The 227,454-nt window shown below is 66.4% G+C and carries 210 protein-coding genes, 4 tRNA genes, 2 pseudogenes and 1 riboswitch (1 of these 217 only partly in view); of the genes and pseudogenes, 90 read left to right on the top strand and 126 right to left on the bottom strand.

What is annotated here, in order from left to right; translation table 11 throughout:
- Positions 1–797, bottom strand: partial view of a DUF748 domain-containing protein gene (locus L880_RS0110740; RefSeq protein ID WP_027475682.1) — the start only. Its footprint begins 2,992 nt before the window's first position; 797 of the gene's 3,789 nt are visible here — the first part of the coding sequence; the start codon lies at positions 795–797; its stop codon lies beyond the left edge, outside the window.
- A gap of 687 nt (positions 798–1,484) precedes the next feature.
- Between L880_RS0110740 and L880_RS0110735 the strand changes: the two genes are divergently transcribed.
- The 3 genes from L880_RS0110735 to nrdR all read left to right on the top strand — a co-directional run bounded on the left by L880_RS0110735 (position 1,485) and on the right by nrdR (position 4,271).
- Positions 1,485–2,309, top strand: a complete 825-nt coding sequence (locus tag L880_RS0110735; protein ID WP_027475681.1) for a lytic transglycosylase domain-containing protein — start codon at positions 1,485–1,487, stop codon at positions 2,307–2,309.
- A 67-nt stretch (positions 2,310–2,376) separates the two neighbouring features.
- A riboswitch (ZMP/ZTP riboswitch) is annotated at positions 2,377–2,511 on the top strand.
- 45 nt (positions 2,512–2,556) lie between these two features.
- Positions 2,557–3,801, top strand: coding sequence for a serine hydroxymethyltransferase (gene glyA / locus L880_RS0110730; RefSeq protein WP_027475680.1), 1,245 nt, complete (start codon positions 2,557–2,559; stop codon positions 3,799–3,801).
- A gap of 20 nt (positions 3,802–3,821) precedes the next feature.
- Positions 3,822–4,271: a transcriptional regulator NrdR gene (gene nrdR / locus L880_RS0110725; protein ID WP_019574559.1), complete on the top strand. Its 450-nt coding sequence runs from the start codon at positions 3,822–3,824 to the stop codon at positions 4,269–4,271.
- 69 nt (positions 4,272–4,340) lie between these two features.
- On the opposite strand, the gene L880_RS0110720 is transcribed toward nrdR, so the two are convergent.
- The 3 genes from L880_RS0110720 to aroC form a co-directional block, all read right to left on the bottom strand.
- Positions 4,341–6,326: an alkyl/aryl-sulfatase gene (locus L880_RS0110720; RefSeq protein ID WP_027475679.1), complete on the bottom strand. Its 1,986-nt coding sequence runs from the start codon at positions 6,324–6,326 to the stop codon at positions 4,341–4,343.
- A gap of 125 nt (positions 6,327–6,451) precedes the next feature.
- Positions 6,452–7,621: an MFS transporter gene (locus L880_RS0110715; RefSeq protein WP_027475678.1), complete on the bottom strand. Its 1,170-nt coding sequence runs from the start codon at positions 7,619–7,621 to the stop codon at positions 6,452–6,454.
- A gap of 56 nt (positions 7,622–7,677) precedes the next feature.
- Positions 7,678–8,775: a chorismate synthase gene (aroC, locus tag L880_RS0110710; RefSeq protein ID WP_027475677.1), complete on the bottom strand. Its 1,098-nt coding sequence runs from the start codon at positions 8,773–8,775 to the stop codon at positions 7,678–7,680.
- Between the two features lie 233 nt (positions 8,776–9,008).
- Here aroC and L880_RS0110705 point away from each other — a divergent pair, with 233 nt between their 5' ends.
- Positions 9,009–11,165, top strand: a complete 2,157-nt coding sequence (locus L880_RS0110705) for a sensor domain-containing protein (protein ID WP_051443228.1) — start codon at positions 9,009–9,011, stop codon at positions 11,163–11,165.
- 68 nt (positions 11,166–11,233) lie between these two features.
- On the opposite strand, the gene L880_RS0110700 is transcribed toward L880_RS0110705, so the two are convergent.
- On the bottom strand, positions 11,234–11,686 hold the full coding sequence (locus L880_RS0110700) for a CBS domain-containing protein (RefSeq protein WP_027475675.1): 453 nt from the start codon (positions 11,684–11,686) through the stop codon (positions 11,234–11,236).
- 203 nt (positions 11,687–11,889) lie between these two features.
- On the opposite strand from L880_RS0110700, the gene L880_RS0110695 reads away from it, so the two are divergent.
- The 3 genes from L880_RS0110695 to L880_RS0110685 all read left to right on the top strand — a co-directional run bounded on the left by L880_RS0110695 (position 11,890) and on the right by L880_RS0110685 (position 14,449).
- On the top strand, positions 11,890–13,209 hold the full coding sequence (locus L880_RS0110695; RefSeq protein WP_019574553.1) for an O-acetylhomoserine aminocarboxypropyltransferase: 1,320 nt from the start codon (positions 11,890–11,892) through the stop codon (positions 13,207–13,209).
- 3 nt (positions 13,210–13,212) lie between these two features.
- Positions 13,213–14,031, top strand: coding sequence for an alpha/beta fold hydrolase (locus L880_RS0110690; protein ID WP_027475674.1), 819 nt, complete (start codon positions 13,213–13,215; stop codon positions 14,029–14,031).
- 70 nt (positions 14,032–14,101) lie between these two features.
- On the top strand, positions 14,102–14,449 hold the full coding sequence (locus L880_RS0110685; RefSeq protein ID WP_027475673.1) for an Mpo1-like protein: 348 nt from the start codon (positions 14,102–14,104) through the stop codon (positions 14,447–14,449).
- Between the two features lie 7 nt (positions 14,450–14,456).
- On the opposite strand, the gene L880_RS0110680 is transcribed toward L880_RS0110685, so the two are convergent.
- Positions 14,457–15,674 carry a YihY family inner membrane protein gene (locus L880_RS0110680; protein WP_027475672.1) on the bottom strand — a complete coding sequence of 406 codons (1,218 nt, stop codon included), beginning with the start codon at positions 15,672–15,674 and terminating at the stop codon, positions 14,457–14,459.
- 75 nt (positions 15,675–15,749) lie between these two features.
- Here L880_RS0110680 and L880_RS0110675 point away from each other — a divergent pair, with 75 nt between their 5' ends.
- From L880_RS0110675 to pcaC, 3 genes are read left to right on the top strand one after another with little or no spacing between them, the layout of a single operon-like run.
- Positions 15,750–16,196 (top strand): DUF2069 domain-containing protein, encoded by a 447-nt coding sequence (locus L880_RS0110675; RefSeq protein WP_027475671.1) that lies wholly within the window; start codon positions 15,750–15,752, stop codon positions 16,194–16,196.
- Positions 16,197–16,232: 36 nt separating this feature from the next.
- The gene (locus L880_RS0110670) at positions 16,233–17,666 is read left to right on the top strand and encodes an FAD-binding oxidoreductase (protein ID WP_027475670.1); all 1,434 of its coding nucleotides are present in this window, start codon (positions 16,233–16,235) and stop codon (positions 17,664–17,666) included.
- 59 nt (positions 17,667–17,725) lie between these two features.
- The gene (gene pcaC / locus L880_RS0110665; protein WP_043329152.1) at positions 17,726–18,130 is read left to right on the top strand and encodes a 4-carboxymuconolactone decarboxylase; all 405 of its coding nucleotides are present in this window, start codon (positions 17,726–17,728) and stop codon (positions 18,128–18,130) included.
- A gap of 15 nt (positions 18,131–18,145) precedes the next feature.
- On the opposite strand, the gene L880_RS32200 is transcribed toward pcaC, so the two are convergent.
- Positions 18,146–19,531 (bottom strand): DUF1254 domain-containing protein, encoded by a 1,386-nt coding sequence (locus tag L880_RS32200; RefSeq protein ID WP_051443227.1) that lies wholly within the window; start codon positions 19,529–19,531, stop codon positions 18,146–18,148.
- 233 nt (positions 19,532–19,764) lie between these two features.
- Here L880_RS32200 and L880_RS0110655 point away from each other — a divergent pair, with 233 nt between their 5' ends.
- The 3 genes from L880_RS0110655 to L880_RS0110645 are packed head-to-tail and all read left to right on the top strand — an operon-like array spanning position 19,765 to position 21,699.
- Entirely contained in the window at positions 19,765–20,616 is an 852-nt protein-coding gene (locus tag L880_RS0110655) for a thymidylate synthase (protein WP_027475668.1), read from the top strand.
- Between the two features lie 11 nt (positions 20,617–20,627).
- On the top strand, positions 20,628–21,122 hold the full coding sequence (locus L880_RS0110650; RefSeq protein WP_027475667.1) for a dihydrofolate reductase: 495 nt from the start codon (positions 20,628–20,630) through the stop codon (positions 21,120–21,122).
- A 1-nt stretch (position 21,123) separates the two neighbouring features.
- Positions 21,124–21,699, top strand: coding sequence for a DUF4337 domain-containing protein (locus tag L880_RS0110645; RefSeq protein WP_027475666.1), 576 nt, complete (start codon positions 21,124–21,126; stop codon positions 21,697–21,699).
- Between the two features lie 48 nt (positions 21,700–21,747).
- On the opposite strand, the gene L880_RS0110640 is transcribed toward L880_RS0110645, so the two are convergent.
- From L880_RS0110640 to L880_RS0110580, 13 genes are all read right to left on the bottom strand, one after another.
- On the bottom strand, positions 21,748–22,758 hold the full coding sequence (locus tag L880_RS0110640) for a dienelactone hydrolase family protein (RefSeq protein WP_027475665.1): 1,011 nt from the start codon (positions 22,756–22,758) through the stop codon (positions 21,748–21,750).
- A gap of 48 nt (positions 22,759–22,806) precedes the next feature.
- Positions 22,807–24,351 (bottom strand): malonate--CoA ligase, encoded by a 1,545-nt coding sequence (locus L880_RS0110635; protein WP_043329149.1) that lies wholly within the window; start codon positions 24,349–24,351, stop codon positions 22,807–22,809.
- Positions 24,352–24,404: 53 nt separating this feature from the next.
- Positions 24,405–25,187 carry an enoyl-CoA hydratase/isomerase family protein gene (locus L880_RS0110630; protein WP_027475663.1) on the bottom strand — a complete coding sequence of 261 codons (783 nt, stop codon included), beginning with the start codon at positions 25,185–25,187 and terminating at the stop codon, positions 24,405–24,407.
- A gap of 30 nt (positions 25,188–25,217) precedes the next feature.
- A complete protein-coding gene (locus tag L880_RS0110625; RefSeq protein WP_027475662.1) occupies positions 25,218–26,222 on the bottom strand; it encodes a Bug family tripartite tricarboxylate transporter substrate binding protein in 1,005 nt (334 codons plus the stop codon).
- 119 nt (positions 26,223–26,341) lie between these two features.
- Positions 26,342–27,853: a malonyl-CoA decarboxylase gene (locus L880_RS0110620; RefSeq protein ID WP_027475661.1), complete on the bottom strand. Its 1,512-nt coding sequence runs from the start codon at positions 27,851–27,853 to the stop codon at positions 26,342–26,344.
- Positions 27,850–28,518: a GntR family transcriptional regulator gene (locus L880_RS0110615; protein WP_027475660.1), complete on the bottom strand. Its 669-nt coding sequence runs from the start codon at positions 28,516–28,518 to the stop codon at positions 27,850–27,852. Before L880_RS0110615 ends, L880_RS0110620 begins: the two co-directional genes overlap by 4 nt.
- Positions 28,519–28,821: 303 nt before the next feature.
- Entirely contained in the window at positions 28,822–29,649 is an 828-nt protein-coding gene (gene lgt, locus L880_RS0110610; protein ID WP_027475659.1) for a prolipoprotein diacylglyceryl transferase, read from the bottom strand.
- Between the two features lie 79 nt (positions 29,650–29,728).
- Positions 29,729–30,208, bottom strand: coding sequence for a hypothetical protein (locus L880_RS0110605; protein WP_027475658.1), 480 nt, complete (start codon positions 30,206–30,208; stop codon positions 29,729–29,731).
- A complete protein-coding gene (locus L880_RS32195) occupies positions 30,205–31,053 on the bottom strand; it encodes an FAD:protein FMN transferase (RefSeq protein ID WP_051443226.1) in 849 nt (282 codons plus the stop codon). The genes L880_RS0110605 and L880_RS32195 overlap by 4 nt, the downstream gene beginning before the upstream one ends.
- 1 nt (position 31,054) lies before the next feature.
- Complete coding sequence (locus L880_RS0110595; RefSeq protein WP_027475657.1) at positions 31,055–31,609, bottom strand: FMN-binding protein; 555 nt, start codon at positions 31,607–31,609, stop codon at positions 31,055–31,057.
- 64 nt (positions 31,610–31,673) lie between these two features.
- Complete coding sequence (locus tag L880_RS0110590; protein ID WP_157462789.1) at positions 31,674–33,056, bottom strand: hypothetical protein; 1,383 nt, start codon at positions 33,054–33,056, stop codon at positions 31,674–31,676.
- Positions 33,057–33,094: 38 nt separating this feature from the next.
- Complete coding sequence (locus L880_RS0110585; protein ID WP_084461221.1) at positions 33,095–34,330, bottom strand: cytochrome-c peroxidase; 1,236 nt, start codon at positions 34,328–34,330, stop codon at positions 33,095–33,097.
- Positions 34,331–34,558: 228 nt separating this feature from the next.
- Positions 34,559–34,801, bottom strand: a complete 243-nt coding sequence (locus L880_RS0110580) for a TIGR04438 family Trp-rich protein (RefSeq protein WP_027475654.1) — start codon at positions 34,799–34,801, stop codon at positions 34,559–34,561.
- A gap of 108 nt (positions 34,802–34,909) precedes the next feature.
- Between L880_RS0110580 and L880_RS0110575 the strand changes: the two genes are divergently transcribed.
- Positions 34,910–35,215, top strand: a complete 306-nt coding sequence (locus L880_RS0110575) for a c-type cytochrome (protein WP_027475653.1) — start codon at positions 34,910–34,912, stop codon at positions 35,213–35,215.
- Positions 35,216–35,278: 63 nt separating this feature from the next.
- Here L880_RS0110575 and L880_RS0110570 read toward each other — a convergent pair whose 3' ends face one another.
- Both L880_RS0110570 and L880_RS32190 read right to left on the bottom strand, forming a co-directional pair.
- Complete coding sequence (locus tag L880_RS0110570; protein WP_027475652.1) at positions 35,279–36,520, bottom strand: hypothetical protein; 1,242 nt, start codon at positions 36,518–36,520, stop codon at positions 35,279–35,281.
- A 151-nt stretch (positions 36,521–36,671) separates the two neighbouring features.
- Positions 36,672–37,676 carry a glycosyltransferase family 4 protein gene (locus tag L880_RS32190; protein WP_051443225.1) on the bottom strand — a complete coding sequence of 335 codons (1,005 nt, stop codon included), beginning with the start codon at positions 37,674–37,676 and terminating at the stop codon, positions 36,672–36,674.
- A 376-nt stretch (positions 37,677–38,052) separates the two neighbouring features.
- On the opposite strand from L880_RS32190, the gene L880_RS0110560 reads away from it, so the two are divergent.
- The gene (locus L880_RS0110560) at positions 38,053–38,976 is read left to right on the top strand and encodes a glycosyltransferase family 2 protein (RefSeq protein WP_027475651.1); all 924 of its coding nucleotides are present in this window, start codon (positions 38,053–38,055) and stop codon (positions 38,974–38,976) included.
- 32 nt (positions 38,977–39,008) lie between these two features.
- On the opposite strand, the gene L880_RS0110555 is transcribed toward L880_RS0110560, so the two are convergent.
- Positions 39,009–40,202, bottom strand: a complete 1,194-nt coding sequence (locus L880_RS0110555; RefSeq protein WP_027475650.1) for a glycosyltransferase family 2 protein — start codon at positions 40,200–40,202, stop codon at positions 39,009–39,011.
- Between the two features lie 199 nt (positions 40,203–40,401).
- Here L880_RS0110555 and L880_RS32185 point away from each other — a divergent pair, with 199 nt between their 5' ends.
- Positions 40,402–41,667, top strand: a complete 1,266-nt coding sequence (locus L880_RS32185; RefSeq protein WP_051443224.1) for a hypothetical protein — start codon at positions 40,402–40,404, stop codon at positions 41,665–41,667.
- 22 nt (positions 41,668–41,689) lie between these two features.
- Positions 41,690–43,084, top strand: coding sequence for an O-antigen ligase family protein (locus tag L880_RS0110545; RefSeq protein ID WP_027475649.1), 1,395 nt, complete (start codon positions 41,690–41,692; stop codon positions 43,082–43,084).
- Between the two features lie 8 nt (positions 43,085–43,092).
- Here L880_RS0110545 and L880_RS32180 read toward each other — a convergent pair whose 3' ends face one another.
- From L880_RS32180 to L880_RS0110470, 15 genes are all read right to left on the bottom strand, one after another.
- Positions 43,093–44,394, bottom strand: a complete 1,302-nt coding sequence (locus tag L880_RS32180) for a lipopolysaccharide biosynthesis protein (RefSeq protein WP_157462787.1) — start codon at positions 44,392–44,394, stop codon at positions 43,093–43,095.
- 11 nt (positions 44,395–44,405) lie between these two features.
- Positions 44,406–45,380, bottom strand: a complete 975-nt coding sequence (locus L880_RS32175; RefSeq protein ID WP_051443222.1) for a polysaccharide biosynthesis tyrosine autokinase — start codon at positions 45,378–45,380, stop codon at positions 44,406–44,408.
- A gap of 9 nt (positions 45,381–45,389) precedes the next feature.
- Complete coding sequence (locus L880_RS0110530; protein ID WP_027475648.1) at positions 45,390–46,745, bottom strand: Wzz/FepE/Etk N-terminal domain-containing protein; 1,356 nt, start codon at positions 46,743–46,745, stop codon at positions 45,390–45,392.
- Entirely contained in the window at positions 46,742–47,749 is a 1,008-nt protein-coding gene (locus tag L880_RS32170) for an SLBB domain-containing protein (protein ID WP_245615071.1), read from the bottom strand. Before L880_RS32170 ends, L880_RS0110530 begins: the two co-directional genes overlap by 4 nt.
- Before the next feature lie 328 nt (positions 47,750–48,077).
- Positions 48,078–48,854 carry a WecB/TagA/CpsF family glycosyltransferase gene (locus L880_RS0110520; RefSeq protein ID WP_027475647.1) on the bottom strand — a complete coding sequence of 259 codons (777 nt, stop codon included), beginning with the start codon at positions 48,852–48,854 and terminating at the stop codon, positions 48,078–48,080.
- A gap of 21 nt (positions 48,855–48,875) precedes the next feature.
- Complete coding sequence (locus tag L880_RS0110515; protein ID WP_027475646.1) at positions 48,876–50,075, bottom strand: tetratricopeptide repeat protein; 1,200 nt, start codon at positions 50,073–50,075, stop codon at positions 48,876–48,878.
- 458 nt (positions 50,076–50,533) lie between these two features.
- Positions 50,534–50,607: transfer RNA gene (locus tag L880_RS0110510), tRNA-Cys, on the bottom strand.
- 53 nt (positions 50,608–50,660) lie between these two features.
- Positions 50,661–50,736, bottom strand: a tRNA-Gly gene (locus tag L880_RS0110505).
- A 100-nt stretch (positions 50,737–50,836) separates the two neighbouring features.
- Positions 50,837–53,272, bottom strand: coding sequence for an endopeptidase La (gene lon / locus L880_RS0110500; protein WP_027475645.1), 2,436 nt, complete (start codon positions 53,270–53,272; stop codon positions 50,837–50,839).
- A gap of 126 nt (positions 53,273–53,398) precedes the next feature.
- Entirely contained in the window at positions 53,399–54,664 is a 1,266-nt protein-coding gene (gene clpX / locus L880_RS0110495; protein WP_019574497.1) for an ATP-dependent Clp protease ATP-binding subunit ClpX, read from the bottom strand.
- A 99-nt stretch (positions 54,665–54,763) separates the two neighbouring features.
- Positions 54,764–55,372: an ATP-dependent Clp endopeptidase proteolytic subunit ClpP gene (clpP, locus tag L880_RS0110490; protein WP_019574496.1), complete on the bottom strand. Its 609-nt coding sequence runs from the start codon at positions 55,370–55,372 to the stop codon at positions 54,764–54,766.
- A 104-nt stretch (positions 55,373–55,476) separates the two neighbouring features.
- A complete protein-coding gene (gene tig, locus L880_RS0110485) occupies positions 55,477–56,787 on the bottom strand; it encodes a trigger factor (protein ID WP_027475644.1) in 1,311 nt (436 codons plus the stop codon).
- Positions 56,788–56,866: 79 nt separating this feature from the next.
- Positions 56,867–56,953, bottom strand: a tRNA-Leu gene (locus tag L880_RS0110480).
- A 177-nt stretch (positions 56,954–57,130) separates the two neighbouring features.
- Complete coding sequence (locus tag L880_RS0110475) at positions 57,131–60,298, bottom strand: efflux RND transporter permease subunit (protein WP_027475643.1); 3,168 nt, start codon at positions 60,296–60,298, stop codon at positions 57,131–57,133.
- Positions 60,299–60,306: 8 nt separating this feature from the next.
- Entirely contained in the window at positions 60,307–61,527 is a 1,221-nt protein-coding gene (locus L880_RS0110470; RefSeq protein ID WP_157462783.1) for an efflux RND transporter periplasmic adaptor subunit, read from the bottom strand.
- A 136-nt stretch (positions 61,528–61,663) separates the two neighbouring features.
- On the opposite strand from L880_RS0110470, the gene hpnC reads away from it, so the two are divergent.
- The 3 genes from hpnC to hpnE all read left to right on the top strand — a co-directional run bounded on the left by hpnC (position 61,664) and on the right by hpnE (position 64,822).
- Complete coding sequence (hpnC, locus tag L880_RS0110465; protein ID WP_027475641.1) at positions 61,664–62,569, top strand: squalene synthase HpnC; 906 nt, start codon at positions 61,664–61,666, stop codon at positions 62,567–62,569.
- A 74-nt stretch (positions 62,570–62,643) separates the two neighbouring features.
- On the top strand, positions 62,644–63,483 hold the full coding sequence (gene hpnD, locus L880_RS0110460) for a presqualene diphosphate synthase HpnD (RefSeq protein ID WP_027475640.1): 840 nt from the start codon (positions 62,644–62,646) through the stop codon (positions 63,481–63,483).
- Positions 63,476–64,822 (top strand): hydroxysqualene dehydroxylase HpnE, encoded by a 1,347-nt coding sequence (gene hpnE, locus L880_RS0110455; RefSeq protein WP_051443220.1) that lies wholly within the window; start codon positions 63,476–63,478, stop codon positions 64,820–64,822. Before hpnD ends, hpnE begins: the two co-directional genes overlap by 8 nt.
- A gap of 7 nt (positions 64,823–64,829) precedes the next feature.
- Here hpnE and L880_RS0110450 read toward each other — a convergent pair whose 3' ends face one another.
- The gene (locus L880_RS0110450; RefSeq protein ID WP_157462781.1) at positions 64,830–65,525 is read right to left on the bottom strand and encodes an HAD family hydrolase; all 696 of its coding nucleotides are present in this window, start codon (positions 65,523–65,525) and stop codon (positions 64,830–64,832) included.
- Between the two features lie 49 nt (positions 65,526–65,574).
- Here L880_RS0110450 and hemH point away from each other — a divergent pair, with 49 nt between their 5' ends.
- From hemH to L880_RS32165, 3 genes are all read left to right on the top strand, one after another.
- Positions 65,575–66,669 carry a ferrochelatase gene (gene hemH / locus L880_RS0110445; protein ID WP_027475637.1) on the top strand — a complete coding sequence of 365 codons (1,095 nt, stop codon included), beginning with the start codon at positions 65,575–65,577 and terminating at the stop codon, positions 66,667–66,669.
- A gap of 72 nt (positions 66,670–66,741) precedes the next feature.
- The gene (locus L880_RS0110440; protein WP_245615069.1) at positions 66,742–69,189 is read left to right on the top strand and encodes a Lon protease family protein; all 2,448 of its coding nucleotides are present in this window, start codon (positions 66,742–66,744) and stop codon (positions 69,187–69,189) included.
- A 171-nt stretch (positions 69,190–69,360) separates the two neighbouring features.
- Entirely contained in the window at positions 69,361–70,323 is a 963-nt protein-coding gene (locus L880_RS32165) for an alpha/beta hydrolase (RefSeq protein WP_084461213.1), read from the top strand.
- Between the two features lie 11 nt (positions 70,324–70,334).
- On the opposite strand, the gene L880_RS0110430 is transcribed toward L880_RS32165, so the two are convergent.
- The 7 genes from L880_RS0110430 to L880_RS0110400 form a co-directional block, all read right to left on the bottom strand.
- Complete coding sequence (locus L880_RS0110430) at positions 70,335–71,207, bottom strand: alpha/beta fold hydrolase (protein WP_027475635.1); 873 nt, start codon at positions 71,205–71,207, stop codon at positions 70,335–70,337.
- Between the two features lie 72 nt (positions 71,208–71,279).
- Positions 71,280–73,397, bottom strand: coding sequence for a D-(-)-3-hydroxybutyrate oligomer hydrolase (locus L880_RS0110425; RefSeq protein ID WP_027475634.1), 2,118 nt, complete (start codon positions 73,395–73,397; stop codon positions 71,280–71,282).
- Positions 73,398–73,499: 102 nt separating this feature from the next.
- Complete coding sequence (locus L880_RS0110420) at positions 73,500–74,579, bottom strand: branched-chain amino acid ABC transporter permease (RefSeq protein ID WP_027475633.1); 1,080 nt, start codon at positions 74,577–74,579, stop codon at positions 73,500–73,502.
- 19 nt (positions 74,580–74,598) lie between these two features.
- Positions 74,599–75,594 carry a branched-chain amino acid ABC transporter permease gene (locus L880_RS0110415; RefSeq protein WP_027475632.1) on the bottom strand — a complete coding sequence of 332 codons (996 nt, stop codon included), beginning with the start codon at positions 75,592–75,594 and terminating at the stop codon, positions 74,599–74,601.
- Positions 75,591–76,328, bottom strand: a complete 738-nt coding sequence (locus L880_RS0110410; protein WP_027475631.1) for an ABC transporter ATP-binding protein — start codon at positions 76,326–76,328, stop codon at positions 75,591–75,593. Before L880_RS0110410 ends, L880_RS0110415 begins: the two co-directional genes overlap by 4 nt.
- On the bottom strand, positions 76,325–77,089 hold the full coding sequence (locus L880_RS0110405; RefSeq protein ID WP_027475630.1) for an ABC transporter ATP-binding protein: 765 nt from the start codon (positions 77,087–77,089) through the stop codon (positions 76,325–76,327). The genes L880_RS0110410 and L880_RS0110405 overlap by 4 nt, the downstream gene beginning before the upstream one ends.
- A 105-nt stretch (positions 77,090–77,194) precedes the next feature.
- Positions 77,195–78,394: a substrate-binding domain-containing protein gene (locus L880_RS0110400; protein ID WP_027475629.1), complete on the bottom strand. Its 1,200-nt coding sequence runs from the start codon at positions 78,392–78,394 to the stop codon at positions 77,195–77,197.
- Between the two features lie 483 nt (positions 78,395–78,877).
- Between L880_RS0110400 and L880_RS0110390 the strand changes: the two genes are divergently transcribed.
- Positions 78,878–80,320 carry a sensor domain-containing diguanylate cyclase gene (locus L880_RS0110390; RefSeq protein WP_245615067.1) on the top strand — a complete coding sequence of 481 codons (1,443 nt, stop codon included), beginning with the start codon at positions 78,878–78,880 and terminating at the stop codon, positions 80,318–80,320.
- Positions 80,321–80,340: 20 nt separating this feature from the next.
- Here the strand turns inward: L880_RS0110390 and L880_RS0110385 are convergent, their stop codons facing one another.
- Positions 80,341–81,228, bottom strand: a complete 888-nt coding sequence (locus L880_RS0110385) for a LysR family transcriptional regulator (RefSeq protein ID WP_027475627.1) — start codon at positions 81,226–81,228, stop codon at positions 80,341–80,343.
- A 97-nt stretch (positions 81,229–81,325) separates the two neighbouring features.
- Between L880_RS0110385 and argC the strand changes: the two genes are divergently transcribed.
- From argC to L880_RS0110365, 4 genes are all read left to right on the top strand, one after another.
- The gene (gene argC, locus L880_RS0110380; protein ID WP_027475626.1) at positions 81,326–82,261 is read left to right on the top strand and encodes an N-acetyl-gamma-glutamyl-phosphate reductase; all 936 of its coding nucleotides are present in this window, start codon (positions 81,326–81,328) and stop codon (positions 82,259–82,261) included.
- 106 nt (positions 82,262–82,367) lie between these two features.
- The gene (locus L880_RS0110375) at positions 82,368–82,790 is read left to right on the top strand and encodes a VOC family protein (protein WP_027475625.1); all 423 of its coding nucleotides are present in this window, start codon (positions 82,368–82,370) and stop codon (positions 82,788–82,790) included.
- Positions 82,791–82,910: 120 nt separating this feature from the next.
- On the top strand, positions 82,911–83,360 hold the full coding sequence (locus L880_RS34360; protein WP_169737748.1) for a glycoside hydrolase family 24 protein: 450 nt from the start codon (positions 82,911–82,913) through the stop codon (positions 83,358–83,360).
- On the top strand, positions 83,357–83,935 hold the full coding sequence (locus L880_RS0110365; RefSeq protein ID WP_157462777.1) for a hypothetical protein: 579 nt from the start codon (positions 83,357–83,359) through the stop codon (positions 83,933–83,935). The genes L880_RS34360 and L880_RS0110365 overlap by 4 nt, the downstream gene beginning before the upstream one ends.
- Positions 83,936–83,949: 14 nt before the next feature.
- Here the strand turns inward: L880_RS0110365 and L880_RS34920 are convergent.
- From L880_RS34920 to L880_RS32155, 3 genes and pseudogenes are all read right to left on the bottom strand, one after another.
- Positions 83,950–84,096, bottom strand: a pseudogene (locus L880_RS34920) (helix-turn-helix domain-containing protein); the annotation flags it as partial.
- Between the two features lie 87 nt (positions 84,097–84,183).
- Positions 84,184–85,011: a DUF3037 domain-containing protein gene (locus tag L880_RS0110355; RefSeq protein ID WP_027475622.1), complete on the bottom strand. Its 828-nt coding sequence runs from the start codon at positions 85,009–85,011 to the stop codon at positions 84,184–84,186.
- Positions 85,008–85,744 (bottom strand): annotated as a pseudogene (locus L880_RS32155) (HipA family kinase). Before L880_RS32155 ends, L880_RS0110355 begins: the two are co-directional and overlap by 4 nt.
- A gap of 128 nt (positions 85,745–85,872) precedes the next feature.
- Here L880_RS32155 and L880_RS0110345 point away from each other — a divergent pair.
- The 3 genes from L880_RS0110345 to L880_RS0110335 all read left to right on the top strand — a co-directional run bounded on the left by L880_RS0110345 (position 85,873) and on the right by L880_RS0110335 (position 88,006).
- Positions 85,873–86,139 carry a PIN domain-containing protein gene (locus L880_RS0110345; protein ID WP_027475621.1) on the top strand — a complete coding sequence of 89 codons (267 nt, stop codon included), beginning with the start codon at positions 85,873–85,875 and terminating at the stop codon, positions 86,137–86,139.
- A 227-nt stretch (positions 86,140–86,366) separates the two neighbouring features.
- Positions 86,367–87,509 carry an ImmA/IrrE family metallo-endopeptidase gene (locus L880_RS0110340; protein WP_043329143.1) on the top strand — a complete coding sequence of 381 codons (1,143 nt, stop codon included), beginning with the start codon at positions 86,367–86,369 and terminating at the stop codon, positions 87,507–87,509.
- Positions 87,506–88,006 carry a DUF4411 family protein gene (locus L880_RS0110335; RefSeq protein WP_027475619.1) on the top strand — a complete coding sequence of 167 codons (501 nt, stop codon included), beginning with the start codon at positions 87,506–87,508 and terminating at the stop codon, positions 88,004–88,006. Before L880_RS0110340 ends, L880_RS0110335 begins: the two co-directional genes overlap by 4 nt.
- Before the next feature lie 86 nt (positions 88,007–88,092).
- Here L880_RS0110335 and L880_RS0110330 read toward each other — a convergent pair whose 3' ends face one another.
- The 3 genes from L880_RS0110330 to L880_RS0110320 form a co-directional block, all read right to left on the bottom strand.
- Positions 88,093–89,670 (bottom strand): sigma-54 interaction domain-containing protein, encoded by a 1,578-nt coding sequence (locus tag L880_RS0110330; protein WP_281174760.1) that lies wholly within the window; start codon positions 89,668–89,670, stop codon positions 88,093–88,095.
- A gap of 60 nt (positions 89,671–89,730) precedes the next feature.
- On the bottom strand, positions 89,731–90,699 hold the full coding sequence (locus L880_RS0110325) for a Bug family tripartite tricarboxylate transporter substrate binding protein (protein WP_027475617.1): 969 nt from the start codon (positions 90,697–90,699) through the stop codon (positions 89,731–89,733).
- A gap of 119 nt (positions 90,700–90,818) precedes the next feature.
- Positions 90,819–91,880 (bottom strand): porin, encoded by a 1,062-nt coding sequence (locus tag L880_RS0110320; protein ID WP_027475616.1) that lies wholly within the window; start codon positions 91,878–91,880, stop codon positions 90,819–90,821.
- A gap of 155 nt (positions 91,881–92,035) precedes the next feature.
- Here L880_RS0110320 and L880_RS0110315 point away from each other — a divergent pair, with 155 nt between their 5' ends.
- The 5 genes from L880_RS0110315 to L880_RS0110295 all read left to right on the top strand — a co-directional run bounded on the left by L880_RS0110315 (position 92,036) and on the right by L880_RS0110295 (position 98,985).
- Entirely contained in the window at positions 92,036–92,716 is a 681-nt protein-coding gene (locus L880_RS0110315; RefSeq protein ID WP_043329184.1) for a response regulator transcription factor, read from the top strand.
- Positions 92,713–94,146: a sensor histidine kinase gene (locus L880_RS0110310; protein ID WP_043329141.1), complete on the top strand. Its 1,434-nt coding sequence runs from the start codon at positions 92,713–92,715 to the stop codon at positions 94,144–94,146. Before L880_RS0110315 ends, L880_RS0110310 begins: the two co-directional genes overlap by 4 nt.
- A gap of 432 nt (positions 94,147–94,578) precedes the next feature.
- Complete coding sequence (locus tag L880_RS35590) at positions 94,579–95,436, top strand: hypothetical protein (protein WP_157462776.1); 858 nt, start codon at positions 94,579–94,581, stop codon at positions 95,434–95,436.
- Positions 95,437–95,784: 348 nt separating this feature from the next.
- Positions 95,785–98,505 (top strand): M30 family zinc metallopeptidase, encoded by a 2,721-nt coding sequence (locus L880_RS36650; protein ID WP_084461211.1) that lies wholly within the window; start codon positions 95,785–95,787, stop codon positions 98,503–98,505.
- Positions 98,506–98,571: 66 nt separating this feature from the next.
- Entirely contained in the window at positions 98,572–98,985 is a 414-nt protein-coding gene (locus tag L880_RS0110295) for an RNA-binding S4 domain-containing protein (protein ID WP_027475611.1), read from the top strand.
- Between the two features lie 24 nt (positions 98,986–99,009).
- Here L880_RS0110295 and L880_RS0110290 read toward each other — a convergent pair whose 3' ends face one another.
- From L880_RS0110290 to L880_RS32150, 4 genes are all read right to left on the bottom strand, one after another.
- On the bottom strand, positions 99,010–99,528 hold the full coding sequence (locus tag L880_RS0110290; RefSeq protein ID WP_027475610.1) for a C40 family peptidase: 519 nt from the start codon (positions 99,526–99,528) through the stop codon (positions 99,010–99,012).
- 59 nt (positions 99,529–99,587) lie between these two features.
- On the bottom strand, positions 99,588–101,207 hold the full coding sequence (locus L880_RS0110285) for a PEP/pyruvate-binding domain-containing protein (RefSeq protein WP_027475609.1): 1,620 nt from the start codon (positions 101,205–101,207) through the stop codon (positions 99,588–99,590).
- Positions 101,204–103,153, bottom strand: coding sequence for a DUF47 family protein (locus tag L880_RS0110280; protein WP_027475608.1), 1,950 nt, complete (start codon positions 103,151–103,153; stop codon positions 101,204–101,206). Before L880_RS0110280 ends, L880_RS0110285 begins: the two co-directional genes overlap by 4 nt.
- A gap of 122 nt (positions 103,154–103,275) precedes the next feature.
- A complete protein-coding gene (locus L880_RS32150; RefSeq protein WP_245615065.1) occupies positions 103,276–103,695 on the bottom strand; it encodes a nucleotidyltransferase family protein in 420 nt (139 codons plus the stop codon).
- A gap of 632 nt (positions 103,696–104,327) precedes the next feature.
- Here L880_RS32150 and L880_RS0110270 point away from each other — a divergent pair.
- The gene (locus L880_RS0110270) at positions 104,328–104,996 is read left to right on the top strand and encodes a YitT family protein (protein WP_027475606.1); all 669 of its coding nucleotides are present in this window, start codon (positions 104,328–104,330) and stop codon (positions 104,994–104,996) included.
- 41 nt (positions 104,997–105,037) lie between these two features.
- Here the strand turns inward: L880_RS0110270 and L880_RS0110265 are convergent, their stop codons facing one another.
- Positions 105,038–105,634, bottom strand: coding sequence for a GNAT family N-acetyltransferase (locus L880_RS0110265; protein ID WP_027475605.1), 597 nt, complete (start codon positions 105,632–105,634; stop codon positions 105,038–105,040).
- A 168-nt stretch (positions 105,635–105,802) separates the two neighbouring features.
- Here L880_RS0110265 and pdxR point away from each other — a divergent pair, with 168 nt between their 5' ends.
- The 3 genes from pdxR to L880_RS0110250 all read left to right on the top strand — a co-directional run bounded on the left by pdxR (position 105,803) and on the right by L880_RS0110250 (position 109,291).
- Positions 105,803–107,326, top strand: coding sequence for a MocR-like pyridoxine biosynthesis transcription factor PdxR (gene pdxR, locus L880_RS0110260; RefSeq protein ID WP_043329180.1), 1,524 nt, complete (start codon positions 105,803–105,805; stop codon positions 107,324–107,326).
- Between the two features lie 126 nt (positions 107,327–107,452).
- Entirely contained in the window at positions 107,453–108,427 is a 975-nt protein-coding gene (locus L880_RS0110255; RefSeq protein WP_019574455.1) for a Bug family tripartite tricarboxylate transporter substrate binding protein, read from the top strand.
- Positions 108,428–108,598: 171 nt separating this feature from the next.
- Positions 108,599–109,291 (top strand): carbonic anhydrase, encoded by a 693-nt coding sequence (locus L880_RS0110250; RefSeq protein WP_027475603.1) that lies wholly within the window; start codon positions 108,599–108,601, stop codon positions 109,289–109,291.
- Positions 109,292–109,316: 25 nt separating this feature from the next.
- On the opposite strand, the gene L880_RS0110245 is transcribed toward L880_RS0110250, so the two are convergent.
- On the bottom strand, positions 109,317–110,012 hold the full coding sequence (locus L880_RS0110245; protein ID WP_027475602.1) for a substrate-binding domain-containing protein: 696 nt from the start codon (positions 110,010–110,012) through the stop codon (positions 109,317–109,319).
- A 260-nt stretch (positions 110,013–110,272) separates the two neighbouring features.
- On the opposite strand from L880_RS0110245, the gene L880_RS32145 reads away from it, so the two are divergent.
- Positions 110,273–112,198, top strand: coding sequence for an AI-2E family transporter (locus L880_RS32145; protein ID WP_051443215.1), 1,926 nt, complete (start codon positions 110,273–110,275; stop codon positions 112,196–112,198).
- Positions 112,199–112,362: 164 nt separating this feature from the next.
- On the opposite strand, the gene L880_RS32140 is transcribed toward L880_RS32145, so the two are convergent.
- The 6 genes from L880_RS32140 to L880_RS0110210 all read right to left on the bottom strand — a co-directional run bounded on the left by L880_RS32140 (position 112,363) and on the right by L880_RS0110210 (position 116,764).
- Positions 112,363–112,896 (bottom strand): type II toxin-antitoxin system HicB family antitoxin, encoded by a 534-nt coding sequence (locus L880_RS32140; RefSeq protein WP_342669164.1) that lies wholly within the window; start codon positions 112,894–112,896, stop codon positions 112,363–112,365.
- A gap of 233 nt (positions 112,897–113,129) precedes the next feature.
- Positions 113,130–114,143, bottom strand: a complete 1,014-nt coding sequence (locus L880_RS0110230) for a Bug family tripartite tricarboxylate transporter substrate binding protein (protein ID WP_027475601.1) — start codon at positions 114,141–114,143, stop codon at positions 113,130–113,132.
- Positions 114,144–114,167: 24 nt separating this feature from the next.
- Positions 114,168–115,274: a maleylacetate reductase gene (locus L880_RS0110225; RefSeq protein ID WP_027475600.1), complete on the bottom strand. Its 1,107-nt coding sequence runs from the start codon at positions 115,272–115,274 to the stop codon at positions 114,168–114,170.
- Positions 115,271–115,627: a Dabb family protein gene (locus tag L880_RS0110220; RefSeq protein WP_027475599.1), complete on the bottom strand. Its 357-nt coding sequence runs from the start codon at positions 115,625–115,627 to the stop codon at positions 115,271–115,273. Before L880_RS0110220 ends, L880_RS0110225 begins: the two co-directional genes overlap by 4 nt.
- The gene (locus L880_RS0110215) at positions 115,624–115,923 is read right to left on the bottom strand and encodes a YciI family protein (RefSeq protein ID WP_027475598.1); all 300 of its coding nucleotides are present in this window, start codon (positions 115,921–115,923) and stop codon (positions 115,624–115,626) included. The genes L880_RS0110220 and L880_RS0110215 overlap by 4 nt, the downstream gene beginning before the upstream one ends.
- 4 nt (positions 115,924–115,927) lie before the next feature.
- A complete protein-coding gene (locus L880_RS0110210; RefSeq protein WP_027475597.1) occupies positions 115,928–116,764 on the bottom strand; it encodes an intradiol ring-cleavage dioxygenase in 837 nt (278 codons plus the stop codon).
- Positions 116,765–116,877: 113 nt separating this feature from the next.
- On the opposite strand from L880_RS0110210, the gene L880_RS0110205 reads away from it, so the two are divergent.
- A complete protein-coding gene (locus tag L880_RS0110205; protein ID WP_027475596.1) occupies positions 116,878–117,822 on the top strand; it encodes a LysR family transcriptional regulator in 945 nt (314 codons plus the stop codon).
- A gap of 116 nt (positions 117,823–117,938) precedes the next feature.
- Here the strand turns inward: L880_RS0110205 and L880_RS0110200 are convergent, their stop codons facing one another.
- Both L880_RS0110200 and L880_RS0110195 read right to left on the bottom strand, forming a co-directional pair.
- Entirely contained in the window at positions 117,939–119,090 is a 1,152-nt protein-coding gene (locus L880_RS0110200) for a porin (RefSeq protein WP_157443420.1), read from the bottom strand.
- 375 nt (positions 119,091–119,465) lie between these two features.
- Positions 119,466–120,932, bottom strand: coding sequence for an aminotransferase-like domain-containing protein (locus L880_RS0110195; protein WP_211245306.1), 1,467 nt, complete (start codon positions 120,930–120,932; stop codon positions 119,466–119,468).
- 138 nt (positions 120,933–121,070) lie between these two features.
- On the opposite strand from L880_RS0110195, the gene L880_RS0110190 reads away from it, so the two are divergent.
- Entirely contained in the window at positions 121,071–121,316 is a 246-nt protein-coding gene (locus tag L880_RS0110190) for a hypothetical protein (protein WP_043329138.1), read from the top strand.
- 173 nt (positions 121,317–121,489) lie between these two features.
- On the opposite strand, the gene L880_RS34915 is transcribed toward L880_RS0110190, so the two are convergent.
- The 3 genes from L880_RS34915 to L880_RS0110180 form a co-directional block, all read right to left on the bottom strand.
- Positions 121,490–122,137: an MAE_28990/MAE_18760 family HEPN-like nuclease gene (locus L880_RS34915; RefSeq protein ID WP_211245305.1), complete on the bottom strand. Its 648-nt coding sequence runs from the start codon at positions 122,135–122,137 to the stop codon at positions 121,490–121,492.
- The gene (locus L880_RS34910; protein WP_084461207.1) at positions 122,134–123,240 is read right to left on the bottom strand and encodes a DUF262 domain-containing protein; all 1,107 of its coding nucleotides are present in this window, start codon (positions 123,238–123,240) and stop codon (positions 122,134–122,136) included. The genes L880_RS34915 and L880_RS34910 overlap by 4 nt, the downstream gene beginning before the upstream one ends.
- Positions 123,241–123,337: 97 nt before the next feature.
- The gene (locus tag L880_RS0110180) at positions 123,338–123,925 is read right to left on the bottom strand and encodes a recombinase family protein (RefSeq protein ID WP_027475593.1); all 588 of its coding nucleotides are present in this window, start codon (positions 123,923–123,925) and stop codon (positions 123,338–123,340) included.
- 109 nt (positions 123,926–124,034) lie between these two features.
- Here L880_RS0110180 and L880_RS0110175 point away from each other — a divergent pair, with 109 nt between their 5' ends.
- From L880_RS0110175 to L880_RS34355, 3 genes are all read left to right on the top strand, one after another.
- Positions 124,035–124,550 (top strand): DUF2726 domain-containing protein, encoded by a 516-nt coding sequence (locus L880_RS0110175; RefSeq protein ID WP_084461205.1) that lies wholly within the window; start codon positions 124,035–124,037, stop codon positions 124,548–124,550.
- 445 nt (positions 124,551–124,995) lie between these two features.
- Positions 124,996–126,180: an AAA family ATPase gene (locus L880_RS0110165; RefSeq protein ID WP_027475591.1), complete on the top strand. Its 1,185-nt coding sequence runs from the start codon at positions 124,996–124,998 to the stop codon at positions 126,178–126,180.
- An 82-nt stretch (positions 126,181–126,262) separates the two neighbouring features.
- Positions 126,263–126,784, top strand: a complete 522-nt coding sequence (locus tag L880_RS34355; RefSeq protein WP_051443214.1) for a hypothetical protein — start codon at positions 126,263–126,265, stop codon at positions 126,782–126,784.
- Between the two features lie 143 nt (positions 126,785–126,927).
- Here L880_RS34355 and L880_RS0110155 read toward each other — a convergent pair.
- The 6 genes from L880_RS0110155 to cysS form a co-directional block, all read right to left on the bottom strand.
- Positions 126,928–127,020, bottom strand: a tRNA-Ser gene (locus tag L880_RS0110155).
- A 37-nt stretch (positions 127,021–127,057) separates the two neighbouring features.
- Positions 127,058–128,326: an aspartate kinase gene (locus L880_RS0110150; protein ID WP_027475590.1), complete on the bottom strand. Its 1,269-nt coding sequence runs from the start codon at positions 128,324–128,326 to the stop codon at positions 127,058–127,060.
- Positions 128,327–128,426: 100 nt separating this feature from the next.
- Complete coding sequence (gene tilS, locus L880_RS0110145; RefSeq protein WP_027475589.1) at positions 128,427–129,374, bottom strand: tRNA lysidine(34) synthetase TilS; 948 nt, start codon at positions 129,372–129,374, stop codon at positions 128,427–128,429.
- Positions 129,375–129,449: 75 nt separating this feature from the next.
- Positions 129,450–130,427, bottom strand: a complete 978-nt coding sequence (locus tag L880_RS0110140) for an acetyl-CoA carboxylase carboxyltransferase subunit alpha (RefSeq protein ID WP_027475588.1) — start codon at positions 130,425–130,427, stop codon at positions 129,450–129,452.
- 96 nt (positions 130,428–130,523) lie between these two features.
- On the bottom strand, positions 130,524–131,231 hold the full coding sequence (locus L880_RS0110135; RefSeq protein WP_245615084.1) for a DNA-3-methyladenine glycosylase family protein: 708 nt from the start codon (positions 131,229–131,231) through the stop codon (positions 130,524–130,526).
- A 61-nt stretch (positions 131,232–131,292) separates the two neighbouring features.
- Positions 131,293–132,675, bottom strand: coding sequence for a cysteine--tRNA ligase (cysS, locus tag L880_RS0110130; RefSeq protein ID WP_027475586.1), 1,383 nt, complete (start codon positions 132,673–132,675; stop codon positions 131,293–131,295).
- Positions 132,676–132,861: 186 nt separating this feature from the next.
- Here cysS and L880_RS0110125 point away from each other — a divergent pair, with 186 nt between their 5' ends.
- The 6 genes from L880_RS0110125 (at position 132,862) to L880_RS0110100 (ending at position 138,104) form a co-directional block, all read left to right on the top strand.
- Entirely contained in the window at positions 132,862–133,971 is a 1,110-nt protein-coding gene (locus tag L880_RS0110125) for a nuclear transport factor 2 family protein (protein WP_027475585.1), read from the top strand.
- A gap of 85 nt (positions 133,972–134,056) precedes the next feature.
- Positions 134,057–135,316 (top strand): L,D-transpeptidase family protein, encoded by a 1,260-nt coding sequence (locus tag L880_RS0110120; RefSeq protein ID WP_027475584.1) that lies wholly within the window; start codon positions 134,057–134,059, stop codon positions 135,314–135,316.
- Positions 135,317–135,378: 62 nt separating this feature from the next.
- Positions 135,379–135,906 (top strand): peptidylprolyl isomerase, encoded by a 528-nt coding sequence (locus tag L880_RS0110115; protein ID WP_051443237.1) that lies wholly within the window; start codon positions 135,379–135,381, stop codon positions 135,904–135,906.
- A 33-nt stretch (positions 135,907–135,939) separates the two neighbouring features.
- Complete coding sequence (locus tag L880_RS0110110) at positions 135,940–136,446, top strand: peptidylprolyl isomerase (protein ID WP_019574426.1); 507 nt, start codon at positions 135,940–135,942, stop codon at positions 136,444–136,446.
- 21 nt (positions 136,447–136,467) lie between these two features.
- Complete coding sequence (locus tag L880_RS0110105) at positions 136,468–137,244, top strand: UDP-2,3-diacylglucosamine diphosphatase (protein WP_027475582.1); 777 nt, start codon at positions 136,468–136,470, stop codon at positions 137,242–137,244.
- Positions 137,241–138,104: a M90 family metallopeptidase gene (locus L880_RS0110100; protein WP_051443213.1), complete on the top strand. Its 864-nt coding sequence runs from the start codon at positions 137,241–137,243 to the stop codon at positions 138,102–138,104. The genes L880_RS0110105 and L880_RS0110100 overlap by 4 nt, the downstream gene beginning before the upstream one ends.
- Here L880_RS0110100 and L880_RS0110095 read toward each other — a convergent pair.
- Both L880_RS0110095 and L880_RS0110090 read right to left on the bottom strand, forming a co-directional pair.
- On the bottom strand, positions 138,088–138,780 hold the full coding sequence (locus L880_RS0110095; protein WP_157462774.1) for an alpha/beta hydrolase: 693 nt from the start codon (positions 138,778–138,780) through the stop codon (positions 138,088–138,090). The genes L880_RS0110100 and L880_RS0110095 overlap by 17 nt on opposite strands.
- Positions 138,773–139,624: a DODA-type extradiol aromatic ring-opening family dioxygenase gene (locus tag L880_RS0110090; RefSeq protein ID WP_051443212.1), complete on the bottom strand. Its 852-nt coding sequence runs from the start codon at positions 139,622–139,624 to the stop codon at positions 138,773–138,775. The genes L880_RS0110095 and L880_RS0110090 overlap by 8 nt, the downstream gene beginning before the upstream one ends.
- 129 nt (positions 139,625–139,753) lie before the next feature.
- Between L880_RS0110090 and L880_RS0110085 the strand changes: the two genes are divergently transcribed.
- The gene (locus L880_RS0110085) at positions 139,754–140,653 is read left to right on the top strand and encodes a LysR family transcriptional regulator (RefSeq protein ID WP_019574421.1); all 900 of its coding nucleotides are present in this window, start codon (positions 139,754–139,756) and stop codon (positions 140,651–140,653) included.
- Positions 140,654–140,689: 36 nt separating this feature from the next.
- Here L880_RS0110085 and L880_RS0110080 read toward each other — a convergent pair whose 3' ends face one another.
- Together L880_RS0110080 and L880_RS0110075 are read right to left on the bottom strand one after the other, a co-directional pair.
- On the bottom strand, positions 140,690–141,583 hold the full coding sequence (locus L880_RS0110080; protein ID WP_051443211.1) for an alpha/beta fold hydrolase: 894 nt from the start codon (positions 141,581–141,583) through the stop codon (positions 140,690–140,692).
- A gap of 120 nt (positions 141,584–141,703) precedes the next feature.
- Positions 141,704–142,129 carry a hypothetical protein gene (locus tag L880_RS0110075; RefSeq protein ID WP_425389177.1) on the bottom strand — a complete coding sequence of 142 codons (426 nt, stop codon included), beginning with the start codon at positions 142,127–142,129 and terminating at the stop codon, positions 141,704–141,706.
- A gap of 159 nt (positions 142,130–142,288) precedes the next feature.
- On the opposite strand from L880_RS0110075, the gene L880_RS0110070 reads away from it, so the two are divergent.
- Together L880_RS0110070 and L880_RS0110065 are read left to right on the top strand one after the other, a co-directional pair.
- On the top strand, positions 142,289–144,094 hold the full coding sequence (locus L880_RS0110070; RefSeq protein WP_027475576.1) for a glutamine--tRNA ligase/YqeY domain fusion protein: 1,806 nt from the start codon (positions 142,289–142,291) through the stop codon (positions 144,092–144,094).
- Positions 144,095–144,203: 109 nt separating this feature from the next.
- Complete coding sequence (locus L880_RS0110065) at positions 144,204–144,578, top strand: hypothetical protein (protein ID WP_027475575.1); 375 nt, start codon at positions 144,204–144,206, stop codon at positions 144,576–144,578.
- A gap of 20 nt (positions 144,579–144,598) precedes the next feature.
- Here L880_RS0110065 and L880_RS0110060 read toward each other — a convergent pair whose 3' ends face one another.
- Complete coding sequence (locus L880_RS0110060; protein WP_027475574.1) at positions 144,599–145,297, bottom strand: DUF1345 domain-containing protein; 699 nt, start codon at positions 145,295–145,297, stop codon at positions 144,599–144,601.
- Positions 145,298–145,504: 207 nt separating this feature from the next.
- Here L880_RS0110060 and L880_RS36035 point away from each other — a divergent pair, with 207 nt between their 5' ends.
- From L880_RS36035 to L880_RS0110045, 3 genes are read left to right on the top strand one after another with little or no spacing between them, the layout of a single operon-like run.
- Positions 145,505–145,648: a hypothetical protein gene (locus L880_RS36035; protein ID WP_169737747.1), complete on the top strand. Its 144-nt coding sequence runs from the start codon at positions 145,505–145,507 to the stop codon at positions 145,646–145,648.
- 24 nt (positions 145,649–145,672) lie between these two features.
- Positions 145,673–146,290: a PAQR family membrane homeostasis protein TrhA gene (gene trhA, locus L880_RS0110050; protein ID WP_027475573.1), complete on the top strand. Its 618-nt coding sequence runs from the start codon at positions 145,673–145,675 to the stop codon at positions 146,288–146,290.
- A 55-nt stretch (positions 146,291–146,345) separates the two neighbouring features.
- Positions 146,346–147,572, top strand: coding sequence for an MFS transporter (locus tag L880_RS0110045; RefSeq protein ID WP_027475572.1), 1,227 nt, complete (start codon positions 146,346–146,348; stop codon positions 147,570–147,572).
- A 4-nt stretch (positions 147,573–147,576) separates the two neighbouring features.
- Here L880_RS0110045 and ylqF read toward each other — a convergent pair whose 3' ends face one another.
- Both ylqF and gshA read right to left on the bottom strand, forming a co-directional pair.
- The gene (ylqF, locus tag L880_RS0110040) at positions 147,577–148,539 is read right to left on the bottom strand and encodes a ribosome biogenesis GTPase YlqF (RefSeq protein WP_019574412.1); all 963 of its coding nucleotides are present in this window, start codon (positions 148,537–148,539) and stop codon (positions 147,577–147,579) included.
- A gap of 96 nt (positions 148,540–148,635) precedes the next feature.
- The gene (gene gshA / locus L880_RS0110035; RefSeq protein ID WP_027475571.1) at positions 148,636–150,186 is read right to left on the bottom strand and encodes a glutamate--cysteine ligase; all 1,551 of its coding nucleotides are present in this window, start codon (positions 150,184–150,186) and stop codon (positions 148,636–148,638) included.
- A 259-nt stretch (positions 150,187–150,445) separates the two neighbouring features.
- On the opposite strand from gshA, the gene L880_RS0110030 reads away from it, so the two are divergent.
- Positions 150,446–151,261, top strand: a complete 816-nt coding sequence (locus L880_RS0110030; RefSeq protein ID WP_027475570.1) for a TIGR00266 family protein — start codon at positions 150,446–150,448, stop codon at positions 151,259–151,261.
- A 172-nt stretch (positions 151,262–151,433) separates the two neighbouring features.
- Here L880_RS0110030 and L880_RS0110025 read toward each other — a convergent pair whose 3' ends face one another.
- Positions 151,434–152,345: an SDR family NAD(P)-dependent oxidoreductase gene (locus tag L880_RS0110025; protein WP_027475569.1), complete on the bottom strand. Its 912-nt coding sequence runs from the start codon at positions 152,343–152,345 to the stop codon at positions 151,434–151,436.
- Positions 152,346–152,492: 147 nt separating this feature from the next.
- Here L880_RS0110025 and L880_RS32130 point away from each other — a divergent pair, with 147 nt between their 5' ends.
- Together L880_RS32130 and L880_RS0110015 are read left to right on the top strand one after the other, a co-directional pair.
- Complete coding sequence (locus L880_RS32130) at positions 152,493–152,759, top strand: hypothetical protein (protein WP_027475568.1); 267 nt, start codon at positions 152,493–152,495, stop codon at positions 152,757–152,759.
- A gap of 231 nt (positions 152,760–152,990) precedes the next feature.
- A complete protein-coding gene (locus tag L880_RS0110015) occupies positions 152,991–154,163 on the top strand; it encodes a GGDEF domain-containing protein (protein WP_027475567.1) in 1,173 nt (390 codons plus the stop codon).
- 32 nt (positions 154,164–154,195) lie between these two features.
- Here the strand turns inward: L880_RS0110015 and L880_RS0110010 are convergent, their stop codons facing one another.
- From L880_RS0110010 to L880_RS0109970, 9 genes are all read right to left on the bottom strand, one after another.
- The gene (locus L880_RS0110010; RefSeq protein WP_027475566.1) at positions 154,196–155,215 is read right to left on the bottom strand and encodes a 2-hydroxyacid dehydrogenase; all 1,020 of its coding nucleotides are present in this window, start codon (positions 155,213–155,215) and stop codon (positions 154,196–154,198) included.
- On the bottom strand, positions 155,212–156,192 hold the full coding sequence (locus L880_RS0110005) for a sugar kinase (RefSeq protein WP_043329136.1): 981 nt from the start codon (positions 156,190–156,192) through the stop codon (positions 155,212–155,214). The genes L880_RS0110010 and L880_RS0110005 overlap by 4 nt, the downstream gene beginning before the upstream one ends.
- Positions 156,193–156,254: 62 nt before the next feature.
- Positions 156,255–157,091, bottom strand: a complete 837-nt coding sequence (locus L880_RS0110000) for a sugar phosphate isomerase/epimerase family protein (RefSeq protein ID WP_027475564.1) — start codon at positions 157,089–157,091, stop codon at positions 156,255–156,257.
- The gene (locus L880_RS0109995) at positions 157,088–157,870 is read right to left on the bottom strand and encodes an amino acid ABC transporter ATP-binding protein (protein ID WP_051443210.1); all 783 of its coding nucleotides are present in this window, start codon (positions 157,868–157,870) and stop codon (positions 157,088–157,090) included. Before L880_RS0109995 ends, L880_RS0110000 begins: the two co-directional genes overlap by 4 nt.
- Positions 157,871–157,911: 41 nt before the next feature.
- Complete coding sequence (locus L880_RS0109990; protein WP_084461203.1) at positions 157,912–158,730, bottom strand: transporter substrate-binding domain-containing protein; 819 nt, start codon at positions 158,728–158,730, stop codon at positions 157,912–157,914.
- A gap of 58 nt (positions 158,731–158,788) precedes the next feature.
- Positions 158,789–159,442: an amino acid ABC transporter permease gene (locus L880_RS0109985; protein WP_027475561.1), complete on the bottom strand. Its 654-nt coding sequence runs from the start codon at positions 159,440–159,442 to the stop codon at positions 158,789–158,791.
- 75 nt (positions 159,443–159,517) lie between these two features.
- On the bottom strand, positions 159,518–160,189 hold the full coding sequence (locus L880_RS0109980) for an amino acid ABC transporter permease (protein ID WP_019574398.1): 672 nt from the start codon (positions 160,187–160,189) through the stop codon (positions 159,518–159,520).
- Positions 160,190–160,340: 151 nt separating this feature from the next.
- Positions 160,341–161,420 carry a LacI family DNA-binding transcriptional regulator gene (locus L880_RS0109975; RefSeq protein WP_027475560.1) on the bottom strand — a complete coding sequence of 360 codons (1,080 nt, stop codon included), beginning with the start codon at positions 161,418–161,420 and terminating at the stop codon, positions 160,341–160,343.
- A 204-nt stretch (positions 161,421–161,624) separates the two neighbouring features.
- Positions 161,625–162,788 (bottom strand): methyltransferase, encoded by a 1,164-nt coding sequence (locus tag L880_RS0109970; protein ID WP_027475559.1) that lies wholly within the window; start codon positions 162,786–162,788, stop codon positions 161,625–161,627.
- Between the two features lie 173 nt (positions 162,789–162,961).
- Here L880_RS0109970 and L880_RS0109965 point away from each other — a divergent pair, with 173 nt between their 5' ends.
- On the top strand, positions 162,962–163,882 hold the full coding sequence (locus L880_RS0109965; protein ID WP_051443209.1) for an alpha/beta hydrolase: 921 nt from the start codon (positions 162,962–162,964) through the stop codon (positions 163,880–163,882).
- A gap of 129 nt (positions 163,883–164,011) precedes the next feature.
- On the opposite strand, the gene L880_RS0109960 is transcribed toward L880_RS0109965, so the two are convergent.
- From L880_RS0109960 to L880_RS0109945, 4 genes are all read right to left on the bottom strand, one after another.
- Complete coding sequence (locus L880_RS0109960; protein WP_019574394.1) at positions 164,012–164,542, bottom strand: GNAT family N-acetyltransferase; 531 nt, start codon at positions 164,540–164,542, stop codon at positions 164,012–164,014.
- A gap of 172 nt (positions 164,543–164,714) precedes the next feature.
- A complete protein-coding gene (locus L880_RS0109955; RefSeq protein WP_027475556.1) occupies positions 164,715–165,299 on the bottom strand; it encodes an NAD(P)H-dependent oxidoreductase in 585 nt (194 codons plus the stop codon).
- Positions 165,300–165,423: 124 nt separating this feature from the next.
- On the bottom strand, positions 165,424–166,233 hold the full coding sequence (locus tag L880_RS0109950) for a fumarylacetoacetate hydrolase family protein (protein WP_027475555.1): 810 nt from the start codon (positions 166,231–166,233) through the stop codon (positions 165,424–165,426).
- A 118-nt stretch (positions 166,234–166,351) separates the two neighbouring features.
- Complete coding sequence (locus L880_RS0109945; protein WP_051443234.1) at positions 166,352–167,236, bottom strand: helix-turn-helix transcriptional regulator; 885 nt, start codon at positions 167,234–167,236, stop codon at positions 166,352–166,354.
- 382 nt (positions 167,237–167,618) lie between these two features.
- Between L880_RS0109945 and L880_RS0109940 the strand changes: the two genes are divergently transcribed.
- Positions 167,619–168,875, top strand: a complete 1,257-nt coding sequence (locus L880_RS0109940; protein ID WP_027475553.1) for an ABC transporter substrate-binding protein — start codon at positions 167,619–167,621, stop codon at positions 168,873–168,875.
- Positions 168,876–168,894: 19 nt separating this feature from the next.
- Here L880_RS0109940 and L880_RS0109935 read toward each other — a convergent pair whose 3' ends face one another.
- From L880_RS0109935 to L880_RS0109910, 6 genes are all read right to left on the bottom strand, one after another.
- Positions 168,895–169,329: a type IV pilin protein gene (locus L880_RS0109935; protein ID WP_027475552.1), complete on the bottom strand. Its 435-nt coding sequence runs from the start codon at positions 169,327–169,329 to the stop codon at positions 168,895–168,897.
- A 15-nt stretch (positions 169,330–169,344) separates the two neighbouring features.
- Positions 169,345–172,584 (bottom strand): pilus assembly protein, encoded by a 3,240-nt coding sequence (locus L880_RS0109930; protein ID WP_027475551.1) that lies wholly within the window; start codon positions 172,582–172,584, stop codon positions 169,345–169,347.
- A gap of 88 nt (positions 172,585–172,672) precedes the next feature.
- Entirely contained in the window at positions 172,673–173,392 is a 720-nt protein-coding gene (locus L880_RS0109925) for a pilus assembly PilX family protein (protein ID WP_157462770.1), read from the bottom strand.
- Positions 173,389–174,159 carry a PilW family protein gene (locus L880_RS0109920; protein WP_169737746.1) on the bottom strand — a complete coding sequence of 257 codons (771 nt, stop codon included), beginning with the start codon at positions 174,157–174,159 and terminating at the stop codon, positions 173,389–173,391. The genes L880_RS0109925 and L880_RS0109920 overlap by 4 nt, the downstream gene beginning before the upstream one ends.
- A 56-nt stretch (positions 174,160–174,215) precedes the next feature.
- Entirely contained in the window at positions 174,216–174,782 is a 567-nt protein-coding gene (pilV, locus tag L880_RS0109915) for a type IV pilus modification protein PilV (RefSeq protein ID WP_084461201.1), read from the bottom strand.
- Positions 174,779–175,372, bottom strand: a complete 594-nt coding sequence (locus L880_RS0109910) for a GspH/FimT family pseudopilin (RefSeq protein WP_084461200.1) — start codon at positions 175,370–175,372, stop codon at positions 174,779–174,781. The genes pilV and L880_RS0109910 overlap by 4 nt, the downstream gene beginning before the upstream one ends.
- 120 nt (positions 175,373–175,492) lie before the next feature.
- Between L880_RS0109910 and ribD the strand changes: the two genes are divergently transcribed.
- The 16 genes from ribD to L880_RS0109830 all read left to right on the top strand — a co-directional run bounded on the left by ribD (position 175,493) and on the right by L880_RS0109830 (position 191,174).
- Positions 175,493–176,599 carry a bifunctional diaminohydroxyphosphoribosylaminopyrimidine deaminase/5-amino-6-(5-phosphoribosylamino)uracil reductase RibD gene (gene ribD, locus L880_RS0109905; RefSeq protein ID WP_027475546.1) on the top strand — a complete coding sequence of 369 codons (1,107 nt, stop codon included), beginning with the start codon at positions 175,493–175,495 and terminating at the stop codon, positions 176,597–176,599.
- A 15-nt stretch (positions 176,600–176,614) separates the two neighbouring features.
- Positions 176,615–177,238 (top strand): riboflavin synthase, encoded by a 624-nt coding sequence (locus L880_RS0109900; protein ID WP_027475545.1) that lies wholly within the window; start codon positions 176,615–176,617, stop codon positions 177,236–177,238.
- Positions 177,239–177,692: 454 nt separating this feature from the next.
- A complete protein-coding gene (locus L880_RS0109895) occupies positions 177,693–178,109 on the top strand; it encodes a hypothetical protein (protein ID WP_027475544.1) in 417 nt (138 codons plus the stop codon).
- 428 nt (positions 178,110–178,537) lie between these two features.
- Positions 178,538–178,870, top strand: a complete 333-nt coding sequence (locus L880_RS0109890) for a hypothetical protein (protein ID WP_027475543.1) — start codon at positions 178,538–178,540, stop codon at positions 178,868–178,870.
- A 437-nt stretch (positions 178,871–179,307) separates the two neighbouring features.
- Positions 179,308–180,432, top strand: coding sequence for a bifunctional 3,4-dihydroxy-2-butanone-4-phosphate synthase/GTP cyclohydrolase II (gene ribBA, locus L880_RS0109885; protein WP_027475542.1), 1,125 nt, complete (start codon positions 179,308–179,310; stop codon positions 180,430–180,432).
- A gap of 5 nt (positions 180,433–180,437) precedes the next feature.
- Positions 180,438–180,902: a 6,7-dimethyl-8-ribityllumazine synthase gene (gene ribH, locus L880_RS0109880; RefSeq protein WP_027475541.1), complete on the top strand. Its 465-nt coding sequence runs from the start codon at positions 180,438–180,440 to the stop codon at positions 180,900–180,902.
- A complete protein-coding gene (gene nusB, locus L880_RS0109875) occupies positions 180,899–181,486 on the top strand; it encodes a transcription antitermination factor NusB (RefSeq protein ID WP_027475540.1) in 588 nt (195 codons plus the stop codon). The genes ribH and nusB overlap by 4 nt, the downstream gene beginning before the upstream one ends.
- Positions 181,487–181,546: 60 nt before the next feature.
- Positions 181,547–182,731 carry a pyridoxal phosphate-dependent aminotransferase gene (locus L880_RS0109870; protein ID WP_027475539.1) on the top strand — a complete coding sequence of 395 codons (1,185 nt, stop codon included), beginning with the start codon at positions 181,547–181,549 and terminating at the stop codon, positions 182,729–182,731.
- Positions 182,728–183,165, top strand: coding sequence for a tol-pal system-associated acyl-CoA thioesterase (gene ybgC / locus L880_RS0109865; RefSeq protein ID WP_027475538.1), 438 nt, complete (start codon positions 182,728–182,730; stop codon positions 183,163–183,165). Before L880_RS0109870 ends, ybgC begins: the two co-directional genes overlap by 4 nt.
- Positions 183,162–183,878, top strand: a complete 717-nt coding sequence (gene tolQ, locus L880_RS0109860) for a protein TolQ (protein WP_027475537.1) — start codon at positions 183,162–183,164, stop codon at positions 183,876–183,878. The genes ybgC and tolQ overlap by 4 nt, the downstream gene beginning before the upstream one ends.
- Positions 183,879–183,899: 21 nt before the next feature.
- Positions 183,900–184,328 (top strand): protein TolR, encoded by a 429-nt coding sequence (tolR, locus tag L880_RS0109855; RefSeq protein WP_027475536.1) that lies wholly within the window; start codon positions 183,900–183,902, stop codon positions 184,326–184,328.
- Positions 184,329–184,346: 18 nt separating this feature from the next.
- On the top strand, positions 184,347–185,378 hold the full coding sequence (tolA, locus tag L880_RS0109850; RefSeq protein ID WP_027475535.1) for a cell envelope integrity protein TolA: 1,032 nt from the start codon (positions 184,347–184,349) through the stop codon (positions 185,376–185,378).
- 110 nt (positions 185,379–185,488) lie between these two features.
- A complete protein-coding gene (locus tag L880_RS0109845) occupies positions 185,489–186,532 on the top strand; it encodes an Rpn family recombination-promoting nuclease/putative transposase (RefSeq protein WP_027475534.1) in 1,044 nt (347 codons plus the stop codon).
- A 178-nt stretch (positions 186,533–186,710) separates the two neighbouring features.
- On the top strand, positions 186,711–188,096 hold the full coding sequence (gene trhP, locus L880_RS0109840) for a prephenate-dependent tRNA uridine(34) hydroxylase TrhP (RefSeq protein WP_027475533.1): 1,386 nt from the start codon (positions 186,711–186,713) through the stop codon (positions 188,094–188,096).
- A 364-nt stretch (positions 188,097–188,460) separates the two neighbouring features.
- Positions 188,461–190,677, top strand: coding sequence for a molybdopterin-dependent oxidoreductase (locus L880_RS0109835; RefSeq protein ID WP_027475532.1), 2,217 nt, complete (start codon positions 188,461–188,463; stop codon positions 190,675–190,677).
- Between the two features lie 113 nt (positions 190,678–190,790).
- Entirely contained in the window at positions 190,791–191,174 is a 384-nt protein-coding gene (locus L880_RS0109830; protein ID WP_027475531.1) for a DUF3597 domain-containing protein, read from the top strand.
- Between the two features lie 148 nt (positions 191,175–191,322).
- Here the strand turns inward: L880_RS0109830 and acnB are convergent, their stop codons facing one another.
- The 4 genes from acnB to L880_RS0109810 are packed head-to-tail and all read right to left on the bottom strand — an operon-like array spanning position 191,323 to position 196,551.
- Entirely contained in the window at positions 191,323–193,914 is a 2,592-nt protein-coding gene (acnB, locus tag L880_RS0109825) for a bifunctional aconitate hydratase 2/2-methylisocitrate dehydratase (protein WP_027475530.1), read from the bottom strand.
- Positions 193,915–193,972: 58 nt separating this feature from the next.
- Positions 193,973–194,536, bottom strand: a complete 564-nt coding sequence (locus L880_RS0109820; protein ID WP_027475529.1) for a hypothetical protein — start codon at positions 194,534–194,536, stop codon at positions 193,973–193,975.
- A gap of 21 nt (positions 194,537–194,557) precedes the next feature.
- A complete protein-coding gene (locus tag L880_RS0109815) occupies positions 194,558–195,550 on the bottom strand; it encodes an HpcH/HpaI aldolase/citrate lyase family protein (RefSeq protein WP_027475528.1) in 993 nt (330 codons plus the stop codon).
- A 14-nt stretch (positions 195,551–195,564) separates the two neighbouring features.
- Positions 195,565–196,551: a malate dehydrogenase gene (locus tag L880_RS0109810; RefSeq protein WP_027475527.1), complete on the bottom strand. Its 987-nt coding sequence runs from the start codon at positions 196,549–196,551 to the stop codon at positions 195,565–195,567.
- Between the two features lie 216 nt (positions 196,552–196,767).
- On the opposite strand from L880_RS0109810, the gene L880_RS0109805 reads away from it, so the two are divergent.
- From L880_RS0109805 to L880_RS0109775, 7 genes are all read left to right on the top strand, one after another.
- Positions 196,768–197,553, top strand: a complete 786-nt coding sequence (locus L880_RS0109805) for a GntR family transcriptional regulator (protein ID WP_027475526.1) — start codon at positions 196,768–196,770, stop codon at positions 197,551–197,553.
- Positions 197,554–197,693: 140 nt separating this feature from the next.
- On the top strand, positions 197,694–198,125 hold the full coding sequence (sdhC, locus tag L880_RS0109800; protein ID WP_019574363.1) for a succinate dehydrogenase, cytochrome b556 subunit: 432 nt from the start codon (positions 197,694–197,696) through the stop codon (positions 198,123–198,125).
- Positions 198,126–198,145: 20 nt separating this feature from the next.
- Positions 198,146–198,511, top strand: coding sequence for a succinate dehydrogenase, hydrophobic membrane anchor protein (sdhD, locus tag L880_RS0109795; RefSeq protein ID WP_019574362.1), 366 nt, complete (start codon positions 198,146–198,148; stop codon positions 198,509–198,511).
- A 3-nt stretch (positions 198,512–198,514) separates the two neighbouring features.
- On the top strand, positions 198,515–200,323 hold the full coding sequence (gene sdhA, locus L880_RS0109790; RefSeq protein WP_027475525.1) for a succinate dehydrogenase flavoprotein subunit: 1,809 nt from the start codon (positions 198,515–198,517) through the stop codon (positions 200,321–200,323).
- A 25-nt stretch (positions 200,324–200,348) separates the two neighbouring features.
- Complete coding sequence (locus tag L880_RS0109785; protein ID WP_019574360.1) at positions 200,349–201,053, top strand: succinate dehydrogenase iron-sulfur subunit; 705 nt, start codon at positions 200,349–200,351, stop codon at positions 201,051–201,053.
- Positions 201,054–201,063: 10 nt separating this feature from the next.
- Entirely contained in the window at positions 201,064–201,381 is a 318-nt protein-coding gene (locus L880_RS0109780; protein WP_027475524.1) for a succinate dehydrogenase assembly factor 2, read from the top strand.
- A gap of 64 nt (positions 201,382–201,445) precedes the next feature.
- Positions 201,446–202,756, top strand: a complete 1,311-nt coding sequence (locus tag L880_RS0109775) for a citrate synthase (protein ID WP_019574358.1) — start codon at positions 201,446–201,448, stop codon at positions 202,754–202,756.
- Positions 202,757–202,837: 81 nt separating this feature from the next.
- On the opposite strand, the gene L880_RS0109770 is transcribed toward L880_RS0109775, so the two are convergent.
- The gene (locus L880_RS0109770) at positions 202,838–203,836 is read right to left on the bottom strand and encodes a GlxA family transcriptional regulator (protein WP_027475523.1); all 999 of its coding nucleotides are present in this window, start codon (positions 203,834–203,836) and stop codon (positions 202,838–202,840) included.
- A gap of 231 nt (positions 203,837–204,067) precedes the next feature.
- Here L880_RS0109770 and L880_RS0109765 point away from each other — a divergent pair, with 231 nt between their 5' ends.
- The 3 genes from L880_RS0109765 to L880_RS0109755 all read left to right on the top strand — a co-directional run bounded on the left by L880_RS0109765 (position 204,068) and on the right by L880_RS0109755 (position 207,102).
- Positions 204,068–205,174, top strand: a complete 1,107-nt coding sequence (locus L880_RS0109765; protein ID WP_027475522.1) for an S-(hydroxymethyl)glutathione dehydrogenase/class III alcohol dehydrogenase — start codon at positions 204,068–204,070, stop codon at positions 205,172–205,174.
- Between the two features lie 16 nt (positions 205,175–205,190).
- Positions 205,191–206,042 carry an S-formylglutathione hydrolase gene (gene fghA / locus L880_RS0109760; protein ID WP_027475521.1) on the top strand — a complete coding sequence of 284 codons (852 nt, stop codon included), beginning with the start codon at positions 205,191–205,193 and terminating at the stop codon, positions 206,040–206,042.
- A gap of 67 nt (positions 206,043–206,109) precedes the next feature.
- Complete coding sequence (locus L880_RS0109755) at positions 206,110–207,102, top strand: MipA/OmpV family protein (protein ID WP_169737745.1); 993 nt, start codon at positions 206,110–206,112, stop codon at positions 207,100–207,102.
- Positions 207,103–207,121: 19 nt separating this feature from the next.
- Here the strand turns inward: L880_RS0109755 and L880_RS32125 are convergent, their stop codons facing one another.
- The 13 genes from L880_RS32125 to L880_RS0109690 all read right to left on the bottom strand — a co-directional run bounded on the left by L880_RS32125 (position 207,122) and on the right by L880_RS0109690 (position 221,861).
- A complete protein-coding gene (locus tag L880_RS32125) occupies positions 207,122–208,315 on the bottom strand; it encodes a PA0069 family radical SAM protein (RefSeq protein WP_051443206.1) in 1,194 nt (397 codons plus the stop codon).
- A gap of 83 nt (positions 208,316–208,398) precedes the next feature.
- Positions 208,399–209,745 (bottom strand): MFS transporter, encoded by a 1,347-nt coding sequence (locus tag L880_RS0109745; RefSeq protein ID WP_027475519.1) that lies wholly within the window; start codon positions 209,743–209,745, stop codon positions 208,399–208,401.
- A 112-nt stretch (positions 209,746–209,857) separates the two neighbouring features.
- A complete protein-coding gene (locus L880_RS0109740; RefSeq protein WP_027475518.1) occupies positions 209,858–210,850 on the bottom strand; it encodes an amidohydrolase family protein in 993 nt (330 codons plus the stop codon).
- A complete protein-coding gene (locus L880_RS0109735; RefSeq protein WP_027475517.1) occupies positions 210,847–211,431 on the bottom strand; it encodes a 3-hydroxyanthranilate 3,4-dioxygenase in 585 nt (194 codons plus the stop codon). The genes L880_RS0109740 and L880_RS0109735 overlap by 4 nt, the downstream gene beginning before the upstream one ends.
- Positions 211,424–211,873 (bottom strand): RidA family protein, encoded by a 450-nt coding sequence (locus tag L880_RS32120; RefSeq protein ID WP_043329132.1) that lies wholly within the window; start codon positions 211,871–211,873, stop codon positions 211,424–211,426. The genes L880_RS0109735 and L880_RS32120 overlap by 8 nt, the downstream gene beginning before the upstream one ends.
- A gap of 50 nt (positions 211,874–211,923) precedes the next feature.
- Entirely contained in the window at positions 211,924–212,697 is a 774-nt protein-coding gene (locus L880_RS0109725) for a 2-keto-4-pentenoate hydratase (protein WP_019574348.1), read from the bottom strand.
- A 48-nt stretch (positions 212,698–212,745) separates the two neighbouring features.
- Positions 212,746–213,543 carry a 2-keto-4-pentenoate hydratase gene (locus L880_RS0109720; RefSeq protein WP_043329130.1) on the bottom strand — a complete coding sequence of 266 codons (798 nt, stop codon included), beginning with the start codon at positions 213,541–213,543 and terminating at the stop codon, positions 212,746–212,748.
- Positions 213,540–213,941, bottom strand: coding sequence for a RidA family protein (locus L880_RS0109715; protein WP_019574346.1), 402 nt, complete (start codon positions 213,939–213,941; stop codon positions 213,540–213,542). The genes L880_RS0109720 and L880_RS0109715 overlap by 4 nt, the downstream gene beginning before the upstream one ends.
- A 2-nt stretch (positions 213,942–213,943) precedes the next feature.
- The gene (locus L880_RS0109710; RefSeq protein ID WP_027475515.1) at positions 213,944–215,416 is read right to left on the bottom strand and encodes a 2-hydroxymuconic semialdehyde dehydrogenase; all 1,473 of its coding nucleotides are present in this window, start codon (positions 215,414–215,416) and stop codon (positions 213,944–213,946) included.
- A 271-nt stretch (positions 215,417–215,687) separates the two neighbouring features.
- Positions 215,688–216,641: a LysR substrate-binding domain-containing protein gene (locus L880_RS0109705; RefSeq protein WP_019574344.1), complete on the bottom strand. Its 954-nt coding sequence runs from the start codon at positions 216,639–216,641 to the stop codon at positions 215,688–215,690.
- A 137-nt stretch (positions 216,642–216,778) separates the two neighbouring features.
- Complete coding sequence (locus L880_RS0109700) at positions 216,779–217,216, bottom strand: MaoC family dehydratase (protein WP_027475514.1); 438 nt, start codon at positions 217,214–217,216, stop codon at positions 216,779–216,781.
- Positions 217,217–217,260: 44 nt separating this feature from the next.
- Positions 217,261–220,812 (bottom strand): indolepyruvate ferredoxin oxidoreductase family protein, encoded by a 3,552-nt coding sequence (locus tag L880_RS0109695; RefSeq protein ID WP_027475513.1) that lies wholly within the window; start codon positions 220,810–220,812, stop codon positions 217,261–217,263.
- Positions 220,813–221,111: 299 nt separating this feature from the next.
- Complete coding sequence (locus L880_RS0109690; RefSeq protein ID WP_043329125.1) at positions 221,112–221,861, bottom strand: SDR family oxidoreductase; 750 nt, start codon at positions 221,859–221,861, stop codon at positions 221,112–221,114.
- Positions 221,862–222,041: 180 nt separating this feature from the next.
- Here L880_RS0109690 and L880_RS0109685 point away from each other — a divergent pair, with 180 nt between their 5' ends.
- Positions 222,042–222,644 carry a 2-hydroxychromene-2-carboxylate isomerase gene (locus L880_RS0109685; protein WP_027475511.1) on the top strand — a complete coding sequence of 201 codons (603 nt, stop codon included), beginning with the start codon at positions 222,042–222,044 and terminating at the stop codon, positions 222,642–222,644.
- Here L880_RS0109685 and L880_RS0109680 read toward each other — a convergent pair.
- From L880_RS0109680 to L880_RS0109660, 5 genes are all read right to left on the bottom strand, one after another.
- Complete coding sequence (locus L880_RS0109680; protein WP_027475510.1) at positions 222,635–222,913, bottom strand: helix-turn-helix transcriptional regulator; 279 nt, start codon at positions 222,911–222,913, stop codon at positions 222,635–222,637. The two genes, L880_RS0109685 and L880_RS0109680, sit on opposite strands and share 10 nt — an antisense overlap.
- 124 nt (positions 222,914–223,037) lie before the next feature.
- Positions 223,038–223,994 (bottom strand): NAD(P)H-dependent flavin oxidoreductase, encoded by a 957-nt coding sequence (locus tag L880_RS0109675; protein WP_027475509.1) that lies wholly within the window; start codon positions 223,992–223,994, stop codon positions 223,038–223,040.
- A 93-nt stretch (positions 223,995–224,087) separates the two neighbouring features.
- A complete protein-coding gene (locus L880_RS0109670) occupies positions 224,088–225,878 on the bottom strand; it encodes an acyl-CoA dehydrogenase (RefSeq protein ID WP_027475508.1) in 1,791 nt (596 codons plus the stop codon).
- An 80-nt stretch (positions 225,879–225,958) separates the two neighbouring features.
- A complete protein-coding gene (locus tag L880_RS0109665) occupies positions 225,959–226,891 on the bottom strand; it encodes an electron transfer flavoprotein subunit alpha/FixB family protein (protein ID WP_027475507.1) in 933 nt (310 codons plus the stop codon).
- Between the two features lie 2 nt (positions 226,892–226,893).
- Positions 226,894–227,454: electron transfer flavoprotein subunit beta/FixA family protein (locus tag L880_RS0109660; RefSeq protein WP_027475506.1), on the bottom strand; the 561-nt coding region annotated here is incomplete at its 5' end.

Below are 227,454 nucleotides of genomic sequence, written 5' to 3'. Positions count from 1 at the left end.
GGCTCGGGCGCCTGCTCGAACACGAGCTTCAGATCCGCCTCGAGTTGGCCCGCTGCCAGGCGCACCGGCAAGGCCTTGGGCCAATAGGGCAGAAAGGGCTTGAGATCGAGCCGCGCCATGCGCGCCTGCACTTCCGCGTGGCGGCTGTCAGCAAAGGGTGTGGCCTGGGCGGACCAGTCAAAGGCAGCCCTGTCCAGTTGAAACGCCAGGCGTGGCTGCACCAGCACCGCACGGCCCGAATCAAAATTGCTGAGAAAGGGCAGCCCCAGTTGCAGCGCCGTCAGGTGGTGGTCCTGGCCGGCCACGGTATCGCGAAAGTCGATCGCCCCCTCCAGCAGACTCAGGTTGTGCAGGGCAAAGCGCAAAGGTGCCGCGGCCGGATCCGAGGGCTTGCTGGCCAACGCGATCAAATCATCGATGTCGTAATGCCCAGGCTGGGTGTGGGTCAGCAGCAGGCGGGGCCGCTCGACCACCAGGGCATCGAGCACCGGCGCCAGGCGCACCAGGGACTGAAGCTCCATGTCTATATAGAGACGCTCCACAGCCAGTTGCTCGGCATCTCCATCGAGGGTGCGGACCACCAGATCACGCAGCGTGAGCTCCAGACTCCAGGGGCGGAAATCCACCTCGGCCACACTCACCTGCCGCCCCAGCGCCTCGCTGGCACGCGAGGCGACCAGATGCCGCAACAGTGAAGGCACCAGGGCCCAGGACAGAGCCCACACCACAAGGATGCCCACCACACAAAACACTGCCCGTCGCAACCACGGGTTCTTGCTCAAAGACGCCAGATTCATGGGCTGCATTGTGCTGCGGCCAGCGCCGGCACATCGAGGGAAATTTCACGAAAGCGTGCCCCAAGCGCCGGAACCTGCCAACAAGAAAGCCCGACAGACCGAACACTCGATCTGCCGGGCTTGACGGCTGGCTAAAGGGCCTTTGCCGTCAGACATGCAAGCGGGAGAGAACAGTCCCGGCTTGCAGGGAAGGCAAGAGATTGCCTTCAGGGTTTGTCGGGTTCGCTTCGTCATCGCCACCCCATCATACGCAGGGTGTGGACTGTCACTTGCCGACGGACGCCTGAAACGCTCAGGCCACTTCAGGATAGTTCGCACAAGAGCTGATTCAAGAAGGGATTTCCAATCGAGAGAGCGCTTTCGATTGGGTTTTGCAACGACTGTATGGACGTCCAGATTTGGGCTCCTATACCCCATTTTTAATATCGTTTTTGACATAACAAGTCAATTCAATACTGTTGACTTGTTATTTGCAATGCTTCTAGAATCCGCCCGTCCCCAAAAACAAGGGACAACCCGAACCCGCTGCCGACCCCGGCTAAGTCAGTTCACCCCTTTGCAACCCCCTTGGGTGCCCCGGTGAACCTGATGGCGTACCAATCCAAACGAGGGTTGGTTCACGGCACACACCGCTGCTTGCGCAGCCCGTGCCGCCGCGAACCACCCCACGCGTAGAAAGGAAGAGCTATGACAGCGTTAGGTCAAATCGCCCGAGGCTTGCGAACATTCGCATCCGATATCGCCGAAGGTTTTTTTGAGATCACACACAACGGTTTTGCCCTGCTGGGCCTCGCCGTCGCCTTTGCTGTGATCACCCTGACTGCCCGCCCTGACTTGCGTCAGGCTGGCGAAGAAGAATTGATGGGCTGGCTTCAGTCCCGTCAGGAAGCCCTCACCGGGCTTCAAAACGAACGCGACGCCCGTGAACGCGCGACCGCCACCGACCCCCGGGCCCTGCCCAAGTCGCAGGCGGCCGTGGCCTATTGGCTGAGCCGCAAGTACCGCGTGGCCCCCGAGCCCGTGAGCGCCCTCGTGGCCGAGGCCTGGGATGTGGGCAAGCGCAACAGCCTGGATCCGACGCTGATCCTCGCCATCATGGCGATCGAGTCGAGCTTCAATCCGTTCGCCCAGAGCGCCGTCGGTGCCCAGGGTCTGATGCAGGTCATGACCCAGGTGCACAGCGACAAGTACCAGGGTTTTGGCGGCCACCTGGCCGCCTTCGACCCGGTGGCCAATCTGCGGGTGGGTGTGAAGGTGCTGCAGGACTGCATCGCCCGTGCCGGCTCCATTGAAGGCGGCCTGCGCTTTTACGTGGGCGCAGCCAATGTCGAGGACGATGGCGGCTACACCGCCAAGGTGCTGGCCGAGCACAGCCGCCTGCAACAGGTGGCCGCCGGCCGCAACGTGCCCATCCTGACGCCGGTGCCGGCGGCCCCCGTGGCCCCTGCCCCGGCCCGTGCGGCAGCCGCTCCGGCTGCCACCGAGAAGGTCGCTCTGCTGAGCCAATCCTGAACACGCACTGCAGCAGAGCCGGCCACTGGAGGCCGGCATGCAGGCACGGCGCCGCATCAGTTACACTAGAACGGTACGCGACTGGCGATAGGCGCAGGCTTCAGCTTCATGAGGCCTTGCCGCTGACGTGGGGTTACCACTGGGAAGCGTGCCGCTCCAGGGCCTTGGCCCGAGCGATCAGCCGTTCGCCTGGGCAGCCCTTGTTCTTCTCTTCCGAGCAACAGGGACCACGTCTTTAAGGACTGCCATGTACAACCGCAACATCCTCGTCGAGCAAACCGATCCCGAAATCTTTGCTGCCATCCAGGCCGAGAACGCTCGCCAAGAGCACCACATCGAGCTGATCGCCAGCGAAAACTACGCCTCGCCCGCCGTCATGTGGGCCCAGGGCTCCCAACTCACCAACAAATACGCCGAAGGCTACCCGGGCCGCCGCTACTACGGTGGCTGCGAGCACGTGGACGTGGCTGAACAACTGGCCATCGACCGTGTCAAGCAGATCTTCGGTGCCGATGCCGCCAACGTGCAGCCCCATTGCGGCGCCTCGGCCAACGAAGCCGTCTTCCTGGCCTTCCTGAAACCCGGCGACACCATCATGGGCATGAGCCTGGCCGAAGGCGGCCACCTGACCCACGGCATGCCGCTGAACATGTCCGGCAAATGGTTCAACGTGGTCTCGTATGGCCTGGACGCCAACGAAGCCATCGACTACGACGCCATGGAGCGCAAGGCCCACGAGCACAAGCCCAAACTGATCGTGGCCGGTGCCTCGGCTTACAGCCTGCACATCGACTTCGCCCGCTTCGCCAAGGTGGCCAAGGATGTCGGCGCCATCTTCATGGTCGATATGGCCCACTACGCCGGCCTGATCGCCGCAGGCGTCTACCCCAACCCGGTGCCGCACGCCGATGTCGTGACCAGCACCACCCACAAGAGCCTGCGCGGCCCGCGTGGCGGCATCATCCTGATGAAGGCCGAGCACGAGAAGGCCATCAACAGCGCCATCTTCCCCGGCCTGCAAGGCGGCCCGCTGATGCACGTGATCGCGGCCAAGGCCGTGGCCTTCAAGGAAGCGCTGCAGCCTGAGTTCAAGGCCTACCAGCAGCAAGTGATCACCAACGCCCGCATCGTGGCCGAGACCCTGACCCAACGCGGTCTGCGCATCGTCAGCGGCGGCACCCAAAGCCACGTGATGCTGGTCGACCTGCGCGCCAAGGGCATCACCGGCAAGGAGGCCGAGGCCGTGCTGGGCGCTGCCCACATGACCATCAACAAGAACGCGATCCCCAACGACCCGGAAAAGCCGATGGTCACCAGCGGTATCCGCGTGGGCACCCCGGCCATGACCACCCGTGGTTTCAAGGACGAAGAGGCCCGCATCACCGCCAACCTGGTGGCCGACGTGCTGGACAACCCACGCGACGAAGCCAACATCGCGGCCGTGCGCGCCAAGGTCAACGCCCTGACCGCCCGCTTCCCCGTGTACCGTTAATTTTTGCTGGATCGCCACGGATGAAATGCCCCTTCTGCGGACACGCCGAAACCCAGGTGGTGGAAACACGTGTGTCTGAGGATGGCAACTTCATCCGCAGGCGTCGCCAGTGCGGTGCCTGCGAGAAGCGTTTCACGACCTACGAGCGGCCGGAGGTCAACTTTCCGGCCGTGGTCAAGAAAGACGGCCGGCGCATCGACTATGAGCATGCCAAGCTGCAGGCCTCGTTCAACCTGGCCTTGCGCAAGCGCCCGGTCAGCACGGTGCAGATCGACACGGCCATCGAGCGCATTGAAGAAAAGCTGCTCAACCTGGGGCAGCGCGAAATCGCCTCGCACCGCATCGGTGAGTTGGTGATGCGCGAGCTCAAGAAGATGGACAAGGTGGCCTACATCCGCTTTGCCAGCGTCTACCGCAGCTTTGAAGACATCGACGAGTTCAAGACCCTGGTCGATGAGGTTCGCAAGTAGGCCCTTGGCCCCATCCTGCGTTCACACCACCCCAACAGGCCCCGAGATTCGGGGCCTGTTTTTTTGGCCTCAGCGGCCCGCGGCCTGGCGCGGCGTGACCACCGGGAAGCTGGGCTGGAACTCGTCGATCAGGCCCAGCAGTTCACCCACTTTCTCGCCCTTGCCGGCGATCTGCACCTTGCCGGCGCCCACCGCATCACGCAGGCTCAATTGCTTGGTGTTGATGGCATCGAGCACGGTGCGCGGCAGGGTCAGCGTGGCGTCGGCCTGGGGATCGGTCTTGCCCTTCAGGTAGGTCAGGGCCGAGTTGTCCAGGGTCATGGCATAACGCTGCTGGGTGTCGGTGAACACCCAGTTCAGCACGATGGTCTTGCCCGCGGCGCGCTGCCCGTCCAGGCGCACCCCCATGAAGTCAAACAGGTTCTCGATCGACAGGGCCTGCACCACATCGGCACTGGAGCTGACGGTCGCGCCCTTGGGCACGCCGTTTCTCAACTCGCTGGCCCCTTGCAGGTAGGCGTTGCGCCAGGTGGCCGATTCGGCCTGGTAGCCCATCTGCTCCAGAGTGGCGGCCTGCAACTCACGGGCCTCGCGGTTGTCCGGGTCGCTGAACACGACCTGATTGACCACCTCGGCCACCCAGCGGTACTCGCCCTTGGCGAAATCGGCCCGGGCCTTGGCCAGCACAGCGTCGGCCCCGCCCATGTAGGCCACCCACTTGGCCGCAGCCGCCTGGGGCGGCAAGGGGTTGAGGTGGGCCGGGTTGGCGTCATACCAACCCAGATAGCGCTGATATACGGCGCGGGCGTTGTGGCTGACCGTGCCGTAATAGCCGCGGGCAAACCATTCGCCGGCCAGGCTGGGCGGCAGCACCAGCTCCTGGCCAATTTCATTGGGGGTGTAACCCTGGTTGAGCAGATGCAGGGTCTGGTCGTTGATGAACTTGTAGAGATCACGCTGCTTGCCCAGCACGCGGGTGATTTCAGCGCTGCCCCAGGTGGGCCAATGGTGCTGGGCCAGCATCACGTCAACCCGCCCGGCGTAGCGCTCACGCGCTTCGTTGAGGTAGCGGGCCCATTCATTGGCATCGCGCACCTGGGCGCCCCGCAAGGGGTAGAGGTTGTGCAGGGTGTGGGTGGCGTTCTCGGCCATGTTCAGGGCCCGCAGCTGCGGGTAGTACATGTGCATCTCGGCGGGCGCCTCGGTGCCCGGGGTCAGCTGAAACTCCACCTGCACCCCGTCGATCACCTCGTTCTGGATGGGCTGGGTGATCAGCCGGGTGGGCGCGATCAGCGTGACACGGCCCCGCGAGATGTACTTGCCCAGGCCGGCATCGACTTGCTGGCGCTCACCGCGCGGCAGCAGGTGCCCGAACTGGAACAGGGCACGCCGGCTCATCGCATTGCCGGCCAGCACGTTCTCGCTGACGGCCTCTTCCATGAAACCCTGCGGGGCATAGACGGCCACCCGCCCGGCGGCCACGTCCTCGGCCGAGGCCACGCCCTTCACGCCACCGTAATGGTCCACATGGCTGTGGCTGTAGATCACCGCCTTGACCGGCTTGTTGCCCCGGTGCTCCCGGTACAGGGCCAGACCAGCCGCGGCCACGGTGTCGGTGGTGAGGGGGTCGATCACGATGAGGCCGCTGTCACCCTCGATGATCGTCATGTTGGCAAGATCGAAACCCCGGATCTGGTAGATGCGGTCGGTGACCTTGAACAGCCCGTGCAGCATGTTCAACTGCGCCTGGCGCCACAGGCTGGGATTCACCGTGTCGGGCACCCGCTCCTGTTGCAGGAACTCGAAACCCTTCAGCGTCCAGGCCACACTGCCGTCTGGATTGCGGATGGTGGCGGCGTCGGGCAGGCTGGCGATGAAGCCCCGCTGGGCGGCCTCGAAATCGCGCCGGTCTTCGCGCGGCAGGCCTTTCAGGGCCTCGGCCTGGGCAGACACGGTGGCGGGTTGCGCTGGCAGCGGCTGTTGGGCCCAGCCCGATTGAAGCGTCAAGGCCAGCAGGCTCAAGCCCACGGGCGCGGCAAATGATCTGATTTTCAAGGTGCGTCTCCTCACAAAATGAACGCCGCACGATCCTAGGCCAGCGCCGGTGGCGCCAGGTTCACCGAGGTGACGGCATCCGAACAAAGGCAGCCGGGGCCGACTCCATGGCACCGAGACCAGGCTCAAGTGCGCAGATGGTGTGCCAGCCGGTACAGGCGCCAGGCGCAGGCACTGCCCAGCAAGGCCATGGCGCAAGCGGCCCAATACACGCTGGACAACCCGAAAGCCTTGGCCAGAAAGCCCCCGCCCAGCCCACCCGTCACGCCCGACAGGCCGTAGCCGATCACGGTGAACAAGGCCTGGCCCCTTCCGCGCAGGCGCGCCGGAAAGTAGTGCGACACCAACGCGATGCAGGCGGTGTGGTGGGCGGCAAACGTCAAGGCATGCACACACTGCACCACCAGCAGCACCGTCAGCGAGGCCCCAAAGGCCGCCGTGAAGCCCATGCGCACCGCCATGACCAGACCACACAGCACCAGCCAGCCAGTCAAGGGCCAGCGGGGCAGCCAACGGCTCTGGGTGAAGAACCAGCTCACCTCCACCACCACCGACATGGCCCACAGCACTCCGATCACAGCCTTGCTGTAGCCCAGCGAATCGAGGTAGAGCGAGAAAAAGACATACAGGCTGACGTGCGACAGCACATGAAAAAAGATCGAGGCGAAAAACCAGCGCACCTCAGGCTGGCGCAGCACGGGCCATACCGGCAGGTGTTCGTGGCGTGCCTGCTGCACAGCCTCACGGTGATCCGGCAGCCACCAGGTGCTGCCCACCACGGCCAGCAGGGTGAACAGGGTCCAGCCCGGGAAATGGCCCATGCCGAACCACTCGAACCAGCTGCCGGCCGCAAACACCGTCAACAAAAAGCCCAGCGAGCCCCAGAGGCGCACCCGTCCGTAGCGCCTGGCGTCAAACTGCCCTCCCTGGCTCACCAGATGGGCCATGGCGGCCTCGCTCATGGGCATCATGGCGCTGGTGTGCGAAAACATGAGCAGCAGCACCGCCCCCAGCCACCACACACCGGCCTGGGGCCACCACAGGCCCAGCGACAACAGCAACGCAGCCGTGGCGCTGTAACGCATCAGGCGCACGCGTTCGCCGGTGCGGTCAGACAGGGCGCCCCACACATAGGGCGCGAAAAGCCGGGTCAGCGACTGCGCCGAGGTCAGCAGGCTGATGGCCAGCAAGGGCAGGCCCAGATCCTTGAGCCACAGCGGGAGATAGGGGTTGAAAAACCCGATGTGCGCGAAGTAGCTGGCCGACAGCGCACCAAAGGGCAGCAAGGCACGCATGGACGCCGGCTGGGCCGACGCCGCTGAGGGGGCAGACACCGCCGGAACCCGCCGGTTCAGGCCACAGAACCCGGGATCGGGGGCACCGGCAGGCGCACATCACCGCATTGGGCGCGGTGGCGCAGCACATGGTCCATCAGCACCAGGGCCAGCAGGGCCTCGGCAATCGGCGTGGCCCGGATGCCGACGCAGGGGTCATGGCGGCCTTTGGTCACCACCTCCACCGACTGGCCGTTGACGTCGATCGACTCGCGTGGCGAGATGATCGAGCTGGTCGGCTTGATGCCCAGGCTGACCTCGATGTCCTGTCCGGTGCTGATGCCGCCCAGGATGCCGCCGGCGTTGTTGCTGCGAAAGCCCTCGGGCGACAGCGAGTCGCCGTGGGTGGTGCCGCGCTGTCCCACGCTGGCAAAGCCGGCACCGATTTCCACCGCCTTGACGGCGTTCAGGCCCATCATGGCGTGGGCGATGTCGGCGTCCAGGCGGTCGTACAGGGGCTCACCCAGGCCCACAGGCACGTTGGAGGCCACCACCCGGATGCGGGCACCGCACGAATCGCCGGCCTTGCGCAGCGCGTCCATGTAGTCTTCCAGGTTCTGGACGTCGGCCACCGGGGCGTAAAAGGGGTTGTTGGGCACGTGGTCCCAGCTCTCGAACGGGATCTCGACCTCGCCCACCGCCGTCATGCAGCCACGCAGCACGATGCCGTGCTTCTCGAACAACCACTTGCGGGCCACCGCACCGGCCGCCACCGTGGGGGCCGTCAGCCGGGCCGAAGAACGGCCGCCGCCGCGCGGGTCGCGCACACCGTACTTGTGCCAATAGCTGTAATCGGCGTGACCGGGGCGAAAGCTCTGGGCGATGTTGCTGTAGTCCTTGCTGCGCTGGTCGGTGTTGCGGATCAGCAAGGCGATCGGGGTGCCCGTGGTCTGCCCCTCATAGACGCCGGAGAGGATCTCCACTGCGTCAGGCTCCTGGCGCTGGGTGACGTGGCGGCTGGTGCCTGGGCGGCGCCGGTCCAGCTCGACCTGGATGTCGGCCTCGCTGAGTTGCATGCCCGGCGGGCAGCCATCGATCACGCAGCCGATGGCCGGGCCGTGGGATTCACCGAAGTTGGTGACGGAGAAAAGGGTTCCAAGGGTATTGCCGCTCATGTCGCGATTATCCCAGAGTGACGCAGGCCTGTTCGCAGGTCAGCACCAGCCCGGATGTGGCCGACAAAAGCCATGTAAATCCTCCCCTTCAGCCTTGTTACACCCTGCTACGATGTGCTGAACAGGGGACATCCCAGCGCGAGACGCCCATGCCTTCAAGCCATCCGTCAGAGCCAGACCAGCAGCCAGGCCTGCCTGCCGCGGCTGTGCCTGCTCCGAAGGTGGACCAGAGCATGGTGGTTCACGCGCTGGACGCCAGCGACAGTGCCATCCTGATCACCGATGCCCGGCGACGCATCTGCTACGTGAACGAGGGCTTCACCCGCATGTTCGGCTACAGCCCCACCGAGGTGCTGGGCCGCACTCCCGACGAGGTGCTGCTGGGGCGCCACTCAGACCCGAACCTGCCCCAGACCATTCGCGACGCGCTGGCGCTGCACGGACACACCCGCATCGAAACCCTGGTCTATGGCCGCAACGGGCAGCCGCGCTGGGTGTCGATGGTGGTCAACCAGACCTCGCGGGCACTGAGCGGCACCCAGTCGATCACCGTGATGAACGACATCACGCTGACCAAGATGCACGAGGTACTGCAAAAGAAGGTGCTCGAAGGCATGGTCAACGAGATCCCGCTGAGCGAGCTGATGAACCTGGTCTGCCGCGAAGTGGAGCGCATCGCGCCCGAGGTCACGGCCACCATCCTGGCGGTCGATGGGAATGGCCGCGTCCACCCGCTTGCCGCCCCGAGCATGCCGCCCTACATCGGCCAAGCCATCGAGGGCGCTCCGATCGGGCCCAGCGCCGGATCCTGCGGCACCGCGGCCTGGCGAGGCGAGCCGGTGCTGGTCACCGACATCGAGACCGACCCACTGTGGACCGACTACCGGGCCGTCTTTGCGCCGACCGGCCTGAAGGCCTGCTGGTCCAGCCCAATCAAGAACCACCAGGGGCAGGTGGTGGGCACCTTTGCCTTCTACTTCCAGGACCACCGTGTGCCGGACGCCCTGCACCACCGGCTGGTCGAGGTCTGCCTGCACCTGTGCGCCCTCGCCCTGGAGCGCGAGGCGGCCAGGGCACGCATCCACCAGCTGGCCTATTTCGACGTGCTCACCGGCCTGCCCAACCGGGCCATGTTCCGCCAAAGCGCCGAACGTGCGCTCGACCTGCTGGCCCGAGAAGGCGGCTCGGCCGCCCTGCTCTACATCGATCTGGACCGCTTCAAGCGGGTCAATGACAACCAGGGACACGCTGCCGGCGATGCCCTGCTGTGTGAGGTGGGCACCCGACTCACGCGCAGCATCCGCCCGCGCGACCTGACAGGGCGCCTCTCGGGTGACGAGTTCGTGCTGCTGCTCACAGACAGTACAGCTGAGCAGGCCGTGCAGACCGCCCAACGCGTGCTCGAAGCCCTGGGCGTGCCGGTGCAGATCGATGGGCAGACCCACCAGCCCCAGGCCAGCATCGGCATCGCCCTGTTCCCCACCGACGGCCAGGACGTCGACACCCTGCTGCGCCACGGCGACCAAGCCATGTACCAGGCCAAGAGCGACTCTGCCCACAGCCTGCGCCTGTTCAACCCCGAGATGAACCAGCGCACCCTGGCCCGGGCGGCGCTGGAGCTGGCGCTGCGCCAAGCCCTGCAGCTTGGCCAGTTGAGCCTGCACTACCAGCCCCAGATCCGCAGCGACGCAGCTCAGACCCTGTATGGCGTGGAGGCCCTGATGCGCTGGCGCCACCCTGAATGGGGCATGGTGCCGCCCGACCGATTCATCCCGGTGGCGGAAGAGGCTGGCCTGATCCGCCCCATGACCGACTGGCTGGTGGACGAGGCATGCCTGCAACTGGTGCGTTGGCGCCAAGCCCGCCTGCCCGTGCCCCGGGTGGCGCTGAACCTGTCGGCCAAGAGTTTTCACGAGCCTGATTTTTCAGCCCGGCTGGAGGCCCGCCTGCGTCAGCACGGCCTGCAGCCGGCCGATCTGATGCTGGAGATCACCGAGAGCGTGATGATGGACACCCGCTCCATCACGGCGACCAATATCCAGGACCTGCATGCCAGGGGCTTTTACCTGTCGCTGGACGACTTTGGCACCGGCTATTCCAGCCTGAGCTACCTGCACCGCCTGCCCATCCAGGAACTCAAGCTCGACAAGAGTTTTGTGCAAGACCTGTCCACCAGCCAGGCGGCGCGCACCCTCACCCTGTCGGTCATGAGCATTGCCCGCAGCCTGAGCATCGAGGTGGTGGCTGAGGGTGTCGAAACCCGGGATCAACAGAGCTGGCTGCAAAACCAGGGCGGGCCGGTGCTGCAGGGCTACCTGTTCAGCCGCCCCCTGCCAGCGCCTGAGCTGGAGCAATGGCTGAAACAACGCAAAGAGGTCGGGCTGAGCTGACCCCCCAACGAAAAACCGGGCCCTGGGGCCCGGTGGTCGAGGGTGGCGGCCAGCGCGGCCCGCACCGATCAATTGGCGCTGCTGTCTTCCTCGGGCCAGTCGCGGATGTAGGCCTTGAGCATCTTGTTTTCGAAGTTCTGGCTGTCCACCACGGCCTTGGCCACATCGTAGAAGCTGATCACGCCCATCAACATGCGCTGGTTCATCACGGGCATGTAGCGGGCATGGCGGTCCAGCATCATGCGGCGCACCTCGTCGAGGTCGGTTTCCGAGGTGCAGGTCAGGGGGTGGTCGTCCATGGCGCTGCGCACCAGGGTCGTGCCGACGCCGCCGCCGTTCTTCACCACGGTCATGATGACCTCGCGGAAGGTCAGCATCCCGACCAGGTCGCCATGCTCCATGACGACCAGGGAGCCGATGTCTTTCTCGGCCATGATCTGGATGGCCTTGGCCAGAGGCTCGTCGGGGGTGGCGGTGTAGAGCGTGTTGCCCTTGACCCGGAGGATGTCGCTGACTTTCATGTTTCGTCTCCTGGCGGTTGATTGGAAAGAATATAACGAAGAAATCCCCGTTCGCCGACCGATTTTGCAACCTACATGACACAGGTTCTGCAAGTTCGGCGCACAAAGCACGGCAAGCTCTGCGTGCGCGAGCGGGCCGCCCTGGGCAGGCCTTTTATGATGATGCGCTCGCGCACCGGATGAGAAATCAGAGGAGACCCTGCATGGCCGGCTATTCAGACCCCGGGTTCGACACCCTGGCACTTCACGCGGGCGCTGCGCCCGACCCCAGCACCGGCGCCCGCGCCGTGCCCATCCACCTGAGCACCTCCTTCGTGTTCGAGTCCAGCGACCACGCGGCCGCCCTGTTCAACCTGGAGCGGTCGGGCCACGTCTACTCGCGCATCTCCAACCCCACCAACGCCGTGCTGGAGCAGCGCGTGTCGGCCCTGGAAGAAGGCATTGGCGCCATCACCACCGCCAGCGGCCAGGCCGCCCTGCACCTCAGCGTCGCCACCCTGATGGGGGCCGGCTCGCACATCGTGGCCTCAACCGCCCTGTATGGCGGCTCGCAGAACCTGCTGCATTACACCTTGCGACGATTCGGCATCGAGACCACCTTCGTCAAGCCGGGTGACATCGATGGCTGGCGCGCTGCCGTGCGCCCCAACACCAAGCTGTTCTTCGGCGAAACCGTGGGTAATCCGGGGCTGGACGTGCTGGACATCCCCACCGTGGCCGCGATCGCCCACGAGGCCGGTGTGCCCCTGCTGGTCGACTCCACCCTCACCTCGCCCTACCTGATCAAGCCGCTGACGCTGGGGGCCGATCTGGTCTACCACTCGGCCACCAAGTTCCTGTCGGGTCATGGCACGGTGATCGGCGGCATCGTGGTCGATGGCGGCAGCTTCGACTGGGACGGCCCCGCCGCGGCCGGCCGCTTCAGCGAGCTGACCCAGCCCTACGACGGCTTCCACAACATGGTGTTCAGCGAAGAGTCCACCGTGGGGGCCTTCTTGTTGCGCGCGCGCCGCGAGGGCCTGCGCGACTTCGGCGCCTGTCTGAGCCCGCACTCGGCCTGGCTGATCCTGCAAGGCATCGAAACCCTGCCCCTGCGCATGGAGCGGCACATGAGTAACACCGCCCGGGTGGTCGAGTTCCTGGCCAGCCAGCCTTTTGTCTCACGGGTGGGGCATCCGCTGCTCGAATCACACCCCAGCCACGCGCTGGCCGAACGCCTGCTGCGCTTTGGGGCGCGGGGTGCCGGCTCGGTGTTCAGTTTCGACCTCAAGGGCAACCGCGAGCAGGGCAAGAAGTTCATCGAGGCGCTCAAGCTCTTCAGCCACCTGGCCAACGTGGGCGACTGCCGCTCGCTGGTGATCCACCCCGCCAGCACCACCCACTTCCGCATGAGCGACGAGGCCCTGGCCGGCGCCGGCATCAGCCAGGGCACCATCCGCCTGTCCATCGGTCTGGAAGACCCGGACGACCTCATCGACGACCTCAAGCGCGCCCTCAAGGCGGCAGAAAAGGCGGGGAGCTGAGCCATGATCCTCCAGGTCAACGGGCACGACACCTATTGCTACACCGGGGGCAAGCCCTTCAACCCGGCCCAGCCCACGGTGGTCTTCATCCACGGGGTGCTGAACGACCACAGCGTGTGGATTCTGCAAAGCCGCTACCTGGCCAACCATGGCTGGAACGTGCTGGCCATCGACCTGCCCGGCCATTGCCGCAGCGCCGGCGAGGCGCCCGCCAGCGTGGACCAGGCCGCCACCTTCATCGGCGATCTGTTGCAGGCCGCGGGCGTCGACAAGGCCGCGCTGGTGGGCCACAGCTGGGGCTCGCTGATTGCGCTGCAGGCGGCCGCCCAACTCCAGCAGCGCGTCAGCCACCTGGTGCTGGTGGGCTGCGCCTTCCCCATGAAGGTATCGCCCGCCCTGCTGGAGGGCTCGCTCAACGAGCCTGAGAAGGCGCTGCGCATGATCAACGTCTTTTCGCGCAGCACCCTGTGCGCGCCCCCGTCCACGCTGGGGCCGGGCACCTGGGTGTTTGGCGGCGGCATGGCGCTGGGCCGTCGCGTGCTGCGCAGCAACCCTTCGGTGAACGTGTTCCACCGCGGCTTCCAGGCCTGCGACCAGTACGCCGGGGGCCTGCAGGCCATGGCCGACCTCGGCTGCCCGGTGCTGTTCGTGCTGGGCACACAAGACCAGATGACCCCACCCAAGGCCGCCCTGGGCCTGATCCAGGCAGGCCAGGCCGCAGGCAAGGCGGTGCGCAGCGTGAACGTGCCGGTGGGCCACCACCAGATGAGCGAGGCGCCCGACGACACCTTGTTCGCGATCCGGGATTTCCTGAGGGCCTGAAGACACCGGGGCGACACCGACGAACGGCAGGGGCTGCCTAGACTGCAGCACCCACCCCAGGAGTCGCCCCATGACCTCAGCCCAGGCCACCCCCACGGCCGCCCCCGGCGTCGACCCACGCCAGTTCACCCGCTTTGCTGACTTCTACCCCTTCTACCTGGGCGAGCACAGCAACCGCACCTGTCGGCGCCTGCACTTTCTGGGCTCCACGCTGAGTCTGGTGTGCCTGGCCATGCTGGCCTTCACCGGGCGCCCCCAGTACCTGCTGTATGGCCTGCTGTGCGGCTATGGCCTGGCCTGGGTGGGGCATTTCGTGTTCGAGAAGAACAAGCCCGCCAGCTTCAAGCGCCCGCTCTACAGTTTCATGGGCGACTGGGCCATGTACCGTGACATCTGGCTGGGCCGGGTGCCGTTCTGAGAGCTTGCTAACGGACCGCAGGCAAGGCGTCTGCCAGGTACAGGCCCGACAGGCCGGCCCGATCCCAGAACGGTGCCACGCTGCTGCGGTGCTGCAGCAGCAGGCGTTCCAGCAAGGGCGCGAGCAGGGTGGTCTCCGGGGCGGCCAGCAGCACGTGGCGCGCCACGGGCGAGCCCTCATCCACCTGCAGCAGGCCCACCCAGTCCAGATCGCACAGGGTTTCGAGCACCGGCTCGAGTTGCAGGTTGTCCACCTGCAGCACGGCGGCCAGTTCAGGCAGGCTAAGCCCATGGTGCGGCTGCTCACGCGCCTGGCGCAGGTGGTCCAGCACCTCCAGCGCCAGCTGAAAAGTCCAGCCCGCACCCGTGCCGTAACGGGCCACCCCCGACAACAGGCTGGGCAGGTAGGCCGTGGTCACGGCCCCCAGCAGCACGATGACCCAGGCCACATAGATCCAGATCAGCAGAATCGGGAAGGTGGCAAACGCCCCATACACCGCCGAGTAGGTGGGCACCTGGGCCATGTAGACCGCCAGCGCCTTCTTGGCCAGTTCCATGCACAGCGACACGAACAGGCCCCCTGTCCAGGCATGGGCCCATTTGACCTGGGTATTGGGCACAAAGTGGTACAGCCCGGCCAGACCGGCCGCCAACACCAGGAACTCGACCGAATCCAGCAGCACCCGGATCGGCGCCGGCAGGCCTGACACCAGGCCACGCGAGGCACTCATCACGTACGAGGTCAGCGCCAGGCTCATGCCCAGCACCAGGGGGCCCAGCGTGAGGGCGGCCCAGTAGATCAGCACCCGCTGGCCCAGCTTGCGCGGGCGCCGCACCCGCCAGATGTTGTTCAGTGTGCGGTCGATGGTCAGGATCAGGGTCAGGGCCGTCACCAGCAGGGCCGACAGGCCCACCACCCCGAGCTGGCTGGCCTTGCTGGAGAACTGGGTCAGGTAACCCAGCACCTGGCGCGAGATGGTCTCGGGCACCAGGCTCTCGATCAACCAGCGCTGCAACACGCCCTGCACCTGGCCAAAGATCGGGAAGGCCGTGAACACCGCCAGGGCCACGGTGACCAGCGGCACCAGCGCCAGGGTGGTGGTGAAGGTGAGGCTGCTGGCCGTCAGGCCCAGCCGGTCCTCGCGGAAGCGCTCACGCAGGGTCAAGGCCGTGACGCGCCACGGAAAGCGCATCAGGCTGCGCCAGAAGTGCCTCAGCTCCAACATCAGGCGTAACGACCAGGGGCGTCGGGGGGAAGTGGAACGGGCAGACTCGAACATGGCCGCTATGATGCCATCGCCATGACACAGCCTGATCGCACCGCCCCCCCCGACGCCCAGCTCCAAACCGAGAATGCGCTTTCTTCTGACCCATCGGTACGGCTGACCCGCTGGCTGGCGGTGGGCAGCCTGATTGGGCTGATCGCCCTGGGCCTGGCCTGGGAGCTGGTGCTGGCCCCGGTGCGGCCGGGTGGCTCGCTGCTCGCGCTCAAGGTGCTGCCGCTGTGCATTCCGCTGGCCGGCCTGCTGAAGAACCGCATGTACACCTACCGCTGGGTCAGCCTGCTGGTGTGGCTGTACTTCACCGAAGGCGTGGTGCGCGCCTACAGCGACCGCTCGCCCGGTGCCTGGCTGGCCGGGCTGGAGGTGCTGCTGTGCCTCAGCCTGTTTGCCGCCTGCGCACTGCATGTGCGCCTGCGCCTGCGCAACGCGCGCCAGGCTCAAGCGCACCAGGCCCAACCGTCCTGAATCCGGCCCGCCGGGCCCTTTCACCCCCTCATGACCATGTCTGCCCACCTGATCTCCGAACTCATCCGCATCGTCGGCGCCGCCCATGTGCTGACCCATGATGACCCTGCCACCGACCTCAGCGCCTGGGAGCAGGACTGGCGCCGCCGCTCGCGCGGCAAGGCGCTGGCCGTGGTGCGACCCGCCAGCACGGCCGAGGTGGCGGCCGTGGTCAAGGCCTGCGTGGCGGCCGGCACGCCCGTGGTGCCGCAGGGTGGCAACACGGGCCTGGCCGTCGGCTCCATCCCCGACGACAGCGGTCGCCAGGTGGTGCTGAGCCTCACGCGCATGAACGCGGTGCGTCAGATCGATCCGCACAACCTCACCTTCACGGTCGAGGCCGGCTGCATTCTGCAGAACCTGCAAAGCGCGGCCGAACAGGCCGGCTACCTGTTTCCGCTCAGCCTGGCGGCCGAGGGCAGCTGCACCATCGGCGGCAACCTGGGCACCAATGCCGGTGGCACCCAGGTGCTGCGCTATGGCAACACGCGCGAACTGTGCCTGGGGCTGGAAGTGGTCACCGCCCAGGGCGAGGTCTGGGACGGCTTGAGCGGCCTGCGCAAGGACAACACCGGCTACGACCTGCGGGATCTGTTCATCGGCAGCGAAGGCACGCTGGGCGTGATCACCGCCGCCACCCTGAAGCTCTTCCCCCAGCCCGCCGCCTGCCTGACCGCCTGGGCCGCCCTGCCCTCGCTGGAGGCCGCCGTGAGCCTGCTGGGCCTGGCGCATCAGCAACTGGGTGCCGGGCTGACCGGCTTCGAGGTCATGGGCCAGTTCGCCCTCAGCCTGGTGGGCAAGCACATGCCGCAGCTGCGCGTGCCCTTTCTGGGCCAGGACGATGCGCCTTGGGGCGTGTTGTTGGAAAACTCCGACAGCGAGTCGGAGGCCCACGCCCGCGAGCGCTTCGAGAAGCTGCTGGAGCTGGCCCTGGAGCAAGGCATCGTGCTCGATGCCGTGGTGGCTGAAAACCTGAGCCAGGCCCACCAGCTGTGGCATGTGCGCGAGAGCATTCCGCTGGCCCAGGCCGAAGAGGGCCTGAACATCAAGCACGACATCAGCATCCCGGTGTCGCGCATCCCGGCCTTCTGCGCCGAGACCGATGCCCTGTTGCAGCGCGAGATCCCGGGCGTGCGCCTGGTCAACTTCGGCCACCTGGGCGACGGCAACCTGCACTACAACGTGCAGGCCCCGGCCGATGGCGACCCCAAGGCGTTTCTGCGTGAGCAGGAGGAGCGCGTCAACACCCTGGTGTACGACCAGGTGCAGCACTACCAGGGCTCGATCTCGGCCGAACACGGCGTGGGCTCACTCAAGCGCGACAAACTGCCCCATTACAAATCGCCGGTGGCGCTGGAGCTGATGCGCGCCATCAAACGCGCCCTGGACCCACAGAACCTCATGAACCCGGGCCGGGTGATCGAGGTCTGAGCGCCTGGGTCGCGAGCTGTTCAAGCCCTTCGCTTTTTTCAAACCCTCAAGGAACCCCCATGCCTCTGAACCAGGAACTCTTCGATGCCGGCCTGCAGACCCGCCGCGAGGTGCTGGGCAGCGAGTACGTCGACGCCGCCATCGCCAATGCAGACGCCTTCAACCGCCCGCTGCAGGAGCTGGTCACGCAATACGCCTGGGGCGAGATCTGGAACCGGCCCGGCCTGGACCGCCGCACCCGCAGCCTGCTCAACCTGGCGATGCTGACCGCGCTGAACCGCCCGCACGAGCTCAAGCTGCACCTGCGCGGCGCCCTCACCAACGGCGTGACCCGCGAGGAAATCCAGGAGGTGTTCCTGCAGACCGCCATCTACTGCGGCGCCCCGGCCGCCATCGACAGCTTCCGCACCGCCAAAGAGGTGTTCAAGGAAGTGGATGCCGCAGCGCAAGGTTCAAAGGGCTGATCCACTTCGCCCCACTCAGTCCAGCCGTTCGACCGCAGGCAGGGTGATCTGCCCGTCGAGCAAGGCGGCCCTGGGCTCGTAGGCGCGCAACACCAGGCGGAAGTCACCCCGGGGGGCCGGCAGCCAATTGCGCGCCTGCTCGGCCGTCGCAGGCGCCTCGTGCTGGATGATCAAATCGACCGCGCCGTCGGCCGCCACCTGCAGGCCCGGCGTGCGGTCGCCGATGGCGTAGCGCCGCAAGGCGTTGGCGCTGAAGAACAGGCGCCCATCAGGCTCGACCTCGTACATGGACAGCGACCAGAAGGCATTCACCGGCAAGCCCCCGGCCGGCAGGCGCAGCCGGTAGCGGTGCGCCCCGCTCAGGGCCAGGCCCTGGGCATCCACCCCGGTGCTGGGGTAGACCGACTCCACCGGCTCCAGGGCCAGCAGGCCGCTGAGCGCGGTGCTGGCCCGGTAGCGGTAGTCGGTGCCGAACTGGCCCAGGTTGGCTTGCCCGTAACGCCAGCCGTTGACCGTGCGGCCCGAGGAGAAGGCTGTGGTCTTGAGGCCTGCCAGCAAGGTGGGCAAGGACTGCGTCCACTGCGCCTGCAGGGTGGGCGACAGACGATCCCAGGCGCATGCGGCACCGCACAGGCCCACGGCCGCCAGGCGGCCGAGCAAAGCCTGCTCGTAGGCCGGTGGCGGGTTGCGCTCCAGCATGCGGTTGGCCAGGTCCACAAAGGCCTGGGGGGTCGGGCCCAGGGGGGGCGCGGCATCCCATACCGGGGGCCGGGGGGCCGCGGCCAGGGGCTGGGCGCCCAGTTGATCCTGCAGGGCGTGCACCGCCGGCAGATCCTGCGGCCCATCCACCAGAATGCGCGCCAGCACCAGCACATCGTTGGACGGCGCCCGGATCACGCGGGCCGCTGCCGGCATGGGCCCTGGCCAATCCGGGCCGACCAGCACGTGCTGGCTGGCCCGGGTGCCGTTCAGGCGCCGCCCCAGCATGGCAAAGTTGTTGCCCACCATGTCGATGAAGGCCAGCGAGTGGTATCGCCCGGCCATGTCGGGCAGCGACAGCGCCACAGGCCCCTGGCGCAGGTCCAGCCAGAGCAGCGAATACAAGGTGTCGACATTGGGGGTGGTGACCTCCCGGCGCGCCGGGTCGGCCAGCTCGCGGCGGTGCTGCCATGCAGGGTTGGGTGCGGCCTCGGTCCCGGCCCCCAGCGACGCCGCCCGCAGGCGGCCCATGGCGACCAGCGGGTAGGCGTAGTCAAAGGCCTGGGCCATCAAGGCGCCGGGCTCATCCCTGAGCCCGCCGGTTGGCCCATCGGCCAGCGCCGGGGTGGCAGTGCCCAAGGCACTGGCCAGTGCCAGAACGGCGCCCAGGGCCGGGCGCGAAGACAACAGCTGCAAAAACATGATCGGTTCTCCCATCCTCAAGAGGTTGACGCGACAGGCCCAGCCAGAGTGGCCTACGCACCGGCGGTCGCAGACAGACAGGGCACGTGCGGACCATTTTGGGCGGGCCGAAGCATGCGCCCAAGCCGGCCAGCCAGGCGATATGGACAGAAGGTCACGACCTGCCGGAATGCACTGGCAGCCGGCGAACCCCCTAAAATCGCCGGTCACACACAGACCAGCGCGCCTGCCCCATGACCCAACCGCCCCAACCGACCCAACGCCCCGTTCGTTCCCAGTACGAAGATTTCATGCGCCACGTCTACACGACAGGCGTGGCCAAGGGCGACCGCACGGGCACAGGCACCACCAGCGTGTTCGGCTACCAGATGCGCTTTGACCTGAACGAGGGCTTTCCGCTGGTCACGACCAAGAAGGTGCACCTGCGCTCCATCATCCAGGAGCTGCTGTGGTTTCTCACCGGCTCCAGCAGCAATCTGTGGCTGAAAGAGCGTGGCGTGACGATCTGGGACGAGTGGGCCCGCGAAGACGGCGACCTGGGCCCGGTGTATGGCGTGCAATGGCGCAGCTGGCCCACGCCCGACGGCGGCCACATCGACCAGATCGCCGAAGTGATCAAGACCCTCAAGAGCAACCCGGATTCGCGCCGCATCATCGTGAGCGCCTGGAACGTGGCCGATCTGGACAAGATGGCGCTGATGCCCTGCCATGCCTTCTTCCAGTTCTATGTGGCACCCGCCCAGGCCCCGGGCGAACGTGCCCGCCTGTCCTGCCAGCTGTACCAGCGCAGCGCCGACATCTTCCTGGGCGTGCCCTTCAACATTGCCAGCTACGCGCTGCTGACCCACATGGTGGCCCAGCAATGCGACCTCGATGTGGGCGACTTCATCTGGACGGGTGGCGATTGCCACATCTACAGCAACCACCACGAGCAGGTGGAGACCCAGCTGGCCCGGGCGCCCTACCCCTACCCCACGCTGCGCATCCTGCGCCGCCCCGACAGCCTCTTCGACTACCAGTACGAAGACTTCGAGGTGGTGGACTACCAGTGCCACCCCGCCATCAAGGCCCCGGTCGCCGTCTGAGAGCCCAGCCCATGCCTCTGAACCTGATTTTTGCCCGGGCCGCCAATGGCGTGATCGGCCGCGACAACGCCCTGCCCTGGCACCTGCCCGAGGACCTGGCCCATTTCAAGCGCCACACCCTGGGCTGCCCCGTCATCATGGGGCGGCGTACCTGGGACTCGCTGCCGCCGCGCTTTCGCCCCCTGCCCGGGCGGCAGAACATCGTGCTGACCCGCGACCCGGCCTGGGCGGCTGAAGGCGCCCACCGCGCCGGCTCACTGGCCGAGGCCCTGGCCCTGCTGCCGCCCGAGCAGCAGGTGTGGGTCATCGGCGGGGCCGAGGTGTACGCCCAGGCCCTGCCACTGGCCGACCGGGCTGTGGTGACCGAGATCGCGCAAGACTTTGAGGGCGACGCCTTTGCGCCACAATTCGGCCCAGGCTGGACCGAGGTGGCGCGCGACACACAGCAGTCATCGAGCGGCCTGACATTCAGTTTTGTCACCTACACACAACAACGAGGAGCTTGATATGTCCGGACACGGATTCCACGTCCACGGCCCGCACGACCATGAGCTGGAGCACGCAGCCCAGCATGGTGGCGACAGCATGACCAACCAGATCGCGATGTTCACGGCCATCATCGCGACGGTGGGCGCCATCTTCTCCTACATGGGCGGTGCCACCCAGGCCAATGCCGGGCTGTACAAGAACAACGCGGCCATCAAGAAGACCGAAGCCTCCAACCAGTGGAATTACTTCCAGTCCAAGAGCACCAAGCAATCGCTGGCCGAGCTGGCCCGCGACCTGGCGCCCGAAGACAAGAAGGCCACCTACCAGGCCAAGGTGGAGCGTTACGACAAAGAGAAGAACGAAATCAAGGTCGTGGCCGACAAGCTCGAGGCCGAAGCCAAGCAGTGGGACGAACAATCCGACGAGCAGATGCACCTGCACCACCGCTGGGCCCAGTCGACCACCGCGCTGCAAGTGGCCATCGCGCTGGCGGCGATTGCCCTGCTGACCAAGAAGCGCTGGTTGCAGTACGGCATGTTCGGCGTGGCCGGTGTCGGCGTGGCCATCGGTGCGGCCGCCATGCTGCACATCTGAGGCGGCGGCAGAACATGCAAGAAAAACGGGCTCCTCGGAGCCCGTTTTTCATGGTGCCGGCAATTTGAACAAGGCCTGCAGGGTCTGGGCCACAGAGGCCCTGGCCCGCTCTGTGGCCACCGGGTCGTGCCCTACGTAGGGGTCGCGCTGCACGCAGGCATCCTGGTAGCTGAACACCTGAGCGGTGGCCTGGTTGACCAGCCGCCCCGGGGCCTCTTCGCGGATGCTGCAGGCCCGCACCGTCTGCGAGCCCTTGGCCTGAACCGCCGGCTGCGGGGCCAGCGGCGAATCAAAGCCGTGGTGTGCCCCTTCGTACAGGCTGATCTGCACATCCTGCCCCGCCTTCTGCAAGCGCTCGACATATGCGCGGCAGGGTGCCGCGGGGTTGTAGTCATCGGCCAGACCGTGGTGGATGCGCACCGGGCCATCGAGCTGCATGTCGCCCAGGTACTGGGTCATGCAGTCGGGGTAGAAAGGAATGTAGGCCGCGTAGCGGATGCCACTGCGGTTCCAGGCCTCGTGAAAGCGCTTCAGGCCGGCAAACAGCGTGGCCTGGCCGCCGCGCGAGAAACCCATCAGCACCACCCGCTGCGGATCGATGCGCGGGTGTTTGGCGAGCAGCTCCAGTGCCCGGTAAGCATCCAGAGACAGGTTCAGCCGCCCCAGCTGGGCCTGATTGGCCCCGGTGGTGGTGATGCCGCGGCCGGTGAACCCATCGATGGCCAGGGTGGCAATGCCCATGGCGTTCAAGTCACGCACCCACATCTCGCCGTTCGCGCCCATGCCGCTGGAGCCATGCACCAGCACCACCGCCGGCTGGCGACCCGGCACATTGGCCAGGCGCAACTCGGCCCCCACCGTGACGGGCTGGCCTGCTGAAGCATTGCCAGTCAGAAAGTCGGCATCGCTGAGGGTCAGGCTGGGCAAGGCGTGAAGCTCCACCCGCGCCGGCAAGGTCTTGGGATCGGGCAAGGGGCCCAGGGCCTGGGCGGCCGTAGCCCACAACAAAACACCCAGCAGGGCCAGGCAGGGCCGCAACCCCCTCGTCAAGAACCTCATGAAAAGTCTCCTTCTGTGTTGTTGGGGGATGGCCGGACCGGCCCGAACTCAGGCAAACAGCGTCTTGTACTGGTCGCGCAGCAGGTTCTTCTGCACCTTGCCCATGGTGTTGCGCGGCAGCTCGGCCACCACATAGCAATGCTTGGGGATCTTGAAGTTGGCCAGCTGGCCCTTCAGCGTGGTGATCACCTGGGCTGCCTCGACGGTGGCGCCGGGCTTGGCAATCACCACGGCCACGCCCACCTCGCCGAAATCGGGGTGCGGCACGCCCACCAGGGCGCTCTCGGCCACGCCGGGCATCTCGTTGATGTAGCTCTCGATCTCGGCCGGGTAGACGTTGTAGCCGCCGCTGATGATCAGGTCCTTGGCGCGGCCCACGATGGTGACGTAGCCACGCTCATCCACCTTGCCCACGTCGCCGGTCTTGAAGAAGCCGTCGGCGGTGAACTCTTCGGCGGTCTTTTCGGGCATGCGCCAGTAGCCCTTGAACACGTTCGGCCCCTTGACCTGGATGCCCCCGATCTCGCCCACCGGCAAGGCAGCACCTTCGTCGGACTGCACGCGCAGCGACACCCCGGGCAGGGGGAAGCCCACGGTGCCGCCACGGCGCTCGGCCTGGCCGCCATGGCGCGCGTCGGCCACGTAAGGGTTGGAGGTCAGCATGATGGTCTCGCTCATGCCGTAGCGCTCCAGGATGGTGTGGCCGGTGCGGTCCTGCCACTCCTTGAAGGTCTCGATCAGCAAGGGGGCCGAGCCGGCGATGAACAGGCGCATGTGGGAGGCCGCCTCGCGCGTGAGGCCCGGGTCGGCCAGCAGGCGCACGTACAGCGTGGGCACGCCCATGAACACCGTGGCCTCGGGCATCTTGCGGATCACCAGCTTGGGGTCGAACTTGGCCAGCCAGATCATCTTGCTGCCGTTGATGAGGGCGCCGTGGATGGCCACGAACAGGCCGTGCACGTGGAAGATGGGCAGCGCATGGATCAGCACGTCGCCGGGCTGCCAGCCCCAGTAGTCCTTGAGCATCACGGCGTTGCTCAGCATGTTGCCGTGGCTCAGCATGGCCCCCTTGCTGCGCCCGGTGGTGCCGCTGGTGTAGAGGATGGCGGCCAGGTCGTCGGCCGCACAGGGCGCCACCTCATGCTGGTCGCCAAAGTGGGCCGCCCGCTCCAGCAGCGAGCCGGTGCGGTCGTCGTTGAGGGTGAAGACGTGCGCCGTACCGGCCTTGAAGGCGATCTTGCTGACCCAGCCGAAGTTGGCGGCGCTGCACACCACCACAGCGGGCTCGGCATTGCCGATGAAGTACTCGATCTCGGCGCTCTGGTAGGCCGTGTTCAGCGGCAGAAACACATAGCCCGCGCGCAGCGTGGCCAGGTACAGCACCATGGCCTCGACCGATTTCTCGACCTGCACCGCCACCCGCGCGCCGGCGGGCAGGTTCAGCGAGGCCAGCAGGTTGGCCATGCGGGCCGTGGCGTGGTCCAGGTCGCGCCAGGTGTAGAAAAGGCCGTTGTCGGTCTCCACCGCCGTGGCGTCCAGATCAGCGGGAAACTGCGCCCGCAGGGCTGCAAACAGGTTCTGGTTCGTCGTCATGATGAAAGCAGGAGAAAAAAAGGATGGAGGATGGGAAAGCGGGCCGGCAGGCCTCAGAAGGCGGGCGTGCGTTTGGCCAGGAAGGCGGCAATGCCCTCGCGGTGCTCGGCGCTGTCGGCATAGGCGTAGGCGGAGTCGAGCAGCGCTTCAGGCAAGGCCGTGGCCAGCGCGCGCAAGGTCTGCTTGTTGAGCCGGGCGGCCTGGGGCGCGAGGGTGGCGATGCGGGCCGCGCTCTGGCGGGCGTCAGAGGCCACCTGATCGTCGGGCAGCAGCCGGGTCAGAAAGCCCCGCGCCAGCAGCGTGGGGGCATCGAGCGTGGCGGCCTCCAGCAGCATCTGGCGCACCGAGAGATCCCCCGCCGCTGCCCGCACCAGGGCCACCTCGCGCGGGGCCATGGGGAAGCCCAGGCGGGCGATCGGCGCGCCAAAACGGGCCGACTGCCCGGCCAGCCGCAGGTCGCAGGTGCTGGCCAACTCCACCCCGGCACCCATGCAGGCGCCCTCGATGCAGGCAATCAGCGGCACATCGCAGGCCAGCATGGCCGACAGGCCGCCCCACACCTCCACCTCATGGAAGTGGCGCAGGGCCGCCTCGTCGAAGCGAAAGTCGGGGTACTCGGAAATGTCACCACCGGCGCAGAAATGCCCACCCTCGCCGCGCAGCACAATGCAGCGCACATCATCGCGCGCCTGCAGTTCGACAAAGGCCTGGCGCAGCTGCTGCCACATGGGGCGTGACATGGCGTTGAGCTTGCCCGGGTTGGACAGCGTCACCTGCACCACCCCGGGCAGGGCCTCTCCTTCGAAGCCCGGCTCGACCCGTACCTGTGCTGACATGCATTGACCTTTCTGGATGGAATTGTGTTGTCAATCGAGCTTGGCACCGGAGGCCTTGACCACCGCAGCCCAGCGTTTGATTTCGCCATTCACGAAAGCCCCGAATTGTTGCGGGGTGCTGGCCGTGAATTCGGCGCCATTTTGAGCCCACGCGGCCTTGATTTCCTCAGACTGCCCCAACACGCGCACCTGCTCGACGATCTGGGCCTGCAGATCGGCCGGGGTGCCCTTGGGCGCCCACAGGCCGTACCAGGTGGTGACGGTGTACTCGGGCAGGCCCAGTTCGGCCGCGCAGGGCACGTCGGGGAAGGCCGGGTTGCGTTTGGCGCCCGACACCATCAAGGCCTTGATGCGCCCGCCCTTGATGTGGGTGGCCGAGGAACCCAGGCCGTCGAACACCATGTCGACGTTGCCGGCCATCAGGTCTTGCAAGGCCGGGCCGGCCCCCCGGTAGGGGATGTGGGTGATGAAGGTGCGGGTCTGGAGCTTGAACAGCTCGCCGGCCAGGTGGTGCGAGGTGCCGCCACCCGCCGAGCCGAAGTTGAATTGCCCCGGCGCCGCCCGCACCGCGGCCAGAAAGGCCTTGAAATCGCCCGGCACCTTCTTGGGGTTGACCACCAGCACCTGCGGCACGTTGGCCAGCATGGCCAGGGGGATGAAGTCTTTTTCGAGGTCGTAATCGAGCTTGGGGTAGACCGAGGGCGCGATCGCGTGGTGCACGCCCCCCATGAACAGGTTGTAGCCATCGGGTGCGGCCCGGGCCGCGATGCCCGCCCCCAGCGTGCCCCCGGCGCCGCCCCGGTTGTCCACGATGAGCTGCTTGCCCGTCTGCTTGGAGAACGCAGCCGACAGCGGTCGGGCAAAAGCGTCGGTGCCCCCACCGGCCGGAAACGGCACCACCATGTTGACGGGCTTGGCCGGCCAGGCGCTTTGCGCCCAGGCCTGGCCCAGCCCGGCCAGCGGGCCCAGGGCAGCGGTGCTGCCCAGGAGGGATGCGGTGCGCAACAAGGCGCGGCGTTGGATCGATCGGTTCATGCGGTTTGTCTCCTGTCGTGATGGAATGCGGGCGGCCTTCGGTGGGCCGTCCCGGCTCGGAAAATGCCCGGCCTGACAAAGGGCCCGGGCCCCGCCGGGGCCCAGGCCGCAGGCCGTCTTCAGGGCTTGAGCAGGCCCTCGATCTCGGCGGCCATGGGGATGCGCCCCTGCGCCAGCTGGGCCCGGTGCTTGTCCAGGCGTTTGAGGTCGTACAGGTAGTTGACCATCAGGCCATACGACTGCTTGAGCCCCTTGGGCGAGGGGTCGCCAGCCCAGTTCAAGCGCTCCACGCGGGCGCCATTGCCCAGGTGGAAGCGCGCCACCGGGTCCAGCGGCTTGCCCTCTTGCCACTCGGCCCCCAGGTACTGGGCGGCACAACGCAGCAGAAACTGGCGCAACGGCGACTTGGCGTCCAGCGCCAGCGGCTTGTCCAGGGCGCCCAGCACATGCTCGGTGCTGGGCGGCTCGAAGCTGACGGCGCGGCCCAGCTCACGCAGGGCACGCTCGTCCAGGCGCTCCAACTGGGCCGCCAGGTTGCGCTGCAACCAGGGCCGCAGGCCCGGGATGGGCGACAGGGTGGCAAAGGTCTTGAGCTTGGGGAACTCTTCCTTCAAGGTATCGACCACGCGCTTGATCAGCGAGTCGCCGAAACTCACGCCGCGCAGGCCGACCTGGGTGTTGCTGATCGAATAGAAGATCGCGGTGGTGGCCTTTTGCAGGTCGGCCGCTGCGGCCGACTCGTCGAGCAGGGGCACGATGTCGCTGGCCATGTCGTCGAGCAGGGCCACCTCGATGAAGATCAGCGGCACCTCGGGCAGACGCGGGTGGAAGAAGCCATAGCAGCGGCGGTCGCTGTCGAGGCGGTTCTTCACGTCGGACCAGCTCTTGATGTCGTGCACGGCCTCGTACTGGATCAGTTTCTCGATCAGCGAGGCCGGCGAATCCCAGCTGATGCGGCGCAGGTCCAGAAACCCGACATCGAACCAGGTGGAGAACATGTACTCCATCTCCACATCCAGGGCCTGCAGGCGCCGGTCGGCCTTGAGGTGGGGCTGCAGCTCGGCACGCAGATCGACCAGGAACTGCACCCCGCCCGGGTACACGCTGAAGCGCTGCAGCAGGCGTCGGCGTGGCGACACGGTGGCACGGCGGTAATGCACCTCGGCCACGGCCTCGTCCGGGGTGCCCACGGCGGCTGCAAAACGGGCCTGGGCCTCGCGCGCCTTGTCGGCGTCGGCCACGAACATCTCGCTCATCAGCAGCCACAGGTCACGCCGGCGCGCCGGCGTGGCGCCCTGGTACCAGACGGCCAGGGCCGCGGCGCGGCGCCCGCCCTCGACCTCGCTGACGCGCGGGTCGATGATGCCGCGCAGCTCGTCGAGCGCCCGCCGCAGCATGCGCGGCGACAGCGCCTCGTCGCCCTGGCGCAGGGTGGCCTCCAGGCGCTCGCGGGTGCTGCGCTGGGGCGGCTTGCCGCGCGGGCTGGGCGCGGGGGCGCTGCCGGGGCCACGCAAGGGGGTGGCAGCAGCTTCGCTTTTGACCGGGGTGCCCGCAGCCGCCTCATCCTTGGCCAGGGCTGCAGGCAGCAGTTTGGAGACGCGGCGGCTGATCCAGGTGGTGGTGGCGTTCATGCGAGGAGTCGGCTGGGTTGTTGACGGGCCAGGTCACGCAGCGCCTCACGCTGACGCAACAGATGGGTTCGCATGGCGGCCTCGGCCCCTTCGGCATCGCGTGCCTTGAGGGCCGCCAGCACCGCCAGGTGCTCGGACAGGCTCTGCCCGATGCGCCCCGGGGCCTGCAAGGACTGCAGGCGGGCCAGGCGCAGGATCTTGCGCAGGTCAGCAATGGTCTGCGCCAGCCAGCGGTTGTCGGCCAGGCGGATGATGGCCTCGTGGATCTGGTAGTTGACCTGGTAGTACTCGGTCAGCTGCTGGGCCTGGGCGCAGGCCTGCAGTTGATCGTGCAAGACCGCGAGCGTGGCCAGGTCGGCATCGTTGACATGGCGGGCCGCCTCGTAGGCGCAGCGCCCTTCCAGCAAGGCGATGAGCGGAAAGATCTCGTCCAGATCGCGCTCGGTCACCTCGTTGACGAAGCAGCCCCGACGCGGCTCATGGCGCAGCAAGCCCTCGGCACTCAGCACCTTGAGGGCTTCGCGCAAGGGGGTGCGTGAGATGGACAGGCGCTCGCACAGGGCCACCTCGTCCAGAAACATGCCCGGCGCCAGCTCACCATTGAAGATGCGCTCACGCAACTGGTCGGCCACCTCGCTGTGCAGGGAGTTGGGCTTCAGGCGCATGGCCGCTCCGGTGTGGCGTGGGCTGGCCGCCGCGGGCGGCCGTGCACCGGGCCAAGGCCAGGACGGCAGAGAGGCTGGGCGCTGTAATTTTTCATAATTACAGCTAATTATTTTGATTTGAGCGTCCAGTACAAGCACCCAGCCCTCGGTGTTTACCCCCGAAACCAGGCTGAAGCTGGGCTGAAATACCGGTTGCAGAGAACAGGCCCGGCCCGAGCAAGGCCCCTGTTCGGGGAGATACAGGCCAGGCCGACACCGGGCCTGCACCCAGCCTGCACCTGGCAGACCAAGGCGCCTGCGGCCTCAGCGGGCGCTAGCGCCCGGCAGGGGCTGCCCCTGGGCCCAGCGCCACATCAGGACACCACCCAGCACCATGGGCACGCACAGCCACTGGCCCATGCTCATGCCCATGGACAGCAGGCCCAGGAAGGCATCGGGCTCGCGGAAGTACTCGGCCGTGAAGCGCAGCACGCCATAGCCCAGCAAGAAGGCGGCCGACACCTCACCCAGGCGACGGGGCTTGCGCGCATAGAGCCACAGCAGCACGAACAGCAGCAGCCCTTCGAGCAGCATCTGATAGACCTGCGAGGGGTGGCGCGGCAGCATCGAGCCCGACTGCGGGAACACCATGCCCCAGGGCAGGTCTGGCGGGCTGAAACGCCCCCACAGTTCGCCATTGATGAAGTTGCCCACGCGCCCGGCCGCGAGCCCGGTGGGCACGCAAGGGGCCACAAAATCGGTCACCTGCAGCCAGGGCCGGTGATGCGCCCGGGCAAACCAAACCAGGGCCACGATCACGCCCAGCAGGCCGCCGTGAAAGCTCATGCCCCCGGTCCAGATCTGCAGGATCTCCAGCGGGTGGCTCAGGTAATGCAGGGGCTTGTAGAAGAAGCAGTAGCCCAGGCGCCCGCCCAGCACCACGCCCAGCACGCCGTAGAACAGGATGTCCTCGACATCGCGCCGGCTCCAGGCCTGCGGGCCCTGCAACGACGCGTAGGGCTGGTGCTTGAGGCGTTGGATGCCCAGCAGCATGAACAGGCCGAAGGCGGCCAGGTAGGTCAGGCCGTACCAGTGCACGGACAAGGGCCCCAGCTGCAGGGCCACGGGGTTGAATTGGGGGTAAATCAGCATGCGCGAGATTGTGCCTTCAGAACGTGAAGCGCCGGTGGCAGTGGCCGATGCCCCCTGCCCTGCCCTGCGCTACCCGCCTTCAGCGCCCCAGCCAGCGGTGATACAGGCCGTGCCCCAAAGCCAACAGCGGCCACAGCAGGCCCGGCCACCAATGCAGGGCCACCAGGGCCTCGCGCCAGTCGGCTGGCCCGTACAGCAGTCCCAGACCGGCCAGCGCCACCCAGGCCCCCAGGGCGGCTGTGAGCAAACCCAGCCACCAGGCCACACGGGCGCCTTTGCGCCCCCACATCTGCAACGCGTGCGGCCCCAGCCAGCGCCCGGCCAGCGCACACACGGCCCACACCAGCACGCCGTGCAGCACCTGGGCCGCGCGGTGGGCCTGGTTTTGCCAGGGCGGTGTGTCGGGTGACCATTCGCCGCCCCAGGCCCACAAGGCCATGCCGCTGAGCCACAGCCCCAGCAGCAGCACGACCAGGGCCCCGATGCCACGGCGGCTCCAGCCGGCTCGCCAGCGTGGCGGGCGGTGGGCCCCATGATGAGGGGGGTGGCGCCGGTTCATGCCAGCCACACCCGCGCCCGGTGGGCGCGCAACACCCGCGCCAGCCGCCCCTGCGGCGCACCGGCCGGGCACTGCAGCACCCATTTGGTCAAGGCGTCGGCGCTCACGCAGTCCAGCGCCATGACGGTACAGGCCGTGGGCAGCAACCCAGGCCGCCCTCGGGCGCCCGGTCGGGTGTGCCCGGTGCGCACCCAGTCAGCGCGTTGCAGCCCGCTCACCGACGAGGCCAGGGCCGCGTCGCGCAGGCCGCGCAGACCCGGCTGGCGCCGGGTGCGGGTGGGGGCTTCGGGCAGGCGCAATTCGATCGGCCAGGGCGTGGGGCCATAGGCCCGCAGATCGCCGCCGGCATTGACCAGGGCGCCGGGCACACCGTGCTGGCGCAACACGGCCAAGGCGCAGTCCACCGCGTAACCTTTGGCGATGCCGCCCAAGTCCAGCGGCAGCGCACCGTCCACGCGCACCGTGTGGGGCGCGACCCAGCTCAGAGAGCTCCAGCTGGCCAGGGCCTGGCCCAAGGCCGGCGCCAGTGCGGGCCGCAGGCCGCGTCGGGCCAGCTCGGCGCCGGCCTGCAAGGGGTCGAAAGCGCCCGCGCTCTGGCGCTGCCAATAGTGGGCCAGCACCAGCACCCGCGCGGTGTGGGGGTGAAGTTCCATCAGATCACCGGCCCGCGCGCCGGCCAGCCGATGCAGATCGCTGCCGGCCTGGTGGGCGCTCATGAGGCGGTCGATCAGCGCCACCGCCTCGAAGGCCTGGGCCATGGCCTGCTCGGCCCGGGCGCCGTGCTCGTCGCGCAGGCGCAGCATCACCAGGGTGCCCAGCAGGGGGCGGGCGCGTTGGTGCAGCAAGTCAGCGGCCCTCGCGCGCCTTGACCAGGCCCTGCACCAGGGCGCTGAGGCGCTGCACGCCCTCGGTCACGTGCTGGCACGACAGGGTGGCCCCCGAGATGTTGCGGATGTCGTCGCCGAAACGGATCTGCGAAGGCCCTTTGCGGCCCTCGAACTGGCGCCGCCAGGCCGGGGTGCGGATTTCGGCCCCATGCGACTCCCGGTAGACCAGCACCTCCACCCCGCTGACCTGCCCCTGGGCGTTGAAGCCCGCGGCATAGTCGATCAACTCGTACTTGCCCACCACGCGGTCCAGCAGCACCCAGCCCTGAAAAGCCTCACCGGTGCGCGCCAGCCAGGCCTTGGGGGCGTAGCCTGCCGGCACCCCCAGCCCGGCCGCCCTGAGCGCGGCCACATCGGGCACCAGGGCCTGCTCCACGAACTCGCTGGCCTGCGGCAGCAGGGCACGCTGGGCCTGCTCCAGACTCAGGAAACTGGCGGCAAAGGCCTGCGCGGTCCACACCAGGGGCGGTGCGCCGAGCGCGAGTTTCTGCAGGGTTTGACGCCGGGTGATCATGGTGCGGGGCTTTCAGCCAGGGCTTGGGGCAAGGTGGGTGATGTTAGCGAATCGCAGTGCCCGATTAGAAGTGGAAGCCCACGCCCAGATTGAACATGTCCAGCGACTTGTCGCTGAGGTAGCGCTGGAAATCGGCCTTGAGCACCACCTGCGGATTCAGGTAGAAGCTGGTGCCCACGGTCATCACCCGCACATCGGGCAGGATGGAGGGCGACAGGCCCACCGGCAGACCGGTGTAGGCGCTGGCTGTGTTCAGGCGCTCGTAGCGTGCGAAGGGCACGGCGGCGTATTCGCCCTGGCTCCAGACCCGGTAGGCGGCCTGGGCATACCAGCCTCCGAAGCGGCTGGGCACCGGGGTGGCCTGGCCGGCAAAGGTGGCGTTGAGCGACGAGATGTCGCTGAAGCGGCCCTGGGCGGCCAGGGCCGACAGGTCCCAGCGGCCCGGTTGCCAGCGGGTGTGCAACTCGGCCAGGGTGAGCGAGGCGTTCGGCGCGGCGAAGCTGGTCTGCTTCTGGCCCACACCGCCATTGAACACGCTGCCGCCGACATTGAAGCCCGGAATGCCGTTGTAGTTGAGCGCGCCATAGAAGGCGGCGTTGCGGGCCTTGGCCAGCTGCCCCTCCTGGTGGATGGCGCCCAATGGGGAATCACGCCCCTCGCTGCTGGTGGCATCCCACTTGGTGAGGTCGAAGCTGGTGACCATGCCCGCATCCCAGCGCAGACCACCGGCCGTGGTGCCGCGCAGGCCCAGACCCATCTCGCGCCAGGTGCTGGGGATGATGGCCGTCTCGACCAGATTGCGGTTCACGCCGAAGTAGCGCGTGGGTTCGTGGCTTTCGTTGAGGTAGCCCACCGGCATCAGGAACAGGCCGGCCTTGGCCGACAGGCTGTCGCTCAGGTCGTGCTCGATGTACATCTGCTCAAACTCGACCTCGCCCTGGTCCGAGGCCGAGACCACGGCGTTCTCCACCTCGAGCTCGGCCGCCATGCGGGTGCGCTCATTGAAGCGGTAGGCAAAGCCCAGCACGCCGCGGCGCAGCGTGGCGGTGGCCCCCGAGGCGTTGTTGCGCGGGCGGCTGTAGTTCATCTCGGCGTAGCCGAAGAAGCTCAACGGGTTGTCCACGGCACGCGCAGGCTCGGCGGCCGGGGCGGCGCTGGCCACGGCAGCGGCCGTGGGTGCCCCAGGGTTGGCCGCCGTGCCGCCGTAGCCGGCCCAGGCGCCGGCGCCCGCAGGTGCAGCGCCCTGCCCTGACTGGGCCTGTTGCTGCTTGACGCTGTCGAGTTCGGCGCGCACCTGCTTGAGCTCTTCGCGCAACTGGCGCAGTTCGGCCAGCACCTCGGGCAAGGCGGCCGGGGCGGCGCTTTGCGCCTGAGCGGTGCCGGTCAGCACCAGCGTGGCCAGCGCCAGGGCGCTGAAACGGAAAACGGCGAAGCGGGGGTGGTTCATGGGGAGTCTCGTCAATTGAAATGGGGGGCGTTCAGATCTCAGGGCTTGTAGCCATCGCTCAGGGTGCGCAAAAACGCCACCAGGTCCTGGATCTCGGACTCATTGAGGGCCGGTTCGCCGCCCAACGGGCGGTTGTAGGGCACCTCGGTGGTGTTCACATTGCCACGCAGGGCGGGCGGCAGATCGTTGAACTTGATCGCCCGGCCGTTGGCATCGAGCGGATACCACTTCTCGGGATTGGTGTCGCGCTGCACATAAAAGCGCACCACGTCCTCCAGCGAGCTGAACTTGCCGTTGTGGAAAAAGCGCTTGCGCTGGGCCACGTTGCGCAGGCTGGGCACCTTGAACAGGCCGCACAGATCGGTGCGGGCGCTGAGGTCGGTGCGCGAAGGGCCGCACAGGCCCAGGTCGTAGAAGGCCGGATCGGCATTGGCGGCGATCTCGGTGTTGCGCGGCACGCCCAGGCTGTCGTAGGTGAAGTCGGTGAACAAGGCGCCGGGCGCATTGGCCGGCTTGGTGCTGGGGTGGCAGGCGGCGCAGTTGCCCTTGTCGCTGCGGTTGAACCAGGCCAGGCCGCGCAGTTCGGCATCGCTCAGGGCCACCGAGCCCGCGGTGAACAGGTCGAACTTGCTGCTGAAGGGGGCGAAATCGGGGTCTTCGCGCTGGTAGCGCTCCAGCGCATAGGTCACGCGGTCAAAAGCAGCCTGGGGCTGGTCGAAGATGCCCTGCCCAAAGGCGGCCTTGAATTCGGCCGCGTAGCTGGCCTTGGCCAGCTTGGCGATGACGTCAGCCGCATTGCTGTTGGCCATTTCATTGGCACTCAGGAAAGGCCGCACCGCCTGATCCGCCAGCGAGCTGGCGCGGCCGTCCCAGGTGAAGCCCCCGGTGGGCGTGCCATCGCTGGCAAAGAAGAAGGCGGTGTTGTAGCGCAGGTAATTGAGTGCCGGCGGGGTGCGGGTGCCGGGCTGGTCCAGCGCCGGGCCCCCGGCCACCACCGCGTTGCTGAAAGGCGAGGCATGGCCCAGCGTGGCATCGTGGCAGCTGGCGCAGGACATCTTGCCCGAGGCCGACAGCGAGGGGTCGTTGAAGATCTTCTGACCCAGCGTGGCCGCTGCCGACAGGCTGTCGCTGCCGGTCGAGGCGGAGGAGCCGCCACCACCGCCACAGGCGGTCAATACAAGGCCCATGGCCAGCACAGCCAGACCAGCCAGACGGCGCTCAGGCCGCCAGGCCGCAGCCGCGCTCACCGGCGGGCGGATAAGTTGAAACGCCATGATCAGTCTGCCCCGCCCACCACGGCCAGCGTCCGGGCGAGCGTCATGGCCCGCGCACCGCTGCACCCCAATGAATCAGGTTTGTTGTTATTTGGTGAAGCGAGTTTACATGTTAATGATAACAACTCGCATTAAGGTTTACCAAACCACACGGGCTTTGTGATCAGGGCGCCACGGCAAGCATCACCCACAGGCGCAGGAGGGTGCCCCCTGCTCAGTAGCAAGCCCTCAGCGCCGCTTGCGGATGCCCACGCCCAGGGCTTCCTTCTGGCGTTCGATGCGGTCGCGGCGGCGCTGCTCCATCTTGTCCATGGCGCGGCGCTTGGTGTAGCCCGAGGAATCGGCCCAGGCCCACCACAGCGCAGCCAGCGCAAACGGCGCACCGATCAGGTACCAGCTCCAGGTGGCGACAAAGCCGATCTCCAGGTATTTGAGCAGCAACAGGATCAGGCCCAGGCCCAGAAAATACATCACGCACTCCGATGTGAGGATTGACCAACACCTGCCTCCACGACCGGAGGCAAGACCCCTACAATTCCCGAATCACAATGTAACGCAACCCACGGACACGAGACGATCATGAAGCGCACCCTGTTCACCCTTGCCGCCACCCTCGCCTTCGCAGCACCGGCCATGGCCGACCTGGCTCTGGCCACCTCCAAGAACTGCATGGCCTGCCATGCGGTGGACAAGAAAGTGGTGGGCCCGGCTTACAAGGACGTGGCTGCCAAGTACGCCGGCCAGAAAGATGCCGTGGACAAGCTGAGCGCCAAGATCCTCAAGGGCGGCTCGGGTGTGTGGGGCCCCGTGCCCATGCCCGCCAACACCCAGGTCAACGAGGCGGAAGCCAAGAAGTTGGCCGCCTGGGTTCTGACCCAGAAGTGATGGGCTTGCCTGGCCCGCAAGCCAGGTCTTGCCCCGCAGCGCCAAGGCCTCGGGGACGGCGGCTCAGGGTCGGCGGTACAGGCGACCGCGATCGGCAGCCCCCGCCAGGTTCTCGTAGGTGTATTCGAGCCCGACTCTCAGCACATTGTTGCGGACCGTGCTGCCGCCCCCCACCGTGGTGAGGCGGTCGCGCGAGCCATCGGCGTAAAGCCGCCAGCCCGGGGCCACCGAGTAATCGATGCTGCCCCCGAGGCGGTTGATGTGGGTGTCGGGCAGGCCGGCTGCGGCATTGAAGCCCGGCCTGTTCTGCTGCTGCTCATGCGAGCCGATGAGGCGAAAACGCGTGAACTCAGAGAAACGCCAACCCACGCTGGCCCGCATCGCCGTTGACAGGTAATACAGCACATTGGGAGTGGTGGAGTCGTAGATCTGCCGCACCCACTCCACATCGAACCGGGTCTTGGGGGAGTATTGATACGCCACCCGGGCATGGCCCAGCAGATGCTGGAAATCGCTTTGCTGCAAGGTGTTGTACGAGCGGTCCAGCCAGTTCAGACGCAGGGCGGCTGTGGTGAAGGGGCTGTACACCCAGGTCATGTCGACAAAATGCTGGTGATCGCTGTAACGGTCATCCAGCGAGGCCACGTCGGCGGCGCCACGATGGGGGTAGTCCACATCGCTGTACCGGGCACCGGCGGTCAAGACCGAGCCCAGGGTCGAGGTGTAGCGCAAGGCCAGCTGGGCCCCGGTCTCGTTGCGGTCCAGGTATTGGTTGATGGCACTTTCGTGGCGCAGCGAAGACCGGTCGAAACCGAGCGGCAGATCCAGATCGGGCGTGATCCGCACCGCGACTTCAGACGAGGTCACGCGCTGGGTCTGCACATCGCGGCTGACCAGCACCGCATTGAGAGGCTGGTAGAGGGTTTGATCCGTGCGGTAGCCCAGCCGCCCTTTGAGCCATTGATCCCCCTCCCAGACCAGCCGCGCATCCAGTTGCTGCGGTCGGTAGTTCAACTGGGGCATCTGACTGTAGTCACGCCGGCCCGTGCCCGCGGTGATCTCCAGGCGGGTCCGGTCTGACAGCAAGGGGGCGACCATGGCCAGGCGGGCATCGACCGACAGAATGCTGTCCGAGGTGGCGTCTCGCTTGAGCAGGTCCGGCGCAGAGGAGCCCACCGGCAGGCGCAGCGGGTTGCTCTCGGTGGCCCACGATGAATCCAGCTGCAGTGCCAACTCCACCACCGCATGGGCTGGCGAGCAGACCCACAACGGAGCCAGCCCGGCCAGCATGGCCAGACGCAACACACCCCCAGGCCTCCTGGCGGGGCTGGGCACACACGGCAGTGCTGAACTTGAAACGATGGGCATCCCGAATGGACCGGCTGGGTGAACGGCACCACGCCGTCTGTCATTGATCTTCGACAGCATTATCAATCCATGGCGCCGCCTGCGGGGCTCATGGCCGCGACGGATCCAGACGATCAAGGATCTGCTGCATGCGCCGGGATTCAGCCGCCTCGGACAGCTCGGTCCAGGTGTGCTCCAGCGCGGCACGCCCGATGCGCTGACGCAGTGCCTCGTCGCTCCAGAGGGCTTCGATGGCGTCGGCCATGGCCTGCGGGTCTGCCGCAGGCACCAGCAGGGTCTGAACCCCGTCAGTGGCCATGTCTTCCGTGCCGGGACAACGCGTGGCCACGGTGGCGCGCCCGAACATCATGGCCTCGACCAGGGTCACCTGGCCAGAGGCGGTCTGCACGTTTTCGATCGGCACCACATTGACGGTGGCCCGCTGGCACAGCTCGTGGCACTGGCGCAGGCTCAGCTGGGTCAAGACTTCGACCTGCGGGGGAATCCGCAGCCCCTCGAGGTTGCGCAGCGGCGCCACCACCACCGTGCGGTAGCCCAGGCGCTCGACCGCCGCAAAGAAGGTGCCCCAATCGCGGTTGGCCGTGCCCATCGCCAGCACAAAGGGTTGCTCACGCTCTTCCGGGAGCCAGGACTGGGTCACACCGATGCCGAAAGGGACGAACTCGAAACGTGATTCAGGCAGCCTGAGCCACTGGCTGTAGGTCCGGCATTCGTGGCGGGAGTGCACCACGAAGACATCGACCGCGCTCAGCATGAAGCGGCCAGCGCGCTGCTGCATGCCTTCGTACAAGGCGCCGAGGTTGAAGTTCCAGGCCACCACAGGGCCGGCATGGCGGGTCACCTTCTTGAGCAGGCCGCAGGTGCCGGCGAGCTGCGGAAAGGACGTGATCATGCCGTCGTGTCGCTCCATCTCGCGCCAGCCCCGGGCGGTATGCCCGAAGTAATCGAGCCAGTCATGCCGGGACGCGCGCGCGCGCAGGCGGTCGTGCTGATAGCCTGCCGGAATGATGTTGAACTGGTGACCCTGAACCTTGTCCGTGAGCCAGGTCTGGTCGCGCGTTTGCAGGAAGGGGGTGAGGACGTGCCACTTCATAGGATCTGAACTTGGGGCCAGGGTCTTGGGGAGGGCGCGGTGCCCACAAAACGAAGAGGTGAAGCGGGGAGGTGAAGCGGGACGGTGGCCGCCAACCAGGCACTCCCCCAGGAATGTCGGTCGACATGGTAACCGGCGTCATCGCGCGCACCGTGAAGCACCCGAGATTTTCGGAGGCCGTGGCCCACAAGCAATTCACGCTTTGGTGGATATCGGCCTGCGCAGCGGCCGCCTGCGCTCGGGAACGCGGGTCACACTCGTTATGATGCCCTGGGTTCAGCTTGCAGCCCGCGCCTTCTTCATGCCGAAGCCAGGTGCATCGGACCGCACGCTGCCCTCACAGCCACGACGGCCTCTTCCAGCTCACCGAACCGCCATGCTTGTCAGCATCTGCATCTGCACCTTCAAACGCCCTGCCCTGCTGGCCCAGACCCTGGCGGGCGTTGCCCGCCTGGCCCTGGGTGAACACCCGCCGGCCGTCGAGGTGATCGTGATCGACAACGATCCCGGCCACAGTGCGGCCCCGGTGCTGCAGGCCTGGCAGCCGCCACCGGGCTGGAGCTTTCAGTACCACCAGTCTCCCGTGCCCAACATCGCGCTGGCGCGCAATGCAGCCGTCGCCCACGCCAGCGGTGACTGGATTGCCATGGTGGACGACGATGAGGTGCCGGAGTCCGACTGGTTGCTTCAGTTGCTGAGCCTGCAACAAAGCTCGGGCGCCGACATGATTGCGGGCCCGGTGGTGCCGCAGTACTACCCGCAGACGCCCGAGTGGGTGAAGCAAGGCCGCTTTTTCGAGGTTCGACGCTTCAAGAGCGGCACCCCCATCACCGAGGGTGAAGGCGGCACCTGCAACCTGCTGGTGCGGGCAGCCTGCCTGAAGGAGCTGACCGGCCCCTTTGATGTTCGCTTCGGTCGCACCGGCGGCGAAGACAGCCTGATGCTGCGCGAACTGAGAAAGCGCGGCTACCGCTATGTCTGGTGCGACGAAGCGGTGGTGAAGGAGTTCGTGCACGTGGAAAGGGCCACGGCCAAGTGGATGATCAAGCGCTCATTCCGCATGGGGCAGGCCTTCATCCGCAGCCAGATCTGCGATCTGGAAGGCTGGCCCTGGTTGAAGCGCGCCGGCTACCTGATCGGTCGGGCGGCCATCCAGTTGCCGATCAGCCTGCTGCTGGCCCTGGCCTGGTTGCCGTGCTCACGCGCACGGGCCTTTCGCTGGGTGCGCACCGCCGTCGTGCAACTGGGCAAGCTGACCAGCCTGTCGCCCTTCCAGTACATCGAATACAGCGGCAACTGAGCCGATGAGCGACTGAGCGCCCCGGCCCCGGCTCATCGCTTGGTCTTGACCCAGCCCGATCGGCGTCCGATCAGGTAGGCCAGGTAGATCGGGATCTTGCCCAGCACGTACAGGGGCATGATCAGCAGTTCGCGGGCGCTCAACAGTTCGCGCCCATGGCGCACCCAGGTGATGCCGATGGCCAGGAACAGACTCAGCGCCGCCACCGCCAACAGCAGCGCCGCCCCCCCCAGCACCGGCCAGAGCCAGGCAGCCACCGCACTCAGGGCCAGGCTCACGGACAACACCAGCGCGTACAGGGCCACGGGGGGGATCATCAGGTCCAGCATCAGCACCAGCAGGTCCAGCCGCCAGGTGCGAAACACCACCTTGGCCAGGCGTGGCAGGTCTTCGCGCAGCACCTTGAGGTGTCCGTGCTCCCAGCGGGTCTTCTGCGCCTTGGCGACCTCGGACTGAAGCGGGAAATCGCTGGTCACCCGGACACCGGGTAAAAAGCGGGGGGTGTGCCCGGCGATCGCCAGGCTGATGCCCATTTCCATGTCTTCCGCGATGTGGCCGGTGGCCAGCTTCACCGTGGACATCAAAGACCAGGGCAAGGCCATGCCGGTGCCCGACAAATGACAGACCTGGGCCAGCGCGTTCGAGCCCATGGGGCGCACCAGGTTCTTCATCAAGGCCGCAAATTCGAGCACCCTCATCTTCAGCGCGGCCCCCGGGCCGGCGATCATGAGGTTGAGCATCTGGACCGGCCGCCCCGTGCTGTGACACAGGCGGGTGATCCGGGGCAAGGCCTGCTCGGACAAGATGCAATCGGCGTCCACCACCACCACCACGTCGGGCGGATCAGCCCTCAGATGGGCCACCCCGAAGGCCAACGCAAATCCTTTGCCGCGGCGTGTGGTGTCGTGGCGCTCGATCACCTCCACCCCGGTCTGCCGGGCCAGCTCCGCCGTGTCATCGCTGCAGTTGTCGGCGATCAGCACGATGCGGTCCCCGGGCGCCGCCTGGCTCTTCAGGCAGGCCAGGGTCGGCAGCACATGGATCGATTCGTTGTGGGCAGGGACCAGCACGGCCACGCGTGCACCGGCCGGCGACACCTGCGACGGATCATCCACCGCCTGCTTGCCGCCCCGGCAAGAAGCCAGCGTCAGCAACAGCAGCGAAAACGCCGGCAAGCCCAGCGGCAAGACGACGACCAGCGCCAGAAGAAACAGTAATTCAGTCATGCAACAGCCATGGGTTGTCCAGTTTCCCGATCCACACCACCGGGGCGCGAAACGCCAACGATCTTAACCAGCCTTTGCGACAGGGCTGGTGGCCCGACTGTGGAGAAGTGGACGTACCGGCCCATGCATAATCCTTCGGGCGAAGGGCCCTGGTGGCAGAGGCCCGTGCTGTCGCATCCATCCGCAACCCATTGAACCCATGCCCACCGTTCACACACCGCCCTCCTGTGCCCTGAACGCCGAGGCGTTCCTGAACCTGGCATGCCTGCGTGGCCCAAGCATGGGCCTGTGGCGCGGCCTGCTTCGGGCCGGGCTGGCCGGCCTGCTTGCCGGCATGACCGTGCTGGCCTGGGCCAACGGCCCCAAGAGCAAGGCGCCGCCGTCCGCCACACCCCCGAAAACCCATCTTGATCTGCAGCAGGTGCCGCTGGCGCAGCGCGCGGGCGTGCTGGCCCAGGCCCTGGGCAAGCCGCGACGCATGCTGGTGGGCGTGGGGGCCACCGAGCCCGCCGCGGTGCTGGGCCAGAACGTTTCACCCGATCTGTACGACCGCTACATCGTGGGCGTGGGCAAAGGCGCCTGGCCCGACTGGAACCAGCCCAAGGGGGCCTACCTGGACATCGTGATCCAGGACGCCGAGATGGTGGGCGCGGTGCCCATGTTCACCCTTTACCAGATGGCCGCACGCGGCGACGGCAACCTCAGCGGGCTGACCGACCCGGCCTTCATGGGCCCTTACTGGCAACAGGTGCACCTGCTGTTCGAGAAGCTTGGGCGCTACGGCAAACCCGTGGTGGTCAACCTGGAGCCCGACTTCTGGGGCTACGCCCAACAGGCCCAGGCCGACCCGCAACGCATGGCGGCCCTGGTGAGCCTCAACCCCGACTGCGCGCAGCTTCCCGACAACGTGGTGGGCCTGGCCAAGTGCCTGCTGCGGGTGGCGCGCACGCTGGCACCACAGGCCTATGTGGGGTTTCCGCCCTCCTTGTGGATTGCCCTCACCCACACCGAACTGAGCTACATGCTCAAGCTGGGCGCCAACCAGGCCGACTTTGTGGTGATGCAGACCCTGGACCGCGATGCCGGCTGCATGGAGGCGCAACACCACGCTCATGAATGCAGCCGCAACGAGCCCCCCTGGTACTGGGATGAGTCCAACACCAGCAGCCCCAACTTCAAGCAGCACCTGGCCCGCGCACGGTATTACTTTGACGGCCTGCAACTGCCCTTGTTGTGGTGGCAGACCCCGATGGGTGTTCCGGCCAGCCAGCCCAGCAAGGCGCCGCCCTGGCGCGACAACCGGGTGAAGTATTTCCTGACCCACCCCGAGGAGCTGGTGGCAGCTGGCGCACTGGGCGTGGTTTTCGGGCCTGGAGAACGCAACCAGACCTCGATGCGGACCGATGGCGGGCAGTTCAAGACCTTGTCCAAGGCCTACCTGCTCAAACCGGCACCGCTGCCCTGAGCAAGCCACTGCATCGACCCGCATGCCCACTTTCAATCCGCAGCCCTCTGCCCTGCCGCCCCGTGCGGACCACCGCGGCAGCCCGAGCCCGTCGACGCCAGCGCCGATCACCCACGTGGAAGAATGGCTGGCTGCGCTGCTGCTGGTGCTGACCCTCAGCTGGTCCATGCTGCCATCGGGCCTGTCCTGGAATTTCAACCGACTCGGCGAGGACCTGACCGGTGGGAGCGTGGTGGTGCAATTGCAATGGACCAGTCTTTTCGTGCTGGCAGGCGCCCTGTGCCTCTTCCGCTTCGAAAAGTTCCAGCAGGTGATCTTCGGGCTCAACCCCTTCCTGGTCGCCATTTTGCTGTTCAGCCTGGCCAACGCCAGTTGGTCGGTGCTGCCCATCGTCACGCTCAAGAAGGTAGTGCAACTGATCGGGCTGCTGATGATTGCCGTGGCCCTGCAGGTGACGGAGATGAGCCGCACGCGAGGGCTCAAACTGGCCTTTGGCACCCTGCTCGCGGTTCAGGTCGCCTCGGTGCTGGCCGTGCTGCTGGTGCCCGACATCGCCATCGAGTACACGGGCATGGCCGACGGGGCCTGGGAGGGCGGTGCCTGGCGTGGCGTGACCGACCAGAAGAACATGTACGGCACCGTGACCGCCTATGCCACGTTCATGTGGGTCTGCCTTTTCGCGTCACCCAAGAACCGGATCAGCCCGCTGCTGTTTCTCGTGGTGCTGGGCTTTTGCGGCTTCAACCTCCTGATGACCAAAAGCACGACCAGTCTGCTGATGGCCACCCTGAGCTCTGGCCTGTTCATTCTGCTGCGACGCAAGTACGTGGCGGATGACTTCGTCTTCGCACGTGCCTTTCTGATCGTCGGGGGCCTGGTGCTGATCTACCTGCATGTGTTGTATGTGGTGCAGGGGCGCTTGCCCACGTGGGATGAGTTCTTCAAGCCGGTGGCCGATTTGCTGGGCAAGCGAACCGACATCAGCGGGCGCTTCGACATCTGGGGCATGGTGCTGGAAGAAATCGACAAGCATCCCTGGTTGGGGGTGGGTTTCGGTGCCTTCTGGATGGGAACCGGCAGCGCCTCACAAAGCATCATCGACCGGCTTTACTGGCTGCCCTTTCAGGCTCACAACGGCTACCTGGACATTTACAACGAGCTCGGAATCATCGGCCTGGCCCTGTTTGCGGGCTTCATACTGGCCCATGTGATCACCCTGTTCCGCCTGTCCCGGTTCAGCCGCGAATCATCGGCCTTCCATGGTGCGCTGCTGCTGACGGTGATGGCCCACAACGTCACCGAGAGCACGCTGTTTCACGGCCTCAACCTGCTGTTCATCCTGGTGGTGTTTTCTTCGGTGGCGGCCACGACGCAATTGCGCCGCTTCCGGCAGCGTGAGGCTGAGGCACAGGCCTGACGGGCCTGTCAGGCCGCCGCAGGACCAGGCGTGGGTGGCGCCTCGCGCTGGATGCGCCGCCAGTGGCGCCAGATCAGCACCGTCATCACGGCTGTGTCGAAGGTCTCCATGACGATCAGGGCCAGCACGGCGCCCATCGCACCCCAGCGTGGAATCAGCACACTGGCGATCACCCCCATCAGCGACACCACCACGCAGGCCTCGATGAAGAGTTGGCGGAATGCACCGATCGAGGCCATCCAGGTGCCTGCGATGTTGCGTGGCACCGTGACCAGAAAAAACACGCCCCAGGCCCAGACCAGAGGATGGACCCCCTGGTACTTGGCACTCAGCACATGGGATTCAAGCCAGGGAAACGCCAGCATCAGCATCGTGAGGTACACGACAGTGAGCAACTCGATGGCCCCCAGCGATGCCCAGGTCAGGCGATTGAGGCCCGGCCAATCATGGGCCCCCAGCATGCGACCCGCCACCGGACGGGCCACCCGGGACCAGGCCACCACCATCAAGCCGACCGGAACCAGTGGCAGTCGTGCTGCACTGACGTCCGCCGTGGCCTGGACCCCCGACATCGCCGAGGTCAGGTAAAGAAAGCCGTAGCTGCCCAGCCAGGCCACCGCCGTTCCAGGCACAGCCCACTTGCCCTTGTCCCAGATCTGGGCAAGCGTGTGGCGCCACGGTGGCTCAGCCCCATCGGCAGCATCGGCGGATTCAGCTATGGGTCCACGGCCCAACAGACCGGCCAGCACATTGGCCAGGCTCAACGCGCCCAGCACAGTCGATGCGCCCAGGTGATCGGACCACCAGAGCAGCCCCCCGAGGCCCAGGGCGGCCAACACATAGGTGCCATCGCTGCGCAAGAGACTGCCCAGGTCCGACTCCATGTACCAGACCGAGCGCCTGAATTCACGCAAGGTCGAGGTGAAGACGTACAGGCCAAAGGCCAACCCGGCAGGCAAGGCGTCCAACTCGGGCAGGTTGCCATGCACCACCCAGCCGGCCCCGATGCCAAACAACAGCCCCAGGCCCAGGCCCGCCACCCATTGGAAGCGACGCAGGCGCCGCACCATCTGGGCCCGCTGGGTGGCGTTCATGTGGGCCGCCAGGGTCACCATGGGTGAGCCGATCAGCGCTTCCAGCACGCCCACGGCAAACAGGCTGGCCGCAAACAACTGCGAGTACAGCCCGTAGTCGCTCTTGGTTCCGAACCGGATCAAACACATGCCCACGGCGAAATTCAGGCCGCTGAGCAGCACCTGATCGACGATGGACAGAAGGGAGTTGGTCCAGAAAGGCTTTGAAACTGACAACGCGCGCCCCGTCAACGGCCACGCGCTGGGCCAAACCGCCAGGCCACCGGCCAGCGCATCCAGCGCCGACCTGAGCCCTCCGCACCGGGCTGACGCCCATCGAACCGGTTGTAGACCGTGCCGAAGATCCGCACCCCCACGTCCTGCATGGACTGCACGGTGGCCCGCAACTCGGCCACACGGGTCCGGTGCTCACGCCCCATGATCAAGGCCGCACCGACCTGGCGCGTGATCACCTTGCTGTCGGACGAGGCCATGGCCGCCGGCGTGTCCACCACGATCACATCCAGGTCCTTGGCCAGTTTGTCGATCAAGGCCGACAAATGAGGATCCTGCAGGATTTCCAGCGGATTGGGGGGCAAGGGCCCCGCGGGCAGCACATAGAGATTGGGCAACACCATCGTCATCACGTCGAGCGTGACGTCGCTGCGACCCGCCAGAACCCCGGACAGGCCCTTTTTGTTGTTCATGCTGAAGTAGGCATGCACCTTGGGCGAGCGGAAGTCTGCATCAATCAGCAAGGTACGCTTGCCCACCTGGGCAAACGAAAAGGCCAGATTGGCGGCCATGTAGGTGCGCCCTTCCCCCTCCCCCGGACTGACCACGGCCACCTTCAGTGGCGCCAGACCGCTGCCTTCGAGCAGGAGTTCGGAGCGGATGCGGCGGATGGATTCGGCCTCGGGGCTGTAGGGTGCGTTGGCGATCGGCAAGGGACAGGCGGGGTCCAGGCCGACGCGCAGGTTGGTCGCGGTCACATAGTTGAACTGATGCGCCAGCACCGCCTGGATGTCCTGCTCGGTCAGCAGATTCAACTGGCGCGCCGCTTCGCCAAAGCGCAGTTGGGACGTCTCCTGCAGGCGGATGATCTGTTCCACCTGGGCCCGCGACAGCTTGCCGGCCTGGATGAACAGCTCGCCCATGCGGTCACTGCTCAGAGCCGGAGGGACCGCAGCAGCGTGAGCGTCGAGAATCGGTTCAAGTTTCATGAGAACGCCTCAGACAGTGGACTGCCCGACCTGGCCAAAAATACGCAGGCCAAGACCGCGCTCCATGTCCTCCAGGCAGCGCAGCCGCCTGACCGTGACTTCCAGCACGAATGAAAGCCCCAGACCCAAGGCCAGGCCCACCAGAATGGCCATCAGCACGCTCTTGGTGATTTGCGGTTTCGAGTGCTTCAAAGGGGCTTCAGGCTTGCGCAAGACAGACAGGCTGGTGCCGTTCACGGTGCCCGACATCAGGATTTCGTCGAACTTGGCGACAGCGGTGTTGTACACCCGTTGGGTACTTTCCAATTGCCGCTGATAGGAGCTGATCACGTCACGGTGCCGCTTGGTCTCCAGCAATGCGCGTTGTTGTTCGTCAAAACTGCGTCCCAAGGCCCGCTCTTGATCCGCCAGGCGCATGCCCTCCAGGCGAATGCCTTGCAAGGCGGCCTTGGCTTCGCGCCGGAGGCGATCGACCAGCACCTCTCGTTCATCACGCAGGGCCACCAGCTTGGGGTGCATCTTGCCGTAAGTGGCCGACAGATCACTGATGCGCCGGTCCAGATCGGACAACCTCAGCTTGAGCTCGGCCACCCGCGGCTGCTGGGCGATCTCGGGCACATCGGGGATGTCATTGCCCGAATTGATCATCACATCCAGCGCACGCATGCGGGCTTCGTACTCCTGGCGTTGCGTGCGAATGCCCAGTTGCTTGCTCGACAGTTCCACCAGCTGGCGCGAGCGGTTGTCCAGACGCTCATCGGCATCCACGATCTGGGCTTTTTGCTGGTATTCGGTGAGTTTCTGCTGAATACCGTCGATCTCGTTGCGCAGCAGTTGGAGCTGGGCGTTGTATTGCTCGGTCCGAGCCCGGGCAGGTGCCACGCTGATTTCACTGTTGATGTCCGCGTAGGCCTTGATCAAGGCCTCCAGAAAGGCGCGGGCCATCTCCGGGGATCGATCGGAGTATTGAAGCTCGACAATGCGGCTGGTTCGGCGCAATTGGATGTCCAGGCTCTTGAGCACCCGTTCACGCAGCAATTGCAGGCTCTTCTCAGCGCCCGGGGCCTGCATGAGGTGCAGACTGTCGATCACCCGGTCCACCACCTCGTTGCTGTGGATGATGTCGACCTGGGTTTGCAGGTAGGTTTCGTCCAGTACAGCCGGAAACTGCCTGCCGCTGATCGGGTCGTTCACCCGGAATTCAATGAACAACTCGGCCGACGCGGTGTAGGTCTTGGGAATCAGGAACACCGCCACGCCGGTGATCAGCACGGTCACCAGGGTCACGATCAGAATCGTCGGCAGGCGATACCGCAGCATCGCCCCGAGCTGATTCAGGGTCAATCCAACCGGATAGGAATTCAAAAAATCCTCTCCTTCACATAAATCACATCGCCATCCAGGATCGGATCCGTCAGGCGCGGCGAGAAATCTTGTGCGCCAGTGCCTTCCGACTTGCGGTGAATATTGATCCGGCCCATGGACCCCCGCTCGGTCACCCCACCGCTGATGGACAAGGCCCGCATGACATCCAGATCCGGCTCCATGGGATAGCTGCCGGGACGCCGCACCTCGCCATGGATGTAGAAGAACTTCTGCTGCCCGACATAGACCATGTCGTCATGGTTCAGAGGCATGTCCAGGGGACTGCGATCCGGGCTGGCCACGCGATCAAGGCGGATGGGGATGCGCACCGCCGGCGCCGCCGAGCCGCCCTCGCCCTTGCGCAGCAGCACCACCACGGTGTCGGCCTTGGGCGTCAGCCCCCCGGCGACAGCCAGCAGGTCCAACACCGTGAAGCGCCCCTGAATCGGGTAGCGCCCCGGACGCACCACCTCGCCAAGCACTGAAACGGCTTGGCTGCGGTTCTGCCGCACCGTGACAGACACCTCGGGTTGCAACAGGTACTGGCGCTCGCGTAGCCTTTGGGCGATGACTTTCTCGACCTCTGAAGGGGCCATGCCCGCGATGCGGATCAGACCGATCAAGGGCAAGGTCACCTCGCCCCCGTCAGTGACCGAGACCTCCGCAGACATGTCGGGCTGGCCGAAGACCGTCACCTGCAACAGATCGCCGGGCCCCACGCTCAGAACGCCCGTCGCAGGGCTTGAATCCGCCGCGGCGGGTGCGTTCGCCTTGGGCGGCGCGGATTTGGCAGCCGACACCGGCGCGGGAGAGCGGGCGGGCGACAGGGGCGCCGGCGCTTTGCCCGGCACCGCCTGCACCTGCGCGTCCGCACCATTCCAACCCATGTCGAACGGCAAATTGGAGACCATCGGCGTCGCAAAAGCGAGTGCCTGACAGGCCAGCCATGCCAGGCACACAGGCCAGCGCATGTTTCTCAGCAGACGACGAATCGGCACATTCATTCAGATAAATCCATTCAAGATGGAAACAAAAATCTCGACTGGAGACGCGCGGATCAAATGGCCAGGCAATGGAGCCCAACATGGAGAGCTGGCCATCGGATTTTCCTGGCACAAAATGACCCGGATCCCCGATGCGCGAATGGGTGGGGACGATCTTTTCCTGAACGCTTGATCTGTCCAAAATTGTAGTCGTCAACGGCAGACAGCGCCCGGTATTTGCCACCACCACTCCTATCGCCATGCCGATGGCCCCCTGTTCAAGCCTTCGCCAAAGGTAAAAAGAGCACAGAGCACAGAGCAGCGCAATATCGCAGGCTCTGGATCACGCTCAAGCATACGAGCGCCGATGCGTTCGCCACTCCTGCAGCAACAGCCAGAGGAAAACGGGTGCCTGCAGCAGATACCGGCGCCACAGATGGACTGGATCGGAGGTCAGTCGCCACAGCCATTCCAGGCCACTGTTCTGCATCCATCGCGGCGCCCGGCGCTTGAGGCCCAAGGCGAACTCCTGCGCCGCGCCGACACAGACGATGACACCGGAATCGAGTCGGCGCACGTGCCGCAGAGCCCAGCGCTCCTGCTTCTCGAAGCCCAGGCAGACAAAGATGAAATCGGGCTGACAGGCCCTGATGGTCTTGACGATGGCTTCTGCCTCGCTCCCCGCCGGGTCGAAGTTCATGGGCGGGCAACACACCACCACATCCATGCCCGGAAAACGTTTGGCATAGCGGTCCTGCAGCAGGCGCTCCTGCCCGGGGCGCCCGCCCAGCACAAACACCCGCTGACCGCTGGTCACGCTGTGGCGGCACAGGGCCACAAACAAGTCTGCCCCGGTCACACGCTCTGGCAAAGGGGTCCCGAGCAGGCGACTCGCCCAGACCACGGGCATGCCATCGGCAAAGGTGTAGTCTGCACTGGCATACAGCGCTTTCAACTCAGGATCGCGGTCCAGGCGCACCACGTGGTCCACATTGGTGGTCACCACCACCTTGGGGCCTTTGGTGGCAGCAGCATGCACCAACAAATCCGTGGACTGCTCGAAACTCAGCGGCAATATGTCGAGGCCAAACAGGCGCACGGCGCCGGGCAGGTTGTCAGAAGGCATGGGATTCAGGATGGGGATGACTCAGGTTTCGTCTTTTTGTTCAGAAGCAAGCCGCCAACGGTCCCCATCCCTGATCATGACAAAACGTTTTCTGGTTTGATCGCGGTAAGTCGCTGATTGGTACCGCTGTACCGCAGCAATGCTCAGCCGTTTGCTGTCCAGCCATTTGACGGCCGTGATATTCAAGGAAACCTGAATATTGCCGGCACTGTCAAAAACCCGTTTTTTAAACGCGATCCATTGGGCAACTGATTTGAATTGGGGTGGAAAGTACCCAGGCAGGTAATGAGCCCGGTATTTCTCAAGAGAGCGCTCTGACCAGTCCAGACGCCAGGCCTCCAAGCTCTGCAGCGCCGATGTGCAAGCAGCCTCTTCAACATCCGGGCAATGCGTCAACCCTGACCCGGCCTGGCCCGCCGAAGTTGGACGCAGCGATTCGGGCAACACCTCCAGAGGACGCGAAGGGGCCACTGCAGACACTGTGGCGGGCACGGCCCCTCCCATCGAACGCGTTCCCAGCAGGGTCACCTCCGATGCACGCGGTGATGCTGCGGGCTCTCGAACCACCGAAGCCATGGGTGCGGCCTGTGAAACAGGTGCCGGCGCCGCCACAGGTGCCGCCACCGGTGGAGGTGCGATCGCACGCACCGGGGCCGAGGTGTTGGCCTGCGCGGTCACAGCGGCAGGCACTGCGGGAGGTGCGCTGTCCTTGATCAGACTTTCAATCAACTCGTTCTTGCGCAGCAAGGCTTGGCGCCCCGGATCCAACTCCGCAGCCAATTTGAAGCTCTTCCAGGCCAGACCCAGATGGATCCGCCCCAGGCTCTCGTGGGTTGACGCCTGCTTGGGAGCCAGATCCCTGGCCTTGGCCAAGTTCTGGCTGGCGCGCTCGAGATCATCGGACCGGGCCTCGATGGCGGCCAGATTCACATAGGGGGCGGCTTGCGTCGGATACGCATCACGCAAGCGTTCGAAAACTTTTCGAGCCTCATCGGTATCTCCAAGTTGCATGAGCACAATGCCGCGCTTCAGTTGCATCTCAGGGGGCAGATTGCCCCGGCGCTCCACCTTGTCGATCAGGGCCAGCGCATCGTTGTAGCTGCCCTCGGCGATCAGAACATCGAGGTCGGATTTGGGGTTGGCGTTCACCAACGCCACAGTGTCAGTGAGTCCTGTGACCGGAATGCAAAAGGCAAATGCTGCAGTCGCAACGGCAAGCATCACAGGCATTCTCATCAACACAGGCCCTCAGAAAGGTATGGAAGGTGCAGCAACACGGGTGCGCTGAAATATTCGGCGTGATCACCGCCCAACAGATCCGAAGATCAGACGGGATTTGATAAATCAGACCAAACAGATCCGAACAATCACACCCATCGCTTCAACGCAACAATTTTTGCACATTTTTGCAAATGCTTCCGCTGGATGATGCCCTAAAAATATAAAGCTTTCGATAACGAAGTCACCAAAAAAGAGGTTTGTCTGAGTGCTGCGATCGACGGCATCCTGCCAAGATCCCCTGCAGCGCAGAGCCAGCGTCGGGGCCATCGGGCGCTCGCACAGGAACGCAGGTTGGCACGAAAACCACAAATCGAGGAGGAGACGGAGGCGAAGATGGAGACAGAAACAAAAAAGCCCAGCGTCGCTGGGCTTTTTGACATCGGGAACCGATGTGATGTTGGAGGCGCGATCCAGAGTCGAACTGGACTAACCGGATTTGCAATCCGGGGCATAACCGCTTTGCTATCGCGCCGTGCTGACTGCTCTGACGAAAAAGGGAAGCGGAGGCTTCCCTTTTCGGAAATCTGGAGCGGGAAAATAGTCTCGAACTCTCGACCTCAACCTTGGCAAGGTTGCGCTCTACCAACTGAGCTATTCCCGCATTCTCAACAAACCTGTTTCCAAGTTTGCTGCGATCCAAAAATTATAGCCCAAATTTCGCCCTCCTCAGACTCGGCGAGCGAAATTTGAACCTGACCCGATCAGTGCTTCAGGCCGTCGGTGGCCACCGCAGGTGTCGGCGCGGCGGCAGCGGCCGTGCTGGCAGCCACCTCCTCGTCGGTCAAAGGCGCAGGGACACGCTCCAGAGCCACCTCCAGCACCTTGTCGATCCACTTGACAGGCACGATCTCGAGGCCGTTCTTCACGTTCTCGGGGATCTCCTGCAGGTCCTTGACGTTTTCCTCCGGGATCAGCACCGTCTTGATGCCACCCCGCAAGGCCGCCAACAGCTTTTCCTTCAAGCCACCGATGGCCGTCACTTCGCCACGCAAGGTGATCTCGCCTGTCATGGCCACATCGCTGCGCACCGGAATGCCCGTGAGCGCCGAGACGAAGGCCGTGGTCATGGCCGCACCGGCACTCGGGCCGTCCTTGGGCGTCGCGCCATCGGGCACGTGGATGTGGATGTCGTTCTTTTCGAACACCTCGTTCTTGATGCCCAGCGCCCTGGAGCGGCTGCGCACCACCGTACGAGCAGCCTCCACGGATTCCTTCATCACATCGCCCAGCGAGCCGGTGCGGGTGATGTTGCCCTTGCCGGGCATCAAGGCCGCCTCGATGGTCAGCAGATCGCCACCCACCTCGGTCCAGGCCAGACCCACGACCTGCCCCACCTGGTTCTGTTGCTCGGCACGACCATAGGTGTACTTGCGCACGCCCAGGAACTGGTCGAGGTTCTCGCCGGTCACCACCACCTTGGGCGTCATCTTCTTGAGCAGCAGGCCCTTGACCACCTTGCGGCAGATCTTGGAGAGTTCACGCTCCAGCGAACGCACGCCGGCTTCACGGGTGTAGTAGCGCACCATGTCGCGGATGGCTTCTTCCGTGACCAGCAACTCGCTGTCTTTCACGCCGTTGTTCTTCATCTGCTTGGGCAGCAGGTATTTCTCGGCGATGCTGGTCTTCTCGTCTTCGGTGTAACCCGAGAGGCGGATCACCTCCATGCGATCGAGCAACGCGGGCGGGATGTTCATGGAGTTGGAAGTTGCCACGAACATCACGTCGGACAGGTCGAAGTCGACCTCCACGTAATGGTCACCGAAGGTGTGGTTCTGCTCGGGGTCCAGCACTTCCAGCAGCGCGCTTGAGGGGTCGCCCCGAAAATCCGTGCCCAGCTTGTCGATCTCATCCAGCAGGAACAGCGGGTTGCGCGTGCCGACCTTGGTCAGGCTTTGCAGCACCTTGCCCGGCAGGGCGCCGATGTAGGTACGGCGATGCCCGCGGATCTCGGCCTCGTCACGCATGCCGCCCAGCGCCATGCGCACATACTTGCGCCCGGTCGCCTTGGCGATCGACTGCCCCAACGAGGTCTTGCCCACACCCGGCGGGCCGACCAGACACAGGATGGGGGCCTTCACCTTGTCGACACGCTGTTGCACCGCGAGGTACTCAAGAATGCGGTCCTTGACCTTTTCAAGGCCATGGTGGTCTTCGTTCAGCACGCTCTCGGCATTGCCCAGATCGTGCTTGATCTTGGTCTTCTTGGCCCAGGGCAAACCGACCAGCACATCGATGTAGTTGCGCACCACGGTGGCCTCGGCCGACATGGGCGACATGAGCTTGAGCTTCTTGAGTTCGCTCTCGGCCTTCTTCAAGGCATCCTTGGGCATCTTGGCGGCCTTGATGCGCTTCTCGATCTCCTCGATGTCCGCACCCTCCTCGCCTTCGCCCAGCTCTTTCTGGATGGCCTTGACCTGCTCATTGAGGTAGAAGTCGCGCTGGTTCTTCTCCATCTGGCGCTTCACGCGACCACGGATTTTCTTGTCGACATTGAGGATGTCGACCTCGCGCTCCAGCTGCTCGTAGAGATTTTCGAGTCGTTCCTTGATGCCAGCCAGATCGAGCACAGCCTGCTTGTTGTCCAGCTTCAGCGGCAAATGAGCGGCAATCGTGTCGGCCAGACGCCCCGGATCGTCGATGCTGGCGATCGAGGTCAGGATCTCGGGCGGGATCTTCTTGTTGAGTTTGACGTACTGGTCAAACTGCTGCATCACGGCACGGCGCAGGGCTTCGATCTCGCTGGCCTTGGCGCCTTCGGGCTCGACCTCGGGCACGGGCAGCGGCAGCACGGTGGCCGAGAAGTGACTCTCAGCATCGTCGATCTTCTCGACCGTGGCGCGCTGCTGGCCTTCCACCAGCACCTTGACGGTGCCGTCGGGCAGCTTGAGCATCTGCAGGATGGTCGAGACGCAACCGACCGAGAACATGTCGGCCACCGAGGGCTCGTCCTTGGCGGCGGTGCGCTGGGCCACGAGCATGATGCGGCGCTCGGCCTCCATCGCCAACTCCAGAGCCTTGATGCTCTTGGGGCGGCCGACGAAAAGCGGAATCACCATGTGGGGGAACACGACCACATCGCGCAGCGGAAGCAGCGGCAGGTCGATGGACGTGGCAGGCAGGGGGGGTTGTCCGGACATGGATATCCTTTGGTTACCTGTTGAATATGGTCCGCAAACGGGAGATTTCAACCCGCCGGCGCCGACATGACGGCCAAGCAGCCGCCGTGCCAGCACCGGGCTGGGTCAAGTTGCCAGCCCGGGGGGTCAAGCCTTCTTGGCTGCCTCGCGGTACACGAGCAGCGGTGGCTTGTTTTCATCGATGGTGGACTCGTCCACCACCACTTTCTCGACATTCGAGGCGTTCGGCAGATCGAACATCGTGTCGATCAAGGCATGCTCCAGAATCGATCGCAGGCCCCGTGCACCGGTCTTGCGGGCCAGCGCCTTCTTGGCGATCGCCTGCAAAGCCGCAGGGCGGATCTCCAGATCGACACCTTCCATGGCGAGCAGTTTGTGGTACTGCTTCACCAGGGCGTTCTTGGGCTCGGTCAGGATCTGCACCAGCGCGTCCTCGCTGAGCTCGGCCAGCGTGGTCACCACCGGCATGCGGCCGACCAGCTCGGGGATCAGGCCGAACTTGATCAGATCCTCGGGCTCCACCTCGCCGAACATCTCGGTCAGGCTGCGTTGCTTCTTGCTCTTCACCGAGGCACCAAAACCGATGCCCGAGGCTTCGGTGCGGTTCTCGATCACTTTTTCGATGCCGGCAAAAGCGCCGCCGCAGATGAACAGGATGTTGGTGGTGTCGATCTGCAGGAAGTCCTGGTTCGGATGCTTGCGCCCACCCTGGGGCGGCACACTGGCCATGGTGCCTTCGATCAGCTTCAGCAAGGCCTGTTGCACCCCTTCGCCCGACACGTCGCGGGTGATCGAAGGGTTGTCGGACTTGCGCGAGATCTTGTCGATCTCGTCGATGTAGACGATGCCTCGTTGGGCCCGCTCCACATCGTAATTGCAGCTCTGCAGCAGCTTCTGCACGATGTTCTCGACGTCCTCACCCACATAACCGGCTTCGGTCAGGGTGGTGGCATCGGCCATCACGAAAGGCACGTCCAGCATGCGCGCCAACGTCTGGGCCAGCAAGGTCTTGCCCGAGCCGGTGGGCCCGATCAGCAAGATGTTGCTCTTGGAGAGTTCAACCTCGTCCTTGGCACCCTTGTCCTTGTGGCGCAGGCGTTTGTAGTGGTTGTACACCGCCACGGCCAGCGTGCGTTTGGCCACTTCCTGGCCGATCACATAGTTGTCGAGATTGAGCTTGATCTCGGAGGGCGTCGGCAGATCGCCACGGGCCTCGCGCCCCGCCTCGGTCGAAGGCAGCTCATCACGGATGATCTCATTGCACAGATCAATGCACTCATCGCAGATGAAAACCGATGGACCGGCGATCAGCTTCTTCACCTCGTGCTGGCTTTTGCCGCAAAAGGAGCAATAGAGTGTTTTCTCGCTGGTGGAGCCTTTTTTGTCGGCCATGTCGGAAATGCCTTGTAACGCGTTGTTCTAGATGATAGCGAAATAAAAAACGGCGCTTCCCTCTCCCGGGAAACGCCGCTCATTCAGCCGGGATACTGCTCAAGGCCGCTTGGCAATCACCTGATCCACCAAGCCGTAATCTTTGGCTTCGTCGGCAGACAGATAGTAATCGCGCTCGGTGTCGCGCTCGATCTTCTCCAGCGGCTGGCCGGTGCGTTCAGCCAGGATCTTGTTCAATTGCTCGCGGGTCTTGAGGATCTCGCGGGCATGGATCTCGATCTCGGTGGCCTGGCCTTGCGCGCCGCCCAGGGGCTGGTGAATCATCACCTTCGAATTGGGCAGCGAGTAACGCTTGCCCTTTTCGCCCGCAGCCAGCAGGAAGGCGCCCATGCTGGCGGCCATGCCGATGCACAGCGTCGACACCTGCGGCTTGATGAAGTTCATGGTGTCGTAGATGGCCATGCCCGCGCTCACCGAACCGCCCGGCGAGTTGATGTAGAACGAAATGTCCTTGTCAGGATTTTCGCTCTCCAGGAACAGCAGCTGTGCCACCACCAGGTTGGCCGTCTGGTCGTTCACCGGGCCCACCAGAAACACCACGCGCTCCTTGAGCAGGCGTGAATAAATGTCGTAGGACCGTTCGCCACGACCCGATTGCTCGATGACCATCGGGACCATGCCCAGGCCTTGAATGTCCAGTGCGCTCATGTTTTCTCCAAGGGGAAACCTAACTGTACCCAAAAATGAAGTGGGGCCTGCGCAACAAAGCACAAGCCCCTCAACATCTCAAAAAAGAGAGATCAGATCAGGTCTCAGGCCTGGCCCATCAGTTCGTCGAACGAAACCGACTTTTCAGTGACCTTGGCCTTGGACAGCACGAATTCGGTGACGTTGTTTTCGATCACAACACCTTCGACTTCGGCCAGGCGGTTCTGGTCGCCGAAGTACCAGCGCACCACTTCAGCCGGCTTCTCGTAGCTGGCGGCCAGCTCTTCGATGTGGGCCTTGAGTTGCTCGGGCTTGGCTTGCAGTTCGTTGGCACGGACCAGCTCGGCCACCACCAGACCCAGGCGCACGCGGCGCTCGGCTTGCGGGCGGAACACGTCGTCGGGGATCGGGGCCTTGTCGGCGTCCTTGATGCCGCGCTGCTTCAGGTCAGCACGGGCGCCTTCGACCAGACGGCCGATTTCAGCCTGGATGCTGGCGTTGGGCAGGTCGAGTTCGGCCTTGCTCACCAGGGCGTCCATCACGGCTTGCTTGTTGCGGGCCAGCAGACGGAACTTGACTTCACGCTCGAGGTTGGCCTTGATGTCGGCGCGCAGCGCTTCCACGGTGCCGTCAGCGATGCCCAGGGTCTTGGCCAGGGCGTCGTTCACTTCGGGCAGGTTGGCGGCTTCGATCTTCTTCACGGTGACCAGGAAGTCGGCTTGCTTGCCGGCCACATCCTTGCCGTGGTAGTCGGCCGGGAAGGCCAGGGGGAAGGTCTTGCTTTCGCCAGCCTTCATGCCACGCACGGCGTCTTCGAATTCCTTCAGCATCTGACCGTCAGCGATCAGGAACTGGAAGTCTTCGGCCTTGCCGCCGGCAAAGGGTTCGCCGTCGATCTTGCCTTCGAAGTCGACCGTCACGCGGTCGCCGTCCTGGGCAGCCTGATCCTGGGCGCGTTGAGCGAAGGTGCGGCGTTGCTTGCGCAGGATTTCCAGGGTCTTGTCGATGGCAGCGTCGTCCACATCGGCCGACAGCTTTTCGACTTCAGCGGTCGACAGGTCGCCGATCTTGACTTCGGGGAACACTTCGAACACGGCGTCAAAGGTCAGCTCGCCTTCGGGCGCGCCTTCTTTTTCGGTGATGCGGGGCTGGCCGGCCACACGCAGCTTGGCTTCATTGGCGGCCACGGCAAAAGCCTCGCCCACCTTGTCGTTCATCACTTCGTATTGAACGGAGTAGCCATAGCGCTGGGCCACCACGGCCATCGGCACCTTGCCCGGACGGAAGCCGTCCATCTTGACGGTGCGGGCCAGGCGCTTCAGGCGCGTGTCCACTTCAGCCTGGATTGCCGTGACGGGCAGGGTCAGCGTGATCTTGCGTTCGAGCTTCTCGAGGGTCTCAACGGTAACAGCCATTGTTTTCTCCTGATATGGCATGTCAGGCCGCGTGATGTGCACGTCCTGGCCTGGCGTAAATAAATCTCAAATTCACATGTGGTGCGCGGGGGGGGACTCGAACCCCCACACCATTGCTGGCGTCAGGACCTAAACCTGGTGCGTCTACCAATTTCGCCACCCGCGCGCCTGAAAACAAAACGGGCGATCAGCTCACACTGACCACCCCAACGAAATCGGTCAACCTTCTATTTTAGCGGGATGAAATCCGGGTTCCGGCCCGAAACCGGGTCAGATGCAGGGTTCTGAGGCCCGAAAAGGCCCCAAAACCCCGCAAATTTCGCGCTGCAAGCCGCGCCAACGCTCAATTCACCTCGATTTCGGGGCGCTTCACGCGGAACCAGGCGGCATACATGGCCGGCAGCGCCAGCAAGGTGAGCAAGGTGGCCACGATCAGGCCGCCCATGATGGCCACGGCCATCGGCCCCCAGAACACGCTGCGCGACAGCGGGATCATGGCCAGCACGGCCGCCGCGGCGGTCAGCACGATGGGGCGCAAGCGGCGCACCGCCGACTCCACGATCGCGTCCCAGGCCGGCACACCACGGGCGCGGTCCTGCTCGATCTGGTCGATCAGGATCACCGAGTTGCGCTGGATCATGCCCATCAGGGCAATCACCCCCAGCAAGGCCACGAAGCCGAACGGCCGGTTCAGCACCAGCAAGGCGCCGGCCACACCGGCAATGCCCAGCGGGCCGGTCAGGAACACCAGCACCGAGCGGCTGAAACTCTGCAACTGCAGCATCAGCAGGGTGAAGGTCAGGAACAGCATCACCGGCAGGCCGGCGGCGATCGAGGCCGAGCCCTTGCTGCTCTCCTCCACCGCGCCCGCCACCTCGATGCGGAAGGCCTGGCCCGAGGCCTGCCACTTCGCCTCCAGGGCACGCAGCTCAGGCAACAGTTCGGCCGTCACCGTGGCGCCTTGCAGGCCTTCCACGATGTCGCCCTGCACGGTCACCGCATAGTCGCGGTTCTCCCGCCACATCACGCCCGGCTCCCAGGTGAACACCGGCTTGGCGATCTGGGTCAGCGGGATGGAACGCCCGTTGGCAGTAGGCAGGTAGGCATTGCCCAGGTCGGTGATCGCGTTGCGCTCCTCCAGGGGCTGGCGCACCACGATGTCGATCAGCTTGTCGTTCTCGCGGAACTGCCCCACCGCCGTGCCCGACAGAATGGCCGCCGAGGCCTGCGCAATCGCCTGGCTGGTCACACCCAGGGCGCGCGCCTTGGCCTGATCGACCTCCATGCGGATCACCTTCACGGACTCGTTCCAGTTGTCGTTCACACCGCGCATGTGGCTGTTCTTGCGCAGCAGCTCCTTGACCTCGTCGGCCCGCTCACGCAGCACCGCCGGGTTCGAGCCCATCACCCGGAACTGCACCGGGTACGGCACAGGCGGCCCGTTGGGCAACAACTTGACGCGGCCACGCACCTCAGGGAACTCCTCGGCCAGCAGTGCCGGCAGCTTGATGCGCAGGCTCTCGCGCACCTTCAGGTCCACCGGCAGGATGATGAATTGCGAAACGTTGGTCTGCGGGAACACCTGGTCCAGCGGCAGGTAGAAGCGGGGCACGCCCGAGCCCACCCAGGTGCTGACACTATTCACGCCCACCTCTTCACGCAGCCGCGCCTCGACCCTTTGGGTGACGGCGTCATTGGCGGCAAACGAGGTGCCTTCGGGGAACCAGATGTCCACCAGGATCTCGGGCCGGCTGGAATCCGGGAAGAACTGCTGCTGCACCTTGCCCATGCCCACGATGCCCAGCGCAAAAATTGCCAGCGTGGCCGCGATGGTGGCCCAGCGGTGCGCCACGCACCAGGTCACGGCGCGGCGGAAGGTGTTGTAGAACGGGGTGTCGAACATCTCGTGCGGCTCGCCGCCCTCATGCCCGGCGCCCATCTCCTGCACATGGGGCGGGCGCTTGAGCAGCCAGGCCCCCAGGTACGGCACAAAGTAGACCGACACCACCCAGCTCAGCACCAGCGCGATCACGGTCACGGCAAAGATGGCAAAGGTGTATTCACCCGTCTGCGACTTGGCCAGCCCGATCGGCAGAAAACCGGCTGCCGTGATCAGCGTACCCGTCAGCATCGGCATGGCGGTGATCTCGTAGGCGAAGGTGGCGGCACGCACCTTGTCGTAGCCCTCCTCCATCTTGCGCACCATCATCTCCACCGCAATGATGGCGTCGTCCACCAACAGGCCCAGCGCAATGATCAGCGAACCCAGCGAGATCTTGTGCAGCCCGATGCCCCAGTACCACATGGCCAAAAAGGTCACGGCCAGCACCAGCGGAATCGTGATGCCCACCACCAGGCCCGGGCGCACGTCGATGTAATAGCGGCGCCACAGGGGCTGGCTGCCCGCTCGCTTGTGCAGGCCCAAGCTCACGAAGCTCACGGCCAACACGATCACCACGGCCTCGATCAGCACGTGCACAAACTCGCCCACCGAGGTGGTCACCGCCTTGGGCTGATCCTGCACCTGCACCAGGGTCAGGCCGGCCGGCAGGGTCTTCTCGATTCTTTCGGTGGCCAGCTTGAGCTGTTTGCCCAGCTCGATGATGTCGCCGCCCTTGGCCATCGACACGCCCATGGCGATCACTTCACGGCCGTTGTGGCGCACCTTCACCGACGGTGGGTCCACATAGCCACGGCGCACCTCGCCGATGTCGCCCAGGCGCAGCTGGTTGCCCGAGCTGCCGCGGATCGGCATGGCACGCAACTGCTCCACCGCCTCGAACTGGCCTTGCACGCGCACCTGCACCACATCCTGCGGCGTCTGCACGGCGCCAGCACTCTCCACCGCGTTCTGGGCGTTGAGCTGGGCCAGCACGGCATTCAGGTCCAGGCCCAGCTGGGCCAGGCGCTTTTGCGAGATCTCGATGAAGATCTTCTCGTCCTGCACACCGAACAGCTCCACCTTGGCCACATCGGGCACGCGCAGCAGCGACTGGCGCACATCGTCGGCAAAGGTCTTGAGCTCGGCATAGCTGAAGCCGTCCGACTCCAGCGCGTAGATCACGCCATACACATCGCCAAACTCGTCGTTGAAAAACGGTCCTTGGGTGCCGGAAGGCAAGGTGTACCGGATGTCACCGATCTTCTTGCGCACCTGGTACCAGACGTTGGCCACATCGCCCGGCTTGGACGAGTCCTTGATCTGGAAGATGATCTGCGACTCACCCGGCTTGGAGTAGCTGCGGATGCGGTCGGCATAGGGCACCTCCTGCAGGGTCTTTTCGAGCTTGTCGGTGACCTGCTCGGCCACCTGCTGGGCCGTGGCCCCGGGCCAGTAGGTGCGCACCACCATGGCCCGGAAGGTGAATGGCGGGTCTTCGTCCTGGCCGAGCTGGAAGTAGGCCGCAAAGCCCAGCAACATCAGCACCACCAGCAGGTAGCGGGTCAGCGCCGGATGATCCAGCGCCCATTTCGACAGGTTGAAGCTTTCCTTGGGCTGCGCGTTGCTCATGCCAGACCTCACTTCGCCGCAGCGGCGGGAGCGGCATCAGCCGGGGCCACAGCAGCGGGGGTCGCGGCTGGGGTCGCGCCCGGCGCCTGGGCACCCTCTGCACCGGGCAGCGCCTTCTTGGGTTGGTAGATGGTGACCTTCTGGCCCGGCGACAGCACGTGCACGCCGGCCGCCACCACCAGGTCGCCCGGCTTGATGCCGCCGGCCACCACGGCCTCGTTGCCATCCGCCGTGGCGATCTCTACCGGCTGCAGGCGCACGGTCATGGCTTTCGGATCCAGCACCCAGACGGCGGTCGACCGGCCTTCCTGACGCAAGGCGCTGGTGGGCAGCTTCAACACCGCCGGTGCGGCCTTGTCCAGGCCCTGCGGCAGCACGTTCACGGTCGAACCCAGGGCCGGAGCACCCTGCACCGGCAAGGCCACCTTCACGGTGTAGGTGCGGGTCACGGCATCGGCACTGGCAGCCACTTCGCGCACCTCACCCTCGATTTCACGCCCTTCCGACCACACCTTGACCACCACCTTGGCCCCCACGCGCACCGAACCCACCTTGTCTTCCGGCACCGCAAACACCACGTCGCGCGGGCCGTCCTGCGCAATGCGCACCACCGGTGTGCCGGACTGAACAACCTGGCCCGGTTCGGCCTCGATGGCCGTCACCACGCCCGACACATCGGCCGCCAGCGAGGTGTAGGCAATCTGGTTGCCCTGGCTGGCCAGTTGGGCCTGGGCCTGCTCCAGCGTGGCCTGCGCGGCCTTCAGGGTGGTTTCACGGCGTTGCAATTCCGAGCCGCCGATGAAGTTCTTGTCGTACAGATCCTTGTAGCGGCGGTAGTCGGCCGCAGCCAGATCGCGGTTGGTCTGCGCCGAAGCCACCTGGGCCCGGCCTGCGTCGGCGGCCAGCTTGAAGTCCTGCGGGTCCAGTTGGGCCAACACCTGCCCCACCTGCACGCGCTGCCCGAGCTCGGCCTGACGGCGGATAATCTTGCCGCCCACCCGGAAGCCCAGTCGCGACTCGATGCGGGCCCGAACCTCGCCCGAATACTCATTCTTCGTTCCCATGCGACTCTCTGCCACCGTCAGCACCTTCACCGAACGCACCGGTTCGGCGGCCGGTTCGGGCCGCGAGCAGGCGGCCAACAGGCTGACCAGGGACAAAACCAGAGAAACGCCGACGATCCCCGCAAAATGGGGACGGGCACGGTGGACATTCACAGTGACGGGCATGGGCAACCTGCTGAACGAAGTGCGGTTAAGCGGCAACAGGGGAGCCCCTGGCGCCAGAAAAGTGTCAAGTCACCAAGGCCAAGCCTGGGGTTCAACATTAATGACTGATTGGTTAGTAGCCTAAGGGATTGTTCTGATGCATGTCAAGCCAAGCGCCACCGGAACCCCTGAGCCCACCCCCCATCGCAACAATGCCCAGGCTGAAGTGTTGCCCTTGACCCACTACGAAAATTTTCCAGTGGCCTCATGGCTGTGTCCGCCCCGGCTGCGCCCGCCGATCGCCGCGCTCTACCACTTTGCCCGCACCGCCGACGACATCGCTGACGAGGGCGACGACAGCCCGGCCCAGCGCCTGGCCACCCTGGCCGCCTACCAGGCCGAGCTGCACGCCACCCTGGCCACCGGGCCCGTGGCCGGCGGGCGCTGGCAGCCCGTGCTGGCCCCGCTGGCGCGACAGCAAGCGGCCTGGGGCCTGCCAGTGGCCCTGCTGGACGACCTGATCAGCGCCTTCATGCAAGACATTGCCTACACCCGCGACCAGCAGCGCTACCCCGACCGCGACAGCCTGCTCGACTACTGCCGCCGCTCGGCCAACCCCATCGGGCGCCTGCTGCTGCACCTGCATGGCGTGACCGACGCCCCCGCCCTGGCCCAGAGCGACGACATCTGCAGCGCCCTGCAACTGATCAATTTCTGGCAGGACCTGAGCCAGGACATCCCGCGTGGGCGCCATTACCTCACCGAAGCCGATTGCCTGCGCTTCGGCGTGCCGCGCCAGCAACTGCAGGTCCTGCAGACCACGCCCGCCGCCCTGGCCCTGATCGCCGACAACCTGGCCTGGGCCGAACACCTGATGCAGCGCGGCGCCCCACTGGTGCACCGCCTGCCGGGGCGCGCCGGCTGGGAACTGCGCCTGGTGGTGCAGGGCGGCCTGCGCGTGCTGCAGCGCATCCGCGCCACCGGCGGCAACCCACTGGCCCGGCGCATCAAGCTGGGCCGGGCTGACGCCCTGCCCCTGCTGTGGCGCACCCTCTGGATGTGAACGGCCTTGGCACGGGCCGGCTCACCGTGTCTTCACAAGATGGGACAATGCCGCCCGTACGCCCAGCCCAATCCATGACCCCAGAAGACTACGTCCAGCAAAAAGCCGCCGCCTCAGGCAGCAGCTTTTATTACGCCTTCCTGTTCCTGCCCAAGCCGCGCCGCGCCGCGATCACGGCCTTTTATGCCTTTTGCCGCGAGGTGGACGACGTGGTCGACGAGGTCAGCGACCCCGGGGTGGCCATGACCAAGCTGGCCTGGTGGCAGAACGAGGTGCGCCAGGCCTTTGCCGGCCAGGCCAGCCACCCCGTGATGCAGGCCCTGATGCCGCACGTGCCGGTGTACGGCCTGCGCCAGGAACAGCTGCAGGCCGTCATCCAGGGCTGCCAGATGGACCTGGAGCAGACCCGCTACCTCGACTACCCCGGCCTGCAACGCTACTGCCACCTGGTGGCCGGCGTGGTGGGCGAGGTCTCGGCCCGCATCTTCGGCCAGACCGAAGAACGCACCACCGAATACGCCCACACCCTGGGCCTGGCCTTCCAGCTGACCAACATCATCCGCGACGTGGGCGAAGACGCCATGCGCGGCCGCATCTACCTGCCGGTGAACGAGCTGCAGCGCTTCGACGTCAAGGCCCACGAGGTGCTGCAACGCGTCTACTCCGAGCGTTTCACCGCCTTGATGAAGTTCCAGGCCGAACGGGCCCACCAGCTGTACGACCAGGCCATGGCCCTGCTGCCTGCGGCCGATCTGCGGGCCCAGAAACCCGGCCTGATGATGGCCAGCATCTACCGCACCCTGCTGCGCGAGATCGAAGACGAGAACTTCCAGGTGCTGCACCAGCGCATCAGCCTGACCCCTTTGCGCAAGCTGTGGCTGGCCTGGAAGGTGCAGGCCCTGGGCCGTGTCTGAGGCCCCGACTCAGGCAGCTCGCCCACTCGCCGTCATCGGCGGAGGCTGGGCCGGGCTGGCCGCGGCCCTGGCCGCGCACGACCAGGGCTGGGCGGTGCAGCTGTTCGAGGCCGCCCCCCAGCTCGGCGGCCGCGCCCGCACCCTGACCGGCCCCGCCGCGCTGACCGGGTTGGACAACGGCCAGCACATCCTGATAGGCGCCTACACCCAAAGCCTGCGCCTGATGCGCCGGGTGGGCGTGGACCCCGACCAGGCCTTGCTGCGCCTGCCGCTGACGCTGCGTTTCCCGGATGGGGGTGGCTTGCAACTGCCGCGCTGGCTCGCCCCGCTTGATGCGGCCGCCGGCATCCTCGGCGCGCGGGGTTGGTCGTGGCGCGACCGGTTTTCGCTGCTGGCCGTCACCCTGCGCTGGCAGATCGCCGGCTTCCGTTGCGCCCCCGATGCGAGCGTCCTGGCCCTGTGCCAGGGCATCCGCCCCCGGGTGATGGCCGAGTTGATCGAGCCCCTGTGCGTGTCCGCCCTCAACACCCCGGTGGACCAATCCAGCGGCGAGGTGTTTTTGCGCGTGCTGCGCGACTCACTGGCCGGCGGCCCGGGTGCCTCGCACCTGCTGCTGCCACGCACCGACCTCGGGGCCCTGTGGCCCGAGCCCGCGGCGCACTGGTTGCGCAACCAGGGGCACGGCGTGCAAGTGGGCCAACGGGTGCAAGGCCTGCTGCGCGCCCCACAGGGGCGCTGGCAGCTTCAACTGGCGGCCGGGGAGACCGCCGCCTTCGATCAGGTCATCCTGGCCTGCCCGCCCGGCGAAGCGGCCCGCCTGCTGACCCAGGCCTCAGGCCTGGCCGGCGATGAACCCGCCCGCCTGGCCGACTGGGCCAGCCAGGCCCGGGCCCTGCGCTTCGAGGCCATCACCACGGTGTACGCCCAGGCCAAGGTCGAGGCCGGCCCCCTGCGCCTGCCCCAGCCCCTGCTGGCCCTGCGCTGCGGGCCCGAGGCCCCGGCCCAGTTCGTGTTCGACCGTGGGCAACTCGGTGGTCCGGCCGGCCTGCTGGCCTTTGTGCTCAGCGCCAGCCCCGATCTGAGCCGCGAGGCCCTCACGCAACAGGTGCTGGCCCAAGGCCGGCAAGCCCTGGCCCCGCTGGGTTTGAGTGATCTGCAAGCCCTGGGCACGGTGATCGAAAAACGCGCCACCTTTGCCTGCACCCCGGGCCTGCAACGACCGGCCCAGCGCCTGATCTCAGGTCTGTGGGCCTGCGGCGACTACGTCGAAGGCCCCTATCCCGCCACGCTGGAAGGCGCGGTGCTCAGCGCCCAGGCGGTGGTGGCGGCCCTGGGCTGAACCCGGCTCACCCCACCAGATGCCGGCACAGCTCGTGCAGGCTGCTGATGGTCCAGGGGGCCGGGCTGGCATGGGGCCAGGCCTTGGCCTCGCGGTTCACCCACACCGCCTGCAGGCCCGAGTTCAGCGCCCCCATGACGTCGGTATCCACGTCGTCGCCCACATGCAGCACCTCGGCCGGGGCCACGGCGGCGGCCGCAGCGGCGGCTTCGAAGATGCGCGGGTCGGGCTTGGCCACGCCAAACTGCTGCGCGCTCAGGCTGGCGCTGAAATACGCCCCCAAGCCCACGCGCTGCACATCGGCATTGCCGTTGGACAAGGCCACCAGGGGGTAGCGCGCCGCCAGGCGGCCCAGGCACTCGTGCACGTCGTCAAACAGGTCCACGCGCTGGCGCTCGGCAAAAAACACCTCGAAGGCCGGCTCGGCCAGGGACGGGTCATCGCCGGCCTGCCCCAGGGCCAGGCGGATGGATTCGCGCCGCAGCGCGCTCAGGTCGCTGGCCAGGTCAGGGCGCAGGGTGGTCATCTGGTTGCGGATCTCGCGCAGCGCACCGGGGCGCGAAAACAGGGTGGCGGTGGCCGGCGCATGGCGCTGCAGCCAGTCGGCCAGCACCGTCTCCGCGCGGGCGATGGTGGGCCAGATGGGCCATAAAGTGTCGTCCAGGTCCAGGGTAATGGCCTTGATTCGGGCGTGATCGAGCATAGGTGGCTGAGAATACTGCATCCCTCAAAACCTCAGCCCCACCCAGCCCATGCCGTCCAAGTTCGCCCCCGAGCCCGCCTACCGCCACGGTCAAGCCGCCCGCACCGCCATCCTGCTGTGCAACCTGGGCACGCCCGAGGCCCCCACGGCCTCGGCCCTGCGGCGCTACCTGGCCCAGTTTCTGAGCGACCACCGCGTGGTCGAGATCCCGGCCCTGATCTGGAAGCCCATCCTGCACGGCATCATCTTGCGCGTGCGCCCGGCCAAGTCGGCCGCCAAGTACGCCAGTGTCTGGACGCCCGAGGGCTCGCCCCTCAAGGCCTGGACCGAGAAGCAGGCCAAGCTGCTGCAAGGCTGGCTGGGCGAGGCCGGCCACCAGGTGCAGGTGCGCTATGCCATGCGTTACGGCCAGCCCTCGATCGCCAGCCAGCTCGATGCCTTGAAAGCCGATGGCGTGACCCGTGTGCTGATCCTGCCGGCCTACCCGCAGTACTCGGGCACCACCACCGCCAGCGTGTTCGACGATGTGGCCCACTGGGGCCTGCGCCAGCGCCACCTGCCCGAGCTGCGTTTCATCAACCGCTACCACGACGACCCCGGCTACATCGACGCCCTGGCCCGCCGCGTCGAAACCCACTGGCGCGAACACGGCCAGCCCGACCAACTGGTGATGAGCTTCCACGGTGTGCCCGAGCGCACCCTGCACCTGGGCGACCCCTACCACTGCGAATGCCTGAAGACCGGCCGCCTGCTGGCCGAGCGCCTGGGCCTGCGCGCCGATCGCTACAAGATCACCTTCCAGTCGCGCTTCGGCAAGGCCAAGTGGCTGGAGCCCTACACCGAACCCACCCTGGTGGCCCTGGCCCAGGCCGGCACAGCCCGGGTGGACGTGGTCTGCCCCGGCTTCACCAGCGACTGCCTCGAAACCCTGGAAGAAATCAGCCAGGAGGCGCGCGAGGCCTTTTTGCATGCGGGGGGCCAAGCCTTCCACTACATCCCCTGCCTGAACGACAGCCCGGCCTGGATCACCGCCCTCAGCGCCCTGGCCCAGCAGCACCTGCAGGGCTGGCCCACCCAGGCCCCGACACCGCAGGCCTTGGCGGACAGCCGCGAGCGCGCCCTGGCCGCCGGCGCCAAGCACTGAGCGCGGCATCTGCCTCCCCTGCGCTGAACCCCGAACTCAGCCACCCCACAGGGGCCAGGGCTGGTAAGCGTTATGCTTTCCGACCTCCTGGCCCCCGACACCTCTCTTTCGTCAATGCCCGCCCCCTCCACCGACCTGCCCACCCTGCCTGCCCTGACGGCCCAGCAACTGCGCCGCCACATCGATCCCGCCAGCCTGGGCTTTGCCAGCACCGCCGAACTGGGCGACCCGGCCCCGGGCTGGATCGGGCAGCACCGCGCCCGGCAGGCCACCGAGTTCGGTCTGCACATCCAAGCCCCTGACTACAACCTGTTCGTGCTGGGAGAGGTCGGCAGCGGCCGCAGCTCGCTGCTGCGCCAGGCCTTGCACCAGGCGGCCCAGGCGCGCCCGGTGCCGCCCGACCTGGGCTATCTGCACCGCTTTGAAGCCCCGCAGCGCCCCCTGGCCCTGCGCCTGCCGGCCGGCACCGGCCGCCTGCTGCGCCAGGGCCTGCAGCAGCTCACCCGGCAGTTGGCCGCCGACATCCCGGCCCAGCTGGAAGCCGCCGAGGTCACTCTGGAGGCCGATGGCATCGAAAAAGCCTTTGAGCGCGAAGAACACCTGGCGCTGAAGAACCTGGAAGCCCTGGCCGCCCGCCATGGCTACCAGCTGCAACGCGAATCCGACCGGCTCAAGCTGGTGCTGCCCGACAAGCCGCATGGCAAAGACAAGGACAAGCCCCACCCGAGCGAGGCCGACAAGGCCGCCGCCGAGGCCCTGGCCACCGCCACCGAAAACGAGGTGCGCGCCGAGATGGCCCGCGTGCTGGCCCAGCTGCGCCTGCGCGAGATCGCCCGCGACGAGGCCCTGGAGGCCCTGAAGCGCCGCACCCTCACGCCGCAGCTGCAAAAGGCCTTTGACACCGCCCTGGCCGGCCTGGCCGAGGCCGAGCGCAGCGGCCTGCAGGCCTGGGTGCAGGCGGCCATCGCCGAGGTGCTGAACCAGATCGACCTGTTCCTGCCCCTGGCCGAGGATGAGGACGAGGCTGACCGCAAGGCCGATCTGGCGCACTGGCAGCACTGCCTGGCCTTCAACCTGGTGGTGGACCACGCCGAGCAGCAAGGCGCCCCGGTGGTGCTGGACAACAACCCCCAGATGCGCAGCCTGTTCGGCAGCATCGAGCACCCCGGCGGCGATGACGCCGGCCCCGCCGACCACACGGCCATCCACGCCGGTGGCCTGCTGCAGGCGCATGGCGGCTACCTGATGCTGCACCTGGCCGACCTGATCGACGACGAACCCCTGTGGGAGCGGCTGCGCCGCTTCTTGCGTTCACGCCAGTTGCAGATCGAGGAGCCCGGCGGCACCGGCACCCCGGCCGGGGCCAGCCTGCAGCCCGATGCCGTGCCCGTGGACGTGCGCCTGGTGCTGATCGGCTCGCCCGACGATTTCTACAAGCTGCAAGAGGCCGACCCCGAGATGGCGCGGCGCTTCCGCGTCAAGGTCGACTTCGCCGACCGCTTTGCCGCCAGCGATGAGAACCGCCACGCCATGGCCGCCTGGGTGGCCTGCCGCTGCCGCCAGCTGGGCCTGCCCCACTTCGAGGCCGCGGGCGTGGCCGCCCTGCTGGAGCAAAGCCACCGCGAGGCCGACGACCAGCACTACCTGAGCGCCCAGCTGGGCCAGATCGAGATGGCGCTGATCGAAAGCGCCCAGCAGTGCCGCGACCGCCAGGGCGTTCTGGTGAGCGCCGCCGACGTGGCGGCCGCCCTGCAGGCCCGGCGCCAGCGCCACGACTACCTGGAGCAGTGTGTGCTCGACAGCATCAGCGAGGGTGAGCGGCTGATCTCCACCACCGGGCTGGCCGTGGGCCAGCTCAATGCCATGAGCCAGATCGACACCGGCGACCACCGCTTCGGCGTGCCCATGCGCATCAGCGCCCGCACCCAGGCCGGGCACCAGGGTGTGCTCAACATCGAGCGCGAGGTGCGCCTGTCCGGCCCGATCCACGACAAGGGTGTGCTGATCCTGCAAGGCTATCTGCACGCGCTGTTCAGCGATCAGGCACCGCTGGCCCTGCAGGCCTCGCTGGGCTTCGAGCAGGAATACGACGGGGTGGAAGGTGATTCGGCCTCGTGCGCCGAGCTGTTCGCGCTGCTGTCCTCGCTGTCGGGCGTGGGCCTGCGGCAGGACATCGCCGTCACCGGCGCCCTGAACCAGCACGGCGAGGTGCTGCCCGTGGGCGGCCTCAACGAGAAGATCGAGGGCTGGTTCCAGGTCTGCCGGCGCGCCGGCCTGACCGGCCAGCAAGGCGTGCTGCTGCCCGCGCTGAACCAGCGCCAGCTGATGCTGTCGCCCGAGCTGGTGGCCGCGGTGGCGGCCGGGCAGTTCCATGTGTACACCATGCGCCAGGCCAGCGAAGGCCTGAGCCTGCTGGCCGGCCAGCCGGCCCGCGAGGTGCACGCACGGGCCGCCGACACGCTGGCCGCCTACCGCCGGGCCTGCCGGCGTGCCCTGCGCCCCGGGCGGGGCGGACGCTGATCAGCCGCCGCCCCATCCCCAACACGACAGACACCTGCACCACACAGACGCGTTACACAGTCGGCCCACAATCCGGGCCACAGGGAACACGCTGCGGCACCTGCCGCACGCCGAGCCATCCAAGCCGGGCCATGAGCGCCCGGGGTGTTCCCTGCCTGACCGAGAACGCGCATGTCCAAGCCCCGCGGGCCCGACGCGGCCCCCCTGCCCCGCACCCACGCCCCACCAGCCCCCATCACAAGCGGCTGGCGCAGGCGGGCGCGCGCCCTCGCGCCCTGGGTGCTGGCCCTGCTGCTGGCCTTGGCCCTGGGCGCCAAACTCGTGCACCACAACCAGGTGGCGAGTGCCATGCTGCACCCGGCCCGCACGCCGGTGCTGGCCGCCGACCTGGCCCTGGCCCAGCAGGCCCTGCACGGGGGGGTGCAGCCCGTGAGCTTTGCCACCGCCGACGGCCTGCTGCTGCAGGGCTGGTACAAGCCCTCGCGCACCGGGGCGGTGGTGGTCTTTGTGCATGGCGGCCAAGGCAACCGGCTGTGGTTTCTGGCCCAGGCCCAGGCCCTGGCCGAACGCGGCATCGGGGTGTTGCTGTACGACTCGCGCGCCAGCGGCAACAGCGAGGGCGACACCCAGACCTGGGGTGACCTGGAGCAGGAAGACCTGATCGCCGCCCTGAACTGGGTCAGCGCCCGCCCCGATGCCGACCCCCGGCGCCTGGGCGCCGAGGGCTTCTCCATCGGAGCCAGCACAGTGTGCATGGTGGCGGCCAGCGACCCGCGCATCAAGGCGGTGGTGCTGCACAACATGTGGTCCTCGCTGCGCGAAGAGCTGCGCCACAAGAGCGGCACGGCCTGGAGCACCTGGCTGCTGTTGCTGGATTTCTGGTGGGCCGGCATCGACCCCGACCGGGTTCAACCCGCCCAGGTCATCCACCAGATCGCCCCACGCCCGCTGCGCCTGGTGGCGGCCGAGGGCGACCACGACACCCCGGTGGCGGTGGAGCAGGCCTTGTTCGAGCGCGCCGGCCACCCCAAGGCCTTGTGGCGCATCCCCGGGGCCGACCACCTGGACTACCGAGAACACGGCGGGGACGCCCTGCGCCAGGGCATCGCCCAGTTCTTTGCCAAGTCGCTTTGAGGGCGTGAGGCTCAGGCCGCCTGGGCGCGGGCGATGAAGTCGCTCACCAGCTGCAGCTGATCGGGCACATTGAGCGCAGGCGCATGGCCGCAGCCGGGCACCTCGACCACCGTGGTCAGGCCACGCAGGCCCGGGCCGCGGCGCAGCATCTCGGCGGTGGTCTCGGGCAGCACCAGGTCCGACTCGGCGCCGCGCAGGCACAGCACCGGGATGTCGATGGCGTCGTAGTCGTCCCAGATCAGGTAGTCGTTCGGGTGCAGGGTGAACTGCTGCACCATGGCCGGGTCGTAGTGCGGCGTGACCCGCCCGTCGGGCAGGCGCCGGGTCGAGGTTTCGGTCAGGCGCCGCCACTGCGCGTCGCTGAGCCAGCCATAGGGCTTGTAGACCTGGCGGAAGAAAGCTTCCAGCTCAAGCACCGAATCAAAGGCCGGCGGTTCACCGGCATAGGCGCGGATGCGCGCGATCGCGGCGTCGGCCAGACGCGGCGCGTTGTCGTTCAGCACCAGGCTCTTGAGTCGGCCCTTGAGCGCCGGCACCACGCGCCCGCCCGCGCACACCGTGCCGATGGCGCCGCCCATCGAGGTGCCCACCCAGTGCACCTGATCCAGCCCCAGGCCATCGAGCAGGCCCTGGGCCAGCTGGGCATAGAAGGCCAGCGTGTACTCGCGGCCCGGATCGGGGCTCCACTGGCTCAGGCCCCGGCCCAGGGTGTCGGGGCAGATCACGCGGTAGCGCGCGCTGAGGTGCTCGGCCAGTTCGTCCATGTCGCGGCCGGTGCGCGCCAGGCCATGCCAGGCGATCACGGCCGGGGCCTGCGGGTCGCCCCACTCGGTGTAATGAAGTTCGCGGCCTGCGCAGCGCAGGTAGTGGGAAGACATGGCCATGGGCATTTCCGTTCCGGTTGCAGGCAGGGCCGGTGCGCGGCCCTGCCGGGTTTCATCGATCAGTGGGCCGCCTCAGTCGGGGATGCTCACCGTGTTGCCGCTGAGCACGATGCGGTCGGCCGCGGCCGGCGTCGCCACGGGCGCCGGCACATTGCTGGCCGTCAGGGCCGGCGCCGCGCCGGGCGTGCCGCCACGCGGCACGGTGCGCACCACCTGGGACGGTGGCAAGGCCGTGCCGTTCGCCAAGCGGGCATAGACCGCGTCGAGCGCCCGGTTCAGGTACAGCGACAAGGGCACAAAGCGGGTGTCGTACCCGGGCAGCACCGTCGGCAGCCCGATGAACGAGTCAAAGTGCTGGGCGTTGGTGACTTCCAGGTAACTCAGCTGGCTGTTGCTGCCCTCGACCGTGTTGTTCAACGCGAGGTAGGGCCGCGAGGTGTGGTTGACGGGCAGCAAGGGGTCGGAGCGCCCATGCACGATCACCGTCGGGCGCCCGCGCAGGTTGCCGTTGCGCCGGGTCTCGTCGATGCCGGTGTTCAGCTGCGCCGCCACACCGGCCGTGCCGGTGACCAGGTTGCGCAGGCACAGCGCGCCGTCCAGCCCCATGTCGGCCAGACCGGTGCTGGGCGACACCGACAACAGATCGCGCACCGCCCCGCCCTGGGCGTTGTTGTTGACAAGTTGCACCCCCGACGAAGGCGGCACCCCGTTGCCGGTGGCGTACATCTGGGCCAGTGCGGTGGCGTCCATGGTGGTGACCTTGCCGGCCGCCGTGGTAGCTGCAAAGCTGTAACCACACAGGTTGTCCTTCACGCTGGCACGGGCCAGCGCGTTGGCGAAGGTGACGGCCACGGCCGGCGCCACCTCGAAGCCGGCCAGGGTGGCGATCTGGCTGCCGGCCTCAGGCTCCCAGCCATAGGCCTGCAGCTTGGCCAGCGCCTCGCTGGCCTGGGTGGCGGTGGTGCTCGCCGACAGCAAGCCCTTGTTCTTCAGCCCGGTGCAGCGGTTGGCCGCCAAGGTGCCATACACCGCCGGCAGCGCGTAGGTGCTCTGGAAGGGTGTGCCGGCCAGCTCAGGGGCCAGGGCCGCACAGGCCGAGTACAGGTGGGCGTAGCTGGTGAAATCCATCAGGGTGCGGGCGGTGGTGGCCTGCACCTTGCCGCCGCGGGTGACCACCACATTGGCGTTCTTGGGCATCTCGATGGCCGGCTCGCTGACGGCCACGCCGTCGATCAGCCCCTGGGTGTCCTGCTCGGCCGCGGCAATCGCAGAGCCGCCGCCATTGGAGGCGCTGGAGGCGATCACCAAGGTGTTGTTGGGCCGGAAGGTGCGGGCCTTGTGACCGCTGCCGGCGTCATCGCCCAGGCGCTCGTTGAGCACATAGAAGGCGAACTCGACCGCCTGCAGCGTGAACTTGCCCCAGTCTTTCTCAACATTGCGGCCCGAGTGGGCGTGCTTGAAGGCCAGTCGGTTGGGGGTGGCGTTGTTGAAGGCCGCCAGCTCGGTGGCCGACAGCGGGGCCCGGAACTGCGCGCCCAAGCCGGCCGCGGCCGAGGGGCTGCGGGTGCCATCGATCAGGGGCACGGTGTCGGTGGCCAGGTCATGGCCGGCGCCACCGGTGCCCTTGTCGGTGTAGGCCACGGCGCAGCCTTTTTTCAGGCCCCATTCGCCGGTGCTGATGGCACCGAACACGCCGCGCGACCCCGAGGAGGTGGCGGTGATGATGCAGGGCTTGCTGCGGTTGAAGCTGTTGGGCACCTGCACCACCAGGGTGACGTTCTGCTGGCCCGTGCCATCGTCGCTGAAGGCGGTGTACTCGCCCCCGGCGATCAGGCCTTCGCCGGCGGTGACATTGCCGTTGGCGTCCACATTGGGGCCGTACAGGCTGCCATAGCCGCCGGCCGTGGTGGTGTCGAGCAGGGCCCGGTAGCTGTTGTAGATGGCCGCACGGCGCAGCTCGGCCGCCGTGGGCTGCAGCGGGTTGGCATAGGCCGGGGGCACGGCGCTTTGCAGGCCGCTCTTGCCCAGACCGGCCGTCAGCAGGTCGTTGCTGACGCCGTCGTATTCGGCGCTGCTGACGGTGCCGACATAGCTGGGTCGGATGTTGAAATCGCTGCCATCGCCCAGGCAGCCGCTCAGCCCGATGCTGGCGGCCACGGCCGCCCCCACGGGTGTCCAGATGAATCGCATGTCTTGTCTCCTCTTGTTTTCAATGCTTGACGAACACACTTGCCCTGGGCACGCCACCATCAGGCGCCACCCCGAACCCCATCGACCTCCCTCGGTGCGCGCTCAGTGCGGCGCCTGCTGGCCGCGGGCCGGCGCACGCAGGCGTCCCACCACCCCGGTCGGGAAGTAATAAACCGACAGCACAAACAACACCCCCAGCCACAGCAGCCAGCGGTCGGGTGACAACAGCGACGACAGCCAGGGCAGGCTGGCCGTGGCCTCGCTGCCCAGGCGCAGCAGATCCTGCAGATAGCTTTGCGCCACCAGGAACAGGGCCGAGCCGATGGCCGCACCATAAATCGTGCCCATGCCGCCGATCACCACGATCAGCAGCACATCGAGCATCAGCTCGAACGACAGCGAGGTGTCGGGCCCGTTGTAGCGCAGCCAGAGCGCCAGCATGGCGCCGGCCACACAGGCGAACAGCGCCGACAGAATGCTCGACACCGTGCGGTACACCACCACCCGGTAGCCGATGGATTCGGCCCGGAACTCGTTCTCGCGGATGGCCTGCAGCACCCGGCCGAACGGCGAGTTGACGATGCGCAGCAGGGCCAGCAGCAGCACCACGGCCAGCACGAACAGCAGGTAGTAGCAGATCAGGCGTCCGTCGAGCGACACGCCCATCAAGGGCTCTTCGGCCCACTCGAAGCTGGGCGAGAGCAGCTCGGGCACCTTGAAGGTCAGGCCGTCTTCGCCCCCGGTCAACTCGGACAGCTGCGAGGCCAGGGTCTGGAAGGCCGAGGCCACGGCCAGGGTGATCATGGCAAAGAAGATGGCCCGCACCCGCAGCGAGAACAGGCCCACCGCCAGCGCCAACAGCAGCGACAGCAGCAGCGAGGCCCCCAGCCCCACGGCCAGGGCCTCCCAGGTGGGCCCCAGCCGGGTGGTGGCGATGGCGATGCCGTAGGCCCCGATGCCGAAGAACATGGTGTGGGCAAAGCTCACGATGCCGGTGTAGCCCAGCAGCAGGTCGAAGCTGGCCACCAACACCACGAACACCAGCACCTTGGCGGCCACGTTGAGCGCCTTGACGCCCTGGAACAGGAAGGGCGTGAAGGCCAGGGCCAGCAGCAGCGCCATCAGCAGCACGGCCAGCACGCGGCTGCGCGGCAGGTCGTTGGAAATCAGTCGTTTCAGCATGGACATGGGTGGGGCCTCGTCAGCGGTTGGTCACCGGGTAGACGCCCTGGGGGCGCCACAGCAGCACCGCCACCATCAGGGCGATGTTGGAGAACAGGGCCAGCTTGGGCAGCAGAAAGCCGGTGTAGTTGGCCATCAGGCCCACCAGCAAGGCCCCGATCAGCGCACCCCCGGTCGAGCCCAGGCCGCCGATGATGATCACGATGAAGATCAGCACGTTCACCTGGGCGCCCATCTGGGGCACCACGTTCTGCTGGTACAGGCCCCACATCACGCCGCCCAGGCCGGCCAGCGCACTGCCCACCACGAACACGCCCACGAACAGGCGCCGGATGCGGTAGCCCAGCGACTCGACCATCTCGCGGTCCTGCACGCCGGCGCGGATCAGCAGGCCGATCTTGGTGCGGTTCAGGGTGTAGGCCAGCACACCGAACACCAGCAGGCCCACCACCACCGCCACCACGCGGTAGCGCTCGATGGCCGCATCGCCCCACAGCCAGGCGCCGCGCATGCCTTCGGGCAGGGGCAGCGGGATCTGCTGCGGGCCCCAGATCACCTTGATGATCTCTTCGCCGATGATCATGCCGCCCATGGTGATCAGGATCTGCTTCAGATGCTGGCCGTAGACCGGGCGCACGATGAAGCGCTCAAAGGCCAGGCCCAGGGCCCCGGCCACCGCCATGGCCACCAGCATGGCCGGGAACACCGCCACCAGGTTGCGCCACAGCTCGGCCGACTGGGTCCAGTCGGTCATGCTGCCGAGCACGCTGGTGGCCACAAAGGCCCCCAGGGCGATGAACACGCCGTGGCCGAAGTTCAGCACATCCATCAGCCCGAACACCAGGGTCAGGCCCGAGGCAATGATGAACACGATCATGCCCATGGCCAGGCCGGCCACGGTCAGGGTCAGCCAGGTCGAGCCCGAGCCCACCAGGGGCAGGGCCAGCAAGGCCAGCAGCGGCACCAGGGCCAGCGGCTTCCAGTCCAGGTCTTTGAAGTTGATATCGAAGTTCATAGCGCCAACCCCAGCAGCGAGCGCTGCAATGCTTCGTCTTCGGCCAGCTCGGCCATGCTGCCGGCGTGCACCACGCGGCCGTCGTCCATCACGGCCACGGTGTCACCCAGGCGTTTGGCGAAGTTGATGTTCTGCTCGACCAGCAAAATCGTGACGCCGCTGGCCTTGAGCTGGGCAAAGGCGTCGATCATGTTGTTGATCATCACGGGCGCCAGGCCTTTGCTCGGCTCGTCGATGATCAGCAGCTTGCGCGGCTCGACGATCGCGCGCGACACCGCCAGCATCTGCTTTTGCCCGCCCGACAGCTTGCCGGCCGGGTGGTTCCAGAACTTCTGCACCGCCGGGAACAGGCCGAAGATCCATTGCAGGCGCTGGTCGTCGATCTGCGCCACGCGGCTGGCCTTGCGCGCCGCGAGCAGCATGTTCTCTTTCACGCTGAGGTCGGAGAAGATGCCCATGTTCTCGGGCACGTAAGCGATATCGAGCCCCGCAATGTGCGGCGTGTGCATCTTGCTGATGTCGCGCCCGTCGAAGTGCAGGCTGCCCTGCGAGGCCTGCCACAGGCCCATGATGGTGCGCAGCGTGGTGGTCTTGCCCGCGCCGTTGCGGCCCAGCAGCATGGTGAGCTGCCCCCGGGGCACGGCCAGGTCCACCCCGTGCAGGATGTGGTAGGCCCCGATGTGGGTGTGCACGCCCTTGAGTTCGAGCAGGTTTGCGCTTGGGTTCGTGCTCATGCCGCCTCCTTGGCCACGCCCAGGTAGGCCTCTTGCACCACCGGCAAGGCGATCACCGTGGCCGGGTCGCCGTCGGCCACCAGGGTGCCGTTGTGCAGCACGATGATGCGGTCGGCCAGCTCGCGCACCACATCCATCTTGTGCTCGACCAGCAAGATGGTCTTGCTCTTGTCTTTTTTGAGCGCGCGGATCAGGTTCAGGATCACCGGGGCCTCGTCGTGGCTCATGCCGGCGGTGGGCTCGTCGAACATGAACACCTGGGGCTCCAGGGCCATCAGCAAGGCCACCTCGAGCTTGCGCTGGTCGCCGTGCGGCAGGCTGGACACCAGCACCTCCTGCTGGTGGGCCATGGCCACGTCCTGCAGGATCTGGTGGGCGCGCTCGGTGAGGGCGCGGTGGTCGCTCCAGATGCTCCACAGGTTCAGGCCATGCCGGTGGGCGCCGCTGCGCGTGGCCTGCACGGCCAGGCGCACGTTCTCCAGCACCGTGAGGTTGGGGAACAGATTGGTCAGCTGGAAGGCGCGCCCCAGGCCGGCCCGCGTGCGCACCGACACCGGCGCGTGGCTCAGGTCTACCCCGTTGAGGTGCACCGAGCCACTGCTGGCGGCAATCTGCCCCGACACGAGGTTGAAGAAAGTCGTCTTGCCGGCACCATTGGGGCCAACGATGGCGGTCAGCGTGCCGGGTGCAAAACTGCACGAGACAGCATTCACCGCCACGTGCCCGCCAAAGCGGACCGTGAGATCTTGGGTTTGCAGCATGGTCGGTTGTTCCTGAACCCGCCCCGGGGCCGGGGTGGTGTTGCGGGAGCGTTGCGGAAGCGTTACGGGAAGGCAGGTGCCGCGCGGCGGCGGCACCGTGGACGATCAGCGCTTGTTGCGGATCGGAACGTTCATCTCTTCAGGCTTGATCTCGCGCACCAACTCGGGCACGCCCCAGGCAAAGGCCGGGTCCACCTTGATCTTGAAGTGGTACATGCTCTGCAACGCCTGGTGGTCTTCCTTGCGGAAGGTCATCTTGCCCTTGGGGGTGTCGAAGCTCATGCCCTCCATGGCCTTGATCAGCTTGTTGGTGCCGGTGTCGCCATTGGTGGTCTTGAGCGCCGTCACCACCGCCATGGCCGCACTGAAGCCGCCGGCCGTGAAGAAATCAGGCGGGGTCTTGAACTGCTTGTAATGCTGCGACACCAGGGCCTCGTTGACCGGGTTCTTCGGGATGCCGAAGTAGTAGTAGGTGGCGCCTTCCATGCCGGGGAAGTTCTTGTACGAGGCCATGGCCGGCAGGATGTTGCCGCCGGTGGCGATCTCGATGTTGTAGCGCTTGAGGTCCAGATCGGCGATCTTGAACGGGTTGCCGGCACCGGCCCAGATGATGAAGATCACCTTGCGGCCCGGCAGGTCCTTGAGCTTGTCGATCAGGCGCTGGGCACCGGCGGTGAAATCGGTGGTGCTGGTGGGCAGGTACTCCTCATGCACCAGCTTGGCGGTCTTGAGGGCGTCCTTGAAGGCCTTCACGCCATCGCGGCCGAAAGCGTAGTCTTGCGCCAGGGTGGCGATGGTGACGCCGGGCTTGTCGAGCGCCACGGCGTTCGAGATCGCATCTTGAGAGCTGTTGCGGCCGGTGCGGAAGATGTACTTGTTCCACTTGTCGCCCGTGATGCTGTCGGCCACGGCGGGCTCGACGATCAGCACCTTTTTGTACTCCTCGGCCACCGGCAGCAGGGCCAGCGCCACGCCCGACGAGGTGGGGCCCACCGCCAGGTCGGCCTTGTCATCGGAGTAGGCCGAGGCCAGCAGCGACTTGCCCAGATCGGGCTTGCCCTGGTCGTCCTTCTCGAGCACCACCAGCTTGCGGCCATTGACGGCCATGGTGCCGCCGGTGGCGTACTCCAGGCCCATCATGAAGCCGGTCTGGGTCTGCTTGCCGTAGGCCTCCAGGGGGCCGGTCTTGCTGTAGATGTGGGCGATGCGGATATCGCCCGACTGGCTGAACGCCGGGGCGGCGCTGAAGGCGCTGCAAACCAGTGCGGCGAGCGCGGGCAGGCCGATGAGAGCACGACGGTGCATGGATGTCTCCTGTTGTGTTGGCTGTCGGGCACCATCATTGCACAAGCTGTGCCTGCTTGTAAGTGATTGATTTTTCTTTGTTTTTTCTTGTGAACAACTGTATTTGCCTGAATTTCAGGCAATCGGACTGTCTGTTTTTTAAACACATGTCTTAAATTAAAACATCGGCAACAGACCTCGACAGCAGGGACACCCGAACCTCAAGCTCGAAAACCACGGTGTACCGTGCTCACCCCCCGCCACCGGCGTGGTGACGCTCTTGCCTTGGGGTAGCATGCCGATTTGTAACAAAATGCATACACCTCCACTTCAGCAGCCAGCCACGCCTGCGGTGAATGGCATCCACCACCCACCGGGGCCTGGCTGCACCCGAGACGCCTGTGCAGACCATCAGCGTGCGCCTTTTTGGGGATGACCATGAGGGCTGATCTCGCATCTGCCCTTCGCTCGCGCCTGTCTCTCACCCGGGGAGACAGTTACGGCGTGCTCCTGCTGTTGCTGCTCGTCGTCGGCGGCTGGTTGCTGCTCGACTTCGCGCAGGAGCGTGATCGCATCGTGGCCGAGCGATCAAGGTTGGCGATCAACAAAAGCCAGTTGATGAACCGGGCCTTCGGCGACACCTTTCTGGCCGCCGACTACGTGCTGCGCGATGTGCTCGGCCGGGTCCACATGGGCAAGGACCTGGCCTTCCCTCAGCCCGACACCGAGGTCTCTGCACGCCTGGAGACCTTGCTCAAGGAGAAGGTGCTCACCGTGGCAGGCCTGACCGATCTGGTCCTGTTCAACGGCGACTGCATCTTTGCCGCCACCGCCAACTACCCGACCCGGGGCACCAAGAGCCGGCAACGCTTTTGCAGCGATGACCGCGTCGAACCAGGGCAAAGCCTGCACGTCCAGTACATGCCACCGGTCAACTCGGCCTCGGCCCGCCCGGTGGTTTTGATGTCGCGCACCGTGGGCTCGCCGGCGGGCGTGCTGCTGGGCGGCGCCATGGTGGTGGTCGACCTGGAGTACGCCCAGCAGTGGATCAGCGACATTGAAGTGGGCCAGGGTGATGTGCTGGCCCTGGTCGACTCGAATGGCACGCTGCTGGCGCGCAACCCGCCTCTGCCCGAGGCGATCGGTCTGCGCACATCACCTCCGCCGAATGAGCCGTCCTTCAGCCAGGTGGAGGGCAGTGCCACGTTCACGGCCGTGTCGCCCATCGATGGCCGCGAGCGCATCATCGGCATGAGCCGGCTGGAGCGCTTTCCCTTCATCGTCATCGTCGGTTTTGACCTGGCGCGGGTGCTGTCCGGTTGGCAACACCGGGCCTGGCAGTTTGCCGCCGGCTATGTCCTGCTGTCGGGGCTGTCCCTGCTGGCGCTGCGGGTGCAGCGGGCCACCCGGCGTCAGCGCGAGGAGATGCGCCAGCTGGCCAATACCGACACACTGACCGGCATGGCCAACCGCCGCCACCTCGTGGACATCGCCGACCGCGAATTCGGCCGCGCCCGGCGTTACGGCCATCCCTTGTCGGTGCTGATGCTGGACATCGACAAGTTCAAGACCATCAACGATCGCTGGGGGCACCCCACAGGCGACCGCGTCATCCAGGAACTGGCCCAACTGACGAGCTCCGTGATCCGGGGCCAGGACCTGTGTGGGCGCCTGGGCGGTGATGAGTTCGCGCTCCTCCTGCCTGAGACCGACGCCTCAGGTGCCCAGCTGATCGCCGAGCGCCTGCGCGCCCGGGCCGAGGCCTCTGGCACCGTCCGAGCCGGAGACGGCACGGTGGTGAGGTTCACGGTCAGCATCGGTATCGCCTCGCTGAGCCCGGAAGACGCCTCGTTCGACGCCCTGCTGCAACGGGCCGACAAGGAGCTTTACCAGGCCAAACAAGGCGGGCGCAACCGCTCGGTGCTGGCGGCCAACATCGCCGCCTGATCTGACACCAACCGCCCCCTTCACCCCTGCCTGAAACCACGCAGCACCTCCAGCACCACCTCGGTGGCCGGCTCCAGCGCACCGCTGCGCCAGGCCAGCCCCAGCGGGCGCCACAGGGCCGGGCGCAGCGGCAGCATGCGGATGCGGGGGTCGGGCGGCGCTGCGGTGGCCTCGTGCGGCAGCAGGGTGGCGCCGTAGCCGGCCGCCACCAGGCTTTTGATGGCGTCGTTGTAGTTGAGCTCGATGCGGGCCGTGGGGCGCAGCGCGGCAGTGGCAAACCACTCCGCCGTCAGGCGTGACAGGCGGGTGCTGGCGTCGTTGAGGATCAGCGGGCGCTGCACCAACCAGGCCGGCGTGATGCGGGCGGGCGTCTTCTTCCAGGCGGCCGGCACGAAGGCCATCACTGGGTCGCGGCGCCAGGGTTCCACCTGCAGGCCGTCGGTGGTCGGTTGCGGCAGGGCCACCAGGCCGATGTCCAGTCGGCCCGAGGCCAGGCGGGCCAGGGTCTCTTGCGAGGTCAGCACGGCCACCTGCACATCGATGCCCGGCTGCTCGCGGCCCAGTTGCTCCAGGGCCCGCGGCAGCAGGTGGGCAATGGCCCCGGTGGAGGCCCCCAGCCGCACCCGCCCAGTGCGGCCCAGCACCTGCCCACGCACCTCGTCCAGCGCCTGATCCACATCGGCCAGCAGCCGCCTGGCCCGCACGATCAGCGTCTCGCCAATGCCCGAGGGGCGCACCTGGCCGCGCTGGCGCAGCAGCAGCGGCGCACCGATGCGCTCCTCCAGTTCGGCCACATGCAGGCTGACCGTGGGCGGCGCCAGGTTGAGGGCCCGTGCGGCTGCAGCGAACGACCCGAGGTCGGCAATCGCCACCAGGGTGCGCAGTCGGTCCAGGCTCAGTTCACGCATGACGTTCAGTTTTCACAAACAAAGACTTCATGAAATTCAACTTTTCTTATTTTAGGCAGGGCTGGAAGATCCGGGCCAACAACCCTGGAGAGACTTCATGCAACCTATTGTCTTCATCGACGGCGACCAAGGCACCACCGGCCTGCAGATCCACGAACGCCTGCGCGGCCGCACCGACCTGCGCCTGCTGACCCTGCCCGAGGCCGAGCGCAAAGACCCGGCCCGCCGGGCCGAGGCCCTCAATGCCTGCGACATCGCCATCCTGTGCCTGCCCGATGCCGCCGCCCGCGAGGCCGCTGCCCTGGTCCGCAACCCCGCGGTGCGCCTGATCGACGCCAGCTCGGCCCACCGCACCGACCCGCAATGGGTCTACGGCTTTGCCGAAATGGCCCCGGGCCAGGCCGAGCGCATCGCCCAGGCCCAGCGCGTGAGCAACCCCGGCTGCTACCCCACCGGCGCCATCGGCCTGCTGCGCCCCCTGGTGCAGGCCGGCCTGCTGCCAGCCGACACCCCGCTGAACATCCACGCCATCTCGGGCTACTCAGGCGGCGGACGCGCCCAGGTGCAGGCCTTTGAGACCGCCACCGAAGGCCACCGCCCCCCGGCCCTGCAGGTGTACGGCCTGGGCCTGCAGCACAAGCACACGCCCGAAATCCAGCAGCACGCCGGCCTGAGCACCCGCCCCGCCTTTGTGCCCGCCTACGGCGCCTTCAGACAAGGCATCGTGCTGACCGTGGCCCTGCACCTGCGCCAGCTGGCCCCCGGCACCACCGCCGGCACCGTGCACCAGGCCCTGGCCCGCCACTACGCCGGCCACCGCCATATCGAACTGCTGAGCGCGGACCAAGCCCAGGCCCAGCAGACCCTCGACCCCGAGGCCCTCAACGGCAGCAACCAGCTGCGCCTGGCCGTGCTGGGCCAAGACGCCCCCGACCAAGTGCTGCTGGCCGCCGTGTTCGACAACCTGGGCAAGGGCGCATCCGGTGCCGCCGTGCAGAACCTGGACCTGATGCTGGGCCTGGGCGCAGTCTGAACAGACTGAAGGCATGCCCCGAAGAGTTGCCCCCGAGGGGCTTGCCGGGGATTGTTCGGAACTGTATATTCATACAGTTACCATCCAACACCCCCAAGGAGAAACCATGATCGACCACATGACCTTTCGCGTCACCGACATCCAACGCGCCAAGACCTTCTACAGCGCCGCCCTCGCCCCGCTGGGCTACAGCCTGAGCTTCGAGGGCAACTTCGGCATGAACATCCTGGGCTTTGCCTACCCCGATGCGGCAGAGCCCGAAGGCAAGAAGGCCGATGTGTGGTTCATCGACGGCCCCTCCCCTTACGGCGGCGCCCCCGCCACCACGGGCTGCCACCTGGCCTGGCGCGCCGCCAACCGCGCCCAGGTCGATGCCTTCTACCACGCCGCGCTGGCCGCGGGCGGGCGCGACAACGGCGCCCCGGGCCTGCGCCCCGACTACCACCCCCATTACTACGGCGCCTTTGTGATCGACCCCGAGGGCAACAACATCGAAGCGGTTTGCCATCTGGCGGAAAGCGTCAGCTGAAAACTGACGCCCGCAACAATGGTGCTGCAAACTGTTGCACTCTCACGGATCAATCGTTATGGATCTGCGCCAAGGGCGAGGTAGTCTGAAGAAGCTGTCACACCTCATTGCATGCACACCATGACCTCGGAAGAAATCAATATTGCTGCTTTTCTGAAATTGATCCGATTTGCGGAGCATCACACCGACAGTGACGATGTCTATTTCATACTCTACGGCGGTCGCCAAAAATTCAATGACACCAGCCGCCACCCCAACCAGGCCATCACCGCCTGGGGTCACACCTCCACTGCTGCAGGCGCCTATCAAATTCTCTATTCGACTTGGAAAGAGGAAAGGGACAGAGGAGTGGTGATTGACTTCAGCAAAGCTTCACAAGACAAGCTAGCCCGCTCAAAGTTGCAAAGTCGTGGCGCTCTGCCATCGATACAAAAAGGCGAAATAGAACGAGCCATTCCATTTTTGCGAAGCGAATGGACTTCGCTTCCAGGCGCGAAACAGTCCAAGATGACCATGGCACAGGCCCGCGAGCGATTCGACCGCTACGTGCTTGCATTAAGCAAGTCATGAAACAAATCCGCACTCCACGAGCGAGCTGGCTACCTGCATTGCTCTTATCCTTGGGCGGGCTAAGCGCCACAGCCCAAGCTCAGCCCCAAGCCAGCCCTGGCCCGGAACAAACCGGTTTTTTGAGTTGTGGCCCGGCCCGTTTCGAGGCCAGTACCCAATACCTCGATTTGCCTGACCACGACCGGCAAGTGGTGGCCCAAAAACTAGGGCGGCTGGGCACAGGCAGCACGCCGCCTCACAGGCTGCCGCACGAGGGCAGACCGCTGAAACAGCCCTTTCTGCGGCAGACCCCGGTGCTCGATGCCTGGGTCAGCGGCTGGGCTTGCCTGGTCTCGGCTGATGGGCAACACCATTACCTTTACCTGCTGTACGCCTGCACCGAAAGCCCGCATCGCCCAGCCTGCACGGGCACTGAGCGGGAATGGCCGCGCCTGCTGGATCTTTCCGGCCGCCCTTTGAACGCCGGCTTTGCGCGCACCGGGCCACGCACACCCCGCCTGATGAAAAAGCTGGGGCTTGGCCGCTACCTGCGGGAGGGCGTGTCCTTGAAGGACGTCACGGCCCAGGATCCGTGAACCGACCCAAGGCCTCAACCCAGCCGTTCATACAAGGTAGCCCGCGAGATCCCCAGCAGCCGGGCCGCAGCCACCATGTTGCCGCCGGTGGCCTGCAGGGCCTGAGCGATGGCCTGGCGTTCGAGCTGGGCCATCTGCTCGGCCAGCGGGCTCAGGCTGGCAACTGGGGCGCCCTGCCCATCGGCCAGGAAGGTTGCCCCCAAACAAAGGCTCGGTTATCCGAGCCTTTGAAAGGGGTGAGGAAGGCCTCAGGCCAACGCGAATTCTGCGATCTGCTTCTCCGCCAGCTCATCCACCAGGATGACCTCTTCCGCCTGAAATTCACGCCGTATCTCGGCAAATGCGGCGTAGCGCTTGAGGTCGTCTGGCGGGGGTGCCGCTACGGCAAACAGAACCTCCTGGGGCAACAGTCGGTGCCGGCGCAACCGCTGAATCCGCTGCAACCAGTTGCCACCGTGGTCATAGATCCCCATCGGTTCCTTCTGGTTCAGGTTGAAGGGCTTGATGATTTTCGAAATCTGCTCGCCACGTTGCTGCACCAACGGAAAGCGGACATGGACCTCGCCATTGCCGACCCTCGCGGGCCTGAAAGGCTGCGGAAGGTCGAGGGCGCTCAACAAAGCTCGGATTCGCTTTTCCATCACCTGCTCGATGTACTCGGCCGAAGCAAATGAACGGTCGACATAGTGCTCGAACTGCTTGAGCAACTCGGCAGCCGGATCAAGCGTCATCACCATGCGAGCCGGTCCAAATCGGACCAATGCCTCCCGCGGATGCACCAGGCTTTCAAAGACCTGCCGAAGGTAATCAATCTGCCCGGCGCCTGGCGGTGCCTCGGCCACCATCTCGGCAATGCGCTGCAACTCTGTTTCGATGGCCTGCACGGCGCGCTGGTACACCTCCTTGGGCAGCTCGTCAAAAAAGTCGGTGATGCGCTTGTGGCGTCGCGCCTGCAGTTGGAATCCGAAGTATTTCGTGCTGGGGCAAATGAGTACGACCCCCACATTGGCGAACTCGCCCGTTTCGCTGTAAGGCATGAACTGAACCACGGCATAACGACACGCGACTGGTTTCATACCGTTCTCCATAGTTCAGAACTTGCACATCGGGCCAACAACGCCAAGGCGGCATCTCGATCGAACCTGGCGGGGATATCGAACTCTGAATTCTCCCATAACCATGCTTCTGGGGCGGTGCGACAGGCCAGATCGGCAGCGGGCAGAGCCTCGCACAAGCGTCGTTCGTAGTGCGCCCTGGTGACCAGGTCCTCCGTGACTCCAACCCATTGCTCAGAGAACAAATGATCGGCCAGAAAATCCGCCGCAACAAACCCAGGATCCAGAGCATTGTTGTGATCGATCACCGCCACAGCCTGCTGCCCGCCATCCCACAGAAGATTCGGGTTGCCCCTGGTGCGATCCGTGTTGTGCACCCACCAGTCGAAAACCAGAATGTCACATTGCAGCGCCTTCGCAACCTGGCCTGCCATCCCCAGTTCCATCCAACTGGCATTTGCACATCGACGGGAACCAAACGAGGGCAGTGAGCCCAGATGCCGCCAATCGGGTGGCAGTTCGCGCACCAGATCCTCATCGAGTTGCACCAGGCAAAACGGAGGAATGGGCAAGCCCATCGCTGCCCAAGATGTGCACAAATCCACTCCCGCCACAGGCTGGCTCGATTCGTTTGCTGCCCCTTGACGTAATACAACAGTCCATCCGCTCCCCGACAGAGGAAGGGGCGAGCCTGTCCTTGTACGCTGGGGCCCAGCACTTCAACGATCTGCAACACAGGGGCTTGATCTTGCATGGGAGGAGCTGGCCGACGACCTGGTGCCAAGGGTCAGGAGCGTCTTTCTTGGAAAGCTGACTTCAACGACTTCGAAGCTTAAACGATGGAACTGCGAACCGCGTCTGCTTGCGCTTCACGCATCTGGCGTGGCCAAAAGCGGATCAGCGCGCAACCGTCAGGCACTCGAGATGTTTCTGGCTCCACTGAGCATCCTGCAGTTTGATGATGCCGCCGCATGGGCCTACGGCGATCTCCGCGCCGATCTGGAGCGCCGCGGCACCCCGATTGGCGCGCTCGACACCCTGATTGCCGCCCACGCCCTGGGTCAGCCGGCCCGGCTGGTCACCAACAACACCCGTGAGTTCGCCAAGATGCCCGGCCTGCAGCTGGACAACTGGGCCGCTGCGACTTGATGTTCAGGCCGCATGGGTGCCTGACGCTGGCGACGTCAGCGCAAGCAGCCATCCAACAGGGCCGGCTGTGGTACTGGCCAACACGGGTCCAGCAGGTCGCGCCCCACAGCGAAACCGTTTGCCGCCTTCCGCCATGAGGGCATGAATGCCTCTGGCTCCGACGCACGGCAGGCCGCAGGGCTTGGCGAGGGCGATAGCCCGATAGCCTGCCTGCTTAGAATCTTTGGATGGCCCACCCACACGCTCTGATCAACCCTGCGATGCTGCGCTGGGCGCGCGATCGTGCGGGCCTGGACGTGAGCGCGGCGGCCAGGATGGCAGGCGTCCAAGCCGAACAGTTCCAGCGCTGGGAAGACGGCGAATGGCAACCGACCTTCAGGCAGGCACAGCAGATCGCCAACAGCTTGCACGCCCCCTTCGGCTATTTTTTCTTGAGCCAGGCCCCCATCGATGAGCCCTTGCTGCCCGACTTGCGCACCGTCGGTGGCATGCCTGTTGGCAAGCCCAGCCTGAACCTCACGGAGACGGTCCGACATGCTTTGCAGCGGCAGGCCTGGTTCGTGGAGTATCTGCAAGAGCAAGGCGCTCAGCCATTGCCTTTTGTGGGCCGTTTCAACACCACATCCCACGTGGCGCAGGTGGCTCAGGACATCCGCGCGGTGCTCGGCGTCGACATCGAACAGGGGGCCAGCCACTGGGAACCCCACTACCGTCACCTGATAGAAGCCGCCGAGCGAGCGGGTGTCTTGGTGATGCGCAGTGGCATCGTCGGCAACAACACCCGTCGCAAACTCGACGTGGCTGAGTTCCGGGGCTTTGCCATCAGCCATCCGCTGGCGCCTGTCGTCTTCATCAACGCCAGCGATGCCCCCTCGGCGCGCTTGTTCACGCTGTTGCATGAATTGGCCCATGTCTGGCTTGGCAGCAGCGGGGTCTCCAACGCGGCCCCGGGCAACACCCGGCACGAAGAGATTTTCTGCAACGCCGTGGCGGGTGAATTCCTGGCCCCCTCCGAACTTTTTGCCAAGCTCTGGCCCCAGGCCTCTCCAGACTTGGGCACGCGCGTGGCCGAACTGGCACACCGCTTCCATGTCAGCCGCTTCGTCGTCATTCGTCGAGCCTTGGATCTGGGCCTGGTCGATCACGGCACCTATTCGGCCTTCTACCGTGCAGAGCTGGACGCTTTTCGGGCTGCAGAGGGCGGGGGCGGCAGTTTTTACCGGAATGCCGGTGCCAAAAACAGCCCCCGATTTGCCCGCGCCGTCATCGCCGAGACATTCAGCGGGCGACTGCTTCTTCGCGAAGCGGGCAGGCTGCTGGGGGTTCAGCCAGCCCAGATCCGTGACTTGGCCCAACAGCTTGGCACATGACCTATTTGCTCGACACCAACACGCTCATTGAAGCCAAGAATCGCTACTACCGCATGGCGGTCTGCCCGGCTTACTGGCGTTGGATCCAACGCTGCCAGCACAGGGGTGTGTTGGTCAGCATCGAACCGGTCGGTGCTGAACTTCAGCGGGGCCACGACGAGCTGGCGCAATGGGCAAAAACGCAGGATGGACTTTTTCTGCCTGTTGCGGACGCCGCCACTCAACAGGCCTTTGCCCAGGTAGCGGAGCATGTGGTGTCGCAGTCGGCCAAGATGAAGCCGGGCGCCCTCGAGGCGTTTTTCGACGGAGCCGATCCATGGCTGATCGCCAAGGCAATGACCCTTGCTGGCGCTGTCATCGTCACGCATGAACAGTTCAACCCGGAACTGCGCCGCAAGTACACCATTCCCAACGTGGCCAAGGCCTTCGGCGTGACCTGCATCGACACCTTCGAACTGCTCAGCCGGACAGAGGCACGCTTTGTGTTGGAGCACTGAACAACGCCCCCTGCAGCGTCTCCATCGGGAACCCGGGGCACCCACGCCAAGTGGGTGGCCCGTGGGCTGAATCAGTCAACCAGGCCTCAACCCAGCCGTTCGTACAAGGTAGCCCGCGAGATCCCGAGCAGCCGGGCTGCAGCCACCTTGTTGCCGCCGGTGGCTTGCAAGGCCTGGGCGATGGCCTGGCGTTCGAGCTGGGCCACCTGCTCGGCCAGCGGGCGCAGGCTGGCAGCGGCCGAGCCCAAGCCCGGCCCCACGGCGGGCGGGGCCGAGGGTGTGGGCACCGTCACCCGCACCGGGGTCAGGCCCGAGTCCTGCAGCACACGGCTGAGCAGCGCCAGGTCCAGCGGGCCGCCCTCGCTGCGCAGGGCCGCCTGCTCCAGCACGTTGCGGAGTTCGCGGATGTTGCCGCGCCAGGGCTGGGCCTGCAGCAGGGCCAGGGCCTGGGGCGTGAGCTCGGGTGGCGGGCTGCCGTTGCGCAATGCCATGTCTTCGCCCAGCACCTCGACCAGGGCCACGATGTCGCTGGCGCGCTCGCGCAGCGGCGGCACACGGATGGGCAGCACGCCGATGCGGTAGTACAGGTCTTCGCGGAAGCGGCCCTCGCGCACCAGGGCCAGCAGGTCGCGCGAGGTGGCGGCGATCACCCGGGCATCGAAGGGCAGCAGGCGGTTCGAGCCCAAGGGTTCGATCTCGCCCTCCTGCAGGGCGCGCAAGAGCTTGGCCTGCAGGTTCAAGGGCATGTCGCCGATCTCGTCGAGGAACAGGGTGCCGCCATCGGCCAGCCGGAACTTGCCCTCGCGCCCCTTGCGGTCGGCGCCGGTGTAGGCCCCGGGGGCCACGCCGAAGAACTCGGCCTCCAGCAAGGTGTCGGGCACGGCGGCGATGTTCACGCTCACAAAGGGCCCGCTGGCGCGTGACGAGGCGGCGTGCACGGCGTGCGCCAGCAACTCCTTGCCGGTGCCGGTCTCACCCAGCAACAGCACCGGGCTGGCCGACTGCGCGGCGCGGCGTGCCTGGCGTTTGACCTCCACCGCGGCCGGGCTGGTCCCCACAAAGCTGGCAAAGGTGTACTTGGCACGGCGTTCGCCATCGGGGGCGCCGAGCTGGCGCTTGCGCTGCACCGCCAGTTCGCGGCGGGCATCGTCCAGGTCTTGCTGCAGGCGGGCGAACTTGCTGATCAGGGGCTTGAGCGTGGTCTCGGGGTGGTCGAACAGCACGATGCCGATGGCCCCGATCACGCCGCCCGCGTCGTCGCGCAGCGGCAGGCGGCTGACCACGAAGGTGCCGGCCTTGTTGGTGAGCAGGTCGATCAGGATCGGCTCGCCGGTTTCCAGCACGCGCCGCATCTGGGTGTTGTGGATCACGTCCTCCACCCGGTGGCCCAGAAACTGGTCGATCGACGAGAAGCCCAAGGCCGGCAGAAAGCGCCGATACCCTTCGTTGACCCAGACGATGCAGCCGCTGCGGTCCACCAGGAACATGCCCTGGCTGATGCTCGAGAACAGGTGGAACATCGACTGCGCCGCCAGCGCCAGGATGCTGTCGCCGTCCAGAGGCAGTACATCCGATGAAGCACCCGGCACGACGTCCGGGACGGGAGCGGCCGGCGCAGGGTCCGCGATGGCCGTGGCAGGGTCTGAGTGAGAGGGCGCTGGCATGCCGCGATGGTAGCGCGGCAAGCCACAGCTCAGCCGCGGGTCAATCCGGGCTACCGCCGATCACAGCAGGCCGGCCTTGATCAAGGTGAGGCGCAGGCTGTTGAACTCGTCGTCGACGAATTGGCTGAAAGCGTCGCCGGTGAGCAAGGCTGGGGTCCAGGCATGCTTGTCCAGCATGTCCTGCCAGCTGCGGTGACGGGCGGCGGCCACGATGCGGTCGATCAGGTCTTGGCGCTGGGTGGGTGTGATGCCCGGCGCCCCAAACAGGCCACGCCAATTGCCGATCTCCACCGGCAGGCCGAGCTCCTTGAGGGTGGGCGCCTCCAGCCCCGGCAGGCGCTGGGGCGAGGTGACTGCAATCGCGCGCATGCGGCCGTTCTGGATCGATTCGGCAAACTCGCTGTAGCCGCTGCCCCCTACCGTGACATTGCCGCCCAGCAGTGCGGCCGTCGCCTCGCCGCCGCCCCGGAAGGGCAGAAACTGCAGACGGGTCGGATCCACGCCCACGGCACGGGCGACCAAGGCCGCTGCGATGTGCTCGGTCGAGCCGCGCGAGCCACCGCCCCATTTCACGCTGGCAGGGTCTTTCTGCAACTGGGCCAGCAGATCGGCCATCGACTTGTAGGGCGAGTTGGCCGGCAGCACGAACACATTGAATTCGGTGGCCAGACGAGCCAGCGGCGTGGCCTGTGACAGCGACACCGGCGGCTTGCCGGTGATGATGCCGCCCAGCATGACCGAGCCCATCATCAGCAGGGCTGTCGGGTCGGCACGTCGGGTGTGGACGAACTGGGCCAGGCCGATGGTGCCGGCCGCGCCACCCTTGTTGTCGAAATGCACGGCACTGGCGCCACCGCTGTCGAGCAAGGCCCGGCCGAAGGCCCGGGCGGTGGTGTCCCAGCCGCCGCCTGCGTTGGCGGGCACCAGCACACGCAGAGGGCCTGCCGACGGGGCCCCGTGCGCCGCCCCACCCATGCTGCCGCCCAGGGCAAGGCCCGGCAACGATCGGATGAATTGGCTTCGACGCATCATGAGGTTTCCCGTTCTGTCCTGGCAGGGCTGCTGGTGGCGGCATTTTGCCGCCAAGCATTGTGCCCTGCGCAGAACGGGAAACACCCCCCCGGCGCGCCCGGGGGGAGGCAGGTCGATCAGAAGGTGTGGCGGATGCCGAACTCGTAGCCGGTGCTGCTGCCGCCGGCGCGGGTCACGCCCTGACCCAGATCGAAGGCGGTGCCGTTGTTCTTGTTGCTGATGCGGGCGTAGTGGCCGTACACCGCCGTGCGCTTGGACAGGTTGTGCACATAGCCCAGGGCCAGGTGGTTGGCGTCGTTGGCCACGCCCTTGGCGCTCAGGGTCGAGTAGGCCACGCGGATCTGGCCGGCGCCCACCGGCACATGGGCACCGATCAGCTTGGTGCTGGTCTTGGTGGTGGCGGTCACGTTCTCACCCCACAGCGCCATGGCCTTGACCGGGCCGAAATCGTAGCTGGCCCCCAGGTTGTTCTGCTTGTAGTTGCCGATGGCCACGTTCTGGGTGCGTGTGGTGGCCACCGCGATGTTGAACGGCCCCTGCTCATAGCCCAGGCGCAGGCCGGTCACGTTGCCGTCATCGCTCTTGGCGCCGGCGGTGGAGGGGTTGTTGCCGAAGGCCATCATGGCCTGACCATAGAAGCCGCCCAGCTTGGGCAGGAAGTAACCCACCGAGTTGGAGGCGCGCACATGGGTGATGCGGGCCGCGCTGGGCACGGGGTAGAACAGGAAGCCGGTCGAGCCGATGCCGTTGGTGCCGAAGGGGCTGAAGACCGAGAGGTTCCAGAAGCCGGGCGTGTAGTCGCGGCCCAGGCGCAGTTCGCCCAGTTGGTTGCTCAGGCTGACGGTGGAACGGCGACCGAACACCAGGCCACCGCTGCCGGCCGAACCACCGGGCTGGTTGGTGGTGCTGGTGGTGCCGGCCGAGCCGTCGGTGGGGTTGAGACCGGCCTCAAGCCAGAAGCCGGCCTTCAGGCCGCCACCGAGGTCTTCGGTGCCGCGAAAGCCGAGGCGGCTGGACAGGTTGCCGTCGGTGTTGGCCTTGCTGACGGAGCCATTGCCGTCGCTGTTCACACGCAGGTAGCCGGAGTCCAGCAGGCCGAAGATCTCGACCGATTGGGCGCTGACGCCGGTGGTGGCCAACAGGCCGGCGGCCGCCAGGGCCAGGGAAGTCTTGTTCATGTCAAATGTCTCCTATGGGGCGATGCGTCTTGGAGGACTGCCGGCCGATCGTAGAAATCGCAGCTGTCAATCGGCTGTCGAAGCGCGCCGCCCGCTCTGTTTATGATCTGCGCCCGACCCAGGCGAACCTGGCCAGCCCCTCCACCGGTGCCCGCATGCAACTCCTGCTGATCGAAGACGACCGCTCCATGCAGACCGCCTTGCAGCGCGCCCTGTCGCGGCATGGCATCGAGGTCGGCATCTGTGCCGACGGGGCAGCCGCCCTGGATGTCTGGCTGCAGCGCCAACCCGATGTGGTGGTGCTGGACCTGAGCCTGCCGGGGCTGGACGGCCTGCACGTGCTGGAGCGCGCCCGCCGCGCCGGCCTGCGCACCCCGGTGCTGATCCTGACCGCCCGCGGCACGGTGGGCGACCGCGTGATCGGCCTCAACAGCGGGGCCGACGACTACCTGGCCAAACCCTTCGACCTGGACGAACTCGAGGCCCGGCTGCGCGCCCTGTACCGCCGCGTGCAGCCGGTGGACACCAGCGCCCCCCCCAGCCGCCAGCGCCTGGGCGACCTGGAGTTCGACAAGGAGAACGGCGCCTTCTACCTGGGTGACGAGGTGCTGGACCTGACCCCGCGCGAGCTCACCCTGCTGCAAGCCCTGATGAGCCGGCCTGGCCATGCGGTCAGCAAGGAGCGGCTGTTCGCGCTGGTGTTCCCGGGCGACGACTCGGTGCAACTCGAGGCCGTCGAAGTGGTGGTGTACCGGCTGCGCAAGAAGCTCAGCCAGGCCCAGGTCAGCCTGATGACCCTGCGTGGCCTGGGCTACCTGCTGAAGGCCGCCCCGTGAGCCCGGCACACACCGCCCCGCCCCCTGGGCGACGCCTGTCCCTGCGTCGCTACCTGCTGCTGGGCCTGCTGCTGCCGATCGGCGTGTATGTGCTGATCAACAGCCTCATCCTCTACGTCGACACCCGGCAGGCGGTGCAGACGGCCTACGACCGCACCCTGCTGGCCTCGGCCAAATCCATCGGCGAGCTGCTCACCGTGGAGGGCTACGACGCCCAGGCCCGGCTGCAGGTGAGCGTGCCCCACGCGGCGCTGGAGGCCTTCGAGACCGATCTGCGCAGCCGCATGTACTACCGGGTGTCTGACATGAACGGCGAATGGGTGGGCGGCTTCGAGGCCCTGCCCCCCTGGCCCGGCAAGGGCCTGCCACCCAGCCCCTACTCGGCCCTGGTGCATTTCTACGACGACTTCTACCGGGGCGACCCGGTGCGGGTGGCGGTGCTGCTGCAGCCCGTGGTCAGCGAACATGGTCGGGGCATGGCCATGGTGCAGGTGGCCGAGACCCTGGGCCTGCGCCAGACCCTGGTGGGCGACATCCTGATCGCCTCGCTGCTGCGCCAGGGCGTGCTGGTGGCCGGGGTCATCGTGATCGTCATCGCCGTGGTGCAGCGCGCCACCCGCCCGGTGCGCCGCATCAGCGCCGAGCTGCAGCAGCGCCCCGAGGGCGAGCTGACCCACATCAGCGCCCCCGACGCGCCGCGCGAGCTGCTGCCCCTGATCGACGCCACCAACCAGCTCATGGGGCGGCTGCAGAACCTGCTGGACCACCAGAAGCGCTTTGTGCGCGACACCTCGCACCAGCTGCGCACCCCGCTGGCGGTGCTCAAGGTGCAGGTGCAGTCGGCCCTGCGCGGTGACGTCGACCCGCAGACCGCCCTGCTGGAGATCAACGCCACCGTGGAACGCGCCACCCAGTTGGCCAACCAGATGCTGGCCCTGGCCAAGGTGGAGCAACTGCGCCAGCAGACCGACACCCTGCCGCTGGACCTGGCCCAGGTGGTGCGCGAGGTGGCACTGGACCTGTCGCCCCTGGTGGCAGAGCGCAACCTCGACTTTGAGCTGCAGGACCAGCCGCTCACCGTGCTCGCCCACGCCTGGATGCTGCGCGAGCTGGTGCGCAACCTGCTGCACAACGCCATCCGCCACAGCCCAGCCGGCGGCCGCCTGCAGATCACCCTGCAGTTGGAGGACGACCAGGCGGTGCTGACCGTGAGCGACCAGGGCCCCGGCATCGACAGCACCCAGCGCGAGCGCCTGTTCCAGCCCTTCTGGACCGGAGATGTGCCGGGCAGCTCGGGCCTGGGCCTGACCATCTGCCACGAGATCGTGCGCGCCCTGGGCGGGCGCATCGCCCTGCTGAACCGGCTGGATGACCAGGTGGGTGGGCGCGTAAGGGGACTGGACGCCTGCGTGCGGCTACCGCTGGTCTAGCCGGTCGGTGCAAGCGGGCCAGAAAGCCAACACCAAAGCACCAACCTCGCTTGAGCGAGCCGAGGGCTCCAGCCTCCCAGTCGGCCTGGGCCTCATTTTCATTGAGCAGTGCACGCCCACCCATGAATCTCGAGCCAGCAGGGTTCGCCACCTCGCGGACAGAAACTATGCCGGATCAAATCTGTTTCATGGCAACCGGATGATGCCCTCAGCAACAAGCCAATGAAATTGGTCGCATGCGAAGTGCACTTTCATTTTCTCCGGCTGATTTTCAGCCTATTTCATTGCGTCATGCCTAACATAGAACATGGTTCTATTGACGATGCAAACGCGCCCCATAAGATCTGAAATGGGCCACAAAAACACAATCCATGCCCACTTGGCATTTCATTTTCAAACACACCGACAACCCAAACCATTCTGAACGCAAAAATGAACCGAACCGCCCCAAAAAATATCGCCTATTTTTTCACAGGCTTGATGCTGACATTGAGCAGCCTATTCTCTTTGTCTGCCCATGCTGATGCACCACTTCCGGCAGCCGTAGGGAACTATGCGGGGCAAAGTACATTTGTTTACAATAGCAATAATGGTCCGTTGAGTTCTGCCTCCTTAAAAATGTCGCTGAACTTCAATCCTGACTACAGCTGGAGTTTCACGACAGACAGTGGTTGTGCGGCAAATGGAAACACATACAGCGGCATCGTGACCAGTGGCAGCTTAGCCAGCTTGAACTATGTTTATGTTGGCAACGCTACTGTATTGCTGTCGAACTGCGTTGCCGCGCTGGGCATGGCCGATACCTATTTTTCCGGTCAAATGACCGTCACAGTGGTCAATGGTGTGGCGAGCACGGGCTTTCACGTCAACTCGAGCTCCTCTCTACACCAGATTTATACCCCCGGCAATCTCACCTATACAGGTGGCATCAACGCAACGCCGGCGACCCTGATCCCCCGCACCGGTACCTGGTGGAATCCCAGCGAAGGTGGGCGTGGCTACCTGCTTCAAGTCAGCAACGACAACAAGAATCTGGCATTTGCCATTTATGGCTATGACGCCAATGGCAACCCGAATTGGATGCAGGCCGTGGGCACGTTGACCAACGGATCATTCACTGGTGCACTGCAACTCTATGGTGGTGGCCAGACCTTGACGGGAAGCTACCATGCGGCACAACTGGTGAATGCCAATGTGGGCACGGTTCAAATCAAATTTTCAGATTCTTACAACGCAACATTGACACTCCCAAACGGCCGAGCCATTCCGATCAGCTATTTCGGGTTTTGAAAAAATCCCAGGCTGCCAGGGCTCGTGGTTTGGCCAAGGCAACCGCCACACCGGCGCAACGCTGGGCATGGCCTGCAACTGATTCGCCAGCCGGTCATCAAAAGACCCTCGTCTTTGTGATGAGCCTCTGAACACCCGAACGAACATCCCGTTCATCGAAGCAAAACCAGCCACCCCGAATAGATCAGACACACAAATAACCGGTTTTTGCAAAAGACACAAGCACCATTGATGCTGCTATCGCTAACCCAGCGGCAGAGTGCTCAGGTAAGATATTCCGGGTCGGAGCCGAAGCACGAAAAGTGCTTGGCCAAAGAATAATCAGGAAAGACAACAGGGATCGAGTTCATGAGAAATTTTTTGTGGCTGTTGGCACTGAGCGTGCTGCTCAGTGCCTGTGGCGGTGGGGGCAACTCACCGATGGGCAGTTTCAGCACACGATCAGGACAACCTGAGATTGTGGAAACCACAGCCAGCAGCACCAGCGGTTACAGCGTGCCCCAAACAGGTGTGTGGTGGAATCCGTCGGCCAGCGGTTCAGGTTACGGCGTGGATGTACAAGGATCCCAACTGAGCCTGACGCTGTACATGTATGAGACCAGTGGACGGGCCATCTGGTATGCGGGCATACTGAGCCAGCAAACCGACGGTAGCTATAGCGGCAGTATCAGCAGCTATGCGGGCGGGCAATCACTCGGTGGTACCTACCAGGCACCCACCGCCAACACCACCATCGGTTCGGCTTGGCTGGGCTTCACAAGCGCCACGCAAGGAACCTTGACGGTCACCCCCTCGGGCTCCAGCACCGCGGTCAGCGTGCCGCTGCAACGCTATGGATTTCAAAACAACACGCTTGGTGCGGCCAGCAGCCTGCTTCAAAACGGTGTTTGGTGGGCCCCAGATCAAAGCGGACGCGGCTACTTCATTGAAGCGCAAGGCAATCTGGTGTCGATCGGCAGCTACATGTACGACACCTCAGGCCAGCCGGTGTGGTACACCGCCCTGGCCACGCTCAATGGAAGCAGTGCCAGCGGCCTGCTTTACCAGTACGGCAATGGACAAACCCTGACTGGGAGCTATCGTTCACCCAGCGTCGTCAACACGTTCGGCGCGGGAATGACCTTTACCGCGACCTCGGCCACCACAGGCAACCTGACCTTGCCGAACGGTAGCGTCATTGCGCTCAAACGTTTTGTCTTTTCGAGTTCGGCGGCATCAGGCGTCTCGGGCGTGAGCATCACGGCCACCCCAACGACCGCCTATGTGGGGCAGTCCATCAACCTGACGGGCGTTGCCTATGACGCCAGCAACCTGGCGATGACCTATCAATGGAATTTTGGTGATGGCACCACGGGCTCAGGAGCCAATGTGACCCACACCTACACGACGCCAGGCACCTACACGGTCAGTTTGACGGTGCGAGACAGCGCCGGCGCCTCAGCCAGTTCAAGCACTGCCTTGAGCGTTTTGGCGAGCAGCAGTGGCAACAGCCTGACCGTGGATTGCTCTGGCATCAATTGCGGCGCACAAAGCCCGAGCCTTTACAGCGGCAGCGGGGTCGGGGCCTGGAAATTTGTCAACACCAATTCGACACCCGCCCTGCTCAACATCAACATTGCGGGCGTGCAGGCAGGGCAGAAAGCAACCTTGGTGTTTGCCAATACGGGCGTTACGACGGCTGCACAGAGCCCATCGACAGGCACCCTGGCCAGTCCGGTGGCCGCGAACAGCGGAGAATCCACGGCACTGCGCTCAACTGAGTCGCTTGGAGATTCATCCACGGAGGCTTCGGCACACGACAGACTGCTCATCAGAAATCGTCAAGCCGCTGATTTTCTTCTGTCTGTTCCAAAACGTTCGATGAGCGATCTGGACGCCAAATTGGGTACCGGCGCCCCCAACCCCACACCAGGCTTGGGAACCGTTCGTGTCTGGAACGACCTTTACAACAGCCCGACCGCCCCCGTGCCCTACGCCACATCGGTGGCCGCAACATGCGTCTTGCCCTCGGGTCGAAGCATTGTTTTTTGGGTCGACCCCAACGCCAGTATTTCAGGCAAGGTCACCAGCACAGACTTGGGCATCATGCAGGCCTCCGTCTGTGGCCCATCGGGCGGTTTCGACCGTTTGAACCAACTGCTCGGGGATGTCTGGGGCTCAGCAGCGGCGCCTTACGCCGGCTACCTCATCCAAGACGGAAGCGCCCTGCAGGACATCCATGTTGTCATTGTCAATGTTCCGAGCAGCACCGGATGGGCGGGGTATTTTTCGACCATAAGCGCCTACCTGCCCACCACTGCGTCTTGGGCTGTCAATTCAAATCAAGCTTTGGCGTTTTTCGTCAACGCCAACACCGTCAAGAACAATCGCCCCTACGCCGTCTCGACGCTCCTGCATGAGGCGACCCACATGACGAACTTTTACCAACGCTTGGTCAAACGCGGCTCGTACCACGATACCTGGCTAGAAGAGAGCTCGGCCATGATGACCGAGGACATCGTTGGCCCGGTCGTGAACGCGGGCTACAACTCGGCGGTTTCCAGCCGAATCCCCGGCTACCTTTCGACGGGCGGGGGAGTCTCGTACATCAATTGGCCAAACTTGTCGGCAGGCAACTACAGCATCGGCGGCAGCTTCGGTGCCTATCTAACCCGCCGCTATGGACTGTCCATTTACCAACAGCTGATCACCTCTTGCAACGACGGCACGACCATTGTGAACGGCAGCTACTACTGCCTCGACAACTTGATCAAGGCGAATGGTGGGCTGGGTTATGCGGACGAATTTGCGCATTTCGGTGCAGCCATGTTTGCCGCCCTGCCGCTGTCAAAAGCCCTGGACCGTTACAGTCTGCCAGCCAGGACGGATGCTGGGTACACGTTTGCGGCCATCGATGTCTCACTCACTTCAGGCTACATGCCCTTGCAGCCCACCGCCATCGGCGCCTCCGGCTTCACGGCGACCAGCCACTACTACACGATGGACACCATCGGGCCCGGTAAGACCAGCTATGTTCGCAACAATGTCAGCGTGCCTGCGGGCAGCACCCTGTTGCTGGTCATCCGCTGAAGCCCAGAGGGCAAACTGCGTGAGGTGTGGCCTGTGTCGAGCTTCGTCTCGAGGCAAAATCACGCCATGAGCGAACTTGCCTCCCTGCGGCTGGACAAATGGCTTTGGTCCGCCCGCTTCTACAAGACCCGCAGCCTGGCGGTGGAAGAGATCGGCAAAGGCCGGGTCTCGGTGAATGGCGCCAATGCCAAGCCCTCGCGCGAGCTGCGCTGCGGCGACACCGTGGAATTGCGCCAGGGCCCCATCCACCGCACGGTGGTGGTGCTGGGCCTGAGCGCCCAGCGTGGCCCGGCCCCGGTGGCCCAGCAGCTGTACCAGGAAACCCCCGAGAGCATTGCCACACGCGAACAGGCCCAGGAGCAGCGCCGCCTGGCCCCCGAGCCCGCAGCCAGCCTGCAGGAAGGCCGCCCCACCAAGCGCGACCGGCGCCAGATCGAGGCCAACCGCGACTGGAACGAGCGCTGGTCGGCGTCGATCTGAGGCCTGCGTGTGTCCGACTCGGGCTCAGGGCCGGCGGATCGCCACCTGCTGCTGCGCCCAGTAGCCCGACTTGAGCCGGTCCAGCCGCACCTGCCCCCCGGTGGAGGGCGCATGCACAAAGCGCCCCTCGCCCACATAGATGCCGGCATGCGAGGGTGCCCCGCCCTTCGAGAACAACACCAGATCGCCGGTGCGCAAGGCCTCGATCGGCACCGCATGGCCCCAGCCCTGCAGCTGCGCCACCGTGCGCGGCGCCGGCAGGCCGGCCTGCAGGCCATACACATGGCGGATCAGGCCGCTGCAGTCAAAACCCGAATCAGGCGTGTTGCCGCCGTAGCGGTACGGGGTGCCCACCAGACCCAGGGCATAGACGGTGACGGCCTGGCTCTGCTCTTCGGACAATGCGGCCGGCACCGCCAGCGCGGGCTGAGGGTCGGCGGCCTGGCGCGGCGGGGCGCTGGAGCAGCCGGCCAGCAAGAGCCAGGGCAGCGCAAGAACGAAAACCCCGCAGGCACGCGGAAGTCGAGGGTGGCGAAGGTTCATGGTGGGTATCGGGTCACGGGCAAAGGGCGGCGGGCAAGCCCCCAGGCCCAGCCCGAATACTAGCCGCCCGCGCCCGGTTTGCCAGCCCCCCGCAGGGTGTCCAGCCGCTGCAGCAGGGCTTGCGGCAACTCGTCGCGGGTCTGCACCGCACCCGCGTAGACCTGGCCCTGGTGGCCATCCAGCGACAAGGTGTCGCCCTCGTGCAGGGTCAAGGGCCCCAGCTGGATGCGGCGCGCCGCCAGGTCGATCTGCAGCGTCTCACACCCCACCAGGCACACCTTGCCCATCTGGCGCGCCACCACGGCGGCGTGCGAGGTGCGGGCGCCGCGCTGGGTCAGCAGGCCCCCGGCCAGCTCCAGGGTGGCGATGTCGCTGGTCTCGGCGTCACGCCGCACCAGCACCACCGGCCGGCCCTGCGCCACCAGGCTGCGCGCGGCGGCTTCATCCAGCGCCAGCGCGCCGCTGACCACGCCCGGGCTGGCGCTGGCGGCCAGCGCCGCGGGCGCCAGGGCCTGGCCATCGGCGGCCAGCACCCGGCGTTGGCTCAACTGCTCGGGGCCCAGGCCGGCGGTGCGCCGCAGTGCCTCTTCGGCACTGATCAGCCCCTGGTCGAGCATGTCCAGCGCGATGCGGGCGGTGGCGTAGGCCGAACGCTTGCCGCTGCGGGTCTGCAGCAGGTAGAGGGTGCCCTCCTGCACGGTGAACTCGAAATCCTGCATGTCGCCCAGCTGCTGCTCCAGCGTGTGGGTGGCCTGCACCAGCTGCGCCCAACAATCGGGCAGCACGTTGGCCAGGGCCTCATGGCCCTGTGCGCTGCGCCGGCCCGAGACCACGTCTTCGCCCTGGGCGTTGAACAGAAAGTCCACCCAGGGCTCAGGCTCGCCACTGGACGGGTCGCGGGTGAAGCCCACCCCCGCCCCCGAGCGCCCCCCGGCATTGCCGAACACCATGGCCTGCACCGTGACCGCCGTGCCCAAGGTGTCGGGCAAGCGGTGCAGGCGCCGGTATTCCACGGCCTTGGGCGCCTGCCACGAGGCCAGCACGGCGGCAATGGCCTCGGCCAGTTGCTGGCGCGGGTCCTGCGGAAAAGGGCGGCCTGCGGCCTGGGCAAAAGCCTTCAGGTGCTGCCGGGTCAGCTCGCGCAGCTCGGCAAAGTCGAGGTCACGCTCATCACGTTGCGCCCCCAGGCCTGCAGCCGGGGCCTCGAACAGCGCGGCATCCAGCCCCGCCACCACCTCGCCGTAGCTGGCCACCAGGCGGCGGTAGGCGTCCCACACCAGGCGGGGTTGACCGGTCAGGCGCAACAGGCCGGGCACGGTGGCATCACACAGGCCGATGTTGAGCAGGGTCTCCATCATGCCGGGCATGGACACCGGCGCCCCGGATCGCACCGACAGCAGCAGCGGGCGCCGCGCATCGCCAAATTGCAGCGGGCTGGCCAGGCCGGCCTGCAGGGCCCTCAGGCCGGGCTCCCAGGTGGCGGGCAGGCTGGCGCGGAGGCGCCGCTCGGGGTCGGCGCACCAGGCCGTGCCCAGCACAAAGGCCGGTGGCACGGGCAGGTCCAGGGCGGCCATGCGGGCCAGGTTCCAGGCCTTGAAGCCCATGCGCTCGGCACTGGGCGCTGGGCTCGGGGCAGGCCCGCCGCAGCCGATCAGGAACAGCTCGTCATCAGCGCTCATGCCTGCACCCCGGACTGGTTGAAGGCCAGCTCGCGCAAGCCATAGCCGGCGGCCAGCAGGCGGTCGGAGGCCAGCTCCAGGGTCTGGGCCAGGTCGTTGGCCAGCATCAGCGAGGCGGCATCCTGCAGCTCGGCCAGCAGCACATGGCGCGCCTGCCGCAGCAGATCGTCGCAGCGGCGCTCAGCGTGCAGCACGGCCCAGGAGGCGGTCAGGAACTCGTCCTGGTCCTGGCGCTCGCTGTCGCTGCCCAGGTTGCGGGCGATGGCCAGGGCCTTCACGTGGTCCTGCGTGGCCTGCTGCACCACCTGGGCCAGGGCCGACAAGGCCTGGCGCACCTCGCGGTTCCAGCCCTTCTGGTGGTGGTCGGCCATCAGGCTGATGAGAAAGGCGGCTTCTTCGAGCGCATCGGCCACGTCGTCGCTCAGCACCAGCAGGCGCGACACCGCCTGCCAGCGCGGCTGGCGTTCGGCCTGCTCGCGCGCCTGCATCACCAGCTGGTCGGCCTGGCGCTCCCAGGTCTTGGCCCGGGCCGCCAGTTCGGCCGCCTGCGCTTGCAGCCCGTCGCGGCCATGGCCCAGGGCATCGCTGACCGCCTGGGCCAGGGTCTGGCAGTAGGCGGCGTGCTCGTCGAGCAGGTCGAAGCCGGCGCTGCGGCGCTGCATCTGGCGCGCCAGCAGCAAGCGGGCCTCGTCGGCCACCAGCGAGGGGCTTTGGCCATGCAACAGGGCCTCTGTGGCCAGGCGCATCACGTCGAGCAAAAAGGCGCTGGCCTGATCCGGGCCCAGCACCTCGTCCAGCCGGTCGCCCAGGCGGAAGGCGCCCTCGCCCACCGTCTGCATGGCGCCAAAAATCAGGCGCTCGCCACCGGCACGCAGCCAGGCCATGTGGCCCAGCTCCTGCTCGGCAGCAGCGCGCAGCAGCAGCTCGGCCGCCGGCTTGCTGACGAAATTCAGCAGCCGCTTGCGCGCCCGGTTCCAGTCGATCAGGAACACGATGCGGGCCCCCAGGCCCTCCAGCGTGGCTTGCAAGTGGGTCAGGTCGGCACAGGCAAAGGTGGCGGTGCCCACGGTGTAGGCCTGGCCCTGGTTGAGCTGGGCCTCGGTGCGGCTCTCCACCACCGACCAGTTGGCCCCCAGCGGCGCCAGCAGGGCCTGGAAGAAGCTGAAGCGGCGCAGGTGCAGGTCGGAGTAGGTGAGCGTGATCGTCAGCTCCTGCACCTGGATCACCAGCACATGGGCATCGTTGGTGCCGATGTCGTTCTGCAGCAGCAGGTGGGCGCCGTCGCGGGTGGCCGCGGTCTCCAGGCCGGGGTGATCGAACTTGAGCGGGGCCGTGCGGCGCAGGCCGCGCATGAAGGCCTGCACCAGGGGGCGGTCGGCCTCGTCCAGTTGCCACACATGGGCGCCGGCAATCAGCTCGCTGGCCACCTGGGGCACCAGCTGATTGATGGCCTTGTGCAGGTCCATCACCAGCAGGTGCAGGCTGTCGTCGCCGGGCCCGCCCTGGCGCTGGCCGTGGGTGAGGCTGCGCAGCTGCATCGCGTCCAGGCGCACGCCCTGCAAGGCGGCCAGAGTGTCGAGCCAGTGCTGTATGCGCGCGGGCTGCTCCGGGTCGGCCAGGGCCAGCACCGGTCGCGCCATCAGGCCCAGGTCTTCGCGCAGGGCGTCGCGCAGGCGCTCCAGCTCGGGCAGCATCAATTGCCCGTCCACACGGCTGGCCCCGCCGGGCAGGTCGAGCAGCCAGGTCTCGCTGCCCAGGCCAGCCGCCGCCAGTTCGCGGCTCAAGTCCAGCGCCGGCTCACGCGGGTGCTCGGCATGCTGGCTGGCCGCCTGCAGGGTCGAGAGGTAGAACTTGAGCCGGTCGTTGGCCGCCAGTGCCGCCTTGACCCACACCGGCAGCAACAGACGCTGCTGCCCCAACGATGCCACCGCCAATGTCTTGTCCATGCGTTTCCTTGATCCCGGCTCAGGCCGATCCATGCCAATGCAGCCCAGTCTGGGCAGCGCGCATGACGGATCCATGAAACCGGCCCGTGCCAGACTTGCGTCAGATCAAGGCGGCCGCAGGATCAGCCTGGCGGCAGCACGGTCAGCCACGGCCAGCGCGCCCGGTAGCTGGCCGCCTTGGCGGCAAACAGGGCCGGCTGGGCCCAACGCGGGTTGAGGCGCAGGCGCCCGGCCGCCAGGTCGTGCAGGCCGTCGGGGGCGTACAGTTCGCCGTCAGCAAGGCTCAGCCCCACGCAAGTGCAGGCGATCAGGTAGCGGTCGATGCCCTCGCGGCAATCGCGCAGGCGCGGGTAGCTCAGCCCGAAGCGTTGCGGGTACCACAGGTGCACCCGGGCCTGGTTGCGCACCTCCACCGTCACGCCCAGGTCGGCCACCACGGCCTGCACACGCTGGATCACGGCGTCTTCGGCCTGCCAGGACAGGTCGTTGTCGTCGAAATAGAACACGTCGTAATCTGCAAGAGCCTGTTCACGATCTCGCATGGGCCGCGTTGAAGCGCAATCGGGATGAGTGGGTGGCCTGGATGCGCCGCATGGGCTCGTGCCCATGCAAGCAGCTAGGGCGCCCAATCGCCCGATTTCGCTCCAACCCTTCGGGCAGTGGCCTTTTCGGGCGGTCTGCGGCGTTGCGGCGCTTGTCGATAGGCGGGCTATCGACGGCGCACCGCGCCTTGCATCCCATCCCGAAAAGACCGCTGCGCGACCCATGGGAGATCGTGAACAGGCTCTTTGACCCCATCCCGGTGCACGCCCGCTGTGCGCATTCCACACCGCCTGGAACAGGCAGCCCGCCGTGAGGTGGCCCTGGGGCAGGTCAAGGGCCGGCAGGCGGCGCATCAGCTCGGCATTGACCGGGTTGGCGAGGGCCAGCGCCACCAGGCGGGCGGGGTCGAGCAGGGAATCGGGTGCAGCAGGCATGGCAGGGGCTTCAGGTCGGGCGAGCCATCATGCACCAGATCAGGGCCCGGGTTCAGGCACGGCAAATGCTAGGGTTTCTACTGAGTTTTTCACGCATTCCGGCGACAATAGGCGGCTTGATGCCGTGACCCCCACAAGGGGCCTGGCGCCTCCCCTGCGTGCACTGTCCACCCGATAGCTGCTGATCCGACCCTGCCATGACACCCTCATCGTCGACCTCTCACCTGGCGCCTGGCGCCCTGCCCACCGGCTCGCCCGCCCTATCTTCCGCACCGCTGCGCCACGGTGCCTTCGAAGACGCCCAGGCCCTGTTTGCGGGCACGCTGTTCGTGGCCATGGCGCTGATGCTGTTCAACCAGGCGGGCCTGCTGATCGGCGGCACGGCGGGCATCAGCTTCTTGCTGCACTACGCCACCGGCCTGTCTTTCGGCAAGCTGTTCTTCGTGGTGAACCTGCCCTTCTACTGGTTTGCCTGGACCCGCATGGGCCGGGAGTTCACGCTCAAGACCTTTGGCTCGGTGGCCCTGCTGTCGCTGCTGACCGAGCTGTTCCCCCACGTGATGCGGGTCGACTACCTGCACCCGCTGTTCGCCGCGGTGCTGGGCGGGTTGCTGCTGGGCACCGGCTGCCTGTTTCTGGCCCGCCACAAGTCCAGCCTCGGTGGGGCCACCATCGTGGCCTTGCATGCCCAGCAACGCTACGGCCTGCGCGCCGGCAAGGTGCAGTTGGCGATCGATTGCAGCGTGCTGCTGGCGGCCCTGTGGGTGGTGCCGCTGGAGCGCGTGGCCTACTCGGTGCTGGCCGCGGTGGTGATGGGCGTGTTTTTGTGGATCAGCCACCGCCCCGGGCGCTACGCCGGGGGCTGATGGGGTCCGGCAGGCCCGGGCTGTTTCAGGCCCGGTGTCCGTCAGGCCCGGGGTTTGTCGAGCTGCCAGCGCAGATGGGTCTTGACGGTGGGCCATTCGGCCTGGGTGATGCTGTAGACGCAGGTGTCGCGCAGGGTGCCGTTGGCGGCGCGCTGGTGGCTGCGCAACACCCCATCGAGCTTGGCGCCCAGGCGCTCGATGGCGCGCCGGCTTTGCTGGTTGAAGAAATGGGTGCGGAACTCGACCGCGATGCAGTCCAGCGCCTCGAAGGCGTGGCCCAGCAAGAGCAGCTTGCACTCGGTGTTGAACGGGCCGCGCTGCGCCGCCGCCCGGGTCCAGGTCGAGCCGATCTCGACACGGCGGTTGCCGGCATCGATGTTCATGTAGCTGGTCATGCCCGCCACCCGGCCGCTGGCGTCGCGGGTGGTGAAGGGCAGCATGGCGCCCTTGGCCTGCAGGTCGAGCCGGCGCTGGATCTCGGCGGCCATGCCCTCGGGGCTGGGCACAGCGGTGTACCAGAGCTTCCAGAGCTCGCCGTCCAGGGTGGCGGCCACCAGTTCGTCGTGGTGGTCGGGGTGCAGGGGCTCCAGCGAGCAGGCGGCGCCTTGAAGCGTGATCGGGGTGGGCCAGAGGGCCATGGAGGGGTTCCTTTTGATAGGCGGGTTGCCGGGTTGAACAACCCGAGCAGGGCCAGAAGAGCGCTGCCGGGTACGCTACAGTAGCCCGAAGGTGGCACCTCAAAAAGTGCCACGGCCCATCGTTTTGACAGAGCCACGCCACCCTGGCTTGCCACCGACCCCTTGCCCATGCCAGCCACCCCGACGCCCCCTGCCCCGCTGATGCCCCAAGTGCTGCTGGAGGCCACCCTGCAGCGCCACCCCGGGGCCGAGCCGCTGCAGCGCCAGCTGCACCGCCGCCTGCAGCAGGCCATCCTGGCGGGGCGCCTGGCGCCGGGCAGCCGCCTGCCCGGCTCGCGCGCCCTGGCCGAGGGCCTGGGGGTGTCGCGCAACACCGTGATCGCGGCCTACGAGCAGCTCAGCGCCGAAGGCTATCTGCAGCCCGACCGGCAGGGCACGCGGGTGGCGGCCCTGGCCCGGCCGGCGGCCACCACGGCACGCGGCAGGCCTCGCGCCGAAGAAACTGCCACCCCAGGCAGCCCGACCCTGCCACACCCCTTGGCCCAGCGCTTGGCCCAGCGCCTGGCCCACATCCAGCCCACCGGGGCCGGCACCCAGTTCGGGCTGCCGCTGCGGCCCGGGGTGCCGGCCCTGTCGCACTTTCCGCTGGCGGCCTGGCGCCGCGCGCTGGACCGGGCCATCACCCAGGCCGGGCCCGCCGCGCTGGCCTATGGCGAGCCATTGGGCGAGCCGGCCCTGCGCGCAGCCGTGGCCCGCCACCTGAGCGTGGCCCGGGGCGTGCGCTGCAGCCCTGAGCAGGTGGTGATCACCGAAGGCGCCCAGGAGGCCCTGTCGCTGTGCGCGCGCCTGCTGAGCAACCCCGGCGACCGGGCCTGGGTGGAGAACCCGGGCTACCGCGGCGCCAAGGCCGCCCTGCGCGCCGCCGACCTGACACTGCACCCGCTGCCGGTGGACCGCGAGGGCCTGTGCGCCACCGAGCTGGACTGGGCCCGCCACCCACCGCGGCTGATCTACGTCACGCCCTCGCACCAGTACCCCACCGGCGCGGTGCTGAGCGCAGCGCGCCGCCTGCAGCTGATGGAGCAGGCGCGCCGCCACGGCTGCTGGCTGATCGAGGACGACTACGACAGCGAGTTCCGCCATGCCGGCGAATCGATCGGCGCCCTGCAGGGCCTGGTGCCGCAGGCGCCGGTGCTGTATGTGGGCACCTTCAGCAAGACCCTGTTCCCCTCGTTGCGCCTGGGCTTTCTGGTGCTGCCCGAGGCCTTGCTGCCGGGCCTGCAGGGGCCGCTGGGCGAGCTGCTGCGCGGCGGCCAGCGCCACAGCCAGCTGGCGCTGGCGCAGTTCATGGAAAGCGGCGAGTTTGCGCGCCACCTGGGGCGCATGCGCCGCCTGTACCGCAGCCGGCAGAGTGCGTTGCGCAGCGCCTTGCAGCAGCACCTGGCCGTGCCGCACCAGATCGAGGGCGGCCAATGCGGGCTGCACCTGTGCGTGCGCTTCGGGCCCCGGTGGCCCGACCAGGCCGTGGCCGAGCAGGCACGCCAGCAGGGCATGGCCCCGTCGGCGTTGTCGGGTTTTGCCCTGCCGCCCGGGCCGGCCGACAACGGCCTGGTGCTGGGCTATGGCAACACCTCGTCCGAGCTGTTTGCGCCGCTGATCCAGCGCTTGTCCAGGCTGATGCAGGCCCTGTGAGATCACGCTGCAGAAAAGCCACCCCGCACGTGATCACGCCACGCCACCCTGGATAATCGACCGGCCCCGGCCAGGGCGTGACAACACGCTCTGGGCCGCGGGCTTTTTCATTCCGGATATCGACACATGAAGTTCAAGAAAATCGGGCTGGCCCTCATGGCAGCAGCTCTAGGGAGTTCCTTCAACCCGGCCCAGGCCCAGACCGCGCGCTACCCCGAGCGGCCGGTGCACATCGTGGTGGGCTTTCCGCCCGGCGGCGTGCCCGACACCCTGGCGCGCCTGCTGGCCGAGCATTTCTCGCTGGGCCAGCCCCTGGTGGTGGACAACAAGCCCGGCGCCGGGGGCAATCTGGGCGGCGAAACCGTGGCCCGGGCCAAACCCGACGGCTACACCGTGATGATGGGCGGCATTGCCACGCACTCGATCAACGGCTCGGTCTTCCCTCACCTGCCGTTTGACATGGTGAAGGACTTCACGCCCATCGTGCTGGTCGCCTCCACTCCCAATGTGCTGGTGGTGCACCCCTCGGTACCGGCCCGCAACGTGGGCGAGCTGGTGGCGCTGGCCAAGGCCCAGCCGGGCCAGCTGAGCTACGGCACGCCGGGCATCGGCACCTCGCCCCATGTGGCGGGCGAGATGTTCAACGCCATGGCGGGCGTGAAGCTCAACCACGTGCCCTACCGGGGCCGCGCCATGGCCGTGCCCGACCTGCTGGCGGGGCACATCGGGCTGATGTTCGACAACCTGCCCTCGGCCCTGCCCTCGATCCGCGAAGGCAAGCTGCGCGCCCTGGGCATCACCAGCCTGCGCCGCAGCGCCTCGGCGCCCGACATCCCGACCCTGGCCGAGCAGGGGCTGAAGGGCTTCGAGGCCGACTCCTGGCTGGCCATTTTTGCGCCCGGCGGCCTGCCAGCCGACATCCAGGCCCTGCTGGCCACCGAGGCGATGCGCGTGTTCAACCTGCCTGAGGTTCAGGCCCGCATGCGCGCCCTGGGCATGGAGCCCATCGTGGCCGGGCCAGCCCAGTTGGCGGCCCACCAGCGCTCCGAAATCGCCAAATGGGCCAAGGTGGTCCGCGAGGCCGGCATCAAGCCTGAATGAGGCCGGGCCCGGCCCGCCGCTGACGCGGCAGGCCCTTGATCCAGGGCAAAAAAGCGCCATCCGACCCCTGAGGGAATCCACCGGATGGGCGCCAGAATCAGTGGAACTTGAAAATCAGGCGTTGCATGTCAATGCCTTTCATCACCCACCCAAGGCCCCCAGGACACCGCCATGCCCCCGACCGACGCCTCGCCGCCCGACGAGTTGCTGCAGCGCCTCAGGCGCTTTCAGTCGGACTACTTTCCCCTGCACCAGCAACGCTTTCAAGACCTGGTGGCCCAGGGGCAGCACCCCAAGACCCTGTTCATCGGCTGCTCCGACTCACGCCTGGTGCCCCACCTGCTGACCGGGGCCGGCCCGGGTGAGCTGTTTCTGGTGCGCAATGTAGGGGCCCTGGTGCCGCCCTACGACGGCTCACGGGGCCTGCACGGCACCATGGCGGCGGTGGAATACGCGGTGCTGACGCTGCAGGTGGAGCGCATCATCGTGTGCGGCCACAGCCACTGCGGGGCGGTGCGGGCAGCCTACGAGGGCGTGCCCGACGAAGCACGCGCCCTGAGCAGTTGGCTGGAGCTGCTGCAAGAGGCGCAGCTGCCGGTGCAGGCCTGCGCCGAGGCGCTGCGCCGCACCGAAGAGCGCTCGGTGGTGCTGCAACTGGAGCGCCTGATGGACTACCCCATGGTGCGCCGCGAGGTCGAGGCCGGGCGCCTGACCCTGAACGGCTGGCACTATGTGATCGAGCAAGGCCAGGTGAACGTGTTCGACGTGAAGCGCGGCGCCTTCATCCCCGCCGCCGAGGCCTCGCACAGCGGCACCGGGCCTTACCACCCGTACGTGGAGCACGACGGGCAGGTGCTGGACTGAGCCGGGCCAACCCGCTTTGCCGTGATCAGGCCTGCGCGGCTTCCATGCCGTGGCGCTCTTTGAGCGCGGTCTGCGCCGGCGCGCTCATGAAATCGAGCACGGCCTGGGCCGCATCGGCCTGGGCGGCGCCCACGCGCACCGCCCCGGTGAAGGTGGTGACGATCTCCAGCCCCGGGGGCATGCCGCCCAGCAAGGTGATGCCGGGCAGGTCCTTGAGCTCGCTGAGCTGCTGAAAGCCCAGCTCCACCTCGCCCTGCGCCACCAGGCTGCCCACCGGCACGCCGGGGCGGGCCTGCACCAGGCGGTCTTTCAGGGTCTCGCCCAGGCCCCAGCGCTCGAACAGCTGGATCAAGGCCGTGCCACTGGGGCCGGTGGAGTAGCCGATGCTGCGCGCGGCCAGCACGCTGGCGCGCAGGGCCGCCTCGCTGCTCACGTCGGGCAGGGCCGCGCCGGCGCGCACGGCGATGGCCACCGACGACTGCACCAGGTCACGCCGGCTGGCGGGCAGCAGAAAGCCCCCGGCCATCAGCTTGTCGATGGCATCGCTGGCCAGCACCACCAGATCGACCGCCTCGCCCTGCTGCACTTTTTTGGCGGCCTCGACACCGCCCAGGGATTCGAACTGCACCGGCACCTGGAACTGTTGCTGGTAGGCCGTGGCCAGGTCGGCCAGAAGCAGGCGGGTGGCCATGGAAGAAATGCCGGTGATGGGTGTGCTCATGCGTCAGCGCTCTTGAGGTTCGTGAGGTGGTTCGGAATGAAGGCCGGCCGGGCAGACTGTGCGCCCGCCAGCCCCTGGATCGCCCGCGATTGTCCGCCGCCGGCACCGGCGCGGCCCAGTACACCCTTGCACTAGCTGGTATTCACGATGGGCATGGCTGCGGGAGGGCTTTGCCGCCGGGCGGCACAGAGCAGGTGCTCGTTATGATCCAGCATCAATTCGATGCCGTCCATCAACCCAAACCAGCCGATCGCACCAGAGTGACCTCTCCCGTCGACCCCACTCCCCGTCCACAGGCCGAGCACTGGCGCAGCGGCCTGAGCACCAGCCCGCTGGTGTCCTGCGCCATCGTGCTGGGCCTGCTGTACCTGGCGCGCGAGGTGCTGGTGCCGGTGGCCCTGGCCGCCATGCTGAGCCTGCTGATCGCCCCCCTGGTCAGGCGCCTGCGCCACATCGGCCTGCCCGCCACCCCCGCGGTGCTGACCGCCGTGGGCAGCCTGTGCGCCGGCATGGCCGCCCTGGCCGTGATGCTGGGCCTGCAACTGGTGGACATGACCGCCAGCCTGCCGCAGTACGAATCGTCGATACGCGCCAAGGTGGCCACCGTGAAAGAGCTGACCGTGGACCGCATGGACTCGCTGCAGGGCACGGCCGGGCGCCTGTTCAAGCACCTGAGCGAGCCCGAGCGCCCAACGCCCAGCCGCAATGCCGCCAGCCGGCTCAAGGCCAACATCAATGGCAGTACCAACGGCGAGCGCGTGCAGGTCGAGGTCTACCCGCCGCCGCCCACCTCGCTGAGCGTGTTGTCCCACCTGGCCGGCTCGCTGTGGGAGCCGCTGGCCACCGCGGGCATCGTGCTGATCGTGATGCTGTTCACCCTGCTGGAGCATGAATCGCTGCGCGACCGCCTGCTGCGCCTGATCGGCGGGCACGACCTGCGCGCCAGCACCGAGGTGCTCAACGATGTGGGCGCGCGCCTGTCGCGCTACTTCGTGTCGCAGTTTGCGGTCAACTTCGGCGTGGGGGCGGTGGTGTGGCTGGCCCTGTGGGCCATCGACCTGCCGCACGCCATGCTGTGGGGCGTGCTGACGGCGCTGATGCGCTTCGTGCCCTACATCGGCGTGCTGATCGCGGCCGTGCCCGCCGTGCTGCTGGGCGCCGCGGTGGAGCCCGGCTGGACGCTGATGCTGCTGACGCTGACCGCCTTCCTGGTGGTCGAGGTGCTGGCCGCCCAGGTGGTCGAGCCCCTGCTGTACGGGCACAGCACGGGCCTGTCGCCGCTGTCGGTGGTGATTGCGGCCATCTTCTGGAGTGCGTTGTGGGGCCCGGTGGGCCTGCTGCTGGCCACCCCGCTGACCCTGTGCCTGCTGGTGGCCGGGCGCTATGTGCCCTCGCTGAAGTTTCTTGACATCCTGCTGGGCGACGGGCCCTCGCTGACACGCCCGCAGCGCTTCTACCAGCGCACCCTGTCGGGCGACGCGCACGACCTGATCGCCCAGGCCCGCGCCTACCTGAAGAAAAAAAGCTTTGCCAGCTACTGCGACAACATCGTGCTGCCGGCCCTGCAACTGGCAGCCCGCGACCACGAACTGGGCCTGATCAGCCCCGAACAAGCCCAGCGCATGCAACAGGTGGTGGTGGATGTGATCGGCGCGCTGGACGGCAAACCGCGCCGCCGACAGCGTGGCGAGGCGCACACGGTGCTGGACCTGAGCAGCCCCGGCGTGGCCTTGCGCCGCCAGCGCGAGGCCGAGATGGGCCGCTGGCAAGGCCCGCTGAGCGTGCCCACCGGCTCGCTGAACCTGTGCATCGGCCAGGGCAGCATCGGCGACGAAATGATGACCGAGCTGCTGACCCGCGCCCTGCGCGACGCTGGCCTGGACGCGCGCCACATGTCGGTGACCGACACCGATGCGGCCCCGCCCGAGGCCCGCACCGACAGCGTGGCCCGGGTCTTCATCCAGAGCGGCGAATCCGAGGCCGCCACCCAGACCCTGGTGCTGCAGCTGCAGCAAGACCTGCCCCAGGCCAACCTGATCCAGGTGCAGCTGCCCGCCTGGGTGACCGGCCAGGCCACACACACCCAGGCGCCCCCGGGGGTGATGGTGGTGGAGTCGTTCCGCGATGCCGTGAACTGCGCGCTGGAGGCGGACCAGGCCAAGCGGGGTTCGACGGCCAAGGGTTGAAGCCGCCCATCCATTTGACGCGGCACCAGAGCTGCCTACCGCGCTGAACAGCCCGGCCGCGACGCCGCGACGCAAACAATGGCCGCCATGCTCATCACCCTGTTTTTGCTCGTCCTGATGGTGGTCCTGGTCCTGTGGGGCATCTGTGTTCTGCTGATCCCGATCTACCTGCGGACCTTGTCCAACGACTGGTCAGCCCGACACGAAGTGGCCGAAGCGCTTGACGAAGCGCTTGATGAGCCAGATGCCAGGCACGAGGGCGGCGAAAGCAAAGGCAAAGGCCGGGCCTGAATCACCAACTCACACCCCAAGGCGCGGAACGCGACGGCCAGGGTGTCGATCTGGGTGGCGTGGTGCAGATCCAGAATGCGGTGGACCTCCTGGGGCTTGATGCCCATGGCGCGTGCCAGATCGGCGGGCCGAGTACGGGATTCAAGGCAGGTGTTGTGCAGCAACACCTTGGCCACGATGGTGGGAGGCAATGCAAGCAGGTGCTCACCCGAGCGCGCCGTGCTGGGCAGGGGCACCGGGCGCCGGTCTTCCACATAGAAGTCCATCGCGGTGGTCAGGGCATCGATCGCCATGGCATGCGCCTGCGCGAAGGTGTCGCCTTGGGTGATCGCCTCGGGAATGTCGCGAAAGGTGACGACGAAGCCGCCATGGACGGACTCCTCAAAACAGGCAGGGAACTTGAGCATCTGGTCTTCCGATGGACCGCAAGGCGGTCAAAACGTCAACCATGCCCCAGCCCGGCCAAGCGCGTCGGGAAAAGCCCGCGCTCGCGGTGCCGCAGCCGACGGGCGTTTGATGCTGACGGACGACCAATCCAAGCCCCCCCTCAAAGCGTTGAAATGAAACCAGTCCGAACGCCTGCGCAACGCCATGAAGCAGCCCCGTTCTGCCCCGTGCGAGTCAGGCCGGGGCGAGCTCCTCAATCCAGGCTGATGTTGTTGTTCTTGACCACCGCCATCCAGCGCTTGCTGTCGGCCTGCAGCACGGTGGCAAAGGTTTCGGGGCTGCCGCCGATGGGCACCAGGCCCATGCTGGCCAGGTATTTGCGGTACTCGTCGGAGGCCACGATCTTCTGGGAGATCGACGACACCTGATCGATGACGGCCTGCGGTGTGCCCTTCAAAGCGAACACGCCATGCCAGGAGTCGCCCTCGAAGCCCGGGAAGGTCTCGGCCACGGTGGGCACCTGGGGCAGGGATTCCAGGCGTTGCCGGCTGGACACGGCCAGCGCGCGGACCCGGCCGGTGCGGATGAACTGCAACACATCGGCGATCGGGCTGAAGGCCGTGCCCACCTGGCCGCCCACGATGTCGTTGAGGCCGCCGTCCTTGTAGGGCACATGGTTCAGCGTGATGTTGGCGCTGTTGGCAAAGTAGGCCATCGACACATGGGGCGCCGTGGCCACGCCGTAGGAGGCGTAGCTGAGCTGGTTGGGGTGCTCCTTGGCGTCCTTGATCAGGTCGCCCAGGGTCTTGTAGGGCGAACTGGCCGCCACGCTGATCACCAGCGGGATCGACAGGGTCTGGATCACGGGCACCAGATCGCTGGTCTGGTAGGGCAGCTTTTTGTAGACGTAGGGGTTGATGGCCACCGTGCCGCTGGCGGTGTACAGAAAGGTGTAGCCGTCCGCCGGCGAGGCCACAAACTGCTGGGTGCCCACGATGGTGCTGGCCCCGGGCTTGTTGTCGACGACCACCCCCTGCCCCAGGGCCTTACCCAGCCGCTCGCCCCAGAACCGGGCCATCACGTCGGGGGCGGTTCCGGCCGGGAACGGCACGATGACCTTGATCACCTTGCTCGGGTACTTGTCCTGGGCGAGGGTCGGGCCGCAGGCCGCTGCGGCCAGGCCGAGCAGGGCCAGGTGGCAAAGACGGCGGGAAAGGGGCTGGGCCAGCCTGGGGCTGGATCGGGGGGCGGTGGTTTGGCGTGTCATGTTGTCTCCTGGTTGTTGTGGGGTTCAGTCCGCCGCAAGCGGCCGGGTGCCTTCGTAGGCCATTTGCAAAAGCTGGCGCAGCGCGGCCTGCTCCAGGGGCCGCGGGTTGGGGTATTGCTGGGTCAGGGCGAGTTCGCAGACGCGGTCGAGGTCGCGCTCTTGCAGGCCCAGCTCACGCAGGCCCAGCGGCGTGCCCAGCGAGCGGGCCAGGTCGTACAGGCCCGTGGCGGCTTGCCCCGCGTGGGGCAGGCCCAGCGCCCGGGCGATGCGCTGGGCGGCCAGGGGCACCTGCGGCAGGTTGAAGGCCAGCGCATGCGGCAGCACCACGGTGTGGGTTTCGGCATGGGGCAGGTTGAAGCTGCCGCCCAGGGTGTGGCACAGCTTGTGGTGCAAGGCCATGCTGACCTGCCCCAGCACGCTGCCGCACAACCAGGCGCCATACAGGGCCTGGGCGCGGGCGTCGCCGGCCGGGGCCGGCTGGTTCGGCTGGACCAGGTGTGGGGGCTGCTCGCGTATCTGCGGCAGGGCCGTGGCCAGGGCCCGGATGCCCTCCTCGGCCATCAGGTCCAGGATAGGGTTGCTGTCGCTGGCGTACAGGCCCTCGACCGCGTGGGCGATGGCGTTCATGCCGCTGGTGGCGCTGAGGGCCAGGGGCAGGCTGCGGCTCAGCTCGGGGTCGTAGATCACGGTGCGCGGCAGGACGCGGGGGTCGCGCCCCGTCTTTTTGAGCCCGGCCTCGGTGATGCCGTAGATCGGGGTCATCTCGCTGCCGGCATAGGTGGTGGGGATGGCCACGATCGGCAGCCCCGACTCCAGGGCGATGGCCTTGCCCAGCCCGATGGTCGAGCCACCGCCCAGCGCGATGGCGCAATCGGCCTGCAGGCGGGCGGCCTCGGCACGGGCTGCGCGGGCGGTTTCGATGGGCACGTGCATCACGGCCTGGGCGTACAGGCCCGCCGCACGCGGGCCCAGGCGATCGACCACGGCCTGGGCCGCGCCGGCCTGCTGGGGGGTGCAGAGGACCAAGGCCCGCCGCGCGCCCAGAAGATCGATTTCGCGCTCCAGGTGCTGGAGCGAACCGGCGCCGAACACGACGCGGGGCGATTGGGCCTGGTAGATGAAGTCGTTCATTGGGGTGGCTCCGGGGTGTCGATCGCGGCCGCCAGGGGCGCCCAGGCGTAGTCCACCTGATGGCGTGCCGTGCGCATGCTGCCCAGTTCGGCCTTCAGTTGCAGGTGCTCGGGGTGGGCGGCGTAGGCCTCCAGGGCGGCCTGCGATGCGAACTCGCTGTAGAGCACCACGTCGCAGGCATAGTCGACCCCGCTGCTGTCCACACCGATGTCCAGCTGCAGCAGGCCGGGAATGCGGCCCCTGAGCCGCTCGAAGCCCTGGCGCAGGCGCTCGATGTTGGCGCGCTTTTCTGCCGGCGTGGCCCCGGCGATGTTCCACATCACGATGTGGCGCACAAGTGAGCCTGGGTTCATGGGGCGAATCCGATCCGCTGGGGCCAGAGGTTGCTGAAGGCGTGGATCTGCACGCTGGCGTACAGGCCTGAGCGGTGAAACGGCTCTTGCGCCAGCCAGGCCTCGGCCGCCGCACGGCCGGGGAAGTCGATGACCAGCAGACTGCCGACCATGGTCTGGCCATCGTCTTGCAGCAGGGGGCCGGCAAAAGCGATGCGCTCTTGAAGCTGGGCCAGACAGGCTTTGTGCTCGGGGCGCATTTGCAGGCGCAGCGCGGCCGACCCGGGCCGGTCGATGAGGTGAAAGGCGTACAGCATGGTGTTATTGCGCCGAGGCCGGGTTGAGCACGAAGTCGTACTCCAGCAGGTAAGAGCCGTCGGGCTGGGGCACCCAGTCGCACACCAGCGACTGGCGCACGCCGAACACCGCGTCTGAGTCGAGGTAGTCGCTCTGATCGCGGAACACATGGGTGATCAGGCTCTGGTAGCCCGGCGCGTCGATCTTGAAGTGCAGGTGGGCGGGCCGCCAGGGATGGCGGCCGGTGGCCTCCAGCAGCGCACCCACCGGCCCATCGTGCGGAATGGCGTAGGGCACGGCCACGATGGAGCGGAAGTGGTAGCGGCCCTGGGCATCGGCGTTCAAGGTGCCGCGCGCCTGGGCCTGGGTCAGGCCCTCGTGCTGCACGTCGTACAGGCCGTCCTCGTCCGATTGCCAGACATCCAGATGCGCCCCGGCCACCGGCTGGCCCCGGGTGTCGAGCACCCGACCGCGCACCAGGCAGGGTGTGCCCTTGGCGCCGTTGGAGATGTCGGCCCCCAGCTCGTAATGGGGGGCGTTCTTGACATGGAAGGGCCCGAAGACCGTGGCCTCGGTACAGCCATGGGGCTTGTCCTGGTTCATGGCCACCGTGAGCATCGACAGGCCCAGCACATCGGACAGCAGGATGAACTCTTGCCGGCGCTCGTCGGTGATGTGGCCGCAGCGGGTCAGGAACTCGATGCCGGCAAACCACTCCGCCTCGGTCAGCTTCACCTCGCGGGCAAAGGCATGCAGGTGCTGCACCAGGCTGATCACGATCTCTTTGAGCCTGGGGTCGCGGGTGTCGCCAAAGCTGGCGATGACCGCCTGGGTGATGTTGTCTTGATTGAGGTTGCGCATGCCGTGTCTCCTGGGGTTGAGGCCTCTGCCTGGGCCCTGGGTGACACTTTAGAATTTCACGCAGAAGAATAAAACAGCATTCGAAGGAAATCATATTTCCATAAAATGGAAATATGGATCGCCTCACCGAGCTGGAACTGTTTGTCAAAGTGGCCGAACTGGGCAGCCTGGGCGGCGCGGCCGAGGCCTTGGGCCTGTCCAACCCGGCCGCCAGCCGCTACCTGGCCTCACTCGAGGCCCGGCTCAGCGCCCGCCTGGTCGAGCGCAACACGCGGCGCCTGTACCTGACCAGCGAGGGGCAGGATTTTTACGAACGCGCCCGCGCCCTGCTGGCCGAGCTGAAAGAGGCCGAGGCGGCCGTCCACTCCAGCACCTTGAACCCGTCTGGCGTGCTGCGCATCAGCGCCTCGCTGTCGTTTTCGATGCAGCAGATCGCGCCGCGCCTGGTGCGCTACCACCAGCTCTACCCCCAGGTGCGCATCCACATCGAAACCGCCAACCGCTACCTGGACATGATCGACAACGGCATCGATGTGGCCATCCGCAACCGCGAGTTCGAACCCGACAGCAGCATCACCATCCGGCGCCTGGGTTCGACCCGCCGGGTGCTGTGCGCCTCGGCCAGCTACCTGGCCGAGCGGGGCCAGCCCCAGACACCCGAGGCGCTGGCGGGCCACGACTTTCTGATCTATGTGCACGCCAACAACGCCCACGAGCTGCGCCTGAGCCGGGGCGAACAGACCCAGACCGTGCCTATCCAGGGCCTGCTCGAATCCAACGACGGGCAGGTGCTGCGCGCCGCCGCGCTCAGCGGCCTGGGCATTCTGGTGCAGCCCAGCTACATCGTGTACGACGACATCGTGGCGGGCCGGCTGGTGCCGCTGCTCAACGACTGGGACCTGCCCCGCATCCAGATCAACATCGCCTACCCCAACCGGCGGCACCTGTCGGCCAAGGTGCGCTCCTTCATCGACTTCATGGTGGCCGAGTTCGAGCGCGATGAGGCCGAGCGCAAATGGACCAGCTTCATGGGGCTGCAGCGCACGGTCGGCCGATGAGCCGATGAGCCGCCCATGAAAAAACCCGCCACGCTGGCAGGCGGGGCGGGTGAAACGCAATGAGAAATCACCTGGCAAACCGGGCCGGCGCGGCAGCGCCCGCCCGGTTCAGCCCGTCAGAAGCGGTGCTGGATACCGACCGACAGGCCGGTGTTGCTGGTGGTGCCGCTGGCGGTCTGGGCGGCCGTCATGCCCTTGGCCTTGGTGTAGTCGATGGCGGCGTACAGGTCGGTGCGCTTGCTCAGGGTGTAGCGGGCGCGGGCGGCAAAGGTGTCGTAACGGTTGGACGACAGGCCATCGGCGCTGTACTTGGTGTTGTAGTAGGCCACCACCACCTGGGTCAGCGGCGTGGCATTGAAGCCCACGCCCAAGTCGAACACCGCGGCCTTCAGGCCGGTGGTGCTGGCCGAGGCGCCGGCCAGGAACTTGTACAGCGAGGTGCTGGAGCCCGAGTTGGTCAGGATCGAGGTGTTGCTGTTCACAAAGCCGGCGTCGGCCTGCATCTGGGTGTAGCCACCGGTGACCTTGTAGCCTTCGAAGATGTAGTTGCCGCCTGTGGTCAACAGGGTTTGCTTGCGGCCGGCGGTGTCGCGCAGGCGGTCATACGACAAGCCCAGCTGCAGGGGGCGAACGTCGTACTTGGCCATGAACTGCACCGACGAGTTGGCGGCGGTGGAGCCCGACACGTTGCCGAACGAGTAAGCCAGACCCAGATTGGTGCCTGCCAGCTTGGGGCTCAGGTACTTGACCATGTTGTCGCGGCGCGAGGTGTCCAAGGCCGAACCCACCAGGGTGCCCAGGGGGTTCACCGAGGTGGCCGACACGGCGGCGTTCTGGCGGTTGGTGGTCAGCTCCTGGCCCAGCGGATCGTTCACATAGCCCGCCTGCAGGTCATAGGCAAAGGTGGTGTTGCGGCCGATGTCGACACGGCCCCAGCTGTCTTCCATGCCCAGCACGGCGCGGCGGTCGAAGATGTTGCTGGTGCTGGAGCCGGCACCCGTGCCCGCGTTGATGCCCGACTCCAGGTTGAAGTTGGCCTTCATGCCGCCGCCCAGGTCTTCCGTGCCACGGAAGCCGAAGCGCGAGGTGTTCAGAATGCCCGAGGTGAACAGGTTCTGCGTACCGGTGTTGCCTGCACTGCCCTTGGGGCCGGCGCTGTCGTGGCGCACGCCACTGTCCAGCAGGCCATACAAAGCCACGCTCGATTGGGCTTGCGCCACCGAAGTCAGCGCGCCCAGGGCGGCCAGAGCGATCAGGGTCTTTTTCATCATGTGTCCTCGATTCGTCAGCGCCTGGCTGACGACTAGATTGCGTTGAAAGGCGATGCCGACCTCACCCGCACGGGCAGTTCGCCTGCGGGGCATGGCGGCAACAAGTTGCTCGAACGGGGCTTGGCAAGCCCGGGCCACACAAGCCCATCACCCGCTGACCCCCTTCGTTTGCCGAACCACGATGGCAAGGCTGTGCCAACTTTGCCCGTCACCCGTCTCGGCTTCGTGACAATCAAGTCATGACGCACAATAAAAACTGGTATTTGAGTTTGTAATATTTCTTGAACAGAAATAGTGTGAGTTCATTGAACGAACAACAACGGCGCATGACGGGCCGCCCCCCCCGCACGGCGCGCCCGGCTGCCGGGCCAGTCACACCACCGCAGCGCTGAACGCCTCCGGCGGCCGCGCCAGCAAATGCGACAGCCGCTGCAGGCCGGCCTGCAAGCGCCCACGGTCCTGGATGCCGCCCAAGGAGATCCGGATGGCATTGGCCGACCCGGTACCCATGGCAAAGGCGTCTGCCGGCGTGACGGCAATGCCCTCGTTGTCGGCGGCGCGGGCCAGTTGCGAGGGGCTCCAGTACGCCGGCAACTGCAGCCACACATGCAGGCCGTCGCCAGCGCCGCTGTAGCGCCCGGCCAGCACATCCCGGGCCATCCAGTGGCGCTGGCGCGCCTCCTGGCGCACGCCTTGCATCAAGGCGTCGGCCGAACCGTCGAAGATCCACTGCGTGGCCAGGGCGGCGCTCAGCGGGGCCGCCATCAGCGCAAAAGACCTCAGCGCAAGCAGAAAGCGCTCTCGCTCTTGCAGGTCGCGCATCAGCACATAGGCCACCCGCAAGCCGGGCGTGAGGCATTTCGACAGGGTGGAGATGTAGTACACCTGCTCTGGCGCATAGGTGGCCACCGGAGGGGGCGCGGCATCGGCCAGGCGCCAGTAGGGGTCGTCTTCGATGATGCGCAGCTGGCAGCGCTGGGCCACGCTGGCCAGCGCCTGGCGCCGGTGCTGCGGCATGGTGATGGCGGTCGGGTTCTGCAAGGTCGGATTGAGGTAGAGCAGCCCGGGCGGGTGCTGGTGCTGGTGCTGGTGCTGGTGCTGGTGCTGGTGCTGGTGCTGGTGCTGGTGCTGGTGCTGGTGCTGGCGGCAGGCTTGCTCCAGCCGATCGGGCAGCATGCCGTGCTCGTCCGCCTCCACCACCTGGATGCGCCGGCCAAACTGGGTCGCCGCGGCACGCAAGCCCGGGTAGCCCATGGGCTCGGTCAGGATGACATCGCCCGGTGCCGTCAACGCCAGCATCAAGGCGGCGATGGCCGCCTGCGCCCCCGGGCAGACCACCAACTGACTGGCCTCCAGCGGCCCCAGCATCGGTTCAAGCCACCGGGCCCCAGCCTGCCGGTCGGAGTCGCTGCCGCCGGCCAGGTGGTAGGTCATCAACATGCCGCCATCGGCCCTCATCAGCACTTGAGACAGGCCTTGTTTCAACAGGTCGTCAAAATCCACCCCCTGCGGCGGTGGCGGGGTGTTCATGCTCAGGTCGAGCACGGCGCTCAGCTCGACCTTGGGCGCCGCCACATAGGTGCCCCGGGCACCACGCCCCTCCAGCAGCCTGCGGCGCCGCGCCTCGTCGTAGGCGCGCGTGACCGTCGTCAGGTCCACCGCCAGCCACGCGGCCATCTGGCGCTGCGGGGGCAGCCGGTCACCGGGCTTCAGCGATCCATCAGCCACCGCCGCCTGCAAGGCGTCCGCAATCTGCAAAAAACGGGGCCCACCGCGCACCGCCAGCCACGGCAACCAGCCTGGCAAAGCCTCATCTTGTATGCTTTTTGGGGTGGGCATTTTGTCTCAATGTATGGAAATTGCTTTTGATTAGTATGCCCAAGGACAGGCCACCCCACCCCTTTCGCAGGCCATCGTGGCCGTTCACCCCCGCCACAGCCAACAGCATCGATCAACCACCAGGAAAGCCCCCAAATCATGGACTGGATCCCCATCGTCTTCGCCACCTTCAAGCTGCTCGTGCTGGGCACCGGCATGTTCTACGCCATCAAATGGCATTACGACCAAGGCAAGAAGGACAAGAAACAACGCGAACAAGAGACCCGAGCCGTGCTGCGCGCCAGCGGCAAGGTGGCCGCCGGCTTCATGCTGTCGTTGCTGGTTCTGGGCGTGGTCACCTTCGAGCTGGCGAGCACGCTGGGGTTGGAGTTGAGCTTTCCGTGAGGGGGTTTGACGGGCAGATGTGAAAAACGGACCTTGGGGTCCGTTTTTTATTTACTGGCGGAAGCGGAGATAGATGGACCAACATAATGGGATTTACTGGCTCCATACAAACCCCAAGAGAAAAGGCAATGACGCAGAAATGCGCACGCATGATGCACATGACGCGCAGATAATCAAGGAGGAATTCTGTATGCACTCATAGAGGCCAAGTTCTCAACATCATTCTTGTACATGCGCATTAAGACAAGCACTTGTTCCGAAATACCTTCAAAGGACTCAGCATCCAGATCCAAATACTCACCATGAGCAATCTTATTACGTCTATCAACTAAAGATTTATCAATGAAATTGGAGTATGCATGATAGGCATCCAATGAAATACCAAGCGACGAAGCAATATTAAAAAAAACCAAAGAACTCAAATTCGACGCCGTATTAATAGCATTAGACAGCGTAAGACTAGCCTTTTGTTCGCCAGCTTTGCGAATAAAATCTACCGCCTCAATATTGGCCACAGCCTGACGCGAATCAATCAGGGTTGCAACATGCTTTTTTATACCAAAAACAAAAAAACATGTTGCAAGCTCACTATATTTCAAACCCTGATTATCAACATATTCCAAATAAAACTCGGACGCCTGTTTAACAAAACCCTCCCAATGTGCATACACAAGCGGAAGACCTGCACGAACCAGAGCTGCCTGCGCGTATGATTTGGCAGATTTAGCGGAGCTTTTGACATAAGCAATTTCCTTAAGCCGCCAAGCAATTGCCCTATCCAAATGATCCTGCAAATCAGAAAGTGTCCGAATTTTACTCACGGCAAGAAGTACCCCGGCGCAATTGGCAATAGATTAGCGAGACGTGTAGTACCTCTAACACCAGCACCCGAATACGAGAGAAACTCGGGCTTAGACCAAAGATCCCTACATTTGACTCTCAGAAACTCCGTTCTAAGTTCTGAATCCATCGCCTCTATAGCATCAATATTTCTTGAAACGCCTAATGCCACCACTTCAAAGACGCTCATCAAAAATTTTCCACTGAAAGCGTTACCATCCCAGCGCTTAAAAGCACTGTTTCCAAGTGTAGCGGCCAGCAAGGAAAATGTTCGATTAAATGCATTAACTTCCAAAGCCAAATCTATTACCTGACTTGTACACAACTCAACTAAAGATCGATCAAGATACTCATGAACATCTAATTTTTGGGTGTACGGCACATTTCTAAACGCAAAGAACCTCACAGCCAACTCAACATGTGCCTGACGCTCAATTGCCACATCAGTCTGATCGATTACCTGCATGAATAGAGGACTTTCTGCACACCCAATAAGCGCCGAATGGACCTGCGGATTAATCATCAACGCAACCGAATTCCTCACCTCCTGCTGGGACAAATTAATGCCCCCCGTATTCAACCGCTGAAACAACTCATACTTAATTAGAGGATCACTTTCTTGCTTGAGGATTTCAACACGAATACGTGCACGCTTCAACTGAACCTGTAGCGATGTTCCTATGCCATCGTCCATATCTGGGGATGACGGCTCCCATCCAACATTATAAAGACTTGGCAAAAATGAGGTACCTTCCAACCGTGATCCAGGCAAAGCCAAACCTTCCGCACCCTTCAATATGCCAACAAACTCCAAAACAGTTGATACGCGCTGAAGACCATCAATAAGCTCCCATACGCCATCATCCCGCTGATAAACAAAAATAGGTGGCAACGGCAGCCCAAGCAAAATCGATTCAATTAATCGAGCCTTGCGCGTGGGATCCCATCGAAAAAGTCGCTGATATGCCGGATTAATCTGAAGTTCATTATCACGATAGAGATTAATAATTTCACCAATCGACATATCGTAACCTTCGGTTACGATAACACGTCTAGCATCCGCAATTTCGTCATTAAGTGCCATATTTTTTCCAAATCCAAAACTTCACACTCAAATGATACACCGTGAGTTTTCATTCATGAAGCATCAATGCGCATGATAGCCAAAAACCAAAGTCCACTTATTTCAGGCTAGAGTGCAAAGGACGATGGACACGATACACCGCACGCTTGATGACCGATAGCGAAACATCAAACTTTGTCCCAAAGCCTTTAAGAGTGTGTAGGCCGGTCTCATAAAGCCGCACTACCTCGGCCTCATCCTCTGCAGACAAAGCCCGACGGCGACCAACCTTCACACCTCGCGCGATTGCGGCCTGTTGCCCAGCAATTGACCGCTCACGAATGATGCCCCGCTCCAGTTGGGCCACCGCCCCCAGGATCTGAATCACAAACGCCCCCATGGCCGAGCTCGTATCAAGCGGCTCAGTCAGTGAGCGCACCAGGGCGCCGGATTCCCTGATGCGGTCCAGGATGGCCAGCAAATCCTTGAGCGATCGAGCAATGCGGTCAATTTTGTAGACAACCAGGACGTCACCCTGTCCCAGCCGGCCCAGGCACTTTTGCAGCTCAGGCCTCGCCCCAACGCTGGAGGTTTTTTCTTGATAGATGACCTCGACCCCTGCGGCATTCAGCGCGTCAATCTGCAGGTGTGTTTCTTGTTCCCGGGTCGATAAAACCCGGATGACCGACGGCAGACCCAATACCACCCACCCTCACCCGCCATCGGACCTCATCAGGCGCGGCGAAGACGCAATGCATTGGCCGAGCAAGCACCCAGAAATGGCAAAATCCGACCCATAAAACAGGGAGTAGCACATGCAGTTGGGTTCTTTGGGCTTGCCGATCGCCCTGATGGTGGTGATCGGGCTGGGGGTACTGCTGGCCACCCAAAGGCAAAAATCAGGCGGCGATGCCAAAGCCTCAGGCAAAGCGGAAAGGCCCAAGAAGAAGCCCGCCCTGACCGAACGCGAGCAAGCCATGTATTGGCGCCTGCGCGAGGTGCTGTCTGAGCGCACCCATGTCGTGCTGGCGCAGGTGTCGTTCTCGGCCCTGCTGGCATCCCGACAACAAGCCACGCGCAACACCTTCAACCGCAAGACGGCCGACTTTGTGGTGTTCACCAAAGCCTTTGAGGTGGTGGCCGTCATCGAGCTGGACGATGCCTCGCACCGCGGGCGCGAGAAGGAAGACGGCGCGCGTGAAAGCCTGCTGACCGATGCCGGCTACCGCGTGATCCGCTTCAAGAACGTGCCCGACCGGGGTGAGCTGATCACCACCCTATTCCCAGTCACAGCACCCGTGCCTTTGGCGGCAGACGCCGTTGCCGATTGAGACTGGCACGCCGCACTGCCCAGGGGCGAGAACGCAGCCCCATCACTGGCAACGGCCATCCGCTACGAGGTCAAGTACGTTGACGCCCATACCGTCGATCTGTTGCCCCAGGTCGACCGACCTGACCGAGCGTGTGCTCGTCACGCCCAGGCCTGACCAGCCCGCCGCCGGGCCACCCTGAGTGGGCTGTGCGAGCAAGGCCCAGCGCATGGCAGGTTTGCATCCTTTGGGGCTGATCAGATCAGCCAGGGCGCACCGCTGTACCGCGATCGGGCACAGGAGCTGTCGGGGGTGACCGACCAGCAGTTGAAACGGGTGAGGGTTCTTCTGTTGGGGCGCCTGCAGCGATGATCGCCGCTTGACCACCGATGCCCAAGCTCAAGACATTACCCTCATTAAATGCGGTAATCCACATTTTTTTGTGGATTGTGATCCAATGTAAGGCATGCTGCACCGCTATGCCTTTTCCAATTTCCAGTCGTTCCGTGAGCGGACTGAAGTGTCCTGGGTGCTCGACGGCAAGGTGCCATCGGGTGTCTGGTCTGACCAAGCGCCCCATGGCGAGCGCATCAGCCGGGTCATGGCTGTTGTGGGTGCCAATGCCAGCGGCAAAACCGCTTTGCTCAAACCCATTCTGTTTCTGAAGTGGTTCATCTCCCACTCATTCACAGACCCGCACCAAGGGCTGATGCCGTTCCAACCCCATTTGGCAGCGGCCGACGTACCTTCCGAATTCGAACTGGAAGTCGATTTCGAAGGCAAGCTGTGGCGCCATGTCCTGCGCGCAACACCCCAACGGGTCTTGCATGAGGCGCTTTATGTGAAGCATGAGCGCATGCGCTATGTCTTTGTCAGAGATTGGAACAACAGCACGCAAAGCTACGACGTCAAGCAGCAGGGCTTTGGTCTTGCAGCATCCGAGGCGCGGAAAGTGCGGCCCAACGCCTCGTTGATCGCGACGGCGGCCCAGTATGGTGTCGAGTTGGCGCAACGGCTCAGCGCGGGCATGGTGTTCAGCAACCTCCATCAGTTCGGTCGTCAGGTCAATGACCCGGGCCAGCTCGTTCAGGCCGCCGCGCATTTCTCGCAGCAGGGCGCACAGATGAAGCAAGCTGTCTCCTTGCTCAAGAGCTGGGACCTGGGCTTGAAGGACATCCAGCTTCGGGAAATCGAGACCCTGCAGCCTGATGGCAGCAAAGGCAAGGTGTGGCTGCCTTTTGGCGTCCACGCGTCCAGTCCGACGACGGATTTCGAGCTGCCATTCATGCTTGAATCCAACGGCACCCAGAGTGCCTTGGTCTTGCTGTCGAAATTGCTGCCAGCGCTGGCCGGCGGTGGCTTGGCCGTCATTGATGAATTCGAGAACGACCTGCACCCTTTGATGCTTGAACCCCTGATGGAGCTTTTTGCGAGCCCTCGCACCAATCCACACGCTGCCCAGTTGCTGTTCACATGCCACGCCGTCGAAGTGCTCAACCTGGTCCATAAATCCCAGGTCATGCTGGTTGAGAAAGACGAGACCAACCAAAGTACAGCCTGGCGCCTGGACAGTGTCAGTGGCGTGCGAAACGACGACAACCTTTACGCCAAGTACATGGCCGGAGCCTACGGCGCGGTGCCCCAGCTATGAGCCACGCGAGCCCTCACGCCCCCTCGCTGCGCGTGATCACGGCCCGCCAGGGGGGCGCTGTTCAACTTGGGACAGCCCGACGATGAAAAAGGCTGCCTCCAAGCACGCTGCTGCGCTCACTCTCCTGCTTGTCGGGGAAGGCGATGCTGAGGTGGCCTTTCTGGGCCTTCTTAAGGCGCTGTATGTGCACCGGGGCTCAGGCGTTGCCGTCACCATCAAGAACGCCCATGGAAAAGGAGCAGGAAACGTCATCGACGTCGCGCGTCGGCAGTGTCAGAACAAGGGCTTTGACGCGGTAGCCGCCCTGTTCGATACCGACGAGGGCTGGAATGACAGCACGCGTAAAACGGCGAAAAAGCATGGCATCCTGCCCTTGCTGTGTACTCCCTGCCTGGAAGCCTTGTTGCTGGGAATCGCAGGCGCCCCGGTGGAGGGCTTGAATACTGATCAACTGAAAACCCGCTTCAAGCACCATTTCGGATGCGATGCATCGGCCCTCCAGATGGCCCAGCACTTCAACCAAGCGTTGATTGAACGAAAGGCTGCAGATTTCCCCACGCTTGCAAACCTGGTCCATCTCCTGAAAGCCGGCAAAGCACTTTGAGCCAGCATTGACTCGCCACGACTGCGTGTGGATCCATCGGATCCATGCAAGGTCGGTCAAAAACGATCCATCCCCTCCGAGCCCGACGAGGAATACGCAGCACCAACGAAAAACGGACCCGAAGGTCCGTCTTTGAAAGTTGCTGGCGGAAACGGAGGGATTCGAACCCTCGATGAGGCTCTACACCCCATACTCCCTTAGCAGGGGAGCACCTTCGGCCACTCGGTCACGTTTCCAGCAATTCCGCTATTCTAGCCTAGTTTTTGGCCTGTTTCAGGAAACCGGCTGGTCCAGATCGAATGCCTTGTGCAGGGCGCGCACGGCGAGTTCCATGTACTTTTCGTCGATCACGACCGAGGTCTTGATTTCGGAGGTGGAGATCATCTGGATGTTGATGCCTTCTTCCGACAGGCTGCGGAACATCTTGCTGGCCACGCCCACATGGCTGCGCATGCCGATGCCGACGATGCTGACCTTGCAGATCTTGGTGTCGCCCACCACTTCGGCGGCGCCCAGGCTGGGCAGCACCTTGGTGTTCAGCAGTTCGACGGTGCGGGCGTATTCGCCACGGTGCACGGTGAAGCTGAAGTCGGTCTTGCCGTCTTTGCTGAGGTTCTGGATGATCACGTCGACTTCGATGTTGGCATCGGCGACGGCGCCCAGGATGTGGTACGCGATACCGGGCTTGTCGGGCACGCCCAGCACGGAAACCTTGGCTTCGTCACGGTTGAACGCGATGCCGGATACGACGGCTTGTTCCATTTTTTCGTCTTCCTCAAAAGTGATCAACGTGCCGGACTTGGCTTCTTCGTTGATGTCAATGTCCCACGGGGTGAAGCTGGACAGCACGCGCAGCGGCACCTTGTACTTGCCGGCAAATTCGACCGAGCGGATCTGCAGCACCTTGGAGCCCAGCGAGGCCATCTCGAGCATTTCTTCAAAGCTCACGGTCTGCAGGCGGCGGGCTTCGGGCACCACGCGCGGGTCGGTGGTGTAGACGCCGTCGACGTCGGTGTAGATCAGGCACTCGGCGGCCTTCATGGCGGCGGCCACGGCCACGGCCGAGGTGTCGCTGCCACCGCGGCCCAGGGTGGTGATGTTGGCCTCTTCGTCCACGCCCTGGAAGCCGGTGATGACCACCACCTTGCCGGCGGCCAGATCGGCACGCACACGGTCGTCATCGATGGATTCGATGCGGGCCTTGGTGAATGCGCTGTTGGTCTTGATGGGCACCTGCCAGCCAGCGTAGCTGACCGACTCCATGCCTTCAGCCTGCAGTGCGATGGCCAGCAAGGCCGACGAGGCCTGCTCGCCAGTGGCGGCCAGCATGTCGAGCTCGCGGTTGTAGGCGGCCGAAGACTTGGACGGTGCCAGCTCCTTGGCCAGACCCAGCAGGCGGTTGGTTTCGCCGCTCATGGCGCTCGGAACCACCACCATCTGGTGACCTGCGCGAGCCCATTTGGCGACGCGCTTGGCCACGTTGCGGATGCGCTCGGGCGAGCCCATCGACGTGCCGCCGTATTTGTGAACGATCAATGCCATTGGTGTGTCGGGGTACGAAACTCGGAAATCAGCGGCGCAGGTTGCAAAGTCGTTTTGGTGCGCCGCCCGTTTTCGTGCAAAAAGTGGGGACCAAAACCCGCTAATTGTACCAACCGAGCACCGGCCCCCTGCGCTGCACGTAACCAAGTCCTACTTTGAGCCGGATCTGGTGCCCGCGGGTGGTGCAGCTTTGCAGCTGGCGCTGCAGCTCTTTGAGCTGTGCGGCGCTGGGCGTGGTGCCGTGCACCGACAGCAACCAGTGGCGCAGCACATTGGCCTGGCGTTCGGGGGCCAGGGCACGCAGCGCGGCGATCACCGGGGGGTTGCCCACCTGCTGCAGGTCGTCGCAGGCCAGGCCGTGCAACAGGGTCTGGGCCTGCGCGGCATGGGCCGCGCTGCGGGCCAGGGTGTCGCGAAAGGCCGGAAACACGGCCTGCAGGGCCGGCAGCAGCTCGTGACGGATGCGGTTGCGGGTGTAACGCAGATCGGTGTTGCTGGGGTCGTCGACCCAGGTCTCGCCCTGGGCCTGCAGCCAGTCGCGCAAGGCCCGGCCGGGCACGCCCAGCAAGGGCCGGGCAAAGTCGATGCCGCCACGCTGCCAGTGGGCCGGCATGGCGGCCAAGCCCGGCAGGCCGGCGCCGCGCGACAGCGCCAGCAGCAGGGTCTCGACCTGGTCATCGGCGTGCTGGGCCAGGGCCACGGTGCGCACGCCGGCCTCGCGCCACTCCTGCTGCAGCACCTCGTCAAACACCTGGTAGCGGCCACGGCGGGCGGCGTCTTCAGGGCTTTGGCCGGGGGCATGGCGGGCATCGATGCGGCGCACCACCAGGGGCAGTTGCCATCGCTGGCAGGTGGCGCGGCAGTGGGCCTCGAAAGCGTCACCCGCGGCCTGCAGGCCGTGGTGGATGTGCAGGGCATGCACCTGGCCCGGCCAGCGGCGCGCGCAGGCCAGCAGCAAGGCGCTGGAGTCGGCGCCGCCGCTGTAGGCCACGCCCAGGGGCAGGAGGGGTTGGAAAGACGCCAGGGCGGCGTCGAACGAGGTGCTCATGGAAGGGGCGTGGGGATGGTCACGCGGCGGTCCTCAGGGGCACCTGCGGTGCCGGGCCAGCGGGCCCGGGCTGCCTCAGCGGCTGTCGGCCTTGGTGTCGGTGTAGCGGCCGTAGCTTTGCAGGCGGTCGTAGCGGCGGTCGACCAGTTCCTTGGTCTTGAGGTCGGCCACCTGGCGCCAGGCATCGTTGAGGGCGCGCTTCAGGAAGGCGGCCATCTGCTTGGGGTCGCGGTGGGCGCCGCCCACGGGTTCGTTGACGATCTTGTCGACCAGGCCGAGGGCCTTCAGGCGGTGCGCGGTGATGCCCAGGGCATCGGCCGCATCCTGGGCGCGGTCGCTGGTCTTCCAGAGGATGGAGGCGCAGCCCTCGGGGCTGATCACCGAGTACACCGAGTACTGCAGCATCAGCACCTGGTCGGCCACCGAGATGGCCAGGGCGCCGCCCGAGCCACCTTCACCGATGATGGTGGTGATGATGGGCACCTCGAGCTGGGCCATCTCGAAGATGTTGCGGCCGATGGCCTCGGACTGGCCGCGCTCTTCGGCGTCGATGCCGGGGTAGGCACCCGGGGTGTCGACAAAGGTGAACACGGGCAGCTTGAACTTCTCGGCCGTCTTCATGAGGCGCAAGGCCTTGCGGTAACCCTCGGGCTTGCTCATGCCGAAGTTGCGCAGGGCGCGCTCCTTGGTGTCGCGGCCTTTTTGCTGGCCGATCACCATGCAGGCATGGCCATTGAAACGGGCCAGGCCGCCGACGATGCTCAGGTCGTCCGAAAAGTGGCGGTCGCCATGCAGTTCGATGAAGTCGGTGAACAGCTCGCGCACGTAATCGAGCGTGTAGGGGCGCTCGGGGTGGCGGGCGATCTTGGTGATCTGCCAGGGCGACAGGTCGCTGTAGATGTCTTTGGTGAGCTGCTGGCTCTTTTTGCTGAGCTGGTCGATCTCTTCGGAGATGTCGACTGCAGACTCGTTTTGCACGTAGCGCAGTTCTTCGATTTTGGTTTCGAGTTCGGCAATCGGCTGCTCGAAATCAAGAAAGGTTTTTTTCGCCAACGTCATTCTCCTGTTGTTTCCACCGGCCGACCCCTTCGGTCTGGCCGGCATGGCGCACCACCCGCAGGCAGCGCGCAAGACCCGTGCGCGGCACCGTCAACCGACGACCGGCAGGGGATCCAGCGAGCGCCAAATATACCAAGTCGCCACGCTGCGGTATGGCTCCCAAGCCGCCGCCACCTCACGGGCATCGCTGCGGCTCACAGGATCGCCCGAAAAATAGTTGTCGCTGATGCCTTTGATCAAACCCACGTCATCCAGCGGCAGCACATTGGGCCGCATGAGGTGAAAGATCAAGAACATCTCGGCGGTCCAGCGGCCGATGCCGCGGATGGCCACCAGCTCGGCAATGATGGATTCGTCGTCCATCGACTCCCAGGACTTCACGTGCACCGAGCCGGTGTCGAAATTGAGCGCCAGATCGACCAGGTACTCCACCTTGCGGGCGCTCAGGCCGGCCGCGCGCATGTCGTCCACCTTGAGCTTGAGCACGCTGGCCGGCGTCATGCTTTGCGACAGGGCCGAAAACTTGCGCCACACCGACTGGGCCGATTTGACCGAGATCTGCTGCCCCACCACCGAGCGGGCCAGGGTGGTGAAGGCATCGCCCCGGATCTGCAGGCAGGCATTGCCGAACTGCGGGATCAGGCGCTTCATGACCCGGTCTTTCTTGACCAGGTGCTTGCAGGCGTCCTGCCAATAGGCCGGCGTCAACACCTCGTCCGCGCGGCTCTCGGCCGGGCTGGGGGCGGGTGGGTCGAGCGTCACGGCGTCGAAGGACGCGGGCTTCTTGCTGGCCACCATCATGCGTCAGGCCCCGCCGCACATCGACACGGTGCACCCCGCAAACAGGCCGGACAAGCGCTCACTGGGCCGCCTCCCAGGTGGTACCGGCGGCCGAATCCTTGAGCACGATGCCCTGCGCCAGCAGCTCCTGGCGGATGCGATCGGCCTCGGCGAAGTTCTTCGCCTTCTTGGCCTCGGCGCGTTGCGCGATCAGCACCTGGATGGCCGCCTCGTCGAGGCTGGAGCCCGCCTGCAGGAAGGCCTTGGGGTCGCCCTGCAGCAGGCCCAGGCAGGCGCCCAGGGCCTTGAGCTGCGCGGCCAGCTCGGGTGAACGGCTCTTGTTCACCTCGGTGGCCAGATCGAACAGCACGGCCACCGCCTCGGGGGTGCCGAAGTCTTCGTCCATCACAGCCTTGAAGCGGGCCGCATGGGGGGTCGACCAGTCGATGTCGGCCAGGCCCTCACCCGGCGGCACGGCATCGAGGGCGGTGTACAGGCGGCGCAGCGCGTTGCGGGCATCCTGCAGGTGGGCGTCGCTGTAGTTCAGGGGGCTGCGGTAGTGGGCACGCACCACGAAGAAGCGGATGGTCTCGGCATCGAACACCTTGAGCACTTCACGGATGGTGAAGAAGTTGCCCAGGCTCTTGGACATTTTTTCGTTGTCCACGTTGATGAAGCCGTTATGCATCCAGGTGCGGGCGAAGGTCTGGCCGGTGGCGCCTTCGCTCTGGGCGATCTCGGTCTCGTGGTGCGGAAACTGCAGATCCGCCCCACCGCCGTGGATGTCCAGGGTCTCGCCCAGCAGCGAGCAGGCCATGGCCGAGCACTCGATGTGCCAGCCGGGGCGGCCCGGGCCGAATTCGCTGTCCCACTTGGCATCGGCCGGCTCGGTGGGCTTGGCGCTCTTCCACAGCACCGGGTCGAGCGGATCGTCCTTGCCGTCGTTGACGGCCACGCGCTCGCCCGAGCGGAGTTCGTCGAGCGACTTGCCGCTCAACTGCCCGTAGTGCGGAAACTTGCGCACGGCGTAGTTCACATCGCCGCTGGCAGCGCGGTAGGCCAGGCCTTTTTGCTCCAGGGTGCTGATCATGCTCAGCATCTGGGGCACGTAGTCGGTGGCGCGGGGCTCGTGGGTGGGGCGCTCCACCCCCAGGGCGTCGGCGTCCTGGTGCAGGGCGTCGACCATGCGGTCGGTCAGTGATCGGATCGACTCGCCGTTTTCCACGGCGCGCCGGATGATCTTGTCATCGATGTCTGTGATGTTTCGCACATAAGTCACCGAAAAACCCGAGGCCCGCAACCAGCGCTGCACCACGTCAAAAGCCACCATCGAACGCGCATGGCCCAGATGACACAGGTCGTACACGGTCATGCCGCACACATACATGCGCACGTGACCGGGCTCGATGGGGGAAAACGCTTGCAGATCACGCGTCAGCGTGTTGTAGATGCGCAGGCTCATGGATAAATTGGGCAGACAGCGATCCCGCAGCCAGGTGGCGGCCGGAAATCATCGAAAAATCAGGAGGATGGGAGTGTTGCAGCGCCACGGTATGCGGTACAAACCACATCAACCCCTCGGCTACAATCCGCCCCAGTATAAGCGCCCCGGTTGGCGCTTGCCATCGCGCAAACCCCACGAGGCTCCATGACCCAAGCTCGCTGCACTGTTCCCGCCCGCCTTCGCATGTTGGCACTGGCCGCCCTGATGGGGGCCTCGTTCGGAGTCCACGCCGACGACTACGGTGATGTGACCCAGTTGCTTCGACAGGGCAAGACCAGCGAAGCCCTGAGCAAGGCCGACCAGTACCTGGCAGGCAAGCCCAAAGACCCCCAGATGCGCTTCATCAAGGGCGTGATCCAGTCCGAGGCCGGCAAGCCGAACGACGCGATCGCCACCTTTGTGGCCCTCACCCAGGAGTACCCGGAGCTGCCTGAGCCGTACAACAACCTGGCCGTGCTCTACGCCAGCCAGAACCAGTACGACAAGGCCCGCACGGCGCTGGAGATGGCCATCCGGACCAACCCCAGCTACGCCACCGCCCACGAGAACCTGGGCGACGTCTATGCCAAGCTGGCCAGCCAGGCCTACAGCAAGGCCTTGCAGCTGGACAACACCAACCCGGCCATCCAGCCCAAGCTGGCCCTGATCCGCGACCTCTTCACCACCAACGGCAAGCCCGGCACCGCCGCCAAGCCGGCTGCCGCCCCGGCCCCCACCCCGGCGCCTGCACCTGCCCCAGTGGCGGCTGCGCCGAAGGCCGCTCCGGCACCGGCGCCCGCACCCGCCCCGGCCCCCAGCCCGGCCCCCGCGCCTGCGCCCGCCCCGGTGGCTGCACCGGCCACCGCTGCGGCACCGGCCGCAGCCCCGGCCCCGGCACCCGCCCCTGCGCCCGCCGCCGCGGCAGCCGCAGCCGGCCCCGAAAAAGACGTGGAAGCCGCTGTGCGCCACTGGGCTACCGTGTGGTCGGCCCGTGATGTGTCGGGCTACCTGGCCGCCTACGGCAAGGAGTTCGACCCACCCGGCAAGATGAGCCGCAAGGCCTGGGAAGACGAGCGCCGCTCGCGCATCCTGGGCAAGGCACGCATTGCCGTCAAACTGCATGATCTGGCCATCAACGTCAACGGCGGCAAGGCCACAGCCCGCTTCCGCCAGGACTACAGCGCCGACACGCTCAATGTCTCCAGCCGCAAGACGCTGGACCTGGTGAAGGCCGGCGACCGCTGGCTGATCGTCCGCGAGTCCACCGGCGGCTGATCGTCCCGGGCAGGCCCGCCCAGCTGAACGCTGCCCTGCGCGGGCGGCGTGCACCGGGTTTGGCGGCCTTGCCACGTTTGCGACCATGATGCGATTCGCCTCTGTCTTTCTTTTGCTGCAGCGCCTGGGCGCCGCGTGGCTGTTGCTGGCCGTCGGCCTGCTGGGCGCGACCGCAGCACAAGCCGCCAAGCGCCAGGCCCACCACACCCCCACCCCGGCCGCGCCGGTGTTGCGCGACGGTCAGGCCGAGGCACGGCTGATCGAGATCTACCGTCTGATCGGTGCGGCCCGCACCCGCGACGCACTGCGCCTGGCCGAGGGCCTGGTGCGTGACCACCCCGGCTTTCAGCTGGCGCAGCTGGTCTATGGCGACCTGCTGGCGGCCCAGACCCGGCCGCTGCGCACCGCCGGTGATGTGCCCGACACCGTGGCCCGCGCCGCAGCGGCCCAGCTCAAGGATCTGCGTGACGAAGCCGCTCTGCGGCTGAAGGCCCTCAGCGAGCGCCCGCCAGCCCAGACCGTGCCGGACCAGTTCGTGGCCCTGTCCAACCGGCACCGCCATGCCATCGCGGTGGACACCTCGCGCGCCCGCCTGTACCTGTTCGAGAACAACGGCAGCGGCCCCCGCCTGGTGGCCGATTACTACATTTCGGTGGGCAAGCTGGGGGTCGACAAAGGCAGCGAGGGCGATCAGCGCACCCCCCTGGGCGTGTACTTCATCACCAGCAACCTCGACCCGCGCACCCTGAAAGACTTCTACGGTGCCGGCGCCCTGCCCATCAACTACCCCAACCCCTACGATGCGCGCCGTGGCAAGACCGGCAGCGGCATCTGGCTGCATGGCACGCCCTCCACCCAGTTTGCCCGCCCTCCGCAATCGACCGACGGCTGCGTGGTGATGGCCAACCCCGATCTGGAGCGCCTGCTGTCCACGGTCGAGGTGCGCAGCACCCCGGTGGTGATCGCCACCTCGCTGAACTGGGTGCCCCAGGCCCAGGCGCGCCAGGCCGGGCGCAGCTTTGAAGACGCCTTCAACGCCTGGCGGGCCGCCAAGAACGCCGGCGATGTACCGCGCCTGCTGGGCTACTACACCAACGACTTCAACAGCTACGGCAAAAGCCTGAACGACTGGACCCCGTCGCTGCAGCAAGAGATCAGCAAGGCGGGTGGCCGCGGCTTCGAGATCAAAGACCTGTCCATGCTGCGCTGGACAGACAGCACCGAAACCATGGTGGTAACCTTCGGCGAACTCGTCGCCGGCACCAACCGCGGCAGCACCAAGCGCCAGTACTGGATGCGCCAGGGGCAGCAATGGAAAATCTTTTTTGAAGGAGTCATCGGATGATGAATGTGAGCTCAATCCTGAGCAGCCGTCGCGCGCTGCTGGCCGTCACGGCCGCCGGCCTGATGGGCCTGGGCAGCATGGCCATGGCCCAGACCGCCCCCCAGGTCAAGCTGAGCACCAGCCAGGGCGACATCGTGCTGGAGCTGTACCCCGCCAAGGCCCCGAAGACGGTCGAGAACTTCCTGCAATACGTCAAGGACAAGCACTATGACGGCACGGTGTTCCACCGCGTCATGGATGGCTTCATGATCCAGGGCGGCGGCTTCACCGCCGACATGACCCAGAAGCCCACCCGCGCCCCGATCGCCCTCGAAACCTCGGGCGGCCTGACCAACGACCGTGGCACCATCGCCATGGCGCGCACGGCCAACCCGAACTCGGCCACCGCCCAGTTCTTCATCAACGTGGTCGACAACCGCATGCTGAACGCACCCAACCCCGATGGCTACGGCTACGCGGTGTTTGGCAAGGTGGTCAGCGGCATGGACGTGGTCGACAAGATCAAGCTCGTGCCCACCACCAACAAGGGCCCGCACCAGAACGTGCCGGCCACCCCGGTGACCATCAACTCGGTCACCCAGATCAAGTAAACCCGCCCACAGGCAAGCACTGAGGAAATACCCATGAGCAACCCCCAAGTCGAACTGCACATCCTGGACTACGGCGTCATCACGCTCGAACTGGATGCTGAAAAAGCCCCCAAGTCGGTGGAGAACTTCCTGAGCTACGTGAAGAAGGGCCACTACGACAAGACCATCTTCCACCGCGTGATCCCGGGCTTCATGGTCCAGGGCGGCGGCTTTGCCCCCGGCATGGAGCAAAAGCCCACCGACGCTCCGATCGACAACGAAGCCAACAACGGCCTGAAGAACAACAACTACACCGTGGCCATGGCGCGCACCAACGCGCCCCACTCGGCCACCGCCCAGTTCTTCATCAACGTGGCGGACAACAGCTTCCTGAACCACACCGCCCCCACCGCCTCGGGCTGGGGCTATGCCGTGTTCGGCAAGGTGGTGTCGGGCAACGACGTGGTCGACAAGATCAAGGCCGTCAAGACCGGCCGCAAGGGCTTCCATGACGACGTGCCGAAGGAAGACGTGGTGATCGAGAAGGCTGTGGCGCTGTAAGCGTCACTGGCACTCCCGACCATGCCCCCGACCGTGCCCCGGATCGCCGAGCTGAAGGCTTCGGCGGCCTGGCGCACGGTCGATTTCATTTCCGACCTGCACCTGCACGAGGCCGAGCCCGCCACCTTCGAGGCCTGGCGCCAGCACCTGCTGCACACCCCGGCCGATGCGGTGTTTCTGCTGGGCGACATCTTCGAGGTCTGGGTGGGCGACGATGCGGTGCAGCCCGGCAGCTTCGAGGCTGCCTGCCAGCAGGTGCTGCAGCAGGCCAGCCAGCGCTGCGCCCTGTTCTTCATGGCCGGCAACCGCGACTTTCTGCTGGGCCCCGGCTTTGCACAGGCCTGCGGCTTGGCCCTGCTGGCCGACCCCTGCGTGCTGGTGTTCGCGGGCCAACGCTGGCTGCTCAGCCATGGCGACGCCCTGTGCCTTGACGACCACGACTACATGCGGTTTCGGGCTGAGGTGCGCAGCCCCGCCTGGCAGCAGACCTTTCTGGCCCGCCCCCTGGCCGAACGCCTGGCGCTGGCGCGCCAGTTGCGCGCCCAGAGCGAAGCCCGCAAACGCAGCGGCGAACCCTATGCCGACCTCGACCCGGCCGCCACCCGGGCCTGGCTGCAGGCCGGCAACGCCGCCACCCTGATCCATGGGCACACCCACCGCCCGGCCCGCCACCTGCTGGGCCCCGGCCTGAGCCGCGAGGTGCTCAGCGACTGGGATCTGCACGCTCCCCAGCCGCGCGCCGAGGTGCTGCGCCTGGAGGCCGGCGGCCTGCACCGTGTGCCGCCCGCCCGCCCGTGAACACCCCCCAGCCCCGCCCGGCCAGCCTGTGGCAACGCCTGCGCACCTGGCTGGGCCGGGCCAGCAGCGCTCAACCACGGCCCATTGCAGAGGCACTGTGGCAGGCCACCCTCGCCACCCTGCCCTTTCTGGCCGCCCTGCCCCCTGATGAACAGACCGGGCTGCGCCGACTGTGCGGGCATTTTCTGGCGCGCAAAGAGTTCCATGGCGCCCACGGCCTGCAGGTGACCGACGCCATGGCCCTGGCCGTGGCCGCCCAGGCCTGCCTGCCCCTGCTGCACCTGGGCCCCGGCGCGGATGCGCCCGGCGACCCGCGCGCGCTGGCCTGGTACGACGATTTTGTGGGCATCGTGCTGCACCCGGGCCTGGCCCTGGCCCGGCGCGACTTCACCGACGACGACGGCATCGTCCACCAATGGCAGGAGGAGCTGGCCGGCGAGGCCATGCCGGGTGGGCCGGTGATGCTGTCCTGGCCCGACGTGGCCTCTGCGGGCGAATCAGCGGCCCAGGGCTACAACGTGGTGATCCATGAGTTCATCCACAAGATGGATTTGCGCGACGGCGCGGCCGATGCCTGCCCGCCCCTGCCCCCAGGCTTTCTGGGCCAGCAGGGCGCGCGCGCGGCCCGCCAGGCCTGGCTGGCCGTGTTGACCCCCGCCTGGGAGGATTTTTGCGAACAGGTGATCCGCGCCGAGCGCTTCGGCCAGGCCGAGCCCTGGCTGGACGCCTACGGCGCCCAGTCACTGGACGAGTTCCTGGCCGTGGCCTGCGAGGCCTATTTTGTGAACCGGGCAGCGTTCGGGCAGCACTTTCCCACCCTGCTCACCCTGTTCGACGCCTTCTTCAGGCCAGCGCGCTGAGCCAAGCCGACAGCTCGTCCAGCTCCTGCCGGCCCAGGGTGTGGCCACCCGGGAAGCCCACACTGTGCACCTGCAGCGGCAGGGTGGCCGCATGGGCCACGATGCGCTCGCTGTGCGAGGCGGGCAGCACGGCGTCTTCGGTGCCATGGCTGACCCACAGGCTGCGCCCCTGCAGCGCCTCGGCCGGGGCCTGCTCGGGCAGCACCTCGGGCAGCAGGCGGCTGTGCAGCGACAAGGCCGCACGCAGGCTCTGGGGCCGGGTCAGCAGCAGGCTCAGGCCCATGATGCCGCCCTGGCTGAAGCCCCCCACCACCACGCGCGAAGCAGGCACGCCCAACTGGGTCGCCGCCTGGCTGACGGCCCGTTCGACCAGGGCCCGGCTGTGCCGCTCCTGGGCGGCATTGATCACGCGCGAGCCATCGGCCGCCACCCCGAACTGAAACCAGGCCCAGGCGTTCGGGCCCATGGGGTGCGGCGCCCGCAGGCTCAGCAGGTGGTAGCGTTCCGGCACCCAGGGGGCGATGCCCATCAGGTCTTGCTCGTTGCTGCCCACACCGTGCATCAACACCAGCAGCCAGGGCTCGGCCGTGCCCGGCTCGGCGGGGCGGAATTGAGCCTGCAGGCCCAGGTCGTGCGGCAGGGTGGGCAATGGGTTCAAGGGGGTGCTCTCAGACATGAGGGGATTCTTCCAGGGTCAGGGCGTCCATGGCGAGCATGCTGTGCATGACCTCACGGCTCACATAGTGGGGCCGGCTGGCTGCGGCGCCCGCCGCGCCCAGGGCAAAGAACAGCGGCAGAAAGTGGTCTTCGGTGGGGTGTGCCCGCTGCGCATGCGGGGCCTGACGCCGGTAGTCCAGCAAAGCCGGCAGGTCGCCGCGCTCCAGGGCGGATTCGACCCAACGCGAGAAGGCGCCCACATAAGGCGCCGGCTCGCGCTCGCCACCGAAAAACTCGCTCAGATTGTGCGTCATGCTGCCCGAGCCCAGCAGCAGCACGCCCTGATCGCGCAGCGGCGCCAGGGCCTGGCCCAGGGCCAGCACCTCGGCCGGCCCGGCCGAGGCCGGCAGCGACAGTTGGACCACCGGCACATCGGCCTGCGGAAACAGGTGCATCAAGGGCACCCAGGCGCCGTGGTCGTAGGGGCGCTGTGCATCGGCCTGGGCCGGCAGGCCGGCGGCCTGCAGCAGCTGCAGCACCGCCTCGGCCAGGGCCGGGTCACCGGGCGCGGGGTATTGCAAGGCATACAGCGGCCGCGGGAAGCCCCCAAAGTCATGCCAGGTGTCGGGCTGGCCACCGGTCATCACGCGCAGCCCCTGGGACATCCAGTGGGGCGACAACACGAGCACCCCACGCACAGGCTGGCGGCTGCGCAGCTCAGCGCCCAGCCGGCTCAACGCCGGGCCGGTGTCGCCCGGCTCCAGGGCAAACAAGGGGGCGCCGTGAGAAACAAACAGGGCCGGCAAACGTGCATGAGCGGCAGTGCTAGCCTGGTGGTCGGTATTGTCAAGTTGGGTGATCATGGTGTTAACGCTCCGGGAACTACTGTAGGCGTCGACACCTCACAGACCAATCGGCAGCCCGACAATTGATTGTTGCGCCCGCATTGACAATCCACCCCCCACACACCTGATCACTGCCACAAGCCCGCCATGGACCAACTCCGTCAGATTGAAGCCTTCACCGCCGTCGTGCAACATGGCAGTTTCGTCAAAGCCGCCGACCGGCTGGAACTGTCCAAGGCCGTGGTCTCGCGCCTGGTGCTGGAGCTGGAGGCCCGCCTGGGCACCCGGCTGCTCAACCGCACCACCCGCAGGCTGTCGCTCACCGATTCGGGGGCGGCCTACCACGAGCGCTGCAAGCAGATCCTGGACGATCTGGCCGAGGCCAATGCCGAGGCCAGCGCCACCGCAGCCCGCCCCACGGGCAAGCTGCGCATCAACGCCCCCCTGAGCTTCGGCAACCTGCACCTGGCGCCGCTGTGGGGCGAGTTTCTCAAGCTGTACCCCGAGGTCGAACTGGACATCACCCTGAGCGACCGCGTGGTCGACCTGGTGGAAGAAGGCTTTGACCTGGGGGTGCGCATCGGCCGTCTGCAGGCCACCTCGCTGGTGGCCAGGCGCCTGGCCAGCGACCGCATGGTGCTGTGCGCCTCGCCCGCCTACCTGGCCCGCCACAGCCCGATCCAGACGCTGCAAGACCTCAGCGAGCACAGCGTGATCGCCTATTCGTATTCCTCGCTGGGCGCCACCTGGACCTTTGACGACGCCGACGGCAAGCCCGAATCGGTCACCGTGCGGCCCCGCCTGTGGGCCAACAGCGGCGACACCTGCCGCGCCGCTGCGCTGGCCGACCAGGGCGTGATCATGCAACCCGCCTTCCTGGTGGGTGAAGACGTGCGCCAGGGTCATCTGGTCGAGTTGTTGCCCCAGTACCACCGCCCGCTGCTGGACATCCACGCCCTCTACCCCAGCCGCAAGCACCTGTCAGGCAAGGTGCGCGCCATGGTCGACTTTCTGGCCCAGGCCTTCATGCAGCCTGGCTGGGCCTGACAAATTCAGAGCAACGCCAGAGGACCACAAGAACGGTCAGCCCAGGGCGTCCATCAAGGCCGCATGGAAGGCCTCGGGGCGCTCGAACTGCACCCAGTGGCCGGCCTCAGGGATCAGGGTCATGCCCCTGAAATCCCGGGCGCTGGCCGCAAAAGCGGCTTCCAGCTGGTGGATCCAGCTCTTGTAAAGGGCATCGTGGGCGCCATAGATGGCGTGCACCGGGCAGCTCAAGGCCGGCAGCGAGCGCGCCAGGATGTCGGTGTGCGCCAGGCGCCGGCGCGGCAGACGGTCGCGCATCACATTGGCCACATGCAGTTGCAGGGCCAGCCCCTCCAGCCCGTCGATCAAGGCCGTGTCGTGCAGCATCAGCGCGGCCAGGTTGTACCGGTGGATGTCGGCCTGGGCCGCCGCATCGGGCAGGTGGCGCCAGGCCTTGAGTTCGAACTGGCGCTGCGGCACCACGCCCATGGCGGGCGCCCCTACCAGCACCAGGCGCGAGGCGGCATCGGGGTGGGTCGCCAGCAGCAGGCCGGCCGTCATGCCGCCAAACGAAAACCCGATCAGCTCGCAGACCCGATCGCCCAGCAGGCTGCGCAGGCCCTGGTACAGCGGCTCGACCATGCCGTCGGCGTCTCCGCCCAAGGGTGACACGGCCGAGTCGCCGAAGCCCGGCAGGTCAGGCACCCACAGCTCGCGCCCGGCCCGCACCAGAGGCTCGATGTTGCGCACAAAGTGGGTCCAGCTGCCGCTGCCGCCGTGAAACAGCACCAAGGGTGCCACGCCCTCGCGGGCCTGCCCCCAGACATGCCAGACCAGATCGCCCTGACCGCAGGGCGTCACGCAGCGGCGCGCCTGCGCCCCCAGGCGCTGCACCAGTTCGGGCAGAGGCGGGGCGGGTTGGGAGGCAGTGGGGAACAGTTGGTCCATCATCGGGGGCTCGCAAAAAACAGGTGCAGGGGCCGAACCACTTGGCGCGCCCCTCGGATCACCTATTTTGCCGGGCTTTGCCGGAGCGCCTGGCAGCGCCCGGACAAGCCCCCTGCCCCGCCTTCAGCGCCAGTGATGGTGGTGGTGAAAGTGGCCCCAGCCGCCGCCGTACACCACTGGCGGCATGTAGACCGGGGCAGGACGGTAGTAATTGCTGCCGTAGTAGACCGGCGCCGGGGCGTAGGTCACAGGGGGCGGCGCATAGGCCACGGGCGGGGGAGCGTAGACCACCGGGGGCGCGGCATAGGCCACCGGCGCCGCATAGACCGGCTGGGCCCCCACATACATCGCCCCACCGTTGGAGACCCCGACGCTCACGCCAGGAACCCCCACGCCCACGGACCAGTTGACACCATGGGCCTGGGCGGGCGTCGCCATCGACAGGAAAGCCAGGGCCGCCAGGCTGCAGCCACCAGCCAGGGCGCGTGCGCAACGGCTGAAGGTGCGCGTCACCGAGCGGACATCCGGGCGGACATTGAGATTTTGCATGGCAGTCTCTCTTTCAGATCAAACAGCGTTTCAGGACGACCCAAGGTAGCCCTGAGCACCACAACGCCGCATGTTGCGACTTCGTTGTCCGCCTGTCGCGATTTATTTGTTTCCAGGCGTTAACCAAGGGCTGTGGGCGGCGCCGCCTAAAATGGACGGATGAGTTCGAACACCCCCACCTCCGATTCCCAAGAGTCCGTCAAGCCCAGCAATTTCCTGCGCCAGATCATCGAACAGGATCTGGCCCAAAAGACCTATGCCCAGCGTCATTGGGGCGGCACGCCAGGTGACGGGGCACACCACGCCGCCGGCCCGCTGGATCCGGCGCCGGTGCGGCTGCGCTTCCCGCCCGAACCCAACGGCTACCTGCACGTGGGCCACGCCAAGAGCATCTGCCTGAATTTCGGCCTGGCGCGCGACTACGGCGGCGTGTGTCACATGCGCTTTGACGACACCAACCCCGAGAAGGAAGACCAGGAGTACGTCGACTCCATCCTGGACGCGGTGCAATGGCTGGGCTTCAACTGGAACAGCAGCGCCGACGGCCAGACCACCTCGCACCTGTACCAGGCCAGCGACTACTTCGGCTTCATGTACCGCGCCGCCGAAGCGCTGATCGAAGCGGGCCACGCCTATGTGGACGAGCAAAGCGCCGAAGACATGCGCGCCAACCGCGGTGACTTCAGCAAGCCCGGTGTGGACAGCCCCTTCCGCAGCCGCACCCCGGCCGAGAACCTGGCACGCTTTCGCGAGATGCGGGACGGCAAGCTGCCCGACGGCGCCGCCGTGCTGCGCGCCAAGATCAGCATGGCCTCGCCCAACATCAACCTGCGCGACCCGGCCATCTACCGCATCAAGCACGCCGAACACCACAACACCGGCAACACCTGGTGCATCTACCCGATGTACACCTTTGCGCACCCGATCGAGGACGCACTGGAAAACATCACCCACAGCATCTGCACGCTCGAGTTCGAAGACCAGCGCCCCTTCTACGACTGGCTGATGGAGCGCCTGATCGAAAGCGGCCTGCTGGCCTCGCCGCCGCCGCGCCAGTACGAGTTCTCGCGCCTGAACCTGACCTATGTGATCACCAGCAAGCGCAAGCTGGCCCAATTGGTGAACGAACACCACGTCAGCGGCTGGGACGACCCGCGCATGCCCACCATCGTGGGCCTGCGCCGCCGCGGCTACACCCCTGAGGCCATCCAGCTGTTCTGCGAACGCATCGGCGTGACCAAGGACTACAGCTGGATCGACTACAGCACGCTCGAAGGTGCGCTGCGCGACGATCTGGACCACAAGGCCGCCCGCGCCATGGCCGTGCTCGACCCGGTGAAGTTGGTCATCACCAACTGGGACGCCCTGATGGGCGCCGGCACGCTGGACGCCTGCAGTGCCCCGATCCACCCGCACCACCCCGAGCTGGGCCGGCGCGAATTCAAGTTCGGCCGCGAACTCTGGATCGAGCGTGGCGACTACGAAGACACCCCGCCCAAGGGCTACCACCGCCTGTACCCGGGCAACAAGGTGCGCCTGAAGTACGGCCATGTGATCGAGTGCAAGGGCGCACTGCGCGACGCCGAGGGCCGCATCACCGAAGTGCAGGCCGAGCTGGTGCCCGACACCAAGAGCGGCACGCCGGGCGCCGACGCGATCAAGGTCAAGGGCGTGATCACCTGGGTCGGTGCGGCCGATGGCGTGGCCGCTGAAATCCGCCTGTACGACCGACTGTTCAGCGAGGCCCAGCCCGATGCCGGCGGCAAGGACTTCCTGGCCAGCCTCAACCCCAACAGCCTGAGCGTGGTGCAAGGCTTTGTCGAGCCCGCCCTGGCCACGTGCGCCGCAGGCACGCAGTTCCAGTTCGAGCGCCACGGCTACTTTGTGGCCGACCGTGTGGACCACCAGGCCGGCAAGCCGGTGTTCAACCGCGCCGTGGGCCTGAAAGACAGCTGGGGCAAGTAAGAAGGCGGCGGCCTGTGCGTTTTTCCCGACACTCTTGAGTCAGGTCAATGGACAGGCCCGCCTTTGCCCCGGATGATTCGGTTTGTAAATTTTTGTTACCAACCTGATCATGATCTCCACTTTCAAATCCCTCGCCCTGTCTGCTCTGTTGTTTGCTGGCGCCACCGCCTCGGTGACGGCCCACGCGGGGGCCGCCGACTTCACGCTGGTCAACCGCACCGGTTACGCCATCTCGGAGGTCTATATCTCGCCCGCCAACAAGGACGCCTGGGGCAAGGATCGCCTCGGCGACGGCACGCTGGACAACAGCAAGGCCAAGCTGTTCCGCTTCTCGGACGCCGCCAACTGCGTGCAGGACATCAAGGTGGTGTTCGAGGACGACAGCTCTGAAGTGGTGTGGGAAGACATCGACCTGTGCGAAGTGCACAAGATCACCCTGCGCTACAACCGCAAAACCCGCGTGGTCTCGGCCGAAACCGAATAAGCCGGATTTCGCAGGCGGGGCTAAAACAGCCCCGCCGCGATGTTGATCATCATCGCCAGCACGGTGGTGTTGAACAGGAACGACAAAATGCAGTGCACCGTGCCGATGCGGCGCATGGCGCGAGAGCTGAAGCTCACATCTGCCGTCTGCCCCGAGGTGCCGATGACCGCTGCAAAATAAAAGAAATCGCTGTAGGCCGGGGTTTCATCCCCCGGAAACAGCAGCCCCGGCGGATCGCCCCGCCCCTGGGCCGCATGGAACTGGTGCGCGTAATGCAGCGCAAACATGGTCTGGGTGAACAGCCAGGTGCTCAGAATCGTCAGCACCGACAGGCCGATGTGCCAGGCGCGGCTCGCCCCCTCCAGCCCCTTGGCCACCGACAGCTCGGCCACGATCGACAACAGACACACCACCGCCGACAGCACCACCAGGGCCAGGATGGTCATCTCGCCTTCGTCCTGGCGAAGGGCACGGTGTCGGATCTGCTCCGGCTGGGCGCCGCGCATCATGTGCAAGGCCAGCAGCAGGTACAAAATGGCCCCCGCATTCCAGCCGATCACGCAGGCCGTCAGGGTGCGCATGGGCATGGACAAGGCCAGTGTCGAAGCCACCAGCAGGCCCAGCCCGATCGAACCGAACAACCTGGGGCGCACCCGCACCATGAGAAACAGCCGAGTCAGCAGGCGACGGCGCGATGGGGCAGGCGGTGACAGGTTCATGGCAGGATCGAAAACACTGAAAAAGACGGGCAAGGCGGGCCAGGCTCGGGGCCCCGCATGCCTGATCATGCCCCAATCGCCGTGCCCAGCCCTGGGCTGATCTTGCGCAAACAAGAGCCCATCGGCAGCCCCGCGGTGCGAACGCTCTTTCGCCATGGCTTACCATGCAGCCTCAGGTGTCACCCCGATGCCTGCCACGGAGGCACCATGGCCAAAGGCGAGCAACGCAGCAACAAGATGCCGAAGAAGCCCAAGAAGGACTCTTCGACCACCAGCAAACCCTCGGTCTCCGACCGGCCCATGCCCCCGGTCACCACCGTGATCCCGCGCGGCAAGATCAAGGACAAATAAGGCGCTCAACACGCCCCACAGACGATGTACCCCGGAGAACGCCTCAACAGCAGCACCCACCTGATCGGCACCTTGCTGGCCGTGGCCGGCCTGGTGGTGCTGGTGGTCATGGCCAGCCTGCAGGCCGACCCCTGGAAGATCGTGAGCTTCAGCCTGTACGGCGCCACCCTGGTGCTGCTGTATGGCGTGTCCACCCTGTACCACAGCGTGCGCGGGCGGGCCAAGGTCTGGCTGCAGAAATGCGACCACTCGGCCATCTACCTGCTGATTGCGGGCAGCTACACACCGTTCTCACTGGTCACCCTGCGCGGACCCTGGGGCTGGAGCCTGTTTGGCGTCAGCTGGGGCCTGGCACTGTTCGGCATCGTGCAGGAGCTCACCCTGGGCCGGCGCACCCGTGTGCTGTCCATGCTGCTGTACGTGGCCATGGGCTGGCTGGTGCTGGTGGCCGCCCAGCCTCTGGTGGCGGCCTTGCCCTTGGGCGGGCTGATCTGGCTGGGCCTGGGCGGCGTCTGCTACAGCGTGGGCATCTACTGGTTCATCCACGACGAGAAGATCCGCCACGGACACGGCATCTGGCACCTGTTCGTGCTGGCCGGCAGTGTCTGCCAGTTCATCAGCGTGGCGGCCTACGTGGCCTGATTCTTGAAACACCGCCAGGTGCCTGCCGCCCGCCTCGCAGCGGGCTGAACCCTGGATGCCTGCCGTGCCCCCGAAAACCCCCACTCCCCTGAGCCTGCCCGTGCTGCTGCTGATGTCGGTGGCCGCCGGGCTGTGCGCCGGCGGCAACTACTTCAACCAGCCCCTGCTGCATTCGATCGCGCTCGGGCTGCAGGTGAGCGAAGCGCGGGCAGCCCTCACCGTCACGCTGGCCCAGGTCTCCTATGCGCTGGGCCTGTTGCTGCTGGTGCCGCTGGGCGACATGCTGGAGCGCCGGCGCCTGGCCGTCACGCTGATGCTGCTGGCGGCAGCGGGCCAGTTCATCAGCGGCTGGGCCCCCAGCCTGGCCTGGCTGGCCGCCGGCACGCTGATGACGGGCCTGTTCTCAGTGGCTGCCCAGGTGCTGGTGCCCATGGCGGCCACCCTGGCCGCCCCCGGGCGCAGCGGCTGGGCCGTGGGCGTGGTCATGAGCGGCCTGCTCACGGGCATCCTGGGCGCGCGCAGCGCGGCCGGCCTGCTGTCGGCCCTGGGGGGCTGGAGCACGGTCTACAAGGTGGCCGGGGTGCTGATGGTAGGCGTGGCGCTGGCCCTGTGGCGCCAGCTGCCACTATCACGCAACGAAGGGCAGGTCAGCTATGGCCAGGTGCTGCGTTCGCTGGGCACCTTGCTGGCGCGCCACCCGCGCCTGCGCAGCCGATCGCTGATCGGCGGCCTGGCCTTTGCCTCGGTCAGCGTGCTGTTTTCGACCATGGCCCTGCTGCTGTCGGGCCCGGCCCATGGCCTGAGCGACAGTGCCATCGGCCTGTGCGGCCTGGTGGCCGTGGCCGGCGCCCTGATGGCCAGCGTGGTGGGCAAGCTGTCGGACCGCGGCTGGGCGCAGGCCACCACGGCGGTGGGCGCGGGCTTGCTGTTGCTGGGTTGGGGCTGCCTGTGGCTGGGAGCGGCCAGCCTGCCCTGGTTTCTGGCGGGCCTGCTGCTGGTCGACCTGGCGCTGCAGAGCATGCACATCAGCAACCAGAACGTGGTGTACGGCCTGGAGCCGCCGTCGCGCTCACGCCTGAACGCGGTCTACATGACCAGTTATTTCATCGGGGCGGCGTCGGGCTCGGCCCTGGGCTCGCTGGCCTGGCAGCACGGCGGCTGGGGCAGCACCTGCGCCCTGGGCGGGCTGCTGGCCCTGGGCACCTGGGTTGCACTGGCGCTGGACCAGCGGCTGGCACGGGCCCGCCAGGGCACCTTGGCCAGCGGGCCCACGCCCGGGTAGGCGCTCACCAGCGCTGCTGGCGGGTCTTGCGTCCGGGCGCCTTGCGGGCCACGTCGAAGGCCTCTTTGCGGGCCGTGCGTTCGGCATCGAGCTGCTTGCCCTCGGCCAGCCAGCGGGCAAATTCCTCGGGGCTTTCCAGGCTGATGCGGCCCAGGGTGCCGGTGCGGAAGTCGGTGATCACGATCTCCGCCGCCTTTTGCTCGTTGATGCGCCCGCCCGCCAGCAAGGCGCCACGCTTGCGGCCGATGGCGGCCAGCAGGTCTTCGTCGGACATCTCGGCCACGCTGCCGGGCGGCAGGCCCAGTTGGTAGCGCGCCTCGAGCGCCGGCACATAGTGCTGCTTGAGGTAGCTCAGCAACTCCAGGGCCACTTCGGCATCGTCAAAGGCATTGCGCCCCACGGCGCCGCTGGCGGCCAGGTTGTAGCCGCTCTGGGCCACGATGATGCGCGGCCACAGCACGCCCGGGGTGTCGTACAGGTAGAAGCCGTCTTCGAGCACATAGCGCTGCTCGGTCTTGGTGACGCCGGCCTCGTCGGCCGCCTTGGCCGACTTCTTGCCCACCAGGGTGTTGATCAGGGTCGACTTGCCCACGTTGGGGATGCCACAGATCAGCACCCGCATCGGCTTGGCCAGGCTGATGCCCCGGGTGGGGGCCAGCACGCGGCAGGCCTCGACCAGCGCACGCGCCGGGGCCGAGTTCTGCTTGTCCAGCGCAATGGCACGGGTGCCGGGCTGGGCGTTGTAATGGGCCAGCCAGGCCTCGGTGTGCACCGGGTCGGCCAGGTCGGCCTTGTTGAGCACCTTGAGCGCCGGCTTCACCGCCGTCAGCCCGACCAGCATGGGGTTGGCACTGGAGCCCGGCAGGCGCGCGTCCAGCATCTCGATCACCACATCGATTTCCTTGATGCGCTCCCCGATCGCCTTGCGCGTGAGGTGCATGTGACCGGGAAACCACTGGATGGCCATGAGGGGCTGCTTTCTTGTTGTGCGAACGTGACGGACGGGGGCGCAATTCTACCCAAGCGACTACCCAAGCACCTGCCCAAGCCCCGTCCGAAGCGCTTACCCAAGCACCGCCGCCGCCGGCAGCTGCAGGCCCAGTCGATCGGGCGACACGTACTGCTCGCGGTAGGCCTCGAAGCTCAGCACATCGGCCGCCTCGATGGCGCGTTGATCGGCCACCGACTTCTGGCTCAGCGCCAGGAAGCGGGCCTGCTGCTCGAACGACCAGGGCTGGGCCAGCAGCGTGTCGCGGGTGGCCTGCGAGCGCTCGCGCACAAAACGCACAAAGCTGTTGTCGCAGGCCGCCATGCTCTGCAGCACACGGGCCGAAGGGGTTTGCGTGGGGTCGGCCAGCAAGGCGTGCGCGGCGGCCACCGCCTGGCTGTAATCGGTGCTGCGGTGCGCGGCGTCCAGGGCAGCGGCAATCGGCTCGCACTGCGCCAGGATCTCACGCCCCCAGTCGGTCAACGCTTGCTCGCCGCCGGCGCGGCGCAGGGTCAGCCCGGGCTCGCGGCCGCGCGCGGCCGTGTGGTGCTGGTTGTGCTTGAGTTCGGCGATCTCGGCCGGCGTGTCCGGCGGGCTGTCGGCCAACAGGCATTGCAGCAGGAACACATCCAGGAAGCGCATGGTCTGGGCCGTGATGCCCACCGGCACAAAGGGGTCGAGGTCCATCAGGCGCACCTCCACGTACTCGACGCCGCGCTCGCGCAGGGCATGCAGCGGGCGCTCCCCGGGGAAGATGGTGCGCTTGGGTCGGATGGTGCCGTAGAACTCGTTCTCGATCTGCAGCAAGGTGGTGGAGAGCTGGTTGTAATCGCCGCCCGGGTTGCGGATGCCCACCGTCTCATAGGCCGGGTAGGGGCGGGTCAACGCCTCGTGCAGCGAGGCGGCATAGCCCTCCAGGCTGTTGTAGCTGACGGCCAGGGTGGCCTGGGCATCGCTCTGGTAGCCCAGGCGGCCCATGCGCAGCGAGGTGCCATGCGGCATGTACAGCGCACTGTCGCTGAGGGTCTGCAGCTCGTGCTCGCGCCCGCTCACAAAGGTGGGGCACAGCGCCGGCGAGGCGCCGAACAGGTACAGCAGCAAGAAGGCCTGACGGCGGAAATTGCGGATCAGGCCGAAATACTGCTCGCTGCTCACCCCGGGCAGCGACCAGTTGTAGTGGATGCCCGAGATGGTCTGCATGCGCCGCCCATAGCGGTGCCCCAGGCCCATGCGGTACACGCTCTTGGCGCGCCCCACGTTGGACGAGCCGTAGCGCGCCAGCGGGATGGTCTCATCGGTGGGCAGGCCGCAGGGCATGCTGGAGACCCACAGCATCTCGTCGCCCTGCTCGCGCAGCACGCGGTACACGAACTGGTGCACCTGGGTGAGTTCATCAAGGCAGTCTTCCACCCGGGCGTGCGCACTGGTGATCAACTCGACCTGCGACTCGCTGTAATCGGTGGTGATGGAGGGGTGGGTGAGCGCCGAGCCCAGAGCACGGGGATGCGGCGTCAGTGCCAGCCCGCCTTCGGGCAAAGCCCGCAGGCTTTCTTTTTCAATGCCGCGGCGGATGCCACCCAGTCGTGCGGGGGTCAGGGCGTTGAGGCGGGCCTGCAATGAGCTCATGTCGGGGGACCTTGTCTTTGTGTTGCGGCGGAACTTATCACGGTCTGCTGACAGTTGCAGCCACATGGCGCAAGCCAGCCCGCGCTGCGGGGCAAAAATGGGCCGGCCTGCAAAAAAGTCGATTCTGGGCTGGCGCAGGATCGCGCCAAGGGTCATGCATCTTGGTTACCATCGCGACGCGCGCCGGGCCAAGAGCCCCGTGCAGCGGCCCGACCGGGCCCGAATGCCCCAATGCCCCTACCCCAACGGAGATCTGGCCATGGCCATGGACGTCATCGATTACGAAATTCGCGGCGCTGAAATGCAGTTTGTCGAGGTTGAGCTCGACCCCGGCGAGGCCGCCATCGGCGAAGCCGGCAGCATGATGTTCATGGACGCCGGCATCTCCATGGACACGGTGTTCGGCGACGGCAGCGCGCAGCAAGGCGGCTTTTTCGGCAAGCTGCTGGGCGCCGGCAAGCGCCTGGTCACGGGCGAATCGCTGTTCACCACCATCTATACCAACCAGGCCACGCAAAAGCTGCGCGTGGCCTTTGCCGCGCCCTACCCCGGCAAGATCCTGCCGATGGACCTGCGCCAGCTGGGTGGCACGCTGATCTGCCAGAAGGACGCGTTTCTGTGCGCGGCACGCGGCGTGTCGTTGGGCATCGCCGTGCAGCAGAAGCTGAGCACGGGCTTTTTCGGCGGCGAAGGTTTCATCATGCAAAGGCTGGACGGCGACGGCCTGGCCTTTGTGCATGCCGGCGGCACCGTGGTGCGGCGCGAGCTGCAACCCGGCCAGACCCTGCTGGTCGATACCGGCTGCGTGGTGGCCTACACGCCCGGCGTGGCCTTCGAGATCCAGTACGTGGGCAAGATCAAGACGGCGCTGTTCGGCGGCGAGGGCTTGTTCCTGGCCAAGCTGACCGGGCCGGGCACGGTGTGGCTGCAAAGCCTGCCGTTCTCACGCCTGGCCTCGCGCATCTTCGCGGCGGCGCCCCAGCGCGGGGGGGCCAAGGAGGAAGGCTCGGTGCTCGGCGGCCTGGCGGGTGGCAGCCTGCTGGGCGGGCTGCTGGGCGGCAACGACGAGGACTGATGGGCCCCCACGGTCGTGCACTGCGTGTCACTCCCTGCCCCCCAGGGGGGCCGCAGGCCGCCTTGGGGCGGCCCGGCGCCGGCCTGACCGCTTCGTTTGAGGGCTTGCTGGATCGTGAAAGGGGACCTGACGGTCCCCATAGACGCTCAACTTGGTGGCTCTTCGCCTTGGCTCAGCGTTTGGCGGCGAAGGCTTTGCCGACCTCGTTGGTGCCTTGGGCGGCGCCGCTTTGGGGGACTTGCTCGCCGTGGCGGTCGGTCACTTCGGCCAGGCGGGCGGCCAGGCGTTCGGGGGTGTCTTCGGTCAGGCCCAGGTGCACACCTTCGGTCAGGGTGATGTGGGCGGCTTCGTAGGTGCCGGCGCCGGCGCACAGGATGGTGCGGGTGGGGGCAGTCTCGGCGGCCAGCACCAGCATGGCGGGCACCACGGCCTCGGGTTGGAGGGCGGCCAGCACGTCGGCGGGCATCAGGCCTTCGGTCATGCGGGTGGCCGCGGTGGGGGCCAGGCAATTGACGTGGATGTTGTTCTTGGCGCCTTCCAGGCTCAGGGTCTGCATCAGCCCCACCAGGGCCAGCTTGGCGGCACCGTAGTTGCTCTGGCCGAAGTTGCCATACAGGCCGCTGGACGAGGTGGTCATCACGATGCGGCCGTACTTTTGCGCGTTCATGTGGGCCCAGACCGCCTTGGTGCAGTTCACGGCGCCCATCAGGTGCACATCGACCACCAGGCGGAAATCGGCCAGCTCCATCTTGGAGAAGCTCTTGTCGCGCAGGATGCCGGCGTTGTTGACCAGGATGTCGACTCGGCCCCAGGCGTCGATGGCCTGCTGCACCATGGCCTCGACAGCGGCGAAATCGGTCACCGACGCGCCGTTGGCGATCGCTTCGCCACCGGCAGCACGGATCTCGTCGACCACGGCCTGGGCAGCGGTCACCGAGCCACCGGCGCCATCCACCGCCCCCCCCAGGTCGTTGACCACCACCTTGGCGCCGCGCCGGGCCAGCGCCAGGGCGTGCTGTTTGCCCAGGCCGCCACCGGCGCCGGTCACGATGGCCACGCGGCCGGTGAAATCGAGCTTGCTCATGAGATGTCTTCCTTGTCTTGGGGTGGATCGGCAAAAATCTGCAATCAGGCAGTTTAAGAGGCCCCTGGGGCAGCGTCGTGCACGTGGGTGACAAAGCCGGCGGGCTGTTCGCCACCGTCAGAATTGACGCGCACAATGTCGCCCGCCATGTCCAAGAAATCCAAGACCCCTGCCCGCGCCACACCGGCGCCCGCCACCTCCCCGCTGCGTCGCCAGCCAGGCGCCAACAAGCTGCTGCTGCACAAAGGCGTGCTGTGTGCCCTGATCGGCCTGGCCGTGCTGATCTCGCCGCACTTCATCCAGTCGCCCGCGCTGCAACAGGCCGTCGGCGGCTCCTCCCTGGTGGGCTGGTTCAGCCTGGTGCTGGGCCTGGCCTTCGTGGGCCAGTACCTCTGGCAGCGCCGGAGCCGGTGACACGCCAGCACGCCCCGCCCAGGTGGCCCTAGAATGCACCACTTTGATGCATTCGTGCCCCGAAAAAAAATTCTTCCCCGGCCAGATGACAGCGCCCAGGGTGCTGCACACGAGCAATCCTATCAATTTAACCATTTATTCAGAGAAATACGGTAAACTTGATCGATGTGAAAATCTCGCCCGTCCGGGTGCAGTTTTTGCTCACAGCGCCACCATGGCCTCGTACCCTTCATGCGATTCCTGAACCAATCGATCATCGCCTTTCTGATGGTCACGGCCGCTTCCATCGCTGCCGTGCTCCTGTTCACGACTTGGCGGGCCAACCGGCACATGGCCGGGGTGCGGTGGTTTGCGGGTGCTGGCGCCACCGGTGCCGTCGGGTTCTTTCTGGCCACCCTGCCCGTTCCCCACACGGACGGCCCTGATTGGCCCATGCTGATCAACGGCGGTTTTGTGTTCACCGCCTTGCTGATGGTGCTGGAAGGTTCTCTGCGTTTCATGCACCGGGCCTCCAAGCTGCGCTGGCAGGCCGGGCTGGTGCTGGTGCCCGTGTTCGTGCTGCTGAACTGGTGGTACGAAGACGAAATGCTGGCCCAGCGCATCTTCCATGACGCAGCCTATTCGATGGTGGTGCTGGTCGCGGCCTTCACCATGCTGCGTTCCGTCAAGGGTGACGACCGGATGATCAACAGCCTGGTCGCGTTCTTTCTGATGGGCATTGCCGGGGCCATGGCAGCCCGCAGTGTGGTGGCCGGCCAGGTGGACAGCCTGGAGGCCTTGCAGCGGCACCCCGTCCATTCCCTGACCCTGGCCGTGGTGGTGTTGTGCATCATGGGCTGGACCTACAGCGTGCACATGGCCTGCTATGTGCGCTCCCAGGCTTCGCTGCGGCTCATGCTGCACAAGGATCCGGTGACGGGTTTGAGTGGTCGTCAACGCATGGTCGATTTCATGCAACGCGAGATCGCCCGCAGCGAGCGCTCGGGGGTTCGCTTCAGCTACCTGATCGTCGATCTGAACGAATTCCAGCGGGCTGGCGGGTACCCGGACAGTGCCTTGGCCGACGAGGTGCAATTGGCATTCGGCAAGCGCCTGGACGACTACGCCCGTGATGCCGACTTTGCCTGCGCGCTGGGAGACGACCAGTTCGGAGTGGTCTTGCACCACACCCCCACGCAAGAACACCTGCGGGGCGCCGTGGCCCGGCTGCGCCACCTGCTGGCCCAACCCCTCGAGGTGCGCGGCACGCCCGTCCAGGTCGACATCAGCCTGGGCATGGCCATGTGGCCGACGGACGGTCAGACCCTGGAGGCGCTGGAGAACATCGCCCAGCAACGCATGCAGGCCGAAAAGTTCTCCATGTTCAAGCCCTACGTGCAAAGCGAAGGCCTGCGCACCGGCTGAACCACCGCGGGCAGGTCGGCTGATGCCGCTGTTCAGTCCGCGACCGGCCCTGCCCCCGAATAGACCGCCTGCGGACGCTCGCCGGCCAGCGCCTGCAACAGGTTGCTGGTGGCCAGCACCGCCATGGCGTGCCGCGTCTCCAGGGTGGCCGAGCCGATGTGGGGCAAGGCGGTGATGCGCGGGTGACCGCGCAGGGGCGAATCCAGCGGCAGCGGCTCGGTGGCAAACACATCCAGGCCTGCCGCCCACAAGGGGCCGGACTCCAGGGCCTGCAACAGCGCCGCCTCCTGCACGATGGCACCCCGGGCGCCGTTGACGAAGATGGCGCCCGGCTTCATCAGGCCGAATTCACGCGGGCCCATCAGGCCCCGGGTGTGCTCGCTCAGGGGCAGCACCAGGGCCACCACATCCGAGCCGGCCAGCACCTCGTCCAGCGGCGCATGGCGCACCCGGCCCTGCAACTCAGGCGCCTGCGCCGACAGGTCCACGGCGCGCCGGGCGTGGTAGAGCACCGGCATGCCAAAGCCCAGCGCGGCGCGGCGGGCCAGGGCCTGGCCGATGCGGCCGAAGCCCACCAGCCCCAAGGTCTTGCCGTGCACATCGCGCCCAAACAGGTCTTCGCCGATGTTGCGCTGCCAATGGCCCTCACGCACATGGTTGGCCAGCTCGACCAGACGCCGGCTGGTGGCCAGGATGAGCGCAAAAATCGTGTCGGCCGTGGTTTCGGTCAGCACCCCGGGGGTGTGGCACAGCAGGATGCCGCGCTGCTGCAGGGCCGCCAAGGGGTAGTTGTCCACACCCACCGAGATGCTGGAGATCACCTTCAGCCGGGGTGCCCGCGCCAGCAAGTCGGGGGTGATGGGGTAGCTGGAGCCGATCAGGCCATCGGCCTGGGCCAGGGCGGCCTCGAAGGCCTGGGCCTGCCCCGGCTGCCGCGGGTCGGCCACCGTGACCTCGTGGGCCGCCTGCAGACGGGCCAACTGATCGGGCGGCAAGGCGCGGAACACCAGCACCCGCTGGCGCCGGGCGCCCCCTTCGGTCGGCGCACTCACAGCCCGGCCTCGTTCAATTGGGCCCGCGTCGGCAGGCCTTCGGTATCGCCCAGCACCTGCACCGCGCGGGCGCCGATCCAGGCACCGCGGCGCACCGCCTCGGCCACGGGGCGCCCCTCCAACAAGGCACTGACCACGCCCACGGCAAAGCCATCGCCTGCGCCCACGGTGTCCACCACCTCGGCGACCGGAAAGCCCGCCACGCGACCCTGCACGGATTGGCCGGCGTGGCGCCCTTCGTAGTAGGCGCCTTCGGCCCCCAGCTTGACCACCACCAGCTGTGCGCCCTGGTCCAGGTAGAAGCGCGCCATGGCCTCGGGCGTGTCGTGGCCGGTCAGCAGCCGTCCCTCCTCGATGCCGGGCAGCACCCAGTCGGCCAGGCTGGCGAGCTGATTGACCTCGCGCCGCATCACCTCGGCCGAGGGCCACAGCGTGGGGCGCAGGTTGGTGTCGAAGGAGATGCTGCGGCCGGCCGCGCGCATCTGCAGCAAGGTCTCGCGGGTCAGCGCCAGGGTGCTGGGCGAGACGGCGGCAAACACGCCGGTGGCATGCAGGTGGCGCGCCGCCGTGAGCCAGGGCAGGTCAAGGTCGGCCGGCCCCATCTGGCTGGCGGCCGAACCCTTGCGGTGGTATTCGATCGGTGGGTCGCTGCCATCGTCGACCCGGCCCTTGATCAGAAAGCCCGTGCGTTGGCTGGCATCACACACCACGTGCGAGCAGTCGATGCCCTCGCGCCGCATCTCGGCCAGCAAGTAGCGGCCCATGGAGTCGGTGCCCAGGCGGCTGGCCCAGCCCACCCGCAGGCCCAGCCGGGCCAAGCCGATGGCGGCGTTGGTCTCGGCCCCTGCGGTGCGCTTGTGAAAGCCGCTCACGGCCTCCAACGGGCCGGGGCTGTCGGCCACCAGCATCATCATGGCCTCGCCAAAGGTGATCACGTCCAGCGCTGGCGCGCCTGCAGGGTTCAGGGAATCAGTCATGGAAACGGGGAGGATTGCGAAGGATTGCGGAAAATGGCGGAGTCAGATCAACAAGGGGCTTGTCACGCCAGCGCGTGCACCGGCTCAGCACGGGCTTCACGCAGGCGCCGGGCTTCACGGCGCAGCAGGTCCAGCTCGGCCCGCACGGTGGCGATCAGGTCAGCGCCCTGCAAGGGGTACTCGATGGCCCAGGGCACATCGGCCGGCAGGTGGCCCAGCACCGTGCGCCACGGGGCTTGCGACTGGGCCAGCGGCACGGCCACCCAGCGGACCGGCTCGCGCAGCACGCCCTTGCAATGCACATAGCCCACCCGCGCGCCCAGGGCCTGGGCAGCGGCCTGCGGGCATTCGCCCACCCAGTGCCAGTTGCCCATGTCAAAGGTCATGGCCAAGGGCAGGCCCTGGGCTTGGGCGGCAGAGAAAAAGCGCTTCAAGGCGGGCAGGCTGCCGGCCTCGGGGGTCTGGTCGTTTTCGATCAGCAACTCGGGGCCTGAAGGGTGCTGCAACACGGCCTTGAGCGGCGCCCAGCTGTCGGCCGATGCAGGGCCAAAGCCACCGACGGACATCTTGAGGCGAGCGGCCCCGAGCAAGCGGGCCGCCGTCAGGGCCGAACGCAGCGCCGCCTCGTCCAGGGTGCCGTCCTCGCGCCACAACCCGGTGGGGCAGGAGTAGACCGCGTGCAGCCCCCGCGCGGCCAGTTCGGTGGCCAACTGGGGCAGCTCGGTGTCGGCATCCCGCAGCAGCTCTTCACGCACCTCCACGCCCTCGGCGCCGGCCGCAGCGGCCACACGGGTGAAATGCAGCTGGCCCAGGCGCAGCACCTCGCTGGCGCCAAAGGCGCCCAGCGAAATCAGCACCGCAAAGCCGCGGGCGGGGCGGGTCAGGTCGGTGCGCATCATGCGCCCTGGTGCGAGGGCAGGATCTGGCCCAGGAACTGGCGTGTCTTCTCATGCTGCGGGTCGCCAAAGAAGCGCTCGGGTGGGGCCTGCTCCAGGATGCGGCCCTCGGCCATGAAGATCACCCGGTCGGCCACGCTGCGGGCAAAGCCCATTTCGTGGGTCACGCACAGCATGGTCATGCCGTCTTCGGCCAGGCCGATCATGGTGTCGAGCACCTCCTTGACCATCTCGGGGTCCAGGGCCGAGGTGGGCTCGTCGAACAGCATCACCTTGGGCGTCATGCACAGGGCGCGCGCAATGGCCACGCGCTGCTGCTGGCCGCCCGAGAGCTGGCTGGGGTATTTGTGCGCCTGGTCCGGGATGCGCACCCGGCTCAGGTATTTCATGGCCACCTCTTCGGCCTGCTGCTGGCTCATGCCGCGTGAGCGCATGGGCGCCAGCGTGCAGTTCTGCAGAATCGTCAGGTGCGGGAACAGGTTGAACTGCTGGAACACCATGCCCACCTCCTGCCGCACCGCGTCCACCTCGCGCCCGCCGGCGGTCAGCTCATGGCCATCGACCACGATGCGGCCCTGCTGCACCGTCTCCAGGCGGTTGATGCAGCGGATCAGCGTGCTCTTGCCCGAGCCCGAAGGCCCGCAGATCACGATGCGCTCGCCGGGCTGCACCGACAGGTTGATGTCGCTGAGCACCTTGAACTCGCCATACCACTTCTGGACTTGCTCCAGTCGGATGATGGGCGGGGCGTCGGCGCGGGCGTGGGTGGCGTGTTCGGTCATGGCGGCAGGCTCTGGCGAATAGGCAGTAAAGGGTCAGGCGGTCAGGACAGCTTGGGCAGATCGCTTTCCAGCCACTTGCGGTAGAGCTTGTTGAGCTCGCCGTTGGCGGTGTTGCGGGCCACGAAGTCGTTCACGGCCTTCAGCAACTCGGCCTGGTTGGGGCGCAGCGCGATGCCCATGGCCTGCTGCAGCAGGTTGAACTTGACCTCGAAGCTGCCGGCCGGGGCGCGCTTGTTGATCTGGGCCGCCACCGTGACCGAGCAGCCGATGGCATCCACCTGGCCCGACAGCAGCGCCTGCATGGCCGAGGCGTCGTCATCGAAGCGGCGGATCTCGGTGCCCTCGGGGGCCGACTTGGTCACCGCCACGTCTTGCGTGCTGGCCCGGGCCACGCCCACGCGCAGGCCCTTGAGGTCGGCCGCGCTCTTGATGGCCGACTTGGTGGCGCCGAACAGCACGATGGTCGCGGCCGCATAGGGTTGCGAGAACTGCACCTGCTTGGCCCGCTCGGGCGTGATGGCCAGCGAGGCCACCAGCAGGTCCACCTTGTTGGTCAGCAAAAAGGGAATGCGGTTGGGGCCGGTGACGGGCACCAGGTTGACCTTCAGGCCCAGGTCCTTGCCCAGCAGGCGGGCCACGTCGGCGTCGTAGCCGTCGGGCTGGTTCTGCGCATTGGTGGTGCCATAAGGGGGAAAGTCGACCAGCATGCCGACGGTGAGTTCGCCCTTTTTCTTCAGTTCGTCCAGGGTCTGGGCCGAGACACCAGAAGCCATCAGGCCCAGGGCCGAGGCCACCAGCGCGCTGGTGAAGGTGCGGCGGCTGGCGCCTGCGGACAACGAAGGGTTGATCGGGTCGTGCATGAAGGTCTCCTGTTGGAATGGAAGGGGGCGGGAAAAACAAGGGGGTGCTGGCACAGCCTCAGCGCGCCGTGGCGGCGGCCTGGCGGCGCTCCATGCGGGCCGCCAGCAGTGACAGCGGCCAGCACAGCACAAAGTAGATGGCGGCCACCGCGCTGAACACCAGCAGGGGCTGGAAGGTGGCGTTGTTGATGATCTGGCCGGCCCGGGTGATCTCGGTGAAGCCGATGATGGCCGCCAGCGAGGTGCCCTTGATGATCTGCACGCCATAGCCCACGGTGGGCGGCACGGCGATGCGCCAGGCCTGCGGCAGCACCACGTCGCGCATGCGGTTCACATACGACAGGCTGAGCGCCTCGGCCGCCTCCCACTGGCCCCGGGGCACGGCCTGGATGCAGCCGCGCCAGATCTCGCCGAGAAAGGCGCCGCTGTTGAGGATCAGCGCCGCTCCGGCCGCCACCCAGGGGTTGATGTCAAAACCCAGCACCGGGGCGCCAAAAAAGATCAGGAACAGCTGCAGCAGCAGCGGCGTGCCCTGGAACACCTGGATGAACAGGCCGGCCCCCGCCTGGGCCCAGCGCGACTCGCCGGTGCGCGCCAGCGCCACGGCCAGCCCGACCACCGAACCGCCGACAAAGGCCAGCAGCGACAAGGCCAGCGTCCAGCGGGCCGCCTCGAGGATGAACATGAACTCGGCCAAACCGAAACTGCGCATGGGTCAGGTCTCCGTTGCCCGCGGCGGGCAGATCAGGGTGGAGTAACAGAGGGGCATCAGGGAAGGCATGGCGACTCAGCGGCGGTCGGGGTAGTTGAGCGCGGCGCGGTAGATCAGCTTGAACAGGGCCGAGAAGGCCATCGACAGCGCCAGGTAGATCAGGGCCACCACGATGTAGATCTCGAAGCTGCGAAAGGTCTGCGACTGCAGATTGGCGGCCACCGAGGTCAGGTCGTCGGCCGAGATGACCGACACCACGGCCGAGCTCAGCATCAGCAGGATGAACTGGCTGGTCAGCGCGGGGTAGATGGCCTTGAGCGCGGGCTTGAGGATCACGAAGCGGAAGATCTCCCAGCGCTTGAGGTTCAGCGCCAGCCCGGCCTCGATCTGGCCGCGCGGGATGGACTCGATGCCGGCGCGGATGATCTCGGTGGCGTAGGCCCCCAGGTTGATCACCATGGCCGTGAGGGCTGCGGTGTAGGCGCTCCAGCGCAGACCGATGGCCGGCAAGGCAAAGAAAAAGAAGAACAGCTGCACCAGAAACGGCGTGTTGCGGATCAACTCGATGTAGGCCTGGATCACCCAGCGCAGCGGGCGCGGGCCGGCGGTCTTGCCCCAGGCGCACAAAATGGCCAGCCCCAGGCCCAGCGCCATGGCCAGCAGGGACAGCTGCACCGTGATCCAGGTGCCCTTGAGCAGCAGCGGCCAGGCGGCCAGCACATCGGCAAATTGAAAGCTGTAGTTCACGTTCGATCCGATTGAAATGGGAACCGGGGTCAGAGGGCAAGGCTCAGGCCAGACACAACCTGAAACCGTTTTCAGCAAGTTTAAGAAACCGGTTTCAGGTTTCCATGGGTGAAAACCCTGGATGCCCGGATGCCCGGATGCCCAAAATGGCTCAGGTGCCGGCAGAAGGGTCTGCTGTCGAGCCCCGCACTCGCAACTGCCCCGGCAACAGGATCTGGCGCGGCGCCAGGCCCAGGCCGCCCAGGCGCTCCAGCAGGCAGGTGGCGGCCAGGCGCCCCAGGTCGTGCGTGGGCTGGGCCAGGGTGCTGATGCCCGGGCCCACGAAGGGGGCCCAGTCGGGGTCATCAAAACCCACCAGGCCCAGCTCGCGCCCGGCCTGCCAGCCCAGGCGGGCCAGGGCGGCACACACGCGCAGGGTGACCACCGAATTGCTGGCCAGCACCGCCGCGGGCTGCCCGCCGGCCTGCTGGCGGCAGGCCTGCAAGGCCTCGGCCAGGGCCTGCAACTGGGCTTCGGGCGCGTCGTCCTGGCTCTCGAAGGTCTGGCCCTGCAGGGCCGGGCCTTCGTGGCCCGACTGGTGGCAGCCCTCGCGAAAAGCCGCCTCGCGCTCGGTGCGCGAGCTCACGCCCCGCACCGGCTCGGTCACGTAAAGCAGTTGGCGGTAGCCCTGGGCCTGCAGATGCGCCAGCACCGTGCGCATGGCCTGGGCGTTGTCCAGCGACACGAAATCGGCCTGCATGCTGCTGTGGCGCCGGTCCACCAGCACCACCGGGCGGCCCAGGCGCAGGGCCTCGGCCGCCACGCCCGGGTCACGCCCCAGGGTATTGAGGATGAAGCCCTCGACCTGGTAGGAGGCCAGGGCCGCCATGGCTTCGCGCTCACGCCCGCTGTCGTTGCCCAGGTTGAACAGCATGACCAGGTAGCCCGCCTCCTGGCAGGCCTGCTCGGCACCGCGCAGCACCGCCACGGAATAGGGGTTGGTCACATCGGCCACCACCAGGCCGATGAGCCGGGTGCGGCCGCGCTTGAGGGCCTGCGCCATCGGGCTGGGCGAGTAGCCCAGCGCCGCCACCGCCCGCTCCACCCGCATCGCAATGTCGGGGCTGAGCAGGGTCTCGCGGTGGTTCAGAAAGCGCGAGACGGTGGCCTTGGACACCCCGGCTTCGCGCGCCACATCGGCAATGGTGGCGCGGCTGCCGGCAGCGCCGGAGGGGGCCGCTGCGGCGGCCATGGCAGGCTTGGAGGAGGTGGGTGGGGCAGAACGGGGCACGGGCAGGGTCGGGTCAGGCTGGGCAAGCACGGGCCAGGGCCTCCAGGCGCCTGCGCAAGGGCGCAGGCCCGGATACTCTGAAACCAGTTTCAGACCCAGATCTTAGTGCCAGGCCCCGGCCCTGGGCACCCGGTGGAAACCCGCCCTCTCCTCGTCTTGCCAGGCTCAGGCTGCCGCCCTGCGCAAACGCCACAGGCTGGTGACCTCGGCCGAGCGGGCCTTGTGCAGCGGGTCGGTGGGGTCGCTGGCCTTGGGGTGCTGGGGCTTGGCGTCACGCCGGCCCACCACCTCGATGCCCGCTTCTTGCGCCCAGGTCTGCCACTGCTCGCGGCTGCGCAGGCCCAACAGCTCGGCCAGATCGGACAGGATCAGCCAGGCCTCGCCCTCGGGGCTCAGGTGCTCGGCCAGGCCTTGCAGAAAGCCGCGCAGCATGCGGCTGTCGGGGTCGTACACCGCGTGCTCGATGGGCGAGCTGGGGCGGGCCGGCAACCAGGGCGGGTTGCACACCACCAGCGCGGCCTGCCCGGGCGGGAACAGGTCGGTCTGCTGCAGTTGCACCTGGGCCGACAGTTTCAGGCGGTTCAGGTTGGCCCCGGCACAGGCCAAGGCGCGCGGGTCCTGGTCAGTGGCCACCACTTGGCGGGCACCGCGCTTGGCCAGCACCGCCGACAGCACGCCGGTGCCCACGCCGATGTCGAACACGGGCTGATCCGGGCTGAAGCCGGCCGGCCAGGGGGCCTTGGCCACCAGATCGACGTACTCACCGCGCACCGGCGAAAACACGCCGTAGTAAGGGTGGATGCGTGCCTCCGGCCCCAGGGCCGGCACGGGCACGCCCTTCTTGCGCCATTCGTGTGCGCCCACCAGGCCCAGCAGCTCACGCAGGCTCAGCACCGAGGGCTGGCCGTCGGGCTCGCCCCAGACCTCTTGCAAGGCCTGCCGTATGTCGGGTGCGCGGCGCAAAGGCACGCTGTAGTCGGCATTCACCGGCACCAGCACCAGGCCTAACACCCTGGCCCGCTGGGCCTGGCCCTGGCGGTGCTGGTGAAAGGCTTCGGACAGCGTGGTGGCGGGCGCCTTGAGCTTGCGCGGCTTGCGGTCCACGCGCCGCGCCAGCGCCTGCAGCAGCTGGCGGGCGTTGTGGAAGTCGCCCTGCCAGAGCAGGCCGGTGCCCTCGCAGGCCAGGCGGTAGGCGGTGTCAGCGTTCAGGGTGTCGTCGGCGGGTTGCAGGCGGCGCGGCGCAGGCACGCCGGCTTCGGAGCGCCAGCGGGCCTGCTGCGGCAGGTCCTGGGCGTCGGTCCAGCTCAGGCTGGGTGGGGTATCGGTCATGCCGCCATTGTCGCGGCTTGAGCGAAGCCCGCGGGCGCCGCATCGCGCGGAATCACCTGCTGAAGGGTCGAATTCATGGAATCAACGCACATTCTTTCGGCTTTGCACCCAGAATCAGCGCGGGTTGCCCGGCTTCGGCAGGCCGCCCGCAGTTCCAAAAATCAGGAGACAACATGGCTTTCACATTCCCCACCCGGCGCCCCCTGGGCGCACAGGACCGCCGTTGGGCCCAGGCGCATCTGCTGGGCCTGCTGACCCTGGGCGCGGCCCTGGGTGCCGCCCTGCCCGGCCACGCGGCCAGCACGGTGCTGGCCGACCAGGCCCCCTCGGCCGCCTTGGGGCGCCCCCTGCCCTTCACGGTCTACCTGCCCGACGGGTATGAAAAGGCCCAACAGCCCTACCCGGTCGTGTACCTGTTGCACGGGGCCGGCGGTGACGAAAACGAATGGCGCACCAAAGGGGGTGCGGTGGAGACGCTGGACGGGCTGATCAAGCGTGGCCTGATCCGCCCCTCGGTGGTGGTGATGCCGACGGCGGGCCCGGCCTCGTGGTGGGCGGATGGCGCGGCAGAAAAGGCCGGCACGGCCATCATGAACGAGCTGCTGCCCTATGTGGAGGCGCGCTACCGCGTGCAGAAGGAGCGCAGTGGCCGAGCCATCGGCGGCCTGTCCATGGGGGGCTATGGCGCGCTGAACCTGTCGCTGCGCCACCCGCAGAAGTTCTGTGGTGCCGCGGTGATCAGCCCGGCCATCTACGACCCGCTGCCGCCGGAGACCTCGGCCGCGCGCCGCACGCCGCAGTTCGTGCGCAACGGCCAGTTCGATCCCGACACCTGGAAGGCGCTGAACTACCCGGCCGCGCTCGACGCCTACCGGGCCGGTGCCGCACGGGTGCCGATGTGGATCGTGTCAGGCGACCACGACTACCTGGGCATTGCCCCGGTGTCGGCCAACCTGTTCTGGCGCCTGCATCAGATCCAGCCACGGCAGGTTGAACTGCGCGTGATCGATGGCGACCACGAATGGCTGGTGTTCCGCGACGCCCTGCCCGACGCACTGCAGTACGTCGACCAGGCCTGCCGCAAGGGCAGCTGATCCAATCCGGCGGACAGCCGATCGCCCACGAAAAAAAGGCCACTGCACGAGGGCGGTGGCCTTTTGGTCTTGCGACCGAGGGCTTTCAAAGAGCAGCCGAGGGGCCGCGGGGGCGGCCCGGTGTCGGGCTCAGTTCAGGTCGCCGCGCTTGAGGCGGATTTCCTCGAGCTTGATGGCACCCATGGGCGTGGTCTTGGCGGTGTTCAGCTCGCGCTTGAAGCCGGCCAGTTCCAGGAAGCGCATGGCGCGCTCATTGCGCAGCGGCACCCAGGCGGTGACGTTGGTGCAACCTTCTTCGGACAGGCCTTCGCGGGCGGCGTCCCACAGGGCCAGGCCAACGCCCTTGTCCCAGTGGCTGGGCAGCACGTACAGGGCCCAGATTTCACCGGTGGTCGGGCGGGACTTCGGATCGCGCGAGCGGTCGAAGCCGACAAAGCCGACGACCTTGCCTTCATCCATGGCCACTTGGACCTGGGGTTCGCAGTATTCGATGGCTTCACGCCATTGGGCCACGCGCTTGTCGGTGGAGGAGCTTTTCAGAAACTCGTCGGGAACAATGCCTTTGTAGGCGGCTTGGGCAGCCACCGTGTGGATTTCGGCTACGGTCTTGGCATCTCGCAGGGTGGCAGGACGGATCTCAACAGTGGTCAGAGTGCTCATTTAGGATTTATTCTTCGGACGGTCAAAATTTTCGAGAGGCAGGATTGTCGCAGATTGCCCGAAGACACCCCCGGCTTTACCCTGATACCGGAGTTGCCCACGGTGCCGCGCCCCCGTAAAGACGAGGTCTGTGCTAGGACTTGTTAACAGGCCCTACGCGCCCAACCCTTGCTCAGCGGGCGCTGCGCCCCAGCATCTGCATCTGATGCACCAGGCTCTCGAAACGGTGCGGCGAGAGGGTGCCGACCCGGCCGATCAGCGTCTGACGCACCGGTGAAATGCCCATGAAGCCCAGCACGCTGCGACGCATCGAGCGCAGACCATGGCCGCCGTAGAAGCCGCGGTAGAACAGGGCCGGCATGCCCATGGTGACCACCAGACGCGCGCTGCGCCCCTTCAGGCCCGGGCTGCTGTGCCCGTCCGCACCCTGCACCCGGACCAGATCGGGCCGCGCCACCTGCTCCAGAAAGCCTTTGAGCATGGCTGGCATCTCGCCCAGCCACAGCGGGAAAAAGAACACCAGATGCTGAGCCCAGCGCAGCTCTTCCTGCACCGCCACCAGCGCTGCCGGAACGGGCTTGCGCTCCCACTCCTCCTGGCTGCGCACCAGGCTCAGGTCCAACTGGGCCACGCAGACCTGCCGCACCTCGTGCCCCTGCAGTTGCGCGCCACTGGCGTAGGCATCGGCCAGGGCATGGGCCAGGTGGGGGGCCCGGTGATCCGGATGCCCCTGGATGATGAGAATGCGCCGCTTCATATGACAAGCTCCCGAGATCGGAGCCCGGCTGTTCTGACGACCCCGATGCCACCGGACTTCATCCTGCCACCGGCCAGCGACACGGACTTTGACGTCCCTCAACCTGGCGGCGCGGCCAGCGCGCTCAGACGATGCGCAGGCTCAATTCGGGCAGGCCATCGATGTGGCATTCGATCAGGTCGCCCCGCACCACCGGCCCCACGTTTTCAGGGGTGCCCGAGTAGATGATGTCGCCCGGGAACAGCTCAAAAGCCTCGGACAGGCGGCTGATCTGCTCGGCCACCGACCAGATCATGTGGTTGAGCGTGGCCTGCTGCTTGATCTGCCCATTCACCTTGAGCCAGATGGGGCCTTGCGTGTAATGGCCTGTGCGGGCCACGGGGTGGATGGGGCCGATGGGGGCGGAATGGTCGAAGCTCTTGCCGATCTCCCAGGGCTTTTTCTGGTCGCCCATGCCGCGCTGCAGGTCGCGCCGCGTCATGTCCAGGCCCAGTGCATAGCCATAGACGCAATCCAGGGCCCGGTCGATCGGAATGTCGCGCCCGCCCCGGTGCAGGGCCGCCACCAGCTCCACCTCGTAGTGGTAGTTGCGCGTGAGGCTGGGGTAAGGGTGATCGGCCACCGTGCCCGGGGCCACGTACTGGATCGCATCGCTGGGCTTCTGGAAGAAGAACGGCGGCTCGCGGCTGGGGTCCGAGCCCATCTCGCGCGCATGGGCCGCGTAATTGCGCCCGATGCAGTAGATGCGGCGCACCGGAAAAGCCAGGGGCTGGCCGTCGGCCGTGGCCACGGGCACAGTGGTGTGGGGCAGCTCGAAGGCGGTGGCCACCGGCCGCCCGGGCTGGGCCGGCCCCGGGGCGGCGCAGGCGCTCAAGGCCCCTGCGCCCATCAGCAGGCCGCCCTGCAGCCAGCCTCGTTTGTTCAGATCGGTCATGCTTGTCTCCACGTTTGAAAATCGTCGAAAGCGACTGATTCCGACTGTAGGAAACGATTGCCCGCCGGCCTGCGCGTGGGCTTAAGGTTTTCCAGCACAAAGCCGGCCCGGGCAAAACTCAGACCGGGTGTTGCAGGCGCTGGCGCAACTGGTCGCGCCAGGCGCGCGGGCTCAGGCCCATGCTCTGGCGAAAGCGCCGCGTGAAATACGACTCATCGGCAAAGCCCACCGCATGCGCCACCTGCATGACGCGCTGCGAGGTGTGGGCCAGCAGCTCCTGGGCGCGCTCCATGCGGCGCTCGGTGAGCAGCTCGGTGAAGGTCTTGCCGGTTTCCTTCTTGAGCAGGTTGGCCAGGTAGTTGGGCGACAGAAACGCGGCCGCCGCCGCGTCAGCCAGCGTCAGGTCCTCGGCCAGGTGCTCGCGGATGTGACGGGCCACGCGCTGCAAGGCCTCACGCTGGCTGGTCTTTTGCGCATGCTGGGCCGCCAGCCGGGCCAGATCGGCCTCGAACACCTGGCAGGTCAGGCCCAGCAGCTGCAACAGCAGGCCCCGCAACAGGGTGAGGCTGCCATGGCGCCGCTGCGCGTTCTCGCGCAGCATGCGCTGCACCAGGGCTTCGACCTCGGCAAAGGCCTCCGGCCCGAAGGCAAAGTCGGTGTATTCCTGGAACAGAAAGGGCCCCAGCTCGGGCGCCAGGCTCAAGGGCACGTCTTCCAGGTCCAGGGGGTCGGCCTGCAGATCGGGGCGCAAAAAGGCTTGCGAGAAGTTCAGGATCACATAGCGCGAGCCTTCGGGGTGCGAGACCACATGCACCCGATAGGGCAGCACAAAGCTCAGGGTGCCGCGGCCAAAGGGGCGCACGCTGGCCCCCACGGTCTGCTCGCCGTCGCCCTGCAGGCTGACCTGGATCTGGAAATAGTCGTGCCGGTGCGGGCGCAGCAAGGGCGGCCGCACCAGTTGCTCGCGGATGTCGAAGTCGAGGTGGTTGGCCCGCTCGGCCATGCCATAGGTTTTGATGTCGCGGGAGGCGCTCACGGGATCAGACAGAGGCAGGATGAAGACCACAAGACCAGGGCGACCGGTCACGGCCGTCGGCACTCCATGCGCGCGACGGCCCCGAAAAACACCATGTTAGCGGGGTGCGGGCCCTTCAAACGACAAAAACCCGTCCCAGGGGAGCCAGGCCAACCCCGCAGACCCCTGTCCAGCGATTTGCCGGCGCCTTGCCCAAGAAGCCCCCCCGGGCGGCTTGCAAGGGCCTGTTACTGGGGTAAGCCCCGTACCGCGCCAGCGGCTGCGCCCCCTAGATTCGGTCATTTGTTCATTCATCGGGGCGGGTCGTCACGTGTCTTTCAAGTTCTTACCGCATCGGGCGGCTGCGTCCGTGTTGCCGACATCCGGTCTGGGCCGGGCCCTGGTGTGCAGCGCCCTTGTCCTCGGGGGCTGGATCACCGGCCTGCCGATCCAGACGGCCACGGCAGCGGGCGCGGCCGAGGCCGGCGCCGCAGCCCCCGGGCCGACGCCGCTGCGCATCGGCCTGATCGGCCCCTTGACCGGGCCGTCGGCCGATTTCGGTGTGCCCATGGCCAATGGCGTGAAGCTGGCCATTGACGAGATCAACGCCGTCGGCGGCTACCTGGGGCGCCCGCTGGAGCTGATGATCAAGGACGACACCGCCGACCCGGCCCGCGGCCGGCAGCTGGCCGAGGAGCTGGTGCGCGATCAGGTGGTGGCCACGATCGGCTACTGCAACAGCGGGGTGGCGCTCAACTCGATCGAGGTGTTCCAGAAGAACAAGGTACCGCTGATCGTGCCCTGTGCCACCGGCACCGCCCTGACCACCCAGTACCCGGGGCCCGAGAGTTACATCTTCCGCGTGCAGGGCCGCGATGCCTTGCAAGCGCCCTTCGTGGTGGACGATCTGATCAAACGGGGCTGGGACCGGGTCGCCATCTTCGCCGACACCACGGGCTATGGCGAAGGCGGCACCCGCGACGTGATCGCCGCGCTGGCGGCCAAGAACCTCAAACCGGTGCACACGGCCCGCTTTGCGCTGGGCGTGAAAGACCTGTCCGACGAGCTCAAGGCCGCGCGGGCCGCGGGCGCCAATGTGATCTTCAGCTACACCGTGGGCCCGGAGAACGCGGTGGTGGCGCAGGGCCGCAAGGCCCTGGGCTGGAAAGTGCCCCAGGTGGGGCCCTGGACCCTGTCCTTCCCCTTCTTCATCGATGGGGCCAGGGACGCGGCCGAAGGCGCGCTGATGGCCCAGACCTTCATTGCCGAGCCCAGCAATGAGCGCCGCGCCGCCTTTCTGGCCAGCTATGCGCGCAAGTTCAACAGCCGACGCATCCCCGTGCCCATGGCCGCGGCCAATGGCTACGACGCCAGCTACCTGCTGCTGTATGCCCTGCTGGCCATCAACAAGGGGCCCGCCGACGGCCCGGCCATCAAGGCCGCGCTCGAAGGCCGCATGAAGACCTACTACGGGGTGGTGGCCACCTACGACCACCCTTTCAGCCCCCAGGACAAGGAGGCCATCTCGGCCAACATGTTGGTGATGGGCCAGGTGCGCAACGGCCTGGTCACCTTTGCCTACCCCGAGGACGCCAAGCGCAACCTGTTCGTGCAACGCAAGCAATGAGGCGTGGGCCCGCGCGCGCTCAGCGTTGCCAGCACTCTGCTGGGCCGCTGCCGGCAACCGGGCTCAGCACCGAACGCTGCCCGGCCTGATCAAGCACGAAATCACCACAGGGGTCTGAGGCCTGCCCACCCTGACGCTGCGCCGTGAGGATGTAGGCGGCCAGATCGGCGCTGGGCTCATACCGGATGCGGTAGTGGCCCGCCGTGCTGAGGGCCAGGTGGGCCGGATAGGCCGCCGCCTCGGGATACTGGCCGTGGATCGAGGCCACCCGCTCCAGCCACTGAGCACCGCGCAGCAGCGCCTCGCGGGCATCGCTGCGGCGGGCCCGCTGCAGGGTGGCCTGGTACCCCGGCAAAGCCAGGCCGGTCAGCAGGGCGATCACGGCCACCACGACCAGAAGTTCGATCAGGCTGAACCCCTTGGATCCACGGCCTCGGAATGGACCACGCGACATGAACACCCCCTTGGCTCACTGAAGCTGGCGCCAGCCGATGCGCGCCGAGGGCCCGCCCAGCACGCGCAGGCGCATCGGCCCGCCCCGCCCCAGGCTGACCACATCGGGGCCCGCCGAACGCAGCCACAGGCGGGCCTGGGGCCCGGCGCGCCAGCCACTGATGTCGGCCAGCTCGGTGCCGGTGAAGCCGCCACCATCGGTGTCAAACGCCGGCCATGGCGCCGGCGCGCCGCTGAAGACGTCGAGCAGGTACTCATGGCTGAGGGCCTCGCGCAGCGGGGCCTCACAGCTTGGCGAGCCCGCCTCGGCCGGCTCGCTGCGGGCCGGCACCTGGCTGCGCTGCAGCCACAGGCGGCCCAGCACCTGGCCGCTGGAGAGCACCCGCTCGCCTGGCTCGGGCAGGTCCAGGTACCAGCCGCGCACGGGCGCTGGCCCGCGGTAGTCCACGGGGTGGCGGCTGCTGCGGTAGAAGGTCTGCGGGCCCTGCCGAATCGCCTCGGTGCGCTGCTGCGCCACCAAGGGCGAGGACGAAAGCCGCCGCCAGCCCTCACCCACGGGGGTGCTGGGCCCCATTTGCACGGTCGAGACCCCCACCGCCACGCGGGCCGTGTCCCAGAGGCCATACAGGGTCTGCACGCCGGTGCTGCTGCGGTCACCCGCCGTCAGCAGGCGGCCGGTGCCAAAGGCCAGCATCACACCGCCGTAGGGGTGGGGCAACCAGGCGGGGGCCACCCCGATCGGCTGGCGCCGGCCCTGGGCGTCTTCGGCGACAAAGAGCGGCCCGCCCGGTGCGGCCACCCGCCAATCCGAGGCCTGGGCACTGCTGAGGTCGAACTTCCAGAGCTGCCCCTGCAGGTCGCCCGCGTAGGCCACATCGACCTGGCCGTCGCCGTTGAAATCGATCAGCTGGGGGGTGGACAGGCCATTTCCTGGAGCACCAGGAACACCAGGACCACCCGGCAGGCCCGACGCCACCGGCAGCTTGAGCAGTTCCTTCGCGCCATCCAGGTACTGGATCAGCAGCACCGCACGCTCGTTGCGGCTGTTCACCCCATTGCCCATCAGCACCGCCCAGCGGCCATTGTTGAGGCGGCTGAACTGCATCACCCGGGCAGGATGCGCCGGGTCTGTGGTGGGCTCGAGGATCTGGTGGCCGATGTCGGGATCGGCGCCGTCGCTGCGGTCCAGCACCACCTGCCGGGCGGGGTCCTGCTGGGCGAACTGGGTGGGTGAGCTGACATCGAGCACGAAATAGCCCTTGCCTCCCAGGCCCAGGGTGGCAAGCAACAGGGTCTTCCACCCACTGCCGTCGAAGACATCGCCGCTCATGAGGCGCCCGTCAACGCTGTAGCGGTGCGCGTAGGCCGGCTCGGTCAGGTCACGCAGCCGAGGCCAGGCGCCCAGCGGCACGTAAGCCAGCGTCTCGCGGCCATCCTGGCTGGAGAAGCCGTGCAGCATGCCGTCGTTGGCGCCCACGTAGACCATGGCGGCACGGCCCCGGTGCTGTTGCACAAAGGCCGCGTAACCCGGCTCAGAACGCCCCGGCACCGGCGGCCCGACAGACCAGGGGGCCGAATGCACGATGTCGCCCAGCAGGCTGCCCCGTTGCCGCAGGCGCCCACCCTGCGGCGCTTCATCGGCGCGCGAGCCCCGCAGGTAGCGCAGCCGCAGTTCCCCCTCGGCATCGGGCGCGCGCGGCCCGCCCTTGAGCACATCGCGCTGGGCAGCGCTCAACCCATCCCATTCAAAGCGGACACCACGGCTGCCGTCATGGGTCCAGATCAGGCGCTGCTCGGGCGCCATGCCCTGCAGGACCTGGCCCGCCTCCCAGGCCGGACGGGACTGCAAGCCCCCTTTGTCGTCCACAGCGATGGCCTGCAGGGTGCCGCTCCAGTGCCGGCTCTGGTAGCCCGCCAGGTAGAGCACCCCACCGGCATCCAGCGTCTGGGTGTTGGCCGACAGCGCCACCTCGGATTCGGTGTTCTCGCGCGGGATCGGCCCGAGGATGTCGCCCAGGGCCTGGCTCAGGCTCTCGTGATCGGTGGCCTGCACAAAGCGCCCGCGCCCATTGATCGCCACGTGCCAAAGCTCCTGCAGGCGCGCACGCGCCAGGGCCTCGTCGGCCAGGGCGCGGCCATCCAGGGGGCTTGGCTCGATGCAGAGGTTGGGGGGCAAAGGCCCATCCCCCTTCAATGAGGGGAAATGGCCGCGCAGCAGATCGGCATTCGTGCCGGCGGTGAACAGGGGGTTGCACCAACCCACCTCTCCGCGCACCAGGGCCTGGAAATCGCCCGACCAGGTGTCACCCGCCCACCAGGGCCGGCGCCGCGGGCCGGACTCGGGCAATGGATAGGCATCGGCCGGCCGCGCATCCTGCAAGGGCGGGATGAAGCCCACGGTGTGGGTGCTGAGGTGCTGCCAGGTGGCCGGGTCGTTTTTCGGGTTCCAGTACTCGGGCACCCGGTAAGGGGCCGCCGCCGTGCCGAGATCGGCCTCGGCGGCCTGGCGCACCTGGGGCGGCACCTGATTGGCCAGGCCGGGTTGCAGGTCGCTGGCCCAATGGTCAAAGGCGAAATCGGCCAGGGTGTTGTGGTGCCAGCGCGGCTGGCCGGGGGCGCGCTTGCTGCTGAGCCGCGGCTGGTAGCCATCGCGAAAGACCCGCGTCACCGCCTCGGTCTGGCCATAGGGGTCATACACCACGCCATCGGGCAGCACGCGGCGGGTGCCGTCGGCATTGCCGGCGTCGGCTGCATGCGCGCCAGCCAAGGCCTCATCGCTCCACCCGCCCGCGTCGATGAACAGGTGGTAGGACCGGCGACAGGCCAGCACCGGGGCCTCCGCCTGGCCGGGGATGGCGGCATACGGCCCCTCCACACCGGTGCTTCTCATGAAGCGCCCCGCCTCGGAGAACAACAGATGCGCCGGTTGGGACTGGTTGGGCACCAGCGCCTCCAGCCATTGGAAGAAGCGCGCCCGCTCGGTGCTGTCGAGCGAGCGGAGCTGGAGCCGCCTGGCACAGCCTGCGTCGGCCTGAGGGCGGCAACTGCCGTAGGACTGGTAGGCCAGGCGCAGGCTGTCGTCGGGCACGGCATCGGCACTGAAACCCGAGCGCAGCACCGCACGCAAGGCCTGCAAACCACCGGGGCCCAGCGACACGGAGTCGCCCACGGAGAGGATCAGATTGGGCGGCGCGCCCGTGGCCCCCGCCGGGGCCGTCTCCAGGGGCAGGGGCTCGGCCCCTGCTTGGCCAGCCATCCCGCAAGCAAGAGCCAACACCCCCCAGCTGTGTTTTCCGATCATGACGCTCAGCCCTTTCATCCCTGGTCGTGCTCCATCCAAAGCCTCAGGGGCTGCCCAACACGTTCCGCACCAGCAGGGACTGCAGCACGGTGGGCGCCCCCGCCCGCCGGCCCTGCACCACCGCGGTGATGCGGAAGATTAAGGGGTCGGCCGGCGTGGGCGACCAGATCGCCAGAGCTCCCCCGGCGGCGGCGGCCCCCGCGTTGTAGGGCAGCACCTCGATCCAGTACCAGGCCCCCCGGCTGGCACCGGGCTGCAGCAGCGGGTTGCCCGCGCCGGCCGCCAGCGTGGCGCCGCTGTAGCGGCCATACGGAACACCGCCCCCCGCGACCACGAAAGTGCTCAGCGTCTGCTCATTGCGCCAAAAGCCCGTGCCCGCCTCGGCGGTGGCGGCCGGCCCCAGGCTCAGGCAGAGGCCATCGGCGCAGGGTGGGTTGCGCAGGGCCAACTGCTGGGCCAGCAGACCAAAATCGGCCACAGTGTGGGGCACCCTGGTGGTGGTGGCCGGGTGGCGGCAGCCCACCCCAGCGGGGCCGGGCCGGCAGGCCTGCCCCTGGGGCCCGAGGCCGAGCACATCCAGCTCGGCATCGCGCAGCAAGGCCTCGGCCGCCTCGAAGGCCCGGCTGGCTTCGCTGTCGTTGCCGGCCAGCATCTCCGACAGGCGCACGACCTGGGTACCGGCCAGCACCAGCCAGGCGCAGAGCAGGACCATCACCACCACGACCAGCAGCGACACCCCTTGTTGGGCCGGCAGAGGCCTCATCGCACACGCCCCAGGCCACGCAGCACGAAGGTGTTGCGCAACACGATGTGCCGGCGCCCCTCATGGGCCTGATCCAGCCCATTGCAGCCCTGGAACGAAGGGCCCTCCAGGCGGGGCCCGCCCACCACGCCCACCATCTGCAGACAGACCTGCACCGCGAGCACCTGAGGCCATCGGCCACCCATCTGGTCGGCATCCAGCCATTGCAGGGTGGCAAGGTCACCACTGCCCAGGCGCAGCGCGTAACGCACCTGGAAATCCTCCAGCGACTCGGCCACCGGCTGCGGAGTGGCGGCATTGCTGGAGCCCCGGCACATCAGGCGCCCCCCGCTCACGTAAAAGCGGCTGTCCACCCGGTGCAGGGTTTTGGCCGTGCCGGCGCCCAGGCAATCGGGGGTGCTGCCGGCCGATCGGTTCTCAAAGCTCAGCACCAGGGTGTCGGCGCTGCCCTGCGGCCCGTCCAGCCCCCAGACATGGCCGCCGTCACCCACCCCATCGCCGTCGAGATCCAGGCCATCGAAGTGCGGGCTGTACACAAAGGTGTGCTCCGACAGTGGGGCCGCCGGATTGAGGAGTTGCAGTTCAACCGCGCCAGCCGGCCGCAACTGGCTGCCGATCAGGCGCATCGCGTTGTTGGCCTGGGCCATCAACTCGGCCCCGTCCAGGGTCTGCCGTGACAGCACCCGGGTCGAGGCCAGCAGCCCCAGCGCCGCCAGAGCCAGCAGCAGGCCGATGGCCAGCCCCGTCAGCAGTTCTGGCAGCGACACACCGCGCACAGCGCCCTGGCACGGGAGCGGTGTTCGAGATGAGACGGTGGACAGCCTCATGGCGCCGAATACAGCAGCTGGCAGATCTGCCGCTCGGGGCAGGTCAGCGTCGTGCCGCCCGACTGAGCCGACAGCCTCAAAGGGGCCAGGTAGTCCGCAGCGCGGGTGGCCTCGCGGGCACGCCAGCCCAGCAGAACGCCGATCTGGCCGTCTGCGCCCCCAGGCCGAAAGACGGTGGCATGCCCCAGGGGCAGATCACGGCCGACCTGTCGATGCCACTGAGCGAGATCCCAGGTGGCCAGGGCCTGCGGGCGGCAGGGCTGGGCGCGGCAGTCTGGCGCGCCGTCGAGGGCGCCGTCGAGGGCGCTGTTGAGGGCGCTGCCGGCCCTGTCAGGCGGGCTCAGGTAGGCCGCCACCACCGCGGAGCCCCCGGGGTTGGCCTTGATGCGCTCGAACAGGTCCTGCGCCAGACGGGTGGCCACCACACGTTGTGCGGCCACTTGGCCATCGATGTCGCTGCGCAGCTGCAGTGCCAGCAGCCCCAGCACTGCCGAGGCCAGCACGCCCAGGGCCACCAGGGCCTCGAGCAAGGCCACGCCGGTGAGCGAAGAACGAGGCCTCATGACCCGCTGCAGGAGACGGTGGCGGGCAGCTTGCGGATCCGGCCTCCGGTGGCGCTGCAGACCTGGTAGGTGGAATCGAGCCGGTGGTTCGGCGGCGTGAAGGTGAAGCCCAGGTTGACGCCGCCCAGTTGCCCCCAGCGGTTGACGGCAAAGGAACGCAGACCGAGCGAGCGCATGACCGAGGTGCCGTCGGCGACGCGGAACACCTGGATCAGTTGATCTGAACCGGGTCCACCCGACCGGGCGGGAGGCTTGAACACACCGTCGCCATCGCGATCGGCAAACACCAGCCAGCCGCAGGACCAGTCCTGAACGGAATCCGGGCGGGCGCAGGTGGCGTCCTCCAGGCGCTGGACCCCCACGCCGCCGCCGCGTCGCAGGGCCTCCATGCGCGCCAGGTTCAGGGCCGCCACCATCTGGCTGGCGGCCAGGTCGGCCTTGTAGCGCTGCGCCAGCCCACTGAAGCTGGGGGCTGCCAGCGCGACAAGCAAGCCCATCAGCGCCAGCGTGACCATGAGCTCGACCAGGGTCAGGCCTTGACCGCACCGGTTTGGCTTGTTTTTGGAGCTTGGCGACGCACCTGAAGACATCCGACGAAAATACGTGCTTCAGCCACATCACGGCACACCGACGCGAACGACGGTTTTTATCTCAGGACCACTGGATTGACACGCCCCAACGCCCCCTCTTCAAGCCACCCTGCGCACCCGATGGATCAGGCGCTGGCCCTGGCCGCCCAGGCCCGGCTGATCTGCCCGCCCAACCCCGCCGTTGGCGCCGTGCTGATGAGCGCGGACGGTCGGGTCATCGGCTGTGGCCACACCCAGGTGCGCGGGGGGCCCCATGCCGAGGTCATGGCCTTGCGCGACGCCCAGGCGCGCGGTGAATCCACCCAGGGCGCCACCGCCTATGTCACGCTGGAGCCCTGCTCCCACCACGGCCGCACCGGCCCCTGCTGCGATGCGTTGATTGCCGCCGGCGTGGGCCGCGTGGTGGCCTCGCTGCAAGACCCCAACCCCTTGGTGGCCGGCCAGGGCTTTGCCCGCTTGCGGGCTGCCGGCGTCGAGGTGGAGGTCGGTCCCGGCGAAGCGGCGGCACGCGAGCTCAACATCGGCTTCTTCTCGCGCATGACCCGGGGGCGCCCCTGGGTGCGCAGCAAGATCGCGGGCTCGCTGGACGGACGCACCGCACTGGACAACGGCGTCAGCCAGTGGATCACCTCCCCCGAGGCGCGCGCCGATGGCCAACTGTGGCGGGCCCGTGCCGGTGCCGTGCTCACCGGCGTGGGCACCGTGCTGGCTGACGACCCCCTGCTCAATGTGCGCGATGCGCAAGGGGTGCCCACACCCCGCCAACCGGTGCTGATGGTGCTGGACAGCCAGTTGCGCACGCCGCTCACCGCCCGCCTGTTCACGCTCGACCGGCCCTGCCTGCTCGTCACCACCGTGGCCGATGCAGCCCGCCACGCCCCCTACCAGGCCCGCCAGGCCGAAGTGCTGGTGCTGCCCGGCCCGGATGGGCGCATCGACCTGGTGGCGCTGATGACCGAACTGGGCCGCCGCGAAGTGAACGAACTGCATGTCGAGGCCGGCCCCCTCCTGAACGCGGCCTTGCTGCAGGCCGGCCTGACCGATGAATGGCTGTTCTACCTCGCGCCCAAGCTGCTGGGGCCCGGACGGCCCCTGCTGGCCCTGCCTGCCCTGAGCCGGCTCGACGAGGCCTGCACCCTGGCCTTCACCGACATCGATCGCGTCGGCCCGGATCTGCGCCTGTTGGCGCGCCGGGCCGCCCCCCCAATTTCCAACTCAACCTTCTGACAGGACAAGCTGAACATGTTCACTGGAATCATCACTGGCGTCGGCCGCATCGTGGCCTTGCAAGACCTGGGCAGCAGCGCCAGCCACGGCAAGCGCCTGAGCATCGAAACCCCGGCGGGCTACCTGGACGACGTCGGCCTGGGTGACAGCATTGCGCTCAATGGCGCCTGCATGACCGTGACCTCGCTGCAACTGACCGAACGCCAGTTCACGGTCGACATCTCGGCCGAATCGCTGGACAAGACCAGCGGCCTGGACCGCACCGGCACCATCAATCTGGAAAAGGCCCTGCGCGCCAACGACCGCCTGGGCGGCCACATCGTGTCGGGCCATGTGGACGGTCTGGGCACCGTGCTGCGTTTTGAGCAGATCAGCGAGAGCTGGGAACTGCGCATCGGCGCCCCCGCCAGCCTGGCCCGCTTTCTGGCCTACAAGGGTTCGATCACGGTCAATGGCGTCAGCCTGACCGTCAACCAGGTGCAAGACACCGCGGATGGCGCCGAGATCAGCATCAACCTGATCCCCCACACGGTCGCCAATACCGCGTTGGGCGTGCTCAAGGCGGGTGATCGGGTCAACCTCGAAATTGACACGGTGGCACGGTATGTCGAAAGAATGCTCTCCACAACCCATAAATAAATCGAAACAATCCAATCAAAAAAAACCGGGGCTGACAACCCCGGTTTTTTTCATGGGGCACCTCGAAATTTAAATTTCAGCAATTTCAAAAACAATCAATACCGTCCATCAAGTAAAAATTATCGCTCATTAGATAAATAACCCCAGCTTGAGCAGCAATCGTCCACCCCAAACAAATCCTGATCGAGGCCCTCACAGGAATGCCTCCCCTCAACCGGGGCCTGAACCAGCGGCATCGATTTGCAAATAATCACAGATTATTTATTTGCTCACACAAAATCGGTCCTATTTTTAAAACAGCCCGGATTCCCATCGCTTCTCCATTAAATTCAGCTGAGCCGGTGCGTGCATGGAAACAGGAATATGCCTGTCGTCGCAGGTATCGGCACAGCGCTGATGCCCGGTCAATACCGTGTGGCGGCAGCGCGGTTCAATTTCAAAACTGGAGAATGTCATGAAGAAACTCGCTCTTTCCCTGGGCCTGGCCCTGACCCAACTGGCCCTCATTCCCGCCCATGCCAACCCGGGCGGCGAGGCGGCAGCCCAGGCGGCCAAGAGCCACGGCACCGGCGAAGCGGCCACCGCGGACGACCGCGCCAAGGCATCCAAGCCTGCCAGCGCCGAACAAAAGGCCGAGGCCCGCGCCAAACGCAAGGCCGAAGGCGCTGCCGCCGCCAAGGCCGACAAGGCCAACGGTTCGGGCGAAGCCGCCACCGCAGACGACCGCGCCAAGGCCTCCCAGCCTGCCAGCGCCGAACAGAAAGCCGAAGCCCGCGCCAAGCGCAAGGCCGCTGGTGCGGCAGCCGCCCAGGCCGACAAGGCCCAGGGTTCGGGTGAAGCTGCGACGGCCGACGACCGCGCCAAGAAGTAAGAAAGCAGCCCTCAAGGCCGGGTGCGCCCTTGCCCAGGCAGGGGCCTGGGGCCTGCCCGGTCGGCCCCCATGAGAAACGGCCATGCCCCCTGAGCCCCAGCAACTGGCATGCCAATTGCTAATCCGCTTTCACCGACTCCGAACCCTTTGGGATGACACCCCGATCGGAACCCCAAAGCTGGTGAATCTCAACTTTTGATTCGTGTCAAGCACCCAGATCAAAAAACCGAATCACACACCAAAAGTGTCGCAACTCGGACACTTAAGCCACTCATCGCAAAAAAACATCCGCCCACTCCGTTAGAGTGGTGTTACTGCGCCTGCGAACTCGGCCATGGGTTTCCTGATGTTGACTGGCAGGCACAGCAAAACGTGCAAGCGTCCGGTTCCGGACGTTCACTGACTAGCTCGGATTTTTGGAGAAACGTATGAAAAAAGTGATTCTTTCCGTGGGTGTGGCTCTGGTTCAACTGATGGCCGTCAACGCTTTCGCCGCTGGTGAAGTGGACGCAACCGACAGCAAGGCTGCTGCTTCGACCCCCGCCACCAAGGCTGAAAAGCAAGCTGCCCGCGCCGAGCGCAAGGCTGCTGGCGCTGAAGCCGCCAAGGCCGCCAAGGCCGCCGAGAACGGTGATGCCGCTGGTGGCGCCGACAAGGCTGTTCCGTCGGCCAAGGCCACTGCCGCCGAAAAGAAGGCTGCCCGCGCCAAGCGCAAGGCCGCCGGCGCTGAAGCCGCCAAGACCGAAAAGAACGGTCAGTGATAGGCCAGTGACCACGCTCAGGCGTGGTCCCGTCCGGTCTCTGAGCAGACCGGTGCCAGCACAGAGACAGCAGGCGTGGAGTGATCCGCGGCCTGCTGTTTTGCTTTGCACCCCCTCGCGCCCCACCCTGCTGCCCTGCGTGAGTCCGAAGCAAATGCCTGACGCAGAAGCACCGGAGGTGCCCGCCACGCTGGACGGTTGGCTTTGCAGCGATAATCGGGGTTTGTCGGTTCATCCAGGATCTCCCCAAGAGGCTTCCCGCATCACCCTGACACACCGTGGCCTGCCGGCCAGGCTCACGCCCTGGCGTCTGGGCGCTGACCCGCAGGGCGACGGAAACAAGCGAATCAACCCATGGACCACACCCTGCCCCCTTCCGCACCGCTGCACCCGCAGCGGCAGGATGCCGGCGAGCTGGCCCGATCACATCGACACCCATGACAAGCAAATCACTCACGCCCGTGGCCATCTCCCCGGTAGAGGACATCGTGGCCGACATCCGCGCCGGCCGCATGGTCATCCTGGTGGATGAAGAAGACCGCGAGAACGAAGGCGACCTGGTGCTGGCAGCCGACCATGTCAGCGCCGAGTACATCAACTTCATGGCGCGCTATGCCCGCGGCCTGATCTGCCTGACCCTGTCGCGCGAGATGTGCGAGAAGCTGCAACTCCCGCCCATGGTGGCGCGCAACGGGGCCAAGCACTCGACCGCGTTCACGGTGTCGATCGAAGCGGCTGAAGGCGTCACCACCGGCATTTCGGCTGCCGACCGGGCCCGCACCGTGCAGGCGGCTGTGGCCCGCAATGCCCAGGCCAGCGACCTGGTGCAGCCCGGCCACATCTTTCCGCTGCAGGCGGTCGATGGCGGTGTGCTGATGCGCGCCGGCCACACCGAAGCCGGTTGCGACCTGGCCACCATGGCCGGCTGCAGCCCCGCCTCGGTGATCTGCGAAGTGATGAACGAAGACGGCACCATGGCCCGCCTGCCGGACCTGCAGCTGTTTGCCGCCGAGCACGGCCTGAAGATCGGCACCATCGCCGACCTGATCGAGTACCGCAGCCGCACCGAGTCCTTGATCGAGAGCCTGGGCGTGCGCAACATCCGCACCGCCTACGGCGAGTTCCAGGCCCACGCCTTCCGCGACAAGCCCAGCCAGGCCATCCACCTGGCCCTGGTGAAGGGCCAATGGCAGGCCGATGAAGTGGTGGACGTGCGCGTGCACGAGCCGCTGTCGGTGCTGGATGCCCTGGAGATCAACCGCAGCATGCACTCCTGGGGGCTGGATGCCAGCCTGGCGCACTTTGCCGCCAATGGCAAGGGCGTGGCCGTGCTGCTCAACTGCGGCGAAAGCGCCAGCGAACTGCTGGCCCAGTTTGAAGGCCGTGCCCGTGCGGCCCAGGCCCCTGAACGTGGCCGCATGGACCTGCGCACCTACGGCGTGGGCGCGCAGATCCTGCGGGCCTGCGGCGTGCACCGCATGCGCCTGATGGGCAACCCGCGCCGCATGCCCAGCATGACCGGCTACGGCCTCGAGATCACCGGCTACCTCACCAAGGAATAAGACACATGTTTGGCGCAGAAAAAGGCACGTCCGACAAGCTGGACGGCAAGAAACTCCACATCGGCATCGTGCAGGCCCGTTTCAACGAAAGCATCACCAACGCCCTGGCCGACGCCTGCAAGGCCGAACTGGCCGCCCTGGGGGTGCAGGACAAGCACATCCACCACGTGCTGGTGCCTGGCGCGCTGGAAGTGCCGGTGGCCCTGCAGGCCCTGGCAGAAAAAGACGAGTACGACGCCCTGATTGCCCTGGGCTGCATCATCCGTGGCGAGACCTACCACTTCGAACTGGTGGCCAACGAATCGGGCGCCGGCGTGACCCGTCTCTCGCTGGACTACCAGATCCCGATCGCCAACGCGATCATCACCACCGAAAACCTGGAGCAGGCCGTGGCCCGCCAGACCGACAAGGGGCGCGACGCGGCCCGGGTGGCGGTCGAGATGGCCAACCTGCTGGACGAACTTTCATGAGCGACACCCCCACCCCCGCACCTCGCCAGCCCCGCGCTCCGCGCAAGGGCACGACCAGCACCGGCGCCCGCAAGGCCGCCTCGAAATCCGATCGCAGCCGGGCCCGCGAATTCACCCTGCAGGCGCTGTACCAGTTCCTGGTGGGCAAGAATGACGCCAGCGACATCGACCACTTCACGCGCGACCTGTCGGGCTTTCACAAGGCCGACGCCGCCCACTACAACACCTTGCTGCATGGTTGCATCGCCCAGGCCGACGAACTGGATGCCCGGATCGCCCCTCTGCTGGACCGCAAGCTGGCCGAGATCTCGCCCATCGAGCACGCCGTGATGTGGATCGGCGCCTACGAACTGCAGTTCTGCCATGACGTGCCCTGGCGCGTGGTGCTCAACGAGTGCATCGAACTCGCCAAGGAATTTGGCGGCACCGATGGCCACAAGTACGTGAACGCCGTGCTCAACGGCCTGGCCCCCAGCCTGCGCGCCGCCGAAGTGGCCGCCGACAAGGGCAAGGCGCCGCAGGCAACCCCTGCGGCCCCGGCAACCGCTCCAGACGATGCGGCCGCACCGCCCTCTGCCGACTGAGCTGCCCGCTGCATCGCCTCCACTGCCTGATTTGCCTGTCAAGCCTGCACAGCCCCGCGCATGAAAATCTCCACCCGAGCTGGGCGCATCGAGCCCTTCTATGTCATGGAGGTGGCCAAGGCTGCTTCCGAACTGGCCCGCGAGGTGGCGCACAGCAGCCGCCCGATGATCTTCCTGAACATCGGCGAGCCCGACTTCACCGCACCCCCTGCCGTGCAGGAAGCCGCCGCCAAAGCCATCCGCGACGGGGCCACCCAGTACACCCAGGCCACCGGCCTGATGGCGCTGCGTGAGCGCATCAGCCAGTGGTATGCCGACCGCTTCGGCGCCCAGGTGCCCGCGCGGCGCATCGTGATCACGGCCGGCGCTTCGGCCGCGCTGCAACTGGCCTGCCTGGCGCTGATCGACGCAGGCGACGAAGTGCTGATGCCCGACCCCAGCTACCCCTGCAACCGCCACTTTGTGAGCGCGGCCGAGGGCAATGCGGTGCTGATCCCGACCACGGCGGCCGAGCGTTACCAGCTCAGTGCCGACAAGGTGCGCCAGGCCTGGACGCCGCGCACCCGCGGCGTGCTGCTGGCTTCGCCCTCCAACCCCACGGGTACCTCGATCCACCCCGATGAACTGCGCCGCATCCACGAAGTGGTGAAGCAGCACGACGGCATCACGATGGTCGACGAGATCTACCTGGGCCTGAGCTACGACGACACCTATGGCCACACAGGCCTGGGCATTGACGACCAGCTCATCAGCATCAACAGCTTCAGCAAGTACTTCAACATGACAGGCTGGCGCCTGGGCTGGCTGGTGGTGCCCGATGCGCTGGTGCCGGTGGTCGAGCGCCTGGCCCAGAACCTGTTCATCTGCGCCAGCACGGTGGCCCAGCATGCCGCCCTGGCCTGCTTCGAGCCCGACAGCCTGGCCGAGTACGAACGCCGCCGCGCCGAGTTCAAGGCCCGCCGCGATTACTTCATCCCCGCGCTGGAAAGCGTGGGGCTGACGGTGCCTGTGAAGCCCGACGGGGCCTTCTACGCCTGGGCCCACTGCCGCGACTGGTGCCAGCGCCTGGGCGTGAAAGACAGCTGGGACCTGGCCTACACCCTGATGCGTGAAAGCCACTTGGCCGTGACCCCTGGGCGCGACTTCGGCAGCGCCGAGACCGCGGATTTCCTGCGCTTTTCCACCGCCAGTTCGATGGAACACCTGCAGGAATCGATCGCCCGCCTGAAGGCCCTGGCCGGATGAACCCGCAAGCCGCTCCGCAAAGTGCCGCCTACCGCCACCGCGTGCGCGTGTACTGGGAAGACACCGATGCCGGTGGCATCGTGTTCTATGCCAACTACCTCAAGTTCTTCGAGCGTGCCCGCACCGAATGGCTGCGCAGCCTGGGCGTGGGCCAACAGGCGCTGCGCGAGGCCACGGGCGGCATGTTCGTGGTCAGCGAGACCAGCGTGCGCTACCACCGTCCGGCGCGGCTCGACGACCAGCTCATCGTCACCGCCAGCCTGCACACCCCGGGCCGGGCCTCGCTGGTGATTGCCCAGCAGGCCTGGCTGCAGGATGCGGCAGGCCTGCCGGTGGAACTTCTGTGCGAAGGCACGATCCGCATAGGCTGGGTCGATGCGGCCAGCCTGCGCCCCGCACGCATCCCGACGAACATCCTGGAAGTACTCTCATGAATTCTCAAGACCTGTCCATCGTGCATCTGGTGCTGCATGCCAGTCTGGTGGTCCAGCTGGTCATGGCCTTGCTGGCCTGCATCTCGATCGCCAGCTGGACGGCCATCTTCCGCAAGCTGTTCTCGATCAAGCGCGTGAAAGCCCTCAATGAAGAGTTCGAACGCGAGTTCTGGTCGGGCACCAGCCTGAACGACCTGTTTGCCGCGGCGGCGCAGAACGCCCGCCAGTCCGGCCCCATGGAGCGCATCTTTGCCAGTGGCATGCGTGAATTCCAGAAGCTTCGCGAGCGCCGCATCAGCGACGCAGGCACCCTGATGGATGGTGCCCGCCGCGCCATGCGAGCCAGCTTCCAGCGCGAGATGGACGTGATCGAGTCCAATCTGTCCTTCCTGGCCTCGGTCGGCTCTGTATCCCCCTATGTGGGCCTGTTCGGCACGGTGTGGGGCATCATGGGCGCGTTCTCGGGCCTGGCCGCCCTGCAGCAGGTCACCCTGGCCACGGTGGCCCCCGGCATCGCCGAAGCCCTGGTCTCGACCGCCATCGGCCTGTTCTCGGCCATCCCGGCGGTGGTGGCCTACAACCGCTTTGCGCGCGACATCGATCGCGTGGCCATCCACCAGGAAACCTTCATCGAAGAGTTCTCCAACATCCTGCAGCGCAACCTGGGCGCCCAGGCCGCCCAAGCTGCGCAGGCTTCGGCCTCGGGCCGCTGAACCCCGCCGGAGGACCCTGCTATGCCCGCCATGGTTTCACGCGGCCGCGGCCGCCGCACCATCAACGAGATCAACATGGTGCCCTTCATCGACGTGATGCTGGTGCTGCTGATCATCTTCATGGTGACCGCGCCCCTGATCACGCCCAGCAACATCGACCTGCCCAGCGTGGGCAAGGCCAGCAAGCAACCTGACCGCGTGGTGCAGGTGGTGATTGGCAAGGACGAAAAACTGGAGCTGCGCCGCCCCGGCAAGCCCGAAGAGACCCAGGCCATCAACCAGGCCGGCCTGGTGGCGGCCGTGCGTCAGGCCCAGGACGGCGACGACAACAACCCGGTCGTGATCAGTGCCGACCGCAACGTGAAATACGAGTCGGTGGTGAAGGTGATGGACGCCCTGCAGCGCGCCGGCGTCAAGCGCGTGGGCCTGTCGGTGCAACTGGCCCCCTGACCCGGGCCCCTGAGCTTCATGACGCACGCCCTCTCCGAACGCAACGAATTCGCGCCACCGCCGCAGCGCGGCATGGGCCGCGCGGTCGCCCTGGCCTTGCTGGCCCACGCGCTGCTGGTGGCCGGCCTGACCTTCAGCGTGCAATGGAAGCGCAGCGCCGAAGACACGGTGGCCGAGGCCGAGCTGTGGTCTGCCGTACCGCAAGAGGCCGCGCCACGCGCTGTCGAACCGCCGCCGCCCCCCCCTCCTCCACCGGCGCCGCCCGAAGAGATCGTCAAGCCCCGGCCCGCACCGCCGCCTGCCCCTGCGGTCAAGCCGCCACCGGCGCCGGATGAATCGCTCAAGGACGCCCAGATCGCCCTCGAGAAAGAGCGCAAGCGCAAGGAAATCGAGAAGAAAGAGCGCGAGCATCAGCGCGAACTCGAAAAGAAGGCGCAGGAGAAGAAAGAGCGCGAAAAGCAGGAAAAGCTGGAGAAGGAAAAAGCCCTGCAGCAAAAGCGCGAGGCCGACAAAGCCGCAGAGAAGGCCGCCGAAAAAGCCGCGGAAAAGAAACGCCAGGAACAACTGCAGCGCGAGAAAGACCTGGAGCGCAAGAAGCAGGAGGAAGCCGCCGACAAGCGCCGCGCAGCCGAGGCCGATGCCAAGCGCAAGAAGGACGCCGAAGCCGCCGACGCCAAGCGCGTCGAGGCGCAACGCGCCGACAACCTCAAGCGCATGGCTGGCCTGGCCGGCGCCAGCGGAGGCCCCAGTGCCACGGGCACCGCCCTGCGCTCGTCCGGACCCTCGGCCAGCTACGGCGGGCGCGTCAAGGCTGCTGTCAAACCCCGAATCGTCTTCACCGACGACCTGCCGAACAACCCGGTGGCCGAGGTGGAAGTGCGCCTGGCCCCCGACGGCACCATCGTGGGCCGCAAGCTGAGCAAATCCAGCGGCGTGGCCGCCTGGGACGAAGCCGTGCTCAAGGCCATCGACAAGACCGAAGTGCTGCCACGCGACACCGACGGCACCGTGCCTTCGTCGTTGGTGCTGGTGTTCCGGCCCAAGGACTGACGCGGTGGGCTTGACAGTCCTGGCGCTCTATCAGCCCTCTGTCAGTCCGTAACGCCAGTCCGGCGGTGGGCCAGCCACAGGCCGCCCCCAGGGCCTCACGATGGCCCGCCATGGCCTCAGACACTGACCACGACAGCGGCTACAAGCAACTGTTCTCCCACCCCGACATGGTGCGCGATCTGCTCACCGGTTTCGTACCGGGGCCCTGGCTCCAGGCTGCGCGCTTCGACACGTTAGAGCGCGTCAACGCCAGCTATGTCAGCGAATCCGACAAGCAACGCCACGACGACATGGTGTGGCGGCTGAAAGTGGGCCCGCGCTGGGTCTGGGTTTACCTGCTGCTGGAGTTTCAGAGTCAGGACGATCCGTGGATGGCGGTGCGCATGATGGTCTATGTGGGCCTGCTGGCCCAACACTTGATCAAGGAAAGGCAGCTGGAGGATGGGCGATTGCCCGCACTGATTCCCTTGGTGCTTTACAACGGCGCACACCCCTGGAAAGCACCCACCGATGCCGGCCACTGCTTTGCCCCCAGCCTACCCGGCCTGGCCCGGTTCCGCCCCAGACTCATGTACCACCTGATCGATGAGGCCCGGCTTCAGCTGTCAACTTCCTCCGACATCCGCAACGTGGTCGAAGCCTTGTTCAGACTTGAACGCAGCACGGGCCCCTCCGACATCATCGGCCTGATCAAGGCAGCGGGAAGCTTGCTGCAAGCCCCCGAGCAAAAGGCACTCAGACGCACACTGGATCTATGGTTTCGCCGTCTGATCCGTCGCAAAATGCCCGAAACCGCAGAACCCGATCTGGCCGCCATCCCCAACCTCTTTGAAGGAGCCCCCATGCTTGAGGAAACACTGGAGCGTATTTTCAAACAGGCCCACAAGGATGGCCTCAAAGCAGGTCGACAAGAAGGTCGCCAAGCGGGCTTCCAGGAGGGCCGTGAGGAAGGCCGTGTGGAAGGTCGCGAGGAAGGCCGTGAAGAAGGCATCACCCTGATGCTGCGGCGGGTGCTGGAACAGCGTTTTTCAACCTTGCCACCCTGGGCCGAGCAACGCTTGAACGAGGCCAGCCGCCAACAGCTCGATCGGTGGTCACAACACATGCTGAGCGCCCCCAACCTTGAAGCGCTCTTGAACCGGACAGAAGGCTGAACCGGCCTGAGCCCTTAAAATCCGCCTCAGCCGACGCAGTCGTGGCCGTGAGGTTCGACAGCGTCACCCTTTTTGCCAAGCGGCAGGCAGCCCCCGTCTGCTGCTCTGTGCCATCGTCACCGACCATCATGCCCCCCCGGATTGGCGATGTCGCCGACGCCTCTCAGGACGCCCCACCATGACCCTCAAAGCCCCCGAACTGCTGTTGCCGGCCGGTTCTCTCGAAAAGATGCGCGCCGCCTATGACTTTGGCGCCGATGCCGTGTATGCCGGCCAGCCCCGCTACTCACTGCGGGCGCGCAACAACGAGTTCCGCCTGGAGCAGATTGCCCAGGGCATTGGCGAAGCCCATGCACGCGGCAAGAAGTTCTTCGTCACCAGCAACCTGATCGCGCACAACGACAAGGTGCGCACCTACCTGCGCGACATCGAACCGGTGATCGAATGCCGCCCTGATGCCCTGATCATGGCCGACCCGGGCCTGATCATGATGGTGAAAGAGAAATGGCCCGAGACCGAAATCCACCTCTCGGTGCAGGCCAACACCACCAACTGGGCCACGGTCAAATTCTGGCAGAAGATGGGCGTGACCCGCATCATCCTGTCGCGCGAACTGAGCCTGGACGAGATCGAGAAAATCCGCCAGGAATGCCCCGACATGGAGATCGAAGTCTTTGTGCATGGCGCCCTGTGCATCGCCTACTCGGGCCGCTGCCTGCTGTCGGGCTACTTCAACCGGCGCGACCCGAACCAGGGCACCTGCACCAATGCCTGCCGCTGGGAGTACAAAACCCAGTCGGCCGCCATCGACCCCAACACCGGCGAGGCCCTGGCCCAGAAGTTGGACAAGGGCTTCAGCTTCGAGCAGGCCCGTGATGAGGCCGATGCCCAGTTCACCAGCACCTGCGGCAACCACCAACGTCACCCCGCCGCCGAGCAGGTCTACCTGATCGAAGAGCTGGGCCGCCCGGGCGAGCTGATGCCCATCATGGAAGACGAGCATGGCACCTACATCCTCAACTCCAAGGACTTGCGCGCCATCGAGTACGTCGAACGCCTGGCCCAGATCGGTGTCGATTCACTGAAGATCGAGGGCCGCACCAAATCGCTGTATTACGTGGCCCGCACGGCCCAAGCCTACCGCCGTGCCATCGACGACGCGGTGGCCGGCCGCCCCTTCAACCCGGCCTTGATCACCGATCTGGAAGGCCTGGCCAACCGCGGCTACACCACCGGCCTGCTGGACCGTCGCCCGGCCAACGACTATCAGAACTACGAAACCGGCCATTCCGTGGCCCACCGCAGCCAGTTTGTGGGCGAGGTGCGTGGCGCGGCCGACGGCTGGGTGGAAGTGGAAACCAAGAACCGCTTCGCCGTGGGCGACACGCTGGAGGTGATTCACCCCAGCGGCAACCAGATGCTCAAGCTCACCGAAATGCGCAACAGCGAAGGCCAGCCGGTCGATGTGGCCCAGGGCAACCCGATCAAGGTCTGGATCCCGCTGGAGGCCCGCTTTGCCGGCGCCTTGCTGGCCCGGGTATTTGAGCCCGAAGCGGTGGCGTGAGGGGCTTGAACGCCTAGCACAGATCCACCCCCCAACCACCCCAAAAGGCCTGCTTCGCAGGCCTTTTTTGCTCTTATTTCGGTAGCAAAATTCGCAGTTTTCAACACAGGGTTAACCCTGCTCAAACAGTAAGCAGCCTGTTGAAAGCCGCGCCAGTCAAGGCTTTGGCAGCTTGTTCATGCACTCACCCACAAAGTTGTCCACAGAAGCTGTGGACGAATGTGACAAGCTGGCGACAGGCCTGTGGCAGGGGCTCCGGCTACCAGATCACACGCGCCCAACACCCGCCTGTCGCGGGTGTGATCGCGCCGCCAACAGCGCTGCGGCAGCATGACCCCGATCAAGAGCCTACCGAGCACCCACCATGACTGAGACAAGCCCCGCCAACACGACCACCACCACCCACCACCGCATCTGCCCCCTGTGCGAGGCCTGCTGCGGCCTGGAAATCAAGGTCAGCGAGGGCCGGGTGACCCGCATCAGCGGCCATGCCGACGATGTGTTCAGCCAGGGCTACATCTGCCCCAAGGGCGCGGCGCTGAAAGACCTGCACGAAGACCCCGACCGCCTGCGCCAGCCCCTGATCAAGCGCAACGGCCAGTTCGAGCCCGCGAGCTGGGAAGAGGCCTATGCCGAGATCGAGCAGCGCCTGCAGGCCGTCCAGGCGCGCCATGGGCGGCACAGCGTGGCCGCCGTGGCCGGCAACCCCAGCGCCCACAAGATCGGGCTGATGCTCTACTACCCTCGTCTGCTCAAGGCCCTGGGCACGCGCAACATCTTCAGCGCCGCCACCCTGGATCAGATGCCACGTCATGTGGTCAGCGGGCTGATGTACGGGCACTGGATGAGCGTGCCGGTGCCCGACATCACCCGCACCGACTGGCTGCTGGTGCTGGGGGCCAACCCGGTGGCCAGCAACGGCAGCATGTGGACCGTGCCCGACTTCCGCGGCAAGGCCAAGGCCCTGCAGGCGCGTGGCGGCAAACTGATCGTGATCGACCCACGCCGCAGCGAAACCGCAGCCCTGGCCGATGAGCACCATTTCATCCGCCCTGGCGCCGACGTCTTCCTGCTGCTGGGCATGCTGCACACCGTGTTCAAGTCAGGCCTGGCTCGGGCCGGCGTGGCCGAAGGCCTGATCGGATCGCTGGAGGACCTGCGCCAGGCGGTGGCCCCCTTTGCACCCGAGGTGGTGGCCGAACGTTGTGGGTTGCCGGCCGAGACCATCGCCCGCCTCGCCACCGAGTTGGCCAGCACACCGCGCGCTGTGCTGTATGGCCGCATCGGCACCTGCACGCAGGATTTCGGTAGCTTGGCGACCTGGCTGATCGACCTGCTGAACCTGCTCACCGGCCACCTCGACCAGGTGGGGGGATCCATGTTCCCGAAGGCAGCCGCCTTTGCCGCCAACACGGCAGGCCCCGCCGGACAGGGCCGCGGGGTCAAGCTGGGTCGCTTCAGCAGCCGCGTCAGTGCGGCCCCCGAGGTGATGGGCGAACTGCCCATCAGCTGCCTGGCCGAAGAGATCGACACCCCGGGTGAAGGGGCTGTGCGGGCCTTGATCACGATCGCCACCAACCCGGTGCTCTCGGCACCCAACGGCGAGCGCCTGTCCAAGGCCCTGGGGCAGCTCGACTTCATGGTCAGCCTGGACATTTACCTCAACGAGACCACGCGCCATGCCGATGTGATCCTGCCCGCGCCCTCGCCGCTCGAAGACCTGCACTACGACGTGCCCTTCCCTCAGCTCTCGTGGCGCAACCACGCGCGTTACAGCGCGCCGGTCTTCCAGCGCGCCGCAGAGCAGCCGGCCGAATGGCAAAGCCTGCTGCGGCTGGCCGCCATCGCCCAGGACGCGCAAGGCCCCCAGGACAGCCAGACGCTGGACGACCAGTACTTTGCCGATGAGCTGAAGCGCCTGCCCGCCGAGCTGGCCGACGCCGCCCGCGCCGCCAGCGGCCACCTCCAGGGCCCGGACCGCCTGCTGGACCTGGCCCTGCGTGGCGGCCCCTATAAGCTGAGTCTGGATCAGGTGCGGGCCGCCCCGGCCGGGCTGGACCTGGGCGAGCTGCAGCCCCGCCTGCCCGAGTTGCTGCGCACACCCGATGGCCGCATCGACCTGACGCCGCCGGCGCTGATGCAAGACCTGCAACGCGCCACGGCCGCCCTGCATGAACCCGCCCCGGCCCTGACGCTGATCGGACGGCGCGACGTGCGCTCGAACAACAGCTGGATGCACAACCTGCCCATCCTGGCCAAAGGGCCCGAGCGCTGCACCCTGCTGGTCCACCCCAGCGACGCCCAGCGCCTGGGCCTGCAAGACGGCGCCCAGGCCCGCCTGAGCCGCAGCGACCAACCCGCCAACGCCCTGCTGGTGCCCGTGCAGCTCAGCGCGGCCATGATGCCCGGCGTGGTCAGCCTGCCGCACGGCTGGGGGCACGACCAAGCCGGAACGCAGCTGAACCTGGCAGCCGAGCGCCCCGGGGTCAATCTGAATGCATTGCTGGACGAACAAAGACGCGACCCACTGTCGGGCAATTCGGTCTTGAGCGGGGTGGCCGTCAGCCTCGCGGCCGCCTGAGCCTTCGTCGGCACCGCTTCGGAGGTATTTGTCACACTTTGGCTCTCGCAGACCCGACATGCCGTCACATGGCGAGGTTACAACCGGGTTTCATTCAACACCGGGAGTTCTCCATGGGCTTTTTCAGCAGCATTCTTTCCAAACTGGGCTTCGGCGAACAGGCCGTGGCCGCCGCCGAGCAAGCGCCCAGCGCGCCCACAGCGCCGGCGCCCACCGCAGGCCCCACGGCCATCAGCGAGGTCGACGTGCTGGGCCAACTGGAGGCACTGGCCGCCAGCCACGCCGAAAAGCTCAACTGGAAGGTCTCCATCGTCGACCTGATGAAGCTGCTGGGCCTGGACAGCAGCCTGGCCGCCCGCAAGGCGCTGGCCACCGAACTGGGCTGCCCGGCCGACCGGATGGGCGACTCCGCCGCCATGAACATCTGGCTGCACAAGACGGTGCTGCAAAAGCTGGCCGCCAATGGGGGCAATGTGCCGGCAGAGCTGCTGCACTGATCAGCCCCACAGCGCGCTCCTTGGGAAACCTGGGGTCGCCAGGCTGACAAAAACAAAAAGCCCCGCCGGTGTGATCCGGCGGGGCTTTCTTTTGGAAAAAGCGTTTCAGCCGCGAGGCTGAAACAAGGCCTTTTCAGGCCCTGGGTCCTCAGGCGCTCACGCCCTTGGCCACTTCTGCGTACTCTTCGATCTGGTTGAAGTTGAGGTACTTGTAGATCGAGGCGCCGTCCTTGTTCACGATGCCCATGGCTTCGTGGTACTCGGCCACGGTGGGCAGCTTGCCCAGCTTGGAGGCGATGGCGGCCAGTTCGGCCGAGCCCAGGAACACGTTGGTGTTCTTGCCCAGGCGGTTCGGGAAGTTGCGGGTGCTGGTCGAGATGACGGTGGCACCTTCGCGCACCTGGGCCTGGTTGCCCATGCACAGCGAGCAGCCCGGCATTTCGGTGCGGGCACCGGCGGTGCCGAAGGCGGCGTAATGGCCTTCCTTGATCAGCTCGCTCTGGTCCATCTTGGTCGGCGGGGCCACCCACAGCTTGACGGGGATATCGCGCTGGCCGCCCAGCAGCTTGGCTGCAGCGCGGAAGTGACCGATGTTGGTCATGCACGAACCGATGAAGGACTCATCGATCTTGGTGCCGGCCACTTCGGACAGGAACTTGGCGTCATCCGGGTCGTTCGGGCAGCAGACGATCGGCTCCTTGATGTCGGCCAGGTCGATCTCGATGACGGCCGCATATTCGGCGTCCTTGTCGGCTTCGAGCAGATTGGGCTGGGCCAGCCAGGCTTCGACCTTCTCGATGCGGCGTTGCAGGGTGCGGGCATCGGCGTAACCGTCGGCGATCATGTTCTTCATCAGCACGACGTTGCTGGTGAGGTATTCCTTGATCGGCTCGGGGTTGAGCTTGATGGTGCAGCCGGCAGCCGAGCGCTCGGCCGAGGCGTCGGACAGCTCGAACGCTTGCTCGACCTTGAGGTCAGGCAGGCCTTCGATTTCGAGGATGCGGCCCGAGAACACGTTCTTCTTGCCGGCCTTGGCCACGGTCAGCAGACCGGCCTTGATGGCGTACAGCGGGATGGCATGCACCAGGTCACGCAGGGTGACGCCGGGTTGCATCTGGCCCTTGAAGCGGACCAGCACCGATTCCGGCATGTCCAGGGGCATCACGCCGGTGGCGGCGCCGAAGGCCACCAGGCCGGAACCTGCCGGGAACGAGATACCGATCGGGAAGCGGGTGTGCGAGTCGCCACCGGTACCGACGGTGTCAGGCAGCAGCAGGCGGTTCAGCCAGCTGTGGATCACGCCGTCGCCCGGGCGCAGGGCCACGCCGCCGCGGCTGCTGATGAAGGCCGGCAGTTCGCGGTGGGTCTTGACGTCCACCGGCTTGGGGTAGGCTGCTGTGTGGCAGAAAGACTGCATCACCAGGTCGGCCGAGAAGCCCAGGCAAGCCAGGTCCTTCAGCTCGTCACGGGTCATGGGGCCGGTGGTGTCCTGCGAGCCCACGGTGGTCATCTTGGGTTCGCAGTAGGTGCCCGGGCGCACGCCTTGACCTTCGGGCAGGCCGACGGCGCGGCCAACCATCTTCTGGGCCAAGGTGAAGCCAGCGTTGGTGGCGGCAGGTGCCTGCGGCAGACGGAACAGGGTGGAAGCACCCAGGCCCAGGAATTCACGGGCCTTGGCGGTCAGCGAACGGCCGATGATCAGGTTGATACGGCCACCGGCGCGCACTTCGTCAAACAGCACATCGCTCTTGAGCTTGAACTCGGAGACGGTTTCGCCGTTCTTCACGATCTTGCCTTCGTACGGCAGGATGTCGACCACGTCGCCCATTTCGAGCTTGGACACATCGACTTCGATCGGCAGCGAGCCCGAGTCTTCTTGCGTGTTGAAGAAGATGGGGGCGATCTTGCCGCCCAGGGTCACGCCACCAAAGCGCTTGTTGGGCACGAAGGGGATGTCCTGGCCGGTGGCCCAGATCACGCTGTTGGTGGCCGATTTGCGGCTGGAGCCGGTGCCCACCACGTCGCCCACGTAGGCCACCAGGTGGCCCTTCTTCTTGAGGTCTTCGATGAACTGCATCGGACCGCGCTTGCCGTCTTCCTCGGGCTTGAAGGCCGCGTCAGGACGGGTGTTCTTCAGCATGGCCAGGTAGTGCAGCGGGATGTCCGGGCGGCTCCAGGCGTCAGGTGCGGGCGACAGGTCGTCGGTGTTGGTTTCGCCAGGCACCTTGAACACGGTGACGGTGATCTTCTTCTCGACTTCAGGCCGGGTGGTGAACCACTCGGCGTCAGCCCAGCTCTGCACGACTTCCTTGGCCTTGGCGTTGCCGGCCTTGGCCTTTTCGGCCACGTCGTTGAAGAAGTCGAACATCAGCAGGGTCTTCTTGAGGCCTTCGGCGGCCACGGCAGCCACTTCAGCGTCGTCCAGCAGTTCGATCAGGGGGTGCACGTTGTAGCCGCCCACCATGGTGCCCAGCAGCTCGGTGGCCTTGGCCTTGGAGATCAGGGCCACAGCGATGTCGCCATGCGCCACGGCAGCCAGGAAGCTGGCCTTGACCTTGGCGGCATCGTCCACGCCCGGGGGCACGCGATGGGTCAGCAGGTCGAGCAGGAAGGCGTCTTCACCCGCCGGCGGGTTCTTGATCAGTTCGATCAGGTCGGCGACTTGCTTGGCATCCAGCGGCAGGGGCGGAATGCCCAGGGCTGCGCGTTCGGCAGCGTGTTGGCGGTAGGCTTGCAACATGTTGTTCTCCTGTCAGTTCACTAAGGGGATAGTGGGGCGGTTTTTGAAAATCTGAAGTTCACTTGGCCAGCGCGGTGGCCGGGGTGTCAAGCAAGCTTGGGGCCGGGTTCTTGCGCAGGCTGTCGGCCACAATGGCCTGTTCCGGGCTCATGCACTCGTCGGCCAGGCGTTGGCCCAGCTTCTGGTTCATCAGCATCGATTTGTTGGCGATCTGGATCCACACGGCGCCAGCCTTCTCGTCTTCCAGGCGCAGAGCACCTGTGCGGCTCGCCACCGGCGACATGCGGTACTTGAAGCCCTTGCCCACCACATTGAAGTAGCCGGGGGCCTTCTCGTCGGCCGTGACGGTCACGTAGGCACCCAGCTCGCAGGGGATGCGGCCGGTGTGCACACGGTCGGCCAGGGCCAGCTCTTCGGGCGACAGGGCGGCCTCGGCGGCCTCCACACCGGCGGCCATGTTCTTGGCGGTGCTCTTGATTTCGGTGCGGCTGGCGCTGGGCTTGGCCTTGGCCTTGGCGCTCTTTTCGCTGTGGGCCTTGTGGGCCGTGTCAGCCGTCGGATTCTGGGCCAGGGCCAGGGTGCTGGCACCCAGGATCAGGGCTGCTGCGATCAGATGTTTCATGCTTGTAACTCCCGGGGTCGGTCAAGGGTGGGCAGGCGCGAAATACGCCTGCGCCTCGGCAGGCAGGGCGCAGCCGGTTTGGTGGGCGCGCTCCAGCACTTGCCAGAAATAACGGTAACTCGCGCGGTCATGCAGCTGCGAGGCGTGGCTGATCGGGGCCCAATCAGCGGCCTCCGCCGCCATGATGATGCGCGTTGCGGTCTCGATCTCCCGCTCATCGGGCGAAAAGGCCTCGAGGATGGGCTGGATTTGCGAAGGGTGGATGCTCCACATGCGGGCATAGCCGAACTCACGCGCGGCCTTCTGGGCGGCGGCGCGCATCACGGCCATGTCGCTGAATTCGGTGACCACGCAATGCGAGGGCACTTTGCCGTGGGCGTGGGCCGCCGAGGCGATCTCAAGCTTGGCACGCACCACCAGCGGGTGGGTGAACTGCCCGGCAGCCCCCATGCCCGCAGAGGGAATCGCACCCGCGTGGGCCGAGACGAAGTCCATCAGGCCGAAGCTCAGCGACTGCACCTGGGGGCAGGCCGCGATGTCGAAGGCACGGTGGACGGCGGCAGGCGACTCGATCAGCACCTGCAGCGGAAGATCAGGGTGGCCCGCAGCCGCCAGGGCACGGGCTGCGCGCTCGACGTCTTGCACAGATTCCACCTTGGGCACCATCACATGGCACAGGCGGGCTCCGGCGCGACCCACGATGGTCTGCACGTCGGCGTCAAAAGAGGGGTGGTCGACCGGGTGGACACGGGCCGCCACGCGGGCGCCGGGCGCAGCGCCCAGGGCCAGCTCGGCGACCAGCGCGGCATGTTCTGCCTCGCCACCGGCCGGAGCGCCGTCTTCGCAGTCAAGGGTGACGTCGAAGACACAGGTGCCCAGGCGCTCGGTCATCTCTGCCTGCAGCTGCAGGCTTTTGCGCATCCGCAGCTCAACGCCGCTGTAATGGTCACAGACCGGCAACAGGCCCCTTTGGGCCTGGGCTTCCAGCAAGACGTCGCGCGGATGCTTCTTCACGGATTGCAGTCCGATCAGAGCAGGTGGGCCACGCCAGCTTGCTCGTCGGTCAGTTCCTTCAGGGTCTTGTCGATGCATTCTTGCGAGAAGGCGTCGATTTCCAGACCTTGAACGATCTTGTACTCACCGTTTTCAGTGGTGACCGGGAAGCCGAACATGACGTCCTTGGGGATGCCGTAGGAGCCATCCGACGGGATGCCCATGGTGACCCACTTGCCGTTGGTGCCCAGGGCCCAGTCGCGCATGTGGTCGATGGCGGCGTTGGCAGCCGAAGCAGCCGACGACAGGCCGCGGGCGGCGATGATGGCGGCGCCACGCTTGCCCACGGTGGGCAGGAAGGTTTCGCGGTTCCAGGTTTCGTCGTTGATCAGGGCCTTGACCGACTCACCACCGATGGTGGCGAAACGGTAGTCGGCGTACATGGTGGGCGAGTGGTTGCCCCACACGGCCAACTTTTCGATGTCCGACACGGCCTTGCCGGTCTTGGCAGCCAGTTGCGAGGCAGCGCGGTTGTGGTCCAGGCGCAGCATGGCGGTGAAGTTCTTGGCCGGCAGATCCGGGGCCGACTTCATGGCGATGTAGGCGTTGGTGTTGGCGGGGTTGCCGACCACCAGCACCTTGACGTTGCGCGAAGCCACGGCGTTCAGGGCCTTGCCCTGGCCGATGAAGATGGCGCCGTTGACAGCCAGCAGCTCGGCACGTTCCATGCCCGGGCCGCGCGGACGCGAACCCACCAGCAGGGCGTAGTCGGTGTCCTTGAAGGCGGTCATCGGGTCGCTGTGGGCTTCAATGCCGGCCAGCAGCGGGAAGGCGCAGTCTTCGAGCTCCATGATCACGCCCTTGAGCGCGTTCTGGGCCTTTTCGTCGGGGATTTCCAGCAATTGCAGGATCACCGGCTGGTCCTTGCCCAGCATTTCGCCGGAGGCGATGCGGAACAGCAGGGCGTAACCAATTTGGCCTGCGGCGCCGGTAACGGCAACACGGACGGGCTTTTTGCTCATGAGGAACTCCAGGAGGTTGTGTAAAACGGGTGTCGCCACAGTGCTGGACCTGTCCCAGGAACTAGCGTCCGAGCCTGCGAAACAGCACAAGAGTGTACTCTCGTTACAGGACCTCGGTCAATTTGTCTTATGTCTTATATAAGATATGATGCGAACCCGCGCCGCGTTGAAAAATTCACGCGGACCACGCCAAGCCCGATGCCACCCGACGCCACCATGCCACCGCCCTCGCTGAGCCTTTCCGACGCCAGTTCCCCGGACGCGGGCGGCATGGTCACCCCCGCCTTCAGCCCACTGTACCAACAGATCAAAGGCCTGATCCTGCAAAGCCTGCAGGCGGGCGACTGGAAGCCCGGCGAGGCCATCCCCAGTGAGATGGATCTGGCTGCGCGCTACCGGGTCAGCCAGGGCACGGTGCGCAAGGCCATCGATGAGTTGGCGGCCGACAACCTGGTGGTGCGCCGCCAGGGCAAGGGGACCTTCGTGGCCACCCATGCCGAGCAGCACGTCCAGTACCGCTTCCTGAAGCTCAAACCCGATGTCGGCGACATCGCGGCCGAAGGCCCGGCCCAGCGCACCATCATCGAGTGCCGGCGCGCCCGCGCCAGCGCCGAAGTGGCGCGCCCCCTGGCCCTGCGCAGCGGCGACGCCGTGCTGCAGGTGCGCAGGATCCTCGCCTTCGGCGGCGTGCCCACCATCCTGGAAGACCTCTGGTTGCCGGGTCAGGCTTTCAAGGGCCTGACAGCCGAGCAAATGGCTCAGTTTCATGGCGCCACCTACGCCATGTTCGAGCTCGAATTTGGCGTGCGCATGGTCCGCGCCGAAGAAAAAATCAAGGCCGTCCTGCCCGACGAAACACAGGCCCGTCTGCTGCAGATCAGCCCGCAAACCCCTCTGCTGAGCGTGGAGCGCGTGGCCTACACCTACAACAACACCCCCATGGAACTGCGGCGCGGTCTTTACCGCACCGACACCCATCACTACAGGAACGAACTCAACTAAAGAAAGAAGCTGCACCAACTTGATGAGAAACGTCGAAAATAGGCGCCGTCCCAAGCCCCCCATTGCTGCATTGCAATAGAATTTTGGGTCGTTCGCATTTACGAAATTACAGAGCAGTTACATCCACGAAAGCACATCCAATGTCCGAACTCGCAAAAAAGCGGCCAGAGTTCCGCAACATCAACGCCTTCAAGGACCTGACCACCTACCGCCTGCCCCCGGCCGGTTGGGTGTCGATTCTTCACCGCGCCAGCGGCGTCATCATGTTCTTGCTGATGCCCTTCATCATCTGGATGTTTGACGTTTCCGTCTCCTCCGAAATTTCGTTTTCGAAGTTCAAGGCCGCTTTCAACAGCGGCCTTGGTTTTGTTCCGGGCGCCTTCATCAAGCTGGTGGCCCTGGCCCTGATCTGGGCCTACCTGCACCACTTCATCGCCGGCCTGCGCCACCTCTACATGGACGTGAACCACGCCGTGAGCAAGGAGTTCGGCAAGAGCTCCGCCCTCGTGACCCTCACCCTGAGCATCGCCCTCACTTTGGTGCTCGGCGCCAAGCTGTTCGGCCTCTACTGATTACACAGGAGCAACACCCCATGTCCGTCAATTACGGCTCCAAGCGCATCGTCGTCGGTGCTCACTATGGTCTGCGCGACTGGCTGGCCCAGCGCATCACCGGCGGCCTGATGGCCCTGTTCACGATCATCTTGCTGGCCCAGGTGCTTCTGGGCTCGGGCCCCATCGGCTACGACAAGTGGGCCGGCATCTTCTCGGCCCAGTGGATGAAGGCCCTGACCTTCTCGGTCATCATCGCCCTGCTCTACCACGTCTGGATCGGCGTGCGCGACATCTTCATGGACTACGTCAAGCCCGTCGGTCTCCGTCTCACCCTGCAAATCTTCTCCATTGTCTGGCTCGTCAGCTGCGCTGGCTGGGCGATTCAAATCCTGTGGAGACTGTAAAAAATGACTTACTCGAAATCTGGCATCACCACCCGCAAGTTTGACGTCGTCATCGTGGGGGCCGGCGGCTCCGGCATGCGCGCATCGCTGCAACTGGCCCGTGCTGGCCTGAACGTGGCCGTCCTGTCCAAAGTGTTCCCCACCCGCTCGCACACCGTGGCGGCGCAAGGCGGCATCGGCGCCTCGCTGGGCAACATGTCCGAAGACAACTGGCACTATCACTTCTACGACACCATCAAGGGCTCCGACTGGCTCGGCGACCAGGATGCGATCGAATTCATGTGCCAGGAAGCGCCCAAGGTCGTGTACGACCTCGAGCACATGGGCATGCCCTTCGACCGCAACCCGGACGGCACCATCTACCAGCGTCCCTTCGGCGGCCACACCGCCAACTACGGCGAAAAGCCGGTGCAACGTGCTTGCGCGGCCGCTGACCGCACCGGTCACGCCATGCTGCACACCCTGTACCAGCAAAACGTCAAGGCCAAGACCAGCTTCTTCGTCGAGTGGATGGCCCTGGACCTGATCCGCGACGCCGAAGGCGACGTGGTCGGCGTCACCGCCCTCGAAATGGAAACCGGTGACCTGCACGTGCTGCACGCCAAGACCGTGCTGCTGGCCACCGGCGGTGCCGGCCGCATCTTCGCGGCCTCCACCAACGCCTTCATCAACACCGGCGACGGTCTGGGCATGGCCGCTCGTGCCGGCATCGCGCTGCAGGACATGGAGTTCTGGCAGTTCCACCCCACCGGCGTGGCCGGTGCCGGCGTGCTGCTGACCGAAGGCTGCCGTGGCGAAGGCGCGATTCTGCTCAACAGCAATGGCGAACGCTTCATGGAGCGCTATGCGCCCACCCTGAAGGATCTGGCCCCGCGTGACTTCGTGTCGCGCTCGATGGACCAGGAAATCAAGGAAGGCCGTGGCTGCGGTCCCAACAAGGACTACATCCTGCTGAAGCTGGACCACCTGGGTGCCGAAACCATCCACAAGCGCCTGCCTTCGGTGTACGAAATCGGTGTGAACTTCGCCAACGTCGACATCACCCGCGAACCGATCCCGGTCGTGCCCACCATCCACTATCAGATGGGCGGTATCTCGACCAACGTCAATGGTCAGGTCGTGGTGCAGAACGGTGACGTTCACAACCAGGTCGTCAATGGCCTGTACGCCGTGGGTGAATGCTCCTGCGTGTCGGTGCACGGCGCCAACCGCCTGGGCACCAACTCGCTGCTCGACCTGCTGGTGTTCGGCCGCGCTGCCGGCAACCACATCGTCGAATTCGCCAGCCGCACCAAGTCGCACAAGCCGCTGCCGGCCGACGCTGCCGACTACACCCTGGAGCGCCTGAACCGTCTGGACAACGCCAAGAACGGCGAATACGCCCAGAACGTGGCCAACGACATCCGCGCTGCGATGCAGCAGCACGCCGGCGTGTTCCGCACCCAGGCTGGCATGGACGAAGGCGTGGTCAAGATCGCTGAACTGCGCGAACGCGCCAAGAGCGTGGGTCTGGCCGACAACTCCAAGGTGTTCAACACCGCGCGCATCGAAGCGCTGGAAGTCGACAACCTGATCGAAGCCGCCCAGGCCACCATGGTCTCGGCCGCTGCCCGCCGTGAATGCCGTGGCGCCCACACCGTGGACGACTACGAACATCCGGCCGACCACCCCACCGCGCCGCTGGGCCGCGACGACGCCAACTGGATGAAGCACACCCTGTGGCACAGCGCTTCCAACAGCCTGACCTACAAGCCCGTGAACCTGAAGCCGCGCACCGTCGAATCCGTGCCGCCCAAGGTCCGCACGTTCTGATCCGTCCCGCACGAAAGCCCACGATATGACGAAACGTACTTTTCAGATCTACCGCTACGATCCGGACAAGGATGCCAAGCCCTACATGCAGACCATCGAGATCGAACTCGACGGTCACGAACGCATGCTGCTGGACGCCCTGATCAAGCTCAAGGCCCAAGACCCCAGCATCGCCTTCCGCCGCTCCTGCCGCGAAGGGGTTTGCGGCTCCGACGCCATGAACATCAACGGCAAGAACGGTCTGGCCTGCCTGACGAACATGAACACGCTCAAGGGCGTGATCACGCTCAAGCCGCTGCCCGGTCTGCCGGTCATCCGCGACCTGATCGTGGACATGACCCAGTTCTTCAAGCAGTACAACTCGATCAAGCCTTACCTGATCAACGACAACGTGCCGCCCGAGAAGGAGCGCCTGCAGTCGCCCGAAGAGCGTGAAGAGCTCAACGGCCTGTACGAGTGCATTCTGTGCGCCAGCTGCTCGACCAGCTGCCCCAGCTTCTGGTGGAACCCCGACAAGTTCGTGGGCCCCGCCGGTCTGCTGCAGGCCTATCGCTTCATCGCGGACAGCCGCGACGAAGCCACCACCGAGCGCCTGGACAACCTCGAAGACCCGTACCGTCTGTTCCGTTGCCACACCATCATGAACTGCGTCGATGTCTGCCCCAAGGGCCTGAACCCGACCAAGGCGATTGGCAAGATCAAGGAACTGATGGTCCGTCGGGCCGTTTGATGGTTCTGGCATGAAACTTGATCTGCCCAGTCACCTCGGAGATGACGGCGAGCTCGCCCAGCGGGCCGCCGACGAACCCTTGGGTGAACGTGCCTACAGCAAGCTGCAGTGGCGCTGCCGCCGTGGCCTGCTGGAAAACGACCTGTTCATCGAGAAGTTCTTCACCCGGCACGGCACCCACCTCACCGTGGGCCACGCCCGGGGCATGTATGCCTTGATGGACCTGGCAGACAACGATCTGCTCGACCTGCTGCTGCGCCGCAAGCCGCTGGCCGAGGCATTGGACACTGAAGAAGTGCGTGCAGTACTGGCCCTGCTGACCCCCTGAGGCCTCATCAGAGGCCTGGCAGAGCCCCCACCCAAGACGGGCAAATTACTCTAGGAAAGTGCATATGAAGCTAGCTGACAATAAAGCCACCCTGTCGTTCAGCAACGGCAGCCCCAGCGTCGACCTGCCGGTCTACCACGGCAACATCGGTCCGGACGTCATCGACATCCGCAAGCTGTACGCGCAGACCGGCATGTTCACCTACGACCCGGGCTTTCTGTCGACAGCCTCGTGCCAGTCGGCCATCACCTACATCGATGGCGACAAGGGCGAACTGCTGTACCGCGGCTACCCCATCGAGCAGTTGGCCGTGAACTGCGACTTCCTGGAAACCTGCCACCTGCTGCTGTACGGTGAACTGCCGAACGCCACGCAAAAGTCCGACTTCACCAACCGTGTCACCCAGCACACGATGGTGAACGAACAGATGCAGTTCTTCCTGCGTGGCTTCCGCCGCGATGCACACCCGATGGCTGTGCTGACCGGTCTGGTGGGCGGTCTGTCGGCCTTCTACCACGACAGCACCGACATCAACAACCCTGAGCACCGCGAGATCGCTGCCATCCGCCTGATCGCCAAGCTGCCGACCCTGGTCGCCATGGCTTACAAGTACAGCGTGGGCCAGCCCTTCATGTACCCGAAGAACGATCTGTCGTACGCCGGCAACTTCCTGCGCATGATGTTCGCCACCCCGTGCGAAGAGTACAAGGTGAACCCGGTGATCGAGCGCGCGCTCGACCGCATCTTCATCCTGCACGCTGACCACGAGCAAAACGCCTCCACCTCGACCGTGCGTCTGTGCGGCTCGTCGGGCACCAACCCGTTCGCAGCCATCGCCGCCGGCGTGGCCTGCCTGTGGGGCCCGGCCCACGGTGGCGCCAACGAAGCCTGCCTGAACATGCTGGAAGAAATCCAGGCCATGGGCGGCGTGGCCAAGGTCGGCGAGTTCATGGAAAAGGTGAAGGACAAGAACTCGGGCGTGCGCCTGATGGGCTTCGGTCACCGCGTGTACAAGAACTACGACCCGCGCGCCAAGCTGATGCAGGAAACCTGCAACGAAGTGCTGGAAGCCCTGGGCCTGGAAAACGACCCGCTGTTCAAGCTGGCCAAGGAACTCGAGCGCATCGCCCTGTCGGACGACTACTTCGTGTCGCGCAAGCTGTACCCGAACGTCGACTTCTACTCGGGCATCGTGCAACGCGCCATCGGCATCCCGGTCAGCCTGTTCACCGCCATCTTCGCGCTGGCCCGTACCGTGGGCTGGATCGCCCAGCTGAACGAAATGATCGGCGACCCCGAGTACAAGATCGGCCGTCCGCGTCAGCTGTTCACCGGCTCGCCCCGCCGCGACGTCAAGCCCCTGGGCCAACGTTGATGACCCCGGCACAGGCCACCCGCGTGGCCCGTGCCTGAAGGCCTCAAGCCTGCCCAAGCCCGCCACCCTGGCGGGCTTTTTTCATGGGGCCTCGCCAAAGCGCTCGCGGTAGGCCTGGGGGGTGACGCCCAGCCGGCGGATGAACAAGGCCCGCAGCGCCTGCTCCGACTGGAAACCCACGCGCGCCGCCACGGCCTTGACCGGCAGGCCGGCGCCCTCCTCCAGCAAGCGCCGGGCCCCTTCCAGGCGCGCGGTCTCGATGAACTCGGACGGGCTCTGTCCGCACTCCTGCGCAAACACACGCCGGAAGTTGCGCTCGCTCATCGCGGCCTGCGAGGCCAGCGCCGCCAGGGTGATGGGCTGATCCAGGTGCGACAGCACCCAGGCCTGCACCTCGCGGATGCCCGGGTGGCGCGTGGCCTGGCTGGCCAGGTGCACGCTGAACTGCGACTGCCCGCCCGGGCGCTTGAGGTACATCACCAGATCGCGCGCCACCTCCAGGGCCAGGGCATGGCCAAAATCTTCTTCGACCAGGGCCAGGGCCAGATCGATGCCGGCCGTCACCCCGGCCGAGGTCCAGAACTTGCCGCTGCGCACATAGATCGCATCGGGGTCGACCTGCACCCTGGGAAAGCGCTGGCGCAGCAACTCGGTCACGCTCCAGTGGGTGGCTGCGGGCCGCCCATCCAGCAGGCCGGCCGCTGCCAGAAAGAAGCAACCCGAACACAAGGCCACCATGCGCCCCACCTGGGGGGCCGTGCGGGCCGCCCAGGCCACCAGACCGGGCGAGGCCTCCAGCGCCTGCTCGATGTGGCGCGAGCCCACGATCAGGGCCACATCAGGCGCCGGGCCCGCACCGGCCTGTCGCGTGGCCTCCAGGGCCATGACGGTGTCCGAGCGCACCAGGCCCGTCTGCTCGGCCACCACCGACACCTGGTAACCCGGCCCCAGCCCACGCCGGGCCAGGTGCAGGTTGGCGTAGTCAAAGACCGACAGCGGCCCCACGGCCTCCAGCGCCTTGAAGCCGGGGTAGACGACGATGTCCACGGTGAAAGGGGGCGAAGCGGGCAGGGATGACATGGGCAACAAACACGTGAAAAGGTCGAAACAGGTCAGAACAGCTTGAAAGGGAAGGCACGGGACGCAGGCACGCCTCGCCACCACCGCCCCTGAAGATGGCCGACGGCCAATCTAGCGATGGCAGCGGCCAAATTGTGCGGCACTTCCACCCCGGCCCCCGCAACAGGGGCCGAGTTCGGTAGAGTGCGCCACCAGACCCCTCTTCTTTCTGACATCCCCCCGGAGCCCCCCATGAAAACGCGTGCCGCCGTCGCCTGGCAAGCTGGCCAGCCCCTCACCATCGAAACCGTTGACCTGCAAGGCCCCAAGTTTGGCGAAGTGCTGGTCGAGATCAAGGCCACCGGCATCTGCCACACCGACTACTACACCCTGTCGGGCGCCGACCCCGAAGGCATCTTCCCGGCCATCCTGGGCCATGAGGGCGCCGGCATTGTGGTCGATGTGGGCCCGGGCGTGACCACCCTCAAGAAGGGTGACCACGTGATCCCGCTCTACACCCCCGAATGCCGCCAGTGCAAGTTCTGCCTGTCACGCAAGACCAATCTGTGCCAGCTGATCCGCGGCACCCAGGGCAAGGGCCTGATGCCCGACGCCACCAGCCGCTTCAGCCTGGACGGCAAGCCCATCTTCCACTACATGGGCACCAGCACCTTCAGCAACTACACCGTGGCCCCCGAGATCTCGCTGGCCAAGATCCGCGAAGATGCGCCCTTCGACAAGGTCTGCTACATCGGTTGCGGCGTCACCACCGGCATCGGTGCCGTGATCTTCACGGCCAAGGTCGAGGCCGGCGCCAATGTGGTGGTGTTCGGTCTGGGCGGCATCGGCCTGAATGTGATCCAGGGCGCCAAGATGGTGGGCGCCGACAAGATCATCGGCGTCGACATCAACCCGGCCCGCCAGGAGATGGCCCGCCAGTTCGGCATGACCCACTTCATCAACCCCAAGGAAGTCGAGAACGTGGTCGATGCCATTGTTCAACTGACCGATGGCGGTGCAGACTACAGCTTCGAATGCATCGGCAACACCCAGGTCATGCGCCAGGCCCTGGAATGCACGCACAAGGGCTGGGGCCGCAGCATCATCATCGGCGTGGCCGAGGCCGGCGCCGAGATCAGCACCCGCCCCTTCCAGTTGGTCACCGGCCGCAAGTGGGAAGGCTCGGCCTTCGGCGGCGCCCGCGGCCGCACCGACGTGCCCAAGATCGTCGACTGGTACATGGAGGGCAAGATCAACATCGACGACCTGATCACCCACACCATGCCGCTGGAAGACATCAACAAGGGTTTTGACCTGATGAAGCGCGGCGAGTCGATCCGCGGCGTGGTCCTCTACTGAGTCTCCCGAGCCCACCATGACCTTGGAAACCCTCAGCCAGCACCGCTGCTTCGGCGGCGTGCAGCGCTACCACCGCCATGCCTCCAGCACCATCGGCCTGCCGATGCGCTTTTCGGTCTACCTGCCGCCCCAGGCCGAGGCCGGCCCGGTGCCGGTGCTGCTCTACCTGGCAGGGCTGACCTGCACCGAAGAGACCTTCATGATCAAGGCCGGCGCCCAGCGCGTGGCCGCCGAACTGGGCCTGGCCCTGGTCACGCCCGACACCAGCCCGCGCGGCGCGGGTGTGCCGGGCGAGGCCGAGGCCTGGGATTTCGGGGTCGGGGCTGGCTTCTACCTCGACGCCACCCAGGCGCCATGGGCCACCCACTGGCGCATGGAAAGCTACCTGCTCGACGAACTACTGCCCTTGCTGGGCACCCTGCAGGGGCTGGACGTGACGCGCGTGGGCATCACCGGCCATTCGATGGGCGGGCATGGCGCCCTGACCCTGGCGCTGCGCCACCCGGGGCGCTTCCGCTCGCTGTCGGCCCTGGCCCCCATCTGCGCCCCCACACGCTGCCCCTGGGGCGAGAAGGCCTTCACCGGCTACCTGGGCCCGGACCGGCAGCACTGGTCCGGCCACGACGCCACCGAACTGATGAGCGCCCGTCAGGCCCCGCTGCTGCCGCAGAACATCCTGATCGACCAGGGCCTGGCCGACAACTTTCTGGCCGAACAACTGCACCCCCACCTGTTCGAAGCGGCCTGCGCCCAGGTCGGCCAGGGCCTGCAACTGCGCCGACATGAAGGCTATGACCACGGCTACTACTTTGTGAGCAGCGTGATCGAAGACCACCTGCGCCACCACGCCGCCACGCTGTGCGCCTGAGGCGACCGCACACCGGGGTTTGACGCAAGACAGGAGGCCGGCCGAGCCGGCCTCCATAATGCGGCTCATGCGCTTGGAACAACCGTTCAGCCCCCTCCCTGCCCCTTCCCACCGTTTGTTTGCGCCCGCTCCGTGGCGTGCAGGCGCCCTGCTGGCCCTCCTGATGGGCTTGGGGCCCTTGTCGACGCTGGCCGACGAACTCACCCCGGTGGCCAGCTCGGCCCAGCCCCTGGACCTGCGTCTGGCCGCCTCCGATGCTGCGCCAGCCCCCTCTTCGGCCACCCCCACCCTGGCCGGTGAGGCCCGCACACCCGGCGTGGGCTTTGAGCCGCCCGAACCCCGCCTCAGCTACCTGCTGGGGGCCGGCCTGCGCAGCAGCCCCAACTATTCGGGGGCGGCCGGCAACCGGCACCGCATCAGCCCGGTCTGGCTGGTGTCGTACGGGCGCTTCAAGCTCAGCACCGGCGGGGCCAACGCCTTGCTGGGCTACGGCGCCGAAATGGGCGGATCCGGCGCCACCGCCACCCTGCTGAGCCTGCGCGACCTGCAGCTCAATGCCTCGCTGGGTTTTGACAATGGGCGCAGCGCCTCCGACGACCCGCGCCTGAGTGGCCTGCCCGATGTGCGACGCACCATCACGGGGCGGCTGGGCCTGGGCCTGGCGCTGGGCTATGGCTGGGCCGTGGGCACAGGCCTGACGCAGGATCTGCTGGGCCGCGACGCCGGCAGCCAGGTCGACACCTCGCTCAGCTACACCTGGCAAGTCACTCCACGCACCCGTTTGGTGCTTGGCGGAGGCACCAGTTGGGGGAATGGCACCTACATGAACAGCCACTACGGGGTGCCCGCCGGGGCCTCGTCACTGCCCGCCTACCAGGCCGGGGCCGGCTTCTACAGCCGCTCGATCGGTATCAGCTTCACCAGCGCCCTCACACCGCAATGGCTGGTGTATGGCGGCGTGGGGGGCACCCAATTGCGCGGCCCGGCACGTGCCAGCCCGCTGACGGAGCGCCCCAACGGCGTCTCTGCCAACCTGGGCGTGGCCTACCGCTACCGCTGAGCGGAGACACCCCAGCGCCTCAGTACCGGGGCCGCTCGGCACACACATCGAGCACGGTGCCGGCCACCCGACGCGGCGTCGGCAGCGGCTCATCGTCAAACAAGCCGGGTTGGCGCAAGGCCTGCTCGGGGTCGTGCATGAAGTGCGACAGGTCCAGCTCCACCCTGTCTCGGTTCAGCCCCAGGCGGGCGCAGGCGCGCGCAAAGCGCTGGCTCAGTAGATCGCCCCACAGGCCCTGGCCCTTCATGCGGGTGGAGAAATCGCCCGCCGAATCCTGCCCGCCACGGTGGTCGCGCAAGCGGGCCAGCACGCGGGCGGCGCGATCGGGGTAGTGCTGCTGAAGCCATTCGGTGAGCACCTCGCGCAGCTCCCAGGGCAGGCGCAGCACGGTGTAAAAGGCCGAACGGGCACCGGCCTCGGCGGCCGCCGTCAGCACCTGCTCCATGTCTTCGTTGAGAAAGGGGATCTGCGGCGCCACGCTCACCCCCACGGGCACGCCCGCCTCGGCCAGGGTGCGGATGGTGCGCAGGCGCCGCTGCGGCGAGGCGGCCCGGGGCTCCAGGCGGCGCGCCAGCTCGGCGTCCAAGGTGGTGATGGTCACGTACACCGCCACCAGGCCTTGGCGCGCCATCGGCGCCAACAGGTCCAGGTCGCGCTCGACCAGGCTGGCCTTGGTGATCAGCGAGAACGGGTGCTGGTGCCGCTGCAAGACCTCGATCACGCGCCGCGTCAGGCGCAGCTCGCGCTCCACCGGCTGGTAGCAGTCGGTGGCCGAGCCCAGGTTGGTCATGCGGGCCTGGTAGGTGGGCCGCGACAAGGCCTGCTCCAGCAACTCAGGCAGGTTGTGCTTGGCCACGATCTTGGTCTCGAAATCCAGGCCCGGCGAGTACCCCAGGTAGCTGTGGGTGGGCCGCGCATAGCAGTAGCTGCAGCCATGCTCGCAACCCCGGTAGGGGTTGATCGCCTGGTCAAAAGCGATGTCGGGCGAATCGTTGCGGCTCAGCGCGCTGCGCGCGGACTCGGTGATCACCTGGGTGGCCGGCCGTGCGGGATCGGCCTCGGCCCCCTCGCCCCCCTCGGTACTTGCCCAGCCATCGTCCGCCCACTCGCGCTGGTCCTTGCTGAAGCGGTGCGCCACCGCACTGGACACGCCCCGACCCTTCAGCACCTGCACAGGCCTGGGCACGATGGGGGGCGGGCTGAAGTCGTCCATGGGGGCTCCGATGACTGTATTTTCATACAGTGTATCGGAAAGCCCGCGCGGACGGTCAGCCCGGGTGCGGGCAGGGGTTCAGCTCAATGCCCGCCCGCCCCCATGTTCACCGGCCCGCTCATGCCCCGCTGCAGAAACCAGGCACAGGCCGCCGCCAGCAGCATCGGCACCAGCATCAGCCGGAAGATGTCGGGCATGGCCAGGCCGCCGCTGATCATGATGCCCACCATGCTGGCCCCGGTCAGCGAGCCCACGCGAGACAGCGTGGCGGCCCAGCCCACACCGGCGCCGCGCATGTAGGTCGGGTAGACCGAGGCCGCCACGGCCTGCAGGCCCACCACCGGCCCGGCCACGCAAAAGCCGCTCAACAGCGTCACCGGCACGAACCACGGCGTGCCCACGGCCGCCGTCAGCAACCAGGGGGTCAGGCCTCCCAGGACGAACACCGAGCCCAACCAGACGGCGGGCCGCAGGCGGCGCAAGGCCAGCGCCGTGCTCACCGAACCGATCAAGGCGCCGATCTGGAAACTCGAGGCCAGCTTCGAGGCCTGGGCCGGATCGATGCCCCCCAGGTGCAACAGCGAAGGCAGCCAGCTGGCGATGGTGTAGAAGCTCAGCAGCACGGTGAAGTTCATGCCCCACAGCGCCAGCGTGACGGCCGCATAACGCCCCCGGAACAACTCGGTCACCCGGGCCTTGGGGCCGGCCTGGGGGTTCTCATGGCTGACAAAGGCCGTGCGGCGGAACTCACGCCCCGGAAACAGCCTGTCCATGGCGGCAGGCACCCCGGCCGCCCGTTGCGGGCGCAAGGCCATGTAACGCGGCGACTCGGGCATCCAGGCCGCCAGCAACACGATCATGGCAATCGGCACCACCCCGCCGATGAGCATGATGCCCTCCCAGCCCACCTGGTGCAGGTAGGCGCCGGTGATCAGGCCGGCCAGCACCGAGCCGGTGAGAAAGCCGCTGAAGACAATGGCCAGGATGGTCGAGCGCGAGCGCGCCGGGGTCAGTTCAGCACACAGGGTGGACAAGGCCGGCAGGGCCGCACCGATGCCGGCACCGGTGGCAAAGCGCCACAGCATGAGTTCGGTGTAGCCCTTGGACAGGGCGACGCCGATGCAGGCCACGCCGAAGATCAGCACGCTGATCACGCTGACCCGTTTGCGGCCATACACATCGCACAGCATGCCGCCCACAAAGGAGCTGAGCAGCAACCCGCCCATGCCGGCGGCAAACAGGCCGGACACCTCGGTGCTGCTCAGTTGAAAGGCCTTGGCCATCGAAGGCACCAGAAAGCCGATGGCGGCGGTGTCAAAACCTTCGATGGTGATGAAAAGAAAGATCAGGAAGAAGATCACCAGCCGGCGAAAGCCGAGCGGCGACTGCTCGATGACCTCGACAAGATCGAGGGTGGGCAACTTGGACAAGATGGTTCCTTGGACAGGCCAGGCCCGCGGGTTGGCCTGGAGGGATGAAGATCGGAGCTTGGGACCCTCGGCCAGGCACTGCCGCTTCAGGCGGCGCCTGGCCTGGCCACCATCACAGCTTGAAGAAAGCCTGGGCGTTGTCGCGCAGGATGCCTTGACGCTGCGCGGGGGTGAGGAAGTCCACCCCGCGCACCAGGCTGCCGATGTCCTGCTCGCCCAGGGGGAAGGGGTAATCCGAGCCCAGCATCACGCGGTCCGCCCCCATCACATCGACCAGCAGGCGCAAGGCGCCCGGGTTGAACACCACGCTGTCGACGTGAAAGCGGCGTGCGTACTCCGAGGGCTTGCGCGGGCAATCCTTGCGCACGATGTCACGGTGCTCCCAGGCGTTGTCGACCCGGCCCAGGCCGTAGGCGAAATTGCCGCCGCCATGGGCAAAGCAGATCTTCAGCGATTCGGGAATGCGCTCCATGGCGCCTGACATGATCAGCGAGAGCATGCCCAGCTGGGTTTCTGCCGGCATGGCCACCAGCCAGGGCAGCATCCATTTCTGCATGCGTTTGTCGCCCCCCATCATGTCCCAGGGGTGCACCAGCACCGGGATGTCCTGTTCGGCACAATGGATCAGGAACTCGACCAATTGCTCGTCGTCCAGGTCCTTGTCCCCCAGGTGGTTGCCGATCTGAATGCCCACGCAGCCGGCCTGCATGGCACGCGAGGCCTCCGCGCAGGCCGCCTCCAGGTCTTGCAGGGGCACCTGGGCCAGCGCCTTCAGGCGGGTCGGGTGCGGTGCGCAGAAGGCCAGCGCCATGTCGTTCATGCGCGCTGCCCAGTCGGCCGCCCGCTGCGCCTGCCAGGCGTAGCCGAACATGACCGGGGTGGCACAGACGAGCTGGGTGGCAATGCCCTGCTGGTCCAGCTCCTGCACCCGGTAGCCCGGGTCCCACAAGGCCTGGTAGACCGGGCGGAAGGGCTTCTCACCCAGCATGATCTGCCCGGTGCTGCCGCCCGCGTCGACCGCCAGCCAGGGGGCCCGCTCGGGCGCCATGGCGCGGGCCTGCTCGGCGCTGATCGGCGGGAAGAAGTGAGAGTGCATGTCGATCATGCGTAGACCCTCGCGTGAGACGACTTGGCGATGTCGCTGTGCCAGGCCTTGAAATCACGGCCCGGGTGCTGCAGACCACATTTCGGGCACACGCGCTCGGCATCGGAGGTGGCGTAGAACTGCTCATACACCGGCGGCAGGTCGGCCACGATGCTCTGCAGCTGCATCTCGTAGCGCTTGATCAGGGTGCCGCAGGCGGCGCAGCCCCACTGCAGGGCATCGGGTTCGCCCGCGGGGCGGCGCCGCTCCACCACCAGGCAGCGGCTTTCCGGATCGGGGCGCTGCGGCGAGTGCAGCGTGTGCGGGGGCATCAGGAACACATCGCCCTCGTTGAGGGTGACACGCTCATAGCGGTCGCGGTCCCAGATGATGATGAAGGCATTGCCCTTGAACTGGTAGAAGAACTCCTCCACCGGGTCGTCATGAAAATCGCTGCGCTCGTTGGGGCCGGCCACCACGGTCACCATGAAATCGGAATCGGGCCAGATCTGCGCATTGCCCACCGGGGGGCGCAGCAGGTGATTGTGCTCACCCAGCCATTGGCCAAAGTTCAGGGGCATGCCGTACTTCAATTCAAACATCTTGGGTCTCCTTGGGTTGTTGTGGGGCACTGGGGTGATAGGCCACGGCCTTGATCTCGATGAGCAGGTGCGGGTGTGGCAACTGGTGCACTGCGACGGTGGTGCGGGTGGGCCCGTCGTAGTCGAAATACTCGGCCCAGACTTCATTGAAGCCACCGAAATCGTTCATGTTCACGAGGAACACCTGGGTCTCGACCACGTCTGCCAGGCCGGCCCCGACACTTTTCAGGATGTCGCGGATGTTCTCGATCACGGCCCGGGTCTGGGCCAGGATGTCCAGCGCCGTGACCCCCATCGGGTCGACCTGGACACCCTCAAAACTGTTGTCGGGACGGCGTGAGCTGGTGCCCGACACGTAGATGAAATCACCTGCCCGCTTGAGGTGGGGAAAGCGTCCTCGCGGTGTGGCCTTGCCGGCCACGACCTGTGCGCCTGAACTCATGTGCTTGTCTCCTGTGAGTCTGTTGTTCTGGATGGGTCTGCCGACCGCTGTCAGCGTGTGCTGAAAGCCACCTGCCCCAGCGCGCTCGCGCCACTGCCGATGCGGCACTGCACGTGCAGGCCGGGCGTCAGGGCCTCGGCTGCGGTGGCGGCACCGGCCATGATCAGAGAGCCCGGGGGCAGGCTCAGGCCCGCCTGGTGCAGCAGGCGCGAGGCCTGCACGATGGAGCGCAACGGGTGCCCCAGGATGGCGGCGGTGGAACCCACCTGCACATCGCGACCGTCGAACTGCATGCGCACCCCGGCATTGGGCAGGCCGGAGAAATCACGGCTCCAGGGCCCCACCACCAGGCCGGCCGATGAGCAGTTGTCGGCCACCACGTCCTCCAGGGTGAACTTGAAGTTGCGGTAGCGCGAATCGATGATCTCCATGGCCGGGGCCACGGCGTCGAGGTAGTCCACGGCCTCGAGTGCGGTCAGGGGAGCATCGATGGTGCGGCGGGTGACGAAGCAGACCTCGGGCTCCACGCGGGGGTGGATGAAGCGCTTCAGGTCCACCACACCGCCGTCTTCGTCCATCATGGTGTTGGTGAGCCAACCCCAGATCAGGTTGTCCACGCCCATCTGGACCATCTTGGCGCGGCTGGTGAAGCCGAGCTTGATGCCGATGCGGTGCTCGCCGCGCGCCACCCGGCGCTCGATCGAAGCCCGCTGGATGGCGTAGGCCTGGTCGAGGTCGAACTGCCCGGCTGGGAATTGCTGCACATCATGTGCGTGGTGGGCCGCGTCATCCAGCACGGCGGCAAAGCTGTCGATTTTTGTCATGTCGGTTCTCTGAATTCGGGGGGCTGGGGTGGGCTTGGTGGGCCGTGCTCATCGCTCGAACACGGCGCGGATCGAGCCCAGGCCTTCGATGTGCGCCGTGAACACATCGCCGCGCTGCACCGGCACCATGGGCCCGAGCGCACCGGTCATGAGCACGTCGCCAGCGCGCAAGGGCGTGCCCAGGCGGGCCATGACGTTGGCCAGCCAGACGGCGGCATTGAGCGGGTTGCCCAGGCAAGCCGAGCCGGCGCCCACCGACACCTGATCGCCGCGGCGCTCCATCATCATGCCGCAGTCGGCCAGCTCCAGGCGGCTCAGCTTCACGGGCCGGGTGCCCAGCACGAACAGACTGGATGAGGCGTTGTCGGCCACCGTGTCGGCCAGCCGGATGTCCCAGTTGCGGATGCGGCTGCCCACCACTTCGAGCGCCGGCAAGGCGTAGGCGGTGGCGCTGATCAGGTCGGCCACCGTGTGGCGGCTGTGCGTCAGGTCACGGCCCAGCACCAGGGCGATCTCGGCTTCGATCTTGGGTTGCTGCAGGCGTGACCAGGCGATCTCTTCGCCGTCACCCACCGCCATGTCGGCAAACAGGGCGCCGAAGTCGGGCGAGTCCACGCCCAGCTGGCGTTGCACCGCCACCGAGGTCAGGCCGATCTTGCGCCCCACCAATCGCCCACCGGCGTCCAGGCGGCGTTGGGTCAGGTCCTGCTGCACCAGGTAGGCCGCTTGCAGCACATCGCCCCCCTGGGCGCCCTGCTCGATTTGCTCTCGCACCGGGGCCACGGCCTCACCGGTTTGTTCAGCGGACCAGAGCAGGTCCGCAACAGCTTTCAATGTGGGATTCACGACAACGCTCCTGAGGCGGGGTAAAAACAGAATTCGATTTCCACCAGGGCCCCGAGGGGCAGGTGGGTGACCCCCACGGCCGTGCGGGCTGGGGGCGTGAGGCTGGCGAACTGACGCTCCCAGACTTCGTTGATGGCGCCGAACTCCTCGAACACCGTGGTGTAGAGACGGGCCATGCACAGGTCAGCCATGTGCAGCCCGTAATCGGGCAAGGCCAGCGCCAGGTTGTCGAAGATGCGCTGGGTCTGGGGGCCCACGCCACCGGGCACCAGTTGGCCGGTGGCGGGGTCCAGGGCCACCATGCCCGACAGCCAGGCCAGCGGCCCCACCTTGACGCAAGGTGTGTAGCGAAAGCGCGGTGCTGCCAGGCGTGGCGAGCTGAGGTTGTGCCGCTGCATGCTCAGCCCACCTTGATGCAGATGTTGCTGACCTCGGAGTAGAAGTCGAGCGACCAGCGACCGCCCTCACGCCCCAGGCCCGACAGCTTGGTGCCGCCGAAGGGCGTGCGCAGATCCCGCACATACCAGGTGTTGACCCAGACGATGCCGGTGTCGAACTGGCGCGCCACGCGGTGGGCACGCTGCAGGTTGGTGGTCCAGAGGGTGCCGGCCAGCCCGTAGTTGGAGTCGTTGGCGCGGCGCACCACTTCTTCCTCGGTGTCGAAGGGTGCGATGTGGCACACCGGGCCGAACACCTCTTCGCGCACGCAGCGCGCCGTGTCGGGCAGACCGGTCCAGATGGTGGGCTGGATGAAGGCACCGTCGTCGCGTTCATCGCCGAAGTGGGGAATGCCGCCACCCGTGACCACGGTGGCGCCCTCCTCCACGGCAAGCTTGAAGTACGAGAGCACCTTGGCACGGTGCTTGTGCGAGATCAGCGAGCCCATGTCCACACCGGGTTCGTCGGGGTAGCCGATGCGCAGCTTCTCGGCCCCGGCCTTCAAGGCCTGCACGAAGCGCTCGAAGATCGGCCGCTCGACATACACCCGCTCGGAGCACAGGCAGACCTGGCCGGTGTTGGCGAAGGACGAGCGCAACACGCCCTCCACCGCTGCATCGAAATCGCAGTCGGCGAACACGATGGCGGCGTTCTTGCCACCCAGCTCGAAGGACACCTCTTTCACGCCGTCGGCCACGGCCTTCATGATGGTCGAGCCGGTGCGCGATTCGCCGGTGAAGGTGATGCCGTCAATGCCCGGGTGGGCTGACATGGCGGCCCCGGCCGAGTTGGCACCAAAGCCATGCACGAGGTTGAACACGCCGGGGGGCACACCGGCCTCATGGAAGGCCTCGGCCAGCAGGGTGGCCGAAGAAGGGGTTTCCTCGGACGGCTTGACGACCAGGGTGTTGCCGCAGATCAGGGCGGGGGCCGCCTTCCAGGTCATCGACAGGATGGGCAGGTTCCAGGGCGAGATGCTGGCCACCACGCCCAGCGGCTTGCGCACGGTGTAGTTGAGCAGGGCCTCGCCCTGGGCCGTGCGGCTTTCAAAGCATTCCCCATGGGCCACCTTGCCCAGATCGGCGAAGGTGCGCAGGTTGGCGATGGCGCGGAACACATCCAGGTTGCGGGCCTGGGTCACGGGGCGGCCGGTGTCGGCGACCTCGGCGGCGACGAACTCATCGAAGCGGCGCTCGATGACGTCGGCCACCTTGTGCAGCCAGGCAGCACGCTCGTCCACCGTGCTGCGACCCCAGGGGCCCTCCAAGGCCTTGCGGGCCGCCTGCACCGCGCGGTCGACCAGGGCCGCATCGGCTTCATGGACCCGGCCCAGCAGGCGCCCATGCAAAGGGCTGATGTTGTCGAACTGCCGCTCGGTGGAGACGAACTCGCCATCGACGTAATTGCGCAGGGAGGCCAGCGAGGCTGGCAGCATGAATGGGTAGGACAAAGAAACCTCCGACGTGAAACTGGGAGGCACTGTAGGGAGCGGGCCGCGCTTTGGATAATGAAAACAAAGGCGCGATCTATAGCGTCCGGGAATAGCGGAAAACCCGCCCCACACCGGATGCGGGCCGCACGGCCTGCGGCCTGCGCAGGCCGGTGGACGCAGACCGACCCGATCGAAGACATGAGGGGAACAGGTGGCCGGCGGCTGTCACGCGCCGGCAAGGCCTGAGAAGGCCGCAAGATGGGCCGACGCGTGCTCAGACCGAGTCGCGCAAGGCCTCGATGAAGCGCTGACAGGCCGCACTGGGCTGCCGATGCGATGAGACGCTGTAGCCCACCGCGGCAAAGGCCTCCAGCGGCCCCAGCGAGAGCCGCGACAGCAGCCCCGACTCTTCGAAGCGCTGGGCCGCCAGGTGCGGCATCAAGGCCACCATGGGCCGGCGGCGCAGCAAGCCCATGTTGGTGAGCACCGAGACCGAATACACCACCCGCGCCGGCAGGGGCAGCTTCTCGCTGTCGAACATGGCGCAGGCTGCGCTGTAGGCCACCGAATCGGGGGTGGGCAATATCCACTCCTGGTCGTGCAACTCGCGCAGGCTGAGGCCTTGGCGCGCCGCCAGCGGGTGCCGACGGTCAACCACCACGCACAGCGCCTCGTCGTAAAGCATCTGATGGTGCAGACGGTCGGGCTGCACCAAGCCCGGCATGGGCTCGTTGTCGCGCGGCAGGTAGCCCACCACCACATCCAGATCGCCCCGGGTCAGCGCCGGGAAAAGCGTGCTGTGGGTGCCCACCCGCACCTCGACCTCCACGTCGGGTGCCGCCTCGTGCAGGCGGTGGATGGCCTCGGGCACCAGCACCGCTGAGGCGGTGATCAAGGTGCCCACCACCACATGGCCCGAGACCCCCATCTGCCAGGCGTTGAGCCCATCGGACAGGCAACGCAGCTCCAGCAGCATGGTGCGGGCGTGGCGCTCGAACAGGCGGCCGAACTCCGTCAGCGCCACACCCTTCTTGCTGCGCACGAACAGATCCTGGTCCAGGTAGCGCTCCAGCTCGTGCAGCGACTTGCTGACGGCAGGCTGGGTCAGGGCCAGCTCGCGCGAGGCGGCCAGGATCGAGCCGGCCGACACCACCGCCTCGAAGACCACCAGTTGGGAGAGTTTGAGTGAGCGCGCCAGTGAGAGGCGCGATTGTTTGAAGTTCCGCATCGTGCATGACCTCTTGAATGGATCTGTCCGGAAAAGACAGACACACTGCGGCGCAGTGGCCCCGCAGCGTAGAGGTGTTACGGGCTTCGTCAGGTAAGCAAATGCAGGGGGCCCCGCCCCCTGCTACACCCTGACCATCAGGCGGGCTGCTGCCGCGCCGTGGGCATGACCAGCGCCTCGCCCTCGATGACCACCTTGCCGGCGACCGTGCAGACGGTGGTCAAGCTCACCCGTCGTTTCTCAGGAAACAGTTCCTTGACAGTCACGGTGGCCTTGACCGTGTCGCCAGGGTGCACCGGGGCCTTGAAACGCAGGCTTTGCGAGAGGTAGACCGTGCCCGGCCCGGGCAGCTTGCCGGCGATCGCAGCCGAGATCACGCTGGCGGTGAGCATGCCGTGCGCGATGCGCCCCTTGAAGGGCGTGGCGCTGGCGAACTCCTCGTTGATGTGCATGGCGTTGTTGTCGCCCGAGGCGCCGGCAAACAGCACGATGTCGGCCTCGGTGATGGTCTTGGCAAAGCTGGCACTCATGCCGGCTTGCAGGTCTTCGAAATCATGGCCTTGGAGGTCGTTCATGGATCGCTTTTGATGAAGATGAAATGAAAGGGGCAAGGTGCCCTTCAGGCGGCGCGGCGCAGCGGTGCGGGTCGGTTGAACTCATTGAGCAGGCGCGCCTGTTCTGCGCGGGCGACTTCGAGGTTGCGGTGCTTCACATGCCCGTAACCCCGGATGCCATCGGGCAACTGGGCCAGCTTCAAGGCCGTGTCGAAGTTGTCCCGGCGCAGGCGGCTCAGCACATCCGTCATCAGCCGGCAGTAGTCTTCGATCGCCTGGCGCTCCTGGCGCCGCTCCTCGGTCTTGCCAAAGACGTCCAGCGCGCCACCGCGCAGGCCCTTGCAGCGGGCCAGCCACTTGAAGGCCGTCAGCACCCAGGGGCCGTAGGCACGCTTGATCAGGTGGCCCGTCACCGGGTCGCGCTTGGACAGCAGCGGCGGCGCCAGGTGGAACTGCAGGCGGTGGCCGGGCTTGAACTCGGACTCCAGCCGGGTCAGGAACTCGGGCGCGGTGTGCAGACGGGCCACCTCGTACTCGTCCTTGTAGGCCATGAGCTTGTAGAGGTTGCGGGCCACCGCCTCCGACACCAGGGTGCTGCCCGGCAAGGCGTGGCGTTCCATGTCGGCCACCTGGCGCACGAACTGGGCGTAACGGCGCGCATAGGCCTCGTTCTGGTAGTCGATCAGGTCGGGCACGCGGCGCTGCAGCAGGCGCAACAACTCGCCATCGGCGCCACAGGCATCGACCATCTTCTGGGCCGCGGCGCTCAGGCGCACCGGGCGGTGCAAGGTGACCACGCTGCCCGCCGCCGCCACGGGGTTGAGGCGCGCGATCTCGGCCTCGACCAGATCGCGCCGGCTCACGGCCAGACGGCCCCAACGGAAGGCGGCCAGGCCCATGTCGACGGCCACGCCGGCCTGCACGATGGCGGCCTCGATCGAGGCCGCCGCCAAGGGCAAGGCACCGGCCTGGTAGGCCACCCCCACCATGAAGATGTTGGTGGCCATGCTGTCGGCAAACAGGCCTTCGGCCAGGCCCTGGCCGTCCAGGAAGACGTTGTCGGCCGCACGGCTGACGCGCTGGATGCCTTGCATCAGGGGCTCCAGCTCGGGGAACTGGACATGGCGGTCGGACACCATCTGCCCGGTGGGCGTGCGGGTGGTGGAGACCACCGCCACCGTGACCTCGGGATGGCACTTGTCCAGGTTCTTGGGGTCGGTGGCGTTCAGGATGTCAAAGCCCAGGTACAGATCGGCACAGCCATCGGTGATCTTGTTGGCGCCATGGAACGGTGCAGCGGTGATCTTCAGGTCCGAGATCACGGCCCCGCCCTTTTGCGCCAGGCCGGTCTGGTCCAGCCCGATCACATGCTTGCCCTCGATGCGGGCCGCGTTGGCGATGGTGGAGGCCACGGTGACCGAACCCGTACCGCCGATGCCCATGATGTGCACACCGAAGTCGCCCCGCACCTTGAGCTCGGGTTCGGGCAAGGCATGCTCCATGGCGGGGATGCGGCCCTTCTTCTTTTTCTTCACGGGTGCGGCGCCCGCCGCTTCGGGGGCCGGCGTGACGGTCAGGAACGAGGGGCAGAAGCCGTCGACACAGGAGAAATCCTTGTTGCATGAGCCCTGGTGGATGCGCGTCTTGCGGCCGAACTCGGTCTCGATGGGCTCCACGCTCATGCAGTTGGACTGCTCGCCACAGTCGCCACAGCCTTCGCACACCCGCTCGTTGATGACCACGCTCTGGGCCGGTTCAGGCCGCTGGCCACGGCCACGCAGGCGGCGCAGTTCGGCGGCGCACTCCTGGTCGTGGATCAGCACGGTGGTGCCCGGCACGGCGGCCAGCGCACGCTGGGCCTCATCCAGGCGATCGCGGTGCCAGACCTCGGTGCCGCCGGCCAAGCCAACGCCGCTGTACTTGGCGGGGTCATCGGTGGTGATCAGCACCTTGCTGACCCCGTTGGCCAGCAGTTCGGACACCACATTGGCCACCGGGTGACTGCCCTGGATGTCCTGCCCGCCGGTCATGGAGGTGTGGGCGTTGTAGAGCAGCTTGTAGGTGATGTTGACACCGGCCGACACGGTGTAACGCAGGGCCAGGCTGCCGGAGTGGAAGTAGGTGCCGTCGCCCATGTTCTGGAAGATGTGCGGCACCTCGGTGAAGGGCGCCATGCCGATCCACTGAGCCCCTTCGGCCCCCATGTGGGTGCCCATGACCACGTTGCGGTCCATCCACATCGCCATGGTGTGGCAGCCGATGCCTGCCGACACCACACTGCCGTCGGGGGCCACGGTGGAACTGTTGTGCGGGCAGCCCGAGCAGAACCAGGCGGTGCGGCCTGCGGTGGCAGGGTCTTCGCGCAGGTGGATGGCGTCCAGGCGCTGCAGCCAGGCTTCGGCCGATTCGATGCGGGCCTTCTGTGACAGACGCTTGTAGAGGGCGCGGGCAATCACATCGGATTCGAACTCGCCGCCCGGCGGGAGCAAGGGCTGCTCCTGCTCATCGAGCTTGCCGACGATGCGGGGCGCACGCGCGCTGCCATAGAGCACGTTCTTGGCGAACATCTCCAGGAAGGGGCGCTTTTCCTCGATCACGAACAGCTCTTCCAGGCCCTCGGCGAACTCGCGCACGATGGTGGGCTCCATGGGGAACAACATGCCCATCTTGAGAATGCGCACCCCGTGCCGCTTCAAGGCGGCCTCGTCCAGCCCCATCTCGCGCAGGGCCTGCATCAGGTCGTTGTAGGTCTTGCCCGCCGTCATGATGCCCAGCCAGGCATCGCGGTTGGGCAGCACCACGTTGTTGAGCTTGTTGGCCCGGGCGTAGCGCTTGGCCAGTTCCAGGCGTTGGGTGTAGAGCGAATGCTCCATCTCCAGGGCCTCGGCCCGCACGTTCATGCCCAGGTTCATGCGCGGCGTGAAGGGCACACCCTCGAACTCGAGGTCGGGTTGCACGAAGTTCAGGCGCTCGGGCGAGACCTGGGCCGTGCCACTGCCATCGGCCACATTGGTGACCATCTTGAGGCCCACCCACAGCCCGGACAGGCGCGACATCTGGTAGCCGTGCAGCCCCAGGTCCAGGATCTCCTGCACCGTGCCCGGGTACAGCGAAGGCATGCCCAGGTGGAACAGCATGGGCTCGCTCTGGCTGGGCAGGGAGGACGACTTGCAGCTGGGGTCGTCCCCCACCACCGCCAGCACCCCGCCGTTCTTGCCCATGCCGGTGTAGTTGGCGTGCTTGAGCGCGTCGCCGCTGCGGTCCACCCCGGGGGCCTTGCCGTACCACAGGCCGGTGACACCATCGAACTTCTGCTGGCCCACCGCCCCCAGCATCTGGGTGCCCCAGACCGCCGTGGCCGCCAGGTCTTCATTGAGCCCGTCGACGAAGCGGATGTTGTGCTCCAGCAGCAGCTTCTGCCGCTTGATCAGGGCGGCATCCAGCATGCCGACCGGTGAGCCCCGGTAGCCCGACACGAACATGCCGGTGCGCAGCCCACGGCGCTGGTCGGTACGGATCTGGTCCAGCGTCAGGCGCACCAGGGCGTCAATGCCCCCCAGGTGAACGACGCCTTCTTCACGGGTGAACGGGCTGTTGGGGTCTTGCTTCGCAGACATGAATCGACTCTCTAGATGGAACAGGCACACAGGGATGGGATCGGCACGGGGGCCGACAGAACAGCCAAGCTGCCCCGGGCTCATGCAAAGAGAGGGGCCCGGGCGACAGCTCTCCGCTGTGGACGTCCGTGCAGGCCCGCACGACCGACTGCAGCGGTGCGCGGCCACTTTAGCCAGGGCCTTGCGCCCTGAATAATGAAAAACTCCGAGCGATGTATGCCCGTTGTGAATAGCTGGCGGCGCACGCCATCGCGCCCGGTGCGCCAGCCCCGTCAGAAGGGTGTGGGGGTGCCCCTGGCCTACCAGCGTTCCATGTACGGCCGCAGGTCCAGCTCGAAAGTCCAGGCGTCGCGCGGCTGCTGGTGCAGCAGCCAGTAGTTGTCGGCGATGTGCTCGGGGTTGAGGATGCCGTCCTGCGCCTTCAGGGCGTAGCGCTCGGGGAAGTTGCTGCGGATGAACTCGGTGTCGATGGCGCCGTCGACCACCACATGGGCCACATGGATCCCTTGCGGGCCCAGCTCGCGCGCCATGCTCTGGGCCAGGGCCCGCAGCGCATGCTTGGCGCCCGCAAAGGCCGCGAACCCCGCCGCACCGCGCAGGGCCGCCGTGGCCCCGGTGAACAGGATGGTGCCGCGCCCGCGCTGCACCATGCGCCGCGCCGCCGCCTGCGCGTTCAGAAAGCCGCTGAAGCAGGCCATCTCCCAGATCTTGAAGTACTTGCGCGCCGTCTCGTCGAGCACGCTGCAGGGCACGTTGGCGCCGATGTTGAACACCAGCACCTCGATGGGTCCGTGCTCGGCCTCGATGCGCTCGAACAGGGCCTGCACCTCGTCCTCCTTGCGCGCGTCGCTGGCGTAGCCGTGGGCCTGGCCGCCTTCAGCCCGGATGGCGTCCACCAGGGGCTGCAGCTTGTCGGCCGTGCGGCGCGTGACGCAGCTGATGTAGCCCTCGCGGGCAAAGCGCCGCGCAATGGCGCCCCCCGTGGCATCGCCTGCCCCGATCACCAAGGCCACGCCGCGTGGCTGCTGTGTCTGCTGTGTCTGCGTCATCCCCGTGCCTCCGTCGGTGAGGGCGTGCGCTGGTGCCCGCCTGGCCGATGATCTTGCCTGCGAGCCCCCCTGGCAGGCAAGCCACCCCCTGTCACCCAGGTTCAGCAACCTCAGGGATGGCCGCCTTGACACCCTGCCAGCGGCTGCCTACGGTGAGCCGTACAAGACTGAGGAGACATCATGGGTCGCACCCTGGAATTCTTTTTCGACGTGGGCAGCCCCGCGTCCTACCTGGCCTGGACGCAACTGCCCGCTCTGGCCGCGCAGACCGGCGCCCAGCTGACATGGCGCCCCATGCTGCTCGGCGGCGTGTTCCAGGCCACCGGCAACGCCTCACCGGCGGCCGTGCCCGCCAAGGGCGCCTATGTGTTCCAGGACCTGGCGCGCCATGCCCGGCGCTATGGGGTGCCGCTGCAGCGCAACCCGTTTTTCCCGATCAATACCCTGATGCTCATGCGGGCCGCCACCGGCTTTGGGATGCACCAGCCCGATCGCCTGCAGACCTACCTGGCCGCCGTGTTTGACGCGATCTGGGTGCAGGGCCTGAACCTCGGAGACCCCCTGGTGGTGGGCAAGGTGCTGACGGGCGTGGGCCTGGATGCAGACCAGGTGCTGGCCTGGTGCTCGGATGCCGATGTCAAGGCGCAACTGAAAAACACCACCGACGAGGCCGTGCGCCGTGGCGTGTTCGGAGCCCCCACCTGCTTTGTGGGTGATGAGATGTTCTTCGGGCAGGACCGGCTGGATTTCATCCGAGCCGCCTTGCAAGAATCTCAGGCCTGATCGCCTGCAGCCACCGGGCTGGCAGCAGGGGTCTCTGCCGGATCGGGCTGCGCAGCTTGATCGGGTTGTGCAGGCTGCGCGGCCGCCACGGCCACCAGCTCCAGCCCCAGCACCCGGGCCATCTCGGCCAGCGTGCTCAAACGGGGGTCGATGGCGCCGGACTCGATGCGTTGCACCGTCATGCGCGACAGACCGGCCCGCTCGGCCAGCTCCTGCTGTTTGAGGCCCAGGCGTTTGCGGGCGGCTTGCAGTTCGGCAATCAGGTTCATGGGGAAGGCTCCAGCACTCCAGGACGGGGGAGCGCATTGTGCCGCCTGGGCCGCGGCGAGCGCAGCACAGGCGCAAAAAAACCCGCCGCAGCGGGTGGCTGGACCGGCGCCTTGCGGCGGGCGATCAGGCGGCCAGCAGGCGGGCCTTGGCTTCGGCGTATTCGCGCTTGAGCTGGGCCACCAGGTCGGCGGTCTTCTGCACCTGGGTGATGGCGCCAATGCCCTGGCCGCAGCCCCAGATGTCCTTCCAGGCCTTCTTGGCGTCGCCGCCGAAGTTCATCTTGCTGGGGTCGCTCTCGGGCAGGTTGTCGGGGTCCAGGCCGGCTGCGCGGATGCTGGGCTTGAGGTAGTTGCCGTGCACGCCTGTGAACAGGTTGCTGTAGACGATGTCGTCGGAGTTGCCGTCGACGATGGCCTGCTTGTAGCCCTCGGCCGCACGCGCCTCTTCGGTGGCGATGAAGGCCGAGCCCATGTAGGCGAAATCGGCCCCCATGGCCTGTGCGGCCAGGATGGCACCGCCCGAGGCGATCGAACCCGACAGCGCCAAGGGGCCGTCAAACCACTGGCGGATCTCCTGGATCAGGGCGAACGGGCTCTTGGTGCCGGCATGGCCGCCAGCGCCTGCGGCCACCGCGATCAGGCCGTCGGCGCCCTTTTCGATGGCCTTGTGGGCGAAGGCGTTGTTGATGATGTCGTGCAGCACCACACCACCGTAGCTGTGGATGGCCTCGTTCACGTCGGTGCGGGCGCCCAGCGAAGTGATGATCACCGGCACCTTGTACTTGATGACCATCTCGATGTCGTGATCGAGGCGGTCATTGCTCTTGTGCACGATCTGGTTGATGGCAAAGGGGGCGGCCGGGTTGTCGGGGTTGGCCTTGTTGTGGGCAGCCAGGGCCTCGGTGATCTCGGCCAGCCACTCGTCCAGTTGGGCAGCGGGGCGGGCATTGAGCGCGGGCATCGAACCGATCACGCCGGCCTTGCACTGCTCGATGACAAGCTTGGGGTTGCTGATGATGAACAGGGGCGAGCCGATGACCGGGAAGGGCCGGTTGGCGAGCGCCGGAGGCAGTTTCGACATGTTGTTTGTCTCCAGGAGGGATGGGTCTGCGCGGATTTTGACGGGCGAGAGGGCGGCCACACTGTCCGTTTCGGGACAGCGCGGCCTGCCCGATCAGAAGGCTTCCGGGGCCAGCGCGTTCACGCTGTCGGCACCTTCGACAATGCTGTCGCGCAGGCCGGGGGCCTTGCTCAGCAGGTGGTCGGCATAGAAGCGGGCGGTGCTGATCTTGCTGCGCATGAAGGCTTCGTCCTGCCCCTGGGCCAAGAGGTCTTGTGCCACCAGCAGCGAGCGGGCCAGTTGCCAGCCGGCCACCACATTGCCGGCCAGCATCAGGTAGGGCACGGAGCCGGCGAACACTGCGTTGGGCGAGGCCTTGGTGTTGCCGGCCACGAAGTCGACCACGTCCAGGAAGGCCTGGCGGGCCGCCTTCAGGCGCTTGGCCACCACGGCGGCGGTGTCGGTGCCGCTGGCCAGCAAGGCGGCCTCGGTCTGCTCGATCTGGGCGGCAATGCCCTTGGCCGTCTGGCCGCCATCGCGGGCGGTCTTGCGGCCCACCAGGTCATTGGCCTGGATGGCGGTCGTGCCTTCGTAGATGGTCAGGATCTTGGCGTCGCGGTAGTACTGGGCGGCGCCGGTTTCTTCGATGAAGCCCATGCCGCCATGCACCTGCACGCCCAGCGAGGTCACCTCCAGGCTCATCTCGGTGCTGTAGCCCTTGACCAGGGGCACCATGAACTCATAGAAGGCCGCGTTCACCTTGCGGGTGTCGGCATCGGGGTGGTGATGCGCCGCGTCGTAGGCGGCGGCAGCCACGCTGGCCATGGCGCGGCAGCCTTCGGTGTAGGCGCGCATGGTCATCAGCATGCGCTTCACGTCCGGGTGGTGGATGATGGCCGCGCTGGCGTTGATGCTGCCGTCCACCGGGCGGCTTTGCACGCGGTCCTTGGCGTATTGCACGGCCTTCTGGTAGGCGCGCTCGGCCACCGCAATGCCCTGCATGCCCACCGCATAGCGGGCCGCATTCATCATGATGAACATGTATTCCAGGCCGCGGTTCTCCTGGCCCACCAGGTAGCCGATGGCGCCGCCGTGGTCGCCGTACTGCAGCACGGCCGTGGGGCTGGCCTTGATGCCCATCTTGTGCTCGATGCTCACGCAGTGCACGTCGTTGCGCGCCCCCAGCGAGCCATCGGCATTCACCATGAACTTGGGCACCACGAACAGGCTGATGCCCTTCACCCCCTCGGGTGCGCCCTGCACGCGGGCCAGCACCAGGTGCACGATGTTCTCGGCCATGTCGTGCTCACCATAGGTGATGAAGATCTTGGTGCCGAAGATCTTGTAGCTGCCATCGGGCAGCGGCTCGGCGCGGGTGCGCACCAGGGCCAGGTCCGAGCCGGCCTGGGGCTCGGTCAGGTTCATGGTGCCGGTCCATTGGCCCGACACCAGCTTGTCGAGGTAGATGGCCTTGAGCTCGTCGCTGCCTGCGGTCAGCAAGGCTTCGATCGCGCCATCGGTCAGCAGAGGGCACAGGGCAAAGCTCATGTTGGCCGAGTTGAGGATCTCGGTGCAGGCCGCGCCAATCGTCTTGGGCAGGCCTTGGCCGCCAAAGTCAACCGGGTGCTGCAGGCCTTGCCAGCCGCCTTCGGCGTACTGCTTGAAGGCCTCCTTGAAGCCCGGGGTGGTGGTGACCACGCCGTCCTTCCAGCTGGAGGGGTTCTTGTCACCGTCCCAGTTCAAGGGGGCGATCACACCCTCGTTGAGCTTGGCGCACTCCTCCAGCACGGCCTGGGCGGTTTCCAGACCGGCATCTTCGAAGCCGGGGATTTGCGAGACTTGTTCGATGTTGGCCAGGTGTTCGATGTTGAACAGCATGTCCTTCAGGGGGGCGGTGTAACTCATGGGTTCATCTCCGGATATGAAAAGGGCATCGCGAACGATGCCCATTTGGCTTGTTGTCAGAAAGGGGCTTGCGCCTCAGTTCACAGTGCCGCGATCAGCTCAGGCACGGCCGCGAACAGGTCGGCCTCCAGGCCGTAGTCGGCCACGCTGAAGATCGGCGCCTCGGGGTCCTTGTTGATCGCCACGATCACCTTCGAATCCTTCATGCCCGCCAGGTGCTGGATCGCACCACTGATGCCGCAGGCCACGTACAGGCTGGGCGCCACGATCTTGCCCGTCTGCCCCACCTGCCAGTCGTTGGGCGCGTAGCCCGCGTCCACCGCCGCACGGCTGGCACCCAGCGCCGCACCCAGCTTGTCGGCCAGGGGGGTCAGCACTTCGTTGAACTTCTCGCTGCTGCCCAGGGCCCGGCCACCCGAGACGATGATCTTGGCCGCCGTCAGCTCGGGGCGGTCGCTCTTGGCGATCTCGCTGCCCACAAAAGCGCTCTTGCCGCTGTCGGCCTGCGCGGCGATGGCTTCGACCGCGGCGCTGCCGCCCGTGGCCGCTGCGGCGTCAAAGCCCGTGGTGCGCACGGTGATCACCTTGGTGGCGTCGGCGCTTTGCACGGTGGCGATGGCGTTGCCGGCGTAGATCGGGCGCTCGAAGGTGTCGGCGCTGATGACCTTGCTGATTTCGCTGATCTGCGCGACGTCCAGCTTGGCGGCCACGCGCGGGGCGGCGTTCTTGCCGCCGGCGGTGGCGGGGAACACGATGTGGCTGTAGTTGGCTGCAATGGCCAAGACTTGTGCGGCCACGTTCTCGGCCAGGCCGTGGGCCAGGGCTTCGCTGTCGGCGTGGATCACTTTGCTCACGCCAGCAATTTGCGCGGCAGCGGCAGCAGCAGCACCGGCGTTGTGGCCAGCGACCAGCACGTGTACGTCGCCACCGGCTTGCAGTGCGGCGGTCACGGTGTTCAGGGTGGCGCCCTTGATGGTTTGGTTGTCGTGTTCGGCAATAACAAGTGCGGTCATGTTCAGATCACCTTGGCTTCAGTTTTCAGTTTGTTCACCAGGGTGGCCACATCGGCCACCTTCACGCCAGCGCCACGCTTCGGGGGCTCGCTGACCTTGAGGGTCTTCAGGCGCGGGGCCACGTCCACACCGAGGTCTTCGGGCTTGACGGTCTCCAGCGGCTTCTTCTTGGCCTTCATGATGTTGGGCAGCGTCACATAACGCGGCTCGTTCAGGCGCAGGTCGGTGGTGATGACTGCGGGGATGGACAGGCTCAGGGTTTCCAGGCCGCCGTCGATTTCTCGTGTGACGTTGACCTTGTCACCGGCCACTTCGACCTTGCTGGCGAAGGTGGCCTGGGGCAGGTCGGCCAAGGCGGCCAGCATCTGGCCGGTCTGGTTGGCGTCGTCGTCGATGGCTTGCTTGCCGAGGATGATCAGGCCCGGTTGCTCCTTGGCCACCAGCGCGTTGAGCAGCTTGGCCACGGCCAGGGGCTGCAGTTCGAGGTCGGCGGGGGTTTCGACCAGGATGGCCCGGTCCGCACCGATGGCCATGGCCGTGCGCAGGGTCTCCTGGCACTGGGC

Source organism: Curvibacter gracilis ATCC BAA-807, assembly GCF_000518645.1.
GTDB classification, from domain to species: Bacteria; Pseudomonadota; Gammaproteobacteria; order Burkholderiales; family Burkholderiaceae_C; genus Curvibacter; species Curvibacter gracilis.
This window is presented reverse-complemented; position numbering and strand designations above follow the sequence as displayed.

Coding starts and splice junctions, on each gene's coding strand:
- sdhC (WP_019574363.1), top strand. CDS start 197,694: ATGTCCGAACTCGCAAAAAAGCGGCCAGAGTTCCGCAACATCAACGCC.
- L880_RS0109870 (WP_027475539.1), top strand. CDS start 181,547: ATGAAAATCTCCACCCGAGCTGGGCGCATCGAGCCCTTCTATGTCATG.
- ribD (WP_027475546.1), top strand. CDS start 175,493: ATGGATCAGGCGCTGGCCCTGGCCGCCCAGGCCCGGCTGATCTGCCCG.
- L880_RS0109705 (WP_019574344.1), bottom strand. CDS start 216,641: ATGCGGAACTTCAAACAATCGCGCCTCTCACTGGCGCGCTCACTCAAA.
- L880_RS0110690 (WP_027475674.1), top strand. CDS start 13,213: ATGATCCTCCAGGTCAACGGGCACGACACCTATTGCTACACCGGGGGC.
- L880_RS0110580 (WP_027475654.1), bottom strand. CDS start 34,801: ATGTATTTTCTGGGCCTGGGCCTGATCCTGTTGCTGCTCAAATACCTG.
- ybgC (WP_027475538.1), top strand. CDS start 182,728: ATGAACCCGCAAGCCGCTCCGCAAAGTGCCGCCTACCGCCACCGCGTG.
- L880_RS36035 (WP_169737747.1), top strand. CDS start 145,505: ATGGCCAAAGGCGAGCAACGCAGCAACAAGATGCCGAAGAAGCCCAAG.
- L880_RS0110555 (WP_027475650.1), bottom strand. CDS start 40,202: ATGACTGAATTACTGTTTCTTCTGGCGCTGGTCGTCGTCTTGCCGCTG.
- hemH (WP_027475637.1), top strand. CDS start 65,575: ATGCCGTCCAAGTTCGCCCCCGAGCCCGCCTACCGCCACGGTCAAGCC.
- L880_RS0110675 (WP_027475671.1), top strand. CDS start 15,750: ATGACACAGCCTGATCGCACCGCCCCCCCCGACGCCCAGCTCCAAACC.
- L880_RS0110520 (WP_027475647.1), bottom strand. CDS start 48,854: ATGCCTTCTGACAACCTGCCCGGCGCCGTGCGCCTGTTTGGCCTCGAC.
- L880_RS0109890 (WP_027475543.1), top strand. CDS start 178,538: ATGAAAAAAGTGATTCTTTCCGTGGGTGTGGCTCTGGTTCAACTGATG.
- L880_RS0110735 (WP_027475681.1), top strand. CDS start 1,485: ATGACAGCGTTAGGTCAAATCGCCCGAGGCTTGCGAACATTCGCATCC.
- L880_RS0110450 (WP_157462781.1), bottom strand. CDS start 65,525: ATGCTCGATCACGCCCGAATCAAGGCCATTACCCTGGACCTGGACGAC.
- L880_RS32185 (WP_051443224.1), top strand. CDS start 40,402: ATGCCCACCGTTCACACACCGCCCTCCTGTGCCCTGAACGCCGAGGCG.
- L880_RS0110420 (WP_027475633.1), bottom strand. CDS start 74,579: ATGCTGAAACGACTGATTTCCAACGACCTGCCGCGCAGCCGCGTGCTG.
- L880_RS0109930 (WP_027475551.1), bottom strand. CDS start 172,584: ATGGCTGGCCAAGCAGGGGCCGAGCCCCTGCCCCTGGAGACGGCCCCG.
- L880_RS0110045 (WP_027475572.1), top strand. CDS start 146,346: ATGCCTGCCGTGCCCCCGAAAACCCCCACTCCCCTGAGCCTGCCCGTG.
- L880_RS0110165 (WP_027475591.1), top strand. CDS start 124,996: ATGCTGCACCGCTATGCCTTTTCCAATTTCCAGTCGTTCCGTGAGCGG.
- L880_RS0110645 (WP_027475666.1), top strand. CDS start 21,124: ATGTCCGGACACGGATTCCACGTCCACGGCCCGCACGACCATGAGCTG.
- L880_RS0110190 (WP_043329138.1), top strand. CDS start 121,071: ATGGACTGGATCCCCATCGTCTTCGCCACCTTCAAGCTGCTCGTGCTG.
- L880_RS0109970 (WP_027475559.1), bottom strand. CDS start 162,788: ATGACCGATACCCCACCCAGCCTGAGCTGGACCGACGCCCAGGACCTG.
- L880_RS0110150 (WP_027475590.1), bottom strand. CDS start 128,326: ATGGCATTGATCGTTCACAAATACGGCGGCACGTCGATGGGCTCGCCC.
- L880_RS0110470 (WP_157462783.1), bottom strand. CDS start 61,527: ATGCCCGTCACTGTGAATGTCCACCGTGCCCGTCCCCATTTTGCGGGG.
- L880_RS0110355 (WP_027475622.1), bottom strand. CDS start 85,011: ATGAAACCAGTCGCGTGTCGTTATGCCGTGGTTCAGTTCATGCCTTAC.
- L880_RS0110290 (WP_027475610.1), bottom strand. CDS start 99,528: ATGAACCTTCGCCACCCTCGACTTCCGCGTGCCTGCGGGGTTTTCGTT.
- L880_RS0110015 (WP_027475567.1), top strand. CDS start 152,991: ATGCGATTCCTGAACCAATCGATCATCGCCTTTCTGATGGTCACGGCC.
- L880_RS0109755 (WP_169737745.1), top strand. CDS start 206,110: ATGCGCTTGGAACAACCGTTCAGCCCCCTCCCTGCCCCTTCCCACCGT.
- L880_RS0110000 (WP_027475564.1), bottom strand. CDS start 157,091: ATGATGCGCACCGACCTGACCCGCCCCGCCCGCGGCTTTGCGGTGCTG.
- L880_RS32190 (WP_051443225.1), bottom strand. CDS start 37,676: ATGAAGTGGCACGTCCTCACCCCCTTCCTGCAAACGCGCGACCAGACC.
- L880_RS0110125 (WP_027475585.1), top strand. CDS start 132,862: ATGACCCAAGCTCGCTGCACTGTTCCCGCCCGCCTTCGCATGTTGGCA.
- L880_RS0110670 (WP_027475670.1), top strand. CDS start 16,233: ATGTCTGCCCACCTGATCTCCGAACTCATCCGCATCGTCGGCGCCGCC.
- L880_RS0110630 (WP_027475663.1), bottom strand. CDS start 25,187: ATGTCAGCACAGGTACGGGTCGAGCCGGGCTTCGAAGGAGAGGCCCTG.
- L880_RS0110225 (WP_027475600.1), bottom strand. CDS start 115,274: ATGAACGACTTCATCTACCAGGCCCAATCGCCCCGCGTCGTGTTCGGC.
- L880_RS0110715 (WP_027475678.1), bottom strand. CDS start 7,621: ATGCGTGCCTTGCTGCCCTTTGGTGCGCTGTCGGCCAGCTACTTCGCG.
- L880_RS0109685 (WP_027475511.1), top strand. CDS start 222,042: ATGGGTCGCACCCTGGAATTCTTTTTCGACGTGGGCAGCCCCGCGTCC.
- L880_RS0110265 (WP_027475605.1), bottom strand. CDS start 105,634: ATGGCCCTCTGGCCCACCCCGATCACGCTTCAAGGCGCCGCCTGCTCG.
- L880_RS0110615 (WP_027475660.1), bottom strand. CDS start 28,518: ATGCGCCTGAAGCCCAACTCCCTGCACAGCGAGGTGGCCGACCAGTTG.
- tolQ (WP_027475537.1), top strand. CDS start 183,162: ATGAATTCTCAAGACCTGTCCATCGTGCATCTGGTGCTGCATGCCAGT.
- L880_RS0109895 (WP_027475544.1), top strand. CDS start 177,693: ATGAAGAAACTCGCTCTTTCCCTGGGCCTGGCCCTGACCCAACTGGCC.
- L880_RS32130 (WP_027475568.1), top strand. CDS start 152,493: ATGTCCAAGAAATCCAAGACCCCTGCCCGCGCCACACCGGCGCCCGCC.
- L880_RS0110325 (WP_027475617.1), bottom strand. CDS start 90,699: ATGCGTCGAAGCCAATTCATCCGATCGTTGCCGGGCCTTGCCCTGGGC.
- tolR (WP_027475536.1), top strand. CDS start 183,900: ATGCCCGCCATGGTTTCACGCGGCCGCGGCCGCCGCACCATCAACGAG.
- L880_RS0110095 (WP_157462774.1), bottom strand. CDS start 138,780: ATGTCTGAGAGCACCCCCTTGAACCCATTGCCCACCCTGCCGCACGAC.
- L880_RS0110410 (WP_027475631.1), bottom strand. CDS start 76,328: ATGAGCACGAACCCAAGCGCAAACCTGCTCGAACTCAAGGGCGTGCAC.
- L880_RS0109680 (WP_027475510.1), bottom strand. CDS start 222,913: ATGAACCTGATTGCCGAACTGCAAGCCGCCCGCAAACGCCTGGGCCTC.
- L880_RS0110200 (WP_157443420.1), bottom strand. CDS start 119,090: ATGAAAAAGACCCTGATCGCTCTGGCCGCCCTGGGCGCGCTGACTTCG.
- L880_RS36650 (WP_084461211.1), top strand. CDS start 95,785: ATGAGAAATTTTTTGTGGCTGTTGGCACTGAGCGTGCTGCTCAGTGCC.
- L880_RS0110120 (WP_027475584.1), top strand. CDS start 134,057: ATGATGCGATTCGCCTCTGTCTTTCTTTTGCTGCAGCGCCTGGGCGCC.
- L880_RS0110005 (WP_043329136.1), bottom strand. CDS start 156,192: ATGACTGATTCCCTGAACCCTGCAGGCGCGCCAGCGCTGGACGTGATC.
- L880_RS0109990 (WP_084461203.1), bottom strand. CDS start 158,730: ATGCACGACCCGATCAACCCTTCGTTGTCCGCAGGCGCCAGCCGCCGC.
- L880_RS0109830 (WP_027475531.1), top strand. CDS start 190,791: ATGGGCTTTTTCAGCAGCATTCTTTCCAAACTGGGCTTCGGCGAACAG.
- L880_RS34355 (WP_051443214.1), top strand. CDS start 126,263: ATGAAAAAGGCTGCCTCCAAGCACGCTGCTGCGCTCACTCTCCTGCTT.
- clpX (WP_019574497.1), bottom strand. CDS start 54,664: ATGGCCGACAAAAAAGGCTCCACCAGCGAGAAAACACTCTATTGCTCC.
- tolA (WP_027475535.1), top strand. CDS start 184,347: ATGACGCACGCCCTCTCCGAACGCAACGAATTCGCGCCACCGCCGCAG.
- L880_RS0110545 (WP_027475649.1), top strand. CDS start 41,690: ATGCCCACTTTCAATCCGCAGCCCTCTGCCCTGCCGCCCCGTGCGGAC.
- L880_RS0110695 (WP_019574553.1), top strand. CDS start 11,890: ATGGCCGGCTATTCAGACCCCGGGTTCGACACCCTGGCACTTCACGCG.
- tig (WP_027475644.1), bottom strand. CDS start 56,787: ATGGCTGTTACCGTTGAGACCCTCGAGAAGCTCGAACGCAAGATCACG.
- L880_RS0110440 (WP_245615069.1), top strand. CDS start 66,742: ATGCTTTCCGACCTCCTGGCCCCCGACACCTCTCTTTCGTCAATGCCC.
- L880_RS0110635 (WP_043329149.1), bottom strand. CDS start 24,351: ATGACGACGAACCAGAACCTGTTTGCAGCCCTGCGGGCGCAGTTTCCC.
- ribH (WP_027475541.1), top strand. CDS start 180,438: ATGTTTGGCGCAGAAAAAGGCACGTCCGACAAGCTGGACGGCAAGAAA.
- L880_RS0109700 (WP_027475514.1), bottom strand. CDS start 217,216: ATGAACGACCTCCAAGGCCATGATTTCGAAGACCTGCAAGCCGGCATG.
- L880_RS32150 (WP_245615065.1), bottom strand. CDS start 103,695: ATGCGAGATCGTGAACAGGCTCTTGCAGATTACGACGTGTTCTATTTC.
- L880_RS32140 (WP_342669164.1), bottom strand. CDS start 112,896: ATGCTCAAGTTCCCTGCCTGTTTTGAGGAGTCCGTCCATGGCGGCTTC.
- L880_RS0110650 (WP_027475667.1), top strand. CDS start 20,628: ATGCCTCTGAACCTGATTTTTGCCCGGGCCGCCAATGGCGTGATCGGC.
- glyA (WP_027475680.1), top strand. CDS start 2,557: ATGTACAACCGCAACATCCTCGTCGAGCAAACCGATCCCGAAATCTTT.
- L880_RS0110115 (WP_051443237.1), top strand. CDS start 135,379: ATGGGCCTGGGCAGCATGGCCATGGCCCAGACCGCCCCCCAGGTCAAG.
- L880_RS0110220 (WP_027475599.1), bottom strand. CDS start 115,627: ATGAACCCAGGCTCACTTGTGCGCCACATCGTGATGTGGAACATCGCC.
- L880_RS0109805 (WP_027475526.1), top strand. CDS start 196,768: ATGCCACCGCCCTCGCTGAGCCTTTCCGACGCCAGTTCCCCGGACGCG.
- L880_RS0109950 (WP_027475555.1), bottom strand. CDS start 166,233: ATGACCGATCTGAACAAACGAGGCTGGCTGCAGGGCGGCCTGCTGATG.
- L880_RS0109670 (WP_027475508.1), bottom strand. CDS start 225,878: ATGAGTTACACCGCCCCCCTGAAGGACATGCTGTTCAACATCGAACAC.
- L880_RS34910 (WP_084461207.1), bottom strand. CDS start 123,240: ATGGCACTTAATGACGAAATTGCGGATGCTAGACGTGTTATCGTAACC.
- sdhA (WP_027475525.1), top strand. CDS start 198,515: ATGACTTACTCGAAATCTGGCATCACCACCCGCAAGTTTGACGTCGTC.
- L880_RS0110250 (WP_027475603.1), top strand. CDS start 108,599: ATGCCCCCGACCGACGCCTCGCCGCCCGACGAGTTGCTGCAGCGCCTC.
- L880_RS0109935 (WP_027475552.1), bottom strand. CDS start 169,329: ATGTCGCGTGGTCCATTCCGAGGCCGTGGATCCAAGGGGTTCAGCCTG.
- L880_RS0109975 (WP_027475560.1), bottom strand. CDS start 161,420: ATGGCCGCCGCAGCGGCCCCCTCCGGCGCTGCCGGCAGCCGCGCCACC.
- L880_RS0110295 (WP_027475611.1), top strand. CDS start 98,572: ATGAGCGAACTTGCCTCCCTGCGGCTGGACAAATGGCTTTGGTCCGCC.
- L880_RS0110595 (WP_027475657.1), bottom strand. CDS start 31,609: ATGATCACCCGGCGTCAAACCCTGCAGAAACTCGCGCTCGGCGCACCG.
- L880_RS0110330 (WP_281174760.1), bottom strand. CDS start 89,670: ATGCCAGCGCCCTCTCACTCAGACCCTGCCACGGCCATCGCGGACCCT.
- L880_RS0110110 (WP_019574426.1), top strand. CDS start 135,940: ATGAGCAACCCCCAAGTCGAACTGCACATCCTGGACTACGGCGTCATC.
- L880_RS0110655 (WP_027475668.1), top strand. CDS start 19,765: ATGACCCAACCGCCCCAACCGACCCAACGCCCCGTTCGTTCCCAGTAC.
- L880_RS0110415 (WP_027475632.1), bottom strand. CDS start 75,594: ATGAACTTCGATATCAACTTCAAAGACCTGGACTGGAAGCCGCTGGCC.
- L880_RS0110575 (WP_027475653.1), top strand. CDS start 34,910: ATGAAGCGCACCCTGTTCACCCTTGCCGCCACCCTCGCCTTCGCAGCA.
- L880_RS0110375 (WP_027475625.1), top strand. CDS start 82,368: ATGATCGACCACATGACCTTTCGCGTCACCGACATCCAACGCGCCAAG.
- ribBA (WP_027475542.1), top strand. CDS start 179,308: ATGACAAGCAAATCACTCACGCCCGTGGCCATCTCCCCGGTAGAGGAC.
- L880_RS0110065 (WP_027475575.1), top strand. CDS start 144,204: ATGATCTCCACTTTCAAATCCCTCGCCCTGTCTGCTCTGTTGTTTGCT.
- pilV (WP_084461201.1), bottom strand. CDS start 174,782: ATGAGGCCTCGTTCTTCGCTCACCGGCGTGGCCTTGCTCGAGGCCCTG.
- trhA (WP_027475573.1), top strand. CDS start 145,673: ATGTACCCCGGAGAACGCCTCAACAGCAGCACCCACCTGATCGGCACC.
- L880_RS0110475 (WP_027475643.1), bottom strand. CDS start 60,298: ATGAGCAACGCGCAGCCCAAGGAAAGCTTCAACCTGTCGAAATGGGCG.
- L880_RS0110280 (WP_027475608.1), bottom strand. CDS start 103,153: ATGGACAAGACATTGGCGGTGGCATCGTTGGGGCAGCAGCGTCTGTTG.
- L880_RS0110070 (WP_027475576.1), top strand. CDS start 142,289: ATGAGTTCGAACACCCCCACCTCCGATTCCCAAGAGTCCGTCAAGCCC.
- L880_RS0110210 (WP_027475597.1), bottom strand. CDS start 116,764: ATGCGCAACCTCAATCAAGACAACATCACCCAGGCGGTCATCGCCAGC.
- L880_RS0109695 (WP_027475513.1), bottom strand. CDS start 220,812: ATGTCTGCGAAGCAAGACCCCAACAGCCCGTTCACCCGTGAAGAAGGC.
- L880_RS0109675 (WP_027475509.1), bottom strand. CDS start 223,994: ATGTCGAAACTGCCTCCGGCGCTCGCCAACCGGCCCTTCCCGGTCATC.
- L880_RS35590 (WP_157462776.1), top strand. CDS start 94,579: ATGAACCGAACCGCCCCAAAAAATATCGCCTATTTTTTCACAGGCTTG.
- L880_RS0110705 (WP_051443228.1), top strand. CDS start 9,009: ATGGTGGTTCACGCGCTGGACGCCAGCGACAGTGCCATCCTGATCACC.
- hpnD (WP_027475640.1), top strand. CDS start 62,644: ATGACCCCAGAAGACTACGTCCAGCAAAAAGCCGCCGCCTCAGGCAGC.
- L880_RS0110215 (WP_027475598.1), bottom strand. CDS start 115,923: ATGCTGTACGCCTTTCACCTCATCGACCGGCCCGGGTCGGCCGCGCTG.
- L880_RS32175 (WP_051443222.1), bottom strand. CDS start 45,380: ATGAAACTTGAACCGATTCTCGACGCTCACGCTGCTGCGGTCCCTCCG.
- nrdR (WP_019574559.1), top strand. CDS start 3,822: ATGAAATGCCCCTTCTGCGGACACGCCGAAACCCAGGTGGTGGAAACA.
- L880_RS0109955 (WP_027475556.1), bottom strand. CDS start 165,299: ATGAAGCGGCGCATTCTCATCATCCAGGGGCATCCGGATCACCGGGCC.
- L880_RS0110385 (WP_027475627.1), bottom strand. CDS start 81,228: ATGCGTGAACTGAGCCTGGACCGACTGCGCACCCTGGTGGCGATTGCC.
- L880_RS0109820 (WP_027475529.1), bottom strand. CDS start 194,536: ATGAAACATCTGATCGCAGCAGCCCTGATCCTGGGTGCCAGCACCCTG.
- cysS (WP_027475586.1), bottom strand. CDS start 132,675: ATGAGCCTGCGCATCTACAACACGCTGACGCGTGATCTGCAAGCGTTT.
- L880_RS0109845 (WP_027475534.1), top strand. CDS start 185,489: ATGGCCTCAGACACTGACCACGACAGCGGCTACAAGCAACTGTTCTCC.
- L880_RS0109925 (WP_157462770.1), bottom strand. CDS start 173,392: ATGAGGCCTCTGCCGGCCCAACAAGGGGTGTCGCTGCTGGTCGTGGTG.
- L880_RS0110245 (WP_027475602.1), bottom strand. CDS start 110,012: ATGAGCACACCCATCACCGGCATTTCTTCCATGGCCACCCGCCTGCTT.
- L880_RS32170 (WP_245615071.1), bottom strand. CDS start 47,749: ATGAATGTGCCGATTCGTCGTCTGCTGAGAAACATGCGCTGGCCTGTG.
- L880_RS0109710 (WP_027475515.1), bottom strand. CDS start 215,416: ATGCTGCCAGCCTCGCTGGCCTCCCTGCGCAATTACGTCGATGGCGAG.
- L880_RS0109770 (WP_027475523.1), bottom strand. CDS start 203,836: ATGTCATCCCTGCCCGCTTCGCCCCCTTTCACCGTGGACATCGTCGTC.
- L880_RS0110560 (WP_027475651.1), top strand. CDS start 38,053: ATGCTTGTCAGCATCTGCATCTGCACCTTCAAACGCCCTGCCCTGCTG.
- tilS (WP_027475589.1), bottom strand. CDS start 129,374: ATGAGCACCTCGTTCGACGCCGCCCTGGCGTCTTTCCAACCCCTCCTG.
- L880_RS0110700 (WP_027475675.1), bottom strand. CDS start 11,686: ATGAAAGTCAGCGACATCCTCCGGGTCAAGGGCAACACGCTCTACACC.
- L880_RS0109945 (WP_051443234.1), bottom strand. CDS start 167,236: ATGGCCGAGCGGGCCAACCACCTCGACTTCGACATCCGCGAGCAACTG.
- L880_RS0110400 (WP_027475629.1), bottom strand. CDS start 78,394: ATGCACCGTCGTGCTCTCATCGGCCTGCCCGCGCTCGCCGCACTGGTT.
- L880_RS0110590 (WP_157462789.1), bottom strand. CDS start 33,056: ATGAACCACCCCCGCTTCGCCGTTTTCCGTTTCAGCGCCCTGGCGCTG.
- L880_RS0109910 (WP_084461200.1), bottom strand. CDS start 175,372: ATGTCTTCAGGTGCGTCGCCAAGCTCCAAAAACAAGCCAAACCGGTGC.
- L880_RS0110270 (WP_027475606.1), top strand. CDS start 104,328: ATGACACCCTCATCGTCGACCTCTCACCTGGCGCCTGGCGCCCTGCCC.
- L880_RS0109740 (WP_027475518.1), bottom strand. CDS start 210,850: ATGATCGACATGCACTCTCACTTCTTCCCGCCGATCAGCGCCGAGCAG.
- L880_RS0109785 (WP_019574360.1), top strand. CDS start 200,349: ATGACGAAACGTACTTTTCAGATCTACCGCTACGATCCGGACAAGGAT.
- L880_RS0109835 (WP_027475532.1), top strand. CDS start 188,461: ATGACTGAGACAAGCCCCGCCAACACGACCACCACCACCCACCACCGC.
- trhP (WP_027475533.1), top strand. CDS start 186,711: ATGACCCTCAAAGCCCCCGAACTGCTGTTGCCGGCCGGTTCTCTCGAA.
- L880_RS0109810 (WP_027475527.1), bottom strand. CDS start 196,551: ATGAGCAAAAAGCCCGTCCGTGTTGCCGTTACCGGCGCCGCAGGCCAA.
- L880_RS0110405 (WP_027475630.1), bottom strand. CDS start 77,089: ATGCTGCAAACCCAAGATCTCACGGTCCGCTTTGGCGGGCACGTGGCG.
- L880_RS0110175 (WP_084461205.1), top strand. CDS start 124,035: ATGCAGTTGGGTTCTTTGGGCTTGCCGATCGCCCTGATGGTGGTGATC.
- L880_RS0109765 (WP_027475522.1), top strand. CDS start 204,068: ATGAAAACGCGTGCCGCCGTCGCCTGGCAAGCTGGCCAGCCCCTCACC.
- L880_RS0110605 (WP_027475658.1), bottom strand. CDS start 30,208: ATGAACCGGCGCCACCCCCCTCATCATGGGGCCCACCGCCCGCCACGC.
- L880_RS0109665 (WP_027475507.1), bottom strand. CDS start 226,891: ATGACCGCACTTGTTATTGCCGAACACGACAACCAAACCATCAAGGGC.
- L880_RS0110335 (WP_027475619.1), top strand. CDS start 87,506: ATGACCTATTTGCTCGACACCAACACGCTCATTGAAGCCAAGAATCGC.
- L880_RS0109775 (WP_019574358.1), top strand. CDS start 201,446: ATGAAGCTAGCTGACAATAAAGCCACCCTGTCGTTCAGCAACGGCAGC.
- L880_RS0109780 (WP_027475524.1), top strand. CDS start 201,064: ATGAAACTTGATCTGCCCAGTCACCTCGGAGATGACGGCGAGCTCGCC.
- L880_RS34360 (WP_169737748.1), top strand. CDS start 82,911: ATGACCTCGGAAGAAATCAATATTGCTGCTTTTCTGAAATTGATCCGA.
- pdxR (WP_043329180.1), top strand. CDS start 105,803: ATGCCAGCCACCCCGACGCCCCCTGCCCCGCTGATGCCCCAAGTGCTG.
- L880_RS0109995 (WP_051443210.1), bottom strand. CDS start 157,870: ATGACCGAACACGCCACCCACGCCCGCGCCGACGCCCCGCCCATCATC.
- L880_RS0110060 (WP_027475574.1), bottom strand. CDS start 145,297: ATGAACCTGTCACCGCCTGCCCCATCGCGCCGTCGCCTGCTGACTCGG.
- L880_RS0110135 (WP_245615084.1), bottom strand. CDS start 131,231: ATGGTGGCCAGCAAGAAGCCCGCGTCCTTCGACGCCGTGACGCTCGAC.
- L880_RS0110685 (WP_027475673.1), top strand. CDS start 14,102: ATGACCTCAGCCCAGGCCACCCCCACGGCCGCCCCCGGCGTCGACCCA.
- L880_RS0110230 (WP_027475601.1), bottom strand. CDS start 114,143: ATGACACGCCAAACCACCGCCCCCCGATCCAGCCCCAGGCTGGCCCAG.
- L880_RS0110030 (WP_027475570.1), top strand. CDS start 150,446: ATGGCCATGGACGTCATCGATTACGAAATTCGCGGCGCTGAAATGCAG.
- lgt (WP_027475659.1), bottom strand. CDS start 29,649: ATGCTGATTTACCCCCAATTCAACCCCGTGGCCCTGCAGCTGGGGCCC.
- L880_RS32125 (WP_051443206.1), bottom strand. CDS start 208,315: ATGGACGACTTCAGCCCGCCCCCCATCGTGCCCAGGCCTGTGCAGGTG.
- L880_RS0110340 (WP_043329143.1), top strand. CDS start 86,367: ATGGCCCACCCACACGCTCTGATCAACCCTGCGATGCTGCGCTGGGCG.
- gshA (WP_027475571.1), bottom strand. CDS start 150,186: ATGAGCTCATTGCAGGCCCGCCTCAACGCCCTGACCCCCGCACGACTG.
- L880_RS0109985 (WP_027475561.1), bottom strand. CDS start 159,442: ATGCGCAGTTTCGGTTTGGCCGAGTTCATGTTCATCCTCGAGGCGGCC.
- fghA (WP_027475521.1), top strand. CDS start 205,191: ATGACCTTGGAAACCCTCAGCCAGCACCGCTGCTTCGGCGGCGTGCAG.
- aroC (WP_027475677.1), bottom strand. CDS start 8,775: ATGAGCGGCAATACCCTTGGAACCCTTTTCTCCGTCACCAACTTCGGT.
- L880_RS0110585 (WP_084461221.1), bottom strand. CDS start 34,330: ATGGCGTTTCAACTTATCCGCCCGCCGGTGAGCGCGGCTGCGGCCTGG.
- L880_RS0110430 (WP_027475635.1), bottom strand. CDS start 71,207: ATGGCCATGTCTTCCCACTACCTGCGCTGCGCAGGCCGCGAACTTCAT.
- L880_RS0110640 (WP_027475665.1), bottom strand. CDS start 22,758: ATGAGGTTCTTGACGAGGGGGTTGCGGCCCTGCCTGGCCCTGCTGGGT.
- L880_RS32120 (WP_043329132.1), bottom strand. CDS start 211,873: ATGAGTTCAGGCGCACAGGTCGTGGCCGGCAAGGCCACACCGCGAGGA.
- L880_RS0110285 (WP_027475609.1), bottom strand. CDS start 101,207: ATGAGCGCTGATGACGAGCTGTTCCTGATCGGCTGCGGCGGGCCTGCC.
- L880_RS0110320 (WP_027475616.1), bottom strand. CDS start 91,880: ATGAACAAGACTTCCCTGGCCCTGGCGGCCGCCGGCCTGTTGGCCACC.
- lon (WP_027475645.1), bottom strand. CDS start 53,272: ATGTCCGGACAACCCCCCCTGCCTGCCACGTCCATCGACCTGCCGCTG.
- L880_RS0110515 (WP_027475646.1), bottom strand. CDS start 50,075: ATGCTTGCCGTTGCGACTGCAGCATTTGCCTTTTGCATTCCGGTCACA.
- L880_RS0110625 (WP_027475662.1), bottom strand. CDS start 26,222: ATGAACCGATCGATCCAACGCCGCGCCTTGTTGCGCACCGCATCCCTC.
- L880_RS0110075 (WP_425389177.1), bottom strand. CDS start 142,129: ATGCAAAATCTCAATGTCCGCCCGGATGTCCGCTCGGTGACGCGCACC.
- ylqF (WP_019574412.1), bottom strand. CDS start 148,539: ATGGCCATCCAGTGGTTTCCCGGTCACATGCACCTCACGCGCAAGGCG.
- argC (WP_027475626.1), top strand. CDS start 81,326: ATGCAACCTATTGTCTTCATCGACGGCGACCAAGGCACCACCGGCCTG.
- L880_RS0109690 (WP_043329125.1), bottom strand. CDS start 221,861: ATGACGCAGACACAGCAGACACAGCAGCCACGCGGCGTGGCCTTGGTG.
- clpP (WP_019574496.1), bottom strand. CDS start 55,372: ATGAGCGCACTGGACATTCAAGGCCTGGGCATGGTCCCGATGGTCATC.
- L880_RS32165 (WP_084461213.1), top strand. CDS start 69,361: ATGTCCAAGCCCCGCGGGCCCGACGCGGCCCCCCTGCCCCGCACCCAC.
- L880_RS0109715 (WP_019574346.1), bottom strand. CDS start 213,941: ATGCAGCGGCACAACCTCAGCTCGCCACGCCTGGCAGCACCGCGCTTT.
- L880_RS0110315 (WP_043329184.1), top strand. CDS start 92,036: ATGCAACTCCTGCTGATCGAAGACGACCGCTCCATGCAGACCGCCTTG.
- hpnC (WP_027475641.1), top strand. CDS start 61,664: ATGCATGTCAAGCCAAGCGCCACCGGAACCCCTGAGCCCACCCCCCAT.
- L880_RS0110085 (WP_019574421.1), top strand. CDS start 139,754: ATGGACCAACTCCGTCAGATTGAAGCCTTCACCGCCGTCGTGCAACAT.
- L880_RS0109900 (WP_027475545.1), top strand. CDS start 176,615: ATGTTCACTGGAATCATCACTGGCGTCGGCCGCATCGTGGCCTTGCAA.
- L880_RS0110195 (WP_211245306.1), bottom strand. CDS start 120,932: ATGCCCACCCCAAAAAGCATACAAGATGAGGCTTTGCCAGGCTGGTTG.
- nusB (WP_027475540.1), top strand. CDS start 180,899: ATGAGCGACACCCCCACCCCCGCACCTCGCCAGCCCCGCGCTCCGCGC.
- L880_RS0109725 (WP_019574348.1), bottom strand. CDS start 212,697: ATGACAAAAATCGACAGCTTTGCCGCCGTGCTGGATGACGCGGCCCAC.
- L880_RS0110425 (WP_027475634.1), bottom strand. CDS start 73,397: ATGCGATTCATCTGGACACCCGTGGGGGCGGCCGTGGCCGCCAGCATC.
- L880_RS0110105 (WP_027475582.1), top strand. CDS start 136,468: ATGCCCCCGACCGTGCCCCGGATCGCCGAGCTGAAGGCTTCGGCGGCC.
- L880_RS32200 (WP_051443227.1), bottom strand. CDS start 19,531: ATGTTTTTGCAGCTGTTGTCTTCGCGCCCGGCCCTGGGCGCCGTTCTG.
- L880_RS0109960 (WP_019574394.1), bottom strand. CDS start 164,542: ATGAGCACTCTGACCACTGTTGAGATCCGTCCTGCCACCCTGCGAGAT.
- pcaC (WP_043329152.1), top strand. CDS start 17,726: ATGCCTCTGAACCAGGAACTCTTCGATGCCGGCCTGCAGACCCGCCGC.
- acnB (WP_027475530.1), bottom strand. CDS start 193,914: ATGTTGCAAGCCTACCGCCAACACGCTGCCGAACGCGCAGCCCTGGGC.
- L880_RS0110365 (WP_157462777.1), top strand. CDS start 83,357: ATGAAACAAATCCGCACTCCACGAGCGAGCTGGCTACCTGCATTGCTC.
- L880_RS0109735 (WP_027475517.1), bottom strand. CDS start 211,431: ATGTTTGAATTGAAGTACGGCATGCCCCTGAACTTTGGCCAATGGCTG.
- sdhD (WP_019574362.1), top strand. CDS start 198,146: ATGTCCGTCAATTACGGCTCCAAGCGCATCGTCGTCGGTGCTCACTAT.
- L880_RS0110090 (WP_051443212.1), bottom strand. CDS start 139,624: ATGATCACCCAACTTGACAATACCGACCACCAGGCTAGCACTGCCGCT.
- L880_RS0109965 (WP_051443209.1), top strand. CDS start 162,962: ATGGCTTTCACATTCCCCACCCGGCGCCCCCTGGGCGCACAGGACCGC.
- L880_RS0110620 (WP_027475661.1), bottom strand. CDS start 27,853: ATGAACGCCACCACCACCTGGATCAGCCGCCGCGTCTCCAAACTGCTG.
- L880_RS0110080 (WP_051443211.1), bottom strand. CDS start 141,583: ATGATGGACCAACTGTTCCCCACTGCCTCCCAACCCGCCCCGCCTCTG.
- L880_RS0110255 (WP_019574455.1), top strand. CDS start 107,453: ATGAAGTTCAAGAAAATCGGGCTGGCCCTCATGGCAGCAGCTCTAGGG.
- L880_RS0110680 (WP_027475672.1), bottom strand. CDS start 15,674: ATGTTGGAGCTGAGGCACTTCTGGCGCAGCCTGATGCGCTTTCCGTGG.
- L880_RS0110025 (WP_027475569.1), bottom strand. CDS start 152,345: ATGAGCAAGCTCGATTTCACCGGCCGCGTGGCCATCGTGACCGGCGCC.
- L880_RS0110205 (WP_027475596.1), top strand. CDS start 116,878: ATGGATCGCCTCACCGAGCTGGAACTGTTTGTCAAAGTGGCCGAACTG.